The 230,686-nt window shown below is 60.1% G+C and carries 210 protein-coding genes and 5 tRNA genes (1 of these 215 cut by a window edge); 135 read left to right on the top strand and 80 right to left on the bottom strand.

Annotated features, from left to right (window positions below; all coding sequences use genetic code 11):
- On the top strand, positions 1-474 hold the 3' portion of the coding sequence (locus HB633_RS06930; protein ID WP_060817169.1) for a response regulator transcription factor. It extends 159 nt beyond the left edge of the window; 474 of the gene's 633 nt are visible here — the last part of the coding sequence; its start codon lies beyond the left edge, outside the window; it ends in the stop codon at positions 472-474.
- Positions 475-487: 13 nt separating this feature from the next.
- A complete protein-coding gene (locus HB633_RS06925; RefSeq protein ID WP_346730279.1) occupies positions 488-913 on the top strand; it encodes a response regulator transcription factor in 426 nt (141 codons plus the stop codon).
- Positions 914-952: 39 nt separating this feature from the next.
- Here HB633_RS06925 and HB633_RS06920 read toward each other — a convergent pair whose 3' ends face one another.
- Positions 953-1,324, bottom strand: coding sequence for a hypothetical protein (locus HB633_RS06920; protein ID WP_213777385.1), 372 nt, complete (start codon positions 1,322-1,324; stop codon positions 953-955).
- A gap of 138 nt (positions 1,325-1,462) precedes the next feature.
- Positions 1,463-1,547: transfer RNA gene (locus tag HB633_RS06915), tRNA-Leu, on the bottom strand.
- Between the two features lie 408 nt (positions 1,548-1,955).
- Between HB633_RS06915 and HB633_RS06910 the strand changes: the two genes are divergently transcribed.
- From HB633_RS06910 to HB633_RS06900, 4 genes are all read left to right on the top strand, one after another.
- The gene (locus HB633_RS06910) at positions 1,956-2,933 is read left to right on the top strand and encodes a ferritin-like domain-containing protein (RefSeq protein ID WP_213777384.1); all 978 of its coding nucleotides are present in this window, start codon (positions 1,956-1,958) and stop codon (positions 2,931-2,933) included.
- A 119-nt stretch (positions 2,934-3,052) separates the two neighbouring features.
- Positions 3,053-3,175 (top strand): hypothetical protein, encoded by a 123-nt coding sequence (locus tag HB633_RS30790; protein ID WP_255580791.1) that lies wholly within the window; start codon positions 3,053-3,055, stop codon positions 3,173-3,175.
- Between the two features lie 149 nt (positions 3,176-3,324).
- Positions 3,325-3,909: a TMEM175 family protein gene (locus HB633_RS06905; protein WP_213777383.1), complete on the top strand. Its 585-nt coding sequence runs from the start codon at positions 3,325-3,327 to the stop codon at positions 3,907-3,909.
- Positions 3,910-3,972: 63 nt separating this feature from the next.
- Positions 3,973-4,452: a metallophosphoesterase family protein gene (locus HB633_RS06900; protein ID WP_213777382.1), complete on the top strand. Its 480-nt coding sequence runs from the start codon at positions 3,973-3,975 to the stop codon at positions 4,450-4,452.
- Between the two features lie 83 nt (positions 4,453-4,535).
- Here the strand turns inward: HB633_RS06900 and proP are convergent, their stop codons facing one another.
- The 3 genes from proP to argA form a co-directional block, all read right to left on the bottom strand.
- Complete coding sequence (proP, locus tag HB633_RS06895; RefSeq protein ID WP_213777381.1) at positions 4,536-6,002, bottom strand: glycine betaine/L-proline transporter ProP; 1,467 nt, start codon at positions 6,000-6,002, stop codon at positions 4,536-4,538.
- Between the two features lie 607 nt (positions 6,003-6,609).
- The gene (locus HB633_RS06890; protein WP_213777380.1) at positions 6,610-6,885 is read right to left on the bottom strand and encodes an oxidative damage protection protein; all 276 of its coding nucleotides are present in this window, start codon (positions 6,883-6,885) and stop codon (positions 6,610-6,612) included.
- 94 nt (positions 6,886-6,979) lie between these two features.
- The gene (argA, locus tag HB633_RS06885; protein ID WP_213777379.1) at positions 6,980-8,350 is read right to left on the bottom strand and encodes an amino-acid N-acetyltransferase; all 1,371 of its coding nucleotides are present in this window, start codon (positions 8,348-8,350) and stop codon (positions 6,980-6,982) included.
- A 22-nt stretch (positions 8,351-8,372) separates the two neighbouring features.
- Between argA and hrpA the strand changes: the two genes are divergently transcribed.
- Positions 8,373-13,199 carry an ATP-dependent RNA helicase HrpA gene (hrpA, locus tag HB633_RS06880; protein ID WP_255580790.1) on the top strand — a complete coding sequence of 1,609 codons (4,827 nt, stop codon included), beginning with the start codon at positions 8,373-8,375 and terminating at the stop codon, positions 13,197-13,199.
- A gap of 77 nt (positions 13,200-13,276) precedes the next feature.
- Here the strand turns inward: hrpA and HB633_RS06875 are convergent, their stop codons facing one another.
- Both HB633_RS06875 and HB633_RS31105 read right to left on the bottom strand, forming a co-directional pair.
- On the bottom strand, positions 13,277-13,828 hold the full coding sequence (locus tag HB633_RS06875) for an outer membrane protein assembly factor BamE (RefSeq protein WP_213777378.1): 552 nt from the start codon (positions 13,826-13,828) through the stop codon (positions 13,277-13,279).
- A gap of 89 nt (positions 13,829-13,917) precedes the next feature.
- Positions 13,918-16,890, bottom strand: coding sequence for a YadA-like family protein (locus tag HB633_RS31105; protein WP_213777377.1), 2,973 nt, complete (start codon positions 16,888-16,890; stop codon positions 13,918-13,920).
- Positions 16,891-17,421: 531 nt separating this feature from the next.
- Between HB633_RS31105 and HB633_RS06865 the strand changes: the two genes are divergently transcribed.
- The 4 genes from HB633_RS06865 (at position 17,422) to HB633_RS06850 (ending at position 21,419) form a co-directional block, all read left to right on the top strand.
- A complete protein-coding gene (locus HB633_RS06865; RefSeq protein WP_213777376.1) occupies positions 17,422-18,432 on the top strand; it encodes a beta-propeller fold lactonase family protein in 1,011 nt (336 codons plus the stop codon).
- An 86-nt stretch (positions 18,433-18,518) separates the two neighbouring features.
- Positions 18,519-19,544 carry a sterol desaturase family protein gene (locus HB633_RS06860; protein WP_213777375.1) on the top strand — a complete coding sequence of 342 codons (1,026 nt, stop codon included), beginning with the start codon at positions 18,519-18,521 and terminating at the stop codon, positions 19,542-19,544.
- A gap of 186 nt (positions 19,545-19,730) precedes the next feature.
- Positions 19,731-20,588, top strand: coding sequence for an EI24 domain-containing protein (locus tag HB633_RS06855; RefSeq protein ID WP_213777374.1), 858 nt, complete (start codon positions 19,731-19,733; stop codon positions 20,586-20,588).
- Positions 20,589-20,606: 18 nt separating this feature from the next.
- Complete coding sequence (locus HB633_RS06850; RefSeq protein ID WP_213777373.1) at positions 20,607-21,419, top strand: molybdopterin-binding protein; 813 nt, start codon at positions 20,607-20,609, stop codon at positions 21,417-21,419.
- A 27-nt stretch (positions 21,420-21,446) separates the two neighbouring features.
- Here the strand turns inward: HB633_RS06850 and HB633_RS06845 are convergent, their stop codons facing one another.
- Entirely contained in the window at positions 21,447-21,911 is a 465-nt protein-coding gene (locus HB633_RS06845; RefSeq protein ID WP_213777372.1) for a rhodanese-like domain-containing protein, read from the bottom strand.
- 365 nt (positions 21,912-22,276) lie between these two features.
- Between HB633_RS06845 and glnA the strand changes: the two genes are divergently transcribed.
- The 3 genes from glnA (at position 22,277) to ntrC (ending at position 26,635) form a co-directional block, all read left to right on the top strand.
- Positions 22,277-23,692 (top strand): type I glutamate--ammonia ligase, encoded by a 1,416-nt coding sequence (glnA, locus tag HB633_RS06840; RefSeq protein ID WP_061999036.1) that lies wholly within the window; start codon positions 22,277-22,279, stop codon positions 23,690-23,692.
- Positions 23,693-23,860: 168 nt separating this feature from the next.
- A complete protein-coding gene (gene glnL / locus HB633_RS06835) occupies positions 23,861-25,006 on the top strand; it encodes a nitrogen regulation protein NR(II) (RefSeq protein ID WP_213777371.1) in 1,146 nt (381 codons plus the stop codon).
- A 135-nt stretch (positions 25,007-25,141) separates the two neighbouring features.
- Positions 25,142-26,635, top strand: coding sequence for a nitrogen regulation protein NR(I) (gene ntrC, locus HB633_RS06830; protein ID WP_213777370.1), 1,494 nt, complete (start codon positions 25,142-25,144; stop codon positions 26,633-26,635).
- A gap of 33 nt (positions 26,636-26,668) precedes the next feature.
- Here the strand turns inward: ntrC and xth are convergent, their stop codons facing one another.
- Both xth and HB633_RS06820 read right to left on the bottom strand, forming a co-directional pair.
- On the bottom strand, positions 26,669-27,445 hold the full coding sequence (xth, locus tag HB633_RS06825; RefSeq protein ID WP_213777369.1) for an exodeoxyribonuclease III: 777 nt from the start codon (positions 27,443-27,445) through the stop codon (positions 26,669-26,671).
- 27 nt (positions 27,446-27,472) lie between these two features.
- Positions 27,473-27,766 carry an addiction module antidote protein gene (locus HB633_RS06820; RefSeq protein WP_213777368.1) on the bottom strand — a complete coding sequence of 98 codons (294 nt, stop codon included), beginning with the start codon at positions 27,764-27,766 and terminating at the stop codon, positions 27,473-27,475.
- 246 nt (positions 27,767-28,012) lie between these two features.
- On the opposite strand from HB633_RS06820, the gene HB633_RS06815 reads away from it, so the two are divergent.
- A complete protein-coding gene (locus HB633_RS06815) occupies positions 28,013-29,287 on the top strand; it encodes an amidohydrolase family protein (protein ID WP_213777367.1) in 1,275 nt (424 codons plus the stop codon).
- 69 nt (positions 29,288-29,356) lie between these two features.
- Here the strand turns inward: HB633_RS06815 and HB633_RS06810 are convergent, their stop codons facing one another.
- From HB633_RS06810 to fixL, 4 genes are all read right to left on the bottom strand, one after another.
- Positions 29,357-31,489, bottom strand: a complete 2,133-nt coding sequence (locus HB633_RS06810) for a M3 family metallopeptidase (RefSeq protein ID WP_213777366.1) — start codon at positions 31,487-31,489, stop codon at positions 29,357-29,359.
- Positions 31,490-31,663: 174 nt separating this feature from the next.
- Positions 31,664-32,527, bottom strand: coding sequence for a bifunctional methylenetetrahydrofolate dehydrogenase/methenyltetrahydrofolate cyclohydrolase FolD (gene folD, locus HB633_RS06805; protein WP_213777365.1), 864 nt, complete (start codon positions 32,525-32,527; stop codon positions 31,664-31,666).
- A gap of 262 nt (positions 32,528-32,789) precedes the next feature.
- The gene (gene fixJ / locus HB633_RS06800) at positions 32,790-33,437 is read right to left on the bottom strand and encodes an oxygen response regulator transcription factor FixJ (RefSeq protein ID WP_060816916.1); all 648 of its coding nucleotides are present in this window, start codon (positions 33,435-33,437) and stop codon (positions 32,790-32,792) included.
- Complete coding sequence (gene fixL / locus HB633_RS06795) at positions 33,434-35,962, bottom strand: PAS domain-containing sensor histidine kinase (protein ID WP_213777364.1); 2,529 nt, start codon at positions 35,960-35,962, stop codon at positions 33,434-33,436. The genes fixJ and fixL overlap by 4 nt, the downstream gene beginning before the upstream one ends.
- A gap of 304 nt (positions 35,963-36,266) precedes the next feature.
- Here fixL and aceE point away from each other — a divergent pair, with 304 nt between their 5' ends.
- From aceE to lpdA, 3 genes are all read left to right on the top strand, one after another.
- Positions 36,267-38,966 (top strand): pyruvate dehydrogenase (acetyl-transferring), homodimeric type, encoded by a 2,700-nt coding sequence (gene aceE, locus HB633_RS06790; RefSeq protein WP_213777363.1) that lies wholly within the window; start codon positions 36,267-36,269, stop codon positions 38,964-38,966.
- Positions 38,967-39,067: 101 nt separating this feature from the next.
- Complete coding sequence (gene aceF / locus HB633_RS06785; RefSeq protein ID WP_213777362.1) at positions 39,068-40,729, top strand: dihydrolipoyllysine-residue acetyltransferase; 1,662 nt, start codon at positions 39,068-39,070, stop codon at positions 40,727-40,729.
- Positions 40,730-40,879: 150 nt separating this feature from the next.
- The gene (lpdA, locus tag HB633_RS06780; RefSeq protein ID WP_213777361.1) at positions 40,880-42,997 is read left to right on the top strand and encodes a dihydrolipoyl dehydrogenase; all 2,118 of its coding nucleotides are present in this window, start codon (positions 40,880-40,882) and stop codon (positions 42,995-42,997) included.
- A gap of 163 nt (positions 42,998-43,160) precedes the next feature.
- On the opposite strand, the gene HB633_RS06775 is transcribed toward lpdA, so the two are convergent.
- Positions 43,161-43,736, bottom strand: coding sequence for a phasin family protein (locus HB633_RS06775; RefSeq protein ID WP_056352480.1), 576 nt, complete (start codon positions 43,734-43,736; stop codon positions 43,161-43,163).
- Between the two features lie 315 nt (positions 43,737-44,051).
- On the opposite strand from HB633_RS06775, the gene HB633_RS06770 reads away from it, so the two are divergent.
- Positions 44,052-45,017 (top strand): histone deacetylase, encoded by a 966-nt coding sequence (locus tag HB633_RS06770; RefSeq protein ID WP_213777360.1) that lies wholly within the window; start codon positions 44,052-44,054, stop codon positions 45,015-45,017.
- A gap of 471 nt (positions 45,018-45,488) precedes the next feature.
- Positions 45,489-46,688, top strand: coding sequence for a D-alanyl-D-alanine endopeptidase (gene pbpG, locus HB633_RS06765; RefSeq protein WP_213777359.1), 1,200 nt, complete (start codon positions 45,489-45,491; stop codon positions 46,686-46,688).
- An 88-nt stretch (positions 46,689-46,776) separates the two neighbouring features.
- Here pbpG and HB633_RS06760 read toward each other — a convergent pair whose 3' ends face one another.
- Together HB633_RS06760 and HB633_RS06755 are read right to left on the bottom strand one after the other, a co-directional pair.
- Complete coding sequence (locus tag HB633_RS06760; RefSeq protein WP_213777358.1) at positions 46,777-47,574, bottom strand: IclR family transcriptional regulator; 798 nt, start codon at positions 47,572-47,574, stop codon at positions 46,777-46,779.
- A gap of 184 nt (positions 47,575-47,758) precedes the next feature.
- On the bottom strand, positions 47,759-48,280 hold the full coding sequence (locus tag HB633_RS06755) for a hypothetical protein (protein ID WP_213777357.1): 522 nt from the start codon (positions 48,278-48,280) through the stop codon (positions 47,759-47,761).
- Positions 48,281-48,567: 287 nt separating this feature from the next.
- On the opposite strand from HB633_RS06755, the gene HB633_RS06750 reads away from it, so the two are divergent.
- The 10 genes from HB633_RS06750 (at position 48,568) to iscX (ending at position 55,455) form a co-directional block, all read left to right on the top strand.
- A complete protein-coding gene (locus HB633_RS06750; RefSeq protein WP_213777356.1) occupies positions 48,568-48,792 on the top strand; it encodes a hypothetical protein in 225 nt (74 codons plus the stop codon).
- A 131-nt stretch (positions 48,793-48,923) separates the two neighbouring features.
- Positions 48,924-49,406 carry a low molecular weight protein-tyrosine-phosphatase gene (locus tag HB633_RS06745; protein ID WP_213777355.1) on the top strand — a complete coding sequence of 161 codons (483 nt, stop codon included), beginning with the start codon at positions 48,924-48,926 and terminating at the stop codon, positions 49,404-49,406.
- Between the two features lie 148 nt (positions 49,407-49,554).
- On the top strand, positions 49,555-50,082 hold the full coding sequence (gene iscR / locus HB633_RS06740) for a Fe-S cluster assembly transcriptional regulator IscR (RefSeq protein WP_213777354.1): 528 nt from the start codon (positions 49,555-49,557) through the stop codon (positions 50,080-50,082).
- Positions 50,083-50,159: 77 nt separating this feature from the next.
- Entirely contained in the window at positions 50,160-51,383 is a 1,224-nt protein-coding gene (locus HB633_RS06735; RefSeq protein WP_213777353.1) for an IscS subfamily cysteine desulfurase, read from the top strand.
- Between the two features lie 57 nt (positions 51,384-51,440).
- The gene (gene iscU / locus HB633_RS06730; RefSeq protein WP_213777352.1) at positions 51,441-51,869 is read left to right on the top strand and encodes a Fe-S cluster assembly scaffold IscU; all 429 of its coding nucleotides are present in this window, start codon (positions 51,441-51,443) and stop codon (positions 51,867-51,869) included.
- Positions 51,870-51,996: 127 nt separating this feature from the next.
- Positions 51,997-52,320 carry an iron-sulfur cluster assembly protein IscA gene (gene iscA, locus HB633_RS06725; RefSeq protein WP_047896463.1) on the top strand — a complete coding sequence of 108 codons (324 nt, stop codon included), beginning with the start codon at positions 51,997-51,999 and terminating at the stop codon, positions 52,318-52,320.
- Between the two features lie 84 nt (positions 52,321-52,404).
- Positions 52,405-52,929 carry a Fe-S protein assembly co-chaperone HscB gene (gene hscB / locus HB633_RS06720; RefSeq protein WP_213777351.1) on the top strand — a complete coding sequence of 175 codons (525 nt, stop codon included), beginning with the start codon at positions 52,405-52,407 and terminating at the stop codon, positions 52,927-52,929.
- Positions 52,930-52,985: 56 nt separating this feature from the next.
- Entirely contained in the window at positions 52,986-54,851 is a 1,866-nt protein-coding gene (gene hscA, locus HB633_RS06715; RefSeq protein ID WP_213777350.1) for a Fe-S protein assembly chaperone HscA, read from the top strand.
- Between the two features lie 30 nt (positions 54,852-54,881).
- Complete coding sequence (gene fdx / locus HB633_RS06710) at positions 54,882-55,223, top strand: ISC system 2Fe-2S type ferredoxin (protein ID WP_060816902.1); 342 nt, start codon at positions 54,882-54,884, stop codon at positions 55,221-55,223.
- Positions 55,224-55,257: 34 nt separating this feature from the next.
- Entirely contained in the window at positions 55,258-55,455 is a 198-nt protein-coding gene (iscX, locus tag HB633_RS06705) for a Fe-S cluster assembly protein IscX (RefSeq protein WP_213777349.1), read from the top strand.
- A 77-nt stretch (positions 55,456-55,532) separates the two neighbouring features.
- Here iscX and HB633_RS06700 read toward each other — a convergent pair whose 3' ends face one another.
- The 7 genes from HB633_RS06700 to HB633_RS06670 form a co-directional block, all read right to left on the bottom strand.
- Positions 55,533-56,249 carry a glycine zipper 2TM domain-containing protein gene (locus HB633_RS06700; protein ID WP_213777348.1) on the bottom strand — a complete coding sequence of 239 codons (717 nt, stop codon included), beginning with the start codon at positions 56,247-56,249 and terminating at the stop codon, positions 55,533-55,535.
- A gap of 303 nt (positions 56,250-56,552) precedes the next feature.
- Positions 56,553-58,079: a lysine--tRNA ligase gene (lysS, locus tag HB633_RS06695; protein WP_213777347.1), complete on the bottom strand. Its 1,527-nt coding sequence runs from the start codon at positions 58,077-58,079 to the stop codon at positions 56,553-56,555.
- A 138-nt stretch (positions 58,080-58,217) separates the two neighbouring features.
- Positions 58,218-59,322 (bottom strand): peptide chain release factor 2 gene (prfB, locus tag HB633_RS06690; protein ID WP_213777346.1). Its coding sequence is split into 2 segments (ribosomal slippage): positions 58,218-59,240 and positions 59,242-59,322, totalling 1,104 coding nucleotides; the frame shifts between segments, so codons are not numbered across the junction.
- A gap of 89 nt (positions 59,323-59,411) precedes the next feature.
- Entirely contained in the window at positions 59,412-61,118 is a 1,707-nt protein-coding gene (recJ, locus tag HB633_RS06685; RefSeq protein WP_213777345.1) for a single-stranded-DNA-specific exonuclease RecJ, read from the bottom strand.
- Positions 61,119-61,130: 12 nt separating this feature from the next.
- Positions 61,131-62,240 carry a regulator gene (locus HB633_RS06680; protein WP_213777344.1) on the bottom strand — a complete coding sequence of 370 codons (1,110 nt, stop codon included), beginning with the start codon at positions 62,238-62,240 and terminating at the stop codon, positions 61,131-61,133.
- 44 nt (positions 62,241-62,284) lie between these two features.
- Positions 62,285-62,587, bottom strand: coding sequence for a HigA family addiction module antitoxin (locus HB633_RS06675; protein WP_213777343.1), 303 nt, complete (start codon positions 62,585-62,587; stop codon positions 62,285-62,287).
- Between the two features lie 15 nt (positions 62,588-62,602).
- Positions 62,603-62,890, bottom strand: coding sequence for a type II toxin-antitoxin system RelE/ParE family toxin (locus tag HB633_RS06670; protein ID WP_276572786.1), 288 nt, complete (start codon positions 62,888-62,890; stop codon positions 62,603-62,605).
- A gap of 355 nt (positions 62,891-63,245) precedes the next feature.
- Here HB633_RS06670 and HB633_RS06665 point away from each other — a divergent pair, with 355 nt between their 5' ends.
- The 10 genes from HB633_RS06665 to ftsB all read left to right on the top strand — a co-directional run bounded on the left by HB633_RS06665 (position 63,246) and on the right by ftsB (position 74,484).
- Positions 63,246-64,499, top strand: coding sequence for a lipoprotein-releasing ABC transporter permease subunit (locus HB633_RS06665; RefSeq protein WP_056352511.1), 1,254 nt, complete (start codon positions 63,246-63,248; stop codon positions 64,497-64,499).
- Positions 64,492-65,199, top strand: coding sequence for a lipoprotein-releasing ABC transporter ATP-binding protein LolD (lolD, locus tag HB633_RS06660; RefSeq protein ID WP_056352513.1), 708 nt, complete (start codon positions 64,492-64,494; stop codon positions 65,197-65,199). Before HB633_RS06665 ends, lolD begins: the two co-directional genes overlap by 8 nt.
- A gap of 16 nt (positions 65,200-65,215) precedes the next feature.
- Entirely contained in the window at positions 65,216-66,004 is a 789-nt protein-coding gene (locus tag HB633_RS06655; protein WP_213777341.1) for a TatD family hydrolase, read from the top strand.
- A gap of 100 nt (positions 66,005-66,104) precedes the next feature.
- Entirely contained in the window at positions 66,105-68,642 is a 2,538-nt protein-coding gene (locus HB633_RS06650; RefSeq protein WP_213777340.1) for a DNA internalization-related competence protein ComEC/Rec2, read from the top strand.
- A 32-nt stretch (positions 68,643-68,674) separates the two neighbouring features.
- A complete protein-coding gene (locus HB633_RS06645) occupies positions 68,675-69,502 on the top strand; it encodes an alpha/beta hydrolase (protein WP_213777339.1) in 828 nt (275 codons plus the stop codon).
- Positions 69,503-69,604: 102 nt separating this feature from the next.
- Entirely contained in the window at positions 69,605-71,320 is a 1,716-nt protein-coding gene (locus tag HB633_RS06640) for a CTP synthase (RefSeq protein WP_255580787.1), read from the top strand.
- The gene (kdsA, locus tag HB633_RS06635) at positions 71,317-72,171 is read left to right on the top strand and encodes a 3-deoxy-8-phosphooctulonate synthase (RefSeq protein ID WP_213777338.1); all 855 of its coding nucleotides are present in this window, start codon (positions 71,317-71,319) and stop codon (positions 72,169-72,171) included. The genes HB633_RS06640 and kdsA overlap by 4 nt, the downstream gene beginning before the upstream one ends.
- Before the next feature lie 71 nt (positions 72,172-72,242).
- Positions 72,243-72,530: a DUF1330 domain-containing protein gene (locus HB633_RS06630; RefSeq protein ID WP_213777337.1), complete on the top strand. Its 288-nt coding sequence runs from the start codon at positions 72,243-72,245 to the stop codon at positions 72,528-72,530.
- A gap of 80 nt (positions 72,531-72,610) precedes the next feature.
- Entirely contained in the window at positions 72,611-73,894 is a 1,284-nt protein-coding gene (gene eno / locus HB633_RS06625) for a phosphopyruvate hydratase (RefSeq protein ID WP_213777336.1), read from the top strand.
- A gap of 134 nt (positions 73,895-74,028) precedes the next feature.
- Positions 74,029-74,484 carry a cell division protein FtsB gene (ftsB, locus tag HB633_RS06620; protein WP_213777335.1) on the top strand — a complete coding sequence of 152 codons (456 nt, stop codon included), beginning with the start codon at positions 74,029-74,031 and terminating at the stop codon, positions 74,482-74,484.
- A gap of 95 nt (positions 74,485-74,579) precedes the next feature.
- Here ftsB and HB633_RS06615 read toward each other — a convergent pair whose 3' ends face one another.
- The 3 genes from HB633_RS06615 to HB633_RS06605 all read right to left on the bottom strand — a co-directional run bounded on the left by HB633_RS06615 (position 74,580) and on the right by HB633_RS06605 (position 76,600).
- A complete protein-coding gene (locus HB633_RS06615) occupies positions 74,580-74,939 on the bottom strand; it encodes a hypothetical protein (RefSeq protein ID WP_213777334.1) in 360 nt (119 codons plus the stop codon).
- Between the two features lie 120 nt (positions 74,940-75,059).
- The gene (gene hslO / locus HB633_RS06610; protein WP_346730278.1) at positions 75,060-76,031 is read right to left on the bottom strand and encodes an Hsp33 family molecular chaperone HslO; all 972 of its coding nucleotides are present in this window, start codon (positions 76,029-76,031) and stop codon (positions 75,060-75,062) included.
- Between the two features lie 44 nt (positions 76,032-76,075).
- The gene (locus HB633_RS06605; RefSeq protein WP_213777333.1) at positions 76,076-76,600 is read right to left on the bottom strand and encodes a gamma carbonic anhydrase family protein; all 525 of its coding nucleotides are present in this window, start codon (positions 76,598-76,600) and stop codon (positions 76,076-76,078) included.
- Positions 76,601-76,877: 277 nt separating this feature from the next.
- On the opposite strand from HB633_RS06605, the gene HB633_RS06600 reads away from it, so the two are divergent.
- From HB633_RS06600 to HB633_RS06555, 10 genes are all read left to right on the top strand, one after another.
- Positions 76,878-77,735, top strand: coding sequence for a ferritin-like domain-containing protein (locus HB633_RS06600; protein WP_213777332.1), 858 nt, complete (start codon positions 76,878-76,880; stop codon positions 77,733-77,735).
- Entirely contained in the window at positions 77,732-78,619 is an 888-nt protein-coding gene (locus HB633_RS06595) for an alpha/beta hydrolase (RefSeq protein ID WP_213777331.1), read from the top strand. Before HB633_RS06600 ends, HB633_RS06595 begins: the two co-directional genes overlap by 4 nt.
- Positions 78,620-78,671: 52 nt before the next feature.
- Positions 78,672-79,502 carry a 3',5'-nucleoside bisphosphate phosphatase gene (locus HB633_RS06590; RefSeq protein WP_213777330.1) on the top strand — a complete coding sequence of 277 codons (831 nt, stop codon included), beginning with the start codon at positions 78,672-78,674 and terminating at the stop codon, positions 79,500-79,502.
- 163 nt (positions 79,503-79,665) lie between these two features.
- Entirely contained in the window at positions 79,666-80,304 is a 639-nt protein-coding gene (locus HB633_RS06585) for an L-threonylcarbamoyladenylate synthase (protein WP_213777329.1), read from the top strand.
- Positions 80,305-80,475: 171 nt separating this feature from the next.
- A complete protein-coding gene (locus HB633_RS06580; protein ID WP_061999079.1) occupies positions 80,476-81,141 on the top strand; it encodes a site-2 protease family protein in 666 nt (221 codons plus the stop codon).
- Positions 81,142-81,145: 4 nt separating this feature from the next.
- Entirely contained in the window at positions 81,146-82,348 is a 1,203-nt protein-coding gene (locus HB633_RS06575; protein WP_213777328.1) for a tryptophan--tRNA ligase, read from the top strand.
- 11 nt (positions 82,349-82,359) lie between these two features.
- The gene (locus tag HB633_RS06570) at positions 82,360-82,968 is read left to right on the top strand and encodes a class I SAM-dependent methyltransferase (RefSeq protein WP_213777327.1); all 609 of its coding nucleotides are present in this window, start codon (positions 82,360-82,362) and stop codon (positions 82,966-82,968) included.
- A 42-nt stretch (positions 82,969-83,010) separates the two neighbouring features.
- Complete coding sequence (dapA, locus tag HB633_RS06565; protein WP_213777326.1) at positions 83,011-83,916, top strand: 4-hydroxy-tetrahydrodipicolinate synthase; 906 nt, start codon at positions 83,011-83,013, stop codon at positions 83,914-83,916.
- A gap of 168 nt (positions 83,917-84,084) precedes the next feature.
- A complete protein-coding gene (bamC, locus tag HB633_RS06560) occupies positions 84,085-85,227 on the top strand; it encodes an outer membrane protein assembly factor BamC (protein WP_213777325.1) in 1,143 nt (380 codons plus the stop codon).
- Between the two features lie 10 nt (positions 85,228-85,237).
- A complete protein-coding gene (locus HB633_RS06555; RefSeq protein WP_213777324.1) occupies positions 85,238-86,011 on the top strand; it encodes an MBL fold metallo-hydrolase in 774 nt (257 codons plus the stop codon).
- Positions 86,012-86,194: 183 nt separating this feature from the next.
- Here HB633_RS06555 and HB633_RS06550 read toward each other — a convergent pair whose 3' ends face one another.
- On the bottom strand, positions 86,195-86,458 hold the full coding sequence (locus tag HB633_RS06550; protein ID WP_075360448.1) for a hypothetical protein: 264 nt from the start codon (positions 86,456-86,458) through the stop codon (positions 86,195-86,197).
- Between the two features lie 244 nt (positions 86,459-86,702).
- Positions 86,703-87,824: a cupin domain-containing protein gene (locus HB633_RS06545; protein WP_213777684.1), complete on the bottom strand. Its 1,122-nt coding sequence runs from the start codon at positions 87,822-87,824 to the stop codon at positions 86,703-86,705.
- Between the two features lie 132 nt (positions 87,825-87,956).
- Here HB633_RS06545 and HB633_RS06540 point away from each other — a divergent pair, with 132 nt between their 5' ends.
- The gene (locus HB633_RS06540; RefSeq protein ID WP_213777323.1) at positions 87,957-88,496 is read left to right on the top strand and encodes a peptidylprolyl isomerase; all 540 of its coding nucleotides are present in this window, start codon (positions 87,957-87,959) and stop codon (positions 88,494-88,496) included.
- A gap of 80 nt (positions 88,497-88,576) precedes the next feature.
- Here the strand turns inward: HB633_RS06540 and HB633_RS06535 are convergent, their stop codons facing one another.
- The 5 genes from HB633_RS06535 to HB633_RS06515 all read right to left on the bottom strand — a co-directional run bounded on the left by HB633_RS06535 (position 88,577) and on the right by HB633_RS06515 (position 95,564).
- Complete coding sequence (locus tag HB633_RS06535; RefSeq protein ID WP_213777322.1) at positions 88,577-89,860, bottom strand: hypothetical protein; 1,284 nt, start codon at positions 89,858-89,860, stop codon at positions 88,577-88,579.
- Positions 89,861-89,897: 37 nt separating this feature from the next.
- On the bottom strand, positions 89,898-92,522 hold the full coding sequence (gene mutS / locus HB633_RS06530) for a DNA mismatch repair protein MutS (RefSeq protein ID WP_255580813.1): 2,625 nt from the start codon (positions 92,520-92,522) through the stop codon (positions 89,898-89,900).
- 280 nt (positions 92,523-92,802) lie between these two features.
- Positions 92,803-93,171, bottom strand: a complete 369-nt coding sequence (locus HB633_RS06525) for a DUF883 family protein (protein ID WP_213777320.1) — start codon at positions 93,169-93,171, stop codon at positions 92,803-92,805.
- Between the two features lie 111 nt (positions 93,172-93,282).
- A complete protein-coding gene (gene lplT, locus HB633_RS06520; RefSeq protein ID WP_213777319.1) occupies positions 93,283-94,581 on the bottom strand; it encodes a lysophospholipid transporter LplT in 1,299 nt (432 codons plus the stop codon).
- A 182-nt stretch (positions 94,582-94,763) separates the two neighbouring features.
- A complete protein-coding gene (locus tag HB633_RS06515) occupies positions 94,764-95,564 on the bottom strand; it encodes an inositol monophosphatase family protein (RefSeq protein ID WP_056352599.1) in 801 nt (266 codons plus the stop codon).
- Positions 95,565-95,875: 311 nt separating this feature from the next.
- On the opposite strand from HB633_RS06515, the gene HB633_RS06510 reads away from it, so the two are divergent.
- Both HB633_RS06510 and cysE read left to right on the top strand, forming a co-directional pair.
- Positions 95,876-96,667 carry an RNA methyltransferase gene (locus HB633_RS06510; protein WP_213777318.1) on the top strand — a complete coding sequence of 264 codons (792 nt, stop codon included), beginning with the start codon at positions 95,876-95,878 and terminating at the stop codon, positions 96,665-96,667.
- A 170-nt stretch (positions 96,668-96,837) separates the two neighbouring features.
- Positions 96,838-97,623: a serine O-acetyltransferase gene (gene cysE, locus HB633_RS06505; protein ID WP_213777317.1), complete on the top strand. Its 786-nt coding sequence runs from the start codon at positions 96,838-96,840 to the stop codon at positions 97,621-97,623.
- 4 nt (positions 97,624-97,627) lie between these two features.
- Here the strand turns inward: cysE and HB633_RS06500 are convergent, their stop codons facing one another.
- From HB633_RS06500 to HB633_RS06485, 4 genes are all read right to left on the bottom strand, one after another.
- The gene (locus HB633_RS06500; RefSeq protein WP_213777316.1) at positions 97,628-98,437 is read right to left on the bottom strand and encodes a UDP-2,3-diacylglucosamine diphosphatase; all 810 of its coding nucleotides are present in this window, start codon (positions 98,435-98,437) and stop codon (positions 97,628-97,630) included.
- Positions 98,434-98,931, bottom strand: coding sequence for a peptidylprolyl isomerase (locus HB633_RS06495; protein ID WP_213777315.1), 498 nt, complete (start codon positions 98,929-98,931; stop codon positions 98,434-98,436). Before HB633_RS06495 ends, HB633_RS06500 begins: the two co-directional genes overlap by 4 nt.
- A gap of 76 nt (positions 98,932-99,007) precedes the next feature.
- Positions 99,008-99,589: a peptidylprolyl isomerase gene (locus HB633_RS06490; protein ID WP_213777314.1), complete on the bottom strand. Its 582-nt coding sequence runs from the start codon at positions 99,587-99,589 to the stop codon at positions 99,008-99,010.
- An 89-nt stretch (positions 99,590-99,678) separates the two neighbouring features.
- Positions 99,679-100,560 carry a tetratricopeptide repeat protein gene (locus HB633_RS06485; RefSeq protein WP_213777313.1) on the bottom strand — a complete coding sequence of 294 codons (882 nt, stop codon included), beginning with the start codon at positions 100,558-100,560 and terminating at the stop codon, positions 99,679-99,681.
- 404 nt (positions 100,561-100,964) lie between these two features.
- Here HB633_RS06485 and cysS point away from each other — a divergent pair, with 404 nt between their 5' ends.
- From cysS to HB633_RS06455, 6 genes are all read left to right on the top strand, one after another.
- Positions 100,965-102,380, top strand: a complete 1,416-nt coding sequence (gene cysS, locus HB633_RS06480) for a cysteine--tRNA ligase (protein ID WP_213777312.1) — start codon at positions 100,965-100,967, stop codon at positions 102,378-102,380.
- A gap of 44 nt (positions 102,381-102,424) precedes the next feature.
- The gene (locus tag HB633_RS06475; RefSeq protein ID WP_213777311.1) at positions 102,425-103,516 is read left to right on the top strand and encodes a DNA-3-methyladenine glycosylase; all 1,092 of its coding nucleotides are present in this window, start codon (positions 102,425-102,427) and stop codon (positions 103,514-103,516) included.
- 119 nt (positions 103,517-103,635) lie between these two features.
- On the top strand, positions 103,636-104,607 hold the full coding sequence (locus tag HB633_RS06470; protein ID WP_213777310.1) for an acetyl-CoA carboxylase carboxyltransferase subunit alpha: 972 nt from the start codon (positions 103,636-103,638) through the stop codon (positions 104,605-104,607).
- A gap of 42 nt (positions 104,608-104,649) precedes the next feature.
- Complete coding sequence (tilS, locus tag HB633_RS06465; RefSeq protein ID WP_213777309.1) at positions 104,650-106,092, top strand: tRNA lysidine(34) synthetase TilS; 1,443 nt, start codon at positions 104,650-104,652, stop codon at positions 106,090-106,092.
- Positions 106,093-106,485: 393 nt separating this feature from the next.
- On the top strand, positions 106,486-107,736 hold the full coding sequence (locus tag HB633_RS06460; RefSeq protein ID WP_213777308.1) for an aspartate kinase: 1,251 nt from the start codon (positions 106,486-106,488) through the stop codon (positions 107,734-107,736).
- Positions 107,737-107,920: 184 nt separating this feature from the next.
- Positions 107,921-108,014, top strand: a tRNA-Ser gene (locus tag HB633_RS06455).
- A gap of 25 nt (positions 108,015-108,039) precedes the next feature.
- Here HB633_RS06455 and HB633_RS06450 read toward each other — a convergent pair.
- Both HB633_RS06450 and HB633_RS06445 read right to left on the bottom strand, forming a co-directional pair.
- Positions 108,040-108,267 (bottom strand): hypothetical protein, encoded by a 228-nt coding sequence (locus HB633_RS06450; RefSeq protein ID WP_213777307.1) that lies wholly within the window; start codon positions 108,265-108,267, stop codon positions 108,040-108,042.
- Between the two features lie 152 nt (positions 108,268-108,419).
- Positions 108,420-109,214, bottom strand: coding sequence for a helix-turn-helix transcriptional regulator (locus HB633_RS06445; protein ID WP_213777306.1), 795 nt, complete (start codon positions 109,212-109,214; stop codon positions 108,420-108,422).
- A 143-nt stretch (positions 109,215-109,357) separates the two neighbouring features.
- Here HB633_RS06445 and HB633_RS06440 point away from each other — a divergent pair, with 143 nt between their 5' ends.
- A complete protein-coding gene (locus HB633_RS06440) occupies positions 109,358-110,083 on the top strand; it encodes a nuclear transport factor 2 family protein (protein ID WP_213777305.1) in 726 nt (241 codons plus the stop codon).
- A gap of 25 nt (positions 110,084-110,108) precedes the next feature.
- On the opposite strand, the gene HB633_RS06435 is transcribed toward HB633_RS06440, so the two are convergent.
- From HB633_RS06435 to HB633_RS06425, 3 genes are all read right to left on the bottom strand, one after another.
- The gene (locus tag HB633_RS06435) at positions 110,109-110,480 is read right to left on the bottom strand and encodes a single-stranded DNA-binding protein (protein ID WP_213777304.1); all 372 of its coding nucleotides are present in this window, start codon (positions 110,478-110,480) and stop codon (positions 110,109-110,111) included.
- A gap of 81 nt (positions 110,481-110,561) precedes the next feature.
- Positions 110,562-110,921, bottom strand: coding sequence for a winged helix-turn-helix domain-containing protein (locus tag HB633_RS06430; RefSeq protein WP_213777303.1), 360 nt, complete (start codon positions 110,919-110,921; stop codon positions 110,562-110,564).
- Positions 110,922-111,213: 292 nt separating this feature from the next.
- Positions 111,214-111,894, bottom strand: coding sequence for a hypothetical protein (locus HB633_RS06425; RefSeq protein ID WP_255580784.1), 681 nt, complete (start codon positions 111,892-111,894; stop codon positions 111,214-111,216).
- A 193-nt stretch (positions 111,895-112,087) separates the two neighbouring features.
- Here HB633_RS06425 and HB633_RS06420 point away from each other — a divergent pair, with 193 nt between their 5' ends.
- Together HB633_RS06420 and HB633_RS06415 are read left to right on the top strand one after the other, a co-directional pair.
- Complete coding sequence (locus tag HB633_RS06420; RefSeq protein WP_213777302.1) at positions 112,088-112,444, top strand: hypothetical protein; 357 nt, start codon at positions 112,088-112,090, stop codon at positions 112,442-112,444.
- 259 nt (positions 112,445-112,703) lie between these two features.
- Complete coding sequence (locus HB633_RS06415) at positions 112,704-113,090, top strand: hypothetical protein (protein ID WP_346730285.1); 387 nt, start codon at positions 112,704-112,706, stop codon at positions 113,088-113,090.
- A gap of 90 nt (positions 113,091-113,180) precedes the next feature.
- Here the strand turns inward: HB633_RS06415 and fabI are convergent, their stop codons facing one another.
- On the bottom strand, positions 113,181-113,978 hold the full coding sequence (gene fabI, locus HB633_RS06410; RefSeq protein ID WP_213777300.1) for an enoyl-ACP reductase FabI: 798 nt from the start codon (positions 113,976-113,978) through the stop codon (positions 113,181-113,183).
- Positions 113,979-114,194: 216 nt separating this feature from the next.
- On the opposite strand from fabI, the gene HB633_RS06405 reads away from it, so the two are divergent.
- The 8 genes from HB633_RS06405 (at position 114,195) to HB633_RS06370 (ending at position 125,780) form a co-directional block, all read left to right on the top strand.
- Positions 114,195-116,045 (top strand): extracellular solute-binding protein, encoded by a 1,851-nt coding sequence (locus HB633_RS06405; protein WP_255580783.1) that lies wholly within the window; start codon positions 114,195-114,197, stop codon positions 116,043-116,045.
- Between the two features lie 29 nt (positions 116,046-116,074).
- Positions 116,075-117,109, top strand: coding sequence for an ABC transporter permease subunit (locus tag HB633_RS06400; RefSeq protein WP_213777298.1), 1,035 nt, complete (start codon positions 116,075-116,077; stop codon positions 117,107-117,109).
- Positions 117,110-117,122: 13 nt separating this feature from the next.
- Complete coding sequence (locus HB633_RS06395; RefSeq protein ID WP_213777297.1) at positions 117,123-118,217, top strand: ABC transporter permease; 1,095 nt, start codon at positions 117,123-117,125, stop codon at positions 118,215-118,217.
- A complete protein-coding gene (locus HB633_RS06390) occupies positions 118,214-119,812 on the top strand; it encodes a dipeptide ABC transporter ATP-binding protein (protein ID WP_213777296.1) in 1,599 nt (532 codons plus the stop codon). Before HB633_RS06395 ends, HB633_RS06390 begins: the two co-directional genes overlap by 4 nt.
- Before the next feature lie 138 nt (positions 119,813-119,950).
- Complete coding sequence (locus HB633_RS06385; RefSeq protein WP_213777295.1) at positions 119,951-120,661, top strand: C40 family peptidase; 711 nt, start codon at positions 119,951-119,953, stop codon at positions 120,659-120,661.
- Positions 120,662-121,132: 471 nt separating this feature from the next.
- Complete coding sequence (locus HB633_RS06380; RefSeq protein ID WP_213777294.1) at positions 121,133-123,955, top strand: molybdopterin cofactor-binding domain-containing protein; 2,823 nt, start codon at positions 121,133-121,135, stop codon at positions 123,953-123,955.
- A complete protein-coding gene (locus HB633_RS06375) occupies positions 123,952-124,524 on the top strand; it encodes a (2Fe-2S)-binding protein (RefSeq protein ID WP_213777293.1) in 573 nt (190 codons plus the stop codon). Before HB633_RS06380 ends, HB633_RS06375 begins: the two co-directional genes overlap by 4 nt.
- Positions 124,521-125,780: a c-type cytochrome gene (locus tag HB633_RS06370; protein WP_213777292.1), complete on the top strand. Its 1,260-nt coding sequence runs from the start codon at positions 124,521-124,523 to the stop codon at positions 125,778-125,780. Before HB633_RS06375 ends, HB633_RS06370 begins: the two co-directional genes overlap by 4 nt.
- Before the next feature lie 21 nt (positions 125,781-125,801).
- Here the strand turns inward: HB633_RS06370 and HB633_RS06365 are convergent, their stop codons facing one another.
- Positions 125,802-126,773, bottom strand: a complete 972-nt coding sequence (locus HB633_RS06365) for a patatin-like phospholipase family protein (protein WP_255580782.1) — start codon at positions 126,771-126,773, stop codon at positions 125,802-125,804.
- A gap of 293 nt (positions 126,774-127,066) precedes the next feature.
- Between HB633_RS06365 and gltX the strand changes: the two genes are divergently transcribed.
- The 5 genes from gltX (at position 127,067) to HB633_RS06340 (ending at position 129,829) form a co-directional block, all read left to right on the top strand.
- Complete coding sequence (gene gltX / locus HB633_RS06360) at positions 127,067-128,473, top strand: glutamate--tRNA ligase (protein WP_213777290.1); 1,407 nt, start codon at positions 127,067-127,069, stop codon at positions 128,471-128,473.
- Positions 128,474-128,637: 164 nt separating this feature from the next.
- A tRNA-Ala gene (locus tag HB633_RS06355) sits at positions 128,638-128,713 on the top strand.
- Positions 128,714-128,945: 232 nt separating this feature from the next.
- Positions 128,946-129,021: transfer RNA gene (locus tag HB633_RS06350), tRNA-Glu, on the top strand.
- A 72-nt stretch (positions 129,022-129,093) separates the two neighbouring features.
- Positions 129,094-129,170 (top strand) — tRNA-Asp (locus HB633_RS06345).
- 194 nt (positions 129,171-129,364) lie between these two features.
- Positions 129,365-129,829 carry a GNAT family N-acetyltransferase gene (locus tag HB633_RS06340; protein ID WP_056352642.1) on the top strand — a complete coding sequence of 155 codons (465 nt, stop codon included), beginning with the start codon at positions 129,365-129,367 and terminating at the stop codon, positions 129,827-129,829.
- 8 nt (positions 129,830-129,837) lie between these two features.
- Here HB633_RS06340 and HB633_RS06335 read toward each other — a convergent pair whose 3' ends face one another.
- Complete coding sequence (locus HB633_RS06335) at positions 129,838-130,680, bottom strand: helix-turn-helix transcriptional regulator (RefSeq protein WP_213777289.1); 843 nt, start codon at positions 130,678-130,680, stop codon at positions 129,838-129,840.
- 106 nt (positions 130,681-130,786) lie between these two features.
- Between HB633_RS06335 and HB633_RS06330 the strand changes: the two genes are divergently transcribed.
- Both HB633_RS06330 and HB633_RS06325 read left to right on the top strand, forming a co-directional pair.
- On the top strand, positions 130,787-131,200 hold the full coding sequence (locus HB633_RS06330) for a gamma-glutamylcyclotransferase family protein (protein ID WP_213777288.1): 414 nt from the start codon (positions 130,787-130,789) through the stop codon (positions 131,198-131,200).
- A gap of 76 nt (positions 131,201-131,276) precedes the next feature.
- Positions 131,277-131,711: a universal stress protein gene (locus HB633_RS06325; protein WP_213777287.1), complete on the top strand. Its 435-nt coding sequence runs from the start codon at positions 131,277-131,279 to the stop codon at positions 131,709-131,711.
- An 18-nt stretch (positions 131,712-131,729) separates the two neighbouring features.
- Here HB633_RS06325 and HB633_RS06320 read toward each other — a convergent pair whose 3' ends face one another.
- A complete protein-coding gene (locus tag HB633_RS06320; RefSeq protein ID WP_213777286.1) occupies positions 131,730-132,608 on the bottom strand; it encodes a LysR substrate-binding domain-containing protein in 879 nt (292 codons plus the stop codon).
- Positions 132,609-132,664: 56 nt separating this feature from the next.
- Between HB633_RS06320 and HB633_RS06315 the strand changes: the two genes are divergently transcribed.
- Positions 132,665-133,321 (top strand): nuclear transport factor 2 family protein, encoded by a 657-nt coding sequence (locus HB633_RS06315; protein ID WP_255580781.1) that lies wholly within the window; start codon positions 132,665-132,667, stop codon positions 133,319-133,321.
- A gap of 85 nt (positions 133,322-133,406) precedes the next feature.
- On the opposite strand, the gene aceA is transcribed toward HB633_RS06315, so the two are convergent.
- The 3 genes from aceA to HB633_RS06300 form a co-directional block, all read right to left on the bottom strand.
- Entirely contained in the window at positions 133,407-134,711 is a 1,305-nt protein-coding gene (gene aceA / locus HB633_RS06310; protein ID WP_213777285.1) for an isocitrate lyase, read from the bottom strand.
- A gap of 383 nt (positions 134,712-135,094) precedes the next feature.
- Positions 135,095-136,759, bottom strand: coding sequence for a DEAD/DEAH box helicase (locus tag HB633_RS06305; RefSeq protein ID WP_213777284.1), 1,665 nt, complete (start codon positions 136,757-136,759; stop codon positions 135,095-135,097).
- Between the two features lie 475 nt (positions 136,760-137,234).
- The gene (locus HB633_RS06300; RefSeq protein ID WP_213777283.1) at positions 137,235-137,507 is read right to left on the bottom strand and encodes an acyl-CoA-binding protein; all 273 of its coding nucleotides are present in this window, start codon (positions 137,505-137,507) and stop codon (positions 137,235-137,237) included.
- A gap of 165 nt (positions 137,508-137,672) precedes the next feature.
- On the opposite strand from HB633_RS06300, the gene tsaB reads away from it, so the two are divergent.
- Genes tsaB through HB633_RS06280 form a run of 4 tightly spaced genes read left to right on the top strand, consistent with a single transcriptional unit; the run spans position 137,673 to position 140,860 of the window.
- A complete protein-coding gene (gene tsaB, locus HB633_RS06295; RefSeq protein ID WP_213777282.1) occupies positions 137,673-138,509 on the top strand; it encodes a tRNA (adenosine(37)-N6)-threonylcarbamoyltransferase complex dimerization subunit type 1 TsaB in 837 nt (278 codons plus the stop codon).
- Entirely contained in the window at positions 138,506-139,000 is a 495-nt protein-coding gene (gene rimI / locus HB633_RS06290; protein WP_213777281.1) for a ribosomal protein S18-alanine N-acetyltransferase, read from the top strand. The genes tsaB and rimI overlap by 4 nt, the downstream gene beginning before the upstream one ends.
- Complete coding sequence (locus HB633_RS06285; protein WP_213777280.1) at positions 138,987-139,949, top strand: uracil-DNA glycosylase; 963 nt, start codon at positions 138,987-138,989, stop codon at positions 139,947-139,949. Before rimI ends, HB633_RS06285 begins: the two co-directional genes overlap by 14 nt.
- The gene (locus tag HB633_RS06280) at positions 139,946-140,860 is read left to right on the top strand and encodes a DUF1853 family protein (protein WP_213777279.1); all 915 of its coding nucleotides are present in this window, start codon (positions 139,946-139,948) and stop codon (positions 140,858-140,860) included. The genes HB633_RS06285 and HB633_RS06280 overlap by 4 nt, the downstream gene beginning before the upstream one ends.
- On the opposite strand, the gene thiD is transcribed toward HB633_RS06280, so the two are convergent.
- The 4 genes from thiD to lplT (HB633_RS06260) form a co-directional block, all read right to left on the bottom strand.
- A complete protein-coding gene (gene thiD, locus HB633_RS06275; protein ID WP_213777278.1) occupies positions 140,847-141,653 on the bottom strand; it encodes a bifunctional hydroxymethylpyrimidine kinase/phosphomethylpyrimidine kinase in 807 nt (268 codons plus the stop codon). The two genes, HB633_RS06280 and thiD, sit on opposite strands and share 14 nt — an antisense overlap.
- On the bottom strand, positions 141,650-142,288 hold the full coding sequence (gene thiE, locus HB633_RS06270) for a thiamine phosphate synthase (protein ID WP_213777277.1): 639 nt from the start codon (positions 142,286-142,288) through the stop codon (positions 141,650-141,652). Before thiE ends, thiD begins: the two co-directional genes overlap by 4 nt.
- Positions 142,289-142,290: 2 nt before the next feature.
- Positions 142,291-143,103, bottom strand: a complete 813-nt coding sequence (thiM, locus tag HB633_RS06265; protein WP_213777276.1) for a hydroxyethylthiazole kinase — start codon at positions 143,101-143,103, stop codon at positions 142,291-142,293.
- An 86-nt stretch (positions 143,104-143,189) separates the two neighbouring features.
- Positions 143,190-144,497: a lysophospholipid transporter LplT gene (lplT, locus tag HB633_RS06260; protein ID WP_213777275.1), complete on the bottom strand. Its 1,308-nt coding sequence runs from the start codon at positions 144,495-144,497 to the stop codon at positions 143,190-143,192.
- 479 nt (positions 144,498-144,976) lie between these two features.
- Between lplT (HB633_RS06260) and alr the strand changes: the two genes are divergently transcribed.
- The 3 genes from alr (at position 144,977) to HB633_RS06245 (ending at position 147,880) form a co-directional block, all read left to right on the top strand.
- Positions 144,977-146,047, top strand: coding sequence for an alanine racemase (gene alr / locus HB633_RS06255; protein WP_213777274.1), 1,071 nt, complete (start codon positions 144,977-144,979; stop codon positions 146,045-146,047).
- Between the two features lie 37 nt (positions 146,048-146,084).
- Complete coding sequence (radA, locus tag HB633_RS06250) at positions 146,085-147,473, top strand: DNA repair protein RadA (RefSeq protein WP_213777273.1); 1,389 nt, start codon at positions 146,085-146,087, stop codon at positions 147,471-147,473.
- A gap of 143 nt (positions 147,474-147,616) precedes the next feature.
- Entirely contained in the window at positions 147,617-147,880 is a 264-nt protein-coding gene (locus HB633_RS06245; RefSeq protein ID WP_213777272.1) for a DUF2866 domain-containing protein, read from the top strand.
- On the opposite strand, the gene HB633_RS06240 is transcribed toward HB633_RS06245, so the two are convergent.
- Positions 147,877-149,811: an ATP-binding cassette domain-containing protein gene (locus HB633_RS06240; protein WP_213777271.1), complete on the bottom strand. Its 1,935-nt coding sequence runs from the start codon at positions 149,809-149,811 to the stop codon at positions 147,877-147,879. The genes HB633_RS06245 and HB633_RS06240 overlap by 4 nt on opposite strands.
- Positions 149,812-149,969: 158 nt before the next feature.
- Between HB633_RS06240 and HB633_RS06235 the strand changes: the two genes are divergently transcribed.
- Positions 149,970-150,449 (top strand): glutathione peroxidase, encoded by a 480-nt coding sequence (locus tag HB633_RS06235; RefSeq protein WP_213777270.1) that lies wholly within the window; start codon positions 149,970-149,972, stop codon positions 150,447-150,449.
- A gap of 20 nt (positions 150,450-150,469) precedes the next feature.
- Here HB633_RS06235 and cls read toward each other — a convergent pair whose 3' ends face one another.
- The 6 genes from cls to dapC all read right to left on the bottom strand — a co-directional run bounded on the left by cls (position 150,470) and on the right by dapC (position 156,577).
- Positions 150,470-151,933 carry a cardiolipin synthase gene (cls, locus tag HB633_RS06230; protein WP_213777269.1) on the bottom strand — a complete coding sequence of 488 codons (1,464 nt, stop codon included), beginning with the start codon at positions 151,931-151,933 and terminating at the stop codon, positions 150,470-150,472.
- 33 nt (positions 151,934-151,966) lie between these two features.
- Complete coding sequence (gene prmB, locus HB633_RS06225) at positions 151,967-152,851, bottom strand: 50S ribosomal protein L3 N(5)-glutamine methyltransferase (RefSeq protein WP_213777268.1); 885 nt, start codon at positions 152,849-152,851, stop codon at positions 151,967-151,969.
- Between the two features lie 28 nt (positions 152,852-152,879).
- A complete protein-coding gene (gene dapE, locus HB633_RS06220; RefSeq protein ID WP_213777267.1) occupies positions 152,880-154,019 on the bottom strand; it encodes a succinyl-diaminopimelate desuccinylase in 1,140 nt (379 codons plus the stop codon).
- 102 nt (positions 154,020-154,121) lie between these two features.
- Positions 154,122-154,484, bottom strand: coding sequence for an ArsC family reductase (locus tag HB633_RS06215; protein WP_213777266.1), 363 nt, complete (start codon positions 154,482-154,484; stop codon positions 154,122-154,124).
- Between the two features lie 3 nt (positions 154,485-154,487).
- Positions 154,488-155,315: a 2,3,4,5-tetrahydropyridine-2,6-dicarboxylate N-succinyltransferase gene (dapD, locus tag HB633_RS06210; RefSeq protein WP_213777265.1), complete on the bottom strand. Its 828-nt coding sequence runs from the start codon at positions 155,313-155,315 to the stop codon at positions 154,488-154,490.
- A 38-nt stretch (positions 155,316-155,353) separates the two neighbouring features.
- Positions 155,354-156,577 carry a succinyldiaminopimelate transaminase gene (gene dapC, locus HB633_RS06205; protein WP_213777264.1) on the bottom strand — a complete coding sequence of 408 codons (1,224 nt, stop codon included), beginning with the start codon at positions 156,575-156,577 and terminating at the stop codon, positions 155,354-155,356.
- A gap of 409 nt (positions 156,578-156,986) precedes the next feature.
- Between dapC and smc the strand changes: the two genes are divergently transcribed.
- The 4 genes from smc (at position 156,987) to def (ending at position 164,741) form a co-directional block, all read left to right on the top strand.
- Entirely contained in the window at positions 156,987-160,502 is a 3,516-nt protein-coding gene (gene smc, locus HB633_RS06200; protein WP_213777681.1) for a chromosome segregation protein SMC, read from the top strand.
- A gap of 235 nt (positions 160,503-160,737) precedes the next feature.
- Entirely contained in the window at positions 160,738-161,982 is a 1,245-nt protein-coding gene (locus HB633_RS06195; RefSeq protein WP_213777263.1) for a cell division protein ZipA C-terminal FtsZ-binding domain-containing protein, read from the top strand.
- 132 nt (positions 161,983-162,114) lie between these two features.
- Positions 162,115-164,211 carry an NAD-dependent DNA ligase LigA gene (gene ligA / locus HB633_RS06190; protein ID WP_213777262.1) on the top strand — a complete coding sequence of 699 codons (2,097 nt, stop codon included), beginning with the start codon at positions 162,115-162,117 and terminating at the stop codon, positions 164,209-164,211.
- The gene (gene def, locus HB633_RS06185) at positions 164,208-164,741 is read left to right on the top strand and encodes a peptide deformylase (protein ID WP_056352690.1); all 534 of its coding nucleotides are present in this window, start codon (positions 164,208-164,210) and stop codon (positions 164,739-164,741) included. Before ligA ends, def begins: the two co-directional genes overlap by 4 nt.
- A gap of 110 nt (positions 164,742-164,851) precedes the next feature.
- Here the strand turns inward: def and HB633_RS06180 are convergent, their stop codons facing one another.
- The 5 genes from HB633_RS06180 to map form a co-directional block, all read right to left on the bottom strand.
- On the bottom strand, positions 164,852-165,088 hold the full coding sequence (locus HB633_RS06180) for a hypothetical protein (protein ID WP_213777261.1): 237 nt from the start codon (positions 165,086-165,088) through the stop codon (positions 164,852-164,854).
- A 216-nt stretch (positions 165,089-165,304) separates the two neighbouring features.
- Positions 165,305-166,036, bottom strand: coding sequence for an rRNA pseudouridine synthase (locus HB633_RS31125; protein WP_346730277.1), 732 nt, complete (start codon positions 166,034-166,036; stop codon positions 165,305-165,307).
- On the bottom strand, positions 166,036-167,286 hold the full coding sequence (locus tag HB633_RS31120) for a hypothetical protein (protein WP_346730276.1): 1,251 nt from the start codon (positions 167,284-167,286) through the stop codon (positions 166,036-166,038). Before HB633_RS31120 ends, HB633_RS31125 begins: the two co-directional genes overlap by 1 nt.
- Before the next feature lie 151 nt (positions 167,287-167,437).
- Positions 167,438-170,023, bottom strand: coding sequence for a [protein-PII] uridylyltransferase (locus HB633_RS06170; RefSeq protein WP_213777259.1), 2,586 nt, complete (start codon positions 170,021-170,023; stop codon positions 167,438-167,440).
- Positions 170,024-170,186: 163 nt separating this feature from the next.
- Positions 170,187-170,996, bottom strand: a complete 810-nt coding sequence (map, locus tag HB633_RS06165) for a type I methionyl aminopeptidase (RefSeq protein ID WP_056352699.1) — start codon at positions 170,994-170,996, stop codon at positions 170,187-170,189.
- 436 nt (positions 170,997-171,432) lie between these two features.
- Between map and rpsB the strand changes: the two genes are divergently transcribed.
- The 16 genes from rpsB (at position 171,433) to HB633_RS06085 (ending at position 187,772) form a co-directional block, all read left to right on the top strand.
- Positions 171,433-172,185 carry a 30S ribosomal protein S2 gene (gene rpsB / locus HB633_RS06160; RefSeq protein ID WP_056352701.1) on the top strand — a complete coding sequence of 251 codons (753 nt, stop codon included), beginning with the start codon at positions 171,433-171,435 and terminating at the stop codon, positions 172,183-172,185.
- A 228-nt stretch (positions 172,186-172,413) separates the two neighbouring features.
- Entirely contained in the window at positions 172,414-173,295 is an 882-nt protein-coding gene (tsf, locus tag HB633_RS06155) for a translation elongation factor Ts (RefSeq protein WP_056352702.1), read from the top strand.
- Positions 173,296-173,628: 333 nt separating this feature from the next.
- Positions 173,629-174,342, top strand: coding sequence for a UMP kinase (gene pyrH, locus HB633_RS06150; protein WP_056352704.1), 714 nt, complete (start codon positions 173,629-173,631; stop codon positions 174,340-174,342).
- A gap of 108 nt (positions 174,343-174,450) precedes the next feature.
- A complete protein-coding gene (gene frr / locus HB633_RS06145) occupies positions 174,451-175,011 on the top strand; it encodes a ribosome recycling factor (protein ID WP_056352706.1) in 561 nt (186 codons plus the stop codon).
- Positions 175,012-175,075: 64 nt separating this feature from the next.
- Positions 175,076-175,858: a polyprenyl diphosphate synthase gene (uppS, locus tag HB633_RS06140; RefSeq protein WP_213777258.1), complete on the top strand. Its 783-nt coding sequence runs from the start codon at positions 175,076-175,078 to the stop codon at positions 175,856-175,858.
- Entirely contained in the window at positions 175,852-176,676 is an 825-nt protein-coding gene (locus HB633_RS06135) for a phosphatidate cytidylyltransferase (RefSeq protein WP_213777257.1), read from the top strand. Before uppS ends, HB633_RS06135 begins: the two co-directional genes overlap by 7 nt.
- Positions 176,677-176,760: 84 nt before the next feature.
- Positions 176,761-177,966, top strand: coding sequence for a 1-deoxy-D-xylulose-5-phosphate reductoisomerase (locus tag HB633_RS06130; protein ID WP_213777256.1), 1,206 nt, complete (start codon positions 176,761-176,763; stop codon positions 177,964-177,966).
- 7 nt (positions 177,967-177,973) lie between these two features.
- Complete coding sequence (rseP, locus tag HB633_RS06125; protein WP_213777255.1) at positions 177,974-179,359, top strand: RIP metalloprotease RseP; 1,386 nt, start codon at positions 177,974-177,976, stop codon at positions 179,357-179,359.
- 98 nt (positions 179,360-179,457) lie between these two features.
- Positions 179,458-181,770, top strand: a complete 2,313-nt coding sequence (gene bamA, locus HB633_RS06120) for an outer membrane protein assembly factor BamA (protein WP_213777254.1) — start codon at positions 179,458-179,460, stop codon at positions 181,768-181,770.
- Between the two features lie 163 nt (positions 181,771-181,933).
- A complete protein-coding gene (locus HB633_RS06115; RefSeq protein WP_056352969.1) occupies positions 181,934-182,449 on the top strand; it encodes an OmpH family outer membrane protein in 516 nt (171 codons plus the stop codon).
- 48 nt (positions 182,450-182,497) lie between these two features.
- Positions 182,498-183,616: a UDP-3-O-(3-hydroxymyristoyl)glucosamine N-acyltransferase gene (gene lpxD / locus HB633_RS06110; RefSeq protein WP_213777253.1), complete on the top strand. Its 1,119-nt coding sequence runs from the start codon at positions 182,498-182,500 to the stop codon at positions 183,614-183,616.
- A gap of 99 nt (positions 183,617-183,715) precedes the next feature.
- Positions 183,716-184,186: a 3-hydroxyacyl-ACP dehydratase FabZ gene (gene fabZ / locus HB633_RS06105; RefSeq protein ID WP_213777252.1), complete on the top strand. Its 471-nt coding sequence runs from the start codon at positions 183,716-183,718 to the stop codon at positions 184,184-184,186.
- A 91-nt stretch (positions 184,187-184,277) separates the two neighbouring features.
- Entirely contained in the window at positions 184,278-185,066 is a 789-nt protein-coding gene (gene lpxA / locus HB633_RS06100) for an acyl-ACP--UDP-N-acetylglucosamine O-acyltransferase (RefSeq protein ID WP_213777251.1), read from the top strand.
- Positions 185,067-185,077: 11 nt separating this feature from the next.
- On the top strand, positions 185,078-186,244 hold the full coding sequence (gene lpxB, locus HB633_RS06095) for a lipid-A-disaccharide synthase (protein ID WP_213777250.1): 1,167 nt from the start codon (positions 185,078-185,080) through the stop codon (positions 186,242-186,244).
- On the top strand, positions 186,244-186,978 hold the full coding sequence (rnhB, locus tag HB633_RS06090; protein ID WP_213777249.1) for a ribonuclease HII: 735 nt from the start codon (positions 186,244-186,246) through the stop codon (positions 186,976-186,978). Before lpxB ends, rnhB begins: the two co-directional genes overlap by 1 nt.
- 8 nt (positions 186,979-186,986) lie before the next feature.
- Positions 186,987-187,772, top strand: a complete 786-nt coding sequence (locus HB633_RS06085; protein ID WP_213777248.1) for an RNA methyltransferase — start codon at positions 186,987-186,989, stop codon at positions 187,770-187,772.
- Positions 187,773-187,829: 57 nt separating this feature from the next.
- Here HB633_RS06085 and HB633_RS06080 read toward each other — a convergent pair whose 3' ends face one another.
- Complete coding sequence (locus tag HB633_RS06080; protein WP_056352720.1) at positions 187,830-188,648, bottom strand: pyruvate, water dikinase regulatory protein; 819 nt, start codon at positions 188,646-188,648, stop codon at positions 187,830-187,832.
- A 416-nt stretch (positions 188,649-189,064) separates the two neighbouring features.
- Between HB633_RS06080 and ppsA the strand changes: the two genes are divergently transcribed.
- The 3 genes from ppsA (at position 189,065) to HB633_RS06065 (ending at position 193,033) form a co-directional block, all read left to right on the top strand.
- Positions 189,065-191,470 carry a phosphoenolpyruvate synthase gene (gene ppsA / locus HB633_RS06075; protein ID WP_213777247.1) on the top strand — a complete coding sequence of 802 codons (2,406 nt, stop codon included), beginning with the start codon at positions 189,065-189,067 and terminating at the stop codon, positions 191,468-191,470.
- 124 nt (positions 191,471-191,594) lie between these two features.
- Positions 191,595-192,023, top strand: a complete 429-nt coding sequence (locus tag HB633_RS06070; protein WP_213777246.1) for an NfeD family protein — start codon at positions 191,595-191,597, stop codon at positions 192,021-192,023.
- Positions 192,024-192,091: 68 nt separating this feature from the next.
- The gene (locus tag HB633_RS06065; protein ID WP_056352725.1) at positions 192,092-193,033 is read left to right on the top strand and encodes a stomatin-like protein; all 942 of its coding nucleotides are present in this window, start codon (positions 192,092-192,094) and stop codon (positions 193,031-193,033) included.
- A gap of 93 nt (positions 193,034-193,126) precedes the next feature.
- Here the strand turns inward: HB633_RS06065 and smpB are convergent, their stop codons facing one another.
- Positions 193,127-193,576 (bottom strand): SsrA-binding protein SmpB, encoded by a 450-nt coding sequence (gene smpB / locus HB633_RS06060; protein WP_056352727.1) that lies wholly within the window; start codon positions 193,574-193,576, stop codon positions 193,127-193,129.
- A 99-nt stretch (positions 193,577-193,675) separates the two neighbouring features.
- Here smpB and HB633_RS06055 point away from each other — a divergent pair, with 99 nt between their 5' ends.
- The 5 genes from HB633_RS06055 (at position 193,676) to guaA (ending at position 198,666) form a co-directional block, all read left to right on the top strand.
- Positions 193,676-194,110, top strand: a complete 435-nt coding sequence (locus tag HB633_RS06055; RefSeq protein ID WP_056352729.1) for a type II toxin-antitoxin system RatA family toxin — start codon at positions 193,676-193,678, stop codon at positions 194,108-194,110.
- The gene (locus tag HB633_RS06050; RefSeq protein ID WP_213777245.1) at positions 194,110-194,439 is read left to right on the top strand and encodes an RnfH family protein; all 330 of its coding nucleotides are present in this window, start codon (positions 194,110-194,112) and stop codon (positions 194,437-194,439) included. Before HB633_RS06055 ends, HB633_RS06050 begins: the two co-directional genes overlap by 1 nt.
- A gap of 198 nt (positions 194,440-194,637) precedes the next feature.
- Positions 194,638-196,098: an IMP dehydrogenase gene (guaB, locus tag HB633_RS06045; RefSeq protein ID WP_213777244.1), complete on the top strand. Its 1,461-nt coding sequence runs from the start codon at positions 194,638-194,640 to the stop codon at positions 196,096-196,098.
- 2 nt (positions 196,099-196,100) lie between these two features.
- Positions 196,101-196,919, top strand: a complete 819-nt coding sequence (locus HB633_RS06040) for a hypothetical protein (RefSeq protein WP_213777243.1) — start codon at positions 196,101-196,103, stop codon at positions 196,917-196,919.
- Between the two features lie 166 nt (positions 196,920-197,085).
- Positions 197,086-198,666, top strand: a complete 1,581-nt coding sequence (gene guaA, locus HB633_RS06035; RefSeq protein ID WP_213777242.1) for a glutamine-hydrolyzing GMP synthase — start codon at positions 197,086-197,088, stop codon at positions 198,664-198,666.
- Between the two features lie 122 nt (positions 198,667-198,788).
- Here guaA and HB633_RS06030 read toward each other — a convergent pair whose 3' ends face one another.
- The gene (locus tag HB633_RS06030) at positions 198,789-201,203 is read right to left on the bottom strand and encodes a glucose/quinate/shikimate family membrane-bound PQQ-dependent dehydrogenase (RefSeq protein WP_213777241.1); all 2,415 of its coding nucleotides are present in this window, start codon (positions 201,201-201,203) and stop codon (positions 198,789-198,791) included.
- 226 nt (positions 201,204-201,429) lie between these two features.
- Complete coding sequence (locus HB633_RS31115) at positions 201,430-202,125, bottom strand: GNAT family N-acetyltransferase (protein ID WP_213777240.1); 696 nt, start codon at positions 202,123-202,125, stop codon at positions 201,430-201,432.
- Between the two features lie 192 nt (positions 202,126-202,317).
- Here HB633_RS31115 and HB633_RS06020 point away from each other — a divergent pair, with 192 nt between their 5' ends.
- Entirely contained in the window at positions 202,318-203,391 is a 1,074-nt protein-coding gene (locus HB633_RS06020) for an NAD(P)/FAD-dependent oxidoreductase (RefSeq protein WP_213777239.1), read from the top strand.
- Positions 203,392-203,408: 17 nt separating this feature from the next.
- On the opposite strand, the gene HB633_RS06015 is transcribed toward HB633_RS06020, so the two are convergent.
- From HB633_RS06015 to HB633_RS06000, 4 genes are read right to left on the bottom strand one after another with little or no spacing between them, the layout of a single operon-like run.
- Positions 203,409-204,077: an energy transducer TonB gene (locus HB633_RS06015; protein ID WP_255580777.1), complete on the bottom strand. Its 669-nt coding sequence runs from the start codon at positions 204,075-204,077 to the stop codon at positions 203,409-203,411.
- A 12-nt stretch (positions 204,078-204,089) separates the two neighbouring features.
- On the bottom strand, positions 204,090-204,488 hold the full coding sequence (locus tag HB633_RS06010) for a biopolymer transporter ExbD (RefSeq protein WP_213777237.1): 399 nt from the start codon (positions 204,486-204,488) through the stop codon (positions 204,090-204,092).
- Positions 204,485-205,090 carry a MotA/TolQ/ExbB proton channel family protein gene (locus tag HB633_RS06005; protein WP_213777236.1) on the bottom strand — a complete coding sequence of 202 codons (606 nt, stop codon included), beginning with the start codon at positions 205,088-205,090 and terminating at the stop codon, positions 204,485-204,487. The genes HB633_RS06010 and HB633_RS06005 overlap by 4 nt, the downstream gene beginning before the upstream one ends.
- Positions 205,091-205,121: 31 nt before the next feature.
- Positions 205,122-207,476, bottom strand: a complete 2,355-nt coding sequence (locus tag HB633_RS06000) for a TonB-dependent receptor (RefSeq protein ID WP_213777235.1) — start codon at positions 207,474-207,476, stop codon at positions 205,122-205,124.
- 141 nt (positions 207,477-207,617) lie between these two features.
- Between HB633_RS06000 and zigA the strand changes: the two genes are divergently transcribed.
- Positions 207,618-208,835 carry a zinc metallochaperone GTPase ZigA gene (gene zigA, locus HB633_RS05995; RefSeq protein ID WP_218626685.1) on the top strand — a complete coding sequence of 406 codons (1,218 nt, stop codon included), beginning with the start codon at positions 207,618-207,620 and terminating at the stop codon, positions 208,833-208,835.
- 13 nt (positions 208,836-208,848) lie between these two features.
- Here the strand turns inward: zigA and HB633_RS05990 are convergent, their stop codons facing one another.
- From HB633_RS05990 to HB633_RS05970, 5 genes are all read right to left on the bottom strand, one after another.
- On the bottom strand, positions 208,849-209,625 hold the full coding sequence (locus tag HB633_RS05990) for a DUF1223 domain-containing protein (RefSeq protein WP_213777234.1): 777 nt from the start codon (positions 209,623-209,625) through the stop codon (positions 208,849-208,851).
- Positions 209,626-209,717: 92 nt separating this feature from the next.
- Positions 209,718-210,359 (bottom strand): DUF1109 domain-containing protein, encoded by a 642-nt coding sequence (locus tag HB633_RS05985; protein WP_213777233.1) that lies wholly within the window; start codon positions 210,357-210,359, stop codon positions 209,718-209,720.
- Between the two features lie 102 nt (positions 210,360-210,461).
- Positions 210,462-211,103, bottom strand: a complete 642-nt coding sequence (locus HB633_RS05980) for a DUF1109 domain-containing protein (protein WP_213777232.1) — start codon at positions 211,101-211,103, stop codon at positions 210,462-210,464.
- Positions 211,100-211,672, bottom strand: coding sequence for a sigma-70 family RNA polymerase sigma factor (locus tag HB633_RS05975; protein ID WP_213777231.1), 573 nt, complete (start codon positions 211,670-211,672; stop codon positions 211,100-211,102). Before HB633_RS05975 ends, HB633_RS05980 begins: the two co-directional genes overlap by 4 nt.
- Before the next feature lie 119 nt (positions 211,673-211,791).
- Positions 211,792-212,499: a glutathione S-transferase N-terminal domain-containing protein gene (locus tag HB633_RS05970; protein WP_213777230.1), complete on the bottom strand. Its 708-nt coding sequence runs from the start codon at positions 212,497-212,499 to the stop codon at positions 211,792-211,794.
- Positions 212,500-212,824: 325 nt separating this feature from the next.
- Here HB633_RS05970 and HB633_RS05965 point away from each other — a divergent pair, with 325 nt between their 5' ends.
- The 19 genes from HB633_RS05965 (at position 212,825) to HB633_RS05875 (ending at position 229,726) form a co-directional block, all read left to right on the top strand.
- The gene (locus tag HB633_RS05965; protein WP_213777229.1) at positions 212,825-213,451 is read left to right on the top strand and encodes a cytochrome b/b6 domain-containing protein; all 627 of its coding nucleotides are present in this window, start codon (positions 212,825-212,827) and stop codon (positions 213,449-213,451) included.
- Between the two features lie 43 nt (positions 213,452-213,494).
- Positions 213,495-214,271: a molybdopterin-dependent oxidoreductase gene (locus tag HB633_RS05960; RefSeq protein ID WP_213777228.1), complete on the top strand. Its 777-nt coding sequence runs from the start codon at positions 213,495-213,497 to the stop codon at positions 214,269-214,271.
- Between the two features lie 87 nt (positions 214,272-214,358).
- A complete protein-coding gene (locus tag HB633_RS05955) occupies positions 214,359-214,607 on the top strand; it encodes a pentapeptide MXKDX repeat protein (protein ID WP_213777227.1) in 249 nt (82 codons plus the stop codon).
- A gap of 273 nt (positions 214,608-214,880) precedes the next feature.
- The gene (ddpX, locus tag HB633_RS05950; RefSeq protein ID WP_213777679.1) at positions 214,881-215,444 is read left to right on the top strand and encodes a D-alanyl-D-alanine dipeptidase; all 564 of its coding nucleotides are present in this window, start codon (positions 214,881-214,883) and stop codon (positions 215,442-215,444) included.
- A gap of 40 nt (positions 215,445-215,484) precedes the next feature.
- Entirely contained in the window at positions 215,485-217,092 is a 1,608-nt protein-coding gene (locus HB633_RS05945) for an ABC transporter substrate-binding protein (RefSeq protein WP_213777226.1), read from the top strand.
- 44 nt (positions 217,093-217,136) lie between these two features.
- Positions 217,137-218,165, top strand: coding sequence for an ABC transporter permease (locus HB633_RS05940; RefSeq protein ID WP_276572787.1), 1,029 nt, complete (start codon positions 217,137-217,139; stop codon positions 218,163-218,165).
- Positions 218,166-218,210: 45 nt separating this feature from the next.
- Positions 218,211-219,125, top strand: coding sequence for an ABC transporter permease (locus tag HB633_RS05935; protein ID WP_213777225.1), 915 nt, complete (start codon positions 218,211-218,213; stop codon positions 219,123-219,125).
- Between the two features lies 1 nt (position 219,126).
- The gene (locus HB633_RS05930) at positions 219,127-219,987 is read left to right on the top strand and encodes an ABC transporter ATP-binding protein (RefSeq protein WP_213777224.1); all 861 of its coding nucleotides are present in this window, start codon (positions 219,127-219,129) and stop codon (positions 219,985-219,987) included.
- Positions 219,984-220,769, top strand: a complete 786-nt coding sequence (locus HB633_RS05925) for an ABC transporter ATP-binding protein (RefSeq protein WP_213777223.1) — start codon at positions 219,984-219,986, stop codon at positions 220,767-220,769. The genes HB633_RS05930 and HB633_RS05925 overlap by 4 nt, the downstream gene beginning before the upstream one ends.
- A 175-nt stretch (positions 220,770-220,944) precedes the next feature.
- Entirely contained in the window at positions 220,945-221,367 is a 423-nt protein-coding gene (locus tag HB633_RS05920; protein WP_213777222.1) for a DnaJ family domain-containing protein, read from the top strand.
- Positions 221,364-221,918, top strand: coding sequence for a tRNA adenosine(34) deaminase TadA (tadA, locus tag HB633_RS05915; protein WP_346730275.1), 555 nt, complete (start codon positions 221,364-221,366; stop codon positions 221,916-221,918). The genes HB633_RS05920 and tadA overlap by 4 nt, the downstream gene beginning before the upstream one ends.
- Positions 221,915-222,841, top strand: coding sequence for a muramoyltetrapeptide carboxypeptidase (ldcA, locus tag HB633_RS05910; RefSeq protein WP_213777221.1), 927 nt, complete (start codon positions 221,915-221,917; stop codon positions 222,839-222,841). Before tadA ends, ldcA begins: the two co-directional genes overlap by 4 nt.
- Before the next feature lie 280 nt (positions 222,842-223,121).
- A complete protein-coding gene (locus HB633_RS05905; RefSeq protein WP_213777220.1) occupies positions 223,122-223,880 on the top strand; it encodes a GntR family transcriptional regulator in 759 nt (252 codons plus the stop codon).
- Between the two features lie 318 nt (positions 223,881-224,198).
- A complete protein-coding gene (locus tag HB633_RS05900; RefSeq protein WP_213777219.1) occupies positions 224,199-225,698 on the top strand; it encodes an NCS1 family nucleobase:cation symporter-1 in 1,500 nt (499 codons plus the stop codon).
- Positions 225,699-225,770: 72 nt separating this feature from the next.
- Positions 225,771-226,505 carry an aspartate/glutamate racemase family protein gene (locus tag HB633_RS05895; protein WP_213777676.1) on the top strand — a complete coding sequence of 245 codons (735 nt, stop codon included), beginning with the start codon at positions 225,771-225,773 and terminating at the stop codon, positions 226,503-226,505.
- Between the two features lie 169 nt (positions 226,506-226,674).
- Positions 226,675-227,622 carry an allantoinase PuuE gene (gene puuE, locus HB633_RS05890; RefSeq protein WP_213777218.1) on the top strand — a complete coding sequence of 316 codons (948 nt, stop codon included), beginning with the start codon at positions 226,675-226,677 and terminating at the stop codon, positions 227,620-227,622.
- On the top strand, positions 227,622-228,143 hold the full coding sequence (uraD, locus tag HB633_RS05885; protein ID WP_213777675.1) for a 2-oxo-4-hydroxy-4-carboxy-5-ureidoimidazoline decarboxylase: 522 nt from the start codon (positions 227,622-227,624) through the stop codon (positions 228,141-228,143). The genes puuE and uraD overlap by 1 nt, the downstream gene beginning before the upstream one ends.
- Positions 228,144-228,180: 37 nt before the next feature.
- The gene (gene alc / locus HB633_RS05880) at positions 228,181-229,191 is read left to right on the top strand and encodes an allantoicase (RefSeq protein ID WP_213777217.1); all 1,011 of its coding nucleotides are present in this window, start codon (positions 228,181-228,183) and stop codon (positions 229,189-229,191) included.
- Between the two features lie 28 nt (positions 229,192-229,219).
- Complete coding sequence (locus tag HB633_RS05875; protein WP_213777216.1) at positions 229,220-229,726, top strand: ureidoglycolate lyase; 507 nt, start codon at positions 229,220-229,222, stop codon at positions 229,724-229,726.
- A gap of 515 nt (positions 229,727-230,241) precedes the next feature.
- Here HB633_RS05875 and HB633_RS05870 read toward each other — a convergent pair.
- Positions 230,242-230,686 (bottom strand): urate hydroxylase PuuD (locus tag HB633_RS05870; protein WP_213777215.1); only part of this gene is annotated, 445 nt, incomplete at its 5' end.

Genomic DNA, 230,686 nt, shown 5'->3' with positions numbered 1-230,686 from the left:
GACATCGCCATGCCGGACAAGAATGGCATCGACACCTTACGCGTGATCAAGCAGATTCGCCCGGAGCAGGGCGTGCTGATGCTCTCGGGCTATCCCGAAAGCCAGTACGCGATCAACCTGCTGCGCGCTGGCGCCAATGGTTATCTGAACAAGGACGCAGCGCCTGACGAGATCGTGCGCGCCATCCGCACGGTGGCGCGCGGTCACCGGTACTTGTCGGAATTCATCGCGGACGCTCTGGCCGACAAGCTTGAAAAGCCCGCTGCCGAGCGGCCGCACGAGACGTTGTCGGAGCGGGAATTCCAGATATTCTGCAAGCTGGCCGGCGGACAATTGCCGACAGAGATAGCGGACGAACTGCATCTGTCGGTGAAGACGATCAGCACGTATCGCGCGCGCGTTCTCGAAAAAATGCGCCTTGCGAACAACGCCGATCTCACGTATTACGCCATCAAGAACGGGTTGATCGAGTAGGAGGATGCCCGCCGTGGGCCAACAAACGATCGCTGATGAAACCGGCCTCGCGCACAAGCGGCCGCTGAGCGTATTGCTGATCGAAGACTCGCCGCTGATCCGGCGCAGCCTCGTGGAAGCTATCGATGCGTCCGGCGAACTGAAGGTGAGCGCCTGGGCCGACACGCCCGAGGGCGCGATTGCGCTGCTGGCATCGGCCGCCTTCGATGCGGTGATCGTTGATTTGCAGTTGAAAAGCGGCTCGGGCATCGAAGTGCTGGCTTACCTGCAGCGCACAGGTATTGCCGAATCAAGCTTTGCCGCCGTGCTGACGAATCACGCGTTGCCCGCCTACCGCGAGCGCTGCCTGCAATACGGCGTGCGCCATTTCTTCGATAAATCCCTGGAATTCGATCGCGTCCTCGACGCGCTGCATCGTTATGCGCGCGCCCGGACCTGAGCGCGTATTAGTGCGTCCAAGCAGTGCGTCCAAGCGGCGTTATTCGGTATCGGCCTGATCGGGCTGCAAAGGATATTTCGCGGCGAGCGTGGCGGGCGTCAGCCACTGGAATGTGCGCATCTGGTCGCCGGAGAACGTACACTCCACCGCGGCTGATACGGGGAATTTGGTGGTCTTGATCGGCGTCACGCCGGCGGGCGCACCCTTAACGGTGTATGTCCCTTCAACCACCACGCGCGTTGCGCGATAGGACACGCGCGGGATTTCATAATCCAGCTTCGGGCTGGTGGCGGGGTAGGTCTCGACCATCTTCGCCTTGCATTGCTGGGCGTTCTGGTACGCCGTCGTGCAGCCGGCGGTACAAGCGAGAACGGCGGCAGCGGCGACCGTATAAAGGCTTCGATGTTTCATGTGGGCTCGCGCTAATAGAGACGCTAGATGAGACGCGCAGTCTACTTCAGTCGACGGGCGATGGCAGATCTGACCGGAAACGATAACCGGCCCGCGCGGCAGTGGCGACCGCCCGTCTTCGAAAGCCGTATCGGGTGCTGGTAGCGGGGACCGGACTTGAACCGGCAAGCCGTTAGGCGGCGGATTTTAAGTCCGCTATGTTTACCAATTTCATCACCCCGCCAGGCGGACGGCATTCTACCATCGGACGGGCGGGGGGCCAATTCCGAGCACCGGGCGGGTTTCAAACCCGGCCCGTTTCGCGCATCGATAAAAGCGTTCTTCATGCAGGTTGCGCGTTGCAGCAAAACACAGCGCTGACATACCGGCTTGCATCGCCCCCGGAAAGAAATAGAAATATATTCGTGATTGCTTGCATCCGTTTCATCACAAGCTCGCGTATCTAGCTACGTGAAGATCAGCCGTCCTGATGGCATCAGGATTTCATCGCTCCGGTCTGTCTTCATTCCCTCAACCTCATGTCTTGTGCATCACGGCTCCTTGTTACAGGGCGTGGCCGCTGCTTTCGCTCGGCTGTGCATGTCGCGTGACGCCGTACGGTTAATTACTCATAGCAGGTAAGGAGATAGTCATGGCAGAAGAAATTGCGATCCTCGATATCCTCGAACGCCGCGCCAATAAATTGGCGAAACGCAGGCAATTTTTCAGGAGCGCAGGCGGGCTGGGATTGGGGCTCGTCGGCGGCACGATACTCGGCGCATGCGGCGGTAGCTCAGGCGATAACGCCAACGCTCAGACAGGTCCGAGCGATGCGGATATTCTCAACTTCGCACTCAACCTCGAATACCTCGAAGCAAGCTTTTATGCCTACGCAGTGACCGGCGCAGGACTGCCGGCCAACCTGATGAGCGGCGCGGGTACGCCCGGCACGGTCATCCCAGGGCAAAAGGTCGATTTCACCGGCGACCCGCTGGTAGGTGCGTACGCCGCTGAAATCGCCCGCGATGAACTCGAGCACGTCACCTTCCTGCGTACGGCGCTCGGCGGTGCAGCGGTGGCGATGCCGGCGCTCGATGTCGGCGGCACGAGCGCAACCGGCGCATTTTCGGTGGCGGCGCAAGCGGCCGGCGTGATCAGCGCGGGCCAAGTGTTCAATCCGTATTCGAGCCCGACCAACTTCCTGATCGGCGCGTTCATCTTCGAAGACGTGGGTGTGACGGCTTACAAGGGCGCATCGCCGCTGATCACGAACAAGACGTATCTGGAGGCGGCAGCCGGCATTCTCGCGGCCGAGGCGTATCACGCGGGCCTGATTCGCACCGTGCTGTTCTCGCGCGGCATGACGACGCCTTCCATCTATACGACCGTGCAGCAGATCTCCGATGCCCGCGATTCGCTCGATAGCTCGACGGACGTTGACCAGGGCATTACGGGCGCCGCTGCGGGAAGCTCGAACATCGTACCGCTCGATGCAAACGGTCTTGCGTTCAGCCGCAGTTATGACGATGTCCTGAACATCGTGTACCTGAACAAGGCTGCAGTGACGCAGGGCGGGTTCTTCCCGGCTGGCGTGAACGGCGCGCTGCATATGAGCAGCGCGTTCGCCTGAGCGTTCAAGTCTTGGGGTTTTGGGTGAAGCGAACGGCGCCGGTTCTCGCATGTGGGGTCATGCGAAACCCGGCGCTGTTTCAGCAAGTACGGAACGGCAACAGAATTCAGGAGACGATCATGAAAAACGTTTCTATCGGCGCATGGCGCGAGCGTACGCGGCTCGGGATCGGAATATCGATCATCGCGGCCGGCGCCGGCCTGCAGTTGCTTCAATGGCTTCATACCTCGATGCCCGGATAAAATCCGCGCGCCTTCGGGCGCTTTCTCTCGTTCACGCTAAATCGACAACGCCGCGCCGCTCCCGCATAATTTGCAGCACGCGCGCGAGACGCCACGCAGCATGCCGCGCGGTCAGGTCGGTTCAAGTCACATAACGGGAGAGGGCGCAGATGGGTACGAACCGGATCGAAGCATTCAGCGACGGCGTCATCGCCATCATCATCACGATCATGGTGCTGGAACTCAAAGTGCCGCATGGCGCCGACCTTGCCGCATTGGCCACGTTGATTCCGGTGTTCTGCGCTTATGTGCTGAGCTTCGTGTATGTCGGGATCTACTGGAACAATCACCACCACTTGATGCATGCGGCCAAGCGCGTCAACGGCAGCGTCCTCTGGGCGAACCTGCATGTCTTGTTCTGGTTGTCGTTGTTTCCGTTCACGACCAACTGGATGGGCGAGAACCACCTCGCTTCCTGGCCGACGGCGCTTTACGGTTTCGATCTCTTCATGACGGCGTTCGCGTGGTACATCCTGACGCGCGCGTTGATCGGCTTGCATGGCGCCAATTCCATGCTCGAACGTGCGATCGGTTCGGACGTCAAAGGCAAGCTTTCCGTGGTTCTCTATCTTGTCGCGATCGCCGCGTCGTTCTGGGAACCCTGGGTTGCGGCCGCCTTGTACGCGGTCGTGGCTGTCGTCTGGCTTGTACCCGATCGCCGTGTCGAGAAAGTCTTGATGACCGAGGAGCCGTAAGAGCGGCTCTGACCGGCGCGATCGGTGCTACGCTTCGTGCATGAAGTCCTGCGAGCGAAGCCCATGTCATCCGCAAGTACGTCCCCTACGATACGCATCGGCGTTATCTCCGATACCCACAATCTCGTGCGCCCCGAAGCGCTCCATGCGTTGCGAGGCTGCGAGCAGATCATTCACGCCGGCGACATCTGCAATCCCGCGGTGCTGGACGCGCTCAACGAGCTTGCGCCTGTCACCGCGGTGCGCGGCAACAATGATTCAGGCGCGCGTATCGATGACCTCCCCGAAGCGGTGACGTTGCGCCTGGGGGAGACGTCTATTCACGTCGTGCACGATATCGCTGATGTCCCCCGGCGGCTCGACGGAATCGACGTTGTCATCACAGGCCATTCTCACAAGCCGCTGGTCGAGCGTCGCGGCGCAACGCTCTTCGTCAATCCGGGAAGCGCCGGACCACGCCGCTTCAAATTGCCGATAACACTCGGGATCATGACAATCGAAAGCGGCGAGGTGCAGGTCGAGATCGTGACGCTGGTGGAGTGAGGCCGGCAAGATAAAAAAAGAGGCCGTTCCCAACCAGGAACGGCCTCTTTGCTTTTGCTGATGCTTGAGTTGCCTGATCCAGATCAGGCGTGCGCGGTCACGTCCGGTAAACGCTCGTCCATCTCGGCGGCCTGGCGCGCGCCGCGCAACACGGCGTGCGCTTCCGAGCGCGAACCGACCGACGGCGGCGAGCCCTTCAACGGCTTCCTTGCGGTCTCATGCAGCGCAATCACCGAAACAATGCCGATCAGCGATGCACCCATCAGATAGTAAGCGGGCATCATCAGATTCCCGGTCGATGAAACCAGCCATGCAGTCACCAGCGGCGTCGTACCACCAAAGAGCGAAACCGAAACATTGAACCCGATCGCGAGCGCGCCGTAGCGGATCTTCGTCGGGAACAACGCGGGCAACGCGGAAGGCATCGCGCCGGTGAAGCACGACAGCAATACGCCGAGGATCAGCATGCCGCTGAAAATCGTCGTCACGTCGCCCATGCGGATCAACGTGAGCGCGGGCATCGAAAGCAGCAGCAATCCGACGCAGCCAATCAGCAACACCGGCTTGCGCCCGATCTTGTCCGAGATGTGGCCGGCGAAAAGCGTCATCGGCATCATCAGCACCATCACGATCAGCACGATGAACAGCCCGTGCGTTTCGTTGAACTTGAGCGTGGCCGAAAGATAGCTCGGCAGGTATGACAGCGCCATGTAGTCGGTGACGTTGAAGATCAGCACGAGCCCGACGCATTGCAGCATCGGCTTCCAGTTCTTCACCAACATGTCGCGGAACTGGTCTTTCGGCGTGCTGTGCGCTTCAGTTTCGCGCTTGTCGGCTTCGCGCTGGAATGCCGGCGTTTCTTCGAGCTTCAGGCGGATGTACAAGCCAATCAAACCAAGCGGTCCCGCGATCAGGAACGGAATGCGCCAGCCCCACGAAAGCAGCGATTGTTCGGTCATGGTCGCGGTCAGGACCGCGACGCAGCCTGCGCCGAGCACATAACCCACGAGCGTGCCGAATTCCAGAAAACTGCCGAGGAATCCGCGCCGCTTGTCCGGTGCAAATTCAGCGATGAAGGTTGCCGCGCCGCCGTATTCACCGCCCGTCGAAAAGCCTTGAAGCAAACGCGCGACGAGCAACAAAATCGGCGCAAAAATGCCGATGGTGCCGTAATCCGGAATCAAGCCGATACAGAACGTGCCGACGGCCATCATGATCATCGTCATTGCAAGCACGCGCTTGCGGCCAATGCGGTCTCCCAACGGGCCGAACACCATGCCGCCGAGCGGACGCACGAGAAACGCCGCCGCGAACGTGCCGAAAGTGGCGATCAGTTGCGCGCCCGGATTGCTCGAAGGGAAAAACACTTTCCCGAGCGTGACCGCAATGTAGCTGTACACGCCGAAATCGAACCATTCGATCGCGTTGCCGATCGCCATGGCGCCGACGGCGCGCTTGAGCAGGGCTTTATCGACGATGGTGATATCGGCAAGCGACAGGTCTTTTTCGGGTTGAGGTTGCCGCCAGAGGCCGTCGTTCGGTGTTGCCATGAAGAGAAGCTCCAGGTGTGTAGCCGATCCGCTGGGAGCGGACGGGCGTGTGCGCCGGGCGCACGTTGCCGGAAAGTGCCGTTTCGCGACGAGGCGAGGCGTCAGCCATGAAAGACCTGAGGGCTGGCCGCGCGCCGGACGCGTCGGCAATGCTCGGAGCAAAGCCCATGCCTCGCAACGATGGTCGCGAAATGGCACTTCGTAGGTACTGCTTGAATGAATGGCTGGACGCAACGAAACCCGTTCAGACGCAGCGCTGGATGCGCGGCGGTACGGCTGTGTTTGCTGTGTCACGGATTGAGAAGGCTTGGGAACAACATCCACGGACAGATCAGGACCCGTGGAAGCCTCGACAATCACTCGCCGGTATCTCTTAAATGACGCTTGGGGCTTAGGTCTCGGTTACTAGAGACGCTTAGCTTTGGGTTCAGTCTTGAGAAATTGACTTTAGATTGCAGTTTGAAAGAAGGAGATGGTAGCACGATGCAAGAAGATCCGCAAACGGCCCGTCCGTGCGGGATCTCGAAGGCGGTCGTTGAACGTGTCGCGCCAATGAAAAAGCCGGCCTCGAAAGACCGGCTCGTCCAAACCGAACGGCGTTTTCGGCTCAGCTTTGTGCAGGGGGTACGTAGCCTTGGGCGGTGTCCGCGCCTTCCCCAAAGAAGTACTTTTCCGTTTGCTTAAGCAGGTACTGACGTGCGCGCGGATCGGCCATGTTCAGGCGGTTTTCGTTGATCAGCATGGTTTGCTGCTTGAGCCATCCTTGCCACGCTTCCTTCGATACCGTTTCGTAGATCCGCTTGCCGAGTTCTCCCGGCAGCGGCGGGAAGTCGAGTCCTTCGGCTTCCTTGCCGAGCTTCGCGCATTGAATCATTCGGGCCATCTGTCATTCTCCTGTAGCGGGTTATCTGGACGCTTCGTTCGGGCGGCGCATCATATGCGCGGCAGTCGGTGCAAAGCGTCGCTGAATAGAGTCCTTAAAGCTGTTTCATCAGCACGAGCGATTTGCGCTGCCAGTTATAAAGGCGGCGCCGGTCTTCAGGCAGGTCATCCACGGTCACCTTCACGAAACCGCGCTTGAGAAACCAGTGCTCTGTACGCGTGGTCAGCACGAAAATATGCGTGAGGCCGCGGGCACGCGCGCGTTGTTCGACGCGCTTGAGCAAGCGTTCGCCGTCACCGGCACCTTGTGCTTCGGGCGAAACGGTGAGGCACGCCATTTCGCCGATGCGTTCCTGCGTGTACGGATAAAGCGCCACGCAGCCGAACAGCACGCCATCGTGCTCGATCACCGAAAAATGATCGATGTCGCGTTCAATCTGATGCCGGCCGCGCCGCACCAGCGTGCCGTCCATTTCCAGCGGTTCGATCAGCGTCAAAATTCCGCCGACGTCGTCGGGCGTGGCTTCCCGCAGGCTTTCCAGGTTCTCGTACGAAATCATCGTGCCGACGCCGTCGTGCAGGAACAATTCCAGCAAAATGCTGCCGTCGAGCGCGTAGGGGATGATGTGCGCCCGCGCCACGCCGCCTCGGCACGCGCGAATGGTGTGCTTCAGGTAGAACGCAGCGTCGCCTTGCAACTCGCCGCTTTCGTGCAGACGATACGCGTCGTCGAGCGACATTTCGCGCACGAGTTCGCCGTTTTCATCGACGAGACCCGGAGTTTCGGTCAGAAAAATGATCTTGTCCGCGCGCAAAGCGATGGCGGCCGCCGAAGCGACATCTTCCATCGACAAATTGAACGCCTCGCCGGTGGGCGAAAACCCGAGCGGCGAGAGCAGCACGAGCTTGCTGCTGGTGAGCGAATGGCGGATGGAATCGCCGTCGATCTTGCGGACCACGCCCGTGTGCTGGAAATCGACGCCATCCAGAATGCCGACCGGCCGCGCCGTCACGAAATTGCCCGATACCACGCTGATGTGCGCGTGCGCCATCGGCGTATTGGGCAAGCCCTGGCTGATCGCCGCTTCGATGTCGAGACGCACTTCGCCCGCGGCTTCTTTCGCGGATTCGAGCGCGCGGGCGTCGGTGATGCGCAAACCGTGCGAAAACTCCGACTCCACGCCATGCAGGTTCAGTTGCTCTTCAACCTGGGGTCGCGAGCCGTGCACGAGCACCACGTGGATACCCATGGCGTGCAACAGCCCGACGTCCTGGACCAGTGCGTTCAGCCTGCCTTCCTGCACCAGCTCGCCGCCGAACGCAACCACGAAGGTCTTGTTTCGGAACGCGTGGATATAGGGGGCGACGGAGCGCATCCAGTCGACAAACTGGGCGTGTTGGTCAGGCGCTTCTGGCTCGGTGGAAACCGGCGGCTGCGCGGCGGGGAGGTCGGTCTGAGTATTCATGCCGGGATTATAATGCTGCACTATGCCGAATGCTTTTAAACGTCCCGCCGATGCGGACAAGCTTGACCCCCAGGAGCAGTTGAAAAAGCTGCGTGAAGCCCTGCTGCGCGACGCCGCGGCGCGCGAAAGCGACGGCGAAAACGACCCGGACGATCCCGCCGATAACGCGGTCAACCGCAAGAAGGAAGCGGCTGCGCGGCGGTTTACGGGGGTATCGGGGAATGCTGTGGGAGGTAAAAAACCGGCTGCGTCCGCGCCGACTTCCGGCGGTGCCATGCCTCAGGCTGCGCCGAAAAAAAATGTTGTGAAGGGCGCGGCGAAATCTCCGGCCGGATCTTCTGCTTTGTCGGCTTCTTCCGCGCAGCGCAAGGAAGTTCGCGGCGGTTTGGCGGTGCTGGCCGAACTGGCATCATTGGTTGGATCGCCGGGCAAAACGGCGGCGCCAGATTCTTCGGCGGCTGGACCGCGCGTTGAACGGGCTTCGACTGAAAGGCCTGCGGCAAAGAAAGCGGTGCCGCCTCCTGTCACGGCACCGCCGGCGCCGCCTTTGGAAAAGCCGGTCCCGCGACGGATCGAGCAAAAAACACCCACAGGCGTTGGTATGTCCGCGCCGGGGAGCGCCCGCTCAAGCTCGGGCGAGCGTACGCAAAAGTCTCCGAACAAAACGGTTGATTTGCAGCGCGCGCGTCCTGAGCCGAGGCCTGCGACACGCGCACCGGAGGCGCACGCCAATCCGCAGCGCGCGCCCAAGGACGCGGCGCCGAAGCATGGTTCGAATCAAGAAGTGAGGCGTGAGGGCAATCGACGCAACTCGGCGCCACAGCCAGACGCGGCGACGAATACCTTGCGCGACCGCGTCAAAACGAACGAGGACCAGCCGCGCCAAGCCGATACCACCCCGCGCCGCACGCGTCCCGAGCGTGAGCCTGCGCCTGCGCGCAATGCCACCCGCCCGGTCCGTGTGATCGCGCCCAACCCGATCCCGCCGATCCATTTTCCCGAGACGCTGCCGGTTTCCGCCCGGCGCGATGAAATCGCCGCCGCGATCCAGGCGAATCAGGTCGTGATCGTCAGCGGGGAAACGGGCTCGGGCAAGACTACGCAGCTACCGAAAATCTGTCTGGCGCTCGGCCGCGGCCTCGGAGCGGGCGGGTCGGGCCTGATCGGACATACGCAGCCGCGGCGTATCGCGGCATCGGCGACGGGTCGGCGTATCGCCGAAGAACTCGGCACACCGTTCGGCGAGGTCGTGGGCTACAAGGTCCGCTTTACCGATAACCTGTCGCCCGGCGCATCGGTGAAACTGATGACGGACGGCATTTTGCTCGCCGAAACGCAGACCGATCCGCTGCTCGCCGCGTACGACACGATCATCATCGACGAAGCGCATGAGCGCAGCCTGAACATCGATTTCCTGCTCGGCTATCTGCGTGAAATCCTGCCGCGCCGACCGGATTTGAAGGTGATCGTGACGTCGGCGACCATCGATGCCGATCGTTTCGCCCGTCATTTCGGCAGCGACGAAAAACCCGCGCCGGTGATCGAGGTGAGCGGACGTTTGTATCCGGTCGAGGTGCGATATCGGCCGGTCGAAGAGACCAGCGCCGCGGTGAAATCGGCGCAAGGCACAAATGCGAGTCCGGCGGCGGCTCAGAAAGACCGCCCGAAAAACCAGCGCGAAAACGATCGCGACTTGATGGAAGCCATCGTGGATGCCGTCGATGAACTCTGTCGCGAAGGTCCCGGCGATGTCCTGGTATTTCTGCCCGGCGAGCGCGAAATTCGCGAGGCTGCCGAGGCGCTGCGCAAACACCATCCGCCGCATACGGAAATCCTGCCGTTGTTCGCGCGGCTTTCGGCGGCTGACCAGGAGCGCGTGTTCAAGTCGTCGAACGCGCGGCGCATCGTGTTGTCGACGAACGTCGCGGAAACATCGCTGACGGTGCCGGGGATTCGCTACGTTGTCGATACGGGCCTCGCGCGCGTCAAGCGCTATTCGTATCGAAACAAAGTCGAGCAGTTGCAGATCGAACCGATTTCGCAAAGCTCGGCAAATCAGCGCGCGGGCCGCTGTGGCCGCGTGGCAGACGGCGTCTGCATTCGTCTCTACGAAGAGGACAATTACGCGTTGCGCACCCGCTTCACCGATCCGGAAATCCTGCGTTCGTCGCTGGCGGCCGTGATCTTGCGAATGAAGTCGCTGCATCTGACGGCCATCGAAACGTTTCCGTTTCTCGAACCGCCGCCCGGTCGCGCGATCGCCGATGGTTATCAACTGCTGAACGAACTTGGCGCTGTCGATGACGACAACGCCCTCACGCCGCTCGGCCGTGAACTCGCGCGTTTGCCGCTCGATCCGCGCGTCGGCCGGATGATTCTGGCCGCGCGCGATCATCAGTCGTTGCGCGAAGTGTTGATCATCGCTAGCGCGTTGTCGGTTCAGGACCCGCGCGACCGGCCAATCGAAGCGCAGGAGCAGGCCGATCTTGCGCACAAGAAATTTGCCGATGAACGCTCCGAGTTCCTGCAGTGGACCAAGATCTGGGCGTGGTTCGAGGACGCGATCGCGCACAAGAAGTCGAACAAGCAGCTCACCGATGCCTGCCGTGCAAACTTCCTGAACCACGTGCGTTTGCGTGAATGGCGCGACGTGCATTCGCAATTGCTGACGGTCGTGCGTGAACATGGCTGGCGGCTCAATGAATCGGAAGCCACGTTTGAGCAGATTCATCTCGCGTTGCTGACCGGGTTGCTCGGCAACGTCGGCCTGAAGGCGGACGACGAACCGTATTACCTCGGCGCGCGCGGCATCAAGTTTTATCTGTGGCCGGGCTCCGCGCTGTTGAAGAAAGCCGGGCGGTGGGTCGTGGCGGATGAGCTCGTCGAGACGAGCCGGCTATATGCACGCTGCATCGCGAAAATCGAGCCCGAATGGCTCGAACAAGTCGGCGCGCATTTGCTGCGCAAGTCGATTTCCGAGCCGCATTGGGAAAAGAAGGCCGCGCAAGTCGCCGCCTATGAGCGCGCCACGTTGCATGGGCTGACGGTCTATGCGCGTCGTCGTGTGAGTTTCGGCAAGCAGGACCCGGAACGCGCCCGCGAGTTGTTTATTCGTGGCGCGCTGGTCGACGGCGAGTTCGAAACCCGACTGCCGTTTTTCGCTCACAACCGCAAGTTGCTTGCGGATATCGAACAGCTGGAGCATAAGTCGCGTCGTCAGGATGTGCTCGTCGATGACGAATTGATCTTTGGTTTCTACGATTCACTGATCCCGAAGGGCATTTACTCGGGCGCCGCGTTTGAACGCTGGTATCGGGACGAAGAGAAGAAAGAAGTCGCGTCGCGTCTGTTGTTTCTTTCGCGCGATGACCTGATGCGCCATGAGGCCGCCGGCGTCACGACCGATTTGTTCCCGAAACGCATGACGATGGCCGGCATCGAGATGACCCTGACGTATCACTTCGAGCCCGGTTCTCCGCGCGACGGCGTGACGTTGACGGTGCCTTTATTCGGCCTGAATCAAGTCGATGCCCGTCGTTCCGAATGGCTCGTGCGCGGCATGTTGAAAGAAAAAGTGCAGTTGCTGCTGAAGTCGTTGCCGCAAAAACTTCGACGCCATCTTGTGCCGTTGCCCGAATTTTCAGCGGGCGTGGTCGAGCGCAACAGTGGCAAGACGTTCGGTGCGGGCGGCTTGCTCGAAGCGCTGATTGCGGATATCCGCGAACAGACCCAGATCGCGATGAAAGCGTCGGACTTCAAGCTCGAATCGCTGCCGGCGCATTTATTCATGAACTTCAAGGTCATCGACGAACACGGCCGGCAACTCGCGATGGGCCGTAACCTCGCGCAATTACGTGCAGAGTTGGGCGGCCAGGCGCAGCAGCATTTTCAAAAGCTTGCGGCAGGCGCGACGCTGGATATTGGCAGTGACGCGGCTGCGCCGCTTACGCGAAGTGGTTTGGCATCGGATTCGGCCGGTGGTAGTTCGGGCACCGCGCTGTACGAAAATCTCACCACCTGGGACTTTGGAAAGCTGCCTGAACTGCTTGAGATTCGACGGCGTGGGCAGACGTTATTTGGTTATCCCGCGTTGGTCGATCGTGCGACGCATTGTGATGTCGAAGTTTTCGATTCGCCGGAAGAAGCGGCGCGGATTCATCGGGCGGGTTTGCGCCGGTTGTTCGCATTGCAACTGCGCGAGCCGATCCGTTATCTCGAACGTAATCTTGGTGGCTTGCGTGAAATGTCGTTGCAATACATGGCGCTCGGGACGCAAGAGGAATTGGCCAGCCAGATCATCGAAACGGCGTTGGATCGTGCGTGCCTGCAAGATCCTCTTCCCGATAACGATGCGGATTTCTACGCACGACGCGACCAGGGCAAGAGCCGGTTGACGCTGCTGGCGCAGGAAATCGCGCGGCTCGCCGGGCAGATCCTGGCGGACTATGCAATGGTGACGAAGAAACTGATGCAGGCCAAGTCGTTTGGTGTGCCGTACGCAGATATGGTTGCGCAACTGAGCGCATTGATCGGCAAGCGTTTTATCATCGATACGCCCTACGCACAGTTGTCCCATTTCCCGCGATATCTGAACGCAATGGCGTTGCGCATAGACAAGCTGAAAGCGGACGCGGTGCGGGACGCGCGGTTGTCGGCGGAGATTGCGCCATTGCTGCAAAACTACCAGCGCGCGATCGCACAGCGAGGTGGAGTTGCGGATGCACGATTGAGCGAATACAGATGGTTGCTGGAAGAATTACGTGTGTCGTTGTTTGCGCAAGAACTTCGGACGCCGATGCCGATATCGGTGAAGCGCTTATACAAAGTATGGGAATCGATGCAACGATAGGGCGGTAGGGCAATGGGAAGCAAAAAAAAAGCGCGAATTAGCCGATAGCTAAGTCGCGCTTTTCAATTCCTACGATATTACTTCGCCGTATCGCCCGACTGCTCCACTTCGAGACTCAACGGTGCTGCCGTCAAAACACTGGCTTCGCTGCTTACCGGACCGCTAGCTTCTGTGGTAACTACAGGCGCGTAGACATACTTCTGCCATTTGCCGCCGGTGAGCGTTTCCACATTATCCCCACATTTCCGATAGAAATTGCGAGCTTCATCGCGCGAGGTGAACACAGCCTTCAACTGGCAGACCATTTGCGGTGCGCCGGCATCATTCGTGACATTCAGCACGTAATCCCATTCACGAACGCCGAAGAACCCTTCGCTAAATTGCGGACGACCGAGAAGGCTGGCAATCTGGTTCTTGGTCATACCGGGCTTGAGCTTGCGCAAAGCTTCGGTCAACGGAAAGCTGCCGCCGACATTGGACGCCGACGATGGTGCCGGAAATACCAGTTGGTCTTGGCCGCCGTCGCTGGCAAGCCGGCTGCCGGTGCCGCAAGCGGACAACAAGAAGGCTGTGACGAGCGCGGCTGCGAAAGGCAAGGCACGCGATGGGTTGCGGAGGGTGAAGTTCATCTCTTGAGCGGATTCCGTTGTTTTCATTAGTTCGATGCCGCGGGCTTTTTCGCATGCCCGCGACACTTCCTCTTACTTACTGCTATGGCTTACCAGTGCATGCCCGCACCGACCGACACGCCGAACTGACCGCGCGTGCTCGTGGTGCCACTGACCTTGTAGGCCCAGATGCCGTTCTCGGAAAGCTGCGACACGCCGATAGCGACTGCCGATTGACCGCCGTACGTGCCGCCACCAAGCGCGACCATGCCGCGTCCTGGCAAAACAGCTTGCGGCAAACCTGCGACCGCGAGTGCCGACGCCGTGCCGGCGTAGGCATCACGACGCGTGCCTTCCGTCTTCGAGTCGGTGTAGTCGTTGGCCGACTTGAGCGTGCTGCCCGTGCTCTGGTTCAACTGGTTCACGTTGACCGCGTCGGTGCCTTGCGTGCCCGCTGCAACGTTCGTGATCTGACGTTCGCTGCCCACGGCGCCCACCGAAACTGTGTTCGCACGATCCGCGACCGAGTTTTGGCCGAGCGCTACGGCGTTGTTGGCGGAAGCCTGGGCGCCTGCGCCCGTTGCGACTGAACCCGTTCCTGCCGCAACAGCGTTTGCTCCGACCGCGAGGGTATTCGCTGCCGTAGCACGAGCGCCTGCGCCGTTCGCTACCGAATCTGTGCCCGACGCCACAGAGTTCGCGCCGACAGCCAGTGCATTGTCTGCCGTAGCCTGCGCGCCCGCGCCGTTTGCGACTGAACTCGTTCCAGACGCGAGGGCATTCACGCCGACAGCAACAGCATTGTCTGCGGTGGCTTGCGCGCCGGCGCCCGTTGCAACTGAACCCGCACCGGTTGCGACCGCGTTTGCGCCCAGAGCCAGTGAGTGATCGCCTGTAGCCGAAGCCGCTTCGGTAGCCGCATCGCCGTTTGCATCGAGCAGAGGGTTGGTCGCGCCCACGGAAATGTTCTGGACTGCCGCGTTCACTGCGTCGTTGACGGTGTCGCCAATATTCGCGTTGACCTGATCGATTGCTTCGTTAAGTTGGCCGACGTTGACCGCGTCATTCGTATCGACGCCCGCTGCTACGTTGTGAATGGCGGTACCGGACGTTCCTTCGAGCGTAACGTTGCCGTGGTCAACCGTGCCGTCCGGGTTGGTGTTGTACTTGACTGCGCCGTCAGACGCCGTTGTGGCGGCCGCGATTGCCGCTGCGCTTTGGTCGCTCACCGCTTTCAACTGGGACACATTGACTGCGTCTGTATCCGCGGTGCCGGCTGCCAAGCCGGTAATGGTGCGGCCGCCGATGTTCACTTCACCCGTCGAGGTTTGCGGAGCAGAGAGGCCGTAGGCGGTGTAACCCGTTTGCGCGCCTACAGTCGTTGCCGACCCCGCGCCGAGCGCAACGCTATTTGCGTTGACCGCAGTGGCATTCGAGCCGATCGCGACGGAGTTGGCTTTTGCGTTGGCCTTATAGCCGACCGCAACAGCGTTATCGGCGGCGCCTGAATTCGAGCCGACCGCGATGGCATTGGTGCCATTGGCCGTTGCGAAATTACCCGCGGCCAGGGAATTGTCACCCTGCGCCATAGCCGAATTGCCGATCGCGGCCGACTTGTCGCCGTTCGCCGCTGCGTTATTTCCGTAAGCGGCAGCGTTGACGCCGCTTGCGACGGCATTTGAGCCGGTTGCCGTTGCGTTGGCGGCCGTCGCCTGGGCGTTGTTGCCGACGGCGACCGATGTATCGCCTGTGGAAGTGGCGGTCGCTCCAACAGCAACCGAGTTCGCCTTTGCGTTGGCCTTATCGCCCACCGCAACGGCGTTATCGGCGGCGCCTGAATTCGCGCCGACCGCGATGGCATTGGCGCCATTGGCCGTTGCGAAATCACCCGCGGCCAGGGAACTGTCACCCTGCGCCATAGCCGAACTGCCGATCGCGGCCGAATTGTCGCCGTTCGCCGCTGCATTATTTCCGTAAGCGGCAGCGTTGACGCCGCTTGCGGCCGCGTTGGCACCCACTGCGGTTGCGTTGGCTGCCAGCGCATTGGCGCCGTCGCCAATCGCAATCGCCTGGGCGGCTTGCGAGTTGGCGGTATTGCCGATTGCAATGGAGTTGGCACGTCGTGCGAGCGCGTCACTGCCGATTGCAACGGCGGCGTCTCCGCCAGCCACGCTTCTAACGCCGACCGCGACTGCTCCGGTTCCCTGCGCAGCAGCCCCTGTCCCTGCTGCGAAAGAGTCTGGGCTGTTCGCCATGGACCAGTAGCCGATCGCGGCCGCGCGGTCACCCGTCGCTGCAGACTGGTTGCCCACTGCGATCGCACCTGCACCCGATGCTGACGTACCGTTGCCGGCGGCCACTGAATCGGCGCCTTGCGCTATAGCCGCATTGCCGAGCGCGGCCGAATTGTCGCCGTTCGCCGCTGCGTTATTTCCGTAAGCGGCAGCGTTGACGCCGCTTGCCGCGGCGTTGGCACCCACTGCGGTTGCGTTGGCTGCCAGCGCATTAGCGCCGTTGCCAATCGCAATCGCCTGGGCGGCTTGCGAGTTGGCGGTATTGCCGATTGCAATGGAGTCGGCGCGTCGTGCGAGCGCGTCGCTGCCGATTGCAACGGCGGCGTCTCCGCCGGCCACGCTTCTAACGCCGACCGCGACTGCTCCGGTTCCCTGCGCAGCAGCCCCTGTCCCTGCTGCGAAAGAGTCTGGGCTGTTCGCCATGGACGCGTAGCCGATCGCGGTCGCCTGGGCACCCGTCGCTGCAGACTGGTTGCCCACTGCGATTGCACTTGCACCCGATGCTGACGTACCGTTGCCGACGGCGACCGATGAATCGCCTAGGGCATTACCTGCACTCGTGGCTGCGTCCGGCCCGACGTAGACAGCATTGGGACCCGTCCCAGCTACCGCCCAGTCGTCAGCATGGGCGCCGGCGGACATGGCAAGGCCGCCGATACCGAATAACACCGCCTGTACCACCGCAAGCTTGCGTGCTGAAGAACGCTTGGTCTTCGATTTCGAAGTCTCGGAAGCCGCGACCCACGTGCCGGAGGTTTCGTTCCAAACTGCTTTGAAAATTCTATTCATGAAAGAAGGATGTCTAACAATTTGACAAATACATGTCGGGTTGATCGATGGAGCAAGTCGCGCTTGTTTCCGCTTGGCAGCGGAACTGAACGTGACCGTTCCTGGTAACGAGGATCTCCCGCCTCGCAAATTCTGGCCCGCTTGGGCGTTGGACAGGCTTCCTACATTGCTGCGCTTCGGACTCAGAAGCTGGGGATCTTCCGGGTTGTGACGTCGGCGATATACACGATCTTTCCTAAAGTAGATTGAGTCGCTCGATATTTGGTTTGGATTGCAAACTAAAAGAAGTTAGTGTGAAATTTGATGTGATTTATATGGATTTATGTCGCAATTCACGGTCGCCATTAGCTCGCTTCTTTCCGAGGCCTCCGGCAGGGCGGTGTATCCCGCAGCTTGCTAAACGCAGCTCAGAAAATGGTCGCCGTGGCGTTTGCGCAGCATTGCTGAAAAATTGCCGGAAACCTGCGTTCCCTCAACCTCTTGAAAGCGCAAACGTTCTACAATGGCCGTTGTTTTCCGACCAGAGTTTTCATGCGTAATTCTTCCCGTACACGTTTCTCGCGCGCGACTGCTGCGACTGCGGCATTGATTGCTGCTTTTTCACTGAGCATGTCCGCTTACGCCAACAACGTAATTGTTCTAAATTCCGGCGAAGCCACGCTGAGCCTTATCGATGAATCGACTCGCCAGGTCGTGTCCACGATTCCGACCGGCAAAGAACCGCATCACCTGATGGCGACACCCGACAATTCGTCACTGATCGTCGCGAACTCGGTGTCGAACAACTTGATGTTCGTGGACCCCAAGACGGGCAAGCCGCAGCGCTGGGTCGAAAACATCGAGGATCCGTATCAAGTTGGTTTCTCGCCGGACAACAAGTGGTTTGTGTCCACGGGCCTGCGGCTCGATCGGCTGGACATCTACCGTTACGACGGCAAGAACATCTCGATCGCGAAGCGCATTCCGCTCGCGGTCATGCCGAGCCATATCGCGTTCACGAACGACAGCAAGACGGCGTTCATTTCGCTGCAGGTATCCGGCGAAATCGCGGCGATCGATCTGGCCACGCAGACGGTGAAGTGGAAGATGAAGGTGGGACCGGTGCCCGCCGGCGTCTGGATGACACCGAACGACAAATACATGCTGGTCGGCATGACGGGTGCGGACTACGTCGCGGTGGTGGACTGGCGTAACCAGAAGATCGTCAAGACCATCAAGACGGGCAACGGCGCACATAATTTTCGCTCGCTGGCGGACGGGAAGCACGTTGTAGTGTCGAATCGGGTTGCGAGCACGATCAGCATCATCGACCAGGATTCGCTCACGAACGTCGGCGATATCACGGGATTGCTTCCAGGACCCGACGATATGGAACTTTCCGCAGACAAACGTTATCTTTGGGTTACGTTCAGGTTCGCGAAGAAGGTCGGAATTATTGATCTTACAGATCGAAAGCTTATCCAGACCATTGCGGTCGGCCGTTCGCCGCACGGCATCTACTTTTTTAACCGGGCGCCGGTGTTCGGTCCTAACGGCGGCTGAAGCGTACGGCCGGGTTGAAGAGTTGAATTGAAGATTTGACGGGCGGTGCCTTGTTGTCGACGCCCTGGTAACGGTTACGGAGTTTCATGTTTCATTCCATCCTTTCCATGCTGGATACGGTCGTCTCGACAATGCAGACATGGCTGTACATAGAGGTCGTACAGCCAGTTCTGTTTAAAGTCGGCCTGATGGGCTATGACGAAGACACTTATGACGCACTGTATTGGGTGATCATAGGTGTACTTGAAGTACTCGTCATGTACGCCATCCTTCGACCGCTGGAAGCTTTGCGACCCGCCGAGAAGTGGCAGGACCGCAAAGGCGTTCGAGTGGACGCTCTGTACACGTGGATCGTCAAGCTGGGCATCCTGAACCTGTTTTTCTTCTTCACGTTCCAGCCGTTCTTCGACAGTTTCCAAAGCTGGTTGCGGCTGCATAACATTTCGAATATCCAGCTCGATAACCTGTGGCCGGGTGTGACCTCGCAGCCAATCGTCGCGTTCTTGATTTACTTGCTCGTACTCGATTTCGCTGGCTATTGGTATCACCGAATGGAGCACCGGATCGGTATCTGGTGGGAATTACACGCGGTTCATCACAGTCAGCAAAAAATGTCGCTGTGGACCGACGACCGCAACCATTTGCTCGACAATATTTTGCAAGCGGGATACTTCGCCACCGTCGCCCTGGTGATCGGAGTGCAGCCGTCGCAATTCGTAGTGCTTCTCGCGATCACGAACATGATGCAAAGCGTTCAGCATGCGAATATCCGCGTGCATTTTGGCTGGCTCGGCGAGCGTCTGCTCGTAAGCCCGACGTTTCACCGGCGTCACCACGCAATTGGATTTGGTCATGAGGGCACCACGTACGGTTGCAACTTCGGCGTGTTGTTTCCCTGGTGGGACATGATTTTCCGAAGCGTTTCGTGGAACCGCGAGCTTGAGCCGACCGGCATTCGCGACCAACTGCCGGTCGCGGAGGCGTCAGGGCGCGATTATGGCGATGGTTTCATCGCACAGCACTTGCTCGCGTTCAAGCGCATTGGAGAGCGCATCAGGGCACACCGTGGGATGCGTGCCCCAGATTCGGACTCGGACGCCGCGGCCGTTTGACGGCTGACTGCCACGGGTATTCTCGCTCGGTATTGACTCGGCACATCCTCATTACCGCATCCGCCTTGCTCGCCGGCCTAGTGCCGGCGAATTGCGTTTACTTACCGACGTTAGCCATCCGGTCGAGCAGCGCGCAATGCGCTCTCTGGTTTATCCTGTCTCCTTTACCTCTCAAACGATCCTTGCATGAATGACTTGTTGCGTTCGTTCGTGCGTGCGCTCGCGAACGCGTTTCATCCCAGAATGCTTTGGCTGACGTTCATGCCCTTCGCCGTGGCGACAGTTGCATGGGGCGGTGTCCTCTGGTTTTTCTGGCAAACGCTGACTGGCGCCGCGCGTAACTGGCTTGATGGTTGGGCCCTTACGTCGGCTATGTACCGGATCTTCGACTCTGTCGGATTCTCGTCTCTGCATGCGGTGATTGCGCCGTTTTTTATCGTGATCATGGCGATTCCGTTGATCGTCGTGACCATTTTGCTGCTTATCGCGACGCTATCAATGCCGTCCGTAATCAAACTGCTGACGCGGCGCCAGTACGCATCGCTTGAGATGCGGCGCGGTGGATCGTGGTACGGGAGTCTCGGGCATTCTGTGGTCACCACCGTTGTCTGCCTGGTGCTGTTGGTCGTTACGTTGCCGTTGTGGTTGATTCCGCCGTTTTTTGCAATCATCCCGCCGGTGCTGTGGGGATGGTTGACATACCGCGTGATGACTTACGACGCGCTCGCGTTGCATGCAAGCGCTGAAGAGCGACGCACGATCGTGCGTCGCGCGCGTTGGCCGTTGTTCGGCATTGGTGTGGTCAGCGGATTGCTCGGGTCGCTGCCGACCATGCTGTGGGCATGGTCAGTGTGGCTGCTGCCGTTGTTTCCTGTCGTCGCTGCGGCGACGATCTGGATTTATGCGTTCATTCTTGTTTTCTCGGCGCTTTGGTTTGCGCATTATTGTTTGCATGCGCTGGAGCGCCTGCGGATCGAGACCGCGAATTCAGCGCCACCACTGAGCGGTCCGGTCGCATCGACTGAACTGCGGATTTCGGGCTAATTTCTACTGGGAGCATTCATGGGCTTTGGCGTGATCATCATTGGCGACGAAATCTTGTCCGGTCGAAGGACCGACAAGCATCTGCCAAAAGTTATCGAATTGTTGTCTGCGCGCGGGCTATCGCTGGACTGGGCGGAATATATCGGCGATGACCGCGAGCGCATCACGGCCACGCTCAAGCGGGCATTTACTTCGGGCGACGTTGTGTTTTCTACCGGCGGCATTGGCGCCACACCCGACGATCACACGCGTCAATGTGCGGCTGCGGCATTAGGTGTCCCGCTGGAATTGCATCCGGAAGCGGCTGAGCTGATCCGTGCGCGCATCCGGGAAACGGCAGGCGACAAACCTGCAGACCTGAATGCGCCGGACAATCTGCATCGGCTGAACATGGGAACGTTTCCGCAGGGCGCGAGCATCATCCCAAACAGCTACAACCGTATTCCAGGGTTTTCGGTCGGAGACATCCATTTCGTGCCCGGATTTCCGGTCATGGCGTGGCCCATGATCGAGTGGGTGCTCGACAACAAATACGCCGAGCTGCATCACGCGACGCCCTATGTGGAGCGATCGTTATTCGTTTTTGGTTTGCCGGAGTCGCGCATCACGCCGCTCATGGAATCCATCGAACGGGATTTTGCAGGCGTGCGGGTTTTCAGCTTGCCAAGCGTTGGCGATACAGCCCGTGGCGAAGTGTTTGGGCGCGCCCATATTGATCTCGGCGTCAAGGGTGAGCCGGAGGTGGCCAATGCGGCGTTTGAACGGCTGCGCGAAGGTGTCGCCGCGCTGGGCGGCGAGATTGTGGAAGTTGAGCCGGGCGCAGCGCAATAAGCCTTGCGGAGTGTCCGGCTGTCATGTTCATGCGCCGAGCCACGGCAAGCCGCGAAAGCACCATCCTGAAACGGTCTTGCGGTGGCCATGCGCGTCTTTGTCGCCCTCAAAACCCTCAAGCAGGTCGAAGGCTTTGGTGAATCCCGCATTCTGTGCTGCTACCGCCGCCAGTTTCGAGCGTGCGGCACTTCGGCAAAGAAACAGGATCGGCGTATCGGGCGCGGCAAGCTCGCTTAATTGCTGAATGAAGGCCGTGTTCGGCACCGAGCCCGGGTACTGAATCCACTCAACATGCGAGTACTGGGCGGTATCGATGGCAGGCCGTCCGACCCAGTCGAGTTCGGCGCGCGTACGAACGTCGACAAGACGCACGGAAGGATCGAGTTGCAGTAGTTCGAAGGCTTCAGCCGGAAGAACAGCGCCGGCGTAGGAAAGCTGGTTCTCCACGGCGCGGCCGGTGCCTTGGGCATATAACTGTTCGAGCGTGCTCATGAACGAAGGTCTCCAATCGGACATTTTAATCAGGCATTCTAGCGTGCCGGTGGGGCGTCAATGTGCCAGGTGCGATAGGTCATAACGCTGCATCAAAACAGTGCGTAGTGTTTGAATCGCCCCGAATCAGTGCTAACGTTATGAGCCAAACGGCGGTTAGCACAAAATTGGTGCAAAAGAATTTTGCAGTTGTGGAATCACATCTTTCCGAATTGTTGTGCTTCCCCGAAAAAGCGCGCAGCTTCAATCGCTTAGCGCAATATTGGTGCACTTGGCATGGAAGCTGCTTTTGACTATGCCGATGGTTTTGAATCGGTTAGGCGGCGAATAAGTGTTCGTCGATTTTGTTAATCAGGAGATAGGTAATGAGCAAATCCGTGGCCGACGTCATGCAACTCGTCAAGGACGAGGACGTCAAGTTTGTCGACTTCCGTTTCACCGACACGCGCGGTAAAGAGCAACACGTTTCGGTGCCGGTCTCGGCATTCGACGAAGACAAATTTGAAAGCGGCCACGCTTTCGACGGTTCGTCTATCGCCGGATGGAAGGGCATTGAAGCGTCGGACATGCTGCTGATCCCGGATGCGGACACCGCGTTTATCGACCCGTTCTATGAAGAGTCGACGCTCGTGATGTCGTGCGACGTCGTGGAACCGTCGGATGGCAAAGGCTATGAGCGCGACCCGCGTTCGCTGGCAAAACGCGCTGAAGCCTACCTGAAGAGCTCGGGTCTGGGCGACGCAGCGTTCTTCGGTCCGGAGCCGGAATTCTTCATTTTCGACTCGGTGCGCTGGAGCGCGGATCAGTCGGGTTGCTTCGTCAAGGTGGGTTCGGAAGAAGCACCGTGGTCGTCGTCGATGGAATTCGAAGGCGGCAACACCGGTCACCGTCCGGGCACGAAGGGCGGCTATTTCCCGGTTGCTCCGGTCGACACGTTCCAGGACATCCGTTCGGAAATGTGCCTGTTGCTCGAGCAAATCGGCATTCCGGTCGAAGTACATCACCACGAAGTGGCGGGTCAAGGCCAGAACGAAATCGGCACGAAGTTCTCGACGCTCGTTCAGCGCGCTGACTGGACGCAACAGCTGAAGTACATCGTTCAGAACGTGGCGCACACGTACGGCAAGACGGCGACGTTCATGCCGAAGCCGATCGTTGGCGACAACGGTTCGGGCATGCACGTTCACCAGTCGATCTGGAAGGACGGCAAGAACCTGTTCGCCGGCGACGGTTATGCAGGCCTGTCGGAATTCGCGCTGTTCTACATCGGCGGGATCATCAAGCACGCTCGTGCGCTGAACGCAATCACGAACCCGTCGACGAACTCGTACAAGCGTCTCGTGCCGCACTTCGAAGCACCGGTGAAGCTGGCTTACTCGGCCAAGAACCGTTCGGCTTCGATCCGCATTCCGCACGTGTCGAACCCGAAGGGTCGCCGTATCGAAACGCGTTTCCCGGATCCGATGGCGAACCCGTACCTGTGCTTCTCGGCGCTGATGATGGCCGGTCTCGACGGCGTGCAGAACAAGATCCATCCGGGCGAAGCTGCGGACAAGAATCTGTACGACTTGCCGCCGGAAGAAGATGCAAAGATCCCGACCGTGTGTGCCGGCCTGGATCAGGCGCTCGACGCACTCGACGCCGACCGTGAGTTCCTGACGGTGGGCGGTGTGTTCACGGATTCGATGCTCGATGCGTATATCGAACTGAAGACGACCGAACTGCAGCGCTATCGCCAGGCTGTGCATCCGATCGAATTCGAGATGTACTACTCGCTGTAAGCGGATGGCGCGCGCTTCTTCGGTCGCCGGGATTCCGGTCTCCGGAGAAGCGCGCCGCTCGATGCGAAGCAGAAGTGTCAGGTGAACGGAAAAGGGACGGCGTGCCGTCCCTTTTTTTGATCGCCGGATCTTCGTCTCACCAGTTTCAAGACCGGGTCTCACTGCACGATGGTTCTCAAGAATCTCATCAAGGCGAGAAAGAGTCTTCCCGACAATTCGCTGTCCGACGACGCCACGCTCGTTGCCACCAACTTGCTGCCGGGCATGGAAGCGTTGCCCACGGTCGTGCTTGTGCTGGACAAGTCGACGCTGAAAATTGCTTTCGCGAATCCGTCGGCCGAAGCCATGCTCGAACGTTCGCGCAAGCAACTGGCTCAAACCGCATGGCCCGAATTGTTTGCCAACGCCGACGAGTTGGTGACGACCATTGCGTCTATCGCCGATCACAGGTTCAACGCAACTCATCTCGACGCCGTACTCGAACGTCCCGGCCGCGAGGCGCTGCACGTGCATGCGATCGTCGCTTATCTGGAAGTCGCACCTAATTATGTGCTGCTCGAACTCTTCGAGAACGAGCGGCATCTGAAGACCGACCGCGAAGAACGGATTCACGATCTCACCGCGGTCAACAAGCAACTGATCCGCAATCTCGCGCACGAAATCAAGAATCCGCTCGGCGGTATTCGAGGCGCCGCGCAACTGCTCGAGTTCGAGCTGGGTGCACGGGAACGCGATGAGCTGCGCGAATACACGCAAGTAATCATCAAGGAGTCGGACCGGCTGCAGACGCTTGTCGACCGTTTGCTTGAGCCGCATCGGCATCCGCATATTGTGGGTGATGTGAACATTCACGAAGTCTGCGAGCGCGTGCGCGCGGTGATTCTCGCGGAGTTTCCGCGCGGCCTCACGCTCGATCGCGATTACGACGTGAGCGTGCCCGACCTGCGCGGCGACAAAGAGCAACTGATCCAGGCGTTGCTCAACATTGTTCGCAACGCGGCGGAAGCGTTGCGAGAACGGATTTCGCAAGGCGATGCGCGCATCGAGTTGCGCACGCGCATCGCGCGCAAAGTGACGATTGGCAAACGCTTACACAAACTGGCATTGGACTTGCATATCACTGACAACGGTCCAGGCATTCCTGAAGAGATACGTGACCGGATTTTTTATCCGCTCGTATCGGGCCGAGAGGACGGCAGCGGACTTGGCCTCACGCTCGCGCAGACTTTCGTGCAGCAACACGACGGCTTGATCGAGGTGGAGAGCAAGCCGGGCTGCACCGAGTTCACGATCCTGTTGCCGTTCGAAGGATGAGCGGCCTCGCCGGGCAATCGCGAAGTCATTTGACGATCAATCACGAGGGTTCATCGATATTTTGAAAAGCGCTCATGCGCCTGACCGTTTCGACGGGCTTAAACCGAACCACACGAAGACATCTCGCCGAACTATATGAAGCCGATCTGGATAGTAGACGACGACCAATCCATCCGCTGGGTGCTTGAGAAAGCCCTCGCAAGAGAGAACTTCGCGACGCGCAGTTTTTCCGGCGTCCGCGACGCGCTCGCCGCGCTCGAACAGGAAAGCCCGCAAGTGCTCGTGTCCGACATCCGCATGCCGGGTGGCTCGGGCCTCGAATTGCTGCAAACCGTGCGGGACAAGTTGCCCGGCCTGCCAGTCATCATCATGACGGCGTTCTCCGATCTCGACAGCGCCGTCGCCGCATTCCAGGGCGGCGCGTTCGAGTACCTTGCGAAGCCGTTCGACGTGGACAAGGCGGTCGAACTGATTCGCCGCGCCGTCGATGAAAGCATGCGAGGCGAAGCGGCCTACGACAACAGCGTTACCGAAACGCCGGAGATGCTCGGCCAGGCGCCGGCGATGCAGGACATGTTTCGCGCGATCGGCCGTCTTTCACATTCCGCCGCAACGGTGCTCATCACGGGCGAATCAGGCACCGGAAAAGAGCTTGTCGCCCGCGCGCTGCACCGCCATAGCCCGCGCGCGAACGGGCCCTTCATCGCGCTGAACACCGCGGCGATTCCGAAGGACCTGCTCGAGTCCGAGTTGTTCGGTCACGAACGCGGCGCGTTCACGGGCGCCCAGGCCATGCGGCAGGGGCGTTTCGAGCAAGCTGAAAACGGCACGCTGTTTCTCGACGAAATCGGCGACATGCCGTTCGATCTTCAAACGCGACTGTTGCGCGTATTGTCGGATGGACAGTTTTATCGAGTTGGCGGGCACAACCCGTTGAAGGCGAATGTCCGTGTAATCGCAGCGACGCATCAAAACCTTGAGTCGCGCGTACGCCAAGGCTTGTTCCGAGAGGACTTGTATCACCGGCTGAACGTGATCCGCTTGAGGCTGCCCGCGTTGCGCGAACGCAGCGAAGACATTCCGCTGCTCACGCGCCACTTCCTGCAAAAGAGCGCGCGCGATCTGGGCGTAGAGCCAAAGCGTGTGTCTGAAGATGCGCTCACGTTTCTTGCATCGTTGCCGTTTCCGGGTAACGTCCGGCAGCTTGAAAACCTCTGCAACTGGCTGACGGTGATGGCGCCTGCGCAGACTATCGAGCGCAAGGATTTGCCGCCCGACCTCACGCCGACTCAGGAATATGCCGGCGAGAGTACCGCGCTGACGGCGTCGGCGGTGGAGGGTACTGCATCGAGTGCAGGTCTCTCGAACGGCGTGCCGGCGGCACTTGGTGCGCCGCCTGCCGGAATTCCTGCAAGCATCTGGGAAAACGGCTTGCGTACCGAGGTCGCGCGTCTGTTGCGCGAGAATACCGCCGACGTCATGGATGAACTCGCGCGACGCTTCGAAGCGGCCGTGATTCGCGAGGCGCTCGACTTCACGCGCGGCCGAAAAGTGGAAGCGGCTGAGCGCCTGGGTATTGGCCGCAACACGATCACACGCAAGATCCAGGAATTGCATCTGGACGCGTGATCAGGAGCGGGGACAGTTCCGTCCCCGCCCCATCTAGCTGATGGTCGCGATCACAGGCGCGTGATCTGACGGCTGTTCCCACTTCCTCGGCACCTTGTCCACTTCGCATGCGGTGCAGCGTGCGGCAAGCTCTGCGGTCACGAGAATGTGATCGATACGCAAGCCCGCATTGCGCCGGAATCCGAGCATCCGATAATCCCACCACGTATAAAGCTTTTCCGGCTGCTCGAATTTTCGGAAGGTATCCGTTAGACCAAGTTCGATGAGTTGAACAAAGTGCGCACGCTCATCGGGTGACACGAGGTTCTGGCCTTCCCACGCTTTCGGGTCGTGAACGTCGCGGTCTTCCGGCGCGATGTTGTAGTCACCGAGGAGCGCCAGTTGCTGATAGGTTTTCATCTCGACTTCTATCCAGTCGCGCAGCGCTTCCAGCCAACGCATCTTGTACGCGAATTTTTCGGTGCCCGGCGCCTGTCCGTTCGGGAAGTAGGCCGAAATGATCCGCACGCCCTCTACGGTCAGGGCGATCACGCGTTGTTGCGGATCTTCGAAAGCGGGTATGTTGCGCACGATCGTAGTTTCATCGACGGTGAGACCGCTGCGCACCAGAATGCCGACGCCGTTATAGGTTTTCTGGCCTGCGTACCAACTCTTGTAGCCGGCAGCTTCGAGTTCGGCGACCGGGAATTTGTCGTCGGTGAGCTTGAGTTCCTGCAGGCACAGTACATCGACGCCGCTCGTTGCCAGCCAGTCGATGACGTGTTGCAGGCGGACTTTGAGTGAGTTGACGTTCCAGGTGGCGATTTTCATGTGGTGGATGTTTGTGTTTGACTCTGATCAGTGATGCAGCGGCACGGCGACGAGTTTCACGCCCAGCGCGGCAGCCACTTTCTGGATAGTTTCGAAGCGGGGTTTCGCGCCTTCGGCCAGCGACTTGTATAGGCTCTCGCGCTGCACGCCGGCGTCGGACGCGACTTTCGACATGCCGCGGGCTTTCACAACGCCAGCGAGTGCCGAGAGCAGAATGTCCGAATCGCCCGAGGCAAGCGCTTCATTTAAATAAGCCGCGACGGCCTCTTCGCTATCGAGATAGTCGGAGGGGCTAAATGTTGAAGTGTGAGTCAAATTCATTTCGGTCCTGGCGAAGTCAGGCGTGAACACCATAGAAGACGGGATGTTCGGTGTCGAGTGTATCTTATCGGATACATCGATTCAATGTACTGGGCGATCGAGCATTGTGATTCGGGCATGCAGATCACTTTAATTTGCACGCTCTTGCACTTCCAGTAGACCGAATGGCTAACGCGCTCGGCACCGTCGAAATTCGCCTTTCTGTCCCGCTACAATGTCCCGAAGACATCCAAAAAGGACGACCCCATGGACCTGATCATTCGACGTGCAGCGCTCGCCCTTTCGCGCGATCCCGTGGATCTCGGCATCAAGGACGGCCGGTTTTCCGCCATCGAACCGCGGCTCGACGCCACCGCGCCTGAGGAAATCGATGCTGCGGGTTCTCTCGTCACGGCCCCGTTCATCGATGCCCATTTCCACATGGACGCCACGCTGTCCTATGGCTTGCCGCGCGTGAATGCATCGGGAACGTTGCTGGAAGGGATCGCGTTGTGGGGCGAGCTGAAGCCCGAGCTAACTCAAGAAGCACTGGTCGATCGAGCAATGCAATATTGCGACTGGGCTGTCGCGCGCGGTTTGCTGGCGATCCGTTCTCACGTCGACGTTTGCGATCCGCGCCTGCTTGCGGTCGAGGCGTTGCTCGAAGTCAAACGTCGCGTGAGACCGTATCTCGACTTGCAGCTCGTGGCGTTCCCGCAGGATGGCATTCTGCGCAGCAAGGGTGCGTTTGAAAACCTGAAGCGTGCGATATCGATGGGCGTGGACGTAGTCGGCGGCATTCCGCATTTCGAACGCACGATGGCCGATGGCGCCGAGTCCGTGCGCCTGCTTTGTGAGTTCGCGGCACAGAAGGGCTTGCGGGTTGACATGCATTGCGACGAATCCGATGACCCCATGTCGCGGCACATAGAAACCTTGGCTGCAGAAACGCATCGACTGGGCTTGCAGGGGCGTGTCACCGGTTCGCACCTGACGTCCATGCATTCCATGGACAACTACTACGTGAGCAAGCTGATCCCGTTGATCCGTGATTCGGGGGTCGCCGCGATCGCGAATCCGCTGATCAACATCACTTTGCAGGGTCGCGCCGATACTTATCCCAAACGTCGCGGCATGACGCGCGTGCCTGAACTGATGGCGGCGGGCGTCGATGTCGCTTTCGGCCACGACTGCGTGATGGACCCGTGGTACAGCCTCGGTTCCGGCGACATGCTGGAAGTCGCGCACATGGGCTTGCACGTGGCGCAGATGACGGGCATCGACGCGATGCGTGCCGCATTCGAAGCTGTGACGACAACGCCGGCGAAGATTCTGGGCATCGAAGGATATGGGATTGCGGTGGGCAACAACGCGGACTGCGTGGTGCTGGACGCGCGCGATCCGATTGAAGCGATTCGTTTGCGGGCAGCACGTACGGCCGTGCTTCGGCGCGGCAAGGTGGTCAGCCGTTCACCTTCGATGCGCGCGAAACTGAGCCTGGAAGGGCGGCCGGACGAAGTGAATTTCAGGCTGAATCGGTGAGCCGCTTATCAAGAAAAAAGCAAAAAAGCGGCCCCGAGGGACCGCTTTCATCGACTCTAAACCAACCAATCAGTGCGCTGTCGTCGGCGACATGCCGTTATGGCGCAACAATGCGTCGATATTCGGCTCACGCCCACGGAACGCCTTGAACGAGTCCATGGCCGGCCGGCTACCGCCTACCTCGAGAATCTCACGCCGGTAACGAATGCCGGTTTCAGCATCCAGTACCGATCCGCCGCCGGCCTTCGCCGCTTCTTCGAAAGCAGCATACGCATCCGCCGACAACACTTCCGCCCACTTGTAGCTGTAGTACCCCGCGGCATACCCGCCAGCGAAAATGTGCGTGAAGGTATTGGTCCAGCGTGAGAAGGGCGCTTGCGGCACAACGTGGAAGCGCTCGTTGATCTCGCGCGCAAAGTCGTTGACGTTCGTGGCGCCTGCCGGATCGTAGTTGCTGTGAAGCTGGATATCGAACATGGACAGCACGATCTGGCGCAACGTGCCCAGGCCGCTCTGGAAGTTCTTGGCCGCCAGCATCTTGTCGAAAAGTTCGCGCGGCAAGGTTGCGCCTGTGTCTACGTGACCGGACATGTCGGTGAGAACGTCCCATTCCCAGCAGAAGTTCTCCATGAACTGCGACGGCAGTTCCACCGCGTCCCACTCCACGCCATTGATGCCAGACACGCCCAGTTCGTCGACGCGCGTCAGCATGTGATGCAAACCGTGGCCGAACTCGTGGAACAGGGTGATGACTTCGTCGTGCGTAAAGCACGCGGGTTTTCCGCCGACGGGCGCCGAGAAGTTGCAGGTCAGGTACGCCACGGGCGTCTGCACGCCGCCATCCGAGCTCTTGCGGCGCGAGCGGGCGTCGTCCATCCATGCGCCGCCGCGTTTGCCCTCGCGGGCGTACAGGTCCAGATAGAACTGCGCGACGAGCGAGCCATCCTTGTTCTCGACGCGGAAAAAGCGCACGTCCGGATTCCAGACTGGGGCTTCATCGCGACGAATCGAAACGCCGAACAGCGTCTCGGTGACCTTGAACAAGCCCTTCAACACGGCTTCTTGCGGGAAATACTGCTTCACTTCGTTTTCAGAAAACGAATAGCGTTGCTGACGCAGGCGTTCGGCAGCGAAGGTCGAATCCCACGGCTGCAATTCGGGCATGCCCAACTCGGTCGCGGCAAACGCGCGCAGTTCCATCCAGTCCTGCTCGGCGTGCGGACGCGCGCGCACCGCGAGGTCTTCGAGGAACGAAACCACTTGCGCCGGCGACTCGGCCATCTTCGGCGCGAGTGAAACTTCGGCGAAGTTCTGGTAGCCGAGCGCGTGCGCTTCTTCCTCACGCAGCTTCAACTGCTCGACCACGTTCGCCGTGTTGTCCCATTCGGGCTTGCCTCGGCCGTAATTCGCGCCCAGCTCCGACGCCCGAGTCACATACGCGCGATAAATCGCTTCACGCAGCGGCCGATGTTCGGCGTACTGCATGACCGGGAAATACGACGGGAAATGCAGCGTAAATTTCCAGCCTTCCACGCCTTCTTTCTGAGCGGCCTCGCGCGCCGCTTCGATCACGTCTTCCGGCAAGCCCGCAAGCTCGCTTTCATTCGTCACGATGTACGAAAACGCATTGGTGGCATCGAGCACGTGATCGGAAAACGCCTTCGATAACGCCGCCTGTTCTTCCTGCAAACGCGCGAAACGGGGCTTCTTGTCCTCGGGCAATTCGGCGCCCGACAGTCGAAAACCGCGCAGTTCGTTGCTGAGCAATTTCTTCTGCTCGGCTGTGAGTGTTGCGTGTTCTTCGCTCGCGGCGATTGCCTTGTACTTTTCGTAAAGCGCCAGATTCTGTCCCACGCTCGCCGAAAACTCGGTGACTCGCGGTAGGTTCTCAGCGTGGGCGGCGCGCAATTCGGGGGTATCGGCGACGGCGTTCAGGTGGCCGATCACGCCCCACGCGCGCGACAGCCGTTCGCTCGCGCGCTCGACGCTCTCCACGATGTCATGCCAGGTCGCTGGTGTTTCGGGCGCGGCGGCGTGATCGACGGCGGCTTTTGCATCGGCGAGAAGCACGTCCAGCGCGGGCGTGACGTGCTCCGGCTTGATGTCGTTGAAAAGGGGCAGGTCGGAGAAGTCGAGCAGCGGGTTGCCGTTGACTTGGGACTGAGCTTGATTCGCGGTATTCGATGGTGTCGAACTGGACATGACTCTCCCGGTCTCGGATGAAATCTCTAATGAAAAAACGCGACGACACGCCGTGAAACATGACGCGCCCAATCGACGGTGATCAGTCTATTGTGGGGACGCCTTGGCCAATTCTCAAATCGTTTCTGACTACGGCGGCAATTGATGCAATGCCCGCGAGCGTCGCGCGGTGAATCAGTCGCGGTCTTGCTGCATCGACCGTTCGGCGGCTTCGATGGTATTGACCAGCAGCATGGTGATCGTCATTGGCCCGACGCCACCCGGCACCGGCGTGATGAATCCGGCGACTTCTTTCACATTGGCAAAATCCACGTCGCCGCAAAGCTTGCCGTTTTCGTCGCGATTCATGCCTACGTCGATTACCGTTGCACCCGGCTTCACCATGTCGGCCGTCAGGATGTTGCGCCGGCCGGTTGCCGCCACGACCACGTCCGCGTTGCGCGTGAGCGCCGCGAGATCGCGAGTCTTGCTGTGCGTAATGGTGACCGTGGCGCCGGCTTCGAGCAGCAGCATGGCCATCGGCTTGCCGACAATGTTCGAGCGCCCGATCACGACCGCATTTGCGCCTTCCAGCGGGATCTTGTGCGCCTCGAACATCTTCATCACGCCATAGGGCGTGCAGGGACGGAACAGCGGTTTGCCGGTCATCAGGGCGCCCGCGTTCTCGACGCTGAAGCCATCGACGTCCTTGGCCGGCGCGATCGCTTCGATGACCTTGTGGGCATCGATATGTTTGGGCAGCGGCAGTTGAACCAGGATGCCGTGGACGTTCGGATCGTTGTTCAGGTCGTCGATGCGCGCCAGCAACTCGCTTTCCGTGAGCGTGGACGGAAAGCGGTCGAACACGGAATGCAGGCCGTTGTCCTGGCACGCTTTGACCTTGTTGCGGACATAGACTTCGCTGGCCGGGTTTTCGCCGACGAGAACAACGGCCAGGCCGGGTTGCTGGCCACGGGCGGTGAGGGCGGCGGCGCGTGCTGCGACATCGGCGCGAAGGGTCTTGGAGAGGGCGTTGCCGTCGATGATTTGGGCAGTCATGGAGATCTGGGCGGGGAAGCCGCTGGGTGCTTGAAGGGCGCAGAGCGCGGGAGGCTGTCGTGCGATGGGTTTTCCAAAAGCGCGACGTTGCGATCGGTCTTGAATTATACCCGTCATGGCCCGACGGATATGTACGCGCAGAACGTGGCGGGAAGTTTGAAAACTGACGTTGAGTCGCGTTCGTAGCGAATGCTGAACGCGGTAACCGGTTTCTCGGCGGCGCCGGGCCAACACCCGGCGCGCCGATGCAACAATAAAAGCTTTACTGCGCCTGTTGCGTCTGCGGCTTGTTGGAAAGCGCGAGCCTCAACAGATCGGCGACGGTATTCACGGACAGCTTTTCCATGATGTTCGCCCGGTGCGCCTCGACCGTCTTGATGCTGATGCCCAGATCGTCGGCGATCTGCTTGTTCAGACGTCCGGCAATGATCCGCTCAAGCACCTGATGCTCGCGTGCCGTGAGCTTGCCCAGCCGTTCAGCCGCGGCACGTTGCTGCTGCACGCTCGAACTTTCGGTGCGCGCCTTATCCAGCATGCGCTCGACCAGCTTCCTCAACTCGGCTTCATCGAACGGCTTTTCGATGAAATCCATCGCGCCCTTCTTCATGGTCGAGACAGCCATGGGCACGTCGCCGTGACCCGTCACGAAGATGATCGGCAGCAGCGAATTCTCTGCAATCAGCTTTTCCTGCAACTCGAGACCGCTCATGCCGGACATGCGCACATCGAGTATCAGACATGAGATCGCGCCGGAATGGGCGATCGGGAGGTACGCGTCGAGGTACGCTTCGGCGCTCGCAAAACACGAGACGCGGTAGCCATTGGCTTCAAGCAGCCAGCGCAAAGAATCACGCACGGCCTCGTCGTCGTCGACGACAAAGACCGTTTCCTGAGTGGTGACTGTGCTCATAGCTCTCCCGTAACAGTTTGTTGTGTGGGTTGATGGCTGAGAGCCTCCTGCCCGCTATTACCCGGACTGTCGGCTTCTCCGATTGGCAAACTGCAATGGAATGTTGCGCCCGTAACGTTTCCGGCGGTGTCGATATTGTTCACCACCCAAAGCCGTCCACGATGCGATTCAATGATCGACCGGCAAATATTCAAGCCCATGCCCATGCCGTCGGACTTGGTGCTGTAGAAGGGCTCGAACAGGCGCTCGGCGGTGGCTTCGTCCACGCCCGGCCCCTGATCGACCACGCTGATGCAGACAAAGCCGCCATCAGTGCGTTGCACGACCACGCGGATCACCGGATCCACGGCGTTCGGCTTGGCGTCGTGCATGGCTTCGGCAGCGTTCTTCAGCAAATTCACAAGCACTTGTTCGATCAGCACCGGGTCCACATGGATGACCGGCATGCGCGAGCGGATCTCGGTGAGTATGCGGATCTTGCGTTTGCGCGCTTCGATTTCCGCAAGACCAACGGCGTCCGCCACGATGTCGCTGACACGCGTCGGCTGGCGTTTCGGTTCGCTGCGTTTCACGAATTCGCGGATGCGTTTGATGATCATGCCTGCACGCACCGCCTGCTGCGCGGTTTTTTCGAGCACGGGCAACAGCGCATCCTGCGTCATGCGGCCCGATTTCACGAGCGCGACGCAACCCGAGCAATAATTATTGATCGCGGCGAGCGGCTGATTCAGCTCGTGCGCGAGCGACGACGCCATCTCGCCCATTGTCATCAGGCGGCTGGTGAACTGGAGCTTTTCTTCTTGCTGGTCGGCAAGTTCCTGCGCCTGCTTGCGCGTGGTGATATCGGTCGCGATCTGCATCTGCGCGAGGTGGCCGTCCACCCACTGAATGTACTGGCGGCGTACTTCGAACCATTTCTGGATGCCTTCCACATACACTTCCTGCGCGTCCGACGTGCTTTCGGTCAGCGCGGTGGCGGGAAGGCCGGCGTAGGTATCGACCATATCGATTGAATCGGACGATGCCTGTGCTGTATCGAATCCCGCGCCCGCGAGTTCCAGATGGCCGTCCGGACGAATGCCGAACAAATGCCGGTAGTAGCGGTTCGCGAACAGCAGTTCGGCTTCGTCGGCAGCGAGCACGGACACGGCGGCGTCGAGGCTTTCGAGCACGGTCGTGAAGCGCTCGTGCGCGGCGGCGAGATCTTCGCGGGCGCGGCGCGGTTCGGTGATGTCGGTCATCGAAGACATCCAGCCGGTCTGGCGTCCCGAACTGTCGATCAGCGGAGAAACATACAGCCGCGCGTGGAAAAACGATCCATCCTTGCGGCGCACGCGCAATTCGAAACCCGACGACGGCGCCTTGCCGCGCAAGGTCATGTCGAGTTGCCGTTGCATCTCCGGATACGCGTCTTTCGGCCAGTATGGGAAGGGCGCCACCTTGCCGACGAGATCGCTTTCGTCCCAGCCGGTCATCCGGCAAAACGCGGGATTCACGTGCGTGATCCGGCCGTGCATGTCGAGCACACGCATGCCGATGAGCACGGAGTTTTCCATCGCGCGGCGAAAGAAGGCTTCGGCATAAAGCGCTTGCTGCGCTTCGAACCGTTGCCGCGTGTGTTTCCAGAGACTCCAGAGGCTCCACAATACGAAGCACGACAAACCTGCGACGAGCCAGACGAGCGTGTTATTGGTGAAATTCGTGAGTTGCGGATACGAATAAACGCGTACCGATACACCTTGTCCCGGCGGATCGAGCGGCAAATCGTAGAACATGTCGCGCGGCAGACGCGGCCGGGTAGACGTGGTCGCGAGTTCGCGATTGTTCAGATCGGTGATGGAAATCTTGTACTTCGCGGAAAGCTCGCCAGGAATGTCGTGCTTCAGAATTCCTTCGATGGAAAACACCGCGGCAATGGAGCCCAGGAAGTCGCGATCCCGATACACCGGCGTTTGCAACGTGATGTAGCCGTTGCCGACGTCATCGTAGAGAAGAGGCGAATAGATCTGGCGGCGGGTGGTGCGGGCTTCGTCGAAGGCGGCCTGGACGGCGTCGTCCAATTGCGCGTCCGTGGGTTTGGCGAGGCGCGAACCGAGCACCGGCAATGGCGTATTCGGCCAGCGCGGCTTGTGCTGCGCCGTGTACCAATTCATGTAGAGGATCTCGGGATGCCCCTGCATGATGTCGCCGGTGGAACTCTGGAACGACTGGGGATCGCCGTGACCGCTCGCAATATCGCGCGAGAGCGCCTGGATTTGTTCTTGCGCCCCGGTCATGGACAGCCGGATCTGCTGCTGAGCCCATGCGACATTTCGATACAGCGTGTCTTCTTGTTGCTGCTGCTCGCGCCGGTTGAGACTCCATAAAATGAGGCTCATCACGACGAGAAAGACCAGAATGGAGATCAGCGGCGTGAGTAAATACGAGTTCGACCACCACGGTCCGTGGTGCCAGCGGGTCGGCGCCGTGTCGTTGAGTTTCTTCGACGAGCGGGCCGAGCGTGCGAAAAACCGGTCGGTCAACATGCGCGCAATTGTAACGCAGCGAAGGACTGTTAAAAGGCGTAAAAAGGCTTCAAAAGGTTGGCATTTGATCGCAAGGACACTAAACCTCTCTCAAAAAGTCCTTGTCCCACGGTGCGTTGCAGCATTTTTCCGCATTATGAGATTGCCTCTCATGATTCGAAAAATTGCTTGCCTTACCGTTTAGAGCCTCTTTAGAATTGCCGCACGCGCGCTTGTCCCCAATGTTTTCCGTGGTTGATCCTGCGGTTTTCCATGAGGCTCGCGTCGACTGTTCACAGAGCGTTCCTCAAATCAGGAGACGAGCATGTCAGCTGTACCCGACGAAGTGATGAAATATGTCGCCAACGCAAAAGACGACGAAGATCCCCAGGAAACTGCTGAGTGGCTCGAGGCCCTCGACGGCGTGATTTCGGCGGAAGGCCCGGATCGTGCCCATTACCTGATTGAGAAGCAGATCGAATTCGCGCGCGTGCACGGCGAACATCTGCCGTTCTCGGCAAACACGCCATACATCAATACCATTCCGGTTGCCGCCCAGTCGAAGATTCCCGGCGACCAGGACATCGAACACAAGATCCGTTCTTACACGCGCTGGAACGCCATTGCCATGGTGCTGCGCGCCGGCAAGGATACGAACGTGGGCGGTCATATCGCTTCGTTTGCGTCGGCCGCAACGCTGTATGACGTTGGTTTCAACCACTTTTGGCACGCACCGTCGCCCGAACACGGCGGCGACCTGGTGTTCGTGCAAGGTCACTCGTCGCCGGGCGTGTATGCCCGCGCGTTCCTGCTTGGCCGCCTGAAGCAAAGCCAGCTCGACAACTTCCGTCAGGAAGTGGGCGGCGAAGGCATTTCTTCGTACCCGCATCCGTGGCTGATGCCGGATTTCTGGCAATTCCCGACCGTTTCGATGGGCCTCGGCCCGATCATGGCGATCTATCAAGCGCGCTTCATGAAGTACATCGATGCGCGCGGTATCGCCAAGGCGGGTAACCGCAAGGTCTGGGCGTTCCTCGGAGACGGCGAAACGGATGAGCCGGAATCGCTCGGCGCGATCGGCATGGCCGGACGTGAGCGTCTGGACAACCTCGTCTTCGTGATCAACTGCAACTTGCAGCGTCTCGATGGCCCGGTGCGCGGCAACGGCAAGATCATCCAGGAACTCGAAAGCGAGTTCCGCGGCGCAGGCTGGAACGTGATCAAAGTGGTGTGGGGCAGCCGCTGGGATTCGCTTTTCGCGCGCGATAAAACCGGTGCATTGATGCGCCGCATGATGGAAGTCGTCGACGGCGAATATCAGACCTACAAGTCGGAATCGGGTGCGTATGTTCGCGAGCATTTCTTCAACACGCCGGAACTCAAGGCGATGGTTGCAGAATGGTCCGACGAAGACATCTGGAATCTGAATCGCGGCGGCCACGATCCGCACAAGATCTACGCGGCTTACGCGGAAGCATCGAAGACGAAGGGCCAGCCGACGGTCATTCTTGCCAAGACCATCAAGGGTTATGGCATGGGCGAAGCCGGCCAGGCCATGAACATCACGCACCAGCAGAAGAAGCTGCACACGGATCAGCTGAAGAAATTCCGCGACCAGTTCAAGCTGCCGATCCCCGACGACCAGATCGCCGACGTGCCGTACCTGACGTTCGAAGAAGGTTCGAAGGAACTCGAGTACATGCGCGCTCGCCGCCAGGAACTCGGCGGTTATCTGCCGGCTCGCCGTCAGAAGGCCGAGTCGCTGCCGGTGCCGGATCTGTCGGTGTTCGAACCGGTGCTCAAGGGCACGGGTCCGGGCCGCGAGATCTCCACGACCATGGCGTTCGTGCGGATTCTCAACATCCTGTTGAAGGACAAGGCACTTGGCAAGCGGATCGTGCCGATCGTGCCGGATGAATCGCGTACCTTCGGCATGGAAGGTCTGTTCCGCCAGATCGGTATCTGGAATCAGGACGGCCAGAAGTACGTGCCGGAAGATTCCGACCAGCTGATGTTCTATCGTGAATCGGAAACTGGCCAGATCCTGCAGGAAGGGATCAACGAAGCGGGCGGGATGTGTGACTGGATTGCGGCGGCGACGTCGTACTCCACTCACAACGAGATCATGATCCCGTTCTACATCTTCTATTCCATGTTCGGTTTTCAGCGCATCGGCGACCTGGCCTGGGCCGCGGGCGACATGCGTTCGCGCGGCTTCTTGCTGGGCGGCACGGCCGGACGCACGACGCTGAACGGCGAAGGCCTGCAGCACGAAGACGGTCACTCGCTGATGTGGGCGGCGTCGGTCCCGAATTGCGTGAGCTACGACCCGACCTTCGGCTACGAACTCGCCGTGATCATGCAGGACGGTCTGCGCCGCATGGTGGCCGAGCAGGAAGACGTGTATTACTACGTCACGGTCATGAACGAGAACTACGAGCACCCGGCGATCCCGCAAAGCGATTCGGTTGCGGCCGATATCGTCAAGGGCATGTACGCGTTCCGCAAGTCGGATGCCGATGCAACTGCGCCGCGCGTTCAGCTGATGGGCGCGGGCACGATCTTCAATGAAGTGATTGCTGCTGCCGACTTGCTGAAGAACGACTGGAACGTCGCGGCGGATCTCTGGAGCGTTCCGAGCTTCACGGAACTGGCGCGTGACGGCATGGACGTCGAGCGCTGGAACCTGCTGCATCCGACCGAAGAGCGCCGTGTTGCGCACGTGACCAAGTTGCTGAAAGACGCGAAGGGCCCGGTGATTGCATCGACGGATTACGTGCGTGCGCTCGTCGACCAGATTCGCGGTTTCGTGCCGAACAAGTTTGTCGTGCTCGGCACGGACGGTTATGGCCGTTCGGACACGCGTGAAAAGCTGCGCCATTTCTTCGAAGTCGACCGCTACTGGGTCACCGTCGCGGCGCTCAATGCGCTCGCCGACGAAGGCACGATCGACCGCAAGGTCGTCGCCGAGGCGATCAAGAAGTATGAGCTCGACCCCGCCAAACCCAACCCGATGACGGTTTAACGCATCGGCCCCCGAGTGTTGCTGCGTGAAGTCGCCCCGGCCTTGGCGTTTAGCCTTGTGCCAGGGCGATTTTCGCGTCGCGACCCAGGAGACAATAAACAATGAGTCAAGCGATCGAAGTCAAGGTGCCGGATATCGGCGATTACACGGACATTCCGGTGATCGAGGTGCTGGTGAAAGCAGGCGATACGGTTGAGAAAGAGCAGTCGCTCGTCACGCTCGAATCCGATAAAGCGACTATGGACGTGCCGAGTTCGGCAGCCGGCGTCGTGAAGGAAGTGAAGGTCAAGGTCGGCGACAACGTTTCGGAAGGTTCGTTGATCGTCGTACTGGAAGGCGGCGAAGCGGCGGCTCCTGCTGCTGCGCCGAAGGCTGCTGAAAAGCCAGCGGAACCTGCCAAGGAAAAGACCGCCGAAACCGCTGCGCCTGCGGCGTCCTCAGGCGGTGGACCGGTTGAAGTGAAGGTGCCCGATATCGGCGACTTCAAGGATATTCCGGTTATCGAAGTGAACGTGAAGGTAGGCGACAAGGTCGAGAAAGAGCAATCGCTCGTGACGCTTGAATCCGACAAAGCCACCATGGACGTGCCGTCGCCCGCAGCGGGCACGGTCAAGGAACTCAAGGTCAAGGTTGGCGACAACGTGTCGGAAGGGACGTTGATCGTAGTGCTGGAAGGTGGTGCGGGCTCTTCGGCTCCGGCCGCGGCGCCTAAGCAGGAAGCCCCGAAGCAGGAAGCTCCCAAAGCTGCCGCCCCCGCGCAGGCCGCTCCAGCTCAAAAAGAAGCACCGTCCGCACTCGCGCTGGCGCCGGCAATTCCCGCCGGCGAAGGTGGTGCGCGTACGTCGAGCCATGCATCGCCGTCCGTGCGTAAGTTCGCGCGCGAGCTTGGCGTGGATGTGTCGAGCGTCACAGGTTCGGGTCCGAAGAACCGCATCACACAAGCGGACGTCACCGCGTTCGTGAAGGGCGTGATGACCGGTCAGGGCAAGGCGCCGGTTGCAGCTGCTGCAGCGCCGGCCGGTGGCGGCGAGCTCAACCTGCTGCCGTGGCCGAAGATCGACTTCACGAAGTTCGGTCCGGTCGATCCGAAGCCGCTCTCGCGCATCAAGAAGATTTCGGGCGCGAACCTGCATCGCAACTGGGTCATGATTCCGCACGTCACGAACAACGACGAAGCCGACATCACCGACCTCGAAGCACTGCGAGTGACGTTGAACAAGGAAAACGAGAAAGCCGGCGTGAAGTTCACCATGCTCGCTTTCGTGATCAAGGCAGTCGTTGCCGCGCTGAAGAAATTCCCGACGTTCAATGCGAGCCTCGACGGTGACAACCTCGTCTTCAAGCAGTACTACAACATCGGTTTTGCCGCCGATACCCCGAACGGTTTGATGGTTCCGGTGATCCGCGACGCCGACAAGAAGGGTCTCGTCGATGTCGCCAAGGAGATGGCCGACCTGTCGAAGGCTGCGCGCGAAGGCAAGCTGAAGCCGGATCAAATGCAGGGCGGATGTTTCTCGATTTCGTCGCTCGGCGGGATCGGCGGAACGCATTTCACGCCGATCATCAACGCGCCTGAAGTGGCCATTCTCGGATTGTCGCGCGGCGCGATGAAGCCGGTTTGGGACGGCAAGGCGTTCGTGCCGCGACTGATCCTGCCCTTGTCGCTGTCTTATGATCATCGGGTTATCGATGGCGCCGAGGCCGCGCGGTTCAATGCCTACCTTTCTGCTGTGCTGGCGGATTTCCGCCGAGTGAGTCTGTGACTTTTTGGGTTTGGCGGGCCGCTTTGCAGGGGCCGCCAGCCATCTCATTGAACTTGCTTTGCATGGCATCAAGGCAAAGACAGGCAAGTCTGCCGACGGCAGAACCGATTGCTTTCGCAGGTTCTGCCGGCTTCTCATTTAGGGGACAACATGAGTCTCACCGAACTTAAAGTACCCGATATCGGCGATTTCAAAGACGTCGACGTCATCGAAGTCAATATCAAAGCCGGCGACGCCATCGAAAAAGAACAAGGCGTCCTGACGCTCGAATCCGACAAGGCTTCCATTGAAGTGCCCAGCGATCTCGTCGGCACGGTCAAGGAAGTCAAAGTCAAAGCCGGCGATAAAGTCTCGCAAGGCACCGTGATCGCGACAGTGGAAACCGCCGACGCAGGCAGCGAAAAGCCAGCCGAAAAACCCGCCGCTCCGGTAGAAGCCAAGGCCGAAGCACCCGCGCCTGCGCCGAAAGAAGCCGCTGCACCCAAGCCTGCCGAACAGAAACCCGCGGGCGGCGGATCGCAGGACGTGAAGGTGCCGGACATCGGCGATTTCACAGACATCCCGGTGATCGAAATTCACGTGAAGGCCGGCGATACGGTCGAGAAAGAGCAATCGCTCGTCACGCTTGAATCCGATAAAGCAACCATGGACGTGCCATCGCCCGCAGCGGGCACGGTCAAGGAAGTGAAGGTCAAGATCGGCGATAACGTCTCCGAAGGCTCCGTGATCCTGACGCTCGAAGGCCAGGGCGGCGGCGTGAGCCAGGTCGAAGAAAAGCCGAAGACCGCAGCGCCGCAGCCTGCCGAAAAAGCCACCGCGGCGCCCGCACCGAAGGCCGCATCGTTCTCGGGCTCGGCCGATATCGAATGCGAGATGCTCGTGCTCGGCGCCGGTCCTGGCGGGTATTCGGCGGCGTTTCGCGCGGCCGATCTGGGCATGAACACGGTCATCGTCGAACGCTATGCAACGCTTGGCGGCGTCTGCCTGAATGTCGGCTGCATTCCGTCGAAGGCCTTGCTCCACGCTGCATCGATCACCGAAGAAGCCAAGGCGCTCGCGCACCACGGCATCTCGTTCGGCGAGCCGACCATCGATCTCGACAAACTGCGCGACTTCAAGTCGGGCGTCGTCAAGAAGCTGACCGGCGGTCTCGCCGGCATGGCGAAGGCGCGCAAGGTGCAGGTGGTGACGGGCGTCGGCAAGTTCGTCGGCCCGAATCACATGGAGATCGAAGGCGAGGGCGGCAAGAAGGTCGTGCAGTTCAAGAAGGCGATCATCGCGGCGGGTTCGCAAGCCGTGAAGCTGCCGTTCATGCCGGAAGATCCACGCGTGGTCGACTCGACCGGTGCGCTGGAATTGCGTCAGATCCCGAAGCGCATGCTGGTGATTGGCGGCGGCATTATCGGCCTGGAAATGGCGACGGTGTATGCGGCCTTGGGCGCGCAGATCGATGTAGTCGAAATGCTCGATGGCCTGATGGCCGGCGCGGATCGCGATCTCGTGAAGGTCTGGGAGAAGTTCAACGCCAAGCGCTTCGCCAACGTCATGCTCAAGACGAAGACGACCAAGGCGGAAGCCAAGGAAGACGGGATCTACGTAAGCTTCGAAGGCGAAAAAGCCCCCGCCGATGCACAACGCTACGACCTCGTGCTCGTGGCCGTCGGCCGCAGTCCGAACGGCGGCAAGATCGGCGCGGACAAGGCCGGCGTCGCGGTGACGGATCGTGGGTTTATCAACGTCGACAAACAGTTGCGCACGAACGTCGAGCATATCTTTGCGATCGGCGATCTGGTCGGCCAGCCGATGCTCGCGCACAAAGCCGTGCACGAAGGCCATGTTGCGGCCGAAGCGGCGCATGGCGAGAAGGCGTACTTCGATGCATTGCAGATCCCGTCGGTTGCCTACACCGATCCCGAAGTGGCATGGGCCGGCAAGACGGAAGACCAGTGCAAGGCCGAAGGCATCAAGTACGGCAAGGCGGTGTTCCCGTGGGCTGCATCGGGCCGCGCGATCGCCAATGGCCGCGACGAAGGTTTCACCAAGCTCATCTTCGACGAAGAAACGCACCGGATCATCGGCGGCGGGATCGTGGGCACGAGCGCGGGCGACCTGATAAGCGAAGTGTGTCTGGCAATCGAAATGGGCGCGGACGCGGAGGATATCGGCAAGACGATTCATCCGCATCCGACGCTCGGTGAGTCGATCGGCATGGCCGCCGAGTTGTATGAAGGCGTGTGTACGGATTTGCCGCCGCAGCGCAAGAAGTAAGGTATCGCGGCTAGTGATTGAAAGCGGCGCGTTCTGAACAGAACGCGCCGCTTTTTTAGCGCGTAAAAAAGCCGCTCCAACATGAGTTGGAGCGGCTTTTCGCGTCTACGCGGCATTCAAACTTTCACATCCGAAATCTGGCGCAAAAGTTTGAAGCACGTCGTTAGGCAGTCTTCTTTACAGCAGCGCGCGAAGCTTGAGCGGTTGCCTGCGATGCAGCCTTCGTAGCGGCCGTAGCGGCTGCGTTGAAGTTGCTTTCAGCGATTTCAACAGCTTGCTTGCTTGCCTTGTGAATGGTTTCGTACGTGGTGTTGGCGGCGGTGATGGCCGACTTCATCACGGCGACTGCCGTTTCCGAACCTGCCGGCGCGTTCTTTGCAACGTTGTCAACGAGTGCTTGCACCTTGCGATTCTGGTCTTCGTACTGAGCTTCGGCAACACGTGCGAACTCGGCTTGCGTGGACGATGCGATTTCATACAGATGGCGGCCATACGACAGCGCCTTTTCCGCGACCGGCTGAGCCAGGCTGGCTTGCAATGCGAGCAGTTCTTGCGCGTCCTTCACCGACAACACGCGTTGCGTGTTTTCCTGGCTTTCAGCCAGCGTCGACTTCACGACTTGCAAATTCAGCTCAAGCAGCTTTTCCATGCCTTCGAACGCCTTGTTCGTCAAGCCGAACAGCGTGTCGAATTGAGCTTTGTTGGCGGCGGCGATTTGTTCCGGGGTCAAAAGGGTCATGTCACGCTCCTGAAAGTCGACCCATCATCAGCGCGGGTCGTGGGTTTTGGCGGCGCCGGAAGTTCCGGAACCGTATGAGGCGAAACAGCTATTGGTGCGTCGCAACATGGAACCCATTTTAGGCATATTCCTAAAGATGTCAAGCATCTTTTTGTGCGTCGCAACATTCGATGAAATCTTATTAAACAACGGCTTACGTGATTCGATTAGCATATCTGGAACCATATTCCGGGATCTATCGCACCAGTTTGGGGCGAAGAGCGCAAACGATTCGGATGCTAGGATCATGTCTCAATAAATTGGAATTTTGTTTCAATGAAGGCTTACTACAGCGACCGCTTCGTCCTTCCGTTACCACCTGGGCATCGCTTTCCGATGCAGAAATACAGGATGTTGCGCGAGCGCGTTGAAGCTGAACTGCCCGATGTCGAACTGGAAGAGGCGCCAATCGCGGCCGACTCGGATCTCCAACGCGTGCATGCCGCCGACTATGTCGCGCGGGTGGCGACCGGTTCACTCGATGACTCTGCCCAGCGAGAAATCGGTTTCCCTTGGTCGCCGGAAATGGTCGAACGCGCGCGTCGTTCGGTGGGCGCCACTATCGCGGCTTGCCGCGCCGCCCGTCAGGATGGATTTGCCGTGAATCTCGCGGGAGGAACGCATCATTCGTACGCGTCACATGGCGCGGGGTTTTGCGTTTTCAATGATGCCGCCGTCGCCGCTCGCGTCATGCAAGCCGAGGCGCGGGAGAGGGGCGAAGGCGCAGTGCAAATCGCAATCGTCGATCTGGATGTTCATCAGGGCAACGGCACAGCGTCGATTTTCAAGGACGACCCGAGCGTTTTCACGCTGTCGCTGCATGGCGAATCCAACTATCCGTTCAGCAAGGAAACCAGCAGTCTGGATATCGCGTTGCCCGACGGCTGCGACGACAACACCTATATGGAAGCGCTTGCGAGTGCATTGGCAATGATGTTCGAGCGCGCGAGGCCAGCGATGCTGATTTATCTGGCAGGCGCCGATCCCCATATCGGCGATCGGCTTGGCCGTCTGGCGTTGTCCATCGATGGGCTCGCGCGGCGCGATTCGCTGGTATTCGCCACGGCACGTGAGCGCGGCTTGCCGGTCGCGGTCGCAATGGCGGGGGGGTATGGCCGCGACATCGACATAACGGTCGATATCCATCTGCAAACCATTCAGCTTGCATCGGTCGCGGCCGGTTTAACGCGCGCAAAGCATGCCGGGCTTACCGGAGGGGACCGTTCATTTGAAAAGGTTTGAAACGCGGTACACCAAATGTGTTAAACAAACGTTAACATTCGAAACTGACCAAAGTTCGTGAAATTTTGTATGAACAAAAATGCGCGAGCGTGGTCGAAAGGCCGTTTGAACCGTTGTACTTCAGCGCAACACGTCGGTAGTGCACTCGTGCTTTGTGAGATTTTTTCGCTTTGAGCGTTCCGCGCCGTTTATTGCGGATTTCTATCAAGGCCGCCTCAAAAAGTGTCTTAAGTTTCACGAACTATTGCCGTTAGTGCGCTGATAGCCAAGCTTTGGCAATTGCGTGTGACGATCAAAACGATTGTGCCGATTGCCATGTTTTTTTACGATTGCGCCCAAGAACGTAGTTGCTCTCGCGGTTCGTCTCTTACAATTCAGTTTAAGTACTGCCGATAAGTGCTTAATATTGCTAATTTTTCGAAGCTTTACTACACTGGCGACACTCTCTCGCCGGTCCAGAACAGAACACTAATGAAAACCGAAATGTTTTCGTCGCTCAGGGTGATCCACGGCGTTGCAGTCCGCACCGCGCTGTCGGTTGCCGTGTCGGTGGCGCTCGCGACGTCTTTCGCGGCCGCACCGGTCGACGCCTTTGCCAAGACCCAAACTTCAAAGTCTGCCAAGAGATCCGCTAAACCCGCAGTTGCGCCTCAAGCAAAATCCGCCAAGCCGGCTAAAGTTGCCACGCGCGCGCCCAAGGGTGTGAAAACGGCGAAAGTCGCTGCTGCCGCTGCTGATGACGAAGCCGCGCCCGCGGCGCGCGGAAAGCGCGCGCACCGGGTGAGTTATCGGATGGATGCGCATGGCCGCCGTTCCGCCGTGCGATCGGTTGCCTACCAGCCGCGCCCGCCGACCGTGGGCCAGGCGTTCGGCCTGCATGAAACGCCGGACAGTCTCGCGCTGCGTTCGAGCGTCGCCTATGTGGTCGACCAGAACACGTCGGAAACGCTTTTCGATAAAAACTCGCGCGCCGTCGTGCCCATTGCGTCAATCACGAAGCTGATGACGGCCATGGTCGTGCTGGATTCCAAGGCGCCGCTTACCGAAGAAATCAACGTCACCGATGAAGACCGAGACTACGAGAAGTACACAGGTTCGCGTCTCGCTGTCGGTTCCGAACTGAACCGCGAAGACATGCTGCACATTGCGCTGATGGCATCGGAGAATCGCGCTGCTGCCGCTTTGTCGCGCTATTACCCGAATGGCCGGCCTGGCTTTATCGCCGCAATGAACGCGAAAGCGAAGATGCTCGGCATGACCGACACGCACTTCGAAAACTCCACAGGATTGACGAGCCAGAACGTGTCGAGCGCGCGTGATCTGGTGAAGATGGTCAACGCGGCTTATCAGTATCCGTTGATTCGCAAGTTCTCGACCGACCGCAGCTACGACGTGTTCACCGGCAAGCGCAATCTGGCTTACAACAGCACGAATGCATTGATCCGTAATCCGAGTTGGGAAATCGGTCTGCAGAAAACCGGCTTCATCAATGAAGCGGGCGAGTGCCTTGTGATGCAGACGACCATCAACGGACGTCCTGTCGTCATTATCTTGCTTGACTCGTCGGGCAAATATTCGCGTTTCGCCGACGCCGGCCGTCTGCGCGGTTTCCTCGAAACCGCCGGAGAGCCGCACATTACCAGCGCCGATGCCGGCGGTGGGGGCACCTGATTCGCGTCTGACTCTGCGAAACGTAGAAAGCCGGTTTTATCGAAAGATAAAACCGGCTTTTGAGTTTCCAAGCTGCAGATAATTGCGCTTAGCGTTGCTGCGAATCCGCGCTCGGTTCCGGCCGATAACCCAGCGAACGCGAGATCTCAAGCGCCGTTCCACTTAGCTGGTTCAGCCACGAATCCTGCAGCCGGTCGGCCGGCGCGGAAAGTGACAGGCCCGCGACCAGCCGGCCGGTATCGTCGTAAATTCCTGCCGCGATGCAGCGCACGCCGAGCTCCAGTTCCTCGTTGTCGCGCGCGCAAGCCTGGCTGCGTACGAACGACAACTCGCGCTCCAGCTTGGCCAGATCAGTGATGCTGTTTTGCGTGTGCCCCGATAGTCCGGTGCGCGTGGCGTAGGCGCGGACCCGGGCGGATTCGTCGGCGGCGAGAAAGAGTTTCCCCACCGATGTCAGATGCAACGGCGCCCGCCCGCCGATGGCCCGCACCACCTGCATGCCCGAGCGTTCCGAATATGCGCGTTCTATATAGACGATTTCATCGCCCTGACGCACCGAAAGATTGACGGTCTGCCCGGTCTCGCGATGCAGTTCGCGCATCGGCGGCATGGCCGCTTCACGGACCGAGAGCCGCGCCTTCACCAGATTGCCGAGTTCGAGCAGCCGCATGCCGAGCCGGTATGTGCCTGGATCGGAACGGTCGACCAGCCGGCACGTCACCATGTCGTTCAGGATCCGGTGCGCGGTCGAAGGATGCAGCGACGTGCTCTGCGAGAGTTCTTTAAGACTGACGGGATCGGTGTGCGCGGCGAGCGCGTCGAGCAGACGCATCATGCGCTCGATCACCTGTATGGACGTTCTGGATTCCGGGTTCGTATCGCTCATGGAGAAAATCAGTTGATACGTCAAACAGCGGAATCATGATTGTATCTCGTATTGTGAAAAGTGCGAAAGACGGTCGGACATCAATGCGGCAGCGTTTTCTGTCCCCCAGCGTATCTATGCACAATAAAAAGCCGTCCCGGATCGATTGATCAGGGACGGCCTTGTGCGAAGAAAGCGGCGAGGGTCAGTGGTTCCTTTCGGAGCCCTGTGGCCCTTGAACCGGCGATGGCTTATTCCAGTTCGAGCGGCCGACGTAAGGCGTGCGCGCCTGCTGTTGCTGCGGTTGCGGTTGCGCTCCTGGCCCGCCAGCCTGTGGCGGACGACCGCCGCCGCCTTGCTGCGGGCCGCCTCCACCCGCTTGCTGGCCGCCATGGCCGCCGCGATCGCCTCTGTCGCCACCACGGTCGCCGCCGCGGTTTCCGCCTCGGTCACCTCGGTCGCCCCATCCTCCCGGAGGCGGGCGGCGATATCCGGGACCATCGTCCCAATACCGTGGCCCCGGGCCGCCACCGTAATACCCTCCGCCGATCACCACGCCGGATTGCACGACCGGCGCGCCGTAGTATCCGGGATCGTATCCGCCGGGGTACGCGGGGTAAGACGAATAGCCGCCCGATGCATACGCAGGCGTGCCGTCCGGATAGACGGCGCAACCCGCGACAAGGGCGGACGAAACGAGGATGAGGCCTGCGGCTGCGAGTTTCATATCGAGTATTGCAAACGGTGGTTGATTACCGTATCTGACAGCATTGACGACAGGATGTCGCAAGAAGTTTGTAAAGTTTTATCTCGTTGGTAACGCGGCCGCAAGTGACGGCGACCAAACAGCACGAGGGTTCCATCGCGATACAACGCCAATGGGGCACGCGCTGTTGACACAACTGCAACAATGCTTTGTGCTCAAACGCCTTTATCGGACTAGGACTAACCCTTAAAATCGAAATGTCCTGCAGTGGGTCCGTCAGCCCACGGGACACGAGAAAGGGGTTAGAAATGAAAAAGACAATATCGACCTACTGGCCTGTTGCCATGCTTGTTCCGCTGGCCCTCGCGGGTTATTGCCATGCCATTCATCCAATGGCGGGCGCTGCGGCGCACCCGCAAAGCGCCGCAACCGTCAGCGCCGAATTCGCACGTGCTATTTCACTGGGCCTTGTAGATTCGGACAATTCCGTACCGGCAAACTCGCCATCAGTCACGGTGTCACAGCCGTTCTAAGCGCGTCTATCGGGCGAAAAAACAACGTCCTTTGTATAATCCGGGACCGCGTGTGAACGCTCGCTTCATGGGCTTGCAAGGCGGCACGTGAAGTGCGATCACCGCCTCAAGCCAACGATGTCCGGAACCCGATGAACACTATCGCCATTTGCTTTGTCTGTCTTGGCAACATCTGCCGTTCGCCTAGCGCCGAAGCGGTGATGCTGCATCAAGTTGGAAAGGCGAAACTTGCGGACCGGATTGTCGTCGACTCGGCGGGTACTGGCGACTGGCATATTGGCCATCCGCCAGATGAACGCGCCCAGCGCGCGGCAAAAGCGCGCGGTTATGACTTGTCGATGTTACGTGGCCGGCAGGTGCGGATAGAGGATTTCGCGCGTTTCGACCTCCTGATAGCAATGGACGATGCAAATGCCGCCGCCCTTGCAAAGGTCTGCCCGGCGGAGTACCGCGACAAGATCAGGTTGCTGATGGAGTTCGCCACGCGCGATGACAGCCGCGTAGTGGTCGATCCGTACTTCGGTGGCGACGAGGGTTTCGAACGCGTGCTCGATCAGTGCGAAGACGCCTGCGAAGGCCTGCTAAAGGCATTGCGCACGCAACTGGTGGCTTGAGCGCACTGGCGTCGGCATGTTTCAACGCCCGCAACGTCTCAGAGAATTCCTAATAAATGAGCCTGAGATACTTGACTAAATCCGTAGGCTATTTATACTTGAGCAAAATCATCCAGTATTAGCAGTAGCCCCCGGTAGCGTACAAACCATGAGACTCACCACGAAAGGCCGTTTCGCCGTCACGGCGATGATCGACCTGGCATTGCGCCAGGAGCAGGGCCCGGTGACGTTGGCCGGAATCAGCCAGCGCCAGCACATTTCGCTTTCTTACCTCGAACAGTTGTTCGGCAAGCTGCGCCGCCACGAAATCGTGGAGTCGGTGCGGGGTCCGGGTGGCGGATACAATCTCGCGCGCCGTGCTGAAAACGTCACGGTTGCGGACATCATCATCGCGGTGGACGAACCTATTGACGCTACTCAGTGTGGCGGCAAGGGTGCGTGCGAAGGCACGAAGCAGCACGACGGCCATTGCATGACCCACGAACTCTGGTCCACGCTCAATCAGAAGATGGTCGAGTATCTCGATTCGGTCTCGCTGAAAGATCTCGTCGACCAGCAGCGTGCGCGCGATGGATCGCCGGCGGTATTGCGCGATCGCCGCGCCGATACGGCGAGCGTAGAGCCAGCCCGTGTGGCGCCAAAAGGACCGAATTCCGTTTTCAACCTGGCTGGCTGACGGCTGCCGCGCATCTGAAGAATCGACGCGGCTGTCTCGCCTGAAAAAGCCAATTGAGTCAAACCCCGGAGCAACTGATGAACAACGACATTCCCCACCTGCCCATTTACATGGACTACAGCGCAACGACTCCGGTCGATCCGCGCGTGGTGGACAAGATGATTCCGTACCTGCGCGAGCAGTTCGGCAATCCGGCATCGCGCAGCCATCAGTATGGCTGGGACGCGGAACGGGCGGTCGAAGAGGCGCGCGAGAACGTGGCGAAGCTGGTCAATTGCGACCCGCGCGAAATCATCTGGACGTCGGGCGCAACGGAATCGGACAACCTCGCCATCAAGGGCGCGGCGCATTTTTACAAGAGCAAGGGCAAGCACATCATCACGGTGAAGACCGAGCACAAGGCCGTGCTCGATACCTGCCGCGAGCTCGAGCGCGAAGGCTTCGAAGTCACGTACCTGGATGTGAAGGACGACGGTCTGCTCGATCTGGACGTATTCCAGGCTGCGATCCGTCCGGACACCATCCTCGTGTCCGTGATGAACGTGAACAATGAAATTGGCGTGATCCAGGATATTGCTGCGATCGGCGAGATCACGCGTGCGAAGGGCATCGTGCTTCACGTCGATGCCGCGCAAGCCACCGGCAAGATCGAAATCGATCTGCAGAAGCTGAAGGTCGACCTGATGTCGTTCTCGGCGCACAAGACGTACGGTCCGAAGGGTATCGGCGCGTTGTTCGTGCGCCGCAAGCCGCGGATTCGTATCGAAGCGCAAATGCATGGCGGCGGTCACGAGCGCGGAATGCGTTCGGGCACGCTGGCGACGCATCAGATCGTCGGCATGGGCGAAGCTTTCCGGATCGCGCGCGAAGAAATGGCGACCGAAAACGAGCGCGTGCGTATGTTGCGCGACCGTCTGCTGAAGGGTTTGTCGGAGATGGAAGAGGTCTATGTGAACGGCGACATGGCGACCCGTGTGCCGCATAACCTCAACATCAGCTTCAACTTTGTTGAAGGCGAGTCGCTGATCATGGCGGTGAAGGACGTGGCGGTATCGTCGGGTTCGGCGTGTACATCGGCTTCGCTGGAACCGTCCTACGTGCTGCGCGCATTGGGTCGCAATGACGAACTCGCGCACAGCTCGATCCGCTTCACGGTTGGCCGCTTCACGACCGAGCAGGATGTGGACTACGTGATCAATTTGTTGAAGGGCAAGATTCAGAAGCTGCGCGACCTGTCGCCGCTTTGGGAAATGCATAAGGACGGCATCGACATCTCGTCGATCCAGTGGGCCGCGCACTGAGCAGCACTTTGCGCCCCGGTTGAACGCACACGCATACGAATTCAAGGAGTTTGAATCATGGCTTATAGCGACAAGGTTCTGGACCACTACGAAAACCCGCGCAATGTCGGTTCGTTCGGCAAGGACGACGACACGGTCGGCACCGGCATGGTCGGCGCGCCGGCTTGCGGCGACGTCATGAAGTTGCAGATCCGCGTGGGCGCGGACGGTGTTATCGAAGATGCGAAGTTCAAGACGTATGGCTGCGGTTCGGCTATTGCGTCCAGCTCGCTCGTGACCGAATGGGTCAAGGGCAAGACGCTGGATCAGGCGTTGACGATCAAGAACACGCACATTGCTGAAGAACTGGCTTTGCCGCCGGTGAAGATTCACTGTTCGATTCTGGCTGAAGACGCGATCAAGGCCGCTGTCGCCGATTACAAGCAACGTCACGGCGCGGGCGCTGCCGAAACGGTGCCGGCCGAAGCGAAGCAACACGCAGCGTAACCGGTTCAGGGAAGTGCGTCCGGGAACTGCGAAAGGCAGCGGGCGCGCGGGTTTTGGATTCAAGGCAAGGCTGCAGCATGCGACCGGGAGCAATCATCCGGATTCAAGCAACTGCTGATGAGAGACTATGGCAATCACGTTGACGGACAAGGCAGCACAGCACGTGCAAAAGTATCTGGTTCGACGCGGCAAGGGCGTCGGGTTGCGGCTCGGCGTGCGCACGACCGGCTGCTCGGGCCTCGCGTACAAGCTCGAGTACGTGGACGAACTCGCGCCGGAAGATCAGGTGTTCGAGTCGGCGGGCGTGAAGATCATTGTTGACCCGAAGAGCCTGGCCTATATCGATGGAACCGAGCTGGACTTTGCGCGCGAAGGGTTGAACGAAGGCTTCAAGTTCAACAACCCGAATGTGAAAGACGAGTGCGGCTGCGGCGAATCGTTTCGCGTTTAGCATCCCGGAAGAACAGCAAAGAGGCGGCGCGTGCCGCCTTTTTCTTTAGCGTCACTGCTTTTTAGTCTATTTAATCCTCCTCCCATGGCCACGCTCAACGACAGTCACTTCGACCTGTTCGACCTCCCGCCGACTTACGCCATCGATTCAATAAAGCTCGATGAGGCGTATCGAACGGTGCAGGCGCAGGTGCATCCCGACCGTTTTGCGGCCGCAGGCGACGCGCAAAAGCGCATTGCAATGCAGTGGGCCACGCGCGCGAACGAGGCGTACCAGACGCTGCGCGATCCGCTCAAACGGGCGACTTACATGCTTTCGCTGCGCGGCGTGCAGGCCGACGCCGAGAACAACACGGCGATGGAACCCGCGTTCCTGATGCAGCAGATGGAATGGCGCGAAAATATCGAAGATGCGGCGGCGGCAAGGAACGTGGGCGCGCTTGAAGCGCTGCTCGACGAGCTACGCGACCAGGAACGCATCCGCTTCGAGAAACTCGCGGCGTTGATCGACAGTCACGCCGATCAGGCTGCAAGCGAAGCCGTTCGTCAGCTGATGTTCATCGAGCGTGTGGCGAGCGAGATCGGCAACCAGATCGAAAAGCTCGACTGACCCAGACGCGCCGGCGCTGTATTAAAACCAGACGAACCAACCCCAATAGATCAACGATGGCTTTACTGCAAATTTCAGAACCCGGCATGGCTCCGGCGCCGCATCAGCGGCGCATCGCCGTGGGTATCGATCTCGGGACGACCAATTCGCTCGTCGCCGCCATGCGCAACAGTGTGGCTGAAGTGCTGCCCGACGAAGAGGGCCACTACCTGTTGCCTTCGGTGGTCCGGTATCTGGAAAAGGGTGGCCGGCGTATCGGCCGCGTTGCCAAGGAAGAAGCGGCGCTTGATCCGCGCAATACGATCGTTTCGGTGAAACGCTTCATGGGCCGCGGCAAAAGTGAAGTTGAAGGCGCGGAGAACGCGCCCTACGATTTCGTCGACGCGCCTGGCATGGTGCAGATCCGTACCATCGACGGCGTGAAAAGCCCGGTGGAAGTATCGGCGGAAATTCTGGCGACGTTGCGATATCGCGCGGAAGATTCACTCGGCGACGACCTCGTCGGCGCGGTGATCACGGTTCCGGCGTACTTCGATGAAGCCCAGCGCCAGGCCACCAAGGACGCCGCCAAACTCGCCGGTTTGAATGTGCTGCGCCTGTTGAACGAACCGACCGCCGCTGCGATCGCCTACGGGCTGGACAACGCATCGGAAGGTTTGTACGCCGTCTACGACCTTGGCGGCGGGACCTTCGACCTGTCGATTCTCAAGCTCACCAAAGGCGTTTTCGAGGTGCTCGCGGCCGGCGGCGATTCAGCGCTGGGCGGTGATGATTTCGACGCCGTGGTGTATCGCCACGTGCTGGCAAAGACCAAGGTAAAACCTGCGACGCCCGAAGACGTGCGTTTGCTTCTCGACCATGTGCGCACGGCCAAGGAAGCGTTGTCGGATGCGCCGGAAGCACGTATAGAGACTGTGTTTTCCGATGGCAAGCAAATCGACATCAAGGTCACCGGGGATGAGTTCGCCACGCTCACCGAAGCGCTGGTCGCCCGCACGCTGGCTCCGACCCGCAAGGCGCTGCGCGATGCGAAGGTCTCGGCCTCCGAGATCAAGGGCGTCGTGATGGTCGGCGGCGCAACGCGCATGCCGGTCATTCGCCGCGCGGTCGAAGAGTATTTTGGCCAGCCGCCTTTGATCAATCTCGATCCCGATCAGGTCGTGGCGCTTGGCGCCGCGATCCAGGCCGATATGCTCGCAGGCAACCGGAGCGCCGAGGGCGATGACTGGCTGCTGCTGGATGTCATTCCGCTCTCGCTTGGCGTCGAAACCATGGGCGGTCTGACGGAAAAGATCATTCCGCGCAACTCGACCATTCCGGTCGCGCGCGCGCAGGATTTCACGACATTCAAGGACGGCCAGACTGCAATGGCCATTCACGTGGTGCAAGGCGAGCGCGAACTCGTTTCCGATTGCCGGTCACTGGCGCGTTTCGAATTGCGCGGCATTCCTCCGATGGCCGCCGGCGCCGCGCGCATTCGCGTGACGTATCAGGTGGACGCCGATGGTCTGTTATCCGTGTTTGCACGCGAGCAGTTGTCGGGGGTGGAGGCGTCGGTGGTTGTAAAACCGTCCTACGGTCTCGCCGATGACGACGTCGCCCGCATGCTGGAAGAAAGCTTCACCACTGCCGAAGTCGATATGCGCGCCCGTGCGCTGCGCGAAGCGCAAGTCGATGCACAGCGTCTGGTCGAGGCATCGCAAGCGGCGTTGGGCGCGGATAGCGAATTGCTCGATGACGCCGAGCGCGTGAACATCGAAACGTTGATCGGTCAGCTCGCGACGGTCACGACCGGCGACAGCGTCGACGCTATCGAGGCGGCGACCAAGGAGCTGGCCGCAGCCACCGACGAATTCGCCGCACGCCGCATGAACAAAAGCATTCGCCGCGCACTCGCCGGCCGCAGGCTCGACGAAGTCTGAGCCCACCCTGATATAGAACGGAAAGAAGTCATGCCCCAGATCGTAGTTTTGCCCCACGTCGAGTTGTGCCCGGATGGCGCGGTGATCGACGCGGATACATCGAAGAGTATTTGTGACAACTTGCTGGATAACGGCATCGAGATCGAGCACGCGTGCGAGAAGTCGTGCGCCTGCACCACGTGCCACGTGATCATTCGCGAAGGGTTCAACGCGTTGGTGCCTTCAGAAGAGGACGAGGACGATTTGCTCGACAAGGCCTGGGGACTCGAACCGACGTCGCGGTTATCATGTCAGGCGATGGCCCCCGCCGACGAGGATCTCGTGGTCGAGATCCCGCGCTACACCATCAATCACGCTAAAGAGAATCACTGAAGCTATCAGGGACCTTGAGACAGGAGCGTTTGCCATGAAGTGGACAGATACGCAGGACATCGCGATGGCACTGACCGACGCGCATCAGAACGTCGATCCGCAGTTCGTGCGATTTACGGATTTGCATCGGTGGGTGACGGAGCTGGCCGGTTTCGACGACGACCCGGAAAAATCCAACGAAAGGATACTCGAGTCGATTCAGGCGGCGTGGATCGAGGACGCGGATTACTGAGCGGCGCTGGCGAAAAACATAGCAAAACGGCGATTCCAGAAGGAATCGCCGTTTTGCTTTTTAGCGTTGAACCAAGATCAGCCCGCAGCCAGCGTGCCGTTCTCGATGCGCACGCGTTGGCCCTGGCTGAACGGCGGCGGCTCGCGATACGTGAAGTATCGCGTCTTGCCGTTTTCCATATGCACGCGTACTGAATAATCGGTTTCGCTGCGTAGATGTTTCTCAACTGCGTTGCCGCCGAGACCGCCGCCCAACGCGCCAAGAATCGTCATGCCGGTCCGGCCGCCCCCGCGACCAAATTGATTACCGATAAGACCGCCTGCCACCGCGCCGCCCACTGCGCCGATGCCCGTGCCATGGCCTTCACGCTTCACGGCCGAGATGGCTTCGACGGTGCCGCACGTCGAGCAATACGCCGCTTGCGCAGGTTGCTGCTGCGCGTAGTTTGGCTGCTGGACGGGCTGTTGCTGTTGTTGGGCAACCTGGCGAGCCTGCTGTTCCTGCGCGGCTTGCTGTTGCTGGGCCGCTTGCTGCTGCGCGAGTTGCGCTTGCTGAGCCTGTTGCTGCGCTTGCGCTTGAGCCGCGGTGGGTGCAGCCGGCTGCGTTGCAACCTGCGCCGCTTGCGTCTGGTCATTCATCGGCGACGTGCTGGACGCTTTCGGGAAAAGGCCGGTAACGGCTGCCGTAGCCGCCAGACTCGCGATGATGACCGCGCCCGCAGCAGTGGCAACCAGCGGATGGATCTTGCGATTACGTGAATTCGGTGTGGTCATGTTGTCGTTGCTGTTATCCATTTTTGAACCTCCGTCTCAAGGCAGAGTGCGACGTTGCGGTGTTTCATGCTTCCAGTTTGCGGCGGATTGAACCGCCAGGTTTACCAATTTGTAACGTTTACATGCGACCTTTAGATGCAAGAACCGCACCGGGCTCAGGATGTGCTACGTGGCCTTGTTTTATAAGGGTTTTCAGGCATAAGAACGTTTGGGCCCCCTCGCGGCACGGGCGCCTTTTACCTAAAGTTACAAACTCGATTCGTGTTAGAACGCAAAAAAGGCGCTTTTCGCGCCTTTTTTACAAATGAGCCGTGTTGCCGGAAATCAGTCTTCCCGACGCAAATGCGGGAAGAGGATCACGTCGCGAATGCTCGGACTGTCGGTGAGCAACATCACCATTCGGTCGATACCAATCCCGCAACCGCCCGTCGGCGGCATGCCGTGTTCGAGCGCGCGAATGTAGTCGGCGTCATAGAACATGGCTTCTTCGTCGCCGGCATCTTTCTGGTCGACCTGCTTCTGGAATCGCGCGGCCTGATCTTCGGGATCGTTCAACTCGGAGAAACCGTTCGCGATTTCGCGGCCCGTGATGAACAATTCGAAGCGCTCGGTGATGCCAGGAGCCGTATCCGATGCGCGCGCCAACGGCGAAACTTCCAGCGGATAATCGACAATAAACGTCGGCTCCCACAATTGCGACTCGGCCGTCTCCTCGAACAACGCGAGTTGCAGCGCGCCCACGCCCGCATTCAGGAATTGCGGCTGAGATGCATCGACGCCGAACTTCTTGAGCTCGGCACGCAGGAACGTGGCGTCGGCCAGTTGTTCGCTCGTGTATTGCGGCGCGTATTTCTGAATCGCCTCGCAAATCGTCAACCGATGGAACGGCTTCGACAAATCCAGTTCGCGCCCTTGATACGTTATGTTCGCGGTGCCTCGGGCGTCGACGGCCGCCTGCCGTATCAGCGCTTCGGTGAAGTCCATCATCCACGTGTAATCCGTGTACGCGGCGTAGAACTCCATCATCGTGAACTCGGGGTTGTGTCGTGGCGACACACCTTCGTTACGGAAATTGCGGTTGATCTCGAATACGCGCTCGAAGCCGCCGACGACCAGGCGCTTCAAATACAACTCGGGTGCAATACGCAGGAACATCTGCATATCGAGCGCGTTGTGATGCGTGATGAACGGCTTTGCCGCGGCGCCGCCCGGAATCGGATGCAGCATCGGCGTTTCCACTTCCATGAAATCCGCCTTCGCCATGAAACTGCGGATCGACGCAAATGCCTTTGTCCGCGCGATGAACGTTTGACGGGTTTCCGGCGTCACGATCAGGTCGACATAACGCTGGCGATAGCGCATTTCCTGATCGGACAGCCCGTGGAATTTATCGGGAAGAGGGCGCAGCGACTTGGTCAGCAGGCGCAGCTCGGTGCATCGAACGGACAATTCGCCTTTGTTCGTGCGGAACAAAACACCCTTCGACGCGACGATGTCGCCCAGGTCCCATTTTTTGAACGCGTCGTAGACTTCCTGGCCGACGTCCGCCGGCGTGATGAAGAACTGGATCTGGCCGCTGCCGTCCTGCACAGTCGCAAAACTCGCCTTGCCCATCACGCGTTTAAGCATCATCCGGCCGGCGACCGCGACTTGCAGCGGCTCGGCTTCGAGCGCTTCCTTGTCTTTGTCGGCGTAATCGGCTTGCAGTGCGGCGGCTTGATGGGTCGGACGGAAGTCGTTCGGAAACGCAATACCTTGCTCGCGCAACGCACGGAGTTTGTCGCGACGCTCGGCGAGGATCTGGTTTTCTTCCAGTTCGGGAGCTGCGCCCGGCTGAGTCGGTTCGGTCATGATGTCTTCGGCGATGAATACGGTGAATGCGGCTGAATTGAGACCTGATCCGGTCGACGGCCGCAAATATCAGCGACGTCATGCTGCGGTGAATTGCTGCAGAACGTCGCTGCAAAAAATGCTTTGAGCGTGCTTTGCTTACACGCCCTGTTTCAGGCTGGCGCCGATGAAGTCATCCAGATCACCGTCGAGCACGGATTTCGTGTTGCTGATTTCCACGTTCGTGCGCAAATCCTTGATCCGGCTGTTATCGAGCACGTACGAGCGAATCTGGTGACCCCAGCCCACGTCCGTCTTGCTGTTTTCCAGGTTGTCTTTCTCGACCTGGCGCTTGCGCATTTCGAACTCGTACAGCTTGGCCTTGAGCATCATCATGGCTTCGGCGCGATTGCGGTGCTGCGAGCGGTCGTTCTGGCATTGCACGACAATGCCCGTCGGCCCGTGCGTCAAACGCACCGCGGAATCGGTCTTGTTGATGTGCTGGCCGCCGGCGCCCGACGCGCGGTACGTGTCCGTGCGAATGTCCGCCGGATTGATATCGATTTCGATGGAATCGTCGACTTCCGGATACACGAAGATCGACGAAAACGACGTATGGCGTCCACCCGATGAATCGAACGGCGACTTGCGCACGAGCCGGTGCACGCCGGTTTCCGTACGCAGGAAACCGTATGCGTATTCGCCTTCCACCTTGATGGTCGCGCTCTTGATCCCGGCCACATCGCCGTCGGATTCTTCCAGCACTTCGGTCTTGAAGCCCTTGCGCTCGCAATACCGAAGGTATTGGCGCATCAGCATGGCCGCCCAGTCGCACGCTTCGGTGCCGCCGGCGCCCGCCTGAATGTCGATAAAGCAATTGTTGGGATCGGCCGGATTCGAGAACATCCGGCGGAATTCCATGTCTTCGACGCGCTTTTGAAGCGCTGCCGCGTCCGCTTCGCACGAGACGAGCGTGTCTTCGTCGTTTTCCTCGCGCGCCATGTCGAAGAGATCCTGCGTGTCGCGCAGGTCGTTATCGAGGTCCGTGATGGTTGTCACGACGCCGTCGAGCAGCTTCTTCTCGCGCCCGAGTGCCTGGGCGTTTTTCGAGTCGTTCCAGACGTTCGGGTCTTCAAGTACTCGATTTACTTCGTCGAGGCGAAGAGCCTTGGCGTCGTAGTCAAAGATACCCCCGGAGCTCGCCGGCGCGGTGGCGCAGGTCGGCGAGGAGGTTCTCGATTGCGTTTAGACGTTCCGCTTCCATTTGATCGTTTTCAGGTTTTTTGGCTAAGAGGGAAATTATAACTTAGCGGGAAAGCTCGCTGGGCGCGTCGAAGGCCCGGCGAATGTGTTTCATCCCAGCGCGTGCTCCACGATCATTTGCACGCGCGCAACGCCGTTCCAGGTATCGGAAACCAGCCGGTACGCCACCACCGTGCGATTCGGCAACGTGTCCGTGTGATTGAACCAGATGGCGTTGAAGCGCTGCTGGCCGCGCCGCAATTGCAGTTTCAGATGCTTGTCCTTCACCAGCGCCTGCGATGCCACTTCGAATTCGCCGGAGAAAACCGGTGCTGGAAAGCCCTGGCCCCAGACGGCGTTATCGATCAGTTCGACGAATTGCGGCGTGAAATAGGCGTCCTCGAGCTCGCCGTCGGTTTCAACCACCCGCGATAAAGCGTCCTTTGTCAGCCATTCGCGTCCGACCGCTTCGAACGCGGCGGTGAAGCGCGGAATATCGGCGGTGACGATCGTCATTCCCGCAGCCATCGCGTGGCCGCCGAATTTCACGATCATTCCCGGTTCGCGCTTCGAAATCAGGTCCACCGCGTCGCGCAGATGAAAACCGGGAATGGAACGCCCCGACCCCTTCGATAAAACCCCGCTGTCATCCGCGTGCGCAAAAGTGAACGACGGCCGATGAAATTTCTCCTTCAAACGCCCCGCGACAATCCCGATCACGCCCTGATGCCACGCGGGATTGAACAGCGTCAGCGTCGCGGAATCGGCCGGATCGATGTTCGCCAGTTCTTCCAGCGCCTGTTCCTGCATCCCGGCTTCGATTTCGCGCCGCTCGCGGTTGATTCCATCAAGTTGCTGCGCGAGTTCCCACGCGCGGCCGATGTCGTCGGTAATCAGGCATTCAATGCCCAGCGACATATCCGACAATCGTCCGGCTGCGTTCAGCCGCGGCCCGAGCGCAAAACCGAGATCGAAGCCGGATGCGACACGCGCGTCGCGGGCCGCCGCACGAAACAGCGCCGCGATGCCCGGCTGCATGCGTCCCGCGCGAATCCGCTTCAAGCCCTGCGCAACGAGAATGCGGTTATTCGGATCGAGCTTGACCACGTCGGCGACGGTTCCGAGCGCCACCAGATCGAGCAGGCCGTCAAGACGTGGTTCAGGCATTGAATCGGTGAAAGCGTTGCGGCGCCGTAGTTCTGCCCGCAATGCCAGCAGCACATAGAAAATCACGCCGACGCCCGCGATGCACTTGCTCGGAAAGTCGCAGCCCGGCTGATTTGGATTCACGATTGCGCGCGCCGGTGGCAAGTCGTCGCCGGGCAGATGGTGATCGGTGACAAGCACATCGATACCCAGCGCATTTGCCGCTTCCACGCCATCCACGCTGGCAATGCCGTTATCGACCGTAATCAGCAGGTCGGGCTTGCCGCCCGCGCGACCGGCTGCCAGCGCAACGATCTCGGGCGTCAACCCATAACCGTATTCGAAACGATTCGGCACCAGATAGTCGATCTGCGCACCGAACATCCGCAAGCCGCGCACGGCCACTGCGCAGGCGGTCGCGCCGTCGCAATCGTAGTCGGCGACGACCAGCATCCGGCGTTTCGACGCGAGTGCATCGGCAAGAACGACGGCCGCTTCGTCGCATCCCTTGAGCCCGACGGGTGCATGCAACTTCTTCAGCTCCGTTTCGATCTCGTCCGGCGAACACACGCCGCGCGCCGCGTAAAGCCGCGCGATAACCGGATGAACGCCGTGACGCACGAGAACGGCGGCGTCGGCGGGAGAGGGGGCGCGAGTAACGATTCGAGTCATTCGTTCCAACTTCTATTCGATGAGCAGCGCGGCGATCGGGCGTCGCCGCCAGAATTTGCGCAACGCGCCGCGTGTAATGGTCAGTGATACCGAGCCGGTATCGCTGCACAAAGTAAGCCGCAACGTGTCGAGCGTGCCGTCTTCGAGCGCCGCGAGCGCGGGCGCGAACCAGTCGCGCTCAAGCATGCCGAGCGCCTCGTTCCATCGCGCCCAGTCCTGCTCGATGAACGGCGCCGAGAACGGATCGAGTTCGATCAGTGTGCGGCCATCGGCTTGATTTTGGTCAGCTGCGAGAGCCTCGAACGATGCCGGCGGCGCTTGCGGAACGAGATCGGCGGCGAGCGCAAGGCCACGCGTAGCCGCTGCGCTCGACATCACCCGCGCAAAGGGACTCGTCACGCTGCGCATGGCGCCCTGTGCGTGCAGCCAGATCGAGTTGATCGCGGGCAGGCCGCGCATTTCGCGCGCTTCGTTGAGCGGATGTTCGAACCACGCCATCTGCACTTCGTTCTGCAATTTCATCCATGCCCGCGAGCGTTCGCCCGTGCCAGCTTCGTGCGGCAGCCAGATTTCGATGTTGCGGCCGCTCGCCCGTAACGGCGACGCGCCGGCGAGCGTGCCGAGACTCTCTCCCGTGACGTACCAGCGAACGGGTTGAGGCGCCTGGATCGCGAGGCCGAGGTCTTCTATCAGCGGCTTGACGACATCGAAAAGCGTGCGCGCTTCCTGATCTTCCACGCCGAGCGTCGCCGGATCGATCAGCACCAGATGGTCGCGCGCAATACGAACGTGGACCGGCTCGACGCATGCCCACGTGGCGTCGCCCGGGGTACCGCCGTCGGCGAGCAGCATGTAGGGCGCGAGCGGCGCTTCGTCGGCGGCTTGCTTTGAGGATTCGTTCACCAAGCCGAACTGCCGCGCGATCCAGCGCTCATGTGGAAGGGTGCGCTGGAAATCCTCGCCGATAACGCGTTCATCGAGCGTTGCGCGGGCAAGCAGCCGATCGAGCGCAGGGCGGGCGAGTGTATGCAGCGCGGTTGCGGCGTCCGCAGCCGACGGCAGCGCGAACGGAAGAAGGAGATGGAGATCGTGGAGCTTGGGCGTAGGCATGATGCTGGGCATTGTATGGCAAAGGGCCCGACGCTTCCTTCGCTCGCCCCGGTGCGTCAGGGGCGGGTCAGCTCGCGCGGTTCGACCTTGCGATCGATTTCGCTGCGCGTTGGCAGCGTCTTGAGGTCAAACATGGCCTGCAGATTCAACCAGAATTCAGGCGTGGTGTCGAAGTAGCGCGCGAGACGATAAGCCGTATCCGCCGTGATGCCGCGACGTTCCTTCACGATCTCGTGCAGCCTCGTTGCCGGCACGTTGAGCGCCAGTGAGAGCGCGTTCACGCTCATTTCCAGCGGTACCAGATAATCTTCGCGGAGAATTTCTCCCGGATGAACTGCGCGCATTCCATTTTTGGACATGGTGAATCAACCTGCTCAGTGATAATCAATGATTTCGACGTCGACCGGACCTTTCGTCGTCCATTTGAAACAAACGCGCCACTGGCTGTTGATGCGGATGCTCAGCTGACCGCGGCGGTCGCCTGAGAGCCGTTCAAGGCAGTTGCCGGGTGGCGATTTCAGGTCGCGCAGCTCGTGCGAAGCGTCCAGAGCCGAGAGCCTCCGGGTTGCGACATCCGCAATTGCCTGAAACCGCTTCGGCGTTTGGCCCTCGTACAGCGCTTGCGTGTCCTTGCATCGGAACGTTTGAATCATTATGTTCATCGTATTACGTTTTGCGTAATACGTAAAGAGTTAAATTGGTAGACGCGCCCAAGGGATAAAGCGGAGCAGGGCGCTCGCCGAGTATGACCTGCGCTTGCGCTTCGGAAAATCGGCCGAATGGCCTGTGGAGTGCGTTTTGCGGGCGTTTTTTGCTATGCAAGGTCCCCGCCGTTAAAGGGACGCTTAAGCATTGTGTGGCAAACTTCGCGCTTGATCGGACGCGCGAGTGTGCGTCCAGGTCGTATCGGATTGAACGGAACAGCTATAAAAACGGCGCAAGTCGCACGGGACGCTTATCCGTGCTCCAAATGCGCGATGGACTGATCGAAGAACGTTAGACGCTGAAAGGAATCGCTTGAAACTTCCCTATGAATGGCAGATCGGCTGGCGCTACACCCGCGCCGGCAAACGCACTACCGGCAACGGATTCATCTCGTTCATCGCGCTGGTATCGATGTCCGGCATCGCGCTCGGCGTGGCCGCGCTGATTGTGGTGCTGTCGGTAATGAACGGCTTTCAGAAAGAGGTCCGCGACCGCATGTTGTCAGTGCTCGCGCACGTCGAAATCTTTTCGCCGACCGGGTCCATGCCCAACTGGCAATTGACCGCGCAGCAAGCACGCAAGAATCCGGAAGTGATCGGGGCTGCCCCTTACGTGGATGCACAAGCGCTGCTCACGCGGCAAGGCGCTGTCAGCGGCGTCGCGTTGCGCGGCGTTGAGCCGACGCTCGAACCGCAAGTGTCCGATATCGGCAAGGAGATGAAGGGCGGCAAGCTCACCGATCTCGTGCCGGGCGGATTCGGCATCGTGCTGGGACGGGATCTTGCAAGCAACCTTGGCGTAGGTACGGGCGACAAGATCACGCTCGTTGCGCCCGAAGGGACCATCACGCCGGCAGGCATGTTGCCAAGGCTCAAGCAATTCACGGTCGTCGGCGTGTTCGAGTCGGGGCATTACGAATACGACTCCACGCTAGCGCTCATTTCCATCTCCGACGCGCAAGCGCTCTTCCGCTTGCCCGCGCCAACGGGCGTGCGGCTGAAGCTCAAGGATATGCAACGCGCGCCGGAAGTCGCGCGGCAGCTTTCGCGGACGCTTTCCGGTGACCTTTATATCCGCGACTGGACGCAGCAGAACAAGACGTGGTTCTCGGCCGTGCAGATCGAAAAACGCATGATGTTCATCATCCTGACGTTGATCATTGCGGTCGCGGCGTTCAACCTGGTTTCGTCGCTGGTGATGACCGTGACCGATAAGCAAGCGGATATCGCCATCCTGCGCACGCTCGGCGCGCAGCCCGGGTCCATCATGAAAATCTTCGTGATCCAGGGCGTGACGATCGGGTTTATCGGTACGGCCATTGGCGTGACGCTCGGATGCCTTATAGCGTGGAGCATTCCGTGGCTCGTGCCGGGGATCGAACATCTTTTTGGCGTGCAGTTCCTGCCGCCGTCGGTGTATTTCATCAGCGAACTGCCGTCCGAACTCGTCCCCGCCGACGTGATCCGGATCGGTTTGATCGCGTTCGTATTGTCATCGCTCGCCACGCTCTATCCGAGCTGGCGCGGCGCGAAGGTCCGTCCGGCGGAGGCGTTGCGGTATGAGTGATGTGTCGAACAATATCGTGCTGGAAGCGTCGGCGATTTCGAAGACGTTCGTGCAGGGCGGCTTCAACGTGCAAGTACTGGATAACGCCGAATTGCAGGTGCGCCGCGGCGAAAAGCTGGCGATCGTCGGCGCGTCGGGATCGGGTAAAAGCACCTTGCTTCACGTGCTCGGCGGTCTCGATGAACCCAGCGCCGGCAAGGTTTCGCTACTTGGCAAGCCCTTCACCGCGCTGCGCGAACGCGAGCGCAACGAACTGCGCAACAAGGCGCTCGGGTTCGTGTACCAGTTCCATCATCTGCTGGCGGAATTCAGCGCGCTCGATAACGTCGCCATGCCGCTGCGCATTCGCCGCATGACCGAAGCCGATGCACGCAAGCAGGCGATGGACATGCTGGAGCGTGTGGGCATCGGGCATCGCGCGAAACATCGGCCGGGTGAATTGTCGGGCGGCGAGCGCCAGCGTGTGGCTATCGCGCGCGCGCTGGTGACGCACCCGGCCTGCGTACTCGCCGACGAACCCACCGGCAACCTCGACGGCGGCACGGCGGACACCGTGTTCAACCTGATGCTGGAGTTGTCGCAAACGCTGGAAACGAGCTTCGTGATCGTCACCCATGATCCTGATCTCGCTGCGCGTTGCGACCGGATCATGCGCCTGCGTGACGGCGTGTTGTTCGAGGAGCCGGTCGTACCCGTCTAGTTGTGCTGGAGGCATCATGTGGATCGATACGCACTGCCATCTGGATGCTTCGGAGTTCGATGCCGACCGCGATGACGTCGCGGCTGCGGCGTTGAAAGAGGGCGTCAAGCGCATCGTGATTCCGGGCGTCGAGCGCCAGAACTTCGATACGGTGCGAGAGCTTGCGCATCGTATTGAAGGCGGTGCTTATACGCTCGGCATCCATCCGCTTTTCACGCCGCGTGCGCAGGATGACGACCTGCGCGTGTTACGCGAGCAGATCGCGGCGAGCATGGATGACCCGCGGTTCGTGGGTATTGGAGAAATCGGGTTGGATTACTTCGTTCCAGGCCTCGACGACGCCCGCCAGACTTTTTTCTATTACGAGCAGCTCAAGATTGCGCGCGACTTCGATTTGCCCGTCATTTGCCACGTGCGTAAGTCGCAGGACAAGGTGCTCAAAGGGCTGCGGGTGCATGGCGTGAAGATTGGCATTGCGCATGCGTTCAACGGCAGTTTTCAGCAGGCCGAGGCGTTCATCTCGCATGGCATGCGGCTTGGCTTTGGCGGGAATCTCACGTTCGAACGCGCCCGGCAGATACGCAGGCTTGCCGCCGATTTGCCGCTCGATGCAATCGTGCTCGAAACCGATGCGCCGGATATCGCGCCTTCCTGGTTGTACAAACATCGTAACGCGCCGGATCAGGTCGCCGGTATTGCCCGCGTGCTCGCTGAACTGCGCAGCGTTAGCGAAGAAACGCTTTCCATAGGCACAACGGCTAACGCGCACGCTGCGCTGCCACGGCTCGCACTTATCTCAGCATAATCAGTTCCTCTTGATGGTTCGATTGCAGGCATTGGAGAGAAGCGGTTCTCTTCGATGAGTACGCGTTCGCGTCGAGTTTTGAGGAGCGGACGTGCGGGGAATGTTGATTGGATTTGCGCTGGGAATCGTGTGGCTGCAACAGCAGGCTGCGTTGCCGGGCGTGTTGGTCATCTGTGCCTTTTTGTGTGTGTTTGCCTGCTGCTGCACGCTCGCGTGTTGGGTGCCACGCTGGCGCAACGCTTCTCTGGCATGCGCTGTCTTTGTTGTGGGCTTCGGTTATGCCGCGTGGCGAGCCGAAACCCGGTTGCAATACGCGTTGCCCGCGGCGTTTGAGAGCCGCAATATCGAGTTGACTGGCTTTGTGCGTGGCCTCCCGCTGCAAGGGGAAGACGGAACGCGTTTTCTCTTCGAAGTCGAATCGAACGAGGCAGGAATAGCCAAGTTTCCGCGCGTCGTGCAGTTGTCGTGGATGGCCGTCGATGCATCGAAGCGCGGGCCTGCCGCGGCCCCGCCTCCGCCGCTTTGGGCCGGGCAGCGCTGGACTTTGGTCGCCCGGCTGAAACGCCCGCACGGGAACGCCAATTTCCGTGGTCGCGATGCCGAAGCCGCGCTGCTCGCCCGCAACATTCGCGCGACAGGTTATGTATCGATGCCTGAATCGGCTCGACGCATGCCCGCTGATGCACACGGTTTCGCGCTGACGATCGACCGCTGGCGTGCGCGCTTGCGTGAACGGGTGTTGCGCGCACTCGCTGGCGCGCCGCATCGCGGAATCGTGGTCGCGCTTGCGGTCGGCGCGCAAGACGTGGTCAGCGACGCTGACTGCGCCTTGTTGCGCGCGACAGGCACGAGTCATCTGGTGGCGATCTCCGGGCTGCACATCGGCTTTGTTGCGGGGCTTGCGGCATTGATCGGCGGATGGTTCTGGAGACGCCTGCGATGGGGCGGCATGCCGCTGCCATTGATCGTATCGGCGCAGAAGGCGTCGGCGGCCACGGCGGCGGCGTTTGCGGCCTTCTATGCCGCGCTCGCAGGGTTCAATGTCCCGGCGCAACGGTCGATGTGGATGCTCTGTTTCGTCGCGCTTGCGGTTTTGAGCGGGCGCAGGCCCACTTCTTCGCTGGTGCTTGTGTGGGCGTTGGGGCTCGTGTTGCTGCTCGATCCTTGGGCGGTCACGGCGGCGGGATTCTGGCTGTCGTTTTGCGCGGTGGCCGCGATCCTGTTCGCGATTGCATCGAGAGGAAGGCGGGCGTCGATCGGAATCGCGGACGAGGTCGAGCTGAAACGCGACGAGGACCTGATTCCCGATATTCCGCATGATCTGCCGCGTGCGCGCAGGCTTGTGCGCGACCGGATCGGCGATGCCCTCCGCCGGTCCACCGTTCGTTCGAAGTCTTGGCTCAAACGTATGGCGCGCAACATCGGCCGCCGGATCGCTGCAAGTGCGCGCGTGCAGTACGCCATCACCATCGGGCTCGCGCCGCTCACGGCGTATTGGTTTTTTCAGATTCCGTTGCTCGGTCCGCTTGCCAACGCGTTTGCAATTCCATGGATCAGTTTTCTGGTCACGCCAACGGTACTGGCCGCCGTCTTGCTGCCCGCCCCATTCGATCAACTTGCTTATCGCGCGGCTCACGGCCTCCTGACGCTCATGTGCGACGTGCTCACGCACATGTCCGGTCCGGCGTGGACGCTGTGGCGTCTGCCGCAACCCGACGGCTTCGCAATGACCGCTGCCGTATTCGGCGTGATCTGGGCCCTGGCTCCGCGCGGCTGGCCCTTGCGCTTCGCCGCGCCGTTGACATGGTTGCCGCTGGTGTTTCCTGCGTCGCACGCGCCACCGAATGGAGCATTCCGTGTCACGGCATTGGATATTGGACAGGGTTCGTCGTTGCTCGTGGAGACCTCACGTCACACCTTGCTTTTCGATGCCGGCCCGGGCCCGGAATCCACGCGCGCCGGCGAGCGGCTCGTCGTGCCCTATCTCTTCGCGCATGGCGTCTCCACGCTCGATACCCTGATGATCAGCCACTCAGATTCCGATCATTCCGGCGGCGCGCCCGCTGTGCTGGAGAACATCCGGGTGCGTCAGTTCGCGGCGTCGATGCGGCCTCATGAAGCTTTATGGCAGATCGCTCGCGGGCAGAGCAGCGATTCCCTGCGATGCAGCGCGGGCCAGCAATGGCTGTGGGACGGCGTGGTCTTCACCGTGCTATGGCCGCAAGCAGGACCGCTTGCTGGAAAACCAAATGCAACCTCGTGCGTGTTGAAGATCACGAGCGCGGCGGGGCGCTCGGCGTTGCTTGCCGCGGATATCGAAGCGGACGTCGAACGTCAGTTATTGAAACGAGATCGCGCGTTGCTGCGGGCAGATGTGTTGATCGTGCCGCATCACGGCAGCAAGACGTCGTCTACCGAGCCTTTCCTCGACGCCATCGAGCCGCGCGTGGCCGTATTTCAGGTAGGCTACCGCAACCGTTTCAACCATCCGAATCCGACGGTGTTCGAGCGGTACCGGCTGCGTCATATCGAGTTGTCTCGCAGCGACGAAGACGGCGCCGCGCGCATGGAGGTATCGGCGGATGTTTCCATCGAACGGTTCCGGCAAACGCACGCACGCTACTGGATGGGCCGGTAATACAAGAAGAGAAACGAAAGAGGACACGACGCTTGAAAGACATCCTGCATTTTTCGCACGCGAACGGGTTTCCGGCGTCGACCTACCGGACGATCTTCGCCGAACTCGCCGACGACTACGAGATTCGCGCGGTCGAACGCTTCGGCCACAATCCGCGCTTGCCGGTCACGCGCGACTGGCCGCACCTCGTGGACGAACTGCTCGAAGACATCGACTCGACCCGTCCTCACGACGCAAAAGTCTGGCTCGTCGGGCATTCGCTGGGCGGGTATCTGTCGTTGATGGCGGCGCTCAAGCGGCCGCACTGGGTGAAGGGCGTCGTGATGCTGGATTCGCCCGTGATTGCGGGCTGGCGCAGCCATTTGCTGCGGATCTCCCAATGGACCGGGCTCGACACCCGCTTGTCGCCCGCCGCCGCCACGAAGAACCGCCGCACGCACTGGCCGAGCCGCGATGATGCGTGGCGGCACTTTCACGCAAAAAGCGCGTTTGCACGCTGGGACGAGCGGATGTTGTCCGATTACATCGACTTTGGTATTCCGCCCGACAAGGAGGTTTCCGCCTCATCGGGCAGTCCGCGCAAACTCGCGTTTGACCGCGAAGTGGAGTTTCGCATCTACAAGACCCTGCCGCGGACGTTGGGCGCCCGGGTTGCGCACGGCGTGCCGGTGCCGGTCGGGTTTATCGCGGGGACGCATTCGCGCGAGGTAAGGCAAGTGGGGCTCGATATGACGCGGCGGATCGTGGGTGAGCATCTTGAGTGGATAGAAGGCAGTCATCTGTTCCCAATGGAGCGTCCCGTGGAAACCGCGCGCGCATTGCAACGCGTGCTTAACGTTCTGCGCCGTGACCACATTTAATTCACGCGTAAATATGCGTCGCGCAATGCAAATCGGGCCTCCCGGCTCTGGGTTCCGAGGCGCCTTTCGGGTATAATCCGTTTTTCCCGCGAGCACCTAGCGATGACCAAATATGTATTCGTCACCGGCGGCGTAGTGTCTTCCCTCGGCAAGGGTATTGCCGCCGCTTCCCTCGCCGCGATCCTCGAATCGCGCGGTCTGAAAGTCACCCTCCTCAAGCTCGATCCCTACATCAATGTCGACCCCGGCACGATGAGCCCGTTTCAGCACGGGGAAGTGTTCGTGACGGAAGACGGAGCGGAAACGGACCTCGACCTCGGCCATTACGAGCGCTTCATCAGCACGAAGATGCGCAAGGCCAACAACTTCACGACGGGCCAGATCTATGAGTCGGTGATCCGCAAGGAACGCCGGGGCGAGTATCTCGGCAAGACCGTTCAGGTCATTCCGCATATCACCAACGAAATTCAGGCGTTCCTGCAGCGCGGCGCGGCTGCCGCCACGTGTGGCGAGCCGGATGTGGCTATCGTAGAAATTGGCGGGACGGTGGGCGATATCGAATCGTTGCCGTTCCTGGAAGCCGCTCGCCAGATGAGCCTGCGCTTGGGGCGCAACAGCGCTTGCTTCGTGCACTTGACGCTCGTGCCGTATATCGCCACGGCGGGTGAGCTCAAGACCAAACCCACGCAGCACAGCGTGCAGAAGCTGCGCGAGATCGGTATCTCGCCGCACGTGTTGCTGTGCCGCGCGGATCGTCCGATTCCTTTGGACGAATGCCAGAAGATTTCGCTTTTCTCGAATGTGCCGGAAGACGCGGTCATCTCGGTGTGGGACGTGGACAGCATCTACAAGATTCCGCAGATGCTGCACGACCAGGGCCTCGACAACATCATCTGCGAAGAACTCAAGCTCGAAGCAAAACCCGCTGACCTGACCATGTGGGCGGGCCTCGTGCAGAAGCTCGAGAATCCGCAGAGTGAAGTCACCATCGGCATGGTCGGCAAGTATGTGGAACTGACCGAGTCGTACAAGTCGCTGATCGAGGCGCTGAAACACGCGTCTATTCACACGTCGACGAAGGTCAACATCGAATACATCGATTCCGAACAGATCGATACCGACGGCGTGGACGCATTGAAACATCTCGACGCTGTACTGGTGCCGGGTGGTTTCGGCGCACGCGGCACCGAAGGCAAGATCAAGGCAATCCGCTACGCACGCGAATCGAAGACGCCGTACCTCGGCATCTGTCTCGGCATGCAACTCGCCGTGATCGAATTCGCGCGCGACGTGGCCGGCCTGTCGGACGCAAACAGCACGGAATTCGATACATCGACCACGAACCCGGTCGTGGCGCTCATCACCGAATGGTATGACCGCGCCGGCCGCGTAGAAAAGCGTACGGAAGAGTCGGATCTTGGCGGCACCATGCGCCTCGGTTCACAAAAATGTCCGATCAAGCCGGGCACGATGGCGGCTCGTATCTACGGGACGGATGTGAACGAGCGCCATCGGCATCGTTACGAAGTGAATAACCGCTTCGTGCCGCAACTCGAAGCGGGCGGCCTCGTGATCAGCGCGCGTACGCCGAGTGAAGACTTGCCGGAAATGATGGAGCTGCCGGAATCCATGCACCCGTGGTTTGTCGGTGTGCAGTTTCACCCGGAGTTCACGTCGTCGCCGCGCGATGGTCATCCGCTCTTCAAGGAGTTCGTTGAAGCGGCGCGGGCGCATCATCAGGCGCTTGGCGCAAACGGTCATGCTGCCGCCAGCGATCCGGCGCCAGCCGTTGCAGTTTCTGTCGGAGCGCAAGCATGAAGCTGTGTGATTTCGAGGTCGGTCTCGACCAGCCGTTCTTCCTGATTGCGGGCACGTGCGTGGTCGAGTCCGAGCAAATGACGATCGACGTTGCCGGCCGGCTGAAGGAAATCTGCGCCAAGGTCGGCGTGCCGTTCATCTATAAATCGTCGTACGACAAGGCCAATCGCAGTTCCGGCAAGTCGTTCCGGGGTCTGGGCATGGACGAAGGCCTGCGGATTCTTGGCGAAGTCAAGAAGCAACTCGGCCTGCCCGTTCTCACCGACGTTCACTCGGAACATGAGATTGAAGCGGTGGCATCGGTGGTCGACGTGCTGCAAACGCCGGCGTTCCTGTGCCGCCAGACCGACTTCATTCACGCATGCGCGCGCTCGGGCAAACCGGTCAACATCAAGAAGGGCCAGTTTCTCGCGCCGCACGACATGAAGAATGTCATCGACAAAGCCCGCGACGCCGCGCGCGAAGCTGGTTTGTCCGACGACCGTTTCATGGCCTGCGAACGCGGTGTGTCGTTTGGTTATAACAACCTGGTTTCCGATATGCGCTCGCTTGCGATCATGCGGGAAACCAACGCGCCGGTCGTTTTCGACGCCACGCATTCCGTGCAGTTGCCGGGCGGGCAGGGCGCGAGTTCCGGCGGTCAGCGCGAATTCGTACCGGTGCTGGCGCGCGCGGCAGTCGCCACGGGCGTTTCCGGTCTCTTCATGGAAACACATCCGGACCCGGCGAACGCCAAGTCCGATGGCCCGAACGCCGTGCCGCTGCACAGAATGGAAGCGCTGCTGGAAACGCTCGTTGCGCTGGATCGGGCCGTGAAAAGCGGTCCGTTTCTCGAGAACGATTTCAGCTAAAAGAACAAGGCCCGGGCGCCGCGCTTGAGTAGTCAGGCGTGGCGCCCGTGTCGCATCGGGAGGAGAGGGAAATGGCAAAAGGCTATGTAATCGTGAACGCCAACGTCACGGACCCGGAGAAATATGCGGCGTACCGGCCGCTGGCAGCCGCGGCAATCGAAGCATTTGGCGGCCGCTATCTCGCTCGCGGCGGTAAAAGCGAAACCCTCGAAGGCTCGTTGCTCCCGCGCGGTGTCGTGATCGAATTCGACGACTACGAGACCGCAGTCAAGTGGTACAACTCAGCCGGGTATGAAGCGGCGCGAAGCGTGCGAGACGGCGCAGCCGAGATGCACATGATGGTCGTGGAAGGCGTATAGGCCTCTCGCTCAAGCCCGCGCAAGATCTTCAAACCCGAACTGCTGTCAGACCTGATTCATCGTCATTTCTTGAGGAAACCATGAGTGCCATCGTAGATATCATCGGTCGCGAGATTCTCGACTCGCGCGGCAACCCCACCGTCGAATGCGACGTTTTGCTGGAATCGGGCACGATGGGCCGCGCTGCGGTGCCGTCGGGCGCATCGACCGGATCGCGCGAAGCAATCGAACTGCGCGACGGCGAAGCCGGCCGCTACGGCGGCAAGGGCGTGCTGAAGGCAGTCGAGCACATCAATACCGAAATCTCCGAAGCCATCATGGGCCTCGATGCATCGGAACAGGCGTTTTTGGACAAGACCCTGCTCGAACTCGACGGCACCGACAACAAGTCGCGCCTTGGCGCCAACGCCATGCTGGCCGTTTCCATGGCGGTGGCGAAAGCCGCGGCCGAAGAAGCCGGCTTGCCGCTGTACCGTTATTTCGGCGGATCGGGCGCCATGCAGTTGCCGGTTCCCATGATGAACATCGTGAACGGCGGCGCGCACGCGAACAACAGCCTGGACATCCAGGAATTCATGATCGTGCCGGTCAGCCAGCCGACGTTCCGCGAAGCGTTGCGTTGCGGCGCGGAAGTGTTTCACGCGCTCAAGAAGATCCTGAGCGACCGCGGCATGAGCACGGCCGTGGGCGACGAAGGTGGATTTGCTCCGAACTTCGGCAGCAACGACGAGTGCCTGTCGACCATCGTTCAGGCAATCGAAAAGGCGGGTTATCGCGCAGGTGAAGACGTTCTGCTGGCACTGGACTGCGCCGCGAGCGAGTTTTATCACGATGGCAAATATCAACTCGCGGGCGAAGGCCTGCAGTTGTCGTCGACTGAATTCGCCGATTATCTCGCTACGCTCGCCGACAAATTCCCGATCGTGTCGATTGAAGACGGCATGCACGAAGGCGACTGGGACGGCTGGAAGATCCTCACCGACAAACTCGGCAAGAAGATCCAACTCGTGGGCGACGACTTGTTCGTCACGAACACGCGCATTCTGAAGGAAGGCATCGAAAAGGGCATTGCCAATTCGATCCTGATCAAGATCAACCAGATCGGTACGCTGACAGAAACTTTTGCAGCAATCGAAATGGCGAAGCGCGCGGGTTACACTGCCGTTATCTCGCATCGTTCGGGCGAAACGGAAGATTCGACGATTGCAGACATTGCGGTCGGCCTGAATGCCGGTCAGATCAAGACGGGTTCGTTGTCGCGTAGCGACCGGATTTCGAAGTACAACCAGTTGCTGCGCATTGAAGAAGATCTCGGCGATATCGCCAGCTATCCGGGCAAGTCGGCCTTCTACAATTTGCGTTGAAGCTAAAGCTTTCGTCCAAACGGACGTTAGTTCGATGTAGCCGATTGATTCAGTCCGCCGCCCCGTGTTCCAGCGAACCCGGGGCGGCGCCGAAATACAAGTTGAAGTTTCAGCGTTTTTCTCTCGCCTCTTAAATGCGGATTGTCACCTTTGTCCTGATCCTGCTGCTGGCGATGATCCAGTATCCGCTGTGGTGGGGGCACGGTGGCTGGCTGCGTGTTCACGAACTGCAGCAGCAACTGGTCAATCAAACGAAGAAAAATGCGGACTTGAAGCTGCGCAATGAACGCGTGCAGGGCGAGGTTGCAGATTTGCAGGGCGGCACGGCGGCGGTCGAAGAACGCGCACGCTACGAAATGGGCATGATGAAGGACAGCGAGGTATTCGTGCAGTTTGTCTCGCCGAATTCCGCCGCGCCGGCTAACTCGGTAAATGCGCAATCGAGCGCGTCCACGCGAGGGCAGGTATCCGCTGCGCCGTTGCGTGTGGTTCCTAATCCGGTGTCGAAATCAAAGGAAGAGCGCCGTGCGTTCGAGCGCCAGGCGACCAAAGAAAAGCAGGACGCCGCGAAGAAGAAGGCGGGTGGCTGAGACATAGGCCTGAATCGATCAAAAGAATAGAAAAAGCCGTTCAACACGAGTTGAACGGCTTTTTTACAATGCGGCACGGGGATCAACCGTTCAGGCTACCAGTAATACCCCGGGTAGCCGACACCAATACCCGTTCCCCATCTGTTACCCCATCCGCCGCTTGAATATCCGCCGTACACCGTTACAGGCGGTCGATAGTACTGTGAGTATGCCTGGGCCGCTGCCTCTGCTGCCATCGCTTGTTGCTGCTCGGCGAGCACCTGCCGGTCGATCTGGTTGTAGCGTTGTTGCTCTTCCGTCGAGAGCGGCTGAGCCGCCTGATTCTGCGCGGCGGGCAAACGGCTATAAACCGGTGACGGTCCCGGCGGATCCATCATGCACCCACCGAGCGTGAGCAGCGTTGCGCCGCATACCGCGACGGCCAGTTTCTTCGGTAAACATCCAAAGGGTTTCATGTCGACCTCCAGCGGGCCGGGCTACTAATCGGACAGGGATGATGCCACGCCGGGGAGCACCGAAGCGCTATACCGCGACGTCTTGTTACAGACCACGGAAATCTGCTCGCGAGACGTCGATCAATGCCGCTGATCCGGCGCCGGGCTGACGCCTTGCGAGATTTCTCCCGCGACAAAAAGCTGTGCCACGTCCACGGGATCGAATTCGTAACGCTGATTGCAGAACTCGCAATGCACTTCCACGCTGCCACGTTCTTCGATCACGCTATCCACCTCTTCACGACCCAGCATTTTCAGCATGCCGCCCACTTTCTCTCGTGAGCACGTGCATTCGAACCGCGCCTGAGCCGGTTCGAAATGCTGCACGTTTTCCTGCCAGAAAAGTCGCTTGAACACCGTTTCCGGCTCCTCCTTCAGCAACTCCTCGTTCGACAGCGTGCCGCCGAGGTGGCACACGCGCTGCCAGGTATCGGCGTCGTGCTCGCCCGGATGCGGGACGATGCCCCCATCGCCCGGAAGCTTTTGCAGCAGCATGCCGACCGCGCGTTCGGTATTCGCCGCGAGCCACATGCGCGTGTCGAGCTGCTCGGAGTGATGCATATAGTGTTCCAGCACTTCGGCCATCGACGCGAGCGGCCCATGCTCACCGCTCAGCGGCACGATGCCCTGGTATGCCTGCTGGCCCGGCTGCTTGTCGCGCGGATCGAGCGTGATCACGCAACGGCCCTGGCCATTGCGGTTGAGCAGATCGGGGAGGGTCATGTCGTCGGTGATCGCGACGGCCGTTTCGCTCGCGCCTTTTATCGACTCGGCGAGCTTCGCCGTCGCGCGCAATGACAGGTCGGAATTGCATTGCACGACGAGCATCGTGACCGGTCCGTCGCCGTAGATCTGCATGATCAACGTGCCATCGAACTTGAGATTCGCCGAAAGCAGCGCGCACGCGGCCATCATTTCGCCAAGCACGTTGCGAACGGGCGCCGGATAGGAGCGCCGCGTCAGCACTTCCTGCCACGTATCGCGCAACGAGACGATCTCGCCGCGCACGGGCGCCGCGTTGAACATGAATTTTTGCAGCTGATCGTTAACCACGCTGGGGTCCTTTAATCGATGACGCGACGCGTCCGAAGCGGCTTTCAGCCGATCCGTACGAGCTGCGCTTTGTAATATTCGCGGCGTTCCACGTAACCACGTGTGCCTGCCTGGATCTTTGCAATATCCGCTTCCGTCAGTTCACGCACGGCTTTTGCGGGTGCGCCGAGGATCAGGGTGTTGTCGGGGAAAATCTTGCCTTCGGTGACCACGGCGCCTGCACCAACAAGACAATTGCGGCCAATTACCGCGCCATTCAAGACCACGGCCTGAATTCCGATGAGCGCGCCATCCTTGATCGTGCAGCCGTGCAGCATCGCTTGATGGCCGACCGTCACGTTCGCCTCAATGGTCAGCGGAAATCCTGGGTCCGTGTGGAGCACGGCGCCTTCCTGGATGTTGCTGCCGTGGCCGAGCACGATCGGTTCGTTGTCCGCGCGCAGCGATGCGCCGAACCAGACGCTGGAATCCTCTTCGAGCGTCACGCGGCCGATGATGGTCGCCGTATCGGCGACAAATACGCTTTCGTGGATGGTCGGGGCGGCATCGCCGAGTTTGTAGATTGCCACTGTGTCTCCTGGGGCTGGACGCAAGGTTGGGCGGCGGGCCTGGTGCCGCGGCGGACAGTACAATCGATCGAAAACGGGGTGCAAGCGATCGAGGACTGCCCGGTTCAAGCCATAGACTGCGGCCCCGGCCTGCTTCATGCCAATAAAATCAATAATCGGCGGGGCAAAAGCGCTATTTTAGCCGGTTGCAGCGAACCGCCGTGCGCCCGGAACGCAGAGGGCTGGATGGTCCAGTCCCCGCACGCAACGCAGATGCACTTCAAAACACTTGAGAATCATGTCCGATCAGCTCCATTTGTCCAGCTCGTTATCTAGTTCAGCCAGCGTCCGGCACGCTGCGCTCGCGCTGCTGCGAGAACGCGATCCATCGGCCAAGGCCCATGCCACGCAGCGTTTTTTCGACCGCATGCTGGCCATGGACATCACGCTCGGCTCCACCGCCGAGATCGCCGATCCGCTCGATCTCCCTGGGCGACCGGCCGCGCCGGAGCTGGTCGCGCCGTCGGCGTTGAAACGGCGCAGCATGCAGTCCGATGCCGGTCGCGCAGTGCTGTTGCACGCGCTTGCGCACATCGAATTCAACGCCATTAATCTGGCGCTCGACGCCGTCTGGCGGTTTCCATCGATGCCCGCGGCTTTTTACAGCGACTGGTTCAGGGTAGCGGCTGAAGAAGCAAAGCATTTTTCAATGCTGAGCGCGAGGCTGGCGGAATTCGGCCACGCATACGGCGATTTTCCGGCCCACGATGGCCTCTGGGAAATGGCCGAACGCACGCGCGGCGACGTGCTTGCGCGCATGGCGCTCGTGCCGCGCACGTTGGAGGCGCGCGGCCTGGATGCAGCGCCGCCGATCCGCCGGCGTCTGGCGCAGGCGGGTGACCATGCATCGGCGGCGATTCTGGACGTGATTCTCCACGATGAAATCGGTCACGTGCTCATCGGCAATCACTGGTTCCGGCATTTGTGCGACGAGGCCAACGCTGATCCGCACGCCACGTACGAAGCGCTCGCCGAGCGTTATCACGCGCCGAAGTTGCGCGGACCATTCAATTTCGAAGCGCGCCGCGATGCAGGTTTCGACGAAGCCGAATTGCGCGCGCTCGCAGGCCTAGACGCCGCCCAGGCTTCGCAATGAAAACGCCCACATCCGAATTCCTCACGACGCGCGGCACGCGCCTGCATGTACGCCGCTGGGGCTCGCCCAATGCGCCCATGCTCTTCATGGTGCACGGCTGGATGGACGTTTCCGCGTCGTTCCAGTTTGTCGTCGATGCACTTGCCGGTGATTGGCAGGTCGTCGCGCCCGATGCACGCGGTTTCGGTCTTTCGGACTGGCCGGTGGCCGAGGGCAAGAGTGGCCACTACTGGTTTCAGGACTATCTCGCCGATCTCGATGCCCTGATCGACCACTACGCGCCGCCTCGCGAGCGGGTGAACCTGGTCGGCCACAGCATGGGGGCGAACGTCGTTTGCCTGTACGCGGGCGTGCGGCCGGAGCGCGTGCGTCGCGTGGTCGATCTGGAGGGATTCGGGATGGCCGCGACACAAGCCGCCCGGGCGCCGGCACGTCTTGCGCAATGGCTGGACGATCTGCGCATGCCGCCCACGCTCAACACCTACGCCACGCTCGACGACGTCGCCCAGCGCCTGATTCGCACCAACCCGCGCTTGCCGCTCGCGAAGGCGCGGTTTCTGGCCGAACACTGGGCGAAGCCGGATGAAGAAGGCCGTTTCCACCTTCTGGCCGATCCCGCCCACAAACTTCGTGGACCTGTTTTGTATCGGCTGGAAGAGATTATGGCCATCTGGTCGAAGGTCCAGGCCAAGGTTTTGCATGTCGAAGCGCTCGGGTCGCCGACTTTGGCTGCGATTGCGGCTGACGTTCCCATCGATGAATTCAAGCAGCGTTTCACCGCTTTCCCGGACTGGCGCGAGGAATTCATCGATAACGCAAGCCACATGCTGCACCACGATCAACCGGAGCGTGTTGCAGCGCTGATCGAGGCGTTTTGCGGCTGAACCGCTTTGACGCGTTGCAGTAGAATGGGTTGATGACTCTAAAGTTCCGACGATGAACGCCGACCTGCATTGCCACTCCACCGTTTCCGATGGCCAACTCGCTCCGGCCGAGGTCGCTGCGCGTGCCCACGCAGGCGGCGTAACGTTGTGGTCGCTGACCGATCACGACCAGATCGGGGGGCAGCGCGAGGCACGCGAGGCGGCCCGGGCGCTTGGCATGGACTACGTTGGCGGTGTCGAAATTTCGGTTACGTGGGCGGGCCGCACGGTACACGTCGTTGGACTCAACGTGGATGCGGAATGCAAGGAACTGATTGATGGCCTTGCAGAGACGCGCAGCGGCCGGAGAGCCCGTGGTGAGGCCATCGGGCAAGCACTCGCCGGAATCGGCATTCCGGGCGCCTATGAAGGCGCACTGACCTACGTGAACGATCCGGCAATGATTTCGCGCACCCATTTCGCGCGTTTTCTGGTCGAGAAAGGCTATGCGGAGTCCACATCGGACGTGTTCTCCAAATATCTCGGGGACGGAAAGCCAGGTTTTGTCGGCCATCGATGGTCGAAACTTTCCGACGCCATGAAGTGGATCAAGGCTGCAGGCGGCGAGGCGGTGATTGCGCACCCGGGGCGCTACGACTTTTCGCAGGTCGAATTCGCCGCGCTCTTCGACGAATTCATCCAGCTTGGCGGCCGCGCCATCGAAGTGGTGACGGGCAGCCACACGCCGGATCAATATCGCGAATATGCGGACGTCGCACGCCGTTATGGCTTTTACGCGTCGCGCGGTTCGGATTTCCATGCGGCGGGCGAGGGGCGCATCGACCTTGGCCAGTTGCCGCCGCTTCCTGCCGACCTCAAGCCTGTCTGGGAATGCCTGCGCTGAGCCAGCGCGCCGCGTCTCGCATGATCCTTGCGGAAAACCTGGCGCACGCGGCGCCGTTTGTCGCGCAATGGCGTTCATTTGCGGGTATTCTGCCGAGTTCGCATTGGAAGCCTCGGGCAAACCGACCCACTACGCGTCGGGCAACTTTTCAAGTCCTCCGGTCATGTCTCAGTTCTTTCGCATTCACCCGGATAATCCGCAGCCGCGACTGATCAATCAGGCGGTGCAGATCATCAACGATGGCGGCATCGTCGCGTTGCCGACCGATTCGAGTTACGCACTGGCTTGTCATCTCGATGACAAGGACGCCGTCGAGCGCATCCGCCGCATTCGCGGGCTCGACGAGAAACAACTGCTTTCGCTGCTGGTACGGGATTTATCGGAGCTATCGAACTTTGCGATCGTCGATAACCGGAACTATCGTCTGATCAAATCCGTCACGCCGGGGCCCTACGTGTTCGTGCTGCAGGCGACGAAGGAAGTCCCGCGGCGCCTTTCGCATCCGTCGCGCAAGACAATCGGCCTGCGCGTGCCGAATCACGCAATCACGCTGGCGCTACTCGAGGCGCTCGGCCAGCCGCTGCTCGGCTCGACGTTGATCATGCCGGGCGACACGCATCCGCTCAACGACGCCGAAGAAATCCGCGAAAAGCTGGAAAAACAGATCGATCTCGTAATCGATGCCGGCGCGTGCCCGATGGAACCCTCGACCGTGATCGACCTGACGGGCGAGGAACCGGTTCTCGTGCGTCCGGGGCTCGGCAGCCTGGAGCCGTTCGGGCTCACCGCTGACAGCGCTTGATGACAGCGCTTCATGACATCGTCCAGCAACATTTCCATCGCCTGATTTTCCGCGATGACACAATAGAACGAAGCGCGGGCACGAGTGCAGAGGACATTGCGCAAAAGCCCGCGAACGCTCGCAATCACCCGCCATGAGTGGCGCCACAACTGCTTGATACAATAGCGAGCTATGGATTCCTCCCTGATACAAACCATCGCGGTCTACGCGCTCCCCGTGATCTTCGCGATCACGCTGCACGAGGCCGCGCATGGCTACGCAGCCCGCCTACTGGGCGACAACACGGCTTACGTGCTCGGGCGCGTTTCGCTCAACCCGATGCGGCACATCGATCCTATCGGCACGCTGGCGATTCCATTGGTGCTGTATTTCGTCACGAGCGGCGCGTTCATGTTCGGGTACGCAAAACCGGTTCCGGTTGCGTTCGGCAATCTGCGCAATCCTCGCTGGGGCAGCCTGTGGGTCGCGGCAGCCGGCCCGGCCAGCAACTTCGCGCAGGCGTTGATCTGGGGCGTGATTGCCGTGCTGCTCGCAGCGTTCAACGTCAACGAACCGTTTTTGACGCGCATGGCCGCGGCCGGCGTGGGCGTGAATCTCGTGCTCGGCGTGCTCAACCTGTTTCCCTTGCCGCCGCTCGACGGCGGCCGTGTGCTGATGGCGTTGCTGCCGGTGCGCGCATCGATCATGTTGTCGCGGCTCGAGCCGTACGGATTTTTCATCGTGATGGCGCTGGTCATGACCGGCACCCTGACGCGTTTCTGGCTCGGACCGCTGGTGAGCGCCGGGTACGTCGCGGTGTCGGCCGTCTTGAATCCCCTTGCTTCGCTTTTCCAATAAAACCATGTTCCCTGACCGTATCTTCTCTGGCATGCGGCCTACCGGCTCGCTGCATCTAGGCCACTATCACGGCGTGCTCAAGAACTGGGTGCGGCTGCAGTCCGAATACCCGTGCTTTTTCGCGGTCGTCGACTGGCACGCACTGACGACGCACTATGAAACGCCCGAGGTGATCGAGAAGAACGTATGGGAAGTGCTGATCGACTGGCTCGCGTCCGGCATCGATCCGGCGCAGGCCACGCTTTTCATCCAGAGCCGCGTGCCTGAACATGCCGAGCTCGCGCTCTTGCTCGGCATGGGGACGCCGCTCGGCTGGCTTGAACGCGTGCCGACCTATAAAGAGCAGATCGAGAAGCTGAAGGAAAAGGATCTGACCACGTACGGTTTTCTCGGTTATCCGGTGCTGATGGCCGCGGACATTTTGTTGTATCGCGCGTCGCTCGTGCCGGTGGGCGAAGACCAGGTGCCGCACGTCGAGATGACGCGTGAAATCGCGCGGCGCTTCAACTATCTTTATGGACGTGAGGCGGATTTCGAAGAGAAGGCGCTCGATGCCGCCAAGAAACTCGGTGGCAAGCGCTCGAAGCTTTATCACGAGTTGCGCGTCGCGTATCAGCAAGAGGGTGACGACGAAGCGCTCGAACAAGCGCGCGCGATGTTGCAGGAATCGCAGAGCTTGTCCATGAACGATCGCGAGCGCCTTTTCGGTTATCTGGAAGGCGCGCGCAAGATCATCTTGGTCGAGCCGCAAGTGCTGCTGACCGAAGCGTCGCGCATGCCCGGCCTCGATGGCGCCAAGATGTCGAAGTCGTATGGCAACACCATCGGCTTGCGCGAAGACGCCGAAAGCATTACCAAGAAAGTGCGCACCATGCCGACCGATCCGGCGCGCGTTCGCCGCACCGATCCGGGCGATCCGGACAAATGCCCGGTATGGCAGCTGCATCAGGTCTACACCGACGAAGCCACGCACGAGTGGGTGCAAAAGGGTTGCCGCACCGCGGGAATCGGTTGCCTCGAATGCAAGCAGCCGGTGATCGAAGGAATCTTGCGCGAGCAGCAGCCCATGCTCGAGCGCGCGCAAAAGTACATGGACGATCCTTCGCTGCTGCGCGCCATCGTCGCGGACGGTTGCGACAAGGCGCGCAAGTTCGCCGTTGAAACCATGCGCGAAGTTCGCGACGCCATGGGCCTCTCCTACAACTGAAGCACCGGGTGATGTCGACTTCCGCGCCGCACACGCCACCGACGACCGCCAGCGAGTGGATCGAGCAATGGTCGCATCTGGTGGAAAAAGGCGGCGCGGTGCTCGACGTCGCTGCCGGCAACGGCCGTCATTCGCGCTATTTTGCGTCGCGGGGACATGACGTTCTGGCGCTGGATCGCGATGAAACGGCGCTCGCCAATCTCGCTGCTCTGCAGCAGGTGAGCACGCGCTGCGCCGATCTGGAAAATGCGGCGTGGCCGTTGCGCGATGACGAAAAGTTCGCCGCCGTGGTGGTGACGAATTACCTTCACCGGCCGCTGTTTCCCTTTCTTTTTCGCGCCCTCGCGCCGGGTGGCGTGCTGATTTACGAAACCTTCGCGGCGGGCAACGCGCAGTTTGGCAAGCCGTCGAATCCGGCGTTCTTGCTCAATACCGGCGAACTGCTCGACGCGGTTCGCCCGCGCTTGCGAGTCATCGCTTATCAGGATGGTTTTATTAGCGTGCCGCGTGCATCCTGCGTGCAGCGCATTTGCGCTGTAGCCGAGCCGGCTCCGCTGTCTTCAGGCCTTACGGACCGTAACAATGCCGCAACCCCGGATCGTTACGTTCTGCAGGGCTAATCCGCTACAATCGCAGTTTCCGACCAATTTCCATAGCGTTTCATGACAAACGGAACACACGGCGGCATCCAGATCCGCGGCAGCATTCCTGCCATCGTCACCCCGATGCACGAGGACGGTAGTCTCGATCTGCCGGCGTTTCGAAAACTGATCGACTGGCACGTCGAAGAGGGCTCGAACGGGCTCGTGGTCGTCGGCACCAGCGGTGAATCGGCAACGCTCTCCGTGGAAGAGCACGTGCTGATGGTGAAAACCGCCGTCGAACATACGGCGAAGCGCTTCCCGATCATCGCAGGCGCGGGCGGCAATTCCACATCGGAAGCCGTCGAACTGGCGCGCGCCGCGAAAGAAGTCGGCGCAGACGCTACGTTGCAAGTGGTTCCTTACTACAACAAGCCCACGCAGGAAGGCATGTACCAGCACTTCCGCAAGATCGCGGAATCTGTTGATCTGCCCGTGATCCTGTACAACGTGCCGGGCCGTACCGTTGCCGACATGAATCACGACACCGTGATTCGCCTGGCGAGCGTGCCGGGGATCATCGGCGTGAAGGAAGCAACGGGCAACATCGATCGTGCGGCGAATCTGATCAAGGAAGCACCTGAACATTTCGCCATTTACAGCGGCGACGATCCGACCGCCATCGCGCTGATGCTGCTCGGTGGCCACGGCAACATCTCGGTGACCGCGAACGTCGCACCACGCGCCATGAGCGAACTCTGCCGCGCGGCGCTCGCTGGCGACGCCATCACGGCCCGCAAGATTCATCTGAGCCTGTTGTCCCTGCACAAAAACATGTTTTGCGAATCGAATCCGATTCCCGCGAAGTGGGCGCTTACCGCGCTTGGCCGCATGGAAAGCGGGATTCGCCTGCCGCTGACGCCGCTCGACGCGCGATATCACGATGTAGTGCGTGATGCGTTGCGCGAAACAGGGCTTTTGGCCTGACTTACCGAGAGGCGAATGCGCTTGGAGATCACGCGTATTCGCCTGTTTGCAGTGCATCCCGGCCGCGCTACCGTTCGGCCAGCCAGCGAGTGTCATCAACCCGTCGTTCATCGACCCGTTCCCGGCTTAGCTTCCAGGCAACGCGCATTCAGCATCACGAAGGACCTCATGAAACGTTCCGCCTTATTCAATAACGCTCGCAGCCTGGGCGTGCTGTCGCTTGGAATCGGCACGCTTATCTCGCTTGCCGGTTGTGACACGTTGAACGACTGGCTTGCGCCGGATCGTGTGAACTACAAGGGTGCTGAAACGGCGCCTTCGCTCGCCGTGCCATCGGATCTGACCACGGGCGACATCAGCCAGCGTTACGCAGCACCGCCCAAGTTGAACTCGCTCGGCGGCGCTGCGCCCCGTTCGCTGACGCCGGCAGGCAACGCAACGGTTGGCTTGCCGACGCCGCAAGACCCGTTCGGCATGCACGTGGAACGTGACGGCGATCGCCGCTGGCTCGTGGTCGACGGACGTTCGCCCGACCAGCTCTGGCCGCAGTTGCAGGAGTTCTGGGAAGAGAATGGTTTCACGCTCAAGACCGATGCGCCGTCCACTGGCATCATGTCCACCGACTGGGCTGAAAACCGCGCGAACATTCCGGACGACTGGTTCAGAAAGAGCGTGGGCAAGCTGATCGACTTTGCGTATTCATCGGGTACACGCGACCAGTTTCGCACGCTGGTCGAACGTGGTTCGAACAACTCCACGGACATCTCGATCAGCCACAGCGCAATGGAAGAAGTGCTGACCGGCCAGGACAAGACATCGTCCAAATGGGAAGAGCGTCCGCGCAACCCGGCGCTCGAAGCGGCGTTCCTCGCCAAGCTGATGGAAAAGTTTGGTCTTACCGACGCACAAGCCAAGCAATTGCTGACCGATGCACGTCCGGCCGAGCCGGCGGTCGCGCTGGATCAATCGGGCGGCACGTCCACGCTCGACATTTCCGAGCCGTTCGATCGCGCCTGGTTGCGTGTGGGCCTGGCGCTCGACCGCACGAACTTCACCGTGGATAACCGCGACCGCGCGAAGGGCGTGTACTACGTGCGTTTCTCCGATTCCATGGCCGAGCTGAAGAAGGAAGGGCTGCTTGGCAAGTTGTTCAGCGGCGGCACGCCGAAGCCATCGCGCGAATTCATGGTCAATGTGCGTCCGAAGGCCGACGCGCTGACGCAGATCGCCGTGGTCGATGCCAACGGCCAGGTCGATACATCGACCGATGCTCAGCGCATTGTCGCGTTGCTGCATGCGCAGTTGAACTAGGTTCTCGCCAATGCGCTTTGCCAGTCTCGGCAGTGGCAGTGAAGGCAACGCACTGCTGGTCGAGTCGACGAGCGGCACGACCACCACGCGCGTGCTGCTGGACTGTGGTTTCTCGGCCAAGGAAGTCGAGCGGCGCCTGGCGCGGCTCGACGTTCGCCCCGATCAGCTCGATGCCATTTTCATCACGCACGAGCATACAGATCACATCGGCGGCGCGCTGACGCTGGCGCGTAAATGGTCCATTCCGTTGCACATGAGCTGGGGCACGGCGCGCGCGGTAGGCGCCGACGACGCGCCCGTCGATCTTCACGTGCTCTGGGGCGACGAGAGCGTCGCTGTGGGCAATCTTCATGTGTTGCCCTACACAGTCCCGCACGACGCACGCGAACCCCTCCAGTACGTGTTTTCTGACGGCGCACGCCGCTTGGGCGTCCTGACGGACGTAGGCGTTGCCACACCGCATATCACCAGCACGTTAAGTGGTTGCGACGCGCTGGTGCTCGAATCCAACCATGACGTAGAGATGCTCGCCACCAGCCGGTATCCGGCGTCGTTGAAGGCGCGCATCAGCGGCATGCATGGGCATCTGAACAACGATGCAGCGGCGGCCATTCTCGCGTCGCTGGATCGATCGAAGTTGCGCCATCTGGTCGCCGCGCATTTGAGCCAGCAGAACAACTTGCCCGAGCTGGCGCAGGCGGCGCTGGCCGCCGTACTGGGCGCCACAGCGGCCGACGTGATGGTCGCGACGCAAGCCGATGGCTTCGCCTGGTTATCCCTCTGACCGTCTCGCGTAATCTGCGCGCGAGACAGTCGAATTCACAAGCAATAGACGTAAAAAAACCGGCCCGAGGGCCGGTTTTTTCGTAAGCCTACAAAATCAACCTTGTGGGCTTACTGCGGAGGCTTCGTTTCCTGCTAGATGAAACACGCTCACGAGCGGGAAACTAGGCCTCTGACTGAATGCTTACTGGCTCGCGCCCGAAGCAGCAGCAGCCGGAGCAGCAGCGTCCGATGCCGTTGCAGCAGCCGAAGCTGCGTCGCTTGCAGCAGCCGTAGCGCTCGATGCTGCGTCCGTTGCGGAAGCCGCAGCGTCCGAAGCAGCAGCTGCCGGTGCCGAAGCAGCCGACGTATCGCTAGCAGCGCCCGGAGCAGCCGTATCGCTAGACTTGTTGCATGCAGCAAGAGCAACAGCAGCCAACAGGGATGCTACGAGGAGAGATTTCTTCATGATCACGTCCTTTTATGGTTAAAGGTAAGCAACAGCGCAAAGTACCGGTAATGTGTGCTCCAACACCGACCCGGGCCGTTGTGGACTCACATTATGTATGGTTGTGAGACTTCCTACGGCTTGGGCGGAAATTATATGCACTTTCGTACTGACCGTCGATAAATGCAGGGACAATACGTTGTCTTTCTCATACATTTCATCAGCCTGCGATAACAACCCGGCGAACGACAAGACCAAAACAACGCTAGGCGTTCGCGTCGACTTGAATCCAGCCCGCACAATACCACTCGTGCAGTAGCACTGTCATTGACGATTCTCCAGAGAGTGTTACAAACCGTTTCCCCTCCAGATATCGCTTATCGGCCAGTTCAGGCAACCATTTTCTGGCTTTCGGCGACATTAATTCGCGTTCACCGTTGAGAAAATAAGCGTGCTTGTCATAAAGCAGCACAGTTTTTTTATCGAGCTTCAATCCGGACTGCTTCGCACGCTCGATAAACCGCTTTTCATTCAAAGGACGTTGCGGCGGGTCAAATACGACATTCGCTTTTGGTTCGCTCAAATAAGTCCCGAGAAAACCAGCAACGTCCTTTTCATTCCATTCAATGTTCGCAAGGATCGCGCCTACCCGCTCGATCAAAAGGGGCGGCAATTGTGCAGGGTTGGTGACCGCCGGCTGCGCGGGATCCCGATATCGCAGGTCGCCTTTGCCGCGGCTGCCGGAGATGTCCTCCATGCGTTCGGCCAGGTAATACAGGAATTGCCCTGACAGCTCGGCGGCGGATGGCGCCCGAAAGCCGATTGAACACGTCATGCACTCGCCTTCAGCCACGCCGTCATGCGCGATATGCGGCGGCAGGTACAGCATGTCGCCGGGTTCGAGCACCCATTCCTCATCGGCTTCGAAGTGCTGTAAAACTTTCAACGGCAACCCCTCTTTTAGCGAGAGATCGCGCTGCGCGCCGAAGCGCCAACGGCGCTTGCCATGGACTTGCAGCAGGAAGACGTCGTAGGAATCGAAATGCGCGCCGACGCCGCCGCCGTCTGTTGCGTACGAGATCATCAGGTCGTCGAGGCGCGCATCAGGGATGAAACGGAATCGGTCGAGCAACTCGCGGGCGCGGTCGTCGTGCAGGTTCACGCCTTGCACGAGTAATGTCCAGTCACGCTTTTTTACGGATGGCAATTCATCCGGCGCAAAAGGGCCGTGCTCCATTGCCCAGGATTGGCGAAAATGCGTGATCAAGCGCGACTCGGCGTCGTCGCTGTCGGCGAGTTCGAACAATTCGTCGCGCGACAGGGGCGCCTGAATGCCGGGAATCGCCTGACGGATCAGCAACGGCTTTTTCTGCCAGTACCGGCGCATGAATTGCGCGGGCGTGAGGCCACCAAGGAGGGTTGCAGTTTCGTCGGGAAGCGGCACCGCGAAGGGACTTAAGGGAACGTTAGGGGACCGCGCTGGCATCGTATAATTAAGGCTTGTATCTTGGAGAATCCAATGAAAATCGCAAAAGACACCGTCGTATCAGTCGCCTATAAGCTGTCTGACGCTCATGGCAACCTGATCGAGGAAAGCGACGAGCCGATGGTCTATCTGCACGGCGGCTATGATGGCACGTTCCCCAAGATCGAGGAAGCACTCGACGGTCAGGAAGCCGGCTATCAAACGCAATTGCAGCTGGAACCGCAAGACGCGTTCGGCGAGTACGATCCCGATCTCGTGAAGGTGGAGGCGCGTGGGCGTTTTCCCGAGCCGCTTGAAGTCGGCATGCAGTTCGAGGGCACGCCGGAAGATGGCGAAGACGAACTCGATTCGCTGATCTATACCGTGACCGATGTCGCGGAAGACAAGGTCGTGCTCGACGGCAATCATCCGCTTGCCGGCATGGCGCTGCGTTTCGCGCTGAATGTGCAGGAAGTGCGTGAAGCCACTGAAGACGAAAAAGAGCATCAACACGCACACGGGCTGGATGGCCTGGAAGTGCTCGACGAAGACGACGAAGATCCGGGCAAGGACGCGGGTCCTACCTTGCACTGAGGCGCTGTCGCTGGTGCTGAGTTGGGCACTGATGCAAAGTGGAACGAGGCGCAGGCAGGATGCTGCGCCTTTGTTTTATTTCATTGTCCAGTGGCAGGATTCGATGCACCGCTTGCCGGCGTTGTTGCATTCGACGGCGTGCTCAGGATCGGAGGCAAAGCTGGCGGCGGATTTGAATTGAGCAACGGCGGCATCTGAGGCGCGCTATTGGACGCCGCGCCATCACTCGCGGAGGCGGGTGCTGGATGTTGCTGCACCGGTTGCATCTGCTGGAAAAAGGATGACGGCCCTGGTGCGCCATTCTCCACGCCCGGCACAGACGACGCGGCCGGCGCCGATGCCTGGGATGCAAGCCCCTGAACCTGGGTATTCGGTCGGATGGTTACATCGCGGACACGGACACGAAAGGGCGGCCGCCAGTTCAGATCGGATTCGACTTCGAGCCATTGAGATTGCGGATTCTTCAATCCAATTGCGATTCGCGTCAGATTCGCCACGACGGCGCCCTTGTCATTGTGCAAGGGTTGATCGATACGAAATCCCTTGGCAATGGGCGTGCCGGAATTATGGATCACAATCATTGGACCCCGAAACGATTCTGCAGCTTTCACAAGACTGCGCTTGAGTTCGAGAAAGCCATCGCGTGATGTGTCGCCGCGCGAAAAACGCAGCCACGCGAAACGGTCGCGTCGTTCGTAACGCGCGAAGTCCGGATCGCCCTGAAGGATCACGACGACTGCGCGCATGTCGGCACGGCGCGCTGTTTCAACAGCGTGTTCGAGCCAGAACGCGTTGGCGACCGAGCGATCCTCGAACTCACCGTTGCGTCCACCGGCAGTCGAATAGTGGTTGTTCGGCGCGGGTGCGTTCAGGCCGATAAACGCAATGCCGTTCGCCTGCCATCGGACGTTTTCGCGGAACGGACGAAAGCGCGCGACATCGCTTTCGCGAATCACACTGATCGGCGTCTGGCCGAGGGAATTCGAGTCGCCGAAAAATAACTGGCGAATGAAGTCCAGGCGTTCGACCGGATCATAACTTCCCGCTTGCGAAATATTGCACGACGCCCAGTCGTTGCCGCCAGGCAGCAGGACCACAGGTTTGCGCGAACTGTCGAAGATCTGCTGGCGCGTGTTGTACAGCGTGTCGCGGCAAGGCTCTGCTTCGCTTTTGAGATTGCCGTCGTAGACGATGAACGAGGTATTGCGATCTCGTCCGATGGCATCGAGCATTTGCTGCAACGTGGCTTCGTCGGCAGGTTTGTTCACGACGTCGGATGCAATCGCGAAGCTCATGGATGTTGCTTCGGCGTACGCGGTCTGCATCGTGACGACGATGCATGCAACAGCGAATGCGCGCGACATGCGTCGCGCGCGGAGCCCATGAGCTTGAAACCCGCAGTTAGTGAGAGGCATCCGGAGCGTGCGACGCCAGCTCATGTAGTTCGTAGAGCAAATCGAGTGCATCTCGCGGACGCACGTCGTTTGGATCGATTGCGCGGAGGCGGTCGAGTGCCGGGTGGGGCGCGGCCGGTTCGTCGCGAGCTTCGATCTCGTTCGGATCGCCGATATCTGGCGGCGGCGCTGCGAACAGGTCGAACTGCGGCGACGCCTGACCGATGGACTGCTGCTCCAGATGCGCCAGGTGTTTTCTGGCCGCCTTGATCACTGCGGGGGGAACACCGGCAAGTTGCGCCACTTGCAAGCCGTAACTCTGGTTCGCAGGACCTTCGTTGACCGAATGCAGGAACACGATGCCGTGATCATGCTCGACCGCCGACAAATGCACGTTTGCGGCGTGCGCGAACTCGGCCGGCAACTGGGTCAACTCGAAATAATGCGTGGCGAACAGCGTATGGCAGCCGTTGTGCGAGAGCAGATGCCGTGCGATTGCCCAGGCGAGCGCGAGGCCGTCGAACGTGGATGTGCCGCGCCCGATCTCGTCCATCAGCACCAGGCTTGACGGCGTTGCGTCGTTGAGAATGGCTGCGGCTTCGGTCATCTCGACCATGAAAGTCGAGCGTCCGCCCGCGAGGTCGTCGGCTGCGCCAATGCGCGTGAAAATCCGGTCGATAGGACCAAAACTGGCGCGCTTGGCCGGCACATAACTGCCTACATAGGCGAGTAGCGCAATCAACGCCGTCTGGCGCATGAACGTTGATTTACCGCCCATGTTCGGGCCGGTGATCAGCAGCAGCTTGCGATCGGTGTTCAGGCAACAGTCATTGGCGATGAACTGCTCGACCTGCGCTTCCACAACGGGGTGCCGCCCTTGCTCGATATCGATGCCCGAGTCGTTCGCGAAATCCGGCGCGACCCAGTCGAGCGCGAGTGCGCGTTCGGCGAATGCGCTCAGCAGATCCAGTTCGGCGAGCGCTGCGGCAACACGCTGGCAATCGCCTATATGAGGCAACAACGTCTGCAGGAGCGCGTCATAGAGCATGCGTTCGCGGGCGAGCGCACGGTCCTGCGCGGACAACGCCTTGTCTTCAAATGTCTTCAACTCCGGCGTGATGTAGCGCTCGGCATTCTTGAGCGTCTGACGCCGCCGGTAGTCGTCCGGAACCTTGTCCGTCTGACCACGTGTGACTTCAATATAGAAGCCATGCACCTTGTTGTATTCGACGCGCAGGTTCGCGATTCCCGTGCGTGCGCGCTCACGCGTTTCCAGGTCGATCAGGAACTGGTCGCAGTTCTCAGAGATGTCGCGCAGTTCGTCGAGATCCGCGTCGTAACCGCGCGCGATCACGCCGCCGTCGCGAATCAGCACAGCGGGTTCCTTTGCGATTGCGCGGGTCAGCAACTCAAGACATTCTGGCGGCGGTTCGAGCGAGGCATCGATTCGATCCAGCCATGCTGCATGCACTTTGACCGGAGCCAGCCGTTCACGAAGCTGAGGCAGGGTGGCGAACGTGTCGCGCAGGCTCGAAAGATCGCGCGGGCGCGCCGAAAGCAATGCAAGCCTTCCCGTGATTCGTTCGATATCCGAAATCTGGCGCAGCGCCGAGCGCAGGCCATCGAGGCTTGCGCCAGGCGGTGCGTCGAGCAATGCGCCGATCGCGCGTTGCCGTCCTTGGGCTATGGCCGAATCGCGCGGCGGATGATGCAGCCAGTGACGCAGCAAACGGCTGCCCATGGTCGTGCAGCAGGTGTCGAGCAAAGAGCAAAGCGTAGGCGATTCCGTACCGCGCAGCGTTTCGGTCAATTCCAGATTGCGTCGAGTCGCCGGGTCCAGTCCAATGTACTCCGACTCGTACTCCACCTTCAGGCTGCGCACGTGCCGCAATTGCTGACCCTGGGTTGCGGCGGCGTAAAGCAGCAGTGCGCCAGCCGCGCCGCATGCGCAGGTCAGTGAGTGGGCGCCGAAACCGTCGAGGCCCGCGACGTCGAGTTGTTCGCACAACCGTTGCGTGCCGGAATCGATGTCGAAATGCCATGAAGGAACGCGCGTGGTCGCGCCGATGTTCGGCACCTGGAACGGCGCGTTCGTATCTGAAAACGAGTCGGCCATCAGCGTTTCCGCCGGACGGATTCTTTCGAGCGCGGCGCCAAGTTGATCGGGCGCAACTTCCGCGAGCCGCAACGCGCCGCTCGCAAGGTTGAGCCACGCAAGCCCGACGCTCGTTACAACACCGCGGCGGTTGTGGGCGGGACACAGCGCCAACAGGAAGACGTCGTTTTTGTCGGAGAGAAGGGCTGCGTCGGTGAGCGTGCCGGGTGTGACCACTCGCACGACCTTGCGCTCGACCGGTCCCTTCGATGTCGCCGGGTCACCGATCTGTTCGCAGATTGCGACCGACTCGCCGAGCTTCACGAGCTTGGCGAGGTATTGCTCGCACGAATGGTGCGGAATGCCGGCCATTTTGATCGGATTGCCACCCGATGCGCCGCGTTGCGTCAGGGTCAGGTCGAGCAGTCGAGAGGCTTTGACTGCATCGTCAAAGAAAAGCTCGTAGAAGTCGCCCATGCGATAAAACACGAGTGTGCCCGGATGTTCCGCCTTGATTCGCAGGTACTGCTGCATCATTGGAGTGTGATGCGACAGGTCGACCGTGGCAGCGGCATGGACGCTGTGCAGGTCGTGTGCGGAGGAGGAAACGGAGGTTTGAGTGCCCATCGTGATTGCTTGGATTTTGCGAATGTCTGAGGGCACGAGTGTACCGCGTCGGGCGCATGACGAACCTTTGGCCGGATGGCTAACGAGAGCCTCGAGTTGGGCGCGTTCGTCCGCGTCTTGCCCGGCGTCCTGACCGTTTACGCAAAAACGCCGGCAAGCCGGCGTTTTTGCTTTGGTCGTGCTTAAGCTTTTACGAACGTCCTGCCAGGAAGCCGACCAGCAGCGCCAGGCCCGCGACGGCGCCCAGCGTATGCCACGGCTTGTCGTGGACGAACTCGTCGGCGTAACCGGCAGCATCGTTCAGGCGACCCGCAATTGCCGAAGACGAGCCGTCGAATTGCGAGCGTGCGCTCTTCAGCTTGGCCTGCAGATCCTTGCGCAGCTGATCCACATTGACGTCTTTCGCATCGCGGATCGAACTGTCGAGCTCGTCGAGCAGTCCGCGCAACTGCGTGCTGGCCGAATCGACCACATCGCTTGCGCCACGCACGGCACGTTGGCCGACTTTGGCGGCGTCATTGATGTTGCTATCGAGTGTAGAACGTGTAAACAGACCCATTTGCAGCTCCTTTGACGTGTCCCTGGTTTGTTTCGATCCGCGCATTTCTGTCACGCGGCTCTCGATCGAACAGAGTTTGCAGCAAATACCGTTCCCGCACCCTGCGTTTTATCACTCTTCCACCAGCGCGCCAAGGTCTTCCGTTCGCTCGTTGCGGGCGTGGCGCCGCATTGCCAGGCCCATCATCAGGCAAATAAACACACCGAAGACCACGATGATCCATTCCACCGGCAGTTTGGTCGTAAGCAGGAGCGCATAGGCGCCGAGCATCGATAAAACCGCGAGATTCTGGTTGAAGTTCTGTACCGCGATCGATGCGCCTGCTGACAGCAACGTCGCCCCGCGATGTTGCAGGATCGCGTTCATCGGTACGATGAAAAATCCCGACAACGTGCCAAGCAGGATCATCAGCGGATAAGCGCCGAGAATGTAAAGCGGCACGAACAGCGGTCCGAGATGTACGCCGGAACCCGCGGGAAACAGGTCCTTGTTATAGAACGCCATGCAAATGGCGACGGCGCCGGTGATCAAGCCAACCGGCAGCACCTTGAGCGAACTGCGCAACGGTACCCACGCCGCCGCGGCGCTCGCGCCGATCGCAATGCCGAGCCCCGTCACACCTTGCAGCACCGCCGCCTTTGAGAGCGACAGGCCGAGATTGGCATCGGCCCATTTGAGGACGAGCAGTTGCAACGTGACAGCCGCGCCCCACAGCAACGTGGTTACCCACAACGCAATCTGCGCGAGCTTGTCGCCCCAAAGCACCTTGAAGGCATGCCTGAAATCGCCGACGAGCTTCGATGGTTCCTTCAGCCGGTTTTTGTAGCGCGCGCCGGTATCGGGAATGCCGATGTTGATGACGGCCGCAGCGGCGTACACGACCATCACCGCGAACATGGCGGCGTCGGCGGCCGAGCGGATCAGGACGAGGTGCGCCGCGCTCACGAAATGTTCGACGTACTGGCTGACCAGCGCGCCGCCGATCACCGTGCCGAGAATGGTCGAGCCGACAGTTGCAGACTCGAGCCACGCGTTTGCCGGGATCAGTTTTTCGGGTGGAAGCAGCTCGGTGAGAATGCCGTATTTGGCGGGTGAATACGCAGCGGCGCCCAGACCGACGACGCCGTACGCGATCATCGGATGCACGCCCAGGATCATCAGCGCGCAGCCGCCGGCCTTGAGGGCGTTGGAGATGAACATCACGTGGCGCTTTTGCATGGAATCCGCGAATGCACCAACAAACGGCGCAAGCAGCACGTATGAGATCGTGAAGAAAATCTGCAGCAGCGGCGTCACCCAGGACGCGGAGTGCATCACCGAGAGCATCGCGATGGCGGCAATCAGCAGCGCGTTGTCGGCAAGCGACGACACGAATTGCGCGGCGATGATCGTATAAAAGCCTTTTTTCATGTGTCGGGCAGGGCGGCAGCAAGAAGGTAAGGAAGTGCCGCGAGCGGCCAGACCGGACACTGTAGCGGAGGCGGGCGCCGTGTGCATAAACGCCGGCGAACCGGCGTAAGACTCGCCGCGGACATTCGGTGCAATCCGCGCGCTCCATCAAAAAAGGCGGCCGTGGCCGCCTTTGTTTCAACTTATGCGCTCGCGCGCGTGGTCGTGAAAGGATCCAGAATCTTGATCATTTGCGCGTACACCTTCGGGTTCGCCGCGACAATCTCGCTCTTGTGCAGGAAGTCCGACTCGCCCGTGTAGTTGCCGACCAGTCCGCCCGCTTCCGTGATCAGCAGGCTGCCCGCCGCCACGTCCCACGCCTTGATGCCTTGTTCGAAAAATGCATCGAGGCGGCCCGCGGCGACGTTCGCAAGATCCAGCGCGGCCGCACCCGGACGGCGCAAACCGGCGCACGCTTCGGTCATCTGCGTGAAGAGCTTGCCGTAGGCTTCGAGGCCATCGCCTTCGCGAAACGGGAATCCGGTGCCAACGAGCGCATCACCGAGACGATCCAGCTTGCCCACGCGAATGCGCCGCTCGTTCAGGTAGGCGCCCGAGCCGCGCGAGGCGGTGAAGAGGTCGTTGCGGGTGGGATCGTAGACAACGGCCTGCGTGATGATGCCCTTGTGGGCAAGCGCGATGGACACGCAGTAATACTGGAAGCCGTGGATGAAGTTGGTCGTGCCGTCGAGCGGATCGATGATCCACTGGAACTCGGATTCCTTGTCGGTCTCGCCCGATTCCTCGGCAAGAATGGAGTGCTTCGGATAAGCGGTCGTCAGTGTTTCGATGATCGCGGCTTCCGACGCCTTGTCCACTTCCGTCACGAAGTCGTTGTGCTGCTTTTTGCTGACCTGGATCCGGTCCAGGTCGAGCGACGCGCGGTTGATGATCTGTCCGGCGCGGCGAGCAGCCTTGACAGCAATATTGAGCATCGGATGCATGAATAGAGTCCTTTGCCCGGCGGTTGCGCTTCACGCCATGCGCGTGAAGCCGGAAACCCCGAGCGGAAAGTGCCCAACCGGCGGGCAAAATCGACATAAGTGTCGACGGCAACGAATTGAAGAAGAGCGATGCACGCGCCTTTTTCCATGTCATTACTGGCTGAAATCAGCGAAAGGCGCGCGCGAACCGAGCATTTTACCCGAGTCGGGCAGTGCGCGGGTCATGGGCGTTTCGCCGCCTTATAAGCCGTAAAAACCTCGTCTGGCGATACCATGACGGTTTTCCCCATCTTTTTGCAAGCGTTCACCCCTTGAACACGACCATTTCTCCGGCGCAACCCGCCGAACAACCCGTCGACGCCTTTGCATCGACTCGATTCGTGCTCGTCGAGCCGAGCCATCCGGGCAACGTCGGCGCAGCAGCGCGCGCGCTCAAGACCATGGGATTTTCGCGCCTGGTCGTGGTTGCGCCAAAAATCCCGTTTGTCACGCGCGAGCCCGAAGCCATCGCCATGGCCTCGGGCGCCGATGACGTGCTGGCATCGGCGCAAGTCGTCGAAACACTCGCCGATGCACTCAGCGGCGTTCATTGGTCTATCGCGCTCACAGCCCGTACGCGGGAGTACGGGCCGCCGCAGATGGCGCCGCGCCCCGCCGTGGCAAAAGCCTGCGAGCAGGGCCGGGGCGGCGGCGCGATCGCACTGGTATTCGGCAACGAGCGCGTGGGCTTGTCGAATGCGGACGTCGAACGATGCAGCGCGATTGCGCATATCCCCGCCAATCCCGCGTACAGCTCGCTCAATCTTGCGCAGGCGGTTCAGGTTTTAGCCTATGAATTGCGGCTCGCATTGCTCGATCGACCTGAAACGGCTCCGGTTGCGGCAGCCGAATCCACCATCGCGAGTGCACCGAGCGACGAGATCGAAGGCATGTACGCGCATCTCGAGCAGGCGCTCGTCGCGCTTGATTTCCTCGATCCGGCCAATCCGAAAAAGCTGATGTCACGATTGAGGCGTCTGTTTTCACGCTCGGGCCTGGAGCACGAGGAGGTGAATATCCTGCGCGGAATTGCCAAGCACATTCTTTTGCGGGTCAAGCGGTAACAAGATCCAGACCGTTCTGCCAGCGGGGGCATCGGCGCGTTTCCGGGCGGCTCGTCCTACAATCTGCACAAAACAAGCTATCGATTCCCGAATTCGTGCTGTGCCATAAAGCCAATGAGGCCCACGCGTATTCGCGATAAACCCCGCAGATCACCGACCGAGCCACCGTCATGTTCAACCGACTTCGCGAAGACATCGCCGCCATCCGCGAGCGCGATCCCGCCGCCCGCAGCGCCTGGGAAGTCGTGACGTGTTATCCGGGCTTCCACGCGGTCGTGCTGCACCGGATTGCGCATGCGTCGTGGGTTTCGGGCGGGCGCTGGATCGGACGCTTCGTTTCGCAGTTCGCGCGGTTCATGACGGGGATTGAAATCCATCCGGGCGCGACGCTCGGACGGCGTGTGTTCATCGATCACGGGATGGGCGTGGTGATCGGAGAGACGGCGGTTATTGGCGATGACTGCACGATTTATCAGGGCGTGACGCTTGGCGGCACGTCGCTCGCGCGTGGCGCGAAGCGGCATCCGACGCTCGAGCGTGGCGTGATCGTCGGTGCGGGCGCCAAAGTGCTCGGTGCGTTCACGGTCGGCGCGGACGCAAAGATCGGTTCGAACGCGGTCGTGGTGAAACCCGTTCCGGCGGGTGGAACGGCGGTGGGCAATCCGGCGCGCGTGGTCATGCCGGCGATGGCAAGACCGGCGCAGAAAGAGTGCTCGCCCGAGCGATCCGCCTTTTGCGCCTACGGCATCACGCCGAACGCCGATGACCCCGTTTCCCTCGCGATTCACGGCCTGATCGATCATGCATCAACGCAGACGCATCGCGTGGATGAGATCGTCGCGGCGCTGGAAAAACTCGGTACGCGTATCGATGCCATCAGCGGCGTGGAGAACGCCGCGTTCATCGACTTGAAGCACCTCTCAAATGTTATGAAGGGCGAGGCGGCGCGTCGCTAGACGTTCATTCCAGCGGCAGCGCCCGGATCCCTTCGGCGTCCACGCGCAGATAACCGCCGCGTGGCTCGCCATGATCAAGTTCCCAATCAGGCATGACCCATCGAACGCCATCGTTTTCCCGATGCCGCGCGGGCAAATGCGTATGCCCGTGAATCATGGTGTGCGTGCCGGTGCTGGCGAACAGTTGCGCCACGGCTTTACGCGTCACGTCATATTTGGCCTGCACGGGACGCATCCGTCCTTCTTCGCTCGTTGAACGCATGCGTTCCGCAATCGATAACCTCAGCTTCAGCGGCAGGCTCAGGAACACCTGCTGCGCCACCTGATTCCGCGCAAAACGCCGGAAGCGCTGGTACGCGGGGTCGTCTGTGCAAAGCGCGTCGCCATGGGCGACCACAATGCGCGTGCCGAACGCGGTAATCACGAAAGGATCGGGCAGCGGCATGGCGCCGGCCGCGCGCATGAAGCCCTTGCCGAGCAGGAAGTCGCGATTTCCATGCATGACATACAAGCCGATCCCACGCTCGGACAAGGTATGCATCAAGGCGGTCATGCGCCGTACGAACGCTGCGCGCGCGCCTTGCACGGAGGCTTCGAGTACGTCGTCGCCAACCCAGAATTCAAAGAGATCGCCGAGGATGAACACCGAGTCGGCCTCGTTCGCCGTCACTCGAATGAAATGCTCGAACGCCGCCACCGTCTTCGGAATGGCATCGCTTAAATGAAGATCCGAAATGAAAAACAGCGGGCGCGCTGTAGCTTCCGCGCCCGCTGTTTTCAGTGAATCGGTCACGCCGTCTGTCGAGTCAGTCATTCACCGACGACAACAGCCTTCTCGATCACGACGTCATCCGCTGGCACATCCTGGTGAAAGCCCTTCGAGCCGGTCTTCACCTTGCGGATCTTGTCAACGATGTCCATGCCGTCCACGACCTTGCCGAACACGGCATAGCCCCAGCCCTGCGACGTCGGCGCCGAGTGATTCAGGAACTCGTTGTCGCCCACGTTGATGAAGAACTGCGCGGTCGCCGAATGCGGGTCGTTCGTGCGTGCCATGGCAAGCGAACCGACTTCGTTCTTCAGGCCATTGTTCGCTTCGTTGTCGATGGGTGCGTCCGTCGGTTTTTGCTTCATGCCCGGTTCGAAGCCGCCGCCCTGGATCATGAAACCGTCGATCACGCGATGGAACACGGTGTTGTCGTAGTGACCTTTCTTGACGTAGTTCAAGAAATTCTCGACGGACTTCGGCGCCTTCTCAGCGTTCAGTTCGATCTTGATGATGCCGTGATTCGTATGGAGTTCGACCATGATGAATTCCTTTCCTTTTCAAAAGTGGATGGAGCAATACGCGACGCGCACGGCGTATGCCTGCTGCTTTGATCTCTTACTTCCCGACCACGCTCGCGGATTCGATCACGATGTTCGATTGCGGCACATCGCCCATCGGCCCACGCGTGGTGGTGGGCGTGGCTTCGATCTTCTTCACGACGTCCATGCCCGAGACGACCTTGCCGAATACGGCATAACCATTGCCGTCGCCGTTGGGGTAATCGAGGCCGGTGTTATCGACGGTATTGATGAAGAACTGCGACGTGGCCGAGTTCGGATCGCTCGTGCGTGCCATCGCGAGGGTGCCGGTGCTGTTCTTCAAGCCGTTCTTGCTTTCAAGCGGAATGGGCGCGCGCGTGGGCTTCTCAGCAAAGCTCGTGGTGTAGCCGCCGCCCTGAATCATGAAGCCTGGAATCACACGATGAAAGATCGTGCCGTTGTACTGCCCGGACTTCACGTAATCAAGAAAGTTGGCGACGCTTTTGGGCGCCTTCTCGGGATACAGCTCGACTTTGATATCGCCTTGCGACGTCTTGAGCAGCACGTTCGGATGAGCGGCCGTTTGTGACGACTGAGCAAACGCAGGCGCCTGGGCGATGAGTGCAGCGCTGCCGAGCGCCAACAACAAACTTTTCATGAGCAATCGATCCTCTGGTTGGAGCTGCATCTCGTGGTGGTCTGAACGGACATCAGACCTTTGCGGTTTGACGGTCCGTTCAGGCCGGATCACGGTTTGGAAGGTGCGAAATACGGCGTGTTCGAGAGTGGCACGCTCGGTCCGCCGAATGGCGAATAAAGCGGTGCGGACATGTCCGTGGACGACGAAGACGAGCCGGTCGTGCCCGTATTCGGCGCGTTCCAGTCACTGCCGTTCGAGGTTGACGACGTTGACGACGAGGCCACAGGCGCGGAAGCTGCCGTTGCAGAAGACGCTGCCGGAACGCGCGAAGCGCCCGAAGCGGCAGCCGCGGCGGCTGCCGCTGCTTCCGGACGACGGCGCGGCGGCGGCGAAACGATCTTCTGGATATCGCCCACGCGCTGCGCCGTCAACGGGCTTCTCGATCCGAGCGTCTGAGCGCGTTTATACGATTCGCTCGCAAGCCGCAGATACAAGTCACCCAGATTCTCGTACGCGAGCGCATAGCTCGGATTCGCCTTCGTCGCGGTTTCGAGCGCGACGCGGGCTTCATCGTAGCGGCCTTTCTTCGCATAGAGCGCAGCCAGGTTGTTATACGGCTCCGGCAGCTCCGGATACGCTTGCGTAAGTTCGGTGAACGCGGTGATGGCTTCGTCGTCGCGGTTCAGGCGGGCGAGCACGGTAGCGCGCTTGAATTTCGCCTGGACGTCGCGCGGATTGGTCGCAAGACGCGCGTCTAGCTGGATCAGCGCGCTTTGCCATTGCTTCTGCGAGATCGCGGAGTCGATGGCGGGCGTGTCGTCAGCGGTGGCGGTGGAGACTTGCGCAAACGCCGGCACGGCCGGCCACAGAGATGCGCCAAGTCCGAATGCGGCAGTTGCAAGTGCGGTCGCCGCGAGCTTGGCAACGCTTGATACGCGGCGGCTTGTAGGTTTCATAGGCTCGTTTCTGAATGTTATACTCCGGCCCATTCTAACAAAACGTCCGCAACGTTCTGCTGAACGTCCGGACAGTCTTTACGCCACTCGCGGCCGCCTCCGTTTTGATTCGCATGACCCGCATGTTTTCGCGGCGCTGCGCTCCTGTTCCGAGGGGTCCTCATCGGGTCCCCATCGCTCCGGTTTATAGCTGAACATGTCTCTCGCCGTTATGCATTCGTCATTCTGTTGCTGCGGGTCATGCTGTTGTTCCAGTTCTTGTCGCCGGCCGATCGCAACCTGTAGCATGATCATCTCTGTGCCAATGTGCAGGTTGCACGGTTTGTAAAAGCATCGGCGTTTGACCCACGTGACCCACGTGAGAATCACGCAGCACGCTCGCCACATTCGGCCAGCAATCGAAACACTCGGATGTCCCGGCCCACGCACCATCGTTTATGAACTCATTGCGCATCTACAACACGCTCGCGCGTGACAAGCAACCTTTTGTGCCTCTCCGTGCCGGAGAAGTGCGCATGTATGTCTGCGGAATCACGGTGTACGACTACTGTCACGTCGGGCACGCACGCATGATGATCGTGTTCGACATCGTGCAGCGGTGGCTTCGTACGATCGGCTATGACGTGACATATGTGCGCAACATCACGGATATCGACGACAAGATCATTCGTCGCGCCGTGGAAAATGGCGAATCGATCAAGTCGCTGACCACGCGATTCATTCAGGCCATGTATGACGATCTCGATGCCCTCGGTGTCGAGCGTCCCGACCGCGAACCGCGCGCAACAGATTTCGTGCCGCAGATGCTCGACATGATCCAGACACTCGTGAACAACGGTTACGCGTATCAGGCAAGCGATGGCGACGTGAACTACGCCGTGCGCAAGTTCGAGGGCTACGGCAAGCTGTCGGGCAAGTCGATTGAAGATTTGCGCGCGGGCGAACGCGTGGCGTCGAATGACGCGAAGCTGGACCCGCTCGACTTCGTATTGTGGAAACGTGCGAAAGAGGGCGAACCGCCTGACACGGGTTGGGACTCTGCGTGGGGCCGCGGGCGGCCGGGCTGGCATATCGAATGTTCCGCCATGGGTTGCACGTTGCTCGGCGACCGTTTCGACATTCATGGCGGTGGTCAGGACTTGCAGTTTCCGCACCATGAGAATGAGATTGCGCAGAGCGAGGCGGCAACCGGCGTTCAGTTCGTCAACTACTGGATGCACAACGGCTTCGTGCAGATCGACAGCGAAAAGATGTCGAAGTCGCTTGGCAACTTCTTCACCATTCGCGAAGTCCTCGAAAAATTCGACGCGGAAGTCGTGCGCTTTTTTATTGCGCGGGCACACTATCGTTCGCCGCTCAATTACAGCGACGTTCATATAGACGATGCACGTGGGGCGCTCACGCGCCTTTACACCGCGTTGAAAGATGTGAGCCCGGACACGAATCCGCTCGACTGGAACGAAGCGCATGCGCAGCGTTTTCAGGCAGCCATGAACGACGACTTCAATACGCCCGTCGCGATTGCGGTTCTGTTCGAATTGGCGAGCGAAGTGAACCGCTCGCAGGACGCGGTGCTCGCGCGTCAGTTGAAGTCGCTTGGCGGCGTGCTCGGCTTGTTGCAGCGCGATCCGCGTGCGTTCCTTCAGGACGCGCCGGGCAGTAACAGGAATAGTGGCGAGGAGGGCGCTGCCGGCCTCACGCCTCTTGATATCGAAACGAAGATCGCTGCTCGCGTTGCTGCGAAACAAGCGAAGAACTATGCCGAAGCAGACCGGATTCGCGCTGAGTTGCTCGAAGCCGGAATTGCACTTGAAGACAAACCGGGTGGGTCGACCGAATGGCGTCGCAGCTAAACGTCCTTCGCATTCTCTGATCGACTTACCAGGTAGGAGGCATGATGGCAACGGCCAGAAAGACGCCGGCTAAACGAGCAGCGTCCGGAAGTAACGCAGCGACCGAAACGACGGCTACGCGGCGTGCAAGTGTGAAGACATCGACGGCGTCCAAGCCCTTGGCCAAGCGGCTCAATGGCGCGGCCGACGGTGCGCCGGGAAAAGCGGCATCGAAGAAGCGGGTGGTCAATGGGGCCGCGCATGACGACGCGCCGGCAGCGAACGGCGTGGCCCGCGCGCGCAAGACGGTGCGTGCGGGCGTTCCCAAGGCGTCGCTGAAGAAAGCGAACGGCGACGCCGCTAAATTGCTCGACGTGAAAACCACTGAAGCCGATGTCGACGGCGGGACCGCGCAAGCGCTCGTACGCGACCCGCAGGCCAATGGCGAGATCGTTCGGAAATCGCGGGTGGTCACTTCGGAAAAGACGGTCGCCGTGAATACGGTCGCCGTACAAACACCCGGACTGTCGCCCGAAGCCGCGCGTCCCGAGTATTGGGACAAGGCGTGCGCGGATCTCGTCAAGCGCGACCGGATCCTGAAGAAGCTGATTCCGAAGTTCGGACCCGTGCATCTCGTGAACCGTGATGATCCGTTCACCACGCTCGCGCGTTCCGTCGTAGGGCAGCAGATTTCGGTGGCGTCCGCACAAGCCATCTGGAAGCGCGTGGAAGGCGCGTGTCCCACGCTCGCGCCGCAGCAGTTCATCAAAGTCGGGCCGGCGAAGCTGCAGTCGTGCGGGTTATCGAAGAGAAAGTCCGAGTACATTCTCGACGTCGCGCAGCATTTCGTATCGGGCGCATTGCACGTGGACAGCTGGACGTCGATGGAAGACGAAGCCGTGATCGCGGAATTGACGCAGATTCGCGGCATCGGCCGCTGGACGGCGGAAATGTTCCTGATCTTCAACCTGTCGCGCCCGGACGTCCTGCCGCTTGATGACCTCGGCCTGATCCAGGCCATCAGCGTCAACTATTTCAGCGGCGAACCCGTCACCCGCAGCGAAGCGCGCGAAGTCGCAGCCAACTGGGAGCCGTGGCGAACAGTCGCTACCTGGTACATGTGGCGTAGCCTTTATCCTGTGCCCGCCGATCACTAAAAGTGCATGATCGGAGCTGGGTGGCTATCAAAACTTTATAATCGATAGTTTCGACCCAAAATTTAGTGAGGCCGGCGCGGTTAGAATACGCGCTGCCCGATGCTCTAGGATTCGAACATATGAAGACCACTTTTCTGGATTTCGAACAGCCGATCGCTGAACTCGAAGCGAAGATTGAAGAATTGCGCTTTGTTCAGGACGATTCCGCTGTCGATATTTCGGAAGAAATCGAGCGGCTTTCGAAGAAGAGCCAGCAGCTCACGAAAGACTTGTACGCCAACCTGACCCCGTGGCAGGTTTCGCAGATCGCGCGTCATCCGCAGCGTCCGTACACGCTCGACTATGTGAACGAGCTTTTCACCGATTTCCACGAACTGCACGGCGACCGCTCATATGCCGACGACCTGGCCATTGTTGGCGGCCTTGCGCGTTTCAATGGCCAGGCCTGCATGGTGATCGGCCAGCAAAAGGGGCGCGACACGAAAGAACGCGCGGCGCGTAATTTCGGCATGCCGCGTCCGGAAGGGTATCGCAAGGCCGAGCGCCTGATGCGCCTCGCGGAAAAGTTTGGTCTGCCGATTTTCACGTTCATCGACACACCCGGTGCGTATCCCGGCATTGGCGCCGAAGAGCGCGGCCAGTCGGAAGCGATCGGCCGTAACCTCTACGTGATGGCAGAGCTGAAGACGCCGATCATCGCGACCATCATTGGCGAAGGCGGCTCCGGCGGCGCGCTCGCCATCGCGGTTGCGGACAGTGTGCTGATGCTGCAATTTTCCACGTACTCGGTCATTTCACCGGAAGGCTGCGCCTCCATTTTGTGGAAGAGCGCGGCGAAGGCGCCTGAAGCGGCCGAGGCGCTTGGTTTGACCGCGCACCGGTTGAAGGCGCTCGGGCTGATCGACAAGATCGTGAACGAACCGCTTGGCGGCGCGCATCGTGATCCGAAGGGCATGGCCGCTTTGCTGCGCCGCGCGTTGTCTGACACGCTGCGTCAGTTCCACGGCATGAACGCACTCGATGTCCGTGCCCGCCGTTTCGACAAGCTGATGGCGTACGGCAAGTTCAAGGAAAACCTGCCGGGCGCGTGAGCTTGCAACGCTTCGCTCACCTTCTCCAGGAAAGCGATCCCCGTGACCGCCGACACTGAAACTCCCGCCAGCCGCCTCGTAACGGATGCGGTGCGCGCGGCGCTAGCCGATGTGTCGGCGTCCGCCAACAGTCCCATCGCCGTCGCGTTCAGCGGCGGTCTCGATTCCACCACGCTCCTCGATGCCGCTGTCCGCTGCGCAGGGCAAGCGCGCGTGGTCGCATTGCATATTCATCACGGGCTGAGTCCTAACGCCGATGCCTGGGCCGCGCATTGCCACGCGTTCGCCCGCGCGTTGGGCGTGCGGTTTGCATCGCGTCAGGTCGATGTAGTGCGCGAAGGCGGCGAAAGTCTCGAAGCAGCGGCGCGCGATGCGCGTTATCGGGCGCTCGACGCTTTGTGCGAGGAACATGGCGCCACGACGCTGTGGCTTGCGCATCACGCCGACGATCAGGCGGAAACGGTGTTGCTGCAATTGCTGCGTGGCGCGGGTGTGGCCGGCCTCGCGGCGATGGCGCCGCAACGCGCCGACGGGTTGTCCGTGCCGCGCGTGCGGCCCTTGCTGAATCTGTTGCGGGCGCAGCTCGAACACTATGCGCATCAGCGCGACCTGCGCTGGATCGACGACGAATCCAACGCCGATACACGCTACGCCCGCAACGCGTTGCGTCACGATGTCCTACCGGCGCTCGCCGTGCATTTCCCCGGGTTTCGCGACGCGCTTGCCCGCACGGCATCGCATGCGGCATCCGCGCAACGGCTGCTGGATGATCTTGCGCGCATCGACTTGCAATCGGCTGCATGCGCTGACGACGAGAACGCGTTGAGCTTGTCGGCCTTGCTCGCCCTCGACGATGAACGTGCGATCAACCTGCTGCGCTACTGGATGCGTGCGCTTGGGTTGCAGGCGGCGTCGGCGGCGCGGATCGGCGAGATTCTGCGCCAGGTACGCGATGCCGCAGCCTCGCGCAACGGCCATGCGTTGCGTATCGACCATGCGGGACATTGCCTGCGGGTGTATCGCGACGCCATGTTCTGGGAAATGGGCGACAGTGCCGATCCTGCGGATCTCGACAACGGCGCCGCGTCGCCCCGCGCGGCAAGCAAGCTCGATTGGGACGGCGAAAGCGTCTGGCGCGTGCCGCAATGGCGTGGGAGTTTTGTGTTCGCGCCGGTGGCCGAAGACGATGCCGACGTGGCCGGCTCCGTTTCCGAGGCCATGCTGCGTTTCGAGCCGCTCACGGCGCGTTCGCGCGCGGGCGGCGAGCGCGTGCGCGTAACGGCGGATGGGCCAAACCGTACGCTCAAAAACCTGTTTCAGGAGCAGGGCGTGCCGGGATGGAAACGCGATGTGCCACTTCTCTTTTCCGGCGATACGCTGTTGTTCGTGCCGCTGATCGGAATCAACCGGGCCTGTGGGCAACCGGGAACCGAAGGCGGGCGCCGGCGGCGTATTGCGTGGCAACCGGATCTGGTGATTGCCTGATCTGTTGCACGGGTTGAACGGCAGAAATCAGATCGGTAAAAATTCTATTTTTCTGCGCGTCAAAACAGCCCCGATCTACGTCGCTTTGCCCGTTCCAGCTTGTGTTTTAGGCCTTGATCGGGTACGTTTACCGGTTTCCCGCAACGCCTTTCAAGCAGCTTTTCCGTCCAGAAGACGCGTTTTTGGCCGCTGGAATCGCATTTTGCGCGTGAGCGAACCTCGCGCGCGCGGCAACCGCGTTTCGTCGTCACGCTTAAGTCGTCGATCGCACCTTTTCAGATTCCGCCCGGACCAGTTCCCGAGGCCGGCGTCTGTTGCAATACGTGAACCACGTGCGGTACGCGGCGCATAACACGGCGCGCAGCGCGGCTTTTCCTCCAGCTTAAAACGACAATGGCACTCATCGTACATAAATACGGCGGCACTTCGATGGGCTCGGTCGAGCGCATCAAGAACGTCGCCAGGCGCGTCGCCAAATGGCACAAGGCAGGCCACAAGATGGTCGTCGTCCCTTCGGCCATGTCCGGCGAAACGAATCGCCTGCTCGGGCTCGCGCGCGAAATCACCCCTGACCCCGACCCGCGCGAACTCGACATGATCGCTTCCACGGGCGAGCAGGTCAGCGTCGGCCTTCTGGCTATCGCATTGCAAGCCGAAGGGCTCGAAGCGGTCAGCTATGCGGGCTGGCAAGTCCCGATCAAGACAGATAGCGCGTTCACGAAAGCGCGCATCAGCGACATCGACGGCACGCGGGTGCTCGCGGATCTCGACGCGGGTAAAGTCGTCGTTATTACGGGTTTTCAGGGCGTCGATCCGGAAGGCCATATCGCAACGCTGGGACGCGGCGGTTCGGATACGTCGGCGGTGGCCATCGCGGCAGCAATGAAAGCCGACGAATGCCTGATCTATACCGACGTCGACGGTGTCTACACAACCGACCCGCGCGTGGTGGAAGAAGCGCGCCGGCTGGATCGTGTGACGTTTGAAGAAATGCTGGAAATGGCGAGCCTCGGATCGAAGGTGCTGCAGATCCGTTCGGTGGAATTTGCGGGTAAATATCAGGTAAAGACGCGCGTGCTGTCGAGCCTGACGGACCCGATGATTCCTCTCGAAACCGAAATGAGCTCGGGCACCCTGATTACTTTTGAAGAAGACGAGACCATGGAAAAAGCTGTTATCTCGGGCATCGCGTTCCAGCGCGACGAAGCGCGAATTGCCGTGATGGGTGTGCCCGACAAGCCGGGTATCGCGTATCAGATCCTGGGGCCGGTGGCGGATGCGAACATCGACATCGACATGATCATCCAGAACACGAGCGTGGACGGCAAGACCGACTTCACGTTCACGGTGGGCCGCGGCGACTATGCGCGCGCCATGGAGATCCTGACGAATCAGGTCAAGGAACACGTGAAGGCCGAGCAGGTCCGCGGTGATCCCAAGGTCTCGAAGGTTTCGGTGGTGGGCGTGGGTATGCGTTCGCACGTGGGCATTGCCAGCACGATGTTCCGTACGCTGGCAGAAGAGGGCATCAATATCCAGATGATCTCTACTTCCGAAATCAAGATCTCGGTGCTGATCGACGAAAAGTACACCGAGCTCGCCGTGCGCGCGTTGCACAAGGTGTTCGAACTCGATCGCGCGTGAACCGGCTGGTTGGTGAATGAATAGCGGGTTAGTCGGGATGTTTGTCGGCGTTGCAAGGCTTGATGTGTCGCCCTTCAATGCGCTCTGATCTACGAAAAATTTTGTCTCATGAAATTGACCCACAGCCGCTAACCCGCTATGATCTTGGCTTCGTCGCGCTGACTCCCGCGCGGCAGAAAGTGCAGGAGACGTGGCCGAGAGGTTGAAGGTACTCCCCTGCTAAGGGAGCATCTGGGCTAAAACCTGGATCGAGGGTTCGAATCCCTCCGTCTCCGCCAGAAGATGGTCAAAAACCCCGTAGATCTAACGATCTACGGGGTTTTGTTTTTTCGGCTTTGCAGAGAATCTTTTCAGCGTTTTTGTTTCCGGCTGCTGTGCGTCGCGCGCGCTTCGTTCGTTAGCTAACCGACGCCCGATTTCCGAAATGGGATCGTCGCGGTTTGAGCGCTCGCCCCGAGCGCCCGGAGCCGGAAGGAGCACGCCGATGAAAAGGTTGACCGTGATCGTTGCGGGTCTGTCCTGGAGGTTCATCGAGAAACCGGTCCTGCAGTTTGGACGCCGTTTCTTGAAGTCGGGAAAGCACGTAGAGGTGCAAGTCCCGGTCGCGCCGATAAGCTGATCAGCGCCTTGTTTCCTCGTCGTACCAGCAGCCTTTTCCGGTTTCACGTGCTTCACGCCGGTCGCTAGCGCTTCAACGCGGCGGCTGTCGCTTCATCGGCGGGGAAAAACATTTCGATGGCCAGCTCCGACAACGTCACATCGACCGGTGTGCCAAACACCAGTGTTGTCGAGATGAACGACAAACGTCCGGCCGCCGTGCTCAGCACGAACGGAATGGCGATGGATGATTCCATTGTCCGGTCGTCGTTTGAAGCGCCTGGATAGCTTGCCAATTCATCGCGCAATGCCATCAGCTGTGTGTCACCACTTGCGCGTATCTGGCCGTCGAGCCGTTCGAGCAAATGCCTTCGCCATTGCCCGAGATTCACGATCTTCGAAGCCAGCCCGCGTGGATGCAGGCTCAGGCGAAGCACGTTGACTGGCGGCTGGAGCAGGGCAGGATCGGCATCGGCGATAAGCGCCGCGACCGCACCATTCGCCGATATCAAATTCCAGTGTCGATCGATTGCAAGCGCGGGGTAGGGCTCGTGTCCCTTCAATACTTGCTTGACGGCGAGCCGGGCGGGCGCCATCGATTGATCGTCGAGCGAGCGCTGTTGAAACACGGGCGCGAAACCGGCGGCCGTAAGCAATTGATTGCGTTCACGCAGCGGGACGTCGAGATATTCGGCCAGACGCAGCACCATCGCGCGGCTCGGCGCGGCGCGCCCGGTTTCAATGAAACTCAGATGCCGGCTCGAAATCTCCGCTTCGTTTGCAAGCAATAGCTGGCTCATGCGCCGCCGTTCGCGCCAATGCTTGATCAAGGTTCCGATAGATAGGGGCCCAGATACGGCCGTGGAGCTCAGAGTGTTCATGTCCTTACCTTAGCAAAGCGCCGTGCATGCGGCCATTACCTCAAGCGTAATCGACGCGCCGCACGCCTCTCCCGATGATGACTTCCAGGCCGTGCCAATCCGGTCCGGCCACACGTCATTCACGTTGGAAACAGGAGAGCATCATGACCGAGCATGAGATTTTGGTGGGCCGTTATATCGATGCCTGGAACGAGACGGATGCAGCGCGCCGCGAAACGCTGGCCGCGCAAGTGCTGCTGGAAAACGGACGCTACCTAGACCCGATGATGAACAGCACCGGGCCCAAAGGCTTCGCCGACATGATCGGCGCGTTTCAGTCTTCCATGCCGGGTTTGAGCTTTCAGCGCGTTGGCGGAATCGACGCGACCGGCCAGACGGTGCGCTTCAGCTGGCGTTTGATCGATGCAACCGGGCGGCAGTTTGCAAGCGGCACGGATATCGGTGATTTCTGCGTCGATGGACGCTTCGCCAGCATCACGGGTTTTATCGATAGCGCGTTGATGGGTCGCGACTGGAGCGTCGAGAAATACGCGGCGTTCTGGGCAGCGCCGGATTTCGGCAAGCCGACAGACGAGCTTGCCGCAGATATCGAGGGATATTGGCCGGGGCGCGATGCGCCGCTGAGAGGTGTCGAAGCGTATGTTCGTCCGCTGCATGAACTGCTGCGCCGTGTCCCCGATTTCAGGCTTGAAGTCGCCGATCACGCAAGCCGTGGCGACACGGTTTTCATTCGATGGATCGCGACGGGCACGCACGGCGATGTGCCGCTGCGTTTCGAAGGCGTGGACTGCGTTCGCCACAAGCACGGTCAGGTCTATGAAAACCACATCTTCTGCGACCACCCGCTGGTGCTTTCCCTGAATCGTTAGGCTGGAGAAAACCGGTGTCGATGATTTACAAGTCGTCCAGAACGTCGTCCTGATCCGCGCCGATCTCCGGCTGACCGCGCACCGTGCGGCGTTTTTGCTGGACGTGGTACGCGGTCAGCACGGCGTGAACGACCATGTCCAGCGCGGGTTTCGCGTTGCCTTGCTTGTCGGTCCAGACCTTCGGTGTGAGGGCGCCGGCAAGCGACACGCTGTCGCCGTCATCGAGCGCCTGCAGCGCTTCCTTGGCAATATCGTCGAACGCGATCACATTGATGAACAGGCTCTCGCCATCGCCCGCCGCGGCGCGTACCCGGCATGTGACGAAATGGGTGCCATGCTGGCCGGTGCGCACTTGTGCCGTACCGTAAAGCCGTCCGGAAACGAGGCCGTCGATCATCGTGTGTTCCTTCGAAATCGCGGATTGTCTCATTGGAAGCGCGGTTCGCGTGAGGCACGTGATTGCCGATCGTTCGCGCAATCAGGTTTGTTTTCGCTTCGCTTCTTCCAGGCAGTCGGCCAGCTTTTCGAAATAGTCGAGCGCCTTGCGCGTGGGCACGACCGTTTTGGTTCGCAGATCGGTGCTCGATTCATCGACAGAAACGAGCCCTTCCTGCCGCAGCCGGGCGAGCTTGCGATGCACCGTTGCCGGCGCGCCCGCCGCCGAAAGCGCCATTGTTTCCGTGACGGTCAGCGAATGCCCCGTGTGCCAGGCGGCGGTCAGCGCTTCGAGCAGACGTTCCTCGGCGGCGTCGAGTTTCGGAACAGTGGGCAACGCCTGAACGGCCTGAGCCAGGTTCAGGAAGCGCAAATAGGTATCAACAAGGTGTTTTTTTGCCATTGCCGCGGACTCGGGAAGCGTCCGTCAATCATAGCATTCGCTGGAAGAAGCTTGCGCACGCCTTACGTAAAGACTTAAAACCCTGCGCGAAGCATGAGTCGCAGACTTTAAAATCACTTATCACTTTGATAATAAAATGCTAGCATTATCGAAAGAGGGCGCTCTATCGACGTAATAGGGTAGCGCTACTAGTCCTGAGAGTATAAAAAAGTGCACGTTACCCTGCTGACAAAAGGCAGGGTAACGATGCATCATAAATACAGACAAAACCTTAGGCGTTAGCTTTGTTCTTTTAGCGCGATGTTTCGTGCGCGGATCTATGAAATCGTGTTATCAGCCATAAGCCGAACTTAAGCGCATACACAATGATCAGCGTGCCGCTTAGGTCGCCGACCACCATTACCGCAAACCGCTCCGCAGCGCCTTCTGCATTGCCGTTCAGTACGGTCCACATTTGCTGCATTGCCGGACCGACCAACGAATAGAGCAATTCGAGAAAGAGAAGCCTTCCTGCCGTTAAATTGACTAATGACGGCCGCAGGCCAAGTCGGCGTATAGCAAATAGATATACGAGATATGGCGCGAGCGCCGAGATAATGGCAACGAACGTGGCATGCACCGGGTCATTCGGGAAATAGTAGAAGAAGCAGCTAATCAACGACGCCATTAATATACCGTTCGCGCCCAAACCTCCGAATAACAACGTGCAGAGAAGTCGCATTCCTGCAGGCAAGTAGACCCAATTGACGCCTCGCACGAACTCCGAATGCCGAAAGATCCATTCATTTGCGACCAGGGTCAGCAGGAAAATGAGCGCGGTTCCGCAAATCACGGCCAGGTAATGGCGAACGGCGAAGGGAAGCGTTGGCGGCAAGCTCAATGACCTCTGGGCAGTTTGCATATCTGCGGCCACACGCGGGTCGTATGAGCGGACCATGGACGCAGATGTTAGATAAACGGTGACAGATGACATTCATTCTATCAGCCGATGCCAGCATAGCCGCGCTGGCCATACCTTTGAAACCGGCAGTTGCGGAACTTGTCATGTGAAATTTTATGTCACATCCGGTCGTTGGTCGTAATTCGGAGTTACTGCCTTGAAACAATCCCGGCGGCTTGTTCGGCTAAGATTTCTCTCAACGAAACCGATTCCGTTGAGGCTTCAAATGAACAATAAGTTAAAGACATCGATTTTTGCAGGCGTTGTGGCTGTCGGGGCGTTGGGACTGTCTGGCGCGGCAACCGCGCAAGTCCGGCTGGGTATCAATCTCGGTGTACCTGCTCCTGCCCCGGTGTATGTTGCGCCGCAACCGGTTTATGCACCGCCTCCACCGCCCGTGGTCTATGCGCCGCCCCCACCGCCGGTTGTTTATGCGCCGGCGCCGGTGTATGCACAACCTGCCATCGTCATTGGCTGGCACGGCGATCGTTATTACGACGGCCGCCGTTATTGGGCTCGCGACGATTGGTATCGACATCATGGTGGCGGTCCGCGGTACGGCGATCATCGCGGCTGGCATTGAGCAGTCGACACTCGATGATTGGCACGGAACCAAAGGCCATCCGGCGTAAGCCGGATGGCCTTTGGTTTAGCGGAATGTTTTGTCGCTCTTGGCCTGCTTGGTTGCCACTTTAGGGCATGTAACAAAGAGTAAGCTTTCCGCAGACAATACCGCCATCGCCGAACTTCTTACAAAGTTGAAATACTGGATCAGCGTCTATCCGTTATATTCGCTTCCACCTGAACAATGACGGCTCGAGGCACGCCTTTACATGAACACCATCAGAAGCATCCGCAGTCTTGCCGGCATTGCCGGAATATGCCTCGTTACCTTGTCGGGCGCGGCCCATGCGGGCGGCGTGCACTTGGGTATCAATATTGGAATTCCGGCGCCTGTTTATGTGGCGCCACAGCCGTATTACGCGCCTCCGCCTCCGCCAGTCGTCTATCAGCCGGCGCCAGTGTATGCGCCGCCTCCGGTTGTGATCGGCTGGTACGGAAACCGGTACTACGATGGCCGGCGTTACTGGGCGCGTGACGACTGGTATCGGCACAATGGCGGCGGTCGTGGCTACTACGGCGGTCCGCAGCGTGGTCATGGCGGCGGCAACGGTCATGGCGGTGGGAATGGCCACGGCGGCGGACACGGAAACGATCACCGCAGATAAGCGCGCGCACGTCGTACAAAGAAAAGGCCGTCCCGGTTACGCGGGACGGCCTTTTGATTTGCTGCGAGGCAAAGCTTCGGGGTAAGGACGTTACTCCGCGGCGGCCTGAGGCGTCATGCCGCCGACCACGGCGTTAAAGCCGCTATCGACGTGGATGATCTCCGCGCTCACCCCGGCAGCTAGATCGGACAGCAGGAACGCGGCCACGTTGCCCACCTGATCGATGGTCACATTGCGCCGCAACGGCGCGTTGTTCTCGACAAACTCCAGGATCTTGCCGAAGCTCTTGATGCCGCTCGCGGCCAGCGTCTTGATCGGGCCGGCCGAGATGCCGTTCACACGCACGCCTTTATCGCCCAGCGCTTCGGCCAGATACCGCACGCTGGCTTCGAGCGATGCCTTCGCCAGACCCATTGTGTTGTAGTTGGGGATCGCGCGCTCGGCGCCGAGGTAGCTGAGCGTGAGCAAGGAGGCGTCGGGGGAAAGCATCGATTGGGCGGCTTTCGCGAGCGCGGGGAAGCTGTACGAGGAAATGTCATGGGCGATGCGGAAATTCTCGCGCGTCATGCCATCCAGGAAATTGCCCGCAATCGCTTCGCGCGGCGCAAAACCGATGGAATGCACCAGTCCGTCGAGCGTGTCCCAGCGTCCTTTGAGGGAGGTGAAGAGGGCGTCGATTTCCTCGTCGCTTGCCACATCGCAGGGGAAGATCAGATCGCTGCCGAATTCCGTTGCGAACTCGGTGATGCGATCCTTGAATCGCTCACCCACGTAGGTGAAAGCGAGTTCGGCGCCTTCGCGTTTGCAAGCCGCCGCAATGCCATAGGCAATCGACCGGTTCGACAACAAGCCCGTCAGCAGAATCCGTTTTCCAGCGAGAAATCCCATGATGCTCCTTAAGAAGTCAGTAGTGCACTCGTCCCGAAATGACGGCGCGACTGCGGCGCGAGAAGCGTGTGCGCCTCGTTACAATGCCCGGGACAGTTGTTTTAAGTAGAATTCTCTCACATTGCCGGACCCCTGCCGCTGCTAACCGGGTATAGCAGACAATGCCGGCAGGACGTTTTTTTCAATCATCGCTGAATGGTACGCATAAAGGCACTCATGACGACTGGCTCCCGACGGGTCCTCGGTCCACTGTTCGCAAGTCTGGCTGTTGCTTTTGGCGCGCTTGCGGTTTCCCATCCGGCATTCGCCGTGTATGCCATCGCGCAGTATGGCGAGCCGAAGTATCCGGCTGGTTTCAAGCACTTCGATTATGTCGATCCCAACGCGCCACGCGGCGGAACGCTCGTTCTCGCCAATCCGAACCGGCTGACCAGCTTCGATAAATTCAACCCCTTCACGCTGCGCGGCAATTCGGCGCCCGGTCTCGGCTTCATGTTCGAGAGCCTGACGACGGGAAGCCTTGACGAAGTGTCGACTGCCTATGGTCTTCTTGCCGATGACATCAGCGTCGCGCCGGACGGACTTTCTGCCACGTTCCACATCAACCCGAAAGCACGGTTTTCGAACGGCGACCCGGTCACCGCCGATGACGTCAAGTATTCGTTCGAGACGCTCAAGAGTCCGCAGGCCGCGCCGCAATATTCGGTGTACTTCGGGCAGATAGCGCGGGCGGTCATCGTCGATCCATTGACGATTCGCTTCGAGTTCAAGGAGCGCACGCGCGAGATGCCGTTCATCGCCGGCGGGATTCCGGTGTTTTCGCGCAAGTGGGGCATGAAGCCGGACGGCAGCCACGTTCCCTTCGATCAACTCGCGTTCCAGAAGCCAATAGGCAGCGGGCCGTATCTCATCGAACAATATGACAACGGCCGCACGATCACCTATAAGCGTAATCCGGCGTATTGGGGCAGCGCGTTGCCGGTGCGCGTGGGCACGTATAACTTCGAGCGCATCAACTACAAGCTGTATTCGGACGGTGTCGCGCGGCTGGAAGCGTTCAAGGCCGGCGAATACGATGCGCTCGTGGAATATATCGCGCGCAACTGGGTACGGCGTGACATCGGCAAACGCTTCGATAACGGCGAGCTGATCAAGCACGAATTCCGCAATCACAACGGCACCGGCATGCAAGGTTTCTTCATCAACTTGCGTCGTCCCATCTTCAACGATGTGCGTGTCAGGCAGGCGCTCGATCTCGCCTTCGATTTCCAGTGGCTCAACCGCCAGTTGTTCTTCAACCAGTACACGCGCATCGACAGTTTTTTTGCCAACACGGATCTCGCGGCGACCGGCACACCGAGCCCGGGCGAGCTTGCGATCCTGTCGCCGTTGCGCGCCCAACTCGATCCGGCTGTCTTCGGTCCGATGGTGAAACAGCCGAGCACCGACGCGCCCGGTTCATTGCGCGCAAACCTGATCAAGGCGCGCCAGCTTCTCGCCGATGCCGGCTGGACGTATCGCGATGGCGCCTTGCGCAACGCGAAGGGCGATCCGTTCGTGTTCGAAATACTGGACGACTCGGGCGGCGGCGCTTCAATGGAACCGGTTGTGGCCACGTTCCAGCGCAATTTGCAGAAGCTTGGGATCGTGGCGAACTTCCGCCTGGTGGACTTCGCCTTGATCCAGAAACGGCTCGACGCCTACGACTTCGACATGACCAGCATCCGCATGCCTGACGTGCAGATTCCGGGCACGGAACAGGAGACACGATTTGGCAGCAAGTCGGCGGATCAGCAGGGCTCGGACAATTACATTGGCTTGAAGTCGCCGGCGGTGGATTCGATCGTGCATACGCTGATCGGCGCGCAAACGCGCGAACAGCTTCTCGATTCCACCCACGCGCTCGACCGGGTCCTGATGCACGGCTACTATGTGATCCCGCATTGGTACACGGCGTCGCACCGGGTCGCGTATCGCAACACGCTCGCGTATCCGGCGACCTTGCCGCTGTACTACACCGCCGAGGACTGGATCACATCGACGTGGTGGTTCAAGACAGCGCAGTAACTTTAAAGCCTTCAACCGGACCGCCGCTTATGTGGAGCTACATCCTCAAACGCATCTTGCTGATGATCCCGACCTTGCTCGGCGTGCTCACGCTCACGTTCGCCGTGATCCAGTTCGTGCCGGGCGGCCCGGTCGAGCAAGCCGTCCACGAATTGCGGCGCGGCGAACAAGGCACGAGCTTCGGCATGCGCCAGCATACGGGCGTGGACGCGCAGCAAGTCGCGCAACTTCGCGCGCTGTACGGCTTCGATAAACCCCCGTTGCAACGTTACTTCCTGATGCTCGGCCGCTTCGCGCGCTTCGACCTCGGCGATAGCTATTTCCGGCATCAAAGCGTGTGGTCGCTGATTGTGTCGAAGCTGCCGGTATCGATCAGTATCGGCTTATGGACGTTTTTTATTACCTATCTGATTTCGGTGCCGCTCGGGATTGCCAAGGCAGTGCGCAACGGTTCCACGTTCGATATCACCACAAGTCTGCTCGTGTTGATCGGCTTCGCAATTCCGGGCTTCGTGCTCGGCGTGTTGCTGCTCGTGCTGTTCGGCGGCGGTTCGTTCTGGCAACTGTTTCCGCTGCGCAATCTCACCTCGGACAACTGGGCGACGCTCAGCCTCGGCGGAAAAATCGCGGACTATTTGTGGCATATCACGTTGCCGATCATTGCATCGGTGGTCGGCAGTTTTGCCGTGATCACCATGCTGACGAAGAACGCTTTCCTCGATGAAATCCGCAAGCAGTACGTTCTGACGGCGCGGGCGAAGGGGTTATCGGAGCGAACGGTGCTTTGGAAGCATGTGTTTCGCAACGCGTTGTTGCCGTTGATCGTGGGTTTTCCCGGCGCGTTTATTGGCGCGTTTTTCACGGGCAGCCTGCTGATCGAAACGCTTTTTTCACTCGATGGCCTCGGCCTGCTCTCATATGAATCTGTCGTGCGGCGTGATTACCCGGTCGTGCTCGGCACGTTGTATTTGTTCACGCTGATCGGGCTTGCCACCAAGCTCATTTCCGACCTCTGTTACGTCTGGGTCGATCCGCGCATTCAATTCGAACAACTGGAGCGTTGAGTTGAACCAGTCCATGCTCCGCACGCCCCGCGACAGCGACGCGCAACCATTGAGCGCGCCCGTATCGATCACGCCAGGCCGGCGCGTCTGGCAGCGTTTCAAGCGCAACCGGCTCGGTTACTGGAGCCTCGTGATTTTCGTGATCGCGTTTGCGATCAGCCTCGCCGGACCGCTATGGTCCAACGATAAACCGCTGGTCGTCCGCTATCAGGGGCAGCTCTATTTCCCGCTGGTGAAGACGTATTCAGAAACCACCTTCGGCGGTGATTTCCCGACGCCGGCCGATTATCTCGATCCGTACATTCGCGACCGTTTCAGCGAGGGCGGCAACTTCGCCGTCTATCCGCCGAATCACTATTACTACGACACGCTCAACTATTTTTCGAAGGGTTCGAACCCGGCGCCGCCATCGCGTGAAAACTGGCTCGGCACGGACGACCGCGGCCGCGACGTGTTCGCGCGGCTGCTTTACGGCTTTCGGGTATCGGTGATCTTCGCGCTGGTCCTGACCGCGATAGGCACCGTGCTCGGCATGCTTGCCGGCGCCGTGCAGGGTTATTTCGGCGGACGCACCGACCTGACCGGCCAGCGCCTGATCGAGATCTGGAGCGCGTTGCCCGAGCTGTATCTGCTGATCATCTTTGCATCGATCTTCGAGCCGAGCCTGTTGCTGCTCGTGGTGCTGCTATCGCTTTTCGGATGGATCGGCTTGTCGGATTACGTACGCGCCGAATTTTTGCGCAATCGCACGCAGGACTACGTGCGCGCGGCGCGGGCAATGGGTTTGTCAAATGCGCAAATCATCTGGCGGCATATCCTGCCCAACAGCCTCACGCCCGTTATTACGTTTCTACCGTTTCGCATGAGCGGCGCGATTCTCGCGCTCACCAGCCTGGACTTTCTCGGCCTTGGCGTGCCTTCGCCCACGCCATCGCTTGGCGAATTGCTTGCGCAAGGCAAGGCGAATCTGGACGCGTGGTGGATATCGTTATCGACGTTTGGCGTGCTGGTCGCGACCTTGTTGTTGCTCACATTCATGGGAGATGCGCTACGCAACGCGCTCGACACCCGCATCTCCGATGCCATCAAGGCCGGAGGAGGGAAATGAGCGCGCCGTTGCTGGATATCGCGGATTTGCGGGTACGTTTTGGCGACACCATGGCCGTCGATGGCGTCAGCCTGAAGATCGAAGCCGGCGAGCGCGTGGCGCTGGTTGGCGAGTCCGGATCGGGCAAGAGCGTGACGGCACTGTCCATCCTGCGGCTTCTGCGCGATGCTGATCTCACCGGGTCGATCCGTTTCGACGGCCAGGAATTGCTCTCGAAGAGCGAAGCGGAAATGCGCAAGCTTCGCGGTTCCGACATCGCGATGATCTTCCAGGAGCCAATGACAGCGCTCAACCCGCTCTTCACCATAGGCGACCAGATCATCGAAACCATCGTGCTGCACGATGGTGTATCGGCCCGTGACGCCCGCCGCCGCGCGATCGACCTGCTGGCGCGCACGGGCATTACGGAACCGGAAAAGCGCATCGACCGGTACGCGCATCAGCTTTCTGGCGGCCAACGCCAGCGCGCGATGATCGCAATGGCGCTTGCATGCCGTCCGCGCCTGCTTCTCGCCGATGAACCCACCACCGCCCTCGACGTCACAATCCGTGCACAGATCGTGGAGTTGCTGCTCGAACTTCAACGCGACGAAGCCGCGTCACGCGGCATGGCCGTCCTGCTGATCACGCACGACCTCAACCTTGTGCGCAAATTCGCGCAGCGCGTGGCCGTGATGGAGAAGGGCGTGTTGGTGGAAAGCGGCGCGGTGGAATCGATTTTCGCGTCGCCGCAGCATCCATACACGATCCGCTTGCTGCAAAGCAAACCGGAGCGAACGGTCTTGCCGGTCTTGCCGTTGTCGCCGGTTTTGCTCGACGCCAAGGATGTATCGGTGGAATTCGCCACGAAGATCGCGGGCGTGGGCGGGTGGTTCCGGCGCGGTGCGTTCAAGGCAGTCGACGGCGTCTCCGTGACCGTCAGGCAGGGTGAGACGCTTGGTATTGTCGGTGAATCGGGTTCCGGCAAATCCACCCTGGCAATGGCCCTGCTCGGCTTGCAGCGCACTTCACATGGCAAGGTCGAGTTCCAGGGCCGTGCGCTCGCCGATTACCGCGGCCGCGAACAAACCGTGCTGCGCTCGAACATGCAAGTGGTGTTTCAGGACCCGTACAGTTCGCTCTCGCCGCGCCAGACTATTGAACAGATCGTAGGGGAGGGGCTCGCGCTGCATCGCCCGGAACTCGATGCCACCGCTCGCCGCACGAAGGTGATCGCGGTCCTGCGCGAGGTCGGGATGGACCGGACGTGCCTGAATCGCTACCCGCACGAGTTTTCCGGCGGCCAGCGGCAGCGCATCGCAATTGCCCGTGCCCTGGTGCTCGAACCACGCATCCTGATCCTCGATGAACCCACCAGCGCACTCGATGTTTCTATTCAACATCAAGTTTTGCGTCTGCTTGCCGATATACAACGGAAGTACAACCTGGGCTACGTTTTCATCAGCCATGACCTGGAGGTCATCGGCGCGATGGCGCACAGGGTGGTCGTGATGCAGAATGGAACTATCGTCGAGACCGGTGATGTGGAGAATATTTTTGCCGCGCCATCCCACGATTACACAAGAAAGTTACTGAAAGCAGCGATCGTGGCCTAATTTTCACCAATTAGGTGCTCATCTCAATTGTTTTTTTCTATGCCTTTTGACATGTAAATAATATCTGGCTAGTATCGAGCAAACTTTTTCCGCATGATCCTGATTTTTCAGACTTTTTCACCCCAAACTTACCGACCGATGCAGCCATTGACCTTGACTCAGACATGCGCGCGCGCAGCAGCCAGCATGTTGATCGGCCTGATGATGACAGCAGCTAGCGGTGCGTTCGCCGACGAAGTCAACATTTCAAGTCAAAATGCTGGCAACAGCATTTTTTCGTCGCCGAAAGCAGCTAATGACATCTATCCCGTTGCAGGTTCAGGCAACGCGACAAGCACCTCATCCACGACCCCGTCCGCCACGTCTAACAGCGGCACGCGATCCTTCCTCTCCGGCATGGCAAGCAAAGCAGGCGACGTGGTCGTCGGCGCGCTCAACATGATCGGCGTGCGCTATCGCTGGGGCGGCAACACGCCTGATTCCGGCCTGGATTGCAGTGGCTTCGTGCGTTACGTGTTCCAGGACACGCTCGGCATGACGCTCCCGCGCCGCGCTGAAGAGATGAGCCGTGTCGGCGAGAAGGTTCGCGTGAGCGAGCTGAAGCCGGGCGATCTCGTGTTCTTCAATACGATGCGCCGGTCGTTCTCCCACGTCGGCATCTATATTGGTGACAACAAGTTCGTGCATTCGCCGTCCACGGGCAGCACGATCCGTGTCGACGACATGGACAACAGCTATTGGGAAAAGCGTTATACGGGCGCTCGTCGAATTGAAGCGACGTTCCCGATCGATGGCGTGGATCTGCGCCAGCGAGTTAGCGCCACCATTGGCGGCAACGCGGACAACTAAGCGATTCGAAATGATATGCCGGCTGGCGTCACGCCGGTCGGTAGCCGAACCTGCCTTCCAAAAGAAGGCGGGCTTTTGTCGTTGGTCGAGCCTTGGTCATTCGTACCACGCGGCTAAGCACAAAACTTGACACCCGTATCGCTGCCTGCAAGCAACCTTGCCACGTACAATCGCCAGCTTTTCACCGTCGCTGCGGCTCCCCGTCGCAGTCAATTACGCGAACGCAGTCAAAGCGTTTCGAAGTGAATAAAAGCGCACGTTGAAATTCGAAACAGGCTGATGCAAATCCTTGCACCCCGAGCATTCGAAGTGCGTTTAGGATCGGAAGCGTTTTTTTCATCCCGTCATTCTTCCATCGAAACGAATAAAACGGCTGGTTCAGAAAGTTAATAATTTCGGAATCCGAAACATATTCCGAAATTCGAATGAATGTGACCTGGGGGCGTCGAGCCGCTGGGTGAGGAGAGTGATATGGGAGAACTCGACCGATCGCGTCGCGGTTTCCTTAAGGCGAGCGTTGCAGGGCTGACTGTCATCATTGCGCCGCTTGGCAGTCGCGCTTTCGCCGCGTTGTTTGAAGAGAAAGTGCTCACGCCGATCCAGTGGGATATGGCGAACGGCCGCGCGAAATTCCGTATCGACGGGATCGCGAAAGTTACCGGGTCGAAAGTTTTTGCCCGCGACGTGCGCGCCGCCGACATGCCGCACTGGCCGAATCAACAATCTCACGCGTTCATCTTGCGCACGACGCAGGCCGACCGGACGTATGAAGGGTTTGATCTCAGCCTTCTTGGCGATGAACTGAAACCCGACCGGATCGTCACGGCGGAGGATCTGGCGCGTGATGGTCTCGCGTTCCCCGCGTTTTATGGGGACGACATGCTCTTGCCTCCGGGCAAGACGCCGGCCTATCTGGGCCATGCGGTCGCAATGCTCATCTATCACGATTTCGCGCGCTTTCGCTTCGCGAAGGACAAGCTCCAGTTCCACGATGAAATCATCCGCTACGGAGCGAAGACAGGGCCGCTCGAACGCGATCCGTGGGGCACGTTCCGGTTCGTGCGCGTAGGTGGTGCGACGGCATACGACGAGGATACGTTCTCGAGCCTGAAAGACACCATGCTGTTCCCGAGCGCGATGCGCAAACATGAACCGGTCTGGTCGGAGGGAAGTGCAAGCGGCAAGCTCGATCAGCAGGGCATGTTCCACGCTGAAAAGCTGCGCGACGAGCTGGATCATCCACCGGCCGACTGGCTCGTACTCGCTCGCAACTACACCACGCAATCCATCGATACAGCCGCGCTCGAAGCCGACAATGCGAATTGCTGGTACGACGCATCGACGCAATCGCTGCACATGGTCGTGCCGACGCAAGGCCCGACCGAAGTCGCCGCAAGCGCGGCGGGAATGGCCGCCAAATGCCGTTTCCCGGTGAAGAACCTGTTTGTGCATCCGGTATCGACCGTTGGTTATGGTTCCAAGGATCATTACAACGTGCCGTTCTACGGCCTCGTCGCCGCCATGTATGGCGACGGCCGCCCTGTGCGCCTCGCCTTTGATCGATACGAGCAATTTCAGACATCGATCAAACGGCACTCATCGAAAATGCATTACCGGATTGGCGTCGATAAACAGACCGGCATGCTGCAGTCGTTCAATGCCGAGCTTGAAGTCAACGGCGGCGGGCGCTCCAATTTTTCGCCATCGGTGGCGATGGTTGGCGCATCAGCCGCGCAATCGATTTACTACTTCCCGAAAAGTGATCTGACAGGCGTGGCGACGGCGTCGCGCGCAATCGACGCAGGCTCCGCGCGCGGTTATGGCACGTTGCAGACCATGGCCGCAACCGAGATGCTGATCGATGAACTGGCCGGCCAACTTGAAGTCGATGCTATCGATTTCCGGCTGAAAAACGCGCTCCGTTCAGGCATGAAAAACACGCAGGGCGCGATTCCGGCGGGCGCAATCCGTGTCGATGAAGTCCTGCAGAAGGCCAAGCTCCATCCGCTTTGGACCGAGCGCGCGAAGAAGAAGGCCGAGTACGAGTTGACGCATGCGGGCAACCGCTACGGCGTGGGATTCGCGTGCACGCAAAAGGACTTTGGGACGGGCGCGGAGGCATCGTTTGCGAAGGTCGAGATCGCGGCCGACGGAACGATCAAGCTGCATCACACCGCTGCGGAAATTGGCACCGGCATTTCCACTTCGCAGGCGATCGCATGCGCGAAGTGGCTCGGCAAGCCCGCGACCGAAGTCCGCATGGCGATTGTCGACTGGCCCGAATTGCCGATGATCACGAGCGGCGATCCATACATGATGTCGCAGGCCGAGCAGGACAAAGCGTCGGCGAATCCGCGATGGACGCCGGAACTGGCATCGCCTTCGAGTGCGACAAACTCGGCGTTCTATTTCACGCACAGCACGCACGAGGCGGCGCGCGTCGTCTTCACGCAGGGCTTGTGGCCGGCGGCCGTGTCGATCTGGGGCGGCGGAATTGGCGGCGGTCAGGCCGCGCCGCTTGTCGTTCGCCGCGAAGATGCGCGCTGGGTCGAAGGCAAGCTGACGGCGGCGGGTCTCGAACCCTTGCCGCTCGAACAGCTTGCGAAGAAGGCCCACGATCTTGGCCTCGTCACGGGCGCGGTCGTGCACGTCTTCAACCGGTGGCAATGGAGCGAGGCGGAGTTCGATATCCGCGGCGTCACAGAGCGCTTGCCGGTAGATGGTTTGTCGCTGCTTTTCGGCGAAGGTGAGCCCAAGAAGGACGAAGCCAAGGCGCCCGTTCCTGCCTATCACGCTGTCAATCGCAAGCGTGTTTTCATCGCGCCGGTTCAGCGCAACAACGCGGCTGTGACGTATTACAGCGCTGTCGGAACGCTGGTCGAGCTTGCGGTGAACGAAGCGAGCGGCCGCGTGGACCTGCTCTCGCATCATTCGATCGTCGAGTGCGGCAACATGCTTTCGCCGGAGCTCGTATCGGGTCAATTGCAGGGCGGTCTGGCGATGGGTATTGGTCATGCGCTGCATGAGTACCTGCCGCTTTACGAAGAAGGTCCCGGCAACGGCACCTGGAATTTCAACCGCTATCACCTGCCGCGTGCGAGCGACGTCGCCGTCTGGACCCAGACCGGCGAAGTGCTGCCGCCGCTGTCAGAAACCGATCCACCGAAGGGCATCGCGGAAGTGGTGATGATTCCGGTCGTCGGCGCGATCGTCAACGGCATTGCGCACGCAATAGGGCATCGGTTCAACGACTTGCCGGTGACGCCTCAAAACATTCAGGAGGCGCTCGCATGACGGCCCCCAATCAAACCAGCATGATCCAGATGAAGCCTCTTTCGCTCACCATCAACGGTGTCGCGACCGGCCCGATCCAGACGCCCGACGGGCTGATGATGATCGATTTCCTGCACGAATATGTCGGCTTGACGGGCTCGCGGCTCGGCTGCGGGCAGGGCGTGTGCCATGCGTGCGTGGTAATTCTCGACAAGCCCGACGGCACGAGTGAAGAAGTGCGTTCGTGCATCACGGGCGCGCATTTCTTCGATGGCAAGAAGATCCGTACCATCGAAGGCCACGGCACGAAAAACGAGCAAGGCGAGGTCGTCGAGCTTACGCCGGTACAGCAAAAATTCCTCGAGCATTTCAGTTTCCAATGCGGTTACTGCACGCCGGGATTCGTGAATGCGGCGACGGTTTTCATCGAGCGGTTGAAGCGCGAACCGATCGCGAAGGCGTCAGTGGATAGCGAGATCATGAAGGCGCTCGACAATCACATCTGCCGGTGCACGGGCTATGTGCGCTATTACGAAGCGGTGAAGGACGTGGTGATGAATACGCCAGGGCTCGTCAAGGATTCCGCATGAGCACGACATTCTTACTCCGGCTTGGCGCCCTGGCTTTGTGCATTGCGGCCTTATCAAGTTTGGCGGCGTGCAGCAAGGCGACTGACAACGCGCCCGTCGATACGCGTACATCCACGCCCGAACAGATCGCGCGCGGCCGATATCTCGCGAAGGCCGCCGATTGCGCCGCGTGCCACACGCTTGCCGGCGGCGCGCCGTTTGCGGGCGGCGTACGGCTCGGCTCGCCATTCGGTACGTTCTACGGCACCAACATCACGCCAGACCCCAAGCATGGTATTGGCAAATGGAGCGCGGCCGAGTTTTACAAGACGCTGCACGACGGCGTGGCGCCCGACAAACAACTGTATCCGGCGATGCCCTACACGTCGTACCGGACCATGACGCGCGCGGACAGCGATGCGATCTATGCGTACTTGATGGCGCAAAAGCCGGCCGCCGTGCCGAACCGCGAAGCGGATCTCAAGTTCCCGTTCAACGTTCGTTTTGCGGTGATGTTCTGGAACATGCTGTTCCTGAAAGACAGCCTGCCGGATGCATCGGTCGGGACTTCGGCGGACTGGACGCGCGGGAAATATCTCGCGAACGCGCTAGGGCATTGCGCCGAATGCCACACGCCGCGCGGCGTATTCGGACAGATGAACGGAGCGAAGGCGCTGCAGGGTTCGGATCTCGGTCGTGTGGTTCCACCGGATATCACACCCGCTGGCCTTGTGGCGCGCGGCTGGACCGGCGCGGATCTGCAAACGTTCTTCGCGACTGGAATCAGCCGCCAGGGTCCTGCGTTCGGCGAAATGCATCCTGTGGTGTATTTGAGCACGCAATATCTGTCGCCGGGTGACTTGCGCGCGATGTCGGTCTACTTGCTCGGCGATGCACCGCCGCCGCCCACGCCGGTGCAGCCTGGCTCCGCCGATGCCGCTCAGGTCGCCGCCGGCCGTAACACCTACGTTGCGCTGTGCGCGGGATGTCACGGACTTGGAGGGGAGGGCAAGCCGCACGTGGCGGTATCGATGCAAGGCAGCTCCACATTGCGTCAAGGCGACCCGCGCAACCTGCTCGTCGCGATGCTCGACGGCATGGACGCTTCGGCCTTCCCGGGTACGGAGAGCTTGCAGGCCATGCCGGGCTTTGCAAAAACGCTCAACGACGAAGAGCTCGCACAACTCGCGAACTACCTTCGATCAACCTGGGGCGGCCAACCCGGCGATGTCACCGCGGCAAAGGTGAAGGCGCTGCGCGACGCGCCTTCTCACTAAAGCGTCCGGGCGCTGCCTTTGTTAAACGGCAGCGCCTTTCGCCGCCAGTTGCCGCTGCAAGTCTGGCCAGATTCTGGCGACGGCTTCTTCGCCTGCCAGAATGGCGGCGTTGCGTTGGCTGAAGTCGCTGCCGCTCATGGCGGCCAGATTCGGGCGGATGACGAAGTCGGCGTATTTATCGAGTTCATAGGCCTTGATGGTCTGGCCCATGATCGTGAAGGTCTGCATCAGGACGTCGAACGAACTCTGGGTCAGCGCTGTTTCCGGGCGCGCCGAAATATCCACCGCGATCACAAAATCCGCGCCCATCTTGCGCGCGAAAGCGGCCGGCACCGGACTTACCAGTCCGCCGTCAACGTACTCGTGGCCGCCAATCTTCACCGGCTCGAAGATGGACGGCACGCTGCACGACGCACGCACGGCAATGCCCGTATTGCCGCGCTGGAACAGGATCGGCTGGCCGGTCTTGAGATCGGTCGCGACGATCCCGAGCGGTTTCGCCATCTTCTCGATCGGCTTGTTGTCGAGCGTCTTGTTCAAATAGTTCTGCAGCGCCACGCCCTGCAGAAAACCGCGCGTGCGAAACGGCATGGCCCAGTCGCTGATCGACGCTTCGTCCATGGTGAGCGCGAGCTTGTTGATCGCAATCCCGTTCATGCCCGACGCCGATAACGCCGCGATCACCGATCCTGCGCTCGTGCCGCTCAGCAAATCGACCTTTACGTTGCGTGCCTCGAGCGCCTTGATCACACCGATATGCGCAAACCCGCGCGCCGCGCCGCCGCCGAGCGCCAAGCCGATGCGAACGGGCCGCTGCGGCGTTGTTGCAATTGGCGATGCCGGCGAGACGCCCGATGTTGTCGAAGCACTGGACGATGATTGAGACGTGGTGGCCGTGGTGCAGGCGCTGAGCACGGCGGATGCGCAGCCAAGAGCGAACGCACGGCGCGACAAGCCGGACGAGCCGGGCAAAGGTGGAAGCGGCGATTTCAAGAAACTCTCCTGCTGTGCGGCGAATAAAGCGAGAAGGAACAGATCAACGGCGAACCCGGCCATTCGGATAAGCCGTCGCGTAGCGGCGGACATGATAAAACATGATGACCGGCCGACGCAGGCCGAAAGCCCCCGGCGGGTATAATTCCATCTCGTATCAAGCGCTTGCAGTGTTTAGCAGGACATTGCGCAGTACACGGCGCAAAAGCACTTTGCCCCAAGCTGTTCCCCGATGTATCGCTGCCTGGCAGTCCGTGCCGGCATGCGCATTTGAGCTATCGAGCACACCGCACATGACCCAAGTCCGTACCCGTTTCGCTCCCAGCCCCACAGGCTTCATCCACCTCGGCAACATTCGCTCCGCGCTTTATCCGTGGGCGTTCGCGCGCAAGATGAAGGGCGTTTTCGTGTTGCGCATCGAGGACACCGATCTGGAGCGTTCGACCGATGCCTCCGTGGACGCCATCCTCGAAGGTATGGAATGGCTCGGCCTGGGATACGACGAAGGTCCGATCTACCAGATGCAGCGCATGGATCGTTATCGCGAAGTGCTCAAGCAGATGCTCGACCGGGGCCTCGCGTACCACTGCTATATGTCGACGGAAGAACTCGACGCATTGCGTGAGCGTCAGCGTGAAGCAGGCGAAAAACCGCGCTACGACGGCACGTGGCGCCCCGAAGAAGGCAAAGTGCTGCCGCCCGTTCCCGAAGGCGTATCTCCCGTTATCCGCTTCCGCAATCCGATCGGTGGCGTGGTGAGCTGGGACGACGCGGTGAAGGGCACCATCGAAATCTCGAACGACGAACTCGATGATCTCGTGATCGCGCGTCCGGACGGCACGCCCACGTACAACTTCTGCGTGGTCGTGGATGACCTCGACATGAAGATCACCCACGTGATTCGCGGCGACGACCACGTGAACAACACGCCGCGCCAGATCAACATCCTGCGTGCGCTGGATGGCGACGTGCCCGTGTATGCCCATCTGCCGACGGTGCTCAACGAGCAGGGCGAGAAGATGAGCAAGCGCCACGGCGCCATGAGCGTGATGGGGTATCGCGACAGCGGATATTTGCCGGAAGCGGTGCTGAACTATCTGGCGCGGCTCGGCTGGTCGCATGGCGACGCGGAAATCTTCTCGCGTGAGCAATTTGTGGAATGGTTCGATCTCGACCATCTTGGCAAGTCGCCGGCGCAATACGATCCGGATCGCCTGAACTGGCTGAATGCGCATTACATCAAGGAAGCCGACAACGCGCGGCTCGAGTTGCTCACGAAGCCGTTCCTGGCGGAATTGGATATCGACGCCGCCATGATCGAGCAAGGACCGGCGCTGGAACTTGTGATCGGCCTGCTGAAGGACCGCGCGTCCACGGTGAAAGAAATCGCCGAGAACGCCGCCATGTTTTATCGCGAACCCGTGATTGATCCGGCTGCGCTTGAGCAGCATGTCACCGAAGCCGTGCGTCCCGCACTGACGGATCTGCGGCTTGCTTTGAGCGAAGTCGAATGGAGCAAGGAAGCGATCTCGGCGGCGTTCAAGGCCACGTTGACGAGTCACAAGCTCAAGATGCCTCATCTGGCCATGCCGGTGCGTCTGCTCGTGGCGGGCACTACGCATACGCCTTCTATCGACGCCGTGTTGATGTTGTTTGGTCGCGAAACGGTGCTGGCGCGGCTGGAAAAGGGTGCGGCTTAAGCATGGCGGTGAACGTGCTCGCGACGGCAATATGGCGCAAGCACGAACGGTGTCTTATTCGCATCGCTGGTTCGCACCCTAAAGACGATTTATTTTCAGAAGCTAGGGCGAAAGGTATTTACAACTTCAAAAGTGCCCTTTAAAATCTCGTTTCTGTTCTGCAAGGGGGTATAGCTCAGCTGGGAGAGCGCTTGCATGGCATGCAAGAGGTCAGCGGTTCGATCCCGCTTACCTCCACCACGGAACAGAGTGAAGTCAGTTTAAACGCCAAGGCATCGGATAAAAAAGACTTCACAAGATACAAAAAGCTGTTTATAATGTCGTTCTTCGCTGATCACTGAAAAAAACTGATTAAACGGAACAAAGCGAAACGAGTTTGATTCGAATGATTAAGAAGTTGTTAATCATGATTAATCAGAAAGCGGTCAGGTGTAAAGCGAAAGTAGTAAAGACATTAACTGCAAAAGTTTATGTCCCCTTCGTCTAGAGGCCTAGGACATCACCCTTTCACGGTGAGTACAGGGGTTCGAATCCCCTAGGGGACGCCAAAACATCGGCGGCTGCTAGAAGCGCTGCAAGCTTGATGAGTCGACCAACCTCTCAAGTCGATGAAAAGAAGTGGAGCGGTAGTTCAGTTGGTTAGAATACCGGCCTGTCACGCCGGGGGTCGCGGGTTCGAGTCCCGTCCGCTCCGCCAACGAGTTGTAAAGGAAAAATCCAGCCTAAGCTGGATTTTTTTCGTTGTGCGTCCGGTTTTCACGGTAGCGCGTTTCGTCTCGCTGAACTTGTGGGGCGAACGTCACATGAAAGCATGTGCCCGGAAAACTCTCCATTGCCAGAGTGCGCCGCCTGACTTAGTGTGATGACCTGATTCAGTGCTTTCATCGCGCAATGCTCGATCCCACCGAAGCCCTCTCGCCGTTTATGTTGCGCCTTGCGTCGATGGACGATTTTTCGTTCGCCGAAGCACTCACGCGCAACAACATGAACGGCTACTACCGTCGTCACAATCTCGTGTGGCGCAGCGACCTTTTCCTCGGGAGCTGGCGGGAATCCGAAAACTTCGTGCTCGAGTGTGACGGCAAAGCCATCGGCGTAATGCGGGTGACCGAAGAGGACGAATCACTTCATATTCGCGATGTGCAAGTCGTTGAAGGATGGCGCCGGACGGGCGCCGGGACCTTCCTCCTGGACACGGCGCACAGGTGGGCGCGCGCACGCGGACTGAAAGAAACGCAGTTGCGTGTTTTCGTCGATAACCCCGCGGCCCGGCTCTACGTCCGCATGGGGTACAAGCCTGCGGGTTCGCGGCTCGCGCAATTCGGCGCAATCCGGCATATGGTGCGCAGCGTTTAGGAACGCCGTTAATGGCTTGCCGTGTCGTGCGGCTCGCCATCGCGGACAAAAAACGCGCGCGGACTTTCGCCGAATGCACGCCTGAACATCGCTGAAAATGCGCTTTGACTGTGGTAGCCCAATAGCAGCGCGACTTGCGCGAGCGGTTTTCCCTGACTCAGCAGCGGAATGGCGCGCGCCAGCACCGCCTGTTGACGCCATTGCGAAAAACTTATCCCTAGCTCACGCCGGAATAGGCGGGCGATCGTACGCGTGCTTGCGCCCACGAGCGTGGCCCAGTGTTCAAGCGAATCGGCAGACGCGGGGTCTTCCAGCACTGCTTCGCACAACGCGAGCAGACGTTTGTCGGTGGGCATTGGAATGGAAAGGGGAAGCGGGCGGGATCGCGTGATTTCATCGAGAGCCAGGGTTCCCAGCAGCCGTTCCCGTTCGCGCGAAATGGTCGTGTCATTCAACGCAACCGCGACTTCCCGTAGCAGCGGCGACACTTCCACCACGCGGCACGCATCGAGTCCATCCGGCACGACGCTTTCGTCGATATAAAGCGTGCGCAGGAACGCGTCCTCCACAATCACCACTTCATGCGTGACGTTCGGCGGAACCCAGATTGCCCGCGATGGCGGCACCATCCACGTCGAACCTTCCGCGGCGATCCGTAATACGCCTCGGGTCGTGCACGCAACCTGCGCCCAGGCATGCGTATGCCGCGCGATCCGCACGCCGGCAGGCACGGGCCGCGACCGAACGCGGATAGGATGCGCGGGCGTTGGCGATGACTCGGCCGGAATGTCGAGATGTTCGACTTCCTCGGTGGTTTCGGCATGTAAAGGGCGGTCGGTCTTTATCAGCATGCAATATCTCAACGGATTTCGATCATGATAGTCAATGCATCGTCGTTTTTGCTCTTGGCATAATGCGCGGACTTGTCTGGAACCGTTAGTTCGAGGAATCAAGCGCATGCAACACGTATTTGTCTACGGCACGCTGCGGGCCGGGGAAAGCAATGACATTCATCGCGCGGCCGCGCGAAATTGCATTGCGGATCCTGTGCTTGTCGGCTCGGGCCATATCAACGGACGGCTTTATGATTTTGGCGCGTATCCGGGCGTCGTTCCTGACGCCAGCGCAGCGCCGGTCCATGGCGATGTTTATCGTGTAGAAGATACGCTCGTTCCCGTTCTTGATGAAATCGAGGAAGTGGTGCCGGATATCAGTGGCCTGTTTCGTGGTGAGCACATGCACGTGACGGTCGAGCTCGATGGACGCGCTGAAGAGATCGAATGCCTGGTTTATCCGGTGAGCGACGCGGCGGTGCATGGGTTGCCGCGTATCGACGGTGGCGACTGGGTAAGCTACAGGCGATCGAGATAACGCAGGCTTAAGCCTTAGGCACTCGCCGATTCCGTTACTACAATAGAAGACAACACGGAGTGCGAGGGAGCCAGCCATGTTCAAGCACATTCTCGTTCCGACAGACGGGTCGGTTCTGTCGCAGAAGGCCATTGACGGCGCCATCGACCTGGCGCAGTCGGTGGGCGCGCGAATCACGGCGTACGCTTGCTTGCCGCTCTATCCGTATTCCCCTTTCGCAGATGTCGCCGTCGAGCCGCCCAGCGATTTCCATGAGCGATCGGAGAGGGAGGCGCGTGAGCATCTGGCCGCGGTTGAAGCAGCGGCGGCTTCGGTCGGCGTTTCCTGCGATGCCGTTACCAGCGTCGAATCGGCGCCTTATATTGGAATAATCGATATCGCGGAACGTGATGGCTGCGATGTAATCTTCATGGCGTCGCACGGACGGCGCGGGCTGGGAAGCTTGCTGATCGGCAGCGAAACGCAGCGGGTTCTGACGCACACCAAGATCCCGGTCATTGTGTATCGATAACACCGCTTCCGAGCGCGTCTATATGTTTTCGCGTGCGAGAGCGAGGAAAGCGAGCACGGCGCCGCTGGTTTCATTCGCACGACTACACAGCATCAAATCCGCCAATATCTCCGTTTCAATGATCGGCCGATAGATCACGTTCTGAATCTCAACGCGAGAGACGGGCGCGGGGACAATCGCCACTCCGAACCCTGCCGCGACGAGCGCGAGCACCGTCAACGTGCTCGACACGCGATGCACTGCCTTGGGCTGTGCGCCCATTTGCGCGCTCAGCATCGCGACGGTTTTTTCGCCTTCGTTGAAAGCGTAGAGAATGAGCGTCTCGGTTACCAATGACTTCACCGAAATACGTGTCTTTTTCGCGAGCGGATGATCCTCCGCCATGGCGACCAACATCGGCCATGTCCCGATCTTTTCCTCGATGAGTTGCGGGTCTGGCGCCGATCCCAGACTCGGGCTGTATCCAACGTCGAGCTGGCCCGCAAGGATCGCCTCGCTCTGCAGATGCGGCGACATTTCGACCGGCTGTAATTCAGCATCGGGGTAGCGTTGGCGAAAGACGCGCAAGTTGTCTGTCAGCTTGCCGGTCACAACGGCGTTGCCTGCAAAGCCGACTTTGACTGTGCCGGTCTCGCCGCGCAGCGATCGCTGCACAATGTCTTTCGTGCGCTCGGCTTGGGCAAGCGTGCGTCGCGCTTCCACCAGGAGGAGCGACCCCGCTCGCGTGAGTTCGACGTTGCGGCTCGTGCGCACAAAAAGCGCGCCGCCAATTTCTTCTTCGAGTGAGCGAATTTGCATGCTCAGCGCAGGCTGCACGATGTGCAGACGTTGTGCGGCGCGACCAAAGTGTTTCTCTTCGGCGACCGCGACGAAATAGCGGAGATGACGCAGGTCCATGATCGACATTCCATCAGTAAAATTGATCAATCGATCATATCAATCTACTTCACGTTATGGCGGTGATGCGTGACACTACATTCGCATCGCGGCGATCGAGAATTCGCTGCTTACTACGCTATAGAAGGAGATTGACTATGCAAACGTACCTTGAAGATCGGCTGAGCATTGCAGATTTGATGACCGGATGGATTCATCGCGATCTCGCGCAATGGGATGAGCTGCGCAAACTGTTTCATCCTGATGGCACGATCGAGATCACCTGGTTCGACGGTTCGTTCCGTGATTTCGTCGATGGATCGATGAAAATGGGCGAATCCGATCTGCGCACCAAGCGTTTCATCGCGGGACCGGTGGTCGAGTTCAACGGCAATAAGGCCATTGTCGAGACCAACGCAATAATCGTCGGTGAAAATGTTCGACTTGGCTTGGGCTGCAGTTCGCACAACCGCTTTTACGATCGAGTTGAAAAGCGCGATGGCGTCTGGAAGATCGTGAAGCGCCAGAGCATTTACGACATGGGGTCGTTCACGTTTCCGAGCGGTATCGTCGAAATTGATGCGGCCGCGGTGCAAAAGCACCCGCGCGAATATGCGCCGCTCGCTTACTTGCTCGAGAAAAGCGGCTTTCCAGTCCAGAAAACCTTTGCCACCAAAGGTAGCGGCTTGGAGGTGGAAATGAAGGCAGAAGGGCGGGCGTGGCTGGCGGCGTGACGAGCCGCGGTAGCAGTCAAAGCAGAAAAAGGGCATACGGTTTGTGACCGTATGCCCTTCTCAAACTTCAACCCATCGCGGCCTGTTAAGCCACTTTTTCTTCGAAGAACTGTTCGTCTTCAGTGGAACCGTGCAGCGCCGTTGTCGACGCTTCCTTCTCGACCGCTTGCGTGACGGCATCGAAGTAACCCGTGCCCACTTCGCGCTGATGCTTCACAGCGGTGAAGCCCTTTTCTGCGGCAGCAAATTCCGCTTCCTGCATCTCGACGAACGCGCTCATCTGGTTGCGCGCGTAGCCGTGGGCGAGGTTGAACATCGAATAGTTCAGCGCGTGGAAACCGGCCAGCGTGATGAACTGGAACTTGTATCCCATCGCGCCGAGTTCCTTCTGGAATTTGGCGATGGTCGCATCGTCCAGATTTTTCTTCCAGTTGAACGACGGCGAGCAGTTATACGAAAGCAGCTTGCCCGGAAACTCGCGATGAATCGCTTCGGCGAACTTCTTCGCGTAAGCGAGATCCGGCTTGCCGGTTTCGCACCAGATCATGTCGGCGTACGGCGCGTACGCGAGACCACGCGAGACCGCTTGTTCCAGGCCCGGCTTCGTGCGGAAGAAGCCTTCGATGGTGCGTTCGCCGGTCAGGAAGGGTTTATCGTTTTCATCGACGTCGGATGTCACCAGGTCGGCGGCTTCTGCGTCCGTGCGGGCAAGCAGGATCGTGCGCGTGCCCGACACGTCGGCGGCGAGCCGCGCAGCCGTAAGCTTGGCGACGTTCTCGCGAGTCGGCACCAGCACCTTGCCGCCCATGTGACCGCATTTCTTGGCCGATGCCAGTTGGTCCTCGAAGTGCACGCCCGCCGCACCGGCTTCGATCATCGCTTTCATCAGTTCGAACGCGTTCAGCACGCCACCGAAACCGGCTTCGGCATCCGCCACGATCGGCTGGAAGAAATCGAGATAGCCTTCATCGCCGGGATTCTTGCCTTCCGACCATTGGATCTGATCGGCGCGCGTCAGCGTGTTGTTGATGCGCTTGACGACCAGCGGCACCGAATTGGCCGGATACAGCGACTGGTCCGGATACATTTCGCCAGCTACGTTCGCGTCGCCGGCCACTTGCCAGCCCGAAAGGTAGATCGCTTTCAACCCGGCCTTGACCTGCTGCATGGCCTGATTGCCGGTCAACGCGCCGAGCGCGTTAACAAACGGCTCTTCATGAATCGATGCCCACAGTTTTTCCGCGCCGCGCTTGGCGAGCGTGTGTTCCACCGGCACCGAACCGCGCAGACGCACGACGTCCTCAGCCGAGTAGCTGCGCGTGATGCCCTTCCAGCGCGGATCGGTGTCCCATTGCTTCTGAAGTTCCTGAGCTTGTTGTTGGCGCGACATGGCGTTTCTCCTTTGATTGCTTTGGCTAATGAGTAACTAGTGGTCGTCTTGTTGAACAAGCAGGGCGTCAGTGGGCGCGCTCTTTTGCTCAACTCTTATATAAGAGTCTAGAGAAGTAACCTGACCCGATCCAGCGGGAAAGCAGAAATTTCGAAGAAGATTTCATGTTTAAATTCAATCGACTAGATGATAAATATCGCAATATGAAACGATTTCTTTCATCCTGAGATGCTGATATTTGTGCCGTGCACCAACAATTTCACCGCCCGCAAACTCTTTCCACATCGTGAAACGCTGGAGACGGGCAAAAAAAACCGACGCACGAGGCATCGGTTTTTTTATCGAGCGAAGCGCGCAAGCAGCGCGGCGCACATTAGCTACATTTAGCTGCCACGACGCGGAGCGCGCGGACCGTCGTTGCGACGTGCTGCATAACCGTCGCGCGAACCGCCGCCAAAGCCCGATCCGCCATCACGCGATCCACCGCCGCTGCGGTAACCGTCACGTGAACCACCGTCACGCGAGTCGCGCGCACCGGCGCTTGCTGGCTTGTTGCCCCAGCCGCCCGGCTTGGCCGAACCGCTGCTGCTGCCGCCATTACCAAAACGACGGCCTGCGCCAGCACCCGCGCCACCGCCCGGACGACCACGGCCGCCAAAGCCCGGACGACCGCCACCAGCCGGCGCCGAACGACGCGGCTCGAAGCCCGCAATGACGCTCACTGCCAGCGGCAGGCGCACGAAACGCTCGATGCGCTTAAGCGCGCCTTGCTCGGCGTGGTGCACGAGGCTGATTGCCGTGCCCGTACGGCCAGCGCGGCCCGTACGACCGATACGGTGGACATAATCTTCCGCGAACTTCGGCAGATCGTAGTTGAACACGTGCGTGATGCCGGGAATATCGATACCGCGAGCTGCGACATCGGTTGCCACCAGCACGCGCACCTTGCGTTCACGCAACGCACGAATCGTGCGGTTACGCGCGCCTTGCGGCAGATCGCCGTGCAGCGCGGCCGATTCAAAACCAGCGTCCGACAAACGGATGGCCAACTGGTCAGCGTCGTTCTTGGTTGCCGTGAAGACGATAGCCTGATCAAGGCCGGCATCGCGCAACAGATGGTCGAGCAGACGATCCTTGTGATCGCGGTCATCGACGTAATGCACGGTTTGCGCAATGTTGTTTTGCGCTTCGAGCTTTTGAATGATCTCGATGCGTTCCGGGTTCTTCAACAGGCGGCCGGTCAGCGAGCTGATCTTGCCGTCGATGGTCGCCGAGAACAGCAGCGTCTGACGCGAAGCGGGCGTAGCGGCAACGATGGTTTCGATGTCGTCGATGAAGCCCATGTCCAGCATGCGGTCGGCTTCGTCGAGCACGAGCATTTGCAGTTGCGACAGGTCAATACGGCCGCGTTCCAAGTGATCCAGCAGACGGCCCGGCGTAGCAACGAGGATTTCCGGGTTCTTCGCGAGCAGCATCAATTGCTGGCCATAGGCGACGCCGCCGAGGATGCTGACGGTGCGCAGACGGCGCAGATGCTTGCCGTACGTGGTCGCGGCGGCGGTAACCTGCATGGCGAGTTCGCGCGTCGGCGTCAGAACCAGCATGGTCGGACGGGCGACCGGCTGTTGACGGCGTGCCGGGCGTGCGTTCGGGTCATGCGGCTCGCGGGGAGCAGCGGCCTTGGCTTTTTCGAGCTGCGAAAAACGTTCGATAGCCGGCAGCATGAACGCTGCCGTCTTGCCCGAACCGGTCGGGCTTGAAACCAGCAAGTCGCGGCCGGCGAGCGCTGCGGGGATCGCGCGCTGCTGAACCGGCGTCGGTACTTGATAACCAGAAGCGGTCAGCGCAACAACGATTTCCGGCGACAGGCCGAGCGATTCGAAGCTCGGGCCGGTCTGAACGGCGATCGCAGCGCCAACGGGTGCGATTGAGGAAATGGGGGCAGGGATAGCGGGCGAAACAGATGCTGCCGGCGCTGCGGGTACGTCGGTACCGAGTGCCACTGCAGCGATGGAGTCCAGCGGGCTATTGGTGTTGCTCGAAGTCATGTCGATCCTTGAAACGGGGAATAAGGCGTGTGGCGCCAATCGGCATACCCAAGTCGTCAGATTCAGCGAGCAAAGAAGCAGCGAGCAAATCGAAAAACGGGGGCAGCTCGCAACAATAAAGGCGAGCTTTTCGTTAGAAGCTGTATCGGATTCGACAGGCCGAGGCGGCGTTGTCGTCAGCCTGATGCATGATCGGCCGAAGAAGGCCTAGCAGGGAGGGGACAGTTTCTAAACTGGATTGGAGCAAAACGCTACGAGGCGCCGCGCTGCGCGGGTTGAATCAGCTAATGAATCGACTTCAAACATCAATTCACCCGGTCACAGTGAAGCGCAGGCAACAGTATATCGGGAATTGTTGCGCTGCGCCAGATTTTAAGACAGTTTGATTCAATAGCGGGTCCATCGGCGAAGGCAGTGGCGGCGAATGTTGCATTGACGCCTGAATTGCCGCCAATGCAGCGCACGAACAATGCGTTCAAGCCGATTCGCCACTTTTCAGCGATTCCACCAGTTCCACATATTGCTGTTTGGCCGTGTCCTGCGGCGTGCCGTTGAGCGCAGCCCACGCATCGTATTTGTATTTTCCGACGATATCGGCAAAACCGGGTTTTTCGTCGATGCCCGCGTCGCCGATGCTGCCTTGTTTGAAGAGCGCATACAGGCGCAGCAGCGTGAGGTTGCCCGGACGTTCAGGCAATTCTTTGACATCGGCCTGGGCTTTGACAAACTGCGCATCGATTTCGCTCATTCGGTTCTCCGTAAATGCTTGAATAGGATGAGCGATCATAGCAAGCGTATGCGCGGCGATTTTCGAGGGTTTCTTCCAGATATTTGCTCAAGGACGCGTCCTGCGCCTGTTCATGAAGGGCGCGCGCACGCTTGCGCCCCGACGCCACGCATTACAATAGCGGCCATGACACGTACTGTTCTGCTTGCCCTCGATACATCGACCGAATATTGCTCGGTCGCGTTGCTGGTCGCCGGCCCGGAGGCGGCCGCGGCTTATCGAAACGCTCCGCACCATGTTTCCGGCGAAATCCGCGTCTGGTTCAGCCATGAATTGACCGGGCCGGTCTCCAGCACGCGTTTGCTGCCCGCCATCCGCGAATTATTCGGTCAAGCTGATCTGAAGCTCGCCGATTGCAGCGCGATCGCTTTTGGCGCCGGGCCCGGATCATTTACCGGTTTGCGCACGGCGACCGGCGTGGCGCAGGGACTGGCCTTTGGCCTGGGTGTCCCGGTCGTGCCCATCGGCACCTTGCTTGCGTGCGCCGAGTTTGCGCGCTTGAATGAGCCGTCGGTCACGCGTGTGATCGCTGCACTCGATGCCCGCATGAACGAGGCGTATTGGGCCGAATTCCACTGGGACGATGCCGCGAACGATTGGAGCACGCTGCAGGCGGCATCGCTGGATGTACCGGGCGTCATTCCGGCACCCGATGTTCCTTTCACGCTCGCGGGAAACGCGGCCGCCGCGTTCGGCGACCTTTTACCGGTACAGCATTCAGCCGCGTGCCATGTCGACCTCGACGCGCTTCCACATGCCTTGCCCGTCGCGCTCGCCGGCCTCCGGGCCTTTCGCGCCGGCCGCACGGTTGCACCGGACCAGGCCGCGCCAGAGTACGTGCGCAACAAGGTTGCGCAGACGACCGCCGAGCGTTTGGACGCACGCGCGGCCAAGGACGCCGCTGCTCAAGGTGCTTCTCAGGCCGATTCTCAGGCCGCTTCCGCCGCGGAGCCGTCACGGTGAGCGGCGTGTTGCTCGCCGATCGCTATCTGTCCCCCATGACGGAAGCGGATCTCGACGAAGTCGCCGCCATCGAAAAGATTGCGTACGAGTTCCCGTGGAGCCGCGGCAATTTCCAGGATTCGTTGCGCAATGGCTATTACGGCGTTTGTCTGCGCCATGTCACCGGCACGTTGCTGGGCTATTGCGTGCTGATGCCGGTTGTCGATGAAATGCATCTTCTGAATCTTTGCGTCGCGCCTCAAGCGCAACATGCCGGAGCCGGGCTTACTCTGCTGCGCGAAGCGGTGCGCATCTCGCGGCATCAGAAGCTCGATGGCGTGCTGCTGGAAGTGCGGCCATCGAATCCGCGTGCCATTCAGCTTTACGAACGCTTTGGGTTTGCCACTATCGGGCGTCGGAAAAACTATTATCCGGCACGCCACCGTTCGCGCGAGGATGCGCTCGTCATGCGTCTGACGTTTTCAAAGGAGCCCGCCGATGGCGCTGCATAAGTCGATGTTCGACGAGTTCGGACTCGGGACGATCTGGGTAAGACGCGCACCGCAGCCGGATGAGCCCGCGGCGCTTGCGGAACCGGTCACACCTGACCGGTCAACGGCGATTCCGTTGAACCGCGCGGCTGCCGCCGAGCTGGCGCGCACGGCTTCGAGCGTGCCTGGACACGAAAGCACCGACGCTTTGAGCGCGCTCGACGCCGTGCTTTCGGCCGCGCAAAAAAACCAGGGCGTTGTGCGCGAAGCGCCGATGGCCAGATCTGAACCGCCGGAATCCCCGACCTTCGATGACATCCCATGGCTCGACGACATTCCGGCTGAAGCGCGCACCGAGCCGGAAACCATCGACGAAACTGCAAACGACATCGCGTCCCTCGACTGGGATGTGCTCGCCGGCCGCGTGTCCGTTTGCGAGCGGTGCAAGTTATGCGAACGGCGCACGAACGCGGTTTTCGGCGTGGGCGACCGAGATGCCGACTGGATGCTGATCGGCGAAGCGCCGGGCGAGAACGAGGACAAGCTGGGCGAACCGTTTGTGGGACAGGCGGGCAAGCTGCTGGACAGCATGCTGCACTCGGTGGCGTTATCGCGTGAAGACAATGTGTTTATCGCGAATGTGATCAAGTGCCGGCCGCCCGGTAACCGCAATCCGGAAGTCGATGAAGTCGCACGGTGCGAGCCGTATCTGAAGCGTCAGGTCGCGCTCGTGAAGCCGAAGCTGATCGTCGCGCTCGGACGGTTCGCCGCGCAAAGCCTGCTCAAGACCGAGGCGAGCATTGCGTCGCTGCGCGGGCGCGTGCATGACTACGAGGGTGTGCCCGTCATCGTGACGTATCACCCGGCGTATTTGCTGCGCAGCCTGCCAGACAAAGCCAAGGCGTGGGCCGATCTGTGCCTGGCGCAGGCGACTTATCGCGAGTCGCTGAAGGTGGCGGACGGCGCGTGACCCTCGCCATCACAGCCGCGCAATTCAACGATCCCGCCGTCCAGGACCTCGCGTGGCTGCTGTTTTCACCTGACTTGCTGAGCGCATCGCATGCGGGTGCGCCGCTGGCTTGCCCTGTAGCACGCGACAAGCCTGAGGCCGCTCTGAGCTGGCTCGCAGCGCTTGATCAAAATCCTGCGGCGCTACATGCGCAAGTCTACAAGCCATCGCTGAAACGACTCGGTCTGTATGCCGAGGCTTTGCTCGAATACTTTCTGCGGCATGGACCCGATGCGCGGCTGGTCGCGGCGAATGTGCCGTTGCGTGCATCGGGACAGACGCTCGGCGAAGTGGACTTCCTCTTGCACAATGCCCGGCGCGAACGTCTGCATTGGGAACTTGCGGTGAAGTTCTATCTGCACGTCGGCGAGGGTGCGGCCGCGTTATCCGATTATGTCGGTCCGAACTTGCAGGATCGCTTCGATCTCAAGCATGACCGGCTTTTGAAGCATCAACTGGGTTTGAGCGCCCGCGATGAATTCGCATCGCTCGGTTTTGAAGGACCGTGGCGGGCAGAGTTGTTCGTCAAAGGCAGGCTGTTTTATCGACGAGGAGACATGCCGACGTTGCCTCCCGAGCTCGCTGGTGATCACTTGCGCGGCTGGTGGCTGACGGTATCGGAATGGCAGGAATCGAAGCGCGATGAGGTTTTCGCCGTCGTACCGAGACTCGCATGGCTTGCCGAGCGGACAATATCGGATGAAGGCGTCGAGGCGCTGAGCTTCGATGCAACCGCGCTGAGCGCACCGACGATGGTGGCGAACTACGACAGCAGCGCCGGGAATTTCTGGCACGAGCGTTCGCGTGGTTTCGTCGTGCCGGATGATTGGCCCGAGCGCGCGTTGCGTTATGCGCGCGTCACCACCACCTGAAAAAATGATGCACTGGTCCAACGCCGTGACCGACTTCGAGTCGCGCGCTCTGTTCGATTGCGCCCGTCAGATAAAGCTTGGCATCGGCGGTAGCGGCCGCGAGCGAGTCGCGTTGCGGCAACAACGCCGCGATCGATGACGACAATGTGCAGCCCGTCCCATGCGTGTTTTTCACTGGCACCCGCGGACCGCCGAGCCTGAGCGAACCACTTGCTTCGATGAGCCAGTCGGGACTGTCGGCAGAATTCAGATGGCCGCCTTTCATCAGTACGGCCTTCGCGCCGAGCGTGCGCAGCGCTTCGCCCTGGCGAACCATCGTTTCTTCGTCTTCAGCGGACGTGTCGTCCAAAAGCGCCGCCGCTTCCGGCAGATTCGGCGTGACCAGTGTGGCCAACGGCAACAATTCTTCGCGTAACGCGGCAACCGCTTCTGGCGCAAGCAACGCGTGATGGCTCTTCGAAATCATGACCGTGTCGAGCACGACATGCGCTGGTTTGTATCGACGCAATGCAGCCGCGACCGCGCGCACCACGTCGGCGTTTGCGAGCATGCCGATCTTCACGGCATCAATACGGATATCGTCGAAAACCGCGTCAAGTTGCGCCGTGACGAACGACGCGTCCGGCGTATGGATGGCCGTCACGCCGCGCGTGTTTTGAGCGGTGAGGGCGGTGATCACCGACAAACCGTAAGCGCCGAGCGCCGAAAATGCCTTGAGATCGGCCTGGATGCCTGCGCCGCCGCCCGAATCTGAACCGGCGATAGTGAGGACGTTGGGGATCGGATGGGTCATGATATTTGCAGATTTCCAGCGCGTAATTGCTGCGCGGCGAGACGTGGATCGGCGGCCTTGCAGATCGCCGATACCACCGCGATTCCGCCCGGCTTTGCGCGTTTGACATCATCGGCGTTGCTCAGCTGGATTCCGCCGATAGCCACCGTCGGATGTATCGACCGCGCGCACAGTGCAGCGATTCCTTGCGTACCCAACGCCGCCGATGCATCCGGCTTCGTGGGTGTATCGAACACGGGGCCGACGCCCACGTAATCGATCATCGTGCCGAGGGGATTGGCGTCATCGACCTCCCGCTCATTCGATACCGACAAGCCGATCAACGCGCGCGGCCCGAGCAGTTTCCGGGCGATTTCCGGCGGCAGATCCTTTTGCCCGATATGCACGCCTTTGGCGCCGCACGCGAGCGCGACATCGATGTGATCGTTGATGATCAGCGGCACGCCAAAGCGGCGCGTGATGGGCAGCAGATCCAAAGCCAGCGCGAGCCACGCGCGCTTGTGCCATTCGGGCGCGCGCAGTTGCACGATCGTCACGCCGCCTTCGAGCGCGGCTTGCGTGATTTCCAGCGCGCGCGCATGACCGCCGCACTGCACGGGATCCAGCACGAGATAGAGCGAAAGATCGAGGTTCATTGTCAGGCCGCCAGGATATCGCGTTGTACGAGCGTGGCCGCGAACGCGTCTTCACCGAGCGATGACAGCCGGTCCAGATAGGTGACCGCGAAGCTGCCGGGCAATGCGGCGTCGCGTGCGGCGAGCTCGCCGGCAATGCTTGAATACGCGACCGCTGCAACGGTGGCGGCCCAGAAGTCGTCGGCTTCGGCCACGCCCACGAACGCGGCGACCGTCGCGGACAATGCGCACCCGACGCCGGTCACGCGTGTCATCAAGACCGATCCATTCGATAACGCCACAGTGCGGCGCCCATCGGTGATGTAATCGGTTGCGCCGGTCACGGCCACGATCGCGCCAGTTTTTAGCGCGAGGAGCTGCGCGGCATCGAGCGCGCTTTCGGCCAGGGTCGTGCTGTCAACGCCGCGTCCGCTCGACGCCCCGCCCGACAAGCTGATGATCTCAGACGCGTTGCCACGGATCACGGCGGGTTTTGCATCGAGCAGATCGAGTGCGAACTCGGTCCGAAAGCTCAACGGGCCGACTGCGACCGGATCGAGAATCCACGGTTTGTGCGCGCCGTTGGCGGCATCGACGGCGGCGCGGATGGCACGGCTTTGCGGCAGGTCGAGCGTGCCAAGATTCACCGATACCGCGTTTGCCATCGGCGCGAATTCGCTGACTTCCTCGCGTGCGACGACCATTGCCGGCGCGGCGCCCAGCGCAAGCAGCACATTGGCGGTGAAGTTCGTCACGACGAGATTCGTCAGGCAATGGACCAGCGGCGCGCGTTCGCGCACGCTGCGTGCGAACGAAAAGAGGTCGGCGGCGAGCATGGAATCTGACTTGAAGATGAATGAGAAAGCCGGATTATCGCGCGTGGCGCGCGACCCTGTCCGGCGAACGTTGCGTATTGTCCCGATCAGTGCCGCGATTCACCGATCAGCGCGACCGAATCAAACGCGCGCTGATTCGCCTGATGCCGCCGCATGACGAAATACATCATCAGGCAGACGAAGGTTCCGAACAGTACGATCACGAATTGAATCGGCACGTCGAGCCAGACCAGCACTGCGTAAAGGCACAGCATCACGAGCACCGAAAGATTCTCGTTGAAATTCTGCACCGCGATCGAATGTCCCGCCGAAAGCAACACATGCCCGCGATGCTGCAGCAACGCGTTCATCGGCACCACGAAAAAGCCCGACAGGCCGCCGACGATCATCAGGAAGATGTACGCCACGATCAGGTAACCCGGAATGTGCATGCGGCCGAAATAGATGCCCCAGTGCACGGGAAAAAGATGCTTCGAATAGAACGCGAGCAGCATCACCGCGACGCCCATCATGATGCCCACCGGCAGCACCGACAGCGACTTCTTCAACGGCACGCGCGCTGCGGCGAGAATGGCGCCGACAGCAACTCCGACCGCGATGATCGCCTGGAGAATCGCCGCTTCGGACAGCGACATGCCGAGCGAAACTTCCGCCCACTTCAACACGATGAATTGCAACGTCGCGCCCGCGCCCCAGAAGAGCGTGGTAACGGCGAGCGAAATCTGGCCGAGTTTGTCGTGCCAAAGTGCGTTGAAACAATCGGCGAAATCGGTGATGAGTTTGAGCGGCCGATGTTCCTGCTTCGGATAACGCGCGCCGGTATCGGGAATACGCAGATTGAAGATCGCAGCCACCACGTACATCAGCACGATCACGAGCATGGCGGCTTCGGCGGGTGTATCGACTTTCGGAATATGCAGAGCAAGCAGATGTGATGCTATATGTGGACTGATCAGCGCACCGCCCATGACGGTGCCGAGAATGATCGATCCAACCGTGGTTCCTTCAATCCAGCCGTTGGCTGCGACCAGCCGGTCGGCGGGCAGCAACTCGGTGAGAATGCCGTACTTCGCGGGCGAGTACGCAGCCGCGCCGAAACCGACAATCCCGTACGCAAGCAAGGGGTGCGCGCCGACCAGCATGGTCAGGCAGCCGACCACCTTGATGGAGTTGGTGACGAACATCACGTGGCCCTTGGGCCGTGAATCGGCGAAGGCGCCTACGAAAGCAGCCAGAACCACGTATGACAGCACAAAGAACAGCTTGAGCAGCGGCGTCATCCAGTTCGGGGCGTGAAGATCTTTCAGCAGGGCGATCGCAGCGATCAGAAGGGCGTTGTCGGCCAGCGACGAGAAAAACTGCGCGGCCATGATGGTGTAAAAACCTTTTTTCATCTGATCCGATGCTAGTCGCACTGCGGGTGATCCGCCCCGTTTCCGCACGGCGCGCTCGTCTTTCGCGTCCGGGTTCGCGCTCAGGCTCCCGTTCAGGCAATTTCTGTTTGAAATGGGTTGTGTGCACGGCTTTATAACACGAAAATAGGCGCATTCTGACTAGCAGTAACCTCCATGACAGTCACCCGACGCTCATGTGACATTCGCGCCGCAACGTCAACTCGCGCCAGGGTGACGATAAAGTATTGATTCGAAACATGTGTTCATTTCGAATTTCGTGCCGGGTTCGCGGTCTTAAGTTCGTCGGCGTGCTGACCGGTCTTCTATATGTGGTCTCCCGCCCGGCTGCAGCGCGGTAGTTCGAGACCACGCCAGCGCGATCAGAGCGTATCCGCTGCCGCCGCGCCGATCTCGAAAACGCACCGTCCGACAAGACGGCCAGCTCTCTCGGAATTCTCCGTTCATCCAATAGACCCTCCATGCCGCGCCCCTTATCCGCCACCGTCCACACCGCCGCACTCGCCAATAATCTAGCCATCGCGCGGCGCCACGCGCCTAAATCCAAGATATGGGCCGTCGTCAAGGCCAATGCTTATGGCCACGGATTGGCGCGAGCGTTCCCCGGATTGCGCGCAACTGACGGTTTCGGTCTTCTTGACCTCGAGGAAGCGGTGAAGTTGCGTGAACTTGGCTGGGCGGGTCCAATTCTTCTGCTGGAAGGCTTTTTTCGTCCGACAGATATCGATGTGATCGATCGTTACAGCCTCACGACCGGCGTTCATTGCGACGAACAACTGCGCATGCTGGAAATGGCGCGTTTGTCGAAACCGGTGAACATTCAACTGAAAATGAATACCGGCATGAATCGCCTCGGCTACACGCCCGAGCGCTTTCGCGCGGCGTGGGAACGGGCGCGGGCGGTGCAGGGCATCGGTCAGATTACGCTGATGACCCATTTCTCCGATGCCGACGGTCCACGCGGCATCGATCACCAAATGGAAGCGTTCGAGCGCGGCGCCGAGGGCATTGCCGGGACGCGCAGCCTGGCGAACTCGGCCGCGACGCTTTGGCACGCGGGATCGCATTTCGACTGGGTGCGCCCGGGCATCATGCTGTACGGCGCGTCGCCGTCGGGCAAGACTGAAGATGTAGCGAACATCGGCTTGCAGCCGGCCATGACGTTCGCGTCCGAGGTCATCGCCGTGCAGACCGTGGCCGCGGGGCAGACGGTGGGCTACGGCTCGTCGTTTTCGGTCACTTCGCCTATGCGCATTGGCGTAGTGGCGGCCGGTTACGCCGACGGTTATCCTCGATGCGCGCCGGAAGGCACGCCCATCGTCGTCGATGGCGTGCTGACGCGGATTGTCGGACGCGTCTCCATGGACATGATCACGGTGGACCTGACGCCGGTGCCGACGGCGGGCATCGGGACGCATGTGGAATTGTGGGGCGCGAAGCTGCCCATCGATGACGTTGCGGTGGCATGCGGCACGGTCGGCTACGAGTTGATGTGTGCGGTCGCCCAACGCGTACCGATGCGGGCTGAGTAACTTGGCTTATTTGTAACGATGAAACCCAGGAAGGCGAGTGGCGAAAGTAGCGAAGGTTAAAACGCTGTACGTATGCACCGAATGCGGCGGGCAAGCGCCCAAATGGCAAGGCCAGTGTCCGGCTTGCGGCGCGTGGAATACTCTGGTCGAGTCGGTGGCGGAGTCGCCGTCGGCGCATCGCTTCCAGGCGCTGGCGAAGACATCGCCCGTGCAGCGGTTGTCGGAAATCGAAGCGTCGGATGTGCCGCGATTCACGACGGGTATCGGCGAGTTCGATCGCGTGCTGGGCGGTGGCCTGGTCGCGGGCGGCGTGGTGTTGATCGGCGGCGATCCGGGAATCGGGAAGTCAACCTTGTTGCTGCAGTCCCTTGCGGAGATCGCCCGCGAACGGCCGGCGCTTTATATCAGCGGCGAAGAGTCCGGCGCGCAGATCGCGTTGCGCGCGCAACGGCTTGGGTTGCTCGGGGATTCGGGCAATGCCGCGCCAGATTTGCGCTTGCTCGCGGAAATCCAGCTCGAGCGGATTCAGGCGACCATCGATGCCGAACGGCCGGAAGTGGCGGTCATCGACTCCATCCAGACCGTTTATTCCGAGGCGCTGACCTCCGCGCCCGGATCGGTTGCGCAGGTACGCGAATGCGCGGCGCAACTCACGCGGATCGCGAAGCAAACGGGGACGGCCATCATCATGGTCGGTCACGTGACCAAGGAGGGGAATCTCGCGGGCCCACGGGTGCTGGAACATATCGTCGATACCGTGCTGTATTTCGAAGGCGATACCCACTCGTCGTTCCGGCTCGTGCGCGCGTTCAAGAACCGCTTTGGCGCGGTCAACGAACTCGGCGTGTTTGCCATGACCGAGCGGGGCTTGCGCGGCGTAGCGAATCCGTCGGCATTGTTTTTATCGCAGCATGAGCAGAGCGTGCCGGGGTCGTGTGTGCTCGTTACGCAAGAGGGATCGCGGCCGTTGCTCGTGGAAGTGCAGGCGCTGGTCGATACCGCCCATGTTCCGAATCCGCGGCGCCTCGCCGTCGGCCTGGAGCAGAACCGGCTGGCGCTGTTGCTGGCGGTGTTGCATCGGCACGCGGGCATTGCCTGTTTCGATCAGGACGTGTTCCTGAACGCCGTTGGTGGCGTCAAGATCACGGAGCCGGCGGCCGACCTGGCCGTGCTGCTGGCCATTCAGTCATCCATGCGCAACAAGCCGTTGCCCAAGGGTCTGATCGTGTTCGGCGAAGTAGGGCTGGCGGGAGAAATCCGGCCGTCGCCGCGCGGTCAGGACCGGCTGAAGGAAGCGGCCAAACTTGGTTTTTCGGTCGCGTTGATTCCGAAGGCAAACGCGCCGAAACAACCTATCGATGGACTGGAAGTGATCGCAGTGGACCGGATTGAGGAGGCGATCGACCGGGCGCGTTCTTTCGATTGATTTTGCGCAAGGTTCGCGACCGCGATCAGACCCTTTCGTAATGTGGCGTAAAAAACCGTGCGGTCCCTGTAACCCAAGTAACGCGTCCTTTTTCTATGCTTCTATCGCGACAAACCCCGATACGAGCGGAAAAGGACGACGCCTTGAAACACGCAAATCAAACTTCGTCAGCCCCATCATTTCATCTGCGCGGCTGCCGCGTGTCAGCGCCCATCCCGCAACCCTGGGGCGGCGGCTGCCGGATCGTCGAATGGATCGACGCGGAAGGGCAGATATCGCGCCGCGTGGTGGCGGAAAACGTGACTGAGGATGAAGTCGTAGCGACGATCCGCTGTCATGTGAAGGGCCGCAAACACATGCTTCACGACGACGAAGGTTTACCGCGACAAACCCTGCCACGTCGCTAGCCGATCTGTTCCAGCTCTTCATGCGCTTCGAGCCATTGGGCTTCGAGCACTTCGAGTTGTCCATTCACGGCGGCCTGACGGCGAATCGACTCGGTGAGCTGGGTCTTCATTGACGGCTCGTAGCTGGCGGCGTCCGCTACGAACGCATCCAGTTGCGCCTTCTCGGCGTTCAGCTTGTCCATTTCCTTCTCGATCTTCGAAATCCGCGATTGCAGCGGTTTCTTCAAGTGCGAGAGCTTCTGGCGTTCTTGCGCTTCCTGCCGGCGCTGTTCCTTGCGGTTCTGCCCGGAATCGAGCGAGTCGTCTGTGCTTGCGCTTCCTGCTTCCTTTGCCGCCGCACGCTGTTCGGCCGCGTGCTGGAGCAGCCAGTCACGATAATCGTCGAGATCGCCATCGAAGGGCTGCAAGCGGTGTTTCGCCACCAGCATGAACGTGTCCGTGGTCGCGCGCAGCAAGTGGCGGTCGTGCGAAACCAGGATCAGCGTGCCCTCGAATTGCGCCAACGCCATGGTCAGTGCGTGACGCGTTTCGAGGTCCAGGTGGTTAGTCGGTTCATCGAGCAGCAGCAGGTTCGGCTTTTGCCAGATGATCAGTGCGAGCGCGAGGCGGGCTTTTTCTCCGCCGGAGAATGGCGCGATCTTCGCCGTTGCCATTTCGCCGGAGAAGTTGAAGCCGCCGAGAAAGTCGCGCAGTTCCTGTTCGCGCGTATCGGGGGCGAGCCGGGCGACGTGCTCGAGTGCGGAGTCACCCGGGCGCAGCGTTTCGAGCTGATGCTGTGCGAAATAGCCAATCCGCAAGCCCTTGCCTTCACGCACGTGTCCGCTCAGCGCTTCCAGCGTGCCTGCCAGTGTCTTGATCAGCGTGGATTTGCCCTGGCCGTTCGCGCCGAGCAAACCGATGCGCTGGCCGTTCTGAATGGACAGCGTGACGCCTTCCACAATCGGCACCTCGCCCGCGTCCGTGTGATATCCGCAGCGCACGCCTTCCATCACCATCATGGGATTGGGCGCGGAGTCGGGGGTCCTGAACTCGAACGTGAACGGCGAAGAAGCATGCGCCGGCGCGATGATTTCCATGCGTTCGAGCGCCTTGACGCGGCTTTGCGCCTGCTTCGCCTTGGTCGCCTGCGCCTTGAAGCGGTTGATGAAGCTCTGCAAATGCTCCACGGTCTTTTGCTGCTTCTCGTACGCGCTTTGCTGCAACGCGATCTGTTGCGCGCGGAGAATCTCGAACTGGCTGTAATTACCGCCGTAACGCTTGATCTGCCGATTCTCCAGGTGCAGCGTGACGTTGCACACCGAGTCGAGGAATTCGCGATCGTGCGAAATCACGATCAGCGTTCCCGGATATCGATGCAGCCAGTCTTCCAGCCAGATGATGGCGTCGAGATCCAGGTGGTTCGTGGGTTCGTCCAGCAGCAGGAGGTCCGAACGGCACATCAGCGCCTGCGCGAGGTTCAGGCGCATGCGCCAGCCGCCCGAGAAGCTCGTGACCGGCTCTTTGGTCTGCGCGAGCGTGAAACCCAGGCCGATCAGCAGCGTTTCGGCGCGGGCGGGCGCGGTGTAACCGTCGGCATCGGCGAAAGCGGCATGCGCTTCGGCTTCAGCGGCGCCATCATGGGCGGCTGATGCTGCCGCAATCCGCGCTTCGATGCTGCGAAGCTGCGTGTCACCGTCGAGCGTGTATTCGAGCGCGGTCCGGTCGACCGCCGGCGTTTCCTGCGCGACGTGGGCGATCTGCCATGACGGCGGCATCGAAAAATCGCCGCCGTCAGCGTGCAGATCGCCGCGCAGCACGGAGAAGAGCGTGGATTTGCCCGCGCCGTTCGCACCGACAAGCCCCGCTTTTTCGCCAGGATTAAGCGCAAACGTGGTCTGTTCGAAGAGCGGTTTCGTGCCGCGGGCGAGGCTGAACTGATTGAAGCGAATCACGGCGTGAAGACCCAGGCGAGTACGGGAAAACGCTATTTTAGACTGCTGCCGCAGCTCGCCGCGTGCTCATTCATGTTGTGCCAAGCGATCGGCCATTCGGCCGAATGTTCTTTGAGCGGCGTTTCGCTTAGACTGGGTTTTTTCAAGCGGAGCAACGAATGAACCCCATCTACTCGTTTTCGGCGGAAACCTTGGCCGGCGATACAGCCAGCCTGGAGCAATATCAGGGCAAGGTGCTGTTGATCGTGAACACCGCAAGCGAGTGCGGATTCACGCCGCAATACAAGGGTTTGCAGGAACTCTACGATCGGTACAAAGATCGCGGGTTCGCGGTGCTTGGTTTTCCGTGCAATCAATTCGGCAAGCAAGAGCCGGGCGACGCGGCGCAGATCGGCAGCTTTTGCGAGAAGAATTACGGGGTCACGTTCCCCATGTTCGCCAAAGTCGATGTGAACGGCGCGAACGCACATCCGTTGTTCCGTTATCTGACCGAGGAAGCACCGGGCGTGCTGGGCACCGAAGGCATCAAGTGGAACTTCACCAAGTTTCTCGTCGACAAGGAAGGCACCGTGATCAATCGGTTTGGGTCGGTGACGAAGCCTGACGCGTTGTCGGGCGATATCGAAAAGCTGCTTTAAAAGCGGCGGCGGTTTCCGCTTCAAAGAATCGGTGAAAACAGCCGCGCGACATGCATTGCCATGCGCCGCAGCGGGGGCGCGCCAAGGTAGTCGTCGCGGCTGATTTCCCACGATTGCGCGAAGTCATCGAGAAGCATTTTTTCGACCTCAGCGGCGAAACTATGGTCCACCGTCAGCACCATGATCTCGAAGTTGAGGCGAAACGAGCGGTTGTCCAGGTTTGCGCTGCCAATAGCCGCCGACATGTCGTCGACCAGCACCACTTTCTGATGCAGGAAGCCCGGTTTGTACCGGAAGATCCGAACGCCGGCGAGCAGCGCATCGTAGGCGTAGAGCTTGGACGCCGCGAAGACCACGCGATGATCGCGCCGGCTGGGAATCAAAATGCGTACATCCACGCCACGCAGCACGGCAAGGCGCAATGCAGAAAACACGGCTTCATCGGGGATTAGATAGGGCGTCGTGATCCAGATTCGCGAACGCGCCGCGTTGATGGCTTCGACAAAAAATAGCGAACACGTTTCTTGTCTGTCGGCCGGGCCGCTCGCGAGCACAAGGCAACTCATGTCTTTGTCGGAGACCTTTGACGCCTCGACTTCCGGAATGCGCTGCGTCGCCCAATACCAGTCTTCAATGAACACGAACTGGATGCTTGCGACCGCTGGCCCGCGCACTTCAATATGCGTATCGCGCCACGGCGACAAACGCGGATTACCGCCGAGATATTCCACGCCGACGTTATGTCCGCCGACAAACGCGCATTCGCCGTCCACCACGACAATCTTTCTGTGATTACGGAAATTGATCTGGAAGCGATTGACGAATTTGCGCTTGGTCGCGAACGGATGCGTTTGCACGCCGCCCGCGCGAAGCGCATTCACATAGCGATGAGGTAAATCGAAGCTGCCGATGCTGTCGTAAAGAAAATAAACGCGCACGCCTTCTTGCGCCTTCTTGATCAGCAGGTCTTTCAGCTTCAGCCCGAGTTCATCGGCGCGAACGATGAAAAACTGCACGATCACGTAGGTTTTTGCTTTTTCGATGGCCTCGAAAATCGCATCGAAGGTCGTGGCGCCATTGATCAGCACGCGCACCGAATTGCCGCGCAAAAACGGCATGCCGCTCAAACGCGTCAGCGCTCGAATGGTCGGGTGCCCGAGATACTCGGCTGGGTCCCCGGGCGCTACGCCTCGCAGGCGGGCGGCTTCATCGGGGAAATTCCATTCCGTTGGATGCGCGCTCTTGCGCAGGATTTCGTTCTCGAGCCGCCGCGCGTCTATATACCCCGCAAACTTGCTGCGCCCGAGAAACAGATACGGAATCAGCGTGAAGTAGGGCATGGCGACGAGCGACACCGCCCACGCCACCGCGCCCTGAGACGTGCGTGTGTTGAGTACCGCATGGCTTGCCGCCACCACGCCCAGTAAATGGGCGATGATGACAAACGTGCCAAGGTGCAGCCAGTCCTGCCATTCGATATGCATGTACGCGGTCGGCCAGTAGTCCTACGTTCGCGTCTAGGCCGGCAGGTCTGCCGCCTGAATAAGGAAGACGTTGTCGTCGCCAGCGCTGGTCGAGAGCCAGACCATGTCCAGGCCACCTAACGTCGCTTCCACATTTGCCCGTTCGTTGCCGATTTCGACCACGAGAACGCCGTCCTCGGTCAGCCATTTGCGCGCTTCGCCTACTATCCGCTTCACGATATCCATGCCGTCCGCACCGCCGGCAAGCGCCAGTTCTGGCTCATGACGGTACTCGGCCGGCAGCGACTGCATGGCGAGCGCGTTGACGTAAGGCGGGTTCGTGATGATGACCTCATAGCGCCCGCCAGGCAGCGGCGCGAACAGGTCGCCTTCATACAGCGCGACGCGCGAATCCAGGTCGTAGTCGTCCACATTTTGATGGGCAACTTCCAGCGCGGGCGCGGAGATATCGACGGCATCGATATCCGCGTTCTGGAACGCTTGCGCCGCGAGAATCGCGAGGCAACCGGAGCCCGTGCAGAGTTCGAGCACGCGTGAAACCTCGTCGGGGTCCTGCACGTAGGGCTGCAAGCCGTCCTGCAACAATTCGCCAATGAACGAGCGCGGCACGATCACGCGTTCATCCACATAAAAGCGATGTCCGTGCATCCACGCTTCGTTCGTGATGTACGCGGCCGGCACGCGGTCTTTCGCGCGCCGCTCGATCACTTTCATGATGGCGTCGATTTCTGTGTCGAGCAGGCGTGCATCGAGGAACGGGTCCAGCGTGTCGAGCGGCAGGTGCAAGGTGTGCAGGACCAGGTATGCCGCTTCATCGAATGCATTCGACGAACCGTGTCCGAACGACAACTTTGCCTCGGTGAACCGGGAAACGGCAAAGCGCAGCAGATCGCGTACGGTGGTGAAGGGAAGCGCCATCGCAGGCTCCTTTAAAGAATGGTTTGAATCAGGCGAGCAGCGTTTCGAGCACGCGCCGGTACACGTTTTTCAACGGGTCGATAAACGCGATTTCAACATGCTCGTCGATCTTGTGAATGCTGCCGTTCGGCGGTCCGAATTCAACCACTTGCTCGCAGATCTGCGCGATAAAACGGCCATCCGACGTGCCGCCCGTGGTCGACAGTTCGGTGCGAACGCCGGTTTCGTCGAGAATGGCCTGTTCCAGTGCGTCTGACAACGTGCCACGCGGCGTGAGGAACGGCAGGCCGCTGACGCTCCAGGCGAGGTCGTAGTGGAGCGCGTGTTTGTCGAGGATCGCGTGGACGCGGCTTTGCAGGCCTTCCACCGTGCTCGCCGTGGAAAAGCGGAAATTGAACATCAATTCGATGTGACCCGGGATCACATTTGTCGCGCCCGTGCCGCTGTGCAGGTTGGAAACCTGCCACGTGGTCGGCGGGAAATATTCGTTGCCGTCATCCCAATGTGTCTCGACGAGTTCGGCCAGCGCCGGCGCGAGCAGATGGATCGGGTTCTTGGCGAGATGAGGATACGCAATGTGACCCTGCACGCCTTTCACGACCAACTTACCGGACATCGAGCCGCGACGGCCGTTCTTCACCATGTCGCCAAGCGTGGCGCTGGACGTCGGTTCGCCCACGATGCAGTAGTCCAGCCGCTCGCCACGTGCTTTCAGCGCTTCGATCACCTTCACGGTTCCGTCGGTCGCCGGGCCTTCTTCGTCGCTCGTGATCAGGAATGCGATCGAGCCGCGATGCGCCGGGTGCGCCGCGACGAATTCTTCGCTCGACACCACGAAGGCCGCTATGGACGTTTTCATGTCCGCCGCGCCGCGTCCGTAGAGCTTTCCGTCGCGGTGCGTCGGCTCGAACGGCGGTGATGTCCATTGTTCCAGCGGGCCGGTGGGCACCACGTCGGTATGGCCGGCGAACGCCAGCAACTTGCCGTCCGTACCGATCGTGCCGCGCTTTACGGCCCACAAATTCGTAACGCCGCCCGACGCGATGGTTTCGCACTCGAAACCGATCGCTGACAAGCGCTCGATCAGCACGTTCTGGCAATGTTGATCGTCGGGCGTGACGGACGGACGCGCGATGAGTTGTTCGGAGAGAAGAAGGGTGCCGGACATGGATTCGAGCCACTTTCAATAAAAATGCCGGCGCGGCGGCCGGCAGGAATCAGGGTTTGCGCGACGATTTACGCGATAAGTCACGCAAGGAGCTTCGCGAATTCAAGCAAACAGCGTTTCGTACTTTATGGCGTCGAAACCCAGCGACTTCACGCGGCCGTTCACAACCAGCACAGGCCGCTTGATGATCGACGGTTTGTGGATCATCAAAGCAATTGCGCCGGCGGTGGAACCCGCTTCGTCCTTGTATGTGTCCGACAAGCCGCGCCACGTCGTGCCGCGACGGTTGATCAGTTCGTCGAGCGTGACGTCCTTCAACCAGTCCTGCAACAACGCCGTCGATACCCCGGCCTTCTTGAAGTCGTGGAATTCGAACGGCACGTCATGTTCTTCCAGCCACACGCGTGCTTTTTTCACGGTGTCGCAATTTGGAATTCCATATACGACGATCTTTTTCGCGGCCATGGATCAATCGCCCCGCAGCAACTCGTTCAAGCCCACTTTCGCGCGCGTCTTTGCATCCACCTTCTTTACGATCACTGCGCAGTACAGGCTGTGCGAACCGTCCTTCGAAGGCAGATTGCCCGCGACAACCACGGAACCCGCAGGAATGCGGCCGTAGGTCACCGAGCCCGTTTCGCGGTCGTAAATCTTGGTGCTCTGGCCGAGATACACACCCATGGAAATGACCGAGTTTTCTTCGACGATCACACCTTCGACCACTTCCGAACGCGCGCCGATAAAGCAGTTGTCTTCGATGATTACCGGATTCGCCTGCAGCGGTTCCAGCACGCCGCCAATGCCCACGCCGCCCGACAAATGCACGTTCTTGCCGATCTGCGCACATGAACCGACCGTAGCCCAGGTATCGACCATGGTGCCCTCATCTACATAGGCGCCAATGTTCGTGTACGACGGCATCAACACCACGTTCTTCGCGATAAAGGAACCGCGGCGCGCGATGGCAGGCGGCACGACACGGAAACCACCGGCCGCGAAATCTTCGGCGGTGTAGTTGGCGAACTTCGACGGCACCTTGTCGTAAAACTGGCTGTAACCGCCGGCGGGCATCGGTGCATTGTCTTCAAGGCGGAACGACAGCAGCACCGCTTTCTTCAGCCATTGATTGACCACCCACTCGCCGTTCTGCTTTTCGGCGACGCGCAGCGCGCCTTTGTCAAGTTGCTCGATTGCGTGAGCGACGGCGTCGCGCACCTCGGCGGGCGCTGCTTTCGGCGACAGATCGGCGCGGTTGTCCCAGGCGGTATCGATGATTTGCTGAAGTTGTTGCGACATGGTCGTGACTTAAAGTGGGTGCTGAGATTAAGGAGGAGTTACCGGCGTAACGAGCGGCAGAATTCGACGATTCGCCGCGCGCCTTCCACGCATTCGCCGACATCCGCGACCAGCGCTATGCGGATAAAACCGCTGCCGGGATTCGAGCCGTGGGCATCGCGCGCCAGGAACGAGCCTGGCAAAACCGTCACATTATAGTCGGCGTAAAGGCGTGCGGCGAACTCGGTGTCCGAGAGGCCGGTACGCGCCACGTTCGCCCAGAGGTAGAACGCTGCGTCCGGCAGGCGCACGTCCAGAACCTCCGCAAGCATGGGCGTGACTGTCGTGAATTTCTTCAGGTAGAGCGCGCGGTTCTCGCGAACGTGCACTTCGTCCTTCCACGCAACAACGCTTGCCGCCTGGAACATGGGCGAAAGCGCCGCGCCGTGATACGTGCGATAGAGCAGGAATTGCTTGAGTATGGATGCGTCGCCTGCGACAAAACCCGAGCGCATGCCGGGCACATTCGAGCGCTTCGACAAACTCGACAGCATCACCAGCTTTTCGAAACCGCGCCCGAGCCTGTGCGCCGCCTCCAGACCGCCGAGCGGCGGTGAAGATTCGTTGAAATAGATCTCGGAATAGCATTCGTCGGACGCGATCACGAACCCGTGACGGTCCGATAGCGCAAACAATTCACGCCAGTCATCAAGCGTGAGCACGGCGCCAGTCGGATTGCCCGGCGAGCAGACAAAAAGCAACTGCGTGCGCGCCCAAATGGCGTCGGGCACGGCCGAGTAATCGCAGGCGAAATTGCGCGCCGGATCGCTATTCACGAAGTACGGCTCGGCGCCGGCAAGCAAAGCCGCGCCTTCGTAGATCTGATAGAACGGATTGGGGCACACCACAATGGGCGATTCGGCGGTGCTGCGGCTGTCGATTACGGTTTGCGCCAGCGAAAACAGGGCTTCGCGCGAACCCGAGACCGGCAGGACTTCCGTGGCGGCATTGACAGCGGGAAGCGAATAACGTTGCTTCGTCCAGTCCGCAATTGCCTGGCGCAACGGCTCGCTCCCGGCAGTGGCCGGATAGGACGCGAGGCCCGTCATTGCATTGACCACGGCTTCGCGGATCAGCGCGGGCGTGGCGTGTTTCGGCTCGCCGATGCCAAAGCTGATTGGCGTGAATTCTTCGCGCGGCGTGACGCCTTTAAACAGCGCACGCAGCTTTTCAAACGGATAAGGCTGAAGTTTCTGGAGAAGTGAATTCACGGCTTGGTTCATGCCTCAGGTTCATGCCTCAGGTTCAAGCCTCTGGGCGCGGCTGACAATGAAACTACGAGGCTGCGATTATATCCCGGAGCGCTTTGCCGGCGGCCACGGAACTTCAATGATGAGGCCATTCGGACTAGCGAAACACCCTCGGGCCGGCCTGGTCGATTGCCAATAAAAGACATACGTAAAGCGCTCGCTTTAAGCTAAAAGAAATCATTCCGGGCGATGGTATGATTGTCATCGTTCGCCGGGCAGTGTTTTGATCAATGGGTCCTCCCGCGGGATCCAGCCCGCGGGGTCCAGCCCGCGCCGCCCGAGCGTTTTCGACCGGCGTTTTACGCCTCCCGCTGCACGGAAATGCGTGCACACGAGGTTCGCCGGCCCGTTTCCAGCATTCATTTCAATCAGCGATATCGCCGTGCGTCTGACCTCGATAAAACTCGCTGGCTTCAAGTCCTTCGTCGATCCCACCCATTTCCAGGTCCCAGGCCAGCTTGTCGGCGTGGTCGGCCCGAATGGCTGTGGTAAATCCAACATCATCGACGCCGTGCGCTGGGTGCTCGGCGAATCGCGCGCATCTGAACTGCGCGGCGAGTCGATGCAGGACGTGATCTTCAACGGTTCGACCGCGCGCAAGCCGGGCAGCCGGGCCAGCGTCGAACTGATTTTCGATAACGCCGACGGCCGCGCCGCCGGCCAGTGGGGCACCTACGCCGAAATCGCCGTCAAGCGCGTGCTGACGCGCGACGGCACCTCCAGCTACTACATCAACAACTTGCCGGCCCGGCGCCGCGATATTCAGGACATCTTCCTGGGCACCGGCCTCGGACCGCGTGCTTACGCGATCATCGGGCAGGGCATGATCGCGCGGATCATCGAGGCAAAGCCCGAAGAACTGCGCGTGTTCCTGGAAGAAGCCGCGGGGGTATCGAAGTACAAGGAGCGCCGGCGCGAGACCGAAAACCGTCTGCACGACACACGCGAAAACCTGACCCGGGTCGAAGATATCGTCCGCGAATTGAGCGCGAATCTTGAAAAGCTCGAAGCGCAGGCGATCGTCGCGACGAAGTACAAGACGTTGCAGGCCGAAGGTGAGGAAAAGCAGCGGCTTTTGTGGCTGTTGCGCAAGAACGAGGCGGGCAACGAGTCCGAGCGTCAGCAACGCGCGATCAGCGACGCGCAGATCGAGCTTGAGTCGCAAACCGCGAAATTGCGGGAAGTCGAGGCGCAGCTGGAAACGCTGCGCGTGGCTCATTACAGCGCGAGCGACGCCATGCAGGGCGCTCAGGGCGCGCTCTACGAAGCGAATTCCGAAGTCAGCAAACTCGAGGCGGAGATCCGCTTTATCGTGGAATCGCGCAATCGTGTGCAGGCCCAGATCGCCGCCTTGAGCGCGCAGCGCGAGCAATGGCAGATGCAGGCCGAGAAAGCGCGTGGCGAGATCGACGACGCTGAGGAAGCGCTGGCTGTCGGGGAGGAAAAGGCGGCCATCGCGCAGGAAACGGCGGTGGCGAAGCAGGATGAATTGCCCGCGCTCGAAGCGCGTTTTCGCGATGCCCAGAATGGATTGAACGACGAACGCGCAACGATTGCGCGGACGGAACAGGCGTTGAAGCTGGAGGCCGCGCATCAGCGCAGCGCCGACCAGCAACTGCAGCAGTTGCAGCAGCGTCACGAACGCCTGAAAAGTGAGGCGGGCGGGCTGGATGCGCCCGACGAAGCGCAACTCGAGGAGTTGCGCATGCAGATGGCCGAGCACGAAGAAATTCTGCTTGAAGCCCAGGCGCGTCTCGCCGATGCGCAGGACACAGTCCCCCGTCTGGATGGCGAACGCCGCGCGGCGCAAGAGAAAGTGCAGGCCGAGAGCGCGCAAATCCACCAGCTCGAGGCGCGGCTTGCGGCGCTCAAGCAGCTGCAGGAAAACGTCCAGACGGAAGGCAAGATCCAGCCCTGGCTCGACCGCCACGAGCTCGGCTCTTTGCCGCGTCTGTGGAAGAAGCTCCACGTGGAAGCGGGTTGGGAAACGGCGCTCGAATCGGTGCTGCGCGAACGGATCGCGGCGCTGGAGGTGTCGAACCTCGATTGGGTGAAGGCGTTTGCGACCGACGCACCGCCCGCCAAGCTCGCGTTCTATGCGCCGCCCAACGCCGGGCGTCCGCAGGATACGCCCGCGGGCTTGCGCCCGCTGCTTTCGCTGATCCGGATTGAAGATGCGGGTCTGCGTGCTGTGCTGACCGACTGGCTGGGCGGGGTTTTCGTCGCTGATGACATCGCCCAGGCGCTTGCAAGCCGCGCGCAACTGCCCGATGGCGGCGCGTTTGTAGTCACGGCCGGGCACGTGGTGACGCGGGTCGGCGTTCAGCTCTACGCGGCCGATTCCGAACAGGCCGGCATGCTCGCGCGCCAGCACGAAATCGAGAACCTGACGAAGCAGGTCCGGGCCCAGGCGCTGCTCGCCGACGAAGCCAAAGCCGCCGCCGTTCGCGCCGAAGCGGCGCACACACAGGCATCGGGCGCCCTTGGCGACGCGCGTTCGGCCGCCGAACGTGCGACCCAGCGCGTGCACGCACTGCAAATGGACGTGCTGAAGCTCACCCAGGCGCACGACCGCTACATGCAGCGCAGCACGCAGATTCGTGAGGAACTCTCCGAAATCACGGATCAGATCGATGAACAACGCGCCCTGCGTGCCGAATCCGAAGCGAATTTCGAGCGCCACGACGGCGAACTCGCCGAGTTGCAGGCGCGTTTCGAAGATCATCAGCTCGCATTCGAAGCACTCGACGAAGCGTTGACCGACGCGCGCCAAGAAGCGCGCGATCTGGAGCGCGCGGCCACTGACGCCAGTTTTGCGGCGCGTGGACTGGCGGCGAAGATCGAGGAATACCGGCGCAACATCGAAACGGCGAAAGAGCAGAGCGAACGCGTGGCAGGTGCGCTTGAAGACGCGCGCGCCGAGCTCGAAACCATCAATGAACAGACCGCGCATACAGGCCTTCAGGACGCGCTCGAATTGCGGGCGGCCAAGGAAGAGGCGCTGCAATCGGCGCGTATCGAACTGGACGATCTCACCGCGCGCCTGCGTCAGGCCGACGAGCTTCGCCTGATCGCCGAGCGTTCGCTGCAGCCGTTGCGCGACAAGATCAGCGAATTGCAGTTGAAGGAGCAGGCGGCGCGCATCAGCGGCGAGCAGTTCGTCGAACAACTGGCCGCCGCCGGTGTCGACGAAGCCGATTTGCAGGCCAAGCTCACGCCGGACATGAAGCCTTCGTATCTGCAAGGCGAAGTTACCCGGCTGAACAACGCGATCACGGCGCTCGGCGCGGTCAATATGGCGGCGCTCGACGAACTCGCCGCGGCGAGCGAGCGCAAGTCGTTCCTCGATTCGCAGTCGGCGGATTTGAACGATGCCATCGGCACGCTCGAAGACGCGATCCACAAGATCGATCAGGAAACGCGCTCGTTGCTGCAAGGCACGTTCGACGAAGTGAACCGTCATTTCGGCGAACTGTTCCCGCGTCTGTTTGGCGGCGGTCAGGCCAAGCTCGTCATGACCGGCGACGAAATCCTCGACGCCGGCGTGCAGGTGCTCGCGCAACCCCCGGGCAAGAAAAATTCGACCATTCACCTGCTTTCGGGCGGTGAAAAGGCGCTGACGGCGACCGCGCTCGTGTTCGCCATGTTCCAGTTGAATCCGGCACCGTTCTGTCTGCTGGACGAAGTCGACGCACCACTCGACGACGCCAATACGGAACGCTTCGCAAACCTCGTTCGGGCGATGTCGGAGAAGACGCAGTTCCTCTTCATCTCGCACAACAAGATCGCGATGGAAATGGCGCAGCAACTGATCGGCGTGACGATGCAGGAGCAGGGTGTTTCGCGGATTGTTGCCGTGGATATGGAATCTGCGGCAGGATTCGCCCAAAATGCATGAACGTTTCGCCGGACCGCGGATTAACGCAGTTCCGGCGATAAAAACAGGGTGAAGAACCGGTCCGGGAGGCCGGTTCTGGCGCGCCAGGCGCGGAGTGGCGCACGGGATCGAAATAATCTCGTGCGGCGCAGATCGCGGGGCGTAACTTAAAACAAGCGCTGGACACCGTAGCGGCAGCTTCAAAGGCGTCGCTCGGGCGTGAGTCAGCGCAAACAGAAAGTATGACGGAGCGTGCATGGACGAGTTGACACTCGGGTTGATCGGAGCAGGAGCCGTGGTGGTGGGCGGCGTGGTGGTCTACAACGCGTGGCAGGGCGCAAAAGTGCGTCGAAAGATGCCCCGTCCGATGCCTGAGGAAGCGGCGGAATCGCTCGCCCGGCAAGATTCAGAGGAAGAGCAGCCGTTTATTGAACCAACGCGCCCGGTGCGGCGCGAACCTGCAATGGGCGAGAGTGACGGATCGGACTCTTCGGACTCACGCGTGGAACCGAGCTTCGGCGGCGCGCCTATGTCCACTGTGGCGCCGGCGGACACCGCGGTCGATATTCAGGCCGAATCGACTTCGGTGAATGGTGACTTCGAAGAACCGGATTCGCCGCCCATCATTGCCGATGACGATGAACCCGTTCTGCCGGCCGCAACCACGATTTCATCGGCGCCGCCGGCTATCGTGGACCGCCGGATCGATTGTGTGGTGCCTATCCGTCTCGTCGCGCCCATTGCCGGTGACAAGTTGATCCCGAGCGCGCAAAAGCTGCGGCGGGCGGGCGCGAAGCCGGTACACATCGAGGGCAAGCCGGAAGGCGGCACGACCTGGGAGTTGCTCAAGAACGGCGCGCGCTACGAGGAACTGCGCGCGGCGGCCCAGCTTGCAAATCGTGGCGGACCGTTGAACGAACTGGAGTTCTCCGAATTCGTGACGGGCGTGCAGCGGTTTGCGGACGGCATCGACGGCTCGCCCGAATTCCCGGACATGCTCGAAACGGTTGGCATGGCGCGCGAACTGGATGCATTTGCCGCGCAATGCGACGCCCAGTTGTCCATCAACATTCTCTCCGACGGCGCGCCCTGGTCCGCCAACTACGTGCAGGCGGTGGCGTCGCAGGACGGCTTGCTGCTCTCGCGCGACGGCACACGCTTCGTCAAGCTCGACTCCCGCCAGAACCCGGTTTTCATGCTGCTTTTCGGCGATACCAACTTCCTGCGCGACGACCTGACTTACAAGGGCGGCCAGATGATCACACTCGTGCTGGACGTGCCGGTCGCCGACGAAGACATCCTGCCGTTCCGCCTCATGTGCGACTACGCGAAGTCGCTGTCCGAGCGCATCGGCGCACGAGTCGTGGACGACCAGCGCCGGCCGTTGCCGGAAAGCTCGCTGCTTGCCATCGAAAAGCAGTTGATGACGCTCTACGCCAAGCTGGAGCAGGCCGGCATCCCCGCCGGTTCGCCCGCAACGCGGCGCTTGTTCAGCCAATAAATCTTACTGCGGCGACGCAAAATCGCCGAATGATTTTCGGAGGCATCGGCCATTCGGTCGATGCCACGATCAGCTGTTCTCTGAGACAATCGACAGGTCAGTTTCTTCCAACTTCTTAACCTGTCCCGCTGCATGTCCGCCAAACCGAAAGCCGCTGCCAAATCCAAGAAAGCAGAGCCCGCTGTTTCCGCCACGCCCATTCCAGGCGCCGACAGGCCGGCCGAGCGCGCGGCATGGCTGCGCGCAGAGCTGGAGCGCGCGAACTACGCGTATTACGTACTCGATCAGCCGGATTTGCCCGACGCCGAATACGACATTCTGTTCAAGGAACTGCAGCAGATCGAGGCCGCCAACCCCGAACTGATCACACCCGATTCGCCCACGTTGCGGGTTGGCGGACAGGTTGCGACGGGTTTTGAGCCCGTCACCCACGACGTGCCCATGCTGTCGCTGAACAACGGGTTCGCTGACGAAGATATCGTCGCCTTCGACAAACGCGTCGCCGACGCGCTCGGCCATACGCCTGTGGAATATGCGTGCGAGCTGAAATTCGACGGCCTTGCCATTTCGCTGCGCTACGACGACGGCGTATTCGTGCAGGCGGCGACTCGCGGCGACGGCGCCACGGGCGAAGAGGTGACTGAGAACGTTCGCACCATTCATTCGATCCCGCTGAAACTCAAGGGCAAGAACATTCCGAAACGGCTCGACGTGCGCGGTGAAGTGCTGATGTTCAAGCGCGATTTCGAGCGGCTAAACGCCCGGCAACGCGAGGCGGAGCAGCGCGAATTCGCCAACCCGCGCAACGCGGCCGCAGGCGGTTTGCGTCAGCTCGATTCGAAGATGACCGCGCAACGCAAGCTGTCGTTCTTTGCGTATGGCATTGGCTTGCTGGAAGGCGCGGAGATGCCGCCCTCGCACTCGGCGCTGCTCGACTGGTACAAGGAAATGGGACTGCCGGTCAACGCGGAACGCGGTGTCGTTCAAGGCGCGGACGGGCTGCTTGAGTTCTTCCAAAAAACCGGCGAGAAGCGCGATGGTTTGCCGTATGACATCGACGGCGTGGTTTATAAAGTCAATCAACGCGACGAACAGGACAAGCTCGGATTCGTCTCGCGTGCACCGCGTTTTGCGCTCGCACACAAGTTTCCGGCGCAGGAAGCGCTGACCCAATTGGTGGCCATCGACGTGCAGGTCGGCCGGACCGGCGCAATCACACCGGTCGCGCGGCTTACGCCGGTTTTTGTCGGCGGCGCGACGGTGACGAACGCGACCTTGCATAATGAAGACGAAGTGCGTCGCAAGGACATTCGTATCGGCGATACGGTGATCGTGCGGCGTGCCGGCGACGTGATTCCGGAAGTCGTCGGCGCGATTCTGGACCGTCGTCCTGACGACGCGCATGAATTCGTGATGCCGACCGAATGTCCGGTGTGTGGATCGAAGATTGAACGGCTGCCCGACGAGGCCATCGCGCGTTGCACCGGCGGGCTGATCTGTCCTGCACAGCGCAAGCAGGCGCTGTGGCATTTTGCGCAGCGGCGTGCACTAGATATTGACGGGCTGGGCGAGAAAATCATCGATCAACTGGTGGAGCAGAACATCGTGCGCACGCCGGCCGATCTGTTCAATCTGGGCGTTGCCAAACTCGCGGCGCTGGACCGTTTCGCCGATAAATCTGCCCAGAATCTTTACGATTCCATCGAAAAGGCGAAACACACCACGTTGCCGCGCTTCCTCTATGCGCTGGGTATTCGGCACGTGGGCGAATCCACTGCGAAAGATCTCGCCAAGCATTTCGGTTCGCTTGATCCGATTCTGGCGGCAAGCGTCGACGAACTGCTGGAAGTGAACGATGTGGGGCCGGTCGTGGCTGAGTCGCTGCATAACTTCTTCAGCGAAGAGCACAACCAGATGGTGATCGAGCAGTTGCGCGCGCCGGGCAACGTGACATGGCCCGAAGGTCCGCCCGCGCCCAAGGCGCCGCAAGGTGTGCTTGCCGGCAAGACGATCGTGCTGACCGGTACGTTGCCCACGCTTTCGCGCGAGGACGCCAAGGAAATGCTCGAGGCGGCGGGTGCGAAGGTGGCGGGGTCGGTATCGAAGAAAACGGATTACGTGGTGGCTGGAGCGGAGGCGGGCAGCAAGCTCGTGAAGGCCGAGGAACTCGGCGTTCCAGTCGTCGACGAAGACGGTATGCGCAAGCTTTTGGAAGGAGAAACTCCATGATTCGCGAAATCCTCAAGATGGGCGATCCGCGTTTGTTGCGTATCGCCGAGCCGGTGGATCATTTCGATACACCCGAACTGCACGCTTTGGTGGAGGACATGTTCGACACCATGCGCCATGCAAACGGCGCGGGGCTCGCGGCGCCGCAAATCGGCGTGGACCTGCAGGTGGTGATTTTCGGCTTCGCTCACAACGAGCGTTATCCGGATGCGCAACCCGTGCCGGAGACCGTGCTGATCAATCCGATCATCACGCCCGTGTCGCACGACATGGAAGAAGGCTGGGAAGGGTGTTTGTCTGTGCCTGGTTTGCGCGGCGCCGTGCAGCGGTACTCGATGATCCGCTATCAGGGTTTTGATCAGTACGGCACCGCGATCGAACGGCTCGCCGAAGGTTTTCACGCGCGCGTGGTGCAACACGAATGCGATCACCTGATTGGCAAGCTTTATCCCATGCGCGTGACGGACTTCTCGAAATTCGGATTCACCGAGGTCCTGTTCCCCGGGCTGGATCCTAAAAGCGACGACTGACAGACGCGAAGGACGTGCGGACCGTCAGATATCTGATTGGTCCGTCTCAATGCTTCGAATGTCGCCAAGCCGCCTGGAAGGGCGGCTTCGTCGTTTAAAAGTCCGATCGTTCAGGCGAAACTCTTGCTGCCCGAGGCCGCTTCCGGCTGGCGAAACAGCTTGATGTGTTCCGGATTCGCCGATGCCTGCAAACGTCCATCCGGCAAACGGGCAATGACAACTTCGCCAATGCCCGGGCTCGTTACGACGACTTCGTCGCGCAAGGCGAGCAGTGCGTCGAGGCGGCGTCGGCCGCTAATGATTTCGAGGCCGGTTTTCGTTTCGCGAACAATGATCTCAACGGACATGGCAATTCTCCAGTGGCTTTCGCAAAGCACACGCGCCGGGAAGCGGTAAATTGCGCGTGTATCTGCCTATCGGTCATCAGTCATATTTTCTTTAAACAAAAATTCGGTCAAAAAAAATCGACGTGTCCGGTGCGTGCCGTTCACATCGATTTGTCCTGATTTTGTGGTTTTTCCGCGACGCCCGTTCAAATCATGGCGTCGCTCGGTCGGAGTCGCTTAAAACGCCTCGTCTGCGCCGAGGTAACGCCATTGTCCCGGCGGCAACGCCCCCAAGGTCACGTGTCCCATCCGGATTCGCTTCAGCCCGACTACCTCGAGGCCGACCAGCTCGCACATCCGGCGGATCTGACGTTTCTTGCCTTCGCGCAGCACGAAGCGAAGCTGCTCGCCGTTTTGCCAGCTCACTTGTGCAGTCTTGAGCGGCACGTCGTCCAGTGACAGGCCGTGGCGCAACAGCGCGAGGCTTTCGGGCGGGAAGCGCGATTCGATATCGAGTTCATGCTCGCCGAATTTGACGCGCACGAGATATTCCTTATCGACTTCCGAATGCCCGCCGATGAGTTGCTTCGCCACGCGGCCATCCTGCGTGAGCACGAGCAGGCCGGTCGAATCGATGTCCAGGCGTCCCGCCGGCGCGAGCGTGCGCAGATGCGTCGGCGAAAAGCGGATGCCGGACTGGTCATCTGCCCAGTGATTCGACGGATTGACCAGCGTAACCGCCGGCTGGTACCCGTCTTCCGCCTGGCCCGAAACGTAGCCGACCGGCTTGTGGATCAGGATGGTCACCTGCTGCATTTGCGCGGCGTGCGCGGCCTGAGCGATCTCGATATTCTGGTCGGGACGGATCTTGGTGCCAAGCGTATCGATGACCACGCCGTCGACCAGAACCCAGCCTTTTTCAATCCATTCGTCGGCCTCCCGGCGGGAGCAGAGGCCAAGTTCCGACATCACTTTCGATAAGCGCACGAGCCCGTCTTCACCTTCGCGCGCGATGCGGGCCGGTGAGGGCGGCGCGTCGGCGTCGCGGGGTTTCGAAGGTTTTGCAGTTGGTTTGCGCGCAGGTTTGCGCTCATCGCCGAAGCGTTCTGGCGATGCCTCGCGTTTCGCGTAGGGACGCTCGCCCGTAGGTCGCTGACGGTCGAAGGAGGCCGGACGCGGGCTGCCATCGTGCGCGTGGTTGCGTTCGCGGCGCGGTGCGCCGTTGTCGTTGAACGACGGGCGCGGCGCGCGATCGCTTCCTGGGCCACGGGAATCTTCACGGGGTTTGAACGGGCGGCGTTCGCCATCACCGCCTGGACGATCGCCACGGGGGGCGCCGCGATCGCCGAAAGACGGACGGGGACCGCGGTCGGCGTTCGGACCACGCGGACCGCCGCGATCGTTAAACGACGGGCGGGGCGTGCGATCGCTGCTCGCACCACGCGGCGCATCGTCGCGCGGGCTGAACGGGCGGCGTTCGCCATCGGCCGAAGGACGGTCACCGCGCGGCGCGCCGCGATCGCCAAACGAAGGCCTCGGTCCACGATCACCACGCGGCGCATCGCCACGAGGCGTGAACGGACGGCGTTCGCCATCGGCCGAAGGACGGTCACCGCGCGGCGCGCCGCGATCGCCAAACGAAGGCCTCGGTCCACGATCACCACGCGGCGCATCGCCACGAGGCGTGAACGGACGACGTTCACCATCGCCCGAAGGACGGTCGCCGCGCGGAGCACCGCGATCGCCAAAAGAAGGCCTCGGTCCACGATCACCGCGCGGCGCATCGCCACGCGGCGGGAACGGGCGGCGTTCGCCATCGCCCGAAGGACGGTCACCACGCGGGGCACCGCGATCGCCGAATGACGGACGAGGTCCACGATCACCCCGGGGCGCATCGCCACGCGGCGTGAACGGACGACGTTCGCCATCGCCCGAAGGACGATCACCACGTGGCGCGCCGCGATCGCCGAATGACGGACGCGGTCCACGATCACCACGGGGTGCATCGCCGCGAGGTGTGAACGGACGACGCTCACCATCGCCCGAAGGACGATCACCACGCGGGGCACCGCGATCGCCGAATGACGGACGTGGTCCACGATCACCACGCGGCGCATCGCCACGCGGCGTGAACGGACGACGTTCGCCATCGCCCGAAGGACGATCACCACGTGGCGCGCCGCGATCGCCGAATGACGGACGTGGTCCACGATCACCACGCGGCGTAGCCGGCCGATCGGGCCGGTCCCCGCTCGGCGCTTCCGCCCGAGGCGGTTTTTTCCGTCCGGCAACGCTGCCCGTACGAACGGGGGAACGCGCCGGCGATGCCGGTCGCGGATGTTTCGCTGTCAGTTTGACGCGCATAGATTCTCAGGCTGCGATCGCGCGCAGCAGCTCGGTTTCGACCTGGATTTGCGTCCGGTTGTCGGATAGGGTTTTGCCGTCGAGCAGGAACACGTCTTCCACGCGTTCGCCAAGCGTGTTGATCCGCGCCGCATGGACGCCGATCCGGTGCTGGGCGAGAACCCGCGCGATCGAATAAAGGAGGCCCTGCCGGTCGTTGGCCGACACGGACAGGATGTAATACTGACCACGTTCGTCGGGACGCAAATCCACGCGCGGCGTGATCGGGAAGGTGCGCACCAGCCGTGAAACCCGTCCCTTCGATGGTTCCGGCAAGATGCCCTCGGCGGTCAGCAAGGTGCTCAACTGCTGTTCGACGAGATTTGCGATGTCGCGATAATGCCCGTCATGGTCCGGATGCGCGACCAGAAAATTGTCGAGCGCGTAGCCGTGGCGGGTCGTGGTGATGCGTGAGTCGAGGACGGAAAGTCCGTTTTTATCGAAGTAAGCGCAGATGCCGGCGAACAAATCGGGACGGTCCTTCACATACACGAGCACCTGGAGCGCTGCGCCAATCGGCGACGGACGCGCGCGCACGATCGGCTTTTCACTCTCCACGTGTTTATAAAGCACGCGCGTTTGCCAGGCGATATCGGCGGCGTCGTGGCGCAGGAAATAGCCGACGTCCAGCTTGTCCCACAACGCTTTCTCGGCGTGTTCCGGCACGGTTTCAAGGCGCAGCAACGCAAGCGCGTCTTCCTGGCGCGACTTGAGTTCCGAATGTGCGTGCATTTCGGCGCCGCCGAGCACGGCGCGCGTCGCGCGGTACAGATCCTCGAGCAACTTGCCTTTCCACGCATTCCAGACTTTGGGGCTGGTACCGCGGATATCGGCGACGGTCAGCAAATAAAGCGCGGTCAGCCGGCGCTCGGTTTTCACCATCGATGCAAATTGCTTGATGACTTCCGGATCGCTCGTGTCCTGTTTCTGCGCGACCTGGCTCATGGTCAGGTGCTGCTCGACAAGCCATACGACCAGATCGCTGTCGTCGGCGTTCATGTTGTGATCGCGGCAAAAACGCCGTGCGTCGGCCATGCCGAGCGTGGAGTGATCGCCTCCGCGACCCTTCGCGATATCGTGAAAAAGCGCCGCCACGTACAGCACCCACGAGCGCTCGAAATTGCCCATGAGCTGGGTGCAAAACGGATATTCGTGCGCGTGTTCGGCCATTGCAAAACGGCGGATATTGCGCAACACCATCAGGATGTGCTGATCGACGGTGTAGACGTGATACAGGTCGTGCTGCATTTGCCCGACAATGCGCCGGAAGTTCAGCAAATAACGGCCGAGCACGCTCGTCTGGTTCATCAGGCGGAGCGCGTGCGTGATGCCTTCGGGCGCTTGCAGGATCGCCATGAACAGGCGCCGGTTCTCGGGGTCGCGCCGCCAGTCGCGGTCCATCAGGTCGCGCGCGTTGTAGATTGCCCGCAGCGTTCTCGCCGATAAACCCTTGACCCCGCGCGTCTGCTCATACAGCAGGAACGCTTCGAGAATCGCGTTCGGCTGGCGCTCGAATACGTCGTCGCTGGCAATTTCGAGCATGCCCTGTTTCTCGACGAAGCGCTCGTTCAACACGCGCGTCACGCCGCTCGTCGATGGAAACAGTTGCGCTTCCACATTCTGGATCAGGATGGTGGCGAGTTGCGTAACGGCTTTCGCGGCCCAGTAATAGCGGCGCATCAGTTGTTCGCTGGCGCGTTTCGACGATGTCGCCTTGTAGCCGAGACTTTCCGCAAGCGCGGTCTGCAAATCGAATACAAGAATGTCCTGCCGCCGTTTCGCAATTACGTGCAGGCGTGCGCGCAGCGTCTTCAGGAAACCTTCGTTGCGCCGCAGTTCGCTCGCTTCCCGCTCCGTGATGAGCCCGCGCGAATCCAGTTCCCGCCAGCTGCTGCCAAAGCCCGCTGCACGCGAAATCCACAGGATCAGTTGCAGATCGCGCAAACCACCCGGGCTTTCCTTGATGTTTGGCTCGAGGCTATACGGTGTGTCCTGGTACTTGGCGTGGCGCTGACGCATTTCCAGGACCTTGGCCTGGAAAAATGCACGCGGATCGAGCGTTTGCTGGTAGCGCGCTTCGAAGGCATCGACCAGTTTCTCGTTGCCCACGATCCGGCGCGCTTCGAGCAGCGACGTGCGAATAGTGATGTCGTTGCTGGCTTCATCGATGCACTGCGACACCGAGCGCACGCTGCTGCCAATTTCGAGCCCGAGATCCCATGCCATGCCGATCAGCTTTTCGATACGTGCGCCGAGCGTTTCCACGTGATCGGGTGTTTCGTGATCGGGCAGCAAGACAAGGATATCGATGTCCGAATACGGCGCGAGTTCGCCGCGCCCGTAGCCGCCGACCGCCAGCAACGCCGCCGATGCCGGCATCTCGCACGCGTCCCACGCGCCCTTAAGGGCGTCGTCGGTGGCGCGCGCGAGGGCGTGCATCAGGCCATCCACATTGGTCGCGTTCTTGAAGCGCTCGAGCAACGCGGCTTTCGCCGTCTTGTACGAGGCTTTCAGCGAGTCGGCGATAGGCGGGGCGTCGGCAGGTACGCTCATGGGCAGGGGATCGTAGTGATCGTGAGGTCAGTGGAAGAACGTTGCATTCGGCAAAACGCTGTTTTCGCCGTCTTTCATGCGCCGGGCGTTGCTGAACGGTCCCGCGAGAGACCGGGTTCCTCTCGGGTAATTCGACAACGCGATCGAAAATTCAGTCGATAACTCAGGCCGTTGCGGCGATCAGCTCGGAAGGCGCCTGCGTACCCGCCGATACGGTCAGAACTTCATAGCCCGTGGGCGTAACGAGCACCGTATGCTCCCATTGCGCCGACAAACTGCGGTCGCGCGTCTTCACGGTCCACTGGTCGGGCATGGTCCGGATATCGCGGCGACCGGCGTTGATCATGGGTTCGACGGTAAAAATCATCCCGGCCTGCAGCTCGATGCCCGTACCAGGACGCCCGTAGTGCAGCACTTGCGGGTCTTCGTGGAACACCTTGCCCACGCCGTGGCCGCAATATTCGCGCACCACGCTGTAACCTTGCGCCTCGGCATGTTTCTGGATGGCATAGCCAATGTCGCCTAGATGCGCGCCCGCCTTGATCTGGTCGATGCCAAGCCACATGCAGTCGAAGGTGGTCTGCACCAGGCGCTTCGCCAGGATAGATCCTTCGCCGACAAGGAACATGCGGCTGGTATCGCCGAAATAACCGTCCTTGATCACCGTGATATCGATATTCAGCGCGTCGCCGTTTTTCAGCGCCTTGTCGCCGGGAATGCCGTGGCAAATCACGTCGTTGACCGAGATGCAGGTGGCCTTGGGGTAGGGCGGGTAGCCCGGCGGCTGGTAATTCAGCGGTGCGGGCACGGTGCCCTGTTCCTTCACCATGTACTCATGGCAAAGGCGATCCAGTTCGCCGGTCGTCACGCCCGCAACAATGTGAGGTGTGATGAAATCGAGCACTTCGCTCGCGAGCCGGCAGGCGATGCGCATTTGCGCAATATCGTGGTCGTTTTTCAGCGTAATGGACATGACTTGGATCAAAAATGCGTGTAAGCGGCTTGCAGAGCCAATCGCGCATTATCGCACTTTAGGCGCTGCGCCGCAGCGGAAAACCGGCGCGGTGTCCGCCAAAAGCGCCGCCTGGCGCGGCACCGGCGACCTCCGCAGGCCAAAAAAACCGCCTTGATCCGACTCCTTGCAGTCTGTCAGGCAGCTTGAATCGCGGCATTGGTGCGTGATATACTCGCTGGCTAAGTCTGTATCAACTTTGCAATTGTCTTTCCAATGCGGCGTTCCTGAAAACTCGGTTTTCCCGGAAAGCCGCTACGAACGGGCGCTTGAAAAGAGATTCGGACTTGAATCGCAAGCCGGCGCACCCAGGGTGTCCGACGCCTCGAAAAGCTAAGAAACACGAGGCGCCCGATGCGGCAGCCGGCTTAAGACCCAACCCTCGCGGAGAACTCTCATGGCAGTAACAATGCGTCAAATGCTGGAAGCCGGTGTCCACTTCGGTCACCAAACGCGCTTCTGGAACCCGAAGATGGCTCCGTTCATTTTCGGTCATCGCAACAAGATTCACATTATCAACCTCGAAAAAACGCTGCCGATGTACAACGACGCGCTCAAGTACGTGCGTCAACTGGCAGCAAATCGCGGCACGATTTTGTTCGTTGGCACGAAGCGCCAATCGCGTGACACGGTGGCAGAAGAAGCGCAACGCGCTGGCATGCCTTTCGTGAACGCACGCTGGCTCGGCGGCATGCTGACCAACTTCAAGACGCTGAAAGTATCGATCAAGCGCCTGAAGGACATGGAAGCAGCGCTGGAAGCCGGTGAAACGGAACGCATGAGCAAGAAGGAAGCGCTCCTGTTCGAACGCGAAATGGCCAAGCTGGTGAAGTCGATTGGCGGCGTGAAGGACATGGGCGGCATTCCGGACGCAATCTTCGTGGTTGACGTCGGTTACCACAAGATTGCCGTGACCGAAGCCAAGAAGCTTGGCATTCCGGTTATCGCCGTGGTTGACACGAACCACTCGCCGGAAGGCATCGACTACGTGATCCCGGGTAACGACGACGCCAGCAAGGCTGTCGCGCTGTACACGCAAGGTGTGGCCGACGCGATCCTGGAAGGCCGTTCGAACGCGGTGAACGAAGTGGTGCAAGCAGTTCGCAGCGGTGAAGGCGACGAGTTCGTTGAAGTCAACGCAGAAGCGTAATTTGCGAAAGATGACGCCGGTGTGATGTGGCCGGCAAGAAAGGGGGCTTTGCGAAAGGCCCCCTTTTTTTAGCCAGCCTCAGGAAGCGCTGAGCAACATGCGGGTCATCGAATAGTGTTGAAGTAGTGGCAGTACCCCATTCTGGCCGCGGGCGTTTATCGCCGGCGGCGCGTGTCAATAGTGCGATTTACGTGCCTCAAGGCGCGGCACAGACTCAAGGAGCAAATGATGGCGGCAATTACCGCAAGCATGGTGGCAGAACTGCGCGCAAAGACCGACGCGCCCATGATGGAATGCAAGAAGGCGCTGACCGAAGCCGATGGCGACATGGACCGCGCTGAAGAACTGCTGCGCGTGAAGCTTGGCAACAAGGCGAGCAAGGCGGCATCGCGCGTGACGGCTGAAGGCATCATCGCAGCGCACATCGCCGACGGCGTGGGCGTCCTGGTCGAGCTGAACTGCGAAACCGACTTTGTCGCGAAGAACGACGACTTCCTGGCTTTCGGCAAGACGGTTGCCGAATTGATCGCCAAGAACCATCCGGCTGACGTAGCTGCCTTGTCGGCACTGCCGCTGGAAAGCTCGACAGTTGACGCAGTGCGTCTCGCCTTGATCGGCAAGATCGGTGAAAACGTCTCGGTGCGCCGTTTCGTGCGTTTTGAATCCGCTAACAAGCTGGCTTCGTATCTCCACGGTACGCGCATTGGCGTGCTGGTCGAGTTCACGGGTGCGGACGAGCAGGTTGGCAAGGACGTTGCCATGCACGTTGCAGCAATGAAGCCGGTGTCGCTGTCGTCGAACGACGTTCCGGCAGAATTGATCGCCAAGGAACGCAGCATTGCTGAGCAAAAGGCTGCCGAATCGGGCAAGCCGGCTGAAATCGTCGCGAAGATGGTCGACGGCAGCGTGCAGAAGTATCTGAAGGAAGTCTCATTGCTGAACCAGACGTTCGTCAAGAACGACAAGCAGACGATCGAGCAGATGCTGAAGGCAGCAGGCGCATCGGTTCAGAAGTTTGCGCTGTTCGTGGTCGGCGAAGGCATTGAAAAGCGTACGGACGACTTCGCCGCAGAAGTGGCCGCGCAAGTTGCCGCAGCAAAGCAAGGCTAAGAATCACGTATCAAGCTTCACGTTTCAAGCGGTGGCGGGCGTTCGCAATCACAGCTCAGCCGGCCCTTTCAACCGGGCCGCTCGACCGATGCATAGTTCGCCGCCGTGTTGTCACAGTTTCAAAAAGCAGTCGGATGCGGGTCTGGCGTTCCCATCGAGGAACGCTCGTTCCGCACCCTCATAGCGGCCAAAACCGCGCCGGATGGGCAAACCGGGGTCAACCCGTTATGCCGCCGCGGCTTGCCCAATATGGGATGCTTGCCGTAAATATCGTTTCACCCCTACAGTTCTACGTTGTTGCACTCCCTCTCGGCGCGAAACCGGAAATCTCATATGCCCACAGCCTACAAACGCGTACTCCTCAAACTCTCCGGCGAAGCACTAATGGGCGACGATGCCTTCGGCATCAATCGCGCGACAATCGAAAGGATGGTGGCAGATGTTGCGGAAGTGGTGCGCATGGGAACACAACTCGCTGTCGTAATCGGCGGCGGTAATATTTTCCGCGGTGTGGCGGGTGGCGCGGCCGGCATGGACCGTGCGACAGCCGACTACATGGGTATGCTCGCCACCATGATGAATGCGCTCGCTTTGCAAGACGCCATGCGCCACGCTGGAATCGAGGCGCGCGTGCAGTCCGCGCTGCGCATGGACCAAGTGGTCGAGCCGTACATTCGCCCGCGCGCGATTCGTCAGCTCGAAGAAGGAAAAGTCGTGATTTTCGCGGCGGGCACCGGCAACCCGTTCTTCACCACCGATACCGCCGCTGCCTTGCGCGGTGCTGAAGTCGGCGCGGAAGTCGTGCTCAAGGCGACGAAAGTGGACGGTGTATATTCTGCCGATCCCAAGAAAGATGCGAGCGCCACGCGTTACAGCACGATCAGCTTCGACGAAGCGATCGGCAAAAACCTGCAGGTCATGGACGCGACGGCGTTTGCGCTGTGCCGCGACCAGAAGCTGCCTATCCGGGTCTTCTCAATCAATAAACCGGGGGCGCTCAAGCGCATCATCCAGGGCGACGACGAAGGTACGCTCGTCCACGTGTAAACTCTCGCGGTAAGTTAGGAACGCAGGCGTGACGCCGAGCGCGGGTTCTGCGGGACCGGCGCCCCGCATGCCTGCACTGCGTGTAACAAAGCAAGTACGGAGGCTGAAATGAGTGTGGCTGACATTAGAAAGAGCGTCGACCAAAAGATGCAGAAGTCGATCGAAGCGTTCAAGAACGATCTCGCCAAGATTCGCACGGGCCGCGCCCATACGGGTTTGCTGGACCATATCCAGGTGGATTACTACGGCTCGAGCGTACCTATCTCGCAAGTCGCGAACATGACGTTGATCGACGCTCGCACGATTGGCGTTCAGGCGTGGGAAAAGAAGATGGTGCCGGTGGTGGAAAAGGCGATTCGTGACTCGGATCTGGGCCTGAACCCGTCGAACCAGGGCGATCAGATCCGCGTGCCAATGCCCGCGTTGACTGAAGAACGCCGCCGCGAACTGACTAAAGTGGTGAAAAGCGAGGGCGAAAACGCCAAGATCGCGATTCGCAACTTGCGCCGCGACGCGAACGAGCAACTGAAGAAGCTCGTGAAGGACAAGGAAATCTCCGAGGACGACGAGCGTCGTGCAAGCGATGACGTCCAGAAACTCACTGACAAAAACGTCGCGGAAATCGACAAGCTGGTCGTGTCGAAAGAAGCCGAAATCATGACGGTTTGAGACCGATCCCGGTCTCTTGCGTCGTGCCGGCGCGTCACTCTGTCGATACTAAGATTCAGCGGCCATGACCTATACCAGCTCTACCGTTCGCGTGCCCGATGTCGCGGCAGTCCCGCGCCATATCGCGATCATCATGGACGGCAATGGCCGTTGGGCAACGCAGCGGCGCCTGCCGCGCGTAGCGGGCCACACGCGCGGCGTCGATGCCGTGCGGGCGACGGTCGAAAGCTGCGCGCGCCAGGGCGTCCAGTTCGTGACGTTGTTTGCTTTCAGTTCCGAAAACTGGCGGCGTCCGACGGACGAAGTCTCGTTCCTCATGCGCCTGTTCGTGACGGCGCTCGAGCGTGAGGTGGGCAAGCTCCACGCAAACGGCATCCGTTTGCGCGTGGTGGGCGACACCTCCATGTTCGACGATCGTATTCGTGCGCTGATCCAGCGCGCCGAAACCAAGACGGCGCGCAATACCCGCCTGACGCTGACCATCGCGGCGAATTACGGCGGGCGTTGGGACATCATGCAGGCCGCCAAAAAGCTGGCCGAACAGTCGGTGGAAGAAGGGCGCGTCGTTCCTGTCGATGAAGCGTCGTTCGAGCAGCATCTGGCCATGGCCTATGCGCCCGAGCCGGATCTCTTCATCCGTACGGGCGGAGAACAGCGCATCAGCAATTTCCTGCTGTGGCAGCTCGCCTACACCGAGTTTTATTTCACCGATACCTACTGGCCCGACTTCGACGCCGAAGCGCTTGCGCGCGCGATCGAATCGTATGGCGAGCGTGAACGCCGCTTCGGGCGCACGAGCGCGCAACTCGAACCGCAATCGCAGAAGGCCGATACTCTTTCATGCTAAAGACCCGTGTCATCACGGCAATCGTCTTGCTGGCAGTGCTTCTGCCAATCACTTTCTTCGCGCCGGTGGGCGCTTTTGCTGCGCTGATTGCGGTCGTCGTCATTTTCGCGGCCTGGGAATGGGCGCGCCTCCTGAAGCTCGGTGGCGGATCACCGGTGGTGTATGCGGTGATCGCGGGTGTGGCTCTGGTCGCCAGCACGCGGCTTGGGCTCGGTTACAAACCCCTGTATCAGATGGCCGCGATTTTCTGGGTGCTGGCTGGGCCGTTTGCGCTCGCCCGCAAGCCCGTGCTGGCCGAAGGCGCATGGCGCGTTTTCCTGCTTTTTGCCGGAATTGTTACGTTTGTGGCCTGCTGGCACGCGTTGGTCGCGGCGCGCACGGTAGGCGTAGCATTCGTGCTATCGCTTCTCCTAGTCGTATGGCTGGCCGACATTGGCGCATACTTCGCCGGAAAAGCGTTTGGCCGTCACAAGCTCGCGCCGTCCATCAGTCCGGGCAAAACGCGCGAGGGTGCGGCCGGTGGCTGGCTGGCGGTGATGATCGTCGGTTCCGTGGCTGCTGCGACGATGGTTTTTGCGCCAACTCTTTATACGGCGCTCGTGGAGCATCTCGGCTGGCCCGGGGCGTTGCTCTCTTTGACTGTGCTGACCGCGTTCAGCGTGATAGGCGATTTGTTCGAGTCGCTGCTCAAACGCCAGGCCGGCGTCAAGGATTCGAGCGGATTGCTGCCGGGACACGGCGGCGTGCTAGACCGGATCGACGCTTTGTTGCCCGTATTGCCGATCGCATTGCTGTTGCTCGGATCGTTCGGCGCGTGAGCGGCTAAAAAGCGCAGCCAGATGGGCCAAATCGAAGCTAAATTGGCGGCCGGTTGATCCGGCCAGCCCGCTAAAGAAGGATTTATGCAAAAACGTCTGACTCTGCTCGGTTCAACGGGCTCGATCGGCGAGAGCACGCTCGATGTCGTGGCGCGGCATCCCGACCGGTTCAAGGTCTACGCGCTGAGCGCGCATCGCAACGGCGACAAGCTCGTCGATCAATGCCTGCAGTTCCAGCCAGAAGTGGCCGTTGTGGGAGACGCCGCTACCGCCGCCAACGTTGCGGCTGCACTGCATGAAAAGGGTTGCAAGACCGAGGTGAGCTACGGTCCGCAAGCGCTCGTTGATATCTCGAAGAGCGAGAGTTGTGACACGGTGGTCGCTGCAATCGTCGGCGCTGCGGGTCTGAATCCCACGCTGGCGGCCGCCCGCGCCGGCAAGCGCATTCTCCTCGCGAACAAGGAAGCTCTGGTCATGTCGGGGCAGATTTTTATCGACGCCGTGCGCGATAACGGCGCGATCCTGCTGCCGGTCGATAGCGAGCACAACGCCGTGTTCCAGTGTTTGCCGCGAGAAGTCGCGCTGCACGGCGGGGTATCGAAGATCATTCTGACCGCATCGGGCGGACCGTTTCGCACGCGCGACCCGGCGTCGCTCAAGCACGTCACGCCCGACGAAGCCTGCAAGCATCCGAACTGGGCGATGGGCCGCAAGATCTCCGTCGATTCCGCCACGATGATGAACAAAGGCCTGGAAGTGATCGAGGCGCACTGGCTGTTCAATGTGCCGGGATCGCGCATCGAGGTGCTGATCCATCCGCAAAGCGTGATCCATTCGCTGGTCTCCTACGTCGATGGCTCCGTGCTCGCGCAGCTCGGCAACCCCGACATGCGCACGCCGATTGCGAACGCGCTGGCGTTTCCGGATCGTGTCGATTCGGGTGTCGCACAACTCGATCTCGCACAAATCGCAACGCTCACCTTCGAGAAGCCCGACCTCAAGCGTTTCCCGTGTCTCGCGCTCGCGCTCACGGCGCTGGAAGCCGGCGGCACGGCGAGCGCTGCGCTCAACGCGGCCAACGAAGTCGCGGTCGAGGCGTTTCTTACGCGCCGCATCGGCTTCATGGCGATTGGCGAAGTGGTCGAGCGCGTGTTGAATGCCATGCCGAACGGCAACGCATCGACGCTCGATGAAGTGCTCGCCGCCGACGCCGAAGCGCGACGTCTCGCGGGCGAGTTCTCGGCCTTGTTGACCATGGACGCGCCGCAAGCCGAACGCGTCCTGCATTGAGACGCACATGAACTTCCTGACTGAAATCGTTGCGTTTGTCGTGGCTATCGGCGTGCTGGTCGTCGTCCACGAATTTGGCCATTTCAGCGTCGCCCGGCTGTGCGGCGTGAAGGTCCTGCGATTTTCGGTCGGCTTTGGCAAGCCGCTCGTGAAGTGGGTTAGCAAGACCACGGGCACGGAGTGGACCATCTCGGCGCTACCGCTTGGCGGCTACGTAAAGATGCTCGACGAACGGGAGTCGGAAGCGACCATTCCCGAAGCCGATTTGCCGCATGCGTTCAATCGCCAGTCGGTATTCAAGCGCATCGCGATTGTTGCGGCGGGCCCGGTCTTCAACTTCATTCTCGCCATCCTGTTGTTCGCCGGCGTGTTTGCCGCAGGCGTGTCCGAGCCGGCGGCGATCCTCGCAACGCCGGCTGCCGGCACGGTCGCCGCAAAAGCCGGCTTCGAAGGCGGTGAGACGGTTGTTTCGATGCGCGACATGACGCCTGGCGGCGGCGCAACCGGCGACACATTGCCGATTCGCTCATGGTCCGACCTGCGCTGGAAACTGCTCGATGCATCGTTCGACCAGCGCCGTGTCGTGCTCGCGGCCAAGACAAGCGAAGGCACGTTCGACTTCCCGGTGACGGTCGGCAAGGTCGACGACCAGGACATCGATCAGGACTTCATGGACAAGCTCGGCTTCGAGCCGGGCGGCGGCACGTTGTCGGTGGCGGGCGTGGAGGCGGGTAGCGCGGCAGCGAAGGCCGGCCTTCAGGCGGGCGACGTACTGCGCGCGATCGATGGCAAGAAGATCGACAACGCCATGGGTTTCATCGACTATGTTCAGCATCGTCCGGGCACGCCGGTTTCGTTGACGGTCGAGCGCAACGGCGCGCAGCGCGCTGTTCAGATCGTGCCGGAACTCAAGGCCGATGCCACCACGAACCGCAACGTTGGCCGCATTGGTGCTTCACTGGCCACGCGCATTCCTTCAGTCGATGTACGCTACGGTCCCCTTGAAAGCGTGCAGCTCGGCGCGAAGCGGACCTGGGACATCAGCATCTATTCGCTGCGCATGTTTGGCCGGATGATCACGGGCGAAGCTTCGCTCAAGAATCTTTCAGGACCCGTGACGATCGCGGACTATGCAGGCAAAAGCGCGCGCCTCGGCTTGTCAGCGTTTCTGTCTTTCCTCGCACTCGTGAGTATTAGCCTCGGAGTGTTGAACTTGTTACCGATTCCGGTTCTTGACGGTGGGCATCTGTTATATTATTTGGTTGAAGCCGCAACAGGCAAAGCCGTGTCAGATCGCTGGCAGATGGTTTTGCAGCGAGCGGGTCTTGTTTGCATCGTCGCCTTGTCGGCAATTGCGCTCTTTAACGACCTCGCTCGGCTGATTCGCTTTTGATCCGGTTTCCGATTCATATTGATCCTTTTCATCTTGTCCGGCGGCGCTTGAACGAACGCGGTCCGGCTCGATGCAGCTATACACACTGGGGAAGCACGTTGTTCAAACCTCATCGCTTTGTTCCTAAGTCGGCTGTGGCCGCAGCATTGGCCGCTACCGGCATGGCGGCGCACGCGACAACGCCGTTTGTCGTGCAGGACATCCGGATTGACGGCCTTCAGCGCATCGAACCCGGCTCGGTTTTCGCCTACTTGCCCATCAAGCAGGGCGACACGTTCACCGACGACAAGGCCTCCGAAGCCATTCGGGCGCTTTATGCAACCGGCTTCTTCAACGATGTCCAGATTGCAACACAGGGCAACGTGGTGGTCGTGCAGGTGCAGGAACGTCCGGCCATTTCGCAGATCGATTTCTCCGGCATCCACGAGTTCGAAAAAGACAACCTGATCAAGGCGCTGCGCTCGGTCGGTCTGTCGCAGGGCCGCTCGTACGACAAGGCGCTCGTCGACAAGGCCGAGCAGGAACTCAAGCGTCAGTACCTGACGCGCGGTTTCTATGCGGCGGAAGTCACGACCACGGTCACGCCGGTCGACCGCAACCGCGTGCAGATCCTGTTTTCGGTGGCTGAAGGTCCGAGCGCGAAGATCCGCCAGATCAACTTCATCGGCAACAAGGCGATCAGCACGAGCACGCTGCGCGATGAGATGCAGCTTTCCACGCCGAACTGGTTCTCGTGGTACACGAAGAACGACTTGTACGCGAAGGAAAAGCTCACGGGCGACCTTGAAAACGTGCGCTCGTATTACCTGAACCGCGGTTATCTCGAGTTCAACATCGACTCGACTCAGGTGTCCATCTCGCCGGACAAGAAGGACATGTACCTCACGGTTTCGCTGCACGAAGGCGAGCCATACAAGATCAGCGCCATCCAGCTTTCGGGCAATCTGCTCGACCGCCAGGCCGAACTGAACAAGCTCATCAAAATCAAGGCAGGCGATCGGTTCTCGGCTGAAAAGCTGCAGGCGACCACCAAGGCGATCGTCGACAAGCTGGGTGAGTATGGTTATGCGTTCGCCCAGGTCAATGCCCAACCGCAGATCAATCAAGCCAACCATACCGTCGACCTGACGCTCAACGTCGACCCGAGCCGCCGCGTTTATGTGCGCCGCGTGAACATTGTCGGCAACACGCGTACGCGCGACGAAGTCGTGCGCCGCGAAATGCGTCAGCTGGAAAGCTCGTGGTTCGATTCGAGTCGCCTCGCGCTCTCGAAGGATCGCGTGAATCGTCTTGGTTACTTTACCGACGTCGACGTGACGACCATTCCGGTGGAAGGCACGAATGACCAGGTGGACGTGGACGTGAAGGTTGCTGAAAAGCCGACCGGCGCAATTACGCTCGGCGCGGGTTTTTCATCGACGGACAAGGTGGTGCTTTCGGCCGGCGTGTCGCAGGACAACGTGTTCGGTTCGGGTACCAGCCTCTCGGTCAACATCAATACGGCCAAGACGTACCGGACGTTGACGGTTACCCAGGTCGATCCGTACTTCACCATCGACGGTATCAAGCGCATTACCGACTTGTACTACCGCACGTATCAGCCGCTCTATTACTCCACGGATTCGAGCTTCAAGATCGTGACGGTCGGGGGTGACCTGAAGTTCGGCATTCCATTCTCGGAGCAGGACACGGTCTACTTCGGCGCGGGCCTCGAGCAGAACACGCTGGACGTGGATGCGTCGACGCCGCAAAGCTACAAGGACTACGTCAACGAGTTCGGCCGCGTGGTGAACAACGTGCCGGTGACGGTGGGCTGGTCGCGTGACAATCGTGACAGCGCGCTGGTTCCAAGCCGCGGTTACTACACGCAAACGAACGCTGAATACGGCACGCCTGCGGGTAACACCACCTACGTCAAGGTGGACGCGCAAGCGCAGTATTACTATTCGTTCGCTCGCGGCTTCGTGCTGGGCCTGAACCTGCAAGGCGGCTACGGTAAGGGCCTGAAGGGCCAGACATACCCGATTTTCAAGAACTACTATGCGGGTGGTATCGGCTCGGTTCGGGGTTATGAACCAAGCTCGCTCGGTCCGCGCGACACGACCACGGGCGACCCGATCGGCGGTTCGCGCATGGCAGTGGGTAACATCGAGTTGACGTTCCCGTTGCCGGGCACCGGTTATGACCGCACGCTGCGCGTGTTCACGTTCCTGGACGGTGGTAACGTCTGGGGCGATCCGGGTCAGGGCGGTACGACCAGTGGCGCGAATGGCTTGCGATATGGTTATGGTGTGGGTCTTGCATGGATCTCGCCAATCGGCCCGCTCAAGCTGAGCTTGGGTTTCCCGCTGCAGAAACATGAAGGCGACCAGTATCAGAAGTTCCAGTTCCAGATCGGTACGGCGTTCTAAGACCGGTTTGAACAGTGTTGACGGCCTGGTTCGCGCTGCGGCAAAAACCGGGTCGAGACGAAACAACTTGAGCAGCAACGTAAATCAAGCGACGTAAATAAGTAACGTGAGGAAGACTTTGCGAACCGGTAAGCTTTCGAAACATGTGGCATTGGCGCTTTTGATGTCGGTGACATTTGGACTGATGGGCGTGGCTACCGCAGACGCGCAAGAGGCCCGGATTGCAGCCGTCAATTCCGACCGCATTCTGCGCGAGTCGGCAGCGGCCAAGGCGGCGCAATCGAAGCTCGAACAGGAGTTTTCGAAGCGCGACAAGGCCTTGCAGGACATGGCGGCGCGTCTGAAAACCATGTCGGACGCCATGGACAAGAATGGCGCCGGTATGGCGCCTGCGGATCGCGCCGCGAAACAGCGGGATCTGTCGCAACTGGATCAGGACTTCCAGCGCAAGCAGCGTGAGTTCCGCGAAGACCTGAACCAGCGCCGCAACGAGGAACTCGCAGGCGTGCTGGACCGTGCCAACAAGGTCATCAAGCAGATCGCCGAGCAGCAGCATTACGACCTGATCGTGCAGGAAGCGGTGTATGTCAGTCCGCGTATCGATATCACCGATCAAGTGTTGAAGGCGCTGGCGGCGAATCAGTCGAGCCTGTCGGCGAATCCGGGCGCATCGAACTAAATATCACTGAAGTCACTGAATTTGCACTGATTTGGAGCGGTAGAGCGGATGGCATCAAACAGCGCGATCACGTTAGGTGAATTGACACAGCGCTTCGGCGGAGACATTGCGGGCGATGCCGGACATCGCGTGAACGGCCTTGCGCCGCTCGATAAAGCGGGGCCCGAGCAACTCGCGTTTCTCGCGAATCAAAAGTATTTGTCGCAGGTTGAAAGCACGCACGCAGGCGCCGTGCTGATATCGCCGGCCGACCTGGAAAAAGTGACGTCGCCGGAAGGGCGCAACTTCATCGTCACACCGAATCCCTACGCTTATTTCGCCCGGGTAGCGCAGGTCTTCATCGATCTCGCAACGCCGCCGGTCGAACCGGGCGTGCATCCCACGGCGTTTATTCATCCGGCCGCGCAAGTCGCGGCGAGCGCCGTGATCGGGCCGCACGTCAGCGTGGAAGCGGGCGCCGTGATCGGTGAGCGCGTCAAGCTGGACGCGGGGGTGTCGATTGGCCAGGGCGTCAAGCTCGCCGACGACGTGCATCTTTACCCGCACGTGACCGTCTATCATGGCTGCAAGCTCGGCGCACGCGTGATCGTGCATGCGGGTGCGGTGATCGGTGCAGACGGTTTTGGCTTTGCGCCCGATTTCGTGGGCGACGGCGAAGCGCGTACCGGGAGCTGGGTGAAGATTCCGCAAGTTGGCACGGTGGTTATCGCCAATGACGTGGAGATCGGCGCAAACACCACTATCGATCGTGGTGCCATGGCCGATACGATCATCGAAGAATGCGTAAAGATCGATAATCTCGTGCAGATCGGGCACAACTGCCGGATTGGGGCGTACACGGTGATCGCGGGCTGCGCCGGCATTGCGGGCAGCACGAACATAGGACGGCATTGCATGATCGGTGGCGCGGTGGGCATTGCCGGCCACGTCACGCTCGCGGATTACGTGATCGTCACGGCGCAGTCGGGCGTATCGAAATCCCTGCTGAAACCTGGCATGTACACGAGCGCCTTCCCCGCTGTGAACCACGCGGACTGGAACAAGAGCGCGGCCATCGTCCGGAACCTGGACAAGCTGCGCGAGCGCATCAAGACGCTGGAAACCGCGGCCGAGAAGCAGGCCGAGAAGCGGCAAGACAATCCGGAAAGCACGTCGGACACACTCTAAGACGGTACAAACCGCCATCCCACGCGAAGTCGCCCGAGACGAAATCCACGGCGCTTCGCAGTCAACACCCGCGCTGTGAAGCGCGCGAGCAGAACGACTATGAGCACCGAAAAAATCAATCTAGACATTCACAAGATTCTCACGCTGCTGCCGCATCGGTATCCGATCCTGCTCGTGGATCGTGTGCTCGAACTCACGCCGCACAAAAGCATCAAAGCGCTGAAGAATGTGTCGATCAACGAGCCCTATTTTCAGGGCCACTTTCCGACACGGCCAGTGATGCCCGGCGTGCTGATTCTCGAAGCGCTTGCGCAAGCAGCGGCGCTGCTGACGTTTGTCGAGGAAAAAGAGCCGCACGATCCCGAGACGACGTTGTATTACTTCGTCGGTATCGATAAAGCGCGCTTCAAGCGCGTGGTCGAACCGGGCGATCAACTGATCCTGAATGTGAATTTCGAGCGCTATATGCGCAGCATCTGGAAGTTCAGCGCCGTGGCGGAAGTGGACGGTGTGGTCGCAGCGGAAGCCGAGCTGATGTGTACAGTGAAGAACACGGCTATCGAAAAATGATGTCTGGGGCGCGATCCGATCAGCCGGAGCAACGGGAGCAGCCCCGGCAATCCGCGCGGCAGGCAAGCAACAGAACACATAGCGAGGGCGCATGAGCAAGATTCACCCTACCGCGATTATCGAACCGGGCGCGCAGCTCGACGAATCTGTCGAAGTCGGCCCGTACGCGATCGTCGGTCCGCACGTGCAGATCGGCGCGCGCACGACCATCGGCTCGCATAGCGTGATCGAAGGCCATACGATCCTGGGCAGCGATAACCGCATAGGCCATTACGCGTCGGTCGGTGGCCGGCCGCAAGACATGAAGTACCGGGACGAGCCTACGCGGCTCGTGATCGGCGAGCGCAACACCATCCGCGAATTCACGACCATCCATACCGGCACGGTTCAGGACACGGGCGTAACCACCATCGGCGACGACAACTGGATCATGGCCTACGTGCACGTTGGCCACGACTGCCAGTTGGGCAGTAATATTGTCATGTCGAGCAATGCGCAGCTTGCGGGCCACGTAATCATTGGCGACCACGCGATCGTTGGCGGCATGTCAGGCGTGCACCAGTTCGTGCGGATTGGTGCGCACTCCATGCTGGGCGGCGCGTCGGCGCTCGTGCAAGACATTCCTCCTTTCGTGATCGCTGCCGGCAACAAGGCCGAACCGCATGGCATCAATGTGGAAGGATTGCGTCGGCGCGGTTTTTCGGCCGAGGCCATTTCCGCGTTGCGTTCGGCGTATCGCCTGGTCTACAAGAGCGGCGCGACGCTTGAAGAAGCGAAGCTGCAGTTGCGCGAACTCGCGTCTGCGGGCGGCGACGGCGATGCGCCGGTTACCGCGTTTGCCGATTTTATCGACGCGTCGCAGCGCGGCATCATCCGTTGACCGAGCGCCTTATGACGCTGGCTCCCGCACCCTTGCGCGTTGCGATGGTCGCAGGCGAACCGTCGGGCGATCTGCTCGCGGCGTCGCTGCTCGATGGCCTAAACGCGCGCTTGCCAGCGGGTACGCAATTCAGCGGTATCGGCGGTCCTCGCATGACGGCTGTTGGTTTCGACGCCCACTGGCCCATGGAAAAGCTGACCGTCCGTGGTTATGTTGAAGCGCTGAAACACATTCCCGAGATTCTCGGCATTCGCAACGAGCTCAAGCGGCAATTGCTCGCGGAGCCGCCGTCGGTGTTTATCGGCGTGGACGCGCCTGACTTCAATTTTGGTCTCGAACACGCATTGCGCGATGCGGGCATACCAACCGTGCATTTCGTGTGTCCTTCGATCTGGGCGTGGCGCGGCGGCCGCATCAAGAAGATCGTCAAGGCCGTTGATCACATGCTGTGCGTGTTCCCATTCGAACCGGCGCTGATGGAGAAGGCGGGCGTGGCGTCCACTTATGTTGGCCATCCGCTTGCCGATGAAATCCCGCTTGTTCCTGACGTCGACGGCGCCCGGCGCGAGCTGGGTTTAACGGCCGGTGGTCCGATCATCGCCGTGTTGCCGGGTAGCCGGCGCTCGGAGATCACGTTGATCGGCCCGACGTTTTTCGAAGCGATGGCGCTGATGCAGCAGCGCGAACCTGGCGTGCGCTTCGTGATGCCGGCCGCGACCGCCGCATTGCGCGAATTGCTGCAGCCGCTCGTGGCGGCGCATCCGAATCTCGCGCTGACCATTACGGAAGGCAAGGCGCAGGTTGCGATGACCGCCGCCGACGCCATCCTGGTCAAGAGCGGCACGGTGACGCTCGAAGCGGCCTTGCTGAAAAAGCCAATGGTCATCTCGTACAAGGTGCCTTGGCTGACTGGCCAGATCATGCAGCGCCAGGGTTATTTGCCGTATGTCGGTTTGCCGAACATTCTGGCGGGGCGTTTTGTCGTGCCGGAGATTCTTCAGCATTTCGCGACGCCCGAAGCACTCGCCGATGCAACCCTCAAGCAGTTGAACGACGACGCAAACCGCGCGACACTCACGGAAATCTTCACTGAAATGCATCACGTGCTGCGCCAGAACACCGCGCAACGGGCGTCGGAAGCTGTGGCGCAGGTGCTGGCAACGAGGAGGCCGCGGTAATGGCGAAGATCGTCGTCACGAAGGTCGCGACCAAGCTTGTGACCAGGCGCGCGAAGCAGCCGGAGTTCGACTTCGATTCGCCGTCCGACATCATTTGCGGCGTCGATGAAGCCGGCCGCGGTCCGCTCGCGGGCCCCGTGGTTGCAGCGGCGGTGATTTTCGATCCATCGAAGCCGAAGATTCGCGGCCTCGATGATTCGAAGGTGCTGAGCGCCAAAAAGCGTGAAGAGTTGTACGAAAAGATTGTTGACCGCGCGTTGGCGTATTGCGTGGCATCGGCGAGTGTCGAGGAAATCGACACCATCAACATTCTCCACGCCGCCATGCTCGCGATGAAGCGTGCGGTCGAAGGGCTGTCGGTGACGCCGACGGTTGCGAAAATAGATGGCAACCGGTGCCCGACCTTATCGATGCGTTCTGTCGCCGTGATCGGCGGCGACGCGCTGATTGCGCAGATATCGGCGGCGTCGATCCTCGCCAAGGTCACGCGTGACCGGATGCTGCTGCAATTGCACGATACACATCCCGTTTATGGCTTCGACGCCCACGCCGGTTACGGCACGCCACAGCATTTAAGGGCGTTGATCGAGCATGGGCCGTGCGAGCATCATCGGCGTTCGTTTGCGCCGGTGCGTGAAGCGCACGCGCGCTTCGGCGTGGTGCTGCCAGTCGTGGCGCCCGAGTTGCTCGCGGCGGCTGCTGCCGAGCAGGGCGTCGACGCACCTCCGTTCTGAATCCCCAAGTGAAATCCTTGACCTCGCGGGACAACCCGCTATACAAGCGGCTGAAGGCGCTCGCCGGATCGACGGCGCAGCAGCGTCGCAGCGGTCACGCGTTGCTGGAAGGCCTGCATCTCGCCGATGCTTATCTGCAAGCGGCCGGCCAGCCCGAGACGTGCGTGGTAACCGAAGGCGCTTTGCAGCACGATGAAGCATGTGAAATCGTCGGGCGGATCGATCCCGCGCGTGTCCACATATTGCCCGATGCCTTGTTCGGGCAGTTGTCGAGCGTTGTGCACGGCGTGGGGATGGTGCTGCTGGTCGATCGGGTCGCGCCGCCGTTGCCCGAGCGCGTGACGCAGACGTGCATCGTGCTCGATGGTGTTCAGGACGCGGGGAATGTCGGTTCCATTCTGCGAAGCGCGGCGGCGGCGGGCATTCAGCATGTGTTTTGCGCGCCTGGAACGGTCTACGCATGGTCATCGAAGGTATTGCGCGCCGGGATGGGCGCGCATTTTCTGCTGAACGTCTACGAGGATGTCGAGGCAGCGCAGTTGACGACCCGACTGGACCCAGAACTGCTGATCACCATCACCGATTCGCATGGCGCAAAGGCAATCTACGATACCGATCTGTCCGGGCCGCTCGCGTGGGTGATGGGCAACGAAGGCGCGGGCGTTTCAACGTTCTGGCGCGATCATGCGGCGCTGCGCGTGACGATTCCGCAGCCGGGCGGTATGGAATCGCTGAATGTCGCGGCGGCCGCGGCGGTGTGCATCTTCGAGCAGTGCCGGCAGCAACGCGCATAAAAAAAGCCGTTTCAATTCACGTTGAAACGGCTTTTTGCTCAAGGCCATCAAACAACACTAATAATACGAAGGCCGTTCCAGGCGAATCTCTTGCAGAATGGTCGTGGCGATTTCCTCGATCGACTTATGCGTCGACGATAACCACTTGACGCCTTCGCGCTTCATCATTGCTTCGGCTTCGTTGATTTCGTACCGGCAATTCTCCAGCGCGGCGTATTTGCTCCCCGGACGACGCTCGTTGCGAATCTCGGACAGTCGCTGCGGATCGATCGACAGACCAAACATCTTTTCCCGATACGGCAGCAAAGGCGTCGGCAACCTTCCGCGCTCGAAGTCTTCCGGAATCAGCGGATAGTTGGCTGCTTTCACGCCGTATTGCATTGCCAGATACAACGACGTCGGCGTCTTGCCGCTACGCGATACGCCCACCAGAATCACATCGGCGTCTTCCAGATTCCGGTTGGACTGGCCGTCGTCATGCGCCAGCGAGAAATTGATCGCCTCGATCCGGTTCTTGTACTCGTCCGTGTCCGCATTCTGGTGGACCCGGCCCATCGCGTGCGTGGACTTGATGTCGAGCTCGATCTCCAGCGGCTCGATGAACGTCTGGAACATGTTCAGCACCAGCGCGTTCGCACGCTGCACGATCTCGTTCGACTCGCTGTCGACGAGCGTGGTGAACACGATCGGACGCCGGCCGTCCAACGATACGGCCTCGTTGATCTTCGCGATGGTTGCGTGCGCCTTCTCTGTTGAGTCGACAAAAGGTACGCGCACGAGCCTGAATTTCTGGTCGAACTGGGAGAGGATCGAATGCGCGAAGGTTTCGGCAGTGATTCCAGTGCCATCTGAAACGATGAAAACGGTTGGCGGCATCGGCTTGGGGAGCGTTGAGTGACGTGAAAGAATGAAGGCAATTATCGCCGATGTGCGCCGCCACACGAAGCACGTATGACGGGCCTCATTGCGCAGCGGATTTATGCCCCGCAATGAAACATTTCGAGAGCCATCACGGTAGAATAGCGGCAACCTGTTCGATAAGCAATTGCGAACGATCTGTCAACGAATTGCGCGAAGTTACGTATAAATCACGCTTTCTAGACGAAATTGCTCGATTTTAGAGCGAAACGAATCGTTGGGGTAGGCCGACGAAGCTTATCAAGATAGCTTCGGAAGTCTTATGCGACTGCTTATCAAACAGGTTATGCAGGTTGCGGTACGCGCCTCTTATAAGCGCCGCCGCTTCGAGCCCACTTGCATGATCGTGAATTCCATCCACCTTAGGGGCTTGTATGACTAACGAAGCTAACGTTGCAAAGGACCAAGCGTATGTAGTTCCATTCGAGCAGTTGCGAATGACCGACGTCGACATTGTCGGCGGCAAGAACGCGTCACTCGGCGAAATGATCAGCCAGCTCGCCGAAGCCGGCGTGCAGGTGCCGACTGGTTTTGCGACCACGGCGCAGGCGTTTCGCGATTTCCTGCATCACAACAACCTGACCGAGCGCATCGCCAAGCGTCTGGAACTCTTCGACGTGGACGATGTAAAAGCCCTTGCCGAAGCAGGCAAGGAGATCCGTCAATGGATCGTCGACGCGCCGCTGCAACCGCGCCTCGAAGAACTGATCCGCAAGGGTTTCGACACGCTTCAGGCGAGTTCGCCCGAAGAGCTGTCGTTCGCCGTGCGTTCGTCGGCAACGGCTGAAGACTTGCCGGATGCATCGTTCGCCGGTCAGCAGGAAAGCTATCTCAACGTGGTCGGCATCGACGAAGTCCTCGATCGCATGAAGCACGTGTTTGCGTCGCTGTATAACGACCGCGCTATCTCGTATCGCGTGCACAAGGGATTTACGCACGCTGAGGTCGCGTTGTCGGCGGGCGTGCAGCGCATGGTTCGCTCGGACGTGGGCGCGGCCGGCGTGATGTTTACGCTCGATACCGAATCGGGCTTCAAGGACGCCGTGTTCATCACGTCGAGCTACGGTCTTGGCGAAACGGTCGTTCAGGGCGCCGTGAATCCGGACGAGTTCTACGTCTTCAAGACTACGCTCGAACAGGGCAAGTACCCGATCATCCGCCGCTCGATCGGCTCGAAGCTCATCAAGATGGAGTTCACGAAGGCCGGCGAAGCGGGTCGCGTGAAGACGGTCGATGTATCGCACGAGCAGCGCAACCGCTTTTCCATCACCGACGAAGACGTGATCCAGCTCGCGAAGTACGCGGTGATCATCGAAAAGCATTATCAGCGTCCAATGGACATCGAGTGGGGCAAGGACGGCCGCGATGGCAAGATTTTCATCCTGCAGGCACGTCCCGAAACGGTGAAGAGCCAGGCAGTTGGCAAGGCTGAGATGCGCTTCAAGCTGAAGGGTCAGTCGAACGTGCTCGCAACTGGTCGCGCGATCGGCCAGAAGATCGGCGCGGGTCCGGTGCGTGTGATTCACGATCCGTCGGAAATGGATCGCGTGCAGCCCGGCGACGTGCTGGTCGCCGACATGACCGATCCGAACTGGGAGCCGGTGATGAAGCGTGCATCGGCGATCGTGACGAATCGCGGCGGGCGCACCTGCCACGCGGCGATCATTGCGCGTGAGCTGGGCGTGCCGGCGGTGGTGGGTTGTGGCGATGCCACCGACTTGCTGAAAGAAGGCCAACTGGTGACGGTTTCTTGCGCGGAAGGCGACGAAGGCAAGATCTACGACGGCCTGCTCGAAACCGAAGTGACCGAAGTCGAGCGCGGCGAATTGCCCGAGATCCCGGTCAAGATCATGATGAACGTGGGCAACCCGCAACTCGCCTTCGACTTCTCGCATCTGCCCAACGCAGGCGTGGGTCTGGCGCGGCTCGAGTTCATTATCAACAACAACATCGGCGTGCATCCGAAGGCGATTCTCGAGTATCCGAATATCGATGCCGATCTGAAGAAGGCCGTCGAAAGCGTTGCGCGTGGTCATGCGTCGCCGCGTGCTTTTTACGTCGACAAGCTGACCGAAGGTATCGCGACCATTGCTGCGGCGTTCTATCCGAAGCCGGTGATCGTGCGTTTGTCGGACTTCAAGTCGAACGAGTACAAGAAGCTGATCGGCGGTTCGCGTTATGAGCCGGACGAAGAAAATCCGATGCTCGGTTTCCGCGGCGCATCGCGTTATATCTCGGAGGACTTCGCCGAAGCCTTCCAGATGGAATGCGTGGCGTTGAAGAAAGTGCGCGAAGAGATGGGGCTCGACAACGTCGAAATCATGGTGCCGTTCGTGCGGACCCTGAAGCAGGCCGAGAAGGTGGTTGGCTTGCTCGAGAAGTTCGGTCTCAAGCGCGGCGTGAACGGCTTGCGCCTGATCATGATGTGCGAGATCCCGTCGAACGCGATTCTTGCCGAAGAGTTCCTGGAGTTCTTCGATGGTTTCTCGATCGGATCGAACGACCTGACGCAGCTCACGCTGGGTCTGGACCGCGATTCGGGCATGGAATTGCTCGCAGTCGATTTCGACGAACGCGACCCGGCTGTGCAGTTCATGCTGAAGCGCGCTATCGAAACATGTTTGCGGCTGAACAAGTACGTGGGTATCTGCGGTCAGGGTCCTTCGGATCATCCGGACCTGGCTGAATGGCTCGCGAAGGAAGGCATCGCGTCGATGTCGCTCAATCCGGACACGATCATCGACACGTGGAAGACGCTTGCGAAGGCGTTGAACAAGTAAGGCGGCAGCAGGTCACGCAGCCGGCAAGAAGGCTTTTCGTCAAGCTTTCAAAACCGTAAGCGTGCTATAACACCCCGGACAACATCCGGGGTGTTTTTGTTTGGAGTTCGTGTGGAGGTAGGCAATGGCTGCTAACGGATTTTTCTGGTGGATCGGCGCCGGAGCGCTTGTTTTGCTCGAGCTGATGTCGGGCACGTTTTATCTGTTGATGATCGCGCTCGGGTTTGTCGCCGGCGGGATCGCGCATCTGCTGGGCGCAGGGCTGGAGATCGAGTTGCTCGTAGCCGCATTGGTCGCGGTGATCGCCGGGGCTGTATTGCGTCGGTCGAAGCTCGGACACACGACACGTCGCGATGCATCGCACGATCCGGGCGTGAACCTGGATATCGGCGAGACGCTGAAAGTGAAGGAATGGCACGAAGGCCGCGCGCGAGCAATGTATCGCGGGGCGGAATGGGATATCGAACTGGCGCCCGGCGAGACCGAAGGCGCGCAGCTCTACAGGATCACGGCGTTTTCCGGCAACACGCTGGTGGTGGCTGCGAAGCGCTAGGACGGTGGACGGGGGTTTAAGCTTTCATGCGCAGACCATAAGCAGGACCTGCATAACAAGGAGTGGAGATGGACGTGACTATCATCGGGGCAATTTTGTTGATTATTGTTATCGCGATTGCCGCGCAGACAATCAAGATCGTGCCGCAACAACATGCATGGGTGCTTGAACGGCTCGGGCGTTATCACGCCACGCTGACGCCGGGCATGACGATCGTGCTGCCGTTTATCGATCGGGTGGCGTACAAGCACGTGCTCAAGGAGATTCCGCTCGAAGTGCCGAGCCAGGTGTGTATCACGCGCGACAACACGCAGCTTCAGGTCGATGGCGTGCTGTACTTCCAGGTGACCGATGCCATGAAGGCCTCGTACGGATCGAGTAACTTCATCTATGCAATCACGCAATTGTCGCAGACCACGCTGCGTTCGGTGATCGGCAAGCTTGAACTCGACAAGACCTTTGAAGAGCGCGATTACATCAACCACAGCATTGTCACGTCGCTGGATCAGGCGGCCGCGAACTGGGGCGTCAAGGTGTTGCGCTACGAGATCAAGGATCTGACGCCGCCGAAGGAGATCCTCCATGCGATGCAGGCGCAAATCACGGCGGAACGTGAGAAACGTGCGGTGATCGCTGCGTCCGAAGGTCGCAAGCAAGAGCAAATCAACATCGCGTGGGGCGCGCGTGAAGCGGCCATCCACAAGTCCGAAGGCGAGCGTCAGGCGCAGATCAACCAGGCGGAAGGTGAAGCGTCCGCCATTCTGGCGGTGGCCGTGGCGAATGCTCAGGCGATTGAGAAGATCGGCGCAGCGATCCAGACGGCGGGTGGCATGGAAGCGGTGAACCTCAAGGTCGCCGAGCAATATGTCACCGCGTTCGGCAACATTGCGAAGCAGGGCAATACGCTGATCGTGCCGGGGAATTTGTCGGAGATGAGTTCGATGATCGCGTCCGCGCTGACCATCATCAAGGGCGATGCAGCGCCTGGCGGCGTGATCCGCAAGAGCTGATTTTTACGATGGCTGAATGTTAAAGGGCGTGGACTCAAGCAGTCCACGCCCTTTTTGTTTTGACATACTGGCAGCCATGCGCACGACGCCCGATCAATGCTTGGCGCCACGCATGATTTGCGCTTTTTCGCGTTCCCAGTCGCGCTTTTTCTCGGTTTCGCGCTTGTCGTGAAGCTTCTTGCCTTTCGCGAGGCCGATTTCGCACTTCACACGGCCGCCTTTGTAGTGAAAGTTCAGCGGCACCAGTGTGTGGCCTTTCTGTTCGACCTTGCCGATGAGCTTGGAAATTTCTTCGCTATGCAGCAGCAGCTTGCGCGTGCGGACCGGATCCGGGTGGATGTGGGTCGAGGCTTCGGGCAATGGGCTGATGTGCGCGCCGATCAGGAACAGCTCGTTGTCGCGAATGATGACGTAGCCTTCCTTGATCTGGCCGCGGCCAGCCCGAAGGGCCTTGACTTCCCACCCTTCCAGCACGAGCCCCGCCTCGTAGCGATCTTCGATAAAGTAATCGAAGAAGGCTTTTCTGTTGTCGATGATGCTCATGAATGAAAAGTGCCTAACTCGTTTAAAATCCTGATTTTAGCAGCGTGGGCGCGGTAAGGCCCGCAATGCTTCCCACTCTTGCCACGCGTTGCGCCCTTTATGGCAGATGTTCAGAAAACTGTATTGATTCGTCACTCTGCAGAGCAGATGTTCGACCTCGTCACCGATGTCCCCGATTACCCCAATTTCTTGCCATGGTGTGGCGGCGTGGAGGTAGGCCACCACGACGAACGCAGCATGGAAGCGAAGATCCACATCAATTTCAAAGGTATCAAGCAGCATTTCGCGACGCGTAACGTGCAGACGCGCCCGACCAGCATCGATATGGAGTTCCTCGACGGTCCTTTCAAGAAGTTCACCGGTTACTGGCGCTTCACGCCTTTGCGGGCGGACGCCTGCAAGATCGAGTTCGCGCTGCACTACGAGTTCTCGAACATCATTCTCGAGAAGATCATCGGACCGGTTTTCAGTCACATCGCGCATACGTTCGTGGATTCGTTCGTGAAGCGTGCCGATCAGCGGTACGGGAAGTAATGGCGATTTCCATCGAAGTTTGTTACGTGCTGCCGGAGGGGGAAGGGGCGGTTTGCGCGCTTTCTCTGGCGGAGGGCGTGACCGTGCAGGAGGCGATTGCCGCGAGCGGGTTGCTTGCGCGCTTTCCTGAGATTGACCTCGGCGTGCAGAAAGTGGGCGTTTTCGGGAGGATCCAGCCGCTCGATGCCGTGCTGGCTGATCTCGACCGCGTGGAGATCTATCGGCCGTTGAAGGTCGATCCGAAAGTCGCCCGGCAGCGGCGCGTCGAGAAGACCCGGCGCGGCGGATCGATTGAAGGGCGCCGATGGACGCGCAAGGAAGCCCGGTAGGCTGCGGGCGTCTTTTCGGTCATTCCGCAAAACCGAACTTTGATCGAACCCGAGTCGAGCGAAAAACCGAAACGGGGGCGCAAGGACGCGGCCCAAAAATTGCACCAGAAATGGCAAACGCGACGTAAGCCGCTGTTCGGGCAGTGAAAATCCGGGGAACTATCGGTATAATTCGGTTTTGCGCCCATAGGATTTGCCATGCGTCTGATCCAGAAAGCACTCACGTTCGATGACGTGCTCCTCGTGCCCGCGTTTTCCAACGTTCTCCCGCGCGACACCAGCCTGAAAACCCAGGTAACCCGCAAGATTTCCCTGAATATGCCCCTGTTGTCCGCCGCCATGGACACAGTCACCGAAGGCCGGCTCGCAATCGCGATGGCCCAGCTCGGCGGCGTGGGCATCATCCACAAGAACCTGACCGCTGCTGAACAAGCCCGCGAAGTCGCCAAAGTAAAGCGCTTCGAATCCGGCGTGGTGCGCGATCCGATCACCGTTCCGCCGCAAATGAAAGTGCGCGATGTGATCGCGTTGACGCAACAGCACGGCATTTCCGGTTTTCCGGTTGTCGAAGGGCCGCAGTTGATCGGCATCGTGACGAATCGGGATTTGCGCTTCGAAGAACGTCTCGACGACGAAGTCCGCAAGATCATGACGCCGCGTGAACGGCTCGTAACGGTCAAGGAAGGCACGCCGCTCGCAGAAGCCAAGGCGCTGATGCACAGCCATCGGCTGGAACGCGTGCTGGTCGTCAATGACGCGTTCGAATTGCGCGGCCTGATGACGGTCAAGGACATCACGAAGCAAACCGAACACCCGGACGCCTGTAAAGACGAACACGGCAAGTTGCGCGCTGGCGCGGCAGTCGGCGTAGGCCCGGAAAACGAAGAGCGCGTGGATCTGCTCTCGGCGGCCGGCGTTGACGTGATCGTCGTCGATACGGCGCACGGGCATAGCCAGGGCGTGCTCGAACGCGTGCGCTGGGTGAAGCAGAACTATCCGCATATTGAAGTGATCGGCGGGAATATTGCCACGGCCGCGGCCGCCAAGGCGCTCGTGGAATACGGCGCGGACGGCGTGAAGGTCGGTATCGGCCCGGGTTCGATTTGTACTACGCGGATCGTGGCCGGCGTCGGCGTGCCGCAGATCACGGCGGTGGCTAACGTATCGGATGCATTGCGCGGCTCGGGCGTGCCAGTGATTTCGGACGGCGGAGTGCGTTTTTCCGGCGATGTCAGCAAGGCGCTCGCCGCTGGTGCCGACGCCGTGATGATGGGCAGCATGCTGGCCGGCACAGAAGAATCGCCGGGCGATGTGTTCCTGTTCCAGGGGCGTCAGTACAAGGCGTATCGCGGCATGGGTTCGGTCGGCGCAATGAAGGACGGCGCGGCTGACCGGTATTTCCAGGACAACTCGGCGAACATCGACAAGCTGGTTCCGGAAGGCATCGAAGGGCGCGTCGCTTACAAGGGCTCGGTCAATGCGATCCTGTTCCAGGTCGTCGGCGGCGTGCGGGCGAGCATGGGATATTGCGGTTGCCGCAACATCGGCGAAATGCACGACAAAGCCGAGTTCGTCCAGATCACGGGCGCCGGCATGCGCGAGTCGCACGTGCACGACGTGCAGATCACGAAGGAAGCACCCAACTACCACGTGGACTGACCATGAAACCGCTGCTGCGCGTTGTCCTTGTCATCAATGCACTGATCTTCCTGGCGTTCGGCGTGCTGTTCCTGTTGACGCCATGGGGATCATTGTGGGATTCGATGCATCTCGTGCGCGTGCAGCCGCCGTTGATCGGCCAGTTGCTGGGTGTGGCGCTGATCGGGTTCGCGTGGCTCGGGTTTCACGCGGCTGTCGATGGTGCCTTGACGGCCACGGCTGCAAAAGTCTCGGGACACGTGGAGTGGTTGTCGGGCTTGATTCTGATCGTGTGGCTCGGGCTGCGCATGTCGGAAGTGACGGGCTTCGGGCAGTTGCTTGCGGCGCTCATCGGCGCTGCGTTGCTGATACTGGGACTTGGCAGCGTTCGGCTTTCAAGCGCCGTGCGCCGGCGTGAGCGCGCCGCGATTGCCGGTGCGGCTGCCGCTGAGCGTGCCGAGAAGCAGGCCGCAAAGACGCGGGCCGAGGAGCGGGCCGCCGCGGGTACTCCAGTGCGGCCTCCAATGACCTCCGATCCCGTCGCGCCCGCCAATCCGCGCTGGGACGCGGAGCCTGTCGCGGGCGCGCCTGTGCCGCCGCTTGCGGCATCGTCTGCCCGGCCAGCAGCGCCTGCACCGGTTGCAACTGCATTCGATCCGGCCACTGGACACGCTATCGATCCGGCGACGGGCCGTTCGCTCCATCCGGTGGCCGGCCGCGCATTCGAGCCCGTGAGCAGCGGGCACAAGATCGATCCCGAAACTGGTCGTGCGATCGATCCGGTCACCGGGCAAACCATCGATCCGGTGACGGGCGTTCCGGTTCGCCGCGATCCGATTTGAATGTCGTGAGCGGCGGCTGTGCTGCTCGATTTGTTTTCAAACATGGTCGGCATCGAGTGCCGGCCGTTGATATTTCTGCGTGACACGACGCGCGAGACTTCGTTCCCGCCGCTTCGCGTTTCCGTTTTGCCAACCGTTTCCGCTTACTCGCCTTCTGGCCGCTGCCATGCACGACAAGATCCTGATTCTCGATTTCGGCTCCCAAGTCACCCAACTGATCGCGCGACGCATCCGCGAATCACACGTGTATTCGGAGATCCATCCGTACGACGTCGATGAAGCATTCATCCGCGAATTCGCGCCGAAGGGCATCATTTTGTCGGGTGGACCGAACTCGGTCACCGAACTCGATTCGCCACGGGCGCCGCAAGTCGTCTTCGATCTAGGCGTGCCGGTCCTCGGCATTTGCTACGGCATGCAGACGATGGCCGAACAACTCGGCGGCAAGGTCGAACTCGGCAATGTCCGCGAATTCGGCTACGCGGAGGTGCGAGCGCATAACCATACGAGTTTCCTTAACGGCATCGAAGATTTCCAGACGGCCGAAGGGCACGGCATGCTCAAGGTATGGATGAGCCATGGCGACAAGGTGGCTGACATGCCGCTGGGATTCAAGCTGATGGCGTCGACCCCGGCTTGCCCGATCGCGGCCATGGCCGACGATGAACGTCATTTCTATGGCCTTCAGTGGCATCCGGAAGTGACGCATACGGTGCAGGGCCGTGCGATGCTCGATCGCTTCGTGCTCGAACTTTGCGCGGCGCGGCCGGATTGGGAGATGGGTCATTACATCGATGAAGCCGTCGAGAAGATCCGCGCGCAAGTGGGCGATGAACACGTCATTCTGGGGTTGTCGGGCGGCGTGGATTCGTCTGTGGCGGCGGCGCTCTTGCATCGCGCGATTGGTGCGCAGCTGACGTGCGTGTTTGTCGATCACGGCTTGTTGCGGTTGAACGAGGCCGAGCAGGTCATGACCACATTTGCCGATCACCTCGGCGTGAAGGTGATTCATGTCGATGCCAGCGAAGTGTTCCTGTCGAAGCTTGCCGGCGTGACTGATCCCGAGGCGAAGCGCAAGATCATTGGCGCTGAGTTTGTCGAAGTGTTCCAGACGGAAGCGAACAAGCTGAAGGACGCGAAGTGGCTCGCGCAAGGGACCATTTATCCTGATGTGATCGAGTCGGCCGGCAAGGGTAAGAAGGGTCACACGATCAAGAGCCATCACAACGTGGGTGGCTTGCCCGAGACGTTGAATCTAAAGCTGCTCGAACCGTTGCGCGAGTTGTTCAAGGACGAGGTGCGCGAGCTGGGTGTCAAGCTCGGGTTGCCGCCGGCGATGGTTTATCGGCATCCGTTCCCGGGGCCGGGTCTGGGCGTGCGGATTCTCGGCGAAGTGAAGCGCGAGTTTGCGGATCTGCTGCGTCATGCGGATGCGATTTTTATCGAAACGTTGCGCAATACGTTCGATAAGGAATCGGGCAAGTCTTGGTACGAGCTCACGAGTCAGGCTTTCGCGGTGTTTTTGCCGGTGAAGAGCGTCGGCGTAATGGGCGATGGCCGGACTTATGAGTATGTGGTCGCGTTACGTGCCGTGCAGACGCTGGACTTCATGACGGCGCAGTGGGCACATCTGCCGCATGAGTTGCTCGGGCATGTTTCGAACCGGATCATTAACGAAGTGCGCGGGATCAATCGCGTTGTTTATGATATTTCGGGGAAGCCGCCGGCGACGATTGAGTGGGAATGAGCGTCGGAGGTCTCGATAAACGCTGAGGCCGACGTGTTCCTCAAAAGCCAATAGCGCCACCGTAGCCATTCAGCAAAAAAAACGCGCAACGCCAGCTCACTGGCATTGCGCGTTTTCATATCTCACTGCTTGTCCGGCAACGCATAAGCCACCACATAATCCCCCAGCTTGGTCCCGAAGGACCCATGCCCCCCAGCCGCGATGACCACGTACTGTTTGCCACCGACCTCATACGTCATCGGTGTCGCCTGTCCTCCTGCTGGCAAACGAGCTTCCCATAGCTGTTCACCGGTATCGGTATCAAACCCGCGCAGGTAGTTGTCCGCAGTCGCCCCGATAAAAAACACATGACCCGCCGTCGTGACCGGACCGCCGAGCATCGGCATGCCCATCTTGAACGGAATCGGGATTGGAGACGAATCGCGCGTCGTGCCGATGCGTTTCTTCCAGATCACCTTGTTCGTGCCCAGATCGACCGCCGACACGTAACCCCAAGCCGGCTGCTTGCAAGGCAGGCCCAACGGCGAAAGGAACGGATTGAGCGTCACACCGAACGGCAAGCCGTATTGCGGCTGAATGCCGGTTTCCGTGCCCGTCCCGCCCCGTCCGGATGCAGTCGGCTCGATCGGATTTCCCGGTCCGCGCGCAATGAGCCTGGATACAAACGGCAACGCGATCGGATTGGCAATGGCGAGGCTGCGGTCGGTATCGATGGCAAGACCGCCCCATTCGAACATGCCGAGATTCCCTGGAAACACGAGCGTGCCTTGTTCCGAAGGCGGCGTAAACGGCCCTTCATAACGCAGACGATGGAACATCACGCGGCACACGAGTTGGTCGAACATCGTCGCGCCCCACATGTCCGCGCCCGTCAGGTTCTTTTTCGGCCTGAACGTGAGGTCCGAGAACGGCTGTGTCGGCGATAAACGGTCGCCTGTGGCCGCACCTTGCGGCACTGGTTGCTCGGGCGCGGGTACGATCGGCTTGCCGGTGCGACGGTCGAGCACGAAGATGTTGCCCGTCTTGGCCGGTGCATAAATAGCCGGGATGACGTTCCCGCTACTGTCCTTGATATCCGCGATAGTCGGCTGTGCCGGCAGGTCCATATCCCACAGGTCATGGTGGACGGTCTGATAGAACCACGCGAGCTTGCCCGTCGATGCATTCAGCGCAAGCAGTCCGCTTGCATAGCGTTCCTGATCGGGCGTTCGATGACCACCCCAGATGTCGGGGGTCGTTACGCCCATCGGCAGGTAGACGATATCGAGTTGCGGATCGTAGGCGGCGGGGGCCCATGAGTTCGGCGAGTTCATCGTGTAGCTGTGTTGATCGCCGGGAATTGCATTCGGGTCAGGCGCGCCGGGATCGAATGCCCAGAGCAGCTTGCCTGTGTCTATATCGAACCCGCGTATCACGCCTGACGGCTCGCGCGTGCCGTAGTTGTCGGTGACCGCACCCGCGACAACGATGACCTTCGATGTGACGACCGGAGGTGAAGTCGGCTCGTACTGTCCCGGCGTCTTGACCGGCTGCAGATGTTGCAGATCGAGCGAGCCGTTATCGGCGAAGGTGGGGCACCGCCGGCCGGTGGCGGCATCGAGTTCGAACAGGCGGCCATCGTTCACGGGGAGGATGATCCGGCGGGCGCACATCGCCTGGGCCCCCGCGCCACTGGCTTGGCGCGCCTGTGACGCAGCGGCCGTCTCATGATAGGAAACGCCCCGGCAGGTCACGTGCTGGAAGCTGGGATCGGGTTTGAGGCCGGGATCGAAGCGCCATTTCTCCTTGCCTGTTGCCCCGTCAAGCGCGATCGCAATTTGATGTGGTGTGCAGAAGTACAGCGTGCCGTCGACTGCAAGCGGCGTCACTTCATTCGTGATTTCAACCGGGTCGTTGGGGCCTTTCATATCGCCTGTGCGAAAAGTCCAGGCCTCCTTCAAGTCCTTTGTGTTCTTGTTGTTGATCTGCGCGAGCGGCGAATATCGGGTGCCTGCCTGTGTGTTGCCGTAGGCCAGCCAGTCGCCCGCGCGGCTGGCAGGCGTTGCCGGGGCTTCGGCCGTTTGCGCCGCCACCGTGCCGTTGATCTCTTGCGGATCGTTGAATGCGGCGTACACGAGCGCGATGCCGGTAAGCACAATCGCCGCGGCGAGCGCAAAGCCGGCGTTCTTCGCGGGCCTCATAAACAGGCGATAGGTGAAAGGAAGCAACAGCCAGATCCCGACGATGACCAACACATCGACACGCGGCGCCAGCGCCCAAAAATCGAAACCAGCCTCGATAACCGCCCATATCAGCGTGCCGAAGAGCAACAGCGCATAGAGATAGAGCGCCGATGTATTTCCTCGCCAGATGAAATACGCGATCGCCAGCATGAACAGTCCGGCGATCAGGTAGTAAGGCGAACCGCCAATCGCAATCAGCCAGATTCCCATCGCCACGAGATAAATTCCCGACAGCAATAAAAATGCGATCGTCAGCCACTTCACAACGGGAGATGCCGAAGCACGCGATCGCGCTGGCGGGAAGTTCGAGTTCATTTACGCACCTCTGGGTGTAGGCGGTAGCGGCTCATGGCTCAACGTTGCCATGGAGAATTTGCGCGGCGGGAAAGGTGATCGGCGTGAGAGACCCGCATTGGCGGCCCCTTGACGCGGCGGCAGGCTTTCGTAAAAAGTCGAGACTTCGGCTTTGCGCATGAGTATGACTTTCAAGAAACATGCGGGCTGTCGCAATCACCATGCCCGGAAAGGGCGCAATTCAAATCTACTCCTTTGTAACCGACGCAATATCAAACACCGCGCGTACCCCGAACCCGAGTTTTTCATACACGCTGGCCGCGTTGGTGTTCCCATCTCTTACGTGAAGAAACGCGGTATCGCCACGTTCGACAATGTTTTCCGTGATGGCCGCACTCAGTATTTGCGCATAGCGTTTGCCGCGGTGATCAGGATGCGTGCACACGCCGCTCACCTCCGTCGCACCATCGAGCCGCATGCGCTCGCCGGCCATTGCGATCAGCATGTTGTGGTCATCGAAAATGCCCAGGTATCGGCCTAACATGACCGTCCGCACCTCCATCGGGCCAGGCTGCGCCAATGCCGCGAGCGCGACCATGTCAGGGCCATCGGCGAGGGTGAGTATGCGCAGCGAAGGAAGGGGTGCCGTGATCGCAGGCGCCTTGAAAGTGTCCCTTGTGCATGTCATCTGTGCGAACGTGTAGCGCCAGTCGACGGTCCACCCTTCGGGCGGTGCATTCTTCGCAATTGCGAAAACGCCAACCAGTGCACCTGGGCCCGCGACCTCGGCAAGCGCGCGCCAGCAAACCGGATCGGACGAATCCACGACAGCGGCGATGGGCGAAATGGATGGATCGAACCGGCGAGCCAGTTCGTTCCCCGAGCTGAATGAGCGCTGCAATGCGGTAAGCGCGTTCCACGCGGGATTGTCGAGAGGATGCACTGAGCGAAGCTCCTTATAAAGTTAGCAGGGGGTGTCTCGTCATAAACACCCGGCAGCCAGCATTATTCCCTGTACGGCCAGATCACGGATATCACGGTTGCCAATAGTGCCTTCGTTGCCGGTCGTTCGCCGCTTCTGTATGGTAGTCGCCATGCGCGACGAATCAATACGCAGAACACACAAGGATAGCGAATGACTTCCGAAACCGGTACACATGCCGATACCCCCATCCGCACCGATGTCCTGATCGTGGGCGCGGGTCCCGTCGGACTTTTTGCGGCTTTCGAGGCGGGCGTTGTCGGCTTGTCGTGCCAGATCGTGGATACGCTTGGGCGTATCGGCGGGCAATGTATCGAGCTGTATCCCGACAAACCCATCTACGATATTCCCGCGGTTCCATCATGTACGGCACGTGAGCTCGTCGACCGGCTGATGGACCAATGTCGCCCGTTCGATCCGCCGATCCATCTGAACCAGCGCGTCGACACAGTCGAGCAGCGCGACGATGGCCGATGGACCGTGACAACAGAGCAGGGCCTCGTTTTCGATACAGCCGCCATCATGCTCGCGGCCGGCAATGGCGCATTCGTGCCGCAGCGTCTCGCGTTGCCCGAAGCCACGCCGCTGGAAGATCAGTTCGTGCACTACAGCGTGCGCGCGCTCGCCGACTTCGCCGATAAAACCGTCGTCGTCGCCGGCGGCGGTGACTCCGCGCTCGACTGGGCGCTGGCCTTGCGAAAGGTCGCGCGACGTGTCGTACTGGTGCATCGGCGTAACGGGTTCAGCGCGGTGGCATCGAGCGTCGATCAGATGAGGCGCGCGGTCGATGCCGGCGAAATGGAGTTCATGGTTGGCTCCATAGCCGGGTTGCATATGCTCGATGACAAACTCGCGTCCATCGAGATCCGGCAGATCGGCGGCGTGGCGCAAATCGAAGCCGATCATCTTGTGGTGCTGTACGGCCTTGTCGCGGATCTGGGGCCGATCGCAAAGTGGGGCCTTGAGATCGCCGGAGGCCGCGTCAATGTCGATACATCGAACTACGAAAGCACGCGGCCGGGGATCTTCGCGGTGGGCGATATCGCCAACTATCCGAACAAGCAAAAGCTGATTCTCTCGGGATTCCATGAAGCGTCGCTTGCGTTGCGAAAGGCGTTCACATACGCGTATCCCGACAAAAAGCGCACCCATGTGCATTCGAGCTACGACGCGGGACTTGCCGAGCGGATAACGTCCGGCGCGGCGCACGGTGACAAGGCGCTGTAGGCGCGAGTTCGTTGTCGTCAACTGACGTTGAAATGGACGCGCACATCCTGATGGCTTTCGATTGCGCGGCCGTCTTGCATCGCAGGGAAGAAGCGCCATTTTCGCAATGCTTCGAGAAGCAGCGCGTTCAAGCGTGGATTGGACGTGGGCTTTGACAGCTCGACGTCGACGCTTCCGTCCGCGTGCACATCGAAGCGTGCGATTGCCACGGCTTGATAGGCATCTTCGCGGAGATCATCGGGCAGAGAGGGCATCGGCTGATTGATGACGCGCGCGACGGAGCTCGCGGGTAAAACCGGCTTCTCATTCTCCGATGACGGCGCTGACGGCGCGGGTTCGTCCTGTTGCGCCGGAATCTCAGTCTTGGCAATGGCGTGTTCAATTGCCGGCGACCGCGCCACGCGCGGCTGGATCGCACGAACGGGTGAAGGATTCGAACGAGAACGAGGCGGCGCGGCGGCCGATTCGCTGCGAGCGGGCTCGGGCTCAGCCTTCGGTTTAGGTATAGACGGCGGCGCGAGTTCGACAAGACGCATCTCCATCACCGCTTGCTCAGGCGCGGGAGTTTTCGCCGATGGCCGCGACAACCGGCTCACAACCTGTGCAAGCAGGATCATCCATGCAGCGATTGCAATCAGCATCGCCGCGCTCAACCTGAAGCGCGGACCATCGAACAGAGTCTTCAAGGCCGCGTCCATCTATTCACGATGTACGGCAATCAAAAAGTGCTCGGCGCCGCCGCGGCGTGCGGCGAGCATCGCTTGAACGACGGCGCCTTGGGCTGCTGCATCATCGGCGGCAATCACTACGTTCTTGTCGGCCTTGAGCAGCCGCCTTATGCTCCCCTCGACCTGGTCCAATCGAACCAGGCTGTGATCGATAAAAATTTCGTTCTTCGGGTCGATGCTCATCGTCAATGGCCGATCTTCAGATAAGCGCTCGGCCTGTCCCGACGGCAGGTTGATTTTAACGGCATCGAGTCGCTGCATCGCGAGGGAAGCAAGCATGAAAGTCGCGAGCAAAAAGAACATCACGTCGATCATCGGGATGATTTCGATGCGGCCGCGCTTCGAAGCTCGAGATCGCCGGAGTTTCATTGGAGCGCACCCGCACTGGCTTCGACGGTTTCGGCGCCAAGCCGAATGCCGCTGAGACGCTCGTTGGCATAAACCTCCAGATCGTCTATCAAGCGTTCGAGGCGCCGCGAAAAGTAGTTGAATGCGAAAAGCGCGAACAATGCAACGATCAACCCGATAGCGGTCGCCACGAGTGATTGCGCGACACCGCCGGTCACGCCCCCGGGGTTCACGAGCCCGCTGCCGCCGAACAGCTGAAAGGAGTGCATCATTCCCACGATGGTTCCAAGCAGCCCGAGCAATGGCGCTGCCGTGACGATCGTTTCGAGCACCCAGAAGCCGCGGCTCATGTCGCGCTCGATCCGCGTTGCGAGAGATTGCGCACGCGTCTCGTACAACCATAAGGGCGCACCGGGATGCATGACGAAGGTCGCGTCAAGGCGCCTGAACGCATGCTGCGCCGGAAGCGTTTCAACACGCGTCGACGGCTCGCCTGCAAAGCGAGCAAAGACATAAGCGCGATCGATTGCAATCGCTATCGCCAGCACGGCGAGCAGCGTCAGCGGATAAACAACCCATCCGCCCACTTGCGCAGCAGCGACAATCCCTCCCCAATCCTGCATGATAAAAACCTTTAGTTAGTCATCCGATACATTAAAAATTCTTTGTAAGACCTGCGTACAGCGCGATATGCGGACCATACTGCGGCGCACCTACTCCAATGCCCGATCCGTCGCGCAACTCATACACGCGGTTAAACGCATTGATGAGCAGCAATCGTCCATCGAACTTGCCGATGAGCGGTTCCTTGAAGTCGAAGTGATGAATCACGCCGAGGTTGACCTGCGTGTACACCGGCAGACGATCCGTATTTGCAAAGCCGCTGCGCAGTCCGCTGCCGACAATGCCGTCGAAGGTAAATGTGGTCGTGCCCAACTGATAAGCGCCGCCAAACGACGCCGTCACGCGCTGGTCGTGATCGAGGAACACGAAATGGTTGCTGATGAACGCGAGTTCATCCGCGCCGAAGTTGAACTGCGCGGAATCGATGTCCTTCCCCTGAGCACGACTGAACGCCACGTTCATATAAGCGGAGACGTTGCCCTGTTTGTAGTTGCTGGTGAATTCGACGCCGTACACGCGTCCATACTGGTAGTTGAACGGGGTGAAGATCAGCGCGGTGCCGAACTGGCCTTCATCGAGCAGGTTGGTTGATTTTTTGTAGTACGCATCCACGCCGACGGTGATTGCGGACGTCAGCCGCTGCGTGACGCCGAGATCGAAGTAGTGGCTGCGTTCCGGCTGCACGGGATCGTTCTGCGTCGATGTCTGCGCCGTCGTTCCGGCGAACCGGGCAATGTCCGCGCCGGATACGAGTTCAAACGCCGGCGGCGTGAAGTAGCGCGAATAACCCGCATGCACGGTCGTCGTTGGCGTCAACGCATACACAAGGCCAACGCGCGGACTGAGCTGGCTCGCGCTTACGTACTCGTCCATCTTGTCGTAACGCAGGCCGTAGTTGACCGTAAGCTTGTCGGTGACTTTCCACTCGTCCTGTACGTAGGCACTGTAGAGATAACCCGTCTTGCTGCTCGAATCCGGCACATTGAAGGGTTGATCGGAGAGCTGGTTGCCGTCTTCATCGGCGGGAAAAACGCTAAGGTCGTTGTTGAACACCGCGTGTTCCTGCTGAAACGATATACCCGCGCGCAACGTGTGCTTAGCGTTGAGCCGGTACGTGGTGTCCGCTTGCACGCCGTTCGCGCTGTCGCTATGAAAATCGCTCGCGGCCACGCCGTTGAAAAGCAGATCGCCTACCGGATCGGGATTGAATTGAGTGCGGGAATAGCGCGTGAAGAGCGCGACCTGATAGTCCAGCGCGCCGCCGTTCGTACCCTGCAACGCGACTACCGCGAACTGGTTGAGCTCGGACTGGGTTTCGTTGAGTTTGCTCGAGTCGAAGCTGGTAATGCCGTTCAAAGTGAAGTTGGTCGGCAAGCCGGCCGTGTTGGGGATGTCGAACTGATTGCTGGTCGTGCCGAACATCAGGCTCACGCGCGTGAGCGGATTGATGATGTACGACATGAGCCCGAATGCATCGCCCTGACGCGTGTGATCGTGAATGGCGCTCGCGCTCGACGTCGGATTCTCGATACCCAGGTTGTTCTCGCCAACCGAGCCGCTGAAGTAGTAGCTGAACGGCCCCTTGCTGCCGAATACATCCGCGCTGGTCCTGATGGTTTGATGGCTGCCGCCGAATACATCGATTGAACCGCCGTTACCTTGGTCGCCGTTCTTCGTATGGATATCGACAATGCCGGCCGTCCGGTCGCCGTACTGCGCGGGCAAGGCGCCGGTCAACAGATTTAACTGATCGATGATGCGCGTATCGAGCGATTGCCCGAAACCGCTGATTGGTTCCGGAATGATCACGCCGTTGATGCGGTATTGCAGGTTCGCGTGGTCTCCGCGCACGTGCAACTGGCCATACGAATCGCTCGCCACGCCCGGCGCTTGCAGCAGCACCTGATTGAGCGGCGTGTCCTGACCAGCGGGGAGGGTATTGATATCGGCCTGACTGAATCGATAAACACTGCTCCCCGTCTCGGGCAGCAAACCATTGCGCGCGCGATCGAGCCGCTTGGCGTTGACTTGTACGTCGAGCGCGTCGCTCTGAGATATCGATATGGATACCGAATTATTGCTGCCGTCATTTGTGGTTGCGATGCTGCTTCCGCTTGCATACCCCGGCGCATTTACGACCACCGCATATGTGCCCGGCGTCACGTTGTGTACGACGAAATGGCCGCTCGTGTCTGTGTTTGCCGTACCGGCAGCAGCACCGCTCGCATTCTGCAGTACCACGTTGGCGTTCGCGACGGGTTTGCCCGTGCTGTCTGCCACAGATCTAGATACGGTGCCGTCTGATTCAGCGGCGTAGGCTTGGTTCGCTGCTAACTGGGCGAACAACAGCAGCGCCGCGTGGGCGAAGAGCGTGCGATTTTTCATCGATTATTTTTCTGCATGAGCGGTGGTGAAGTGCGTGACGGACAGGTCGATCTGTCTTTTTGAACAGAGCAATCAGCTTTATCTTGTGTAATTGGTGTAATGTTATAACATCCGTAGAACTTTCTACGAGGAATTTTTATAATGAAATCAATAAGAAAGCTTCCGGTAACAGTTTTGTCGGGTTTTTTGGGCGCAGGCAAGACCACGCTGTTGAATCACATCCTCAACAACCGCGAAGGCCGGCGAGTGGCTGTCATCGTCAATGACATGAGTGAGGTCAATATCGATGCCGCGCTGATTCGCGACGGCGGCGCGGAGCTTGCCCGCACCGACGAAAAGCTCGTCGAGATGAGCAACGGCTGCATTTGCTGCACGCTGCGCGAGGACCTCTTGCTTGAAGTGAGTCGCCTCGCCAGGGAAGGTCGCTTCGACTATCTCGTGATTGAATCGACGGGCGTGTCCGAGCCATTGCCGGTCGCGGAGACCTTCACGTTCGCCGATGAAGAAGGCCAGAGTCTCTCCGATGTCGCACGGCTCGACACCATGGTCACCGTCGTGGACGCATTCAATTTCTTGAAGGACTACAGCTCGGCCGACAGCCTCCGGTCGCGCGGCGAATCGTTGGGCGAAGAAGATTCGCGTACGGTAGTGGACCTGCTGGTCGAGCAGGTCGAGTTTTGCGACGTCATTGTTTTGAACAAGATCGATCTCGTCAGCGTTGAAGATCGCGCGCGCTTGATGACCATCCTCCGCGGCTTGAACCCACGCGCGAAGATCGAGATGGCTGAATTCGGCAAGCTGAGTCTGGACAAGGTGCTCGATACCAACCTGTCCGATTTTGATGAGGCATCCAAGGCGCCCGGCTGGCTAACGGCGTTGCGTGGCGAGCATAGATCCGAGGCGGACGAATACGGCATCACCAACTTTGTGTATCGCGCGCGCAGGCCGTTTCATCCTGAGCGATTTTGGCAACTCATCGAAAGCGAATGGCCGGGCGTGGTGCGTTCCAAGGGATTCTTCTGGCTCGCGAGCCGGCCAACGTATGTAGGGTCCTGGTCGCAAGCCGGCCGAGTATGCCGTCACGGTGCGATGGGATTGTGGTGGGCCGCGGTTCCAAAGGCGCACTGGCCGCAGGACGCGGAGTCTCTTCAATCAATCGATGACGACTGGGACCCGCAAGTCGGCGATGCACGGCAAGAGCTCGTGCTGATAGGTATCGATATGGATGAAGCCGCGTTGCGTTCGCGCCTCGACACGTGTCTTCTCAGCGATGCGGAAATGGCGCAGGGGCCGCAAGCGTGGCATGGGTTCAAGGATCCGTTTCCTGCATGGCAACACGACGAAGAACTCGCACATTGAACAACGATGAAACTCATTCGCCGCACGAGGCAAGCTCGGTCACTTGCAGCACTTCGCCGCTCGTTCCACGTTCAACGAACGCAACAACGCCGAAGCGCATGGCGTCCGACGCGTAATCGCCGGATAGTTGCGCGTGCCGTCCGGTTAATCGAATAGGACCGATCCATTGGCGTACCACGCGATCGTGATGTAGCGTCGCGCCGCTGTTTTCTCCGCCTTTGACCGCGCTGACGAGCTGGTTTTCATACACGGCTGCGTAAGCAACGGCGTCGTCCGGGAGATTTTTGCGCGCCGTGAACGACGCGTTGAACGCGATGCGGCCGGACGTCGAAGGACGCCCATCGATATGGATATCGGCGAGCGGCGCTTCGCTGTTCAATTGCTGAATGCGCGATTCGAAACTCGCGTTGTTCGACCAGTTGCGCAGCTCGTTTCCGCCGACAAAAACTTCCGGCGTGTACACGACGTGTCCGCCGCCATTCGATGTCAGTTGCTGCTGGCGTGTTGTGAACGCCGCTTGCGCAAAGCGGTCTTTCCACGCCGAGCTATCCCAGTAGTCCACGTGCAACGCGAGCGGTACGACTGTGTTCGTCTTGCGCGCGTGATCGAGCGTGCTGAGCCAGCTATCGGCGGGCGGGCAACTGTTACAGCCTTCGCTCGTATAAAGTTCGACAAGCGCCGCGCGATGAGCCGGGCTCGACGCGCTGCACATGTTGATGGATGCGGCATTGGCGGTCGCGGCGCATAGCGAGACAAGAAACGAAGCAAGGCGGAATGACGAAGCGCGCATTGCGGCCTCCGTAGAAATGGGGGAGATGAAACCTAGTTCGGCTTTGGCGTGAGACGGGTTACATTGCGGATGAAATAAGCGTGGTTGTGCATCTACCATCGCAAGAAGCGCGGCCCCAGGACGCCGCCGACCACCGTAGGCGCCATCATCCCGAGCACGTACCAGACGCCCCAGAACGGAACGGTCATCTCCACGCAGTAGAGCGTGTACACGAGCACCGCCTGTGCGCCGCTAAGCAGGCCGGCGGCAGCGCCGGCAATCACCGGGCGCGTCGGCGCAAGTCCCTTCATGGCCCAGAACACGGCAATAAAAGTTGGCACCGACAAGACCGAGATGTTGAACGTGCAGACTTGCCACGTGCTGCCGAGCACGAGTTGAAGCCGCAGCGCGGGCGGTGCAGCGACGATCACGACCAACGCGATCACCCAGATCAGCACGAGTGGGACGGCAAGCGTGAACCATGCGAAAGCGGTGCCAACGCCAGGACGTGATAGCTGCATCGCGATGAATAAAGACGCGCCGACCACAGCCAGTGGAAACGCGACCTTCAGCCAGAAGAGCGGCGTAGTGAGCATTTGCGGCATGTCACCGCGTACGCCGTAGAGGGCAACGACCAGGCAAGCCGCGCCGCTCAAGCCGAAAAATAACGCCGCTGCGAACCGTCGTGCAACGAAATGGGGATGGGTTGGAACGATGCCGGTGGCAAGCATCGATACAAACTCGCTGGTCTTCATGGCCACTCCGCTGACAGGAACCGTTAGCGCCGAGCGCATGATTTCTATTCGGTTCTGTCAGCGCGAGGGTTACGCTCGCAAACGAATTAATTCAAAGGTATTTCACCAACGCAAGAAACGTGGCCCGAGCAACGCGCCGATCAACGTGGCGAGCGTCATGCCAAGCAGGTACCAGACAGCCCAGAATGCCACGCTCATCTCGGGGCAATGCAGACAGTACGCCATAGTCGCGATGGTTCCCGCCAGCATGCCGCCGGCGGCGCCAGCGAGACGCAGGCGCGTGGGCGCGAGTCCGCGAATTGCCCAAAATACGGCAATAAAGGCCGGCACCGAAAGCAGCACGATATTGAACGGGCAAGAGCGCCACGTGGTGCCCATCACGAGCGGAATGCGGGCGTCGGGGGAGGCGAGGCACAGGACCGCCACCGCAGCGCTCCATACAACGATGACAGGAACGGCCGGCGCTGCCCAGAACGCGCCGATGCGCGTTCCCGGCCGCGACAGGCGCGCCGCCAGAAACAGCGCGCATGCCGAAAGTGTCGCGGGAAACGCGAAGCGCGCCCAGAAGAGCGGCGTGCGCGACACCACTGCGAGATCATGCCGGAAGCCATAGACAGCCAGCATGAGCACGAACGAACCCAGACCGCCGAGCAGCAACGCGCGCGCGAAGCGGCGCCGGGACAGGCCGGTATCGGCGGGAGTCACGCCCGTCGAAAGAAGCGAAATCAGGTCCTCGGTTTTCATGCGTTGCCTCGAATCTTTGCGGCCAGCGCCTTCAATCCACGGTGAATGCCTACTTTGATAGCCGACTCCGACATGCCGGTGAGCGTAGCGGTTTCGGTCACCGAAAGCCCTTGCAGCTTTACATGGACAATCGGCAAGCGGTGCCGGTCCGGCAATTGATCCAGCAGTTTGCCGATGTCGCGTTTGGCGTCGGCGGGCTCTTCGTCCGAGGTCGCGAAGATATCGAGCGTCTCATCCAGCGGATCATTCAGCGCTTCGCGGCGCGACCTCGCACGGAAAAAATCCATCAGCTTGTAGCGCGCGATCGCGTGGACCCACGCTGTCAGCGGTTCATGCGGACGATACGTATGGCGGCTGTTGTGCACAGCGAGCAGGATTTCCTGCACGACATCCTCGATGTCGTCCTGAAGGTAATAAATACGCTTTCTCAGGAAACCACGCAGGTGGGCGGTCAGGTCATCGAGGAAGGCACGATACGCAGCCGCGTCGCCATCCAGGCCGCGCACGAACAGCGCCCTGAGCCTCTCTTCGGCTCCGGACACGCCACCACCTTGAGTTATTCGCTTCATCGCGGCATTGGGTTACAGCGCGCTTCAAATAAAAAAGCGGCAGGGCGTTAAATGGCCTGCCGAACGCGAAACGTGCGGATTGTGCCGCATCATTTCGCTGCTGTCGATGCCGCAAACGCTCAGCGCGCGGCGTCCGGATAATTCGACGGAAAGAGCGCGCGGCGTGCCTGTTCGTCCAGTTCGCGCTTGAACCTCAGGTCGCGGCCGACGGCGCGTGCGCGCGCAACGGCCGGGCGGGCGCTGACGGCATCGAAGAAACGGTGCAGGTTCGGGAACGCGGCAAGCGAGTCCGCTTCACCCGGCAACACGCGCGGCGCGCGTTCGAGCCATCCCCACGCGGACATGTCGGCGATCGAATAATCGTGGCCAACGATGTATTCGCGTCCTGCCAGATGCTCGTCGAGCACACCATAATGCCGCTCGATTTCCCTCCTGTACCGATTGATCGCGTAAGGCAATTTCTCGGGCGCTGCGTGCTGGAAATGCACTGCCTGACCAGAAAACGGGCCGAGACCGGAGCTGATGAAGAACAGCCACGAAAGCAGTTCGGGACGGTCTGCGGGCGTTCCGGCAAAGCGCCCGGTTTTATCTGCCAGGTAAAGCAGGATCGCGCTGGAGTCGAAGACGCGCGCCTCCGTGCCGCCGGGGCCATCCGTATCCACGATCGCCGGAACCTTGCCGTTCGGATTAACGTTCCGGAAAGCGGGCAGGTGTTGTTCGCCTTTGCTGGTATCGACAGGGACGACTTCATATTCCAGGCCTGATTCCTCGAGAAATAGAGCGACCTTGGCAGGATTCGGCGTGGGGTGAAAGTAGAAGCGGATCATGGCGTCCTGGGGTTGAAAGACAGTGAGCGCGGGCCGCAACGGCCGGCTGCTTGCGTTTAAAAACGGTCGATTCAGGGTATCCGATGGCATACGCGATGGCAATCGTGCCCATGAAAGCATTTGCTCAAGTCTTTGTCATGGCCCTGCAAGGTTAATAAAAAAACCGATCTGCTGTAACCAGCCACCCATTCCCGACGAACTAACTGACAGACACGCGTTGTTTGTGCAGTGATGCCTTCACGCAGATCTGGACAGTTCAAGCGAATTACCCGCCAACAGGCGTAATGGCACGGCCAGCATTTGCAAACGGGCTCAGGAGCCGCTGATGAACACGACACATGAAGCACACGGTTTGAGCGCTCCTGCGAGCGTGATCCAGCCTGCTTGGGTTCGCATCACGCATTGGCTCAACGCACTCGCGGTAATCCTGATGATGCTGTCGGGATGGCGAATCTACGACGCGTCGCCGGTATTCAAGGGCTTCATCATCCCGCCCGGAATCACGTTGGGCGGCTGGCTCGGCGGCGCGCTGCAATGGCACTTCGCAGCAATGTGGCTGTTGTTCTTCAACGGACTGTTTTACCTCGCCATGAACGTCGTTACGGGTCGTATCAAAGCGAAGTTTTTCCCGCTGTCGGCGCGCACGATCTTTCATGACCTGATCGAAGCGCTCAAGGGTCATCTTTCGCACGCCGATCCGAGCAAGTACAACGCCGTGCAGAAGTTCGCCTACCTGTTCGTGATGGCCGATATCGCCGTGCTGATTCTGTCGGGACTCGCCATTTGGAAGTCGGTGCAATTCCCGCTGCTGCGCGAGTTGATGGGTGGGTATGACTTCGCACGCATCGTCCATTTTTGCGCGATGTCGCTGCTAGCGGGGTTCATCGTGGTGCACCTCGTGATGGTGTCGCTCGTGCCGCGCTCGTTGCTGACCATGATTCGCGGCCGATGATTCATCGATATAGCTCAACACCGATCCCCTGGATACTTCGATCATGAAACCCGCCAAGCCAAACCGCGTGAATGTAGACCGCGAGTCGCTGATCATCGACGTGAAGCGCGAACTCGACATGCCCTCGCGGCGTCTGTTCGGAAAGCGCATTGTGACGCTCGGCGGTCTGGCGATGCTGACGGGTTGCAGTATCTCTGACGAGAAGTCGGTCGAGACCTTTCTCTCCCGCGTATCGCGTCTGAACGATACCGTGCAAGGCTGGCTGTTCGATCCGAACCGCCTGGCGCCGACCTACACCGAGGCGCAAATCACGCGGCCGTTTCCGTTCAATGCGTTCTACGGCGTCGACGATGTTCCGCAAGTCGACGGCTCCGATTTTCGCCTGAAAGTGAGCGGCCTCGTGCAGGACAAGAAAACCTGGACCTTGCCCGAGCTCTACGCATTGCCGCAAGCGGAGCAGATCACGCGGCATATCTGCGTGGAAGGCTGGAGCGCGATCGGACGTTGGGGCGGCACGCCATTTTCTGAGTTCCTGAAACGAGTGGGCGCGGATACATCGGCGAAGTATGTCGGCTTCAAATGTGCGGACGACTACTACGAAAGCATCGACATGCCGACCGCATTGCATTCGCAGACACTGCTCACGTTCACGTATGACGGCCAGCGCTTGCCCCCCAAATACGGCTATCCGATGAAACTCAGGATGCCTACCAAACTCGGCTACAAGAATCCCAAGCACATCATGGAGATTTTTGTCACCAACACGTTCCCTGGCGGCTACTGGGTCGATCAGGGTTACAACTGGTTCGGAGGTTCCTGAATCGCGAATGCATCCTGTGCATTGCGGCGTCAGGTACTTCGATTCACCCCGGCGCGACCGGTCACTTTTAGTTTAGAAGAGGTTGATATGAAACTGTTTATCACGGCAGCACTCGCGGCAACACTCGCCATGGGCGGCTCAATGGCATTTGCTCAGGCAAGCGACGCAATGGCTCACGATTCAATGGCAAAAGACTCCATGTCCAAGGATTCAATGTCGAAGGACTCGATGTCGAAGGATTCAATGTCGAAAGACTCCATGAAAAAGGGCGACAAAATGAAAAAGCACGATGCAATGGGCATGGGCCATCCGGCATCTGGCGCCATGGCGCAGTAATTCACCGCAGTTTCGAAAGCGATCCAACGCCTCCGTTGAATCGCTTTCGATCGAATTCTCTTTCCGCAAGCCCAATCCCGGCTCTCCGCAGAGTTGCAACAACGGATTTTTGGCGAGGTTTAATTGGGTGTTGGCGTTGTCCAAGACAGTCAAACCCCGGGCGCAAGCTTTGACGCCGAGTGTGGCGAGTCTGCACATTCGCCCCCAAACCCTTCATTTTGATAAACAATAACGGCACCGCACGTTTTCGTGAGCTTCGAACCAACACTGCCGATGCCCGATCACCGTTTGTTGAAAATCGCTCCCCAGACACATGGCGTAGCCATCGACCTGATCTACGCCACGGACCGCAATCTCACCGGCAAGCCGATCTACAAGGCGGCGCACTGCCTGTTGTTAAGCCCGGCAGAAGCCGCATTGAGAAAGGCTGTGGAGCTTGCCGGTAACATCGGCATGACGCTCAAGGTTTTCGATGCCTACCGGCCCCCGCAAGCACAGCAAGTGCTCTGGGACTTCCTGCCTGACCCTACCTATGTTGCAGATCTCAAGCGCGGTTCGAACCACAGCCGCGGGACGGCGGTCGACCTGACGCTGGTGGGCGCCGATGGTCGCGATCTCGACATGGGCACGGGTTTCGATGAAATGTCAGTCGCATCCGAACACTTTCACGCCGGGCTGCCCGAGCACGTGCAGCGCAACCGCACGCTCTTGCTCGGCGTGATGCACGGCGCAGGTTTCACGCATATTCCAAGCGAGTGGTGGCATTACGAATTGCCCGGCTCGCGCGAACTTCCGGTTATCGACAATGCAGACAGTGGCCCGTCGCGTCTGATGTAAAGGGGCGCGAAGGACAGCGATCAACTTTCACGGAGCGAGTATGAAACGTGTTTTGCGCAACGCGCTGGCGGCCATTGCGGTGGCATCGACCTTGACGGTAAGTCTGAGCGGCATCGGTTCCGCGAACGCGGCCACGCCGAAGGACATGCTGGTGATGGCGACCCTGCTCGATGAATTCACCACGCTCGATCCAGGCGAGATCTACGAACTGGTGCCGCAGGAATACGTCGCGAACACCTACGATCGTCTGATCCGTGTCGATCTGAAAGATCCGGCACGCTTCAATGGCGATGTCGCGCAATCATGGGCCGTGAGTTCCGACGGCCTGACGTTCACGTTCAAGATTCGCCCCGGCCTCAAGTTCCACTCGGGCAATCCGCTCACCGCCGATGACGTCGTCTGGTCGATCCAGCGCACCGCATTGCTCGACAAAGGCGCGGCGGCCGTGCTCGCAGGCATTGGCCTGACGAAGGCGAATGCGCTGCAGAACGTGAAGAAAATTGACGATACAACCGTCTCCATCACGACCGACCAGAAGTACGCTCCGACCTTCGTGCTGAACGTGCTGGGATCGTGGCCTGCGTCCGTACTGGATAGAAAGCTGCTCGAATCGCACGCAAAGGGCAACGATTTCGGCAACGAGTGGCTCAAGACAAACGAGGCGGGATCGGGTGCGTACAAGCTCGTGAAGTGGACCGCGAACGACAGCATCGTGCTGCAGCGTTTCGATGGTTATCGCGTACCGCTTGCCATGAAACGGATCGTGATGCGGCATGTGCCTGAAGCATCGAGCCAGCGGTTGATGATCGAAAATGGCGATATAGATGTAGCGCGCGACCTGAGTTCCGACGACCTTGCCACGCTCATGAAGAAGGGCACGATCCACGTGACGTCCGTTCCGCAAGCCACGCTGATGTATCTCGGGCTGAATAACAAGAACCCGAATCTCGCGAAGCCCGAGGTGCAGGAAGCCATGAAATGGCTCATCGATTACAACGGGATTCAGCACAACATCGTGCGGACAACGTACAAGGTTCACGAGGCATTTTTGCCAGAGGGCTTTCTCGGTGCGCTGAACACAAATCCATATCACCAAGACGTCGCGAAGGCGAAATCACTGCTTGCGAAGGCGGGCGTTCCGAATGGCTTCACAGTAAAGATGGACGTGCGCAACGACTCGCCTTACGGCGAAATCGCGCAGGCGGTTCAGGCAAATCTGGCACAGGCCGGCATCAAGGTCGAGCTGATTTCAAGCGACAACAAGCAGACGCTCGGCAAATATCGCGCGCGCCAGCATGATATTTACATCGGGGAATGGTCGGCGGATTACATCGATCCGCATAGCAATGCGCAAGGCTTTGCGTGGAACCCGGATAACTCCGATAACTCCAGCTTCAAGATGCTTGCGTGGCGCAATTCGTGGGACATTCCCCAATTGACGAAGGAGACGCAGGCGGCGCTCGAGGAATCATCGACCGCAAAACGTGCGCAACGCTACGAGGCAATGCAGAAGGAGGTGCTCGCCAAGTCGCCGTTCGTGATCATGTTCCAGAAAGTCTCGCAAGTTGCGGCACGGCCCGGCGTCACAGGACTCGAAGTAGGGCCGATCTTCGATCTCGTCTCGTATCGCGATCTAAAGAAGCAGTAAGCGTGGATCTGCAACTAACCGTCTCCCAGCGTGCGCGCCGCGCATTGGCCGGTCATGCCGGTGTGCGGCGAGGATGGTTGCTCGTGCGCTGGTTGTTGATGCTGGCTGTGACGTTCATAGGCTTGCTGGGCGTGACGTTTTTTATCGGGCGGAAGATCCCGATCGATCCGTTGCTCGCCATGCTCGGCGAACGCGCATCGCCGCAAGCCTATGCGGCGGCGCGCCTTTCGCTCGGGCTCGACAAGCCCTTGATCGTGCAATTCGCTATCTACGTTCGCGATGTGCTGCATGGCAATCTCGGGATGTCGTTGCTGACATCGAATCCAGTTATCGATGACATCAAGCGCGTCTTTCCCGCCACGCTCGAACTGGCCACCATTTCCACTTTCATGGGCATCGTGATCGGCGTGCCGCTCGGCGTTGCGGCCGCTGTGCGTCATAACCGCTGGATCGATCATGTGGCGCGTTTCATCGGATTGGCGGGAAGTTCATTGCCGGTGTTCTGGCTTGCCTTGATGGGCTTGCTCTTGTTTTATGCGAAGCTGCATTGGGTGTCGGGACCGGGCCGCATCGATCCGCTTTACGACGGTATGGTCGATACCCGCACCGGAAGCCTGCTGATCGATTCCATCATTGCAGGCGAGTGGGATGTGCTCAAGAACGCGCTCTCGTATATCGTTTTGCCCGCGGCGATCCTCGCGTTCTATTCCATTGCGTACCTCAGTCGCATGACGCGCTCGTTCATGCTCGAACAATTGAGTCAGGAATACATTGTGACGGCGCGCGCGATGGGTCTGAGCGAGCGGCGCGTGATCTGGCGTCATGCGTTCGGCAATATTGCAGTGCCGCTTCTGACGGTGATTGCGCTAGCGTATAGCTACTTGCTGGAAGGGTCGGTGCTGACAGAGATCGTGTTCGCGTGGCCCGGTATCGGTTCGTATTTGACAGGCGCGTTGCTCAACGCCGATATGAACGCCGTGCTCGGCAGCACACTCGTGATTGGCGCGACGTTCATCACGCTCAACTTGCTGACGGACGCGCTGTACAAAGTATTCGATCCGCGGGCCCGATGACTGCCAAAGGTTCATGACGTGCTTCCATCCAGTGATTCGACTCGAATGACAAAACCGCGCAAGGAGTGGCAGGCATGGCTCTTGACGGACACGCCCGCGTCTCGCCGGCAAGCGGCGCTCGGATTGGCCTACAGGCGATGGCGCCGGTTTGCGAGCAATCCGCTGAGCGTCTTCGGGCTGGCGATCTTGCTGGTGCTGATTGTGTTCGCGGCGATCGGTTCGTGGCTTCCCCTGCATGATCCTTTGCGACAGGTGCTTGGCGACCGCCTGCTGCCGCCCGGTTCTCCTTCGCACCTGTTCGGCACCGACCAACTCGGCCGGGACATTCTCGCGCGTCTGGTTATCGGCTCGCGGTTGACGTTGAGCATCGCAATCCTGGTCGTGGTGCTGGTCGTGCCGGTGGGTTTGCTGATCGGAACGGCGGCGGGTTTCTGCGGCGGGTTCATCGATACCATTCTCATGCGCCTAACGGACATCGCGCTCGCGTTCCCGAAGATCGTGCTGGCGCTCGCGTTCGCGGCCGCGCTCGGACCCGGCGTGATCAACGCGGTGATCGCAATATCGATTACGGCCTGGCCGCCATACGCGCGTCTCGCGCGCGCCGAAACGTTGCGGCTCGTGCAGGCCGATTTCATCCATGTGGCCCGCTTGCAAGGGGCGTCGTCCATGCGGATCTTGTTGCGGTACATCGTGCCGATGTGCTCGTCGTCGGTGATCGTGCGCGCGACGCTCGACATGGCCGGCATCATCCTGACCGTTGCGGGTCTCGGGTTTCTTGGCCTCGGCGCGCAGCCGCCGAGTCCGGAATGGGGCTTCATGGTCGCTTCGGGGCGCGGCGTGTTGCTCGACGCATGGTGGGTCGCAACCATCCCGGGCATCGCGATCTTGCTGGTCAGTCTTGCATTCAACCTGCTCGGCGATGGCCTGCGCGATGTCTTCGATCCGCGTCAAGGAGGCTGACATGCCCGCTGATAACCTCTGCAAAATCGATAACCTGCGTATCGCATTCGAAGCTCACGACGGCACGCTGACAGAAGCCGTGCGAGGTGTTTCGTTGACGCTTGCGAAGGGCGAGCGGCTTGGTATTGTCGGCGAGTCGGGATCGGGTAAGTCACTGACCGGCCGCGCGTTGCTTGGGCTTTTGCCAACATCCGCGCGATGGTCGGCCGACGCCATGCAGCTTGGCGATCACAATCTGCTTGCGATGCATCCGAAGGAGCGGCGCCGTTTGTGCGGCACGCAGATGAGCATGATCCTGCAGGACCCGAAGTATTCGCTCAATCCCGTGATGACCGTCGCGCAGCAAATGCGCGAGGCGTTCGGACGGCAACGCCCGAGGTTGAATGCGAAAGCGATGCGCGAACGCATTGTCGAGGCGCTTGCAGCCGTGCATATCCGCGAGCCGCAACGCGTCGCCGATGCTTACCCGCACGAGCTTTCGGGTGGCATGGGCCAGCGCGTGATGATCGCGATGATGGTTTCGTCGGGTCCGAAGTTGCTGATCGCCGATGAACCCACCAGCGCCCTCGACGTCCTCGTTTCCATGCAGGTTCTGTCAGTGCTCGACGAGATGATCGCGATGCACAACACTGGCCTGATCTTCATCAGTCACGACTTGCCGCTCGTGATGTCGTTTTGCGACCGTGTCATGGTGATGGTCGGCGGTCGCGTGGTCGAGACGTGCGCCGCGCGCGATCTCGCGCATGCACAGCATCCGTACACGCGCGCCTTGCTCGCGGCAAGCCCGCCGCTGCGCAATCCGCCGGATCAGTTGCCGGTGCTTCAACGCGACGCGGCATGGTTCGCCGAGGCCGCCCGATGATCGATGCAAACGGGGTGCAGGTCCGCTTCAAAACCAAGACCGGTTTCGCCGATGCCGTGCGCTCGGCGACATTTCATGTGGACGAAGGCGAGGTCTTTGGACTTGTCGGCGAGTCGGGATCGGGCAAATCGACCGTGCTTCGCGCGTTGACGGGGCTTGTTCCCATTGCAAATGGTTCGATGCGAATCGGCCGGCACGTCCTCGGCGAACGCGTTGACCGCGCGTTCAGGCGCGATGTACAAATGGTGTTCCAGGACCCGTACGGGTCGCTCTATCCGCGCTTCACGGTCGACCAGACGTTACGCGAACCACTGTCGATAAACAGCATGGATCGCCACGACGAACGCATCCTGGATGCGTTGCGCGAAGTCGGTCTCGGTCCGGCATTTCGCTTTCGATACGCGCACCAGCTATCGGGCGGGCAGCGTCAACGTGTGGCGATTGCACGCGCGTTGATCGTGGAGCCGCGTGTGCTTCTGCTCGATGAACCCACGTCGGCGCTCGATGTATCGGTGCAGGCGGAAATCCTGAATCTGCTGCGGCGGCTGCATCGCGAACGCAATCTCACGATGATCCTCGTCAGTCACAACATGGCCGTGGTTGGATTCTTGTGCCAGAGAGTCGCTGTGATGCGCGATGGAGAAATTGTCGAGCAGCTTCCCGTGGAAGCCGTGCGCGAGCAAGACGTGACGCATGAATACACGCGCAGCCTGTTGCTCGCCACGCAGGGATATACGCGCAAGACGGCGATTCAGCCCGGCACGAAGCGCCTGATAGAATAGGAGATTAGCTGGTGGCATCCCCGAAGCGCGTGACGCCGGGATCGCCTGCGCGGCTATGCACGCGGCCGGCTTTCCCTGCTACCGCGAAGCGTAACCCTCAAAAAGTGACAGTCTGGCTCGATCCATTTGATCGAATAATCTTCGACAATTCCGATCGCCGACACCCAATACGCCGATGAAACTGCTAGATGCCCTGGTCGAACAGCGAATTTCGGCCGCAGCCGCGCGCGGTGAGTTCGATAATCTGCCTGGCGCGGGCGAGCCCCTCGAGTTCGACGACGACGCCCTGGTTCCCGAAGAAGTCCGGGTCGCCAACCGCATCATGAAAAACGCTGGGTTTGTGCCTCCCGCTGTCGAACATCTGCGGGCGCTGCGCGATCTTCAAAACGAAGCGGGCATGGCGGAGGACCCGGCGACGCGTCTCAAGCTGCAAGCCAAGATGCTCGCGCTCGACATGGCGCTTGAATCGCTGCGTGGAAACTGCACCGTGGTGCCGCTGGAGTATCGGCGGCGTATTGCCGAGCGTTTGTCCGAGCGCTGGTCGGAGCAGGAAAAGACCGCAGAAGCCGCCACGCACGATCAGGCCACACAGAAGTGACAGCCGTGCCCGAACCTGCATCCCCCGACGAGCGTGACCGCCGATTCATGGCGCTCGCACAAGCCGCTGCGGAAAGGGCCCGCGAGCTGGGCGAGGTGCCGGTGGGTGCGGTGCTGGTGCGCGACGACGAAGTCATCTCGACTGGTTTCAATCATCCTATCGGTGCTCACGATCCGTCGGCGCATGCTGAAATGGCCGCATTGCGCGCCGCGTCCATCGCGCTCGGGAACTACCGCTTGCCCGGTTGCGAGCTGTACGTCACGCTCGAACCCTGCATCATGTGCGCCGGCGCGATCATGCACGCCCGCATTGCACGCGTGGTGTTCGGCGCACATGATCCAAAGACCGGTGCGTGCGGCAGCGTTGTCGATGCATTCGCCATCGGCAACCTGAATCATCACACGACCGTTACGGGCGGCGTGCTTGGCGACGAATGCGCAAGCGCGTTACGGAGCTTTTTCGCCGATCGCCGGCGCGAAACCAAAGCCGCACGCGACGCCCGCAACGCCGCCGCGCCCGATCCCGCCGATCCACTTTTACCTCGCCCATGACCCTTCGCGCACGCACCATCGATCTCGTTGCTCCTTCTGGTTATCCGGCTCTGGAGCCTGTTGAACGCGCGATCGTGCGTCTGCAAGAGCAGGGGCATACGCTGGAAAATGCGGATTCTGCGTGGCGCCGGTATCAGCGCTTCGGCGGTACGGATAGCGAGCGTGCATCGGATATCAACCGGCTTGCCGATCCGTCGCGGCCTCTGCCTGAGATCGTGCTGGCGGTGAGGGGCGGCTACGGTGCGTCGCGCATTCTTCATGGCCTCGACTACGACGGTTTGCAACGCCGCTTGCGCAACAAGCCCGTGGTGATGGTCGGCCATAGCGACTTCACGGCCATCCAGCTGGCGCTGTTTGCACGCGCCGGCATCAAGACATTCGGCGGCCCGATGCTCACCGCCGATTTCGGTGCGGAAGAGCTGAGCGCATTCACGATGGATCACTTCTGGGACGCGATCACAAAGCCATCGTTCACGGTGAAGAGCGACGTGCCTCAAGCACAAACCGCCGATGCCACCGGCATGCTCTGGGGTGGCAATCTTGCAATGATCGCCTCGCTGATCGGCACGCCGTACATGCCGCCTGTGGAGGGTGGAATCCTGTTTCTTGAGGACGTCAATGAACATCCGTTTCGCGTGGAACGGATGATTTACCAGCTTCATTTATCCGGGATTCTTGCGCGCCAGCAAGCTCTTGTGCTGGGTCAATTCACTAGCGCCAAACTCTCGGAATACGACAACGGCTACACGTTCGAGACCATGGTTGAACAGGTTCGATCACTGGTCGGAATTCCGGTCGTGACCGGGTTGCAGTTCGGGCATGTGCCGGATTTGCTGACCTTGCCGTTTGGTGCGACGGCTCACCTCGTCGCAACGCCGGGTGGTTTCCGCATGAAACTTTCTGATTATCCCCACTTGGCCTGAGGACGTTCGGTTGGTCGGAAAGCGCCCAGCAGGGCGCTTTTTTTGTATGCACGCACTGGAATCGGGCAAATATGCACGTGTTTCGTGCTTTAAATTGTCGACAAAATACGCTGCAGTCGGATTAAGGGAAATACCCAATCCTGCCTTCTGAGGCTTGTTCTATAAGGATATGGACGCGCATTTCGCTTGCCAAAAAGGATGACTCACAAAAAATCCGCGAGAAATTGTTGACAGTTTTTATGTCCGTCATAAGATGCATCACATACAGGCGAACGCGATCATGTCCGAAGCGAAACTGAAAGATTTATCGAAGGTAAGCGTCATCGGCAATGCGGTTCCGGCTGCTGCCGCGACGGCCGAGTCGATCGCAGCGAACATTCGCGACGCGATCCTCGAGCATCGTCTGGCACCGGCGGCCAAGCTGACAGAAGCGCAGTTGTGCGAAGTATTCGATGTAAAGCGCGGAACGGTGCGTCAAGCCCTCGCGCAACTCGCAAGCGAGCGTCTAGTGGATCTCGAGCCGAACCGCGGCGCGTTTGTCGCAAGCCCGTCGGTGCAGGAAGTGCACGAAGTGTTCGAGATGCGGCGCATCGTGGAAATGGCCGTGGTCGAGCGCATTTGCAGCGGGCACGGAACACGCCGGTTGAAATCGATCAGTGCGACCATCGGACGTGAACGCAAAGCGTATGAAAGCCGCGATTTTTCATCGTGGATAAGGCTGTCTGGCGAGTTCCACAAAGAGCTCGCCCAGCTTACCGGTAACACCGTTTTATGCGAATGCCTGTCGGGGCTCGTGGCGCGCTCCACGCTGATTTCTGCGTTGTATGAGTCGCTTGGCCGTAGCTCTTGCAGCTTCGAGGATCACGAGGACATTCTCGCCGCACTCGATGCCGGCGATGCGCCAAAAGCCGCCGATCTGATGGCGCGCCATCTGCAGGATGTGGAAATGAAAATGCTCGACCGGCCCGCTCGCGGCGCGGTTGATCTGCATGAAGTCTTTGCCAGACCGAAGGCTGCTGAGCGCGAGAAAAGCGCTTGAGCGATGTATTACCGCGCGACCTTTCCAATGGGCGCGACCTGCTAAGCCTATAGTAAAAGTCGAATGAACCTTGAGGTCCGCATCAAATGGATGCGTGCCTTCGCCATGCTTGTTTCCTGCACGCATGCGCTTGAACGCGCGTGCTGAATATACAAATTGCAGCCGCGCTGATTCACGCGCGCGGCTTGGATCGCTAAACGAATCGACGATAAGAACGCCCGCATAGTCCGTGCGAAGGCGCCTTGTAGCCATACGACGAAGCCGCAGAAGTCGACGACCTTAAGCGGCGCAATTGCCGAGTTCATCCAAGGAGAAGTCATGGTTCAGTTCAGCGCGACCCCTGGCAGTGCCGCCATACCCGATTACGACGATTCAAACCAAGATCCAGAATATCCCGCCGGATATAGCGATCGTCTTTATAACGACGACCTCGCGCCGCTTAAACATCAGACGTGGAGCGCCTATAACATCTTCGCGTTCTGGATGTCCGATGTGCATAGCGTAGGTGGCTATGTCTTCGCTGGTAGTCTGTTTGCGTTAGGCCTGACGAGCTGGCAAGTGCTGGTTTCGTTGCTGGTTGGGATCGGCATCGTGAACGTGCTTTGCAATCTGATCGCCAAGCCGAGTCAGCAGGCGGGCGTTCCATATCCGGTTGCATGCCGCGCGACATTCGGCGTGCTGGGTGCGAACCTTCCCGCTGTGATTCGCGGACTGATCGCGGTCGCGTGGTACGGCATCCAGACGTTCCTGGCTTCCAGTGCGCTCGTGATCGTGTTGCTGAAATTCATGCCGCAATGGATGCCTTACGCCGATGTCCATAACCACGGTTTTGCCGGGCTATCCGCGCTCGGCTGGGCGGGTTTCATGTTGTTATGGGTCCTGCAAGCCGTCGTGTTCTGGCGCGGCATGGAGATGATCAAGAAGTTCATCGACTTTGCCGGGCCGGCGGTTTATGTCGTGATGTTCATCCTTGCCGGGTACATGGTGTGGCGTGCGGGCTGGCGCAACATCGGATTGAATCTGGGCGGGGTGAAGTATCACGGCATGGAAGTGGTCCCCGTCATGATCACGGCGATCTCGCTGGTCGTGTCCTACTTCTCCGGACCGATGCTCAACTTCGGCGACTTCTCGCGATACTGCAAAAGCTACAAAAGCGTGAAGCGCGGCAACTTCTGGGGATTGCCGGTCAATTTTCTCGCGTTCTCGCTGGTTACTGTTGTGACAACCGCCGCGACCTTGCCGGTGTTTGGTCAACTGATCACGGACCCGGTCGAAACCGTCGGCCGTATCGACCAGCCCACGGCGGTCATCCTCGGCGCCTTGACTTTCACGATAGCGACTATTGGTATCAACATCGTCGCGAATTTTGTTTCGCCGGCATTCGATTTTTCGAACGTTGCGCCGCGCCTGATCAGCTGGCGCATGGGCGGGATGATGGCGGCGGTGGCATCGATTTTCATCACGCCATGGAACCTCTTTAACAACCCGGCTGTGATCCACTACACGCTCGATGTGCTCGGCAGTTTTATCGGACCGTTGTACGGCGTGCTGATCGTCGACTTCTACTTGATGAAGCGCGGCAAGTTCAACGTGGAAGAGTTGTACACCACGTCGGAGACGGGACGGTACTGGTACAGCAACGGCGTGAACTGGCGTGCGGTTTCGGCCTTGCTTCCGGCCGCTGCAATCGCGGTCGCATGTGTGATGATTCCTGCGCTGCAGGGCTCGGCTAATTTCTCGTGGTTTATCGGCGCGGGATTGGCAGGCTTGTTTTACTGGATCATCGCGGACAAAAAATCAGTGTCGAATTTTGCTTGAAGAAGCGTCATGCCACGCGTTTCATTGCGTGGCATGAGCGTGCTTTCCACACGTGACAAGAAGAAGGTAGAAATGCGCATCAAACTGATCAATCCGAATACGACGGAACGCATGACGCGGGCAATGGATCGCTGCGCCAAAGAAGTTGCATCGAATGGAACCACGGTCATATCGGTTAGTGCGTCGATGGGGCCACCGTCCATTGAAGGTTATTACGATGAAGCGCTTGCCTCTTTAGCATTGCTGCAGGAAATAGAGAAGGGCGAGAAAGAGGGCATGGACGGTTACGTCATTGCGTGCTTCGGCGACCCCGGACTTTATGCCGCGCGCGAACTGGCCAGCGGTCCGGTCATAGGAATAGCGGAAGCCGCAATGCATGCGGCGAGCGTTATTGCACCAAGTTTTTCTGTGGTGACGACGCTCAAGCGCACATGCACCATGTCGTGGCATCTGGCCGAGCGATACGGCATGAAGCGCTTCTGCAAGAATGTCCGCGCCACTGATGTCGCAGTTCTGGATCTTGACATTCCTGGTTCCGAAGCGCGTTCAATCATTATCGATGAGTGCCGCAAAGCTTTAGTGGAGGACGGCGCGGAATCCATTGTTTTGGGCTGCGCCGGCATGGCCGAGTTTTGCCATGAAATTGAAGATGCAATTGGCGCGCCGGTAATAGAAGGCGTGACGACCGCGGTCAAGTGGGCGGAGGCGTTAATTTCGCTAAGGCTTAAAACCGCCAAGCGCGGCGATTATGCGCGGCCTTTGCCTAAGCAATACGATGGCGACCTGGCGATATACAGCCCTAAGTAACGCGTTAAGCAAATGCAGATCATACCTGCCGCCTGACCCGCAATATCTGCGTATGAATATGGGCGCGGCCATGCGTTTTCGCTAAACTGGCCTATCGTCGCGCAGGGTGCAATGCAGGGTCCTCAGGTACCGTGCGCGGCTCCATCGACTTCCACGCACTGATCCAGCCATGTCGAACGAATCGAATTACCCACGCGACCTGATCGGCTATGGCCGACATCCCGTGCAGCCGAACTGGCCCGGGAACGCACGCATCGCCGTGCAATTCGTGCTGAATTACGAGGAGGGCGGAGAGAATTGCGTGCTGCATGGCGATCCGGCGTCCGAACAGTTTTTATCGGAGATCGTGGGCGCGGCCGCTTATCCGTCGCGTCACATGAGCATGGAATCCATCTACGAATACGGGTCGCGGGCGGGCGTGTGGCGCATCCTTCGCGAGTTCGAAAAACGCGGCTTGCCATTGACCGTTTTTGGCGTCGGCATGGCGATTGAACGTCACCCGGATCTCGGGCGCGCGTTCGTTGAACTGGGGCATGAGATTGCGTGCCACGGGTACAGATGGATCCATTACCAGGACATGTCGCCCGAGAAAGAAGCGGAGCATATGCGTCTTGGCATGCAAGCCATCGAGCGCGTGACGGGCGTGAAACCGCTTGGCTGGTACACGGGACGTGATAGTCCCAATACGCATCGGCTGGTGGCGGAGCATGGCGGCTTTCTGTACGACTCCGACTATTACGGCGACGACCTGCCGTTCTGGATGGACGTGCAGGTGAGCGGCGGTGCCAAGGTCCCGCAATTGATCGTCCCCTATACGCTCGACACCAACGACATGCGTTTCGCCACGCCGCAGGGTTTCAATACGGCGGAACAATTTTTCGTTTATCTGCGCGACGCGTTCGACGTGCTTTACGAAGAAGGCAGCGAGGCGCCGAAGATGTTGTCCATCGGCATGCATTGCAGGTTGCTCGGGCGCCCGGGACGCTTCCGCGCGCTGCAGCGCTTTCTCGATCACATCGAGCAATATGATCGTGTGTGGGTCACACGGCGCGTGGATATCGCGCGTCACTGGCGCGAGCATCATCCGTACGCGGGCACCGCCGGAGCGAGCGCATGATGACGAACGTAAGAATGACACTGGAACAACTCAACGCATCGAACGCGGACGATTTTGTCGGCGCGCTTTCGGGCATCTTCGAGCACTCGCGATGGGTTGCCGAGGAAGCGGTGGGCAAGCGGCCGTTTGCGAGTATCGATGCGCTTTATAAAACAATGGCGTCAATAGTCGATAACGCCGGCGACGCCCGGCAACTTGCGTTGATCAACGTTCACCCCGAGCTTGCGGGCAAAGCTGCGGTGCGTGGCGAACTTACCCACGAATCCACGCGCGAGCAAAGCGGCGCCGGCCTCGATCTGTGCACGCAAGAAGAGTTCGATACTTTGCAGGCGCTTAACGCGGATTATCGCGAGAAGTTTGGTTTCCCATTTATTTTGGCCGTGCGCGGGTTTGATCGTCACGGCATCATCGCCAACTTTCAAGCGCGGTTGCATCACAGCCGCGATGTCGAGTTGCGCGAAAGTCTGCAGCAAATCTACCGGATAGCGCGCTTCAGGCTCGACGATCTGATCGTCGCCTGAACGGCACACGCCGCCTTCAACTCCTTCAAGGAACCTCATGTCCATTCCGACACTCGATCCCAACGCTCCCGAATTCACGCGTCGCTATGTGAACCTCGCGGACCCGCGGCTCGGCGCGCAAGCGCTCGAAGCCAGCGACGATTTTTTCGCGCCGAAAGAGCGCATGCTGAATCCGGATCCGGCTGTTTTTATCGTGGGGAAATTCGACGATAACGGCAAGTGGATGGACGGTTGGGAAACGCGCCGCAAGCGCGTGAGCGGCTACGATTGGTGTGTGGTGAAACTGGCGCGGCCGGGCGTGATCAAGGGATTCGATATCGACACCAGCCACTTCACCGGCAATTTCCCGCCGGCGGCTTCCATTGAAGGCGCGCATGTGTCCGATGGTGCGCCGAATCAGTCAACGAAGTGGACGGAAGTCGTGCCGTCCATGACGTTGCAGGGCAACACGCATCATTACGTGGATGTCGCGAACGAACAGCCGTTCACGCATTTGCGCGTCAATATTTATCCCGATGGCGGCATTGCGCGCTTGCGTGTCTATGGTCAGCCGCAGCTCGACTGGAGCAGCGCAAGCCGCAGCGAATTGTTCGATCTGGCCGCCATGGAAAATGGCGCGTATATGGTTGGCACGAACAATCAGCATTTTGGTTTGGCGTCGACCTTGCTGATGCCTGGTCGCGGCGTGAACATGGGCGACGGCTGGGAGACGCGGCGTCGTCGTGAGCCGGGTAACGACTGGTGCATCGTAGCCTTGGCGCAGCCGGGCGTGATCAAGAAGATCGAAGTCGATACGGCCCACTTCAAGGGTAATTATCCTGACCGGTGTTCGCTGCAGGCGGCTTACGTGACGGGTGGAACGGATAGTTCGCTCGTGACGCAGGCGATGTTCTGGCCGGTCTTGCTTGGTGAGCAGAAGTTGCAGATGGACAAGCAGCACGGGTTCGAATCGGAGATCGCTGCGCTGGGTCCGGTGACGCACGTACGATTCAATATTTTCCCTGATGGTGGCGTATCGCGGTTGCGTCTGTTCGGTACGTTGGCGTGATTCTCTTGAATACGAAGCAGGTTCCACGATGAAAAAGCTGGTGATTGAACCTCTGACCAAGGCCGCCTTCGAGGCGTTCGGCGATGTGATCGAGCTTGAGGGAGCGAAGCAGATCCCGATCAATCTCGGGACGACGATGCGTTTCCACGATCTTGCTCGTATCGATGTGGAAGATGAAGGTGGCCGTCCGCTCGTGAACCTGTTTCGCGGGCAGCCGCGCGTGTTGCCGTTTGAGGTATTGATGCTCGAGCGGCATCCGTTGGGAAGTCAGGCGTTCGTGCCGCTCAATGATCGACCGTATTTGGTTGTGGTGGCGCCGGCTGGAGAGTTGAATCCGTCTGCTATTCGCGCATTTGTGACGCGCGGGTGGCAGGGCGTGAATTACGCCAAGGGTGTTTGGCATCATCCGTTGATTGCGCTTGATGAAGTCAGTGACTTTATTGTGGTTGACCGTGGTGGTGATGGGGTCAATCTCAACGAGCAGCAACTGGATGAATCGGTCTGGTTGATGGACGAGGGTTTTGGTCGCACCTAACGAGAGTAGTTTGCGTGGACGAAAAGCAGCGAGCCGGTTCAAAGCCGTGCCGCTGCTTTTTGCTTTCGCGCGCCTGTTCAGGGTGTTTAGAGCCGTCTCCAGGTAAATGTACATTTGCCAAGCCGCAGAACGCAAACGAAGAATTCAAGCGTACTGGGTCCTGTGCGCGTAGATCTTGCCCGAGAACACGAAGCGTGTGGATGTAGGGGTACGGAGGGGGAGGGGTTCAAGTGTTCGGCGTTATGCGCCGAGCGTGCTTTTGGGGTACCAAATAGTTGGAACTGCACGCTGTGGACACTTATGAGCCAATTGTGGAAAGGCGTTTTCTTTGCTTCGTTTCTTTTTCGCCGTTGGAAAAAGAAATGAAGTCCCGCCACGGACAGTGGCTAATAGTGCCAAATAAATCAGTTAACAAGGAACGCGCGAGAACCTGGAAAGCAGCAACCCGGCATCAACCCAACCGCAGCCAACCTTCCGATCCCCGCGCAACCTACTAACCCGAGTGCGAACAAAACCTACTTCAAAGCCCCACCCTGAAACCACGCAGCGATCTTGGCCCGCTCGGCATCGGTCATCTGCGTAACGTTCCCAAGCGGCATCGCTTTGAGCACTACAGCCTGCTGATAAATACGCTGCGCATTCATGGAAATAGCCTCCGGCGTATCGAGCAAGACCCCTGCGGGCGCAGCGCCCATCATCGTCGGATGTGCAGCATGACAAGTCGCGCACCGCTGCTGCAAGATCGGCTCAATATCGGCGACATGAATCCCGGGCGCACCCGCCACTGGCGCAACAGTCGGCACGGCCTTCGGCATGGTCCAGGCAAACGCGCCGAACATCAGCAACACACCAATCACCGGCAGATACCAAAGCACCTGCCCACGATGCCGCATCACAAAGAACTGCCGAATCAGTGCACCGGCCAGCATGATGATCAGCAACACGGCCCAGTTATACGGA

This window comes from Caballeronia sp. dw_276, from assembly GCF_018449635.1.
GTDB lineage: Bacteria > Pseudomonadota > Gammaproteobacteria > Burkholderiales > Burkholderiaceae > Caballeronia.
Note: the sequence above shows the minus strand (reverse complement) of the source record. Positions and strands in the feature narration are given on the sequence as shown.

Coding starts and splice junctions, on each gene's coding strand:
- HB633_RS06920 (WP_213777385.1), bottom strand. CDS start 1,324: ATGAAACATCGAAGCCTTTATACGGTCGCCGCTGCCGCCGTTCTCGCT.
- HB633_RS06910 (WP_213777384.1), top strand. CDS start 1,956: ATGGCAGAAGAAATTGCGATCCTCGATATCCTCGAACGCCGCGCCAAT.
- HB633_RS30790 (WP_255580791.1), top strand. CDS start 3,053: ATGAAAAACGTTTCTATCGGCGCATGGCGCGAGCGTACGCGGCTCGGG.
- HB633_RS06905 (WP_213777383.1), top strand. CDS start 3,325: ATGGGTACGAACCGGATCGAAGCATTCAGCGACGGCGTCATCGCCATC.
- HB633_RS06900 (WP_213777382.1), top strand. CDS start 3,973: ATGTCATCCGCAAGTACGTCCCCTACGATACGCATCGGCGTTATCTCC.
- proP (WP_213777381.1), bottom strand. CDS start 6,002: ATGGCAACACCGAACGACGGCCTCTGGCGGCAACCTCAACCCGAAAAA.
- HB633_RS06890 (WP_213777380.1), bottom strand. CDS start 6,885: ATGGCCCGAATGATTCAATGCGCGAAGCTCGGCAAGGAAGCCGAAGGA.
- argA (WP_213777379.1), bottom strand. CDS start 8,350: ATGAATACTCAGACCGACCTCCCCGCCGCGCAGCCGCCGGTTTCCACC.
- hrpA (WP_255580790.1), top strand. CDS start 8,373: ATGCCGAATGCTTTTAAACGTCCCGCCGATGCGGACAAGCTTGACCCC.
- HB633_RS06875 (WP_213777378.1), bottom strand. CDS start 13,828: ATGAACTTCACCCTCCGCAACCCATCGCGTGCCTTGCCTTTCGCAGCC.
- HB633_RS31105 (WP_213777377.1), bottom strand. CDS start 16,890: ATGAATAGAATTTTCAAAGCAGTTTGGAACGAAACCTCCGGCACGTGG.
- HB633_RS06865 (WP_213777376.1), top strand. CDS start 17,422: ATGCGTAATTCTTCCCGTACACGTTTCTCGCGCGCGACTGCTGCGACT.
- HB633_RS06860 (WP_213777375.1), top strand. CDS start 18,519: ATGTTTCATTCCATCCTTTCCATGCTGGATACGGTCGTCTCGACAATG.
- HB633_RS06855 (WP_213777374.1), top strand. CDS start 19,731: ATGAATGACTTGTTGCGTTCGTTCGTGCGTGCGCTCGCGAACGCGTTT.
- HB633_RS06850 (WP_213777373.1), top strand. CDS start 20,607: ATGGGCTTTGGCGTGATCATCATTGGCGACGAAATCTTGTCCGGTCGA.
- HB633_RS06845 (WP_213777372.1), bottom strand. CDS start 21,911: ATGAGCACGCTCGAACAGTTATATGCCCAAGGCACCGGCCGCGCCGTG.
- glnA (WP_061999036.1), top strand. CDS start 22,277: ATGAGCAAATCCGTGGCCGACGTCATGCAACTCGTCAAGGACGAGGAC.
- glnL (WP_213777371.1), top strand. CDS start 23,861: ATGGTTCTCAAGAATCTCATCAAGGCGAGAAAGAGTCTTCCCGACAAT.
- ntrC (WP_213777370.1), top strand. CDS start 25,142: ATGAAGCCGATCTGGATAGTAGACGACGACCAATCCATCCGCTGGGTG.
- xth (WP_213777369.1), bottom strand. CDS start 27,445: ATGAAAATCGCCACCTGGAACGTCAACTCACTCAAAGTCCGCCTGCAA.
- HB633_RS06820 (WP_213777368.1), bottom strand. CDS start 27,766: ATGAATTTGACTCACACTTCAACATTTAGCCCCTCCGACTATCTCGAT.
- HB633_RS06815 (WP_213777367.1), top strand. CDS start 28,013: ATGGACCTGATCATTCGACGTGCAGCGCTCGCCCTTTCGCGCGATCCC.
- HB633_RS06810 (WP_213777366.1), bottom strand. CDS start 31,489: ATGTCCAGTTCGACACCATCGAATACCGCGAATCAAGCTCAGTCCCAA.
- folD (WP_213777365.1), bottom strand. CDS start 32,527: ATGACTGCCCAAATCATCGACGGCAACGCCCTCTCCAAGACCCTTCGC.
- fixJ (WP_060816916.1), bottom strand. CDS start 33,437: ATGAGCACAGTCACCACTCAGGAAACGGTCTTTGTCGTCGACGACGAC.
- fixL (WP_213777364.1), bottom strand. CDS start 35,962: ATGTTGACCGACCGGTTTTTCGCACGCTCGGCCCGCTCGTCGAAGAAA.
- aceE (WP_213777363.1), top strand. CDS start 36,267: ATGTCAGCTGTACCCGACGAAGTGATGAAATATGTCGCCAACGCAAAA.
- aceF (WP_213777362.1), top strand. CDS start 39,068: ATGAGTCAAGCGATCGAAGTCAAGGTGCCGGATATCGGCGATTACACG.
- lpdA (WP_213777361.1), top strand. CDS start 40,880: ATGAGTCTCACCGAACTTAAAGTACCCGATATCGGCGATTTCAAAGAC.
- HB633_RS06775 (WP_056352480.1), bottom strand. CDS start 43,736: ATGACCCTTTTGACCCCGGAACAAATCGCCGCCGCCAACAAAGCTCAA.
- HB633_RS06770 (WP_213777360.1), top strand. CDS start 44,052: ATGAAGGCTTACTACAGCGACCGCTTCGTCCTTCCGTTACCACCTGGG.
- pbpG (WP_213777359.1), top strand. CDS start 45,489: ATGAAAACCGAAATGTTTTCGTCGCTCAGGGTGATCCACGGCGTTGCA.
- HB633_RS06760 (WP_213777358.1), bottom strand. CDS start 47,574: ATGAGCGATACGAACCCGGAATCCAGAACGTCCATACAGGTGATCGAG.
- HB633_RS06755 (WP_213777357.1), bottom strand. CDS start 48,280: ATGAAACTCGCAGCCGCAGGCCTCATCCTCGTTTCGTCCGCCCTTGTC.
- HB633_RS06750 (WP_213777356.1), top strand. CDS start 48,568: ATGAAAAAGACAATATCGACCTACTGGCCTGTTGCCATGCTTGTTCCG.
- HB633_RS06745 (WP_213777355.1), top strand. CDS start 48,924: ATGAACACTATCGCCATTTGCTTTGTCTGTCTTGGCAACATCTGCCGT.
- iscR (WP_213777354.1), top strand. CDS start 49,555: ATGAGACTCACCACGAAAGGCCGTTTCGCCGTCACGGCGATGATCGAC.
- HB633_RS06735 (WP_213777353.1), top strand. CDS start 50,160: ATGAACAACGACATTCCCCACCTGCCCATTTACATGGACTACAGCGCA.
- iscU (WP_213777352.1), top strand. CDS start 51,441: ATGGCTTATAGCGACAAGGTTCTGGACCACTACGAAAACCCGCGCAAT.
- iscA (WP_047896463.1), top strand. CDS start 51,997: ATGGCAATCACGTTGACGGACAAGGCAGCACAGCACGTGCAAAAGTAT.
- hscB (WP_213777351.1), top strand. CDS start 52,405: ATGGCCACGCTCAACGACAGTCACTTCGACCTGTTCGACCTCCCGCCG.
- hscA (WP_213777350.1), top strand. CDS start 52,986: ATGGCTTTACTGCAAATTTCAGAACCCGGCATGGCTCCGGCGCCGCAT.
- fdx (WP_060816902.1), top strand. CDS start 54,882: ATGCCCCAGATCGTAGTTTTGCCCCACGTCGAGTTGTGCCCGGATGGC.
- iscX (WP_213777349.1), top strand. CDS start 55,258: ATGAAGTGGACAGATACGCAGGACATCGCGATGGCACTGACCGACGCG.
- HB633_RS06700 (WP_213777348.1), bottom strand. CDS start 56,249: ATGGATAACAGCAACGACAACATGACCACACCGAATTCACGTAATCGC.
- lysS (WP_213777347.1), bottom strand. CDS start 58,079: ATGACCGAACCGACTCAGCCGGGCGCAGCTCCCGAACTGGAAGAAAAC.
- recJ (WP_213777345.1), bottom strand. CDS start 61,118: ATGACTCGAATCGTTACTCGCGCCCCCTCTCCCGCCGACGCCGCCGTT.
- HB633_RS06680 (WP_213777344.1), bottom strand. CDS start 62,240: ATGCCCAGCATCATGCCTACGCCCAAGCTCCACGATCTCCATCTCCTT.
- HB633_RS06675 (WP_213777343.1), bottom strand. CDS start 62,587: ATGTCCAAAAATGGAATGCGCGCAGTTCATCCGGGAGAAATTCTCCGC.
- HB633_RS06670 (WP_276572786.1), bottom strand. CDS start 62,890: ATGAACATAATGATTCAAACGTTCCGATGCAAGGACACGCAAGCGCTG.
- lolD (WP_056352513.1), top strand. CDS start 64,492: ATGAGTGATGTGTCGAACAATATCGTGCTGGAAGCGTCGGCGATTTCG.
- HB633_RS06655 (WP_213777341.1), top strand. CDS start 65,216: ATGTGGATCGATACGCACTGCCATCTGGATGCTTCGGAGTTCGATGCC.
- HB633_RS06650 (WP_213777340.1), top strand. CDS start 66,105: ATGTTGATTGGATTTGCGCTGGGAATCGTGTGGCTGCAACAGCAGGCT.
- HB633_RS06640 (WP_255580787.1), top strand. CDS start 69,605: ATGACCAAATATGTATTCGTCACCGGCGGCGTAGTGTCTTCCCTCGGC.
- kdsA (WP_213777338.1), top strand. CDS start 71,317: ATGAAGCTGTGTGATTTCGAGGTCGGTCTCGACCAGCCGTTCTTCCTG.
- HB633_RS06630 (WP_213777337.1), top strand. CDS start 72,243: ATGGCAAAAGGCTATGTAATCGTGAACGCCAACGTCACGGACCCGGAG.
- eno (WP_213777336.1), top strand. CDS start 72,611: ATGAGTGCCATCGTAGATATCATCGGTCGCGAGATTCTCGACTCGCGC.
- ftsB (WP_213777335.1), top strand. CDS start 74,029: ATGCGGATTGTCACCTTTGTCCTGATCCTGCTGCTGGCGATGATCCAG.
- HB633_RS06615 (WP_213777334.1), bottom strand. CDS start 74,939: ATGAAACCCTTTGGATGTTTACCGAAGAAACTGGCCGTCGCGGTATGC.
- HB633_RS06600 (WP_213777332.1), top strand. CDS start 76,878: ATGTCCGATCAGCTCCATTTGTCCAGCTCGTTATCTAGTTCAGCCAGC.
- HB633_RS06595 (WP_213777331.1), top strand. CDS start 77,732: ATGAAAACGCCCACATCCGAATTCCTCACGACGCGCGGCACGCGCCTG.
- HB633_RS06590 (WP_213777330.1), top strand. CDS start 78,672: ATGAACGCCGACCTGCATTGCCACTCCACCGTTTCCGATGGCCAACTC.
- HB633_RS06585 (WP_213777329.1), top strand. CDS start 79,666: ATGTCTCAGTTCTTTCGCATTCACCCGGATAATCCGCAGCCGCGACTG.
- HB633_RS06580 (WP_061999079.1), top strand. CDS start 80,476: ATGGATTCCTCCCTGATACAAACCATCGCGGTCTACGCGCTCCCCGTG.
- HB633_RS06575 (WP_213777328.1), top strand. CDS start 81,146: ATGTTCCCTGACCGTATCTTCTCTGGCATGCGGCCTACCGGCTCGCTG.
- HB633_RS06570 (WP_213777327.1), top strand. CDS start 82,360: ATGTCGACTTCCGCGCCGCACACGCCACCGACGACCGCCAGCGAGTGG.
- dapA (WP_213777326.1), top strand. CDS start 83,011: ATGACAAACGGAACACACGGCGGCATCCAGATCCGCGGCAGCATTCCT.
- bamC (WP_213777325.1), top strand. CDS start 84,085: ATGAAACGTTCCGCCTTATTCAATAACGCTCGCAGCCTGGGCGTGCTG.
- HB633_RS06555 (WP_213777324.1), top strand. CDS start 85,238: ATGCGCTTTGCCAGTCTCGGCAGTGGCAGTGAAGGCAACGCACTGCTG.
- HB633_RS06550 (WP_075360448.1), bottom strand. CDS start 86,458: ATGAAGAAATCTCTCCTCGTAGCATCCCTGTTGGCTGCTGTTGCTCTT.
- HB633_RS06545 (WP_213777684.1), bottom strand. CDS start 87,824: ATGCGCCGGTACTGGCAGAAAAAGCCGTTGCTGATCCGTCAGGCGATT.
- HB633_RS06540 (WP_213777323.1), top strand. CDS start 87,957: ATGAAAATCGCAAAAGACACCGTCGTATCAGTCGCCTATAAGCTGTCT.
- HB633_RS06535 (WP_213777322.1), bottom strand. CDS start 89,860: ATGTCGCGCGCATTCGCTGTTGCATGCATCGTCGTCACGATGCAGACC.
- mutS (WP_255580813.1), bottom strand. CDS start 92,522: ATGATGCAGCAGTACCTGCGAATCAAGGCGGAACATCCGGGCACACTC.
- HB633_RS06525 (WP_213777320.1), bottom strand. CDS start 93,171: ATGGGTCTGTTTACACGTTCTACACTCGATAGCAACATCAATGACGCC.
- lplT (WP_213777319.1), bottom strand. CDS start 94,581: ATGAAAAAAGGCTTTTATACGATCATCGCCGCGCAATTCGTGTCGTCG.
- HB633_RS06515 (WP_056352599.1), bottom strand. CDS start 95,564: ATGCATCCGATGCTCAATATTGCTGTCAAGGCTGCTCGCCGCGCCGGA.
- cysE (WP_213777317.1), top strand. CDS start 96,838: ATGTTCAACCGACTTCGCGAAGACATCGCCGCCATCCGCGAGCGCGAT.
- HB633_RS06500 (WP_213777316.1), bottom strand. CDS start 98,437: ATGACTGACTCGACAGACGGCGTGACCGATTCACTGAAAACAGCGGGC.
- HB633_RS06495 (WP_213777315.1), bottom strand. CDS start 98,931: ATGGTCGAACTCCATACGAATCACGGCATCATCAAGATCGAACTGAAC.
- HB633_RS06490 (WP_213777314.1), bottom strand. CDS start 99,589: ATGAAAAGTTTGTTGTTGGCGCTCGGCAGCGCTGCACTCATCGCCCAG.
- HB633_RS06485 (WP_213777313.1), bottom strand. CDS start 100,560: ATGGGCCGGAGTATAACATTCAGAAACGAGCCTATGAAACCTACAAGC.
- cysS (WP_213777312.1), top strand. CDS start 100,965: ATGAACTCATTGCGCATCTACAACACGCTCGCGCGTGACAAGCAACCT.
- HB633_RS06475 (WP_213777311.1), top strand. CDS start 102,425: ATGGCAACGGCCAGAAAGACGCCGGCTAAACGAGCAGCGTCCGGAAGT.
- HB633_RS06470 (WP_213777310.1), top strand. CDS start 103,636: ATGAAGACCACTTTTCTGGATTTCGAACAGCCGATCGCTGAACTCGAA.
- HB633_RS06460 (WP_213777308.1), top strand. CDS start 106,486: ATGGCACTCATCGTACATAAATACGGCGGCACTTCGATGGGCTCGGTC.
- HB633_RS06450 (WP_213777307.1), bottom strand. CDS start 108,267: ATGAACCTCCAGGACAGACCCGCAACGATCACGGTCAACCTTTTCATC.
- HB633_RS06445 (WP_213777306.1), bottom strand. CDS start 109,214: ATGAACACTCTGAGCTCCACGGCCGTATCTGGGCCCCTATCTATCGGA.
- HB633_RS06440 (WP_213777305.1), top strand. CDS start 109,358: ATGACCGAGCATGAGATTTTGGTGGGCCGTTATATCGATGCCTGGAAC.
- HB633_RS06435 (WP_213777304.1), bottom strand. CDS start 110,480: ATGATCGACGGCCTCGTTTCCGGACGGCTTTACGGTACGGCACAAGTG.
- HB633_RS06430 (WP_213777303.1), bottom strand. CDS start 110,921: ATGGCAAAAAAACACCTTGTTGATACCTATTTGCGCTTCCTGAACCTG.
- HB633_RS06425 (WP_255580784.1), bottom strand. CDS start 111,894: ATGTCATCTGTCACCGTTTATCTAACATCTGCGTCCATGGTCCGCTCA.
- HB633_RS06420 (WP_213777302.1), top strand. CDS start 112,088: ATGAACAATAAGTTAAAGACATCGATTTTTGCAGGCGTTGTGGCTGTC.
- fabI (WP_213777300.1), bottom strand. CDS start 113,978: ATGGGATTTCTCGCTGGAAAACGGATTCTGCTGACGGGCTTGTTGTCG.
- HB633_RS06405 (WP_255580783.1), top strand. CDS start 114,195: ATGACGACTGGCTCCCGACGGGTCCTCGGTCCACTGTTCGCAAGTCTG.
- HB633_RS06400 (WP_213777298.1), top strand. CDS start 116,075: ATGTGGAGCTACATCCTCAAACGCATCTTGCTGATGATCCCGACCTTG.
- HB633_RS06395 (WP_213777297.1), top strand. CDS start 117,123: ATGCTCCGCACGCCCCGCGACAGCGACGCGCAACCATTGAGCGCGCCC.
- HB633_RS06390 (WP_213777296.1), top strand. CDS start 118,214: ATGAGCGCGCCGTTGCTGGATATCGCGGATTTGCGGGTACGTTTTGGC.
- HB633_RS06385 (WP_213777295.1), top strand. CDS start 119,951: ATGCAGCCATTGACCTTGACTCAGACATGCGCGCGCGCAGCAGCCAGC.
- HB633_RS06380 (WP_213777294.1), top strand. CDS start 121,133: ATGGGAGAACTCGACCGATCGCGTCGCGGTTTCCTTAAGGCGAGCGTT.
- HB633_RS06375 (WP_213777293.1), top strand. CDS start 123,952: ATGACGGCCCCCAATCAAACCAGCATGATCCAGATGAAGCCTCTTTCG.
- HB633_RS06370 (WP_213777292.1), top strand. CDS start 124,521: ATGAGCACGACATTCTTACTCCGGCTTGGCGCCCTGGCTTTGTGCATT.
- gltX (WP_213777290.1), top strand. CDS start 127,067: ATGACCCAAGTCCGTACCCGTTTCGCTCCCAGCCCCACAGGCTTCATC.
- HB633_RS06340 (WP_056352642.1), top strand. CDS start 129,365: ATGCTCGATCCCACCGAAGCCCTCTCGCCGTTTATGTTGCGCCTTGCG.
- HB633_RS06335 (WP_213777289.1), bottom strand. CDS start 130,680: ATGCTGATAAAGACCGACCGCCCTTTACATGCCGAAACCACCGAGGAA.
- HB633_RS06330 (WP_213777288.1), top strand. CDS start 130,787: ATGCAACACGTATTTGTCTACGGCACGCTGCGGGCCGGGGAAAGCAAT.
- HB633_RS06325 (WP_213777287.1), top strand. CDS start 131,277: ATGTTCAAGCACATTCTCGTTCCGACAGACGGGTCGGTTCTGTCGCAG.
- HB633_RS06320 (WP_213777286.1), bottom strand. CDS start 132,608: ATGGACCTGCGTCATCTCCGCTATTTCGTCGCGGTCGCCGAAGAGAAA.
- HB633_RS06315 (WP_255580781.1), top strand. CDS start 132,665: ATGGCGGTGATGCGTGACACTACATTCGCATCGCGGCGATCGAGAATT.
- aceA (WP_213777285.1), bottom strand. CDS start 134,711: ATGTCGCGCCAACAACAAGCTCAGGAACTTCAGAAGCAATGGGACACC.
- HB633_RS06305 (WP_213777284.1), bottom strand. CDS start 136,759: ATGACTTCGAGCAACACCAATAGCCCGCTGGACTCCATCGCTGCAGTG.
- HB633_RS06300 (WP_213777283.1), bottom strand. CDS start 137,507: ATGAGCGAAATCGATGCGCAGTTTGTCAAAGCCCAGGCCGATGTCAAA.
- tsaB (WP_213777282.1), top strand. CDS start 137,673: ATGACACGTACTGTTCTGCTTGCCCTCGATACATCGACCGAATATTGC.
- HB633_RS06285 (WP_213777280.1), top strand. CDS start 138,987: ATGGCGCTGCATAAGTCGATGTTCGACGAGTTCGGACTCGGGACGATC.
- thiD (WP_213777278.1), bottom strand. CDS start 141,653: ATGACCCATCCGATCCCCAACGTCCTCACTATCGCCGGTTCAGATTCG.
- thiE (WP_213777277.1), bottom strand. CDS start 142,288: ATGAACCTCGATCTTTCGCTCTATCTCGTGCTGGATCCCGTGCAGTGC.
- thiM (WP_213777276.1), bottom strand. CDS start 143,103: ATGCTCGCCGCCGACCTCTTTTCGTTCGCACGCAGCGTGCGCGAACGC.
- lplT (WP_213777275.1), bottom strand. CDS start 144,497: ATGAAAAAAGGTTTTTACACCATCATGGCCGCGCAGTTTTTCTCGTCG.
- alr (WP_213777274.1), top strand. CDS start 144,977: ATGCCGCGCCCCTTATCCGCCACCGTCCACACCGCCGCACTCGCCAAT.
- HB633_RS06235 (WP_213777270.1), top strand. CDS start 149,970: ATGAACCCCATCTACTCGTTTTCGGCGGAAACCTTGGCCGGCGATACA.
- cls (WP_213777269.1), bottom strand. CDS start 151,933: ATGCATATCGAATGGCAGGACTGGCTGCACCTTGGCACGTTTGTCATC.
- prmB (WP_213777268.1), bottom strand. CDS start 152,851: ATGGCGCTTCCCTTCACCACCGTACGCGATCTGCTGCGCTTTGCCGTT.
- dapE (WP_213777267.1), bottom strand. CDS start 154,019: ATGTCCGGCACCCTTCTTCTCTCCGAACAACTCATCGCGCGTCCGTCC.
- HB633_RS06215 (WP_213777266.1), bottom strand. CDS start 154,484: ATGGCCGCGAAAAAGATCGTCGTATATGGAATTCCAAATTGCGACACC.
- dapD (WP_213777265.1), bottom strand. CDS start 155,315: ATGTCGCAACAACTTCAGCAAATCATCGATACCGCCTGGGACAACCGC.
- dapC (WP_213777264.1), bottom strand. CDS start 156,577: ATGAACCAAGCCGTGAATTCACTTCTCCAGAAACTTCAGCCTTATCCG.
- HB633_RS06195 (WP_213777263.1), top strand. CDS start 160,738: ATGGACGAGTTGACACTCGGGTTGATCGGAGCAGGAGCCGTGGTGGTG.
- ligA (WP_213777262.1), top strand. CDS start 162,115: ATGTCCGCCAAACCGAAAGCCGCTGCCAAATCCAAGAAAGCAGAGCCC.
- def (WP_056352690.1), top strand. CDS start 164,208: ATGATTCGCGAAATCCTCAAGATGGGCGATCCGCGTTTGTTGCGTATC.
- HB633_RS06180 (WP_213777261.1), bottom strand. CDS start 165,088: ATGTCCGTTGAGATCATTGTTCGCGAAACGAAAACCGGCCTCGAAATC.
- HB633_RS31125 (WP_346730277.1), bottom strand. CDS start 166,036: ATGTCGGAACTTGGCCTCTGCTCCCGCCGGGAGGCCGACGAATGGATT.
- HB633_RS06170 (WP_213777259.1), bottom strand. CDS start 170,023: ATGAGCGTACCTGCCGACGCCCCGCCTATCGCCGACTCGCTGAAAGCC.
- map (WP_056352699.1), bottom strand. CDS start 170,996: ATGTCCATTACGCTGAAAAACGACCACGATATTGCGCAAATGCGCATC.
- rpsB (WP_056352701.1), top strand. CDS start 171,433: ATGGCAGTAACAATGCGTCAAATGCTGGAAGCCGGTGTCCACTTCGGT.
- tsf (WP_056352702.1), top strand. CDS start 172,414: ATGGCGGCAATTACCGCAAGCATGGTGGCAGAACTGCGCGCAAAGACC.
- pyrH (WP_056352704.1), top strand. CDS start 173,629: ATGCCCACAGCCTACAAACGCGTACTCCTCAAACTCTCCGGCGAAGCA.
- frr (WP_056352706.1), top strand. CDS start 174,451: ATGAGTGTGGCTGACATTAGAAAGAGCGTCGACCAAAAGATGCAGAAG.
- uppS (WP_213777258.1), top strand. CDS start 175,076: ATGACCTATACCAGCTCTACCGTTCGCGTGCCCGATGTCGCGGCAGTC.
- HB633_RS06135 (WP_213777257.1), top strand. CDS start 175,852: ATGCTAAAGACCCGTGTCATCACGGCAATCGTCTTGCTGGCAGTGCTT.
- HB633_RS06130 (WP_213777256.1), top strand. CDS start 176,761: ATGCAAAAACGTCTGACTCTGCTCGGTTCAACGGGCTCGATCGGCGAG.
- rseP (WP_213777255.1), top strand. CDS start 177,974: ATGAACTTCCTGACTGAAATCGTTGCGTTTGTCGTGGCTATCGGCGTG.
- HB633_RS06115 (WP_056352969.1), top strand. CDS start 181,934: ATGTCGGTGACATTTGGACTGATGGGCGTGGCTACCGCAGACGCGCAA.
- lpxD (WP_213777253.1), top strand. CDS start 182,498: ATGGCATCAAACAGCGCGATCACGTTAGGTGAATTGACACAGCGCTTC.
- fabZ (WP_213777252.1), top strand. CDS start 183,716: ATGAGCACCGAAAAAATCAATCTAGACATTCACAAGATTCTCACGCTG.
- lpxA (WP_213777251.1), top strand. CDS start 184,278: ATGAGCAAGATTCACCCTACCGCGATTATCGAACCGGGCGCGCAGCTC.
- lpxB (WP_213777250.1), top strand. CDS start 185,078: ATGACGCTGGCTCCCGCACCCTTGCGCGTTGCGATGGTCGCAGGCGAA.
- rnhB (WP_213777249.1), top strand. CDS start 186,244: ATGGCGAAGATCGTCGTCACGAAGGTCGCGACCAAGCTTGTGACCAGG.
- HB633_RS06080 (WP_056352720.1), bottom strand. CDS start 188,648: ATGCCGCCAACCGTTTTCATCGTTTCAGATGGCACTGGAATCACTGCC.
- ppsA (WP_213777247.1), top strand. CDS start 189,065: ATGACTAACGAAGCTAACGTTGCAAAGGACCAAGCGTATGTAGTTCCA.
- HB633_RS06070 (WP_213777246.1), top strand. CDS start 191,595: ATGGCTGCTAACGGATTTTTCTGGTGGATCGGCGCCGGAGCGCTTGTT.
- HB633_RS06065 (WP_056352725.1), top strand. CDS start 192,092: ATGGACGTGACTATCATCGGGGCAATTTTGTTGATTATTGTTATCGCG.
- smpB (WP_056352727.1), bottom strand. CDS start 193,576: ATGAGCATCATCGACAACAGAAAAGCCTTCTTCGATTACTTTATCGAA.
- HB633_RS06055 (WP_056352729.1), top strand. CDS start 193,676: ATGGCAGATGTTCAGAAAACTGTATTGATTCGTCACTCTGCAGAGCAG.
- HB633_RS06050 (WP_213777245.1), top strand. CDS start 194,110: ATGGCGATTTCCATCGAAGTTTGTTACGTGCTGCCGGAGGGGGAAGGG.
- guaB (WP_213777244.1), top strand. CDS start 194,638: ATGCGTCTGATCCAGAAAGCACTCACGTTCGATGACGTGCTCCTCGTG.
- HB633_RS06040 (WP_213777243.1), top strand. CDS start 196,101: ATGAAACCGCTGCTGCGCGTTGTCCTTGTCATCAATGCACTGATCTTC.
- guaA (WP_213777242.1), top strand. CDS start 197,086: ATGCACGACAAGATCCTGATTCTCGATTTCGGCTCCCAAGTCACCCAA.
- HB633_RS06030 (WP_213777241.1), bottom strand. CDS start 201,203: ATGAACTCGAACTTCCCGCCAGCGCGATCGCGTGCTTCGGCATCTCCC.
- HB633_RS06020 (WP_213777239.1), top strand. CDS start 202,318: ATGACTTCCGAAACCGGTACACATGCCGATACCCCCATCCGCACCGAT.
- HB633_RS06010 (WP_213777237.1), bottom strand. CDS start 204,488: ATGAAACTCCGGCGATCTCGAGCTTCGAAGCGCGGCCGCATCGAAATC.
- HB633_RS06005 (WP_213777236.1), bottom strand. CDS start 205,090: ATGCAGGATTGGGGAGGGATTGTCGCTGCTGCGCAAGTGGGCGGATGG.
- HB633_RS06000 (WP_213777235.1), bottom strand. CDS start 207,476: ATGAAAAATCGCACGCTCTTCGCCCACGCGGCGCTGCTGTTGTTCGCC.
- zigA (WP_218626685.1), top strand. CDS start 207,618: ATGAAATCAATAAGAAAGCTTCCGGTAACAGTTTTGTCGGGTTTTTTG.
- HB633_RS05990 (WP_213777234.1), bottom strand. CDS start 209,625: ATGCGCGCTTCGTCATTCCGCCTTGCTTCGTTTCTTGTCTCGCTATGC.
- HB633_RS05985 (WP_213777233.1), bottom strand. CDS start 210,359: ATGAAGACCAGCGAGTTTGTATCGATGCTTGCCACCGGCATCGTTCCA.
- HB633_RS05980 (WP_213777232.1), bottom strand. CDS start 211,103: ATGAAAACCGAGGACCTGATTTCGCTTCTTTCGACGGGCGTGACTCCC.
- HB633_RS05975 (WP_213777231.1), bottom strand. CDS start 211,672: ATGAAGCGAATAACTCAAGGTGGTGGCGTGTCCGGAGCCGAAGAGAGG.
- HB633_RS05970 (WP_213777230.1), bottom strand. CDS start 212,499: ATGATCCGCTTCTACTTTCACCCCACGCCGAATCCTGCCAAGGTCGCT.
- HB633_RS05965 (WP_213777229.1), top strand. CDS start 212,825: ATGAACACGACACATGAAGCACACGGTTTGAGCGCTCCTGCGAGCGTG.
- HB633_RS05960 (WP_213777228.1), top strand. CDS start 213,495: ATGAAACCCGCCAAGCCAAACCGCGTGAATGTAGACCGCGAGTCGCTG.
- HB633_RS05955 (WP_213777227.1), top strand. CDS start 214,359: ATGAAACTGTTTATCACGGCAGCACTCGCGGCAACACTCGCCATGGGC.
- ddpX (WP_213777679.1), top strand. CDS start 214,881: ATGCCCGATCACCGTTTGTTGAAAATCGCTCCCCAGACACATGGCGTA.
- HB633_RS05945 (WP_213777226.1), top strand. CDS start 215,485: ATGAAACGTGTTTTGCGCAACGCGCTGGCGGCCATTGCGGTGGCATCG.
- HB633_RS05935 (WP_213777225.1), top strand. CDS start 218,211: ATGACAAAACCGCGCAAGGAGTGGCAGGCATGGCTCTTGACGGACACG.
- HB633_RS05930 (WP_213777224.1), top strand. CDS start 219,127: ATGCCCGCTGATAACCTCTGCAAAATCGATAACCTGCGTATCGCATTC.
- HB633_RS05925 (WP_213777223.1), top strand. CDS start 219,984: ATGATCGATGCAAACGGGGTGCAGGTCCGCTTCAAAACCAAGACCGGT.
- HB633_RS05920 (WP_213777222.1), top strand. CDS start 220,945: ATGAAACTGCTAGATGCCCTGGTCGAACAGCGAATTTCGGCCGCAGCC.
- ldcA (WP_213777221.1), top strand. CDS start 221,915: ATGACCCTTCGCGCACGCACCATCGATCTCGTTGCTCCTTCTGGTTAT.
- HB633_RS05905 (WP_213777220.1), top strand. CDS start 223,122: ATGTCCGAAGCGAAACTGAAAGATTTATCGAAGGTAAGCGTCATCGGC.
- HB633_RS05900 (WP_213777219.1), top strand. CDS start 224,199: ATGGTTCAGTTCAGCGCGACCCCTGGCAGTGCCGCCATACCCGATTAC.
- HB633_RS05895 (WP_213777676.1), top strand. CDS start 225,771: ATGCGCATCAAACTGATCAATCCGAATACGACGGAACGCATGACGCGG.
- puuE (WP_213777218.1), top strand. CDS start 226,675: ATGTCGAACGAATCGAATTACCCACGCGACCTGATCGGCTATGGCCGA.
- uraD (WP_213777675.1), top strand. CDS start 227,622: ATGACGAACGTAAGAATGACACTGGAACAACTCAACGCATCGAACGCG.
- alc (WP_213777217.1), top strand. CDS start 228,181: ATGTCCATTCCGACACTCGATCCCAACGCTCCCGAATTCACGCGTCGC.
- HB633_RS05875 (WP_213777216.1), top strand. CDS start 229,220: ATGAAAAAGCTGGTGATTGAACCTCTGACCAAGGCCGCCTTCGAGGCG.